This is a genomic window from Parviterribacter multiflagellatus (assembly GCF_056863265.1).
This window is the reverse complement of sequence record NZ_JBXPIZ010000008.1, coordinates 56,559-281,308: the sequence shown is the minus strand read 5'-3', so window position 1 is coordinate 281,308 and position 224,750 is coordinate 56,559. Positions and strand designations below refer to the sequence as shown.

General features: G+C 74.2%; 217 protein-coding genes and 3 tRNA genes (2 of these 220 cut by a window edge). 158 read left to right on the top strand and 62 right to left on the bottom strand.

What is annotated here, in order from left to right:
- The 6 genes from AC1UE5_RS18650 to AC1UE5_RS18625 form a co-directional block, all read left to right on the top strand.
- Positions 1-1,341, top strand: the 3' portion of a protein-coding gene (locus tag AC1UE5_RS18650; RefSeq protein WP_482926281.1) for a DAK2 domain-containing protein. 333 nt of this gene lie to the left of the window's left edge; 1,341 of the gene's 1,674 nt are visible here — the last part of the coding sequence; its start codon lies beyond the left edge, outside the window; it ends in the stop codon at positions 1,339-1,341.
- A 46-nt stretch (positions 1,342-1,387) separates the two neighbouring features.
- Positions 1,388-3,472: an ATP-dependent DNA helicase RecG gene (gene recG / locus AC1UE5_RS18645; protein WP_482926279.1), complete on the top strand. Its 2,085-nt coding sequence runs from the start codon at positions 1,388-1,390 to the stop codon at positions 3,470-3,472.
- Positions 3,469-4,020 carry a 16S rRNA (guanine(966)-N(2))-methyltransferase RsmD gene (rsmD, locus tag AC1UE5_RS18640; protein WP_482926277.1) on the top strand — a complete coding sequence of 184 codons (552 nt, stop codon included), beginning with the start codon at positions 3,469-3,471 and terminating at the stop codon, positions 4,018-4,020. Before recG ends, rsmD begins: the two co-directional genes overlap by 4 nt.
- Positions 4,017-4,526: a pantetheine-phosphate adenylyltransferase gene (gene coaD / locus AC1UE5_RS18635; protein WP_482926275.1), complete on the top strand. Its 510-nt coding sequence runs from the start codon at positions 4,017-4,019 to the stop codon at positions 4,524-4,526. Before rsmD ends, coaD begins: the two co-directional genes overlap by 4 nt.
- A gap of 7 nt (positions 4,527-4,533) precedes the next feature.
- Positions 4,534-4,998, top strand: coding sequence for an ATPase (locus AC1UE5_RS18630; RefSeq protein ID WP_482926273.1), 465 nt, complete (start codon positions 4,534-4,536; stop codon positions 4,996-4,998).
- A 74-nt stretch (positions 4,999-5,072) separates the two neighbouring features.
- Positions 5,073-7,067 carry a TolB family protein gene (locus tag AC1UE5_RS18625; protein ID WP_482926271.1) on the top strand — a complete coding sequence of 665 codons (1,995 nt, stop codon included), beginning with the start codon at positions 5,073-5,075 and terminating at the stop codon, positions 7,065-7,067.
- Positions 7,068-7,074: 7 nt separating this feature from the next.
- Here AC1UE5_RS18625 and AC1UE5_RS18620 read toward each other — a convergent pair whose 3' ends face one another.
- The 3 genes from AC1UE5_RS18620 to AC1UE5_RS18610 are packed head-to-tail and all read right to left on the bottom strand — an operon-like array spanning position 7,075 to position 9,696.
- Complete coding sequence (locus AC1UE5_RS18620; protein ID WP_482926269.1) at positions 7,075-7,581, bottom strand: hypothetical protein; 507 nt, start codon at positions 7,579-7,581, stop codon at positions 7,075-7,077.
- Positions 7,582-7,591: 10 nt separating this feature from the next.
- On the bottom strand, positions 7,592-8,929 hold the full coding sequence (locus AC1UE5_RS18615) for a sensor histidine kinase (RefSeq protein ID WP_482926267.1): 1,338 nt from the start codon (positions 8,927-8,929) through the stop codon (positions 7,592-7,594).
- Between the two features lie 41 nt (positions 8,930-8,970).
- Positions 8,971-9,696 carry a response regulator transcription factor gene (locus tag AC1UE5_RS18610; protein WP_482926265.1) on the bottom strand — a complete coding sequence of 242 codons (726 nt, stop codon included), beginning with the start codon at positions 9,694-9,696 and terminating at the stop codon, positions 8,971-8,973.
- Positions 9,697-9,723: 27 nt separating this feature from the next.
- On the opposite strand from AC1UE5_RS18610, the gene AC1UE5_RS18605 reads away from it, so the two are divergent.
- From AC1UE5_RS18605 to AC1UE5_RS18570, 8 genes are read left to right on the top strand one after another with little or no spacing between them, the layout of a single operon-like run.
- Positions 9,724-10,413, top strand: a complete 690-nt coding sequence (locus tag AC1UE5_RS18605; protein ID WP_482926263.1) for a hypothetical protein — start codon at positions 9,724-9,726, stop codon at positions 10,411-10,413.
- Positions 10,406-10,864 (top strand): hypothetical protein, encoded by a 459-nt coding sequence (locus AC1UE5_RS18600; RefSeq protein WP_482926261.1) that lies wholly within the window; start codon positions 10,406-10,408, stop codon positions 10,862-10,864. Before AC1UE5_RS18605 ends, AC1UE5_RS18600 begins: the two co-directional genes overlap by 8 nt.
- Positions 10,861-11,721: an FAD:protein FMN transferase gene (locus AC1UE5_RS18595; protein ID WP_482926259.1), complete on the top strand. Its 861-nt coding sequence runs from the start codon at positions 10,861-10,863 to the stop codon at positions 11,719-11,721. Before AC1UE5_RS18600 ends, AC1UE5_RS18595 begins: the two co-directional genes overlap by 4 nt.
- Positions 11,718-12,311: a hypothetical protein gene (locus AC1UE5_RS18590; protein WP_482926257.1), complete on the top strand. Its 594-nt coding sequence runs from the start codon at positions 11,718-11,720 to the stop codon at positions 12,309-12,311. The genes AC1UE5_RS18595 and AC1UE5_RS18590 overlap by 4 nt, the downstream gene beginning before the upstream one ends.
- Before the next feature lie 23 nt (positions 12,312-12,334).
- On the top strand, positions 12,335-12,697 hold the full coding sequence (locus tag AC1UE5_RS18585; RefSeq protein ID WP_482926255.1) for a YciI family protein: 363 nt from the start codon (positions 12,335-12,337) through the stop codon (positions 12,695-12,697).
- A complete protein-coding gene (locus AC1UE5_RS18580; RefSeq protein ID WP_482926404.1) occupies positions 12,694-13,896 on the top strand; it encodes an RNA polymerase sigma factor in 1,203 nt (400 codons plus the stop codon). The genes AC1UE5_RS18585 and AC1UE5_RS18580 overlap by 4 nt, the downstream gene beginning before the upstream one ends.
- Before the next feature lie 30 nt (positions 13,897-13,926).
- Positions 13,927-14,991, top strand: coding sequence for a WD40 repeat domain-containing protein (locus AC1UE5_RS18575; RefSeq protein WP_482926253.1), 1,065 nt, complete (start codon positions 13,927-13,929; stop codon positions 14,989-14,991).
- Entirely contained in the window at positions 14,988-16,103 is a 1,116-nt protein-coding gene (locus AC1UE5_RS18570) for a WD40 repeat domain-containing protein (protein WP_482926251.1), read from the top strand. The genes AC1UE5_RS18575 and AC1UE5_RS18570 overlap by 4 nt, the downstream gene beginning before the upstream one ends.
- 12 nt (positions 16,104-16,115) lie before the next feature.
- Here AC1UE5_RS18570 and AC1UE5_RS18565 read toward each other — a convergent pair whose 3' ends face one another.
- On the bottom strand, positions 16,116-16,403 hold the full coding sequence (locus AC1UE5_RS18565) for an acylphosphatase (RefSeq protein WP_482926249.1): 288 nt from the start codon (positions 16,401-16,403) through the stop codon (positions 16,116-16,118).
- A 109-nt stretch (positions 16,404-16,512) separates the two neighbouring features.
- Positions 16,513-17,805 carry a DUF2130 domain-containing protein gene (locus tag AC1UE5_RS18560; protein WP_482926247.1) on the bottom strand — a complete coding sequence of 431 codons (1,293 nt, stop codon included), beginning with the start codon at positions 17,803-17,805 and terminating at the stop codon, positions 16,513-16,515.
- A gap of 57 nt (positions 17,806-17,862) precedes the next feature.
- On the opposite strand from AC1UE5_RS18560, the gene AC1UE5_RS18555 reads away from it, so the two are divergent.
- From AC1UE5_RS18555 to AC1UE5_RS18545, 3 genes are read left to right on the top strand one after another with little or no spacing between them, the layout of a single operon-like run.
- Positions 17,863-18,780, top strand: a complete 918-nt coding sequence (locus tag AC1UE5_RS18555; protein WP_482926245.1) for a hypothetical protein — start codon at positions 17,863-17,865, stop codon at positions 18,778-18,780.
- Between the two features lie 11 nt (positions 18,781-18,791).
- Entirely contained in the window at positions 18,792-20,420 is a 1,629-nt protein-coding gene (locus AC1UE5_RS18550; protein ID WP_482926243.1) for an acyl-CoA synthetase, read from the top strand.
- A gap of 42 nt (positions 20,421-20,462) precedes the next feature.
- The gene (locus AC1UE5_RS18545; RefSeq protein ID WP_482926241.1) at positions 20,463-20,975 is read left to right on the top strand and encodes a YceD family protein; all 513 of its coding nucleotides are present in this window, start codon (positions 20,463-20,465) and stop codon (positions 20,973-20,975) included.
- Here the strand turns inward: AC1UE5_RS18545 and AC1UE5_RS18540 are convergent.
- The gene (locus AC1UE5_RS18540; RefSeq protein WP_482926239.1) at positions 20,972-21,805 is read right to left on the bottom strand and encodes a GNAT family N-acetyltransferase; all 834 of its coding nucleotides are present in this window, start codon (positions 21,803-21,805) and stop codon (positions 20,972-20,974) included. The two genes, AC1UE5_RS18545 and AC1UE5_RS18540, sit on opposite strands and share 4 nt — an antisense overlap.
- Positions 21,806-21,834: 29 nt before the next feature.
- Here AC1UE5_RS18540 and rpmF point away from each other — a divergent pair, with 29 nt between their 5' ends.
- The 10 genes from rpmF (at position 21,835) to AC1UE5_RS18490 (ending at position 32,011) form a co-directional block, all read left to right on the top strand.
- Positions 21,835-22,044 carry a 50S ribosomal protein L32 gene (gene rpmF, locus AC1UE5_RS18535; protein WP_482926237.1) on the top strand — a complete coding sequence of 70 codons (210 nt, stop codon included), beginning with the start codon at positions 21,835-21,837 and terminating at the stop codon, positions 22,042-22,044.
- A 7-nt stretch (positions 22,045-22,051) separates the two neighbouring features.
- Positions 22,052-23,095, top strand: a complete 1,044-nt coding sequence (plsX, locus tag AC1UE5_RS18530; RefSeq protein ID WP_482926235.1) for a phosphate acyltransferase PlsX — start codon at positions 22,052-22,054, stop codon at positions 23,093-23,095.
- Between the two features lie 6 nt (positions 23,096-23,101).
- Entirely contained in the window at positions 23,102-23,353 is a 252-nt protein-coding gene (gene acpP / locus AC1UE5_RS18525; protein WP_482926233.1) for an acyl carrier protein, read from the top strand.
- Complete coding sequence (locus AC1UE5_RS18520) at positions 23,354-24,073, top strand: ribonuclease III family protein (RefSeq protein ID WP_482926231.1); 720 nt, start codon at positions 23,354-23,356, stop codon at positions 24,071-24,073.
- 4 nt (positions 24,074-24,077) lie between these two features.
- Positions 24,078-27,350, top strand: a complete 3,273-nt coding sequence (locus AC1UE5_RS18515; RefSeq protein ID WP_482926229.1) for a chromosome segregation SMC family protein — start codon at positions 24,078-24,080, stop codon at positions 27,348-27,350.
- Positions 27,350-28,702, top strand: a complete 1,353-nt coding sequence (locus tag AC1UE5_RS18510) for a hypothetical protein (RefSeq protein WP_482926227.1) — start codon at positions 27,350-27,352, stop codon at positions 28,700-28,702. Before AC1UE5_RS18515 ends, AC1UE5_RS18510 begins: the two co-directional genes overlap by 1 nt.
- 33 nt (positions 28,703-28,735) lie before the next feature.
- Positions 28,736-29,377, top strand: a complete 642-nt coding sequence (locus AC1UE5_RS18505) for a LysE family translocator (protein ID WP_482926225.1) — start codon at positions 28,736-28,738, stop codon at positions 29,375-29,377.
- 102 nt (positions 29,378-29,479) lie between these two features.
- The gene (locus tag AC1UE5_RS18500) at positions 29,480-30,061 is read left to right on the top strand and encodes a PilW family protein (RefSeq protein WP_482926223.1); all 582 of its coding nucleotides are present in this window, start codon (positions 29,480-29,482) and stop codon (positions 30,059-30,061) included.
- Entirely contained in the window at positions 30,048-30,584 is a 537-nt protein-coding gene (locus AC1UE5_RS18495; protein WP_482926221.1) for a prepilin-type N-terminal cleavage/methylation domain-containing protein, read from the top strand. Before AC1UE5_RS18500 ends, AC1UE5_RS18495 begins: the two co-directional genes overlap by 14 nt.
- Complete coding sequence (locus AC1UE5_RS18490) at positions 30,581-32,011, top strand: DUF7305 domain-containing protein (RefSeq protein WP_482926219.1); 1,431 nt, start codon at positions 30,581-30,583, stop codon at positions 32,009-32,011. Before AC1UE5_RS18495 ends, AC1UE5_RS18490 begins: the two co-directional genes overlap by 4 nt.
- Here AC1UE5_RS18490 and AC1UE5_RS18485 read toward each other — a convergent pair.
- Positions 32,008-32,466 carry a GNAT family N-acetyltransferase gene (locus AC1UE5_RS18485; RefSeq protein WP_482926217.1) on the bottom strand — a complete coding sequence of 153 codons (459 nt, stop codon included), beginning with the start codon at positions 32,464-32,466 and terminating at the stop codon, positions 32,008-32,010. The two genes, AC1UE5_RS18490 and AC1UE5_RS18485, sit on opposite strands and share 4 nt — an antisense overlap.
- 30 nt (positions 32,467-32,496) lie before the next feature.
- On the opposite strand from AC1UE5_RS18485, the gene ftsY reads away from it, so the two are divergent.
- The 13 genes from ftsY (at position 32,497) to rnhB (ending at position 41,284) form a co-directional block, all read left to right on the top strand.
- Positions 32,497-33,510 carry a signal recognition particle-docking protein FtsY gene (gene ftsY / locus AC1UE5_RS18480; protein ID WP_482926215.1) on the top strand — a complete coding sequence of 338 codons (1,014 nt, stop codon included), beginning with the start codon at positions 32,497-32,499 and terminating at the stop codon, positions 33,508-33,510.
- Positions 33,507-34,127 carry a VOC family protein gene (locus AC1UE5_RS18475; protein WP_482926213.1) on the top strand — a complete coding sequence of 207 codons (621 nt, stop codon included), beginning with the start codon at positions 33,507-33,509 and terminating at the stop codon, positions 34,125-34,127. The genes ftsY and AC1UE5_RS18475 overlap by 4 nt, the downstream gene beginning before the upstream one ends.
- 12 nt (positions 34,128-34,139) lie before the next feature.
- Entirely contained in the window at positions 34,140-34,565 is a 426-nt protein-coding gene (locus AC1UE5_RS18470; RefSeq protein ID WP_482926211.1) for an NfeD family protein, read from the top strand.
- Positions 34,566-34,575: 10 nt separating this feature from the next.
- Complete coding sequence (locus tag AC1UE5_RS18465; RefSeq protein ID WP_482926209.1) at positions 34,576-35,511, top strand: SPFH domain-containing protein; 936 nt, start codon at positions 34,576-34,578, stop codon at positions 35,509-35,511.
- On the top strand, positions 35,508-36,098 hold the full coding sequence (locus AC1UE5_RS18460) for an O-methyltransferase (RefSeq protein ID WP_482926207.1): 591 nt from the start codon (positions 35,508-35,510) through the stop codon (positions 36,096-36,098). The genes AC1UE5_RS18465 and AC1UE5_RS18460 overlap by 4 nt, the downstream gene beginning before the upstream one ends.
- A gap of 21 nt (positions 36,099-36,119) precedes the next feature.
- Positions 36,120-37,451 carry a signal recognition particle protein gene (gene ffh / locus AC1UE5_RS18455; RefSeq protein ID WP_482926205.1) on the top strand — a complete coding sequence of 444 codons (1,332 nt, stop codon included), beginning with the start codon at positions 36,120-36,122 and terminating at the stop codon, positions 37,449-37,451.
- Between the two features lie 38 nt (positions 37,452-37,489).
- Positions 37,490-37,744: a 30S ribosomal protein S16 gene (rpsP, locus tag AC1UE5_RS18450; RefSeq protein WP_482926203.1), complete on the top strand. Its 255-nt coding sequence runs from the start codon at positions 37,490-37,492 to the stop codon at positions 37,742-37,744.
- A complete protein-coding gene (locus tag AC1UE5_RS18445) occupies positions 37,741-37,974 on the top strand; it encodes a KH domain-containing protein (RefSeq protein ID WP_482926402.1) in 234 nt (77 codons plus the stop codon). The genes rpsP and AC1UE5_RS18445 overlap by 4 nt, the downstream gene beginning before the upstream one ends.
- Before the next feature lie 30 nt (positions 37,975-38,004).
- Complete coding sequence (gene rimM, locus AC1UE5_RS18440; protein ID WP_482926201.1) at positions 38,005-38,466, top strand: ribosome maturation factor RimM; 462 nt, start codon at positions 38,005-38,007, stop codon at positions 38,464-38,466.
- A 4-nt stretch (positions 38,467-38,470) separates the two neighbouring features.
- A complete protein-coding gene (gene trmD, locus AC1UE5_RS18435; RefSeq protein WP_482926200.1) occupies positions 38,471-39,133 on the top strand; it encodes a tRNA (guanosine(37)-N1)-methyltransferase TrmD in 663 nt (220 codons plus the stop codon).
- Positions 39,134-39,246: 113 nt separating this feature from the next.
- Complete coding sequence (gene rplS / locus AC1UE5_RS18430) at positions 39,247-39,843, top strand: 50S ribosomal protein L19 (RefSeq protein WP_482926198.1); 597 nt, start codon at positions 39,247-39,249, stop codon at positions 39,841-39,843.
- A 4-nt stretch (positions 39,844-39,847) separates the two neighbouring features.
- Positions 39,848-40,462, top strand: a complete 615-nt coding sequence (gene lepB / locus AC1UE5_RS18425) for a signal peptidase I (RefSeq protein WP_482926196.1) — start codon at positions 39,848-39,850, stop codon at positions 40,460-40,462.
- An 87-nt stretch (positions 40,463-40,549) separates the two neighbouring features.
- The gene (gene rnhB / locus AC1UE5_RS18420) at positions 40,550-41,284 is read left to right on the top strand and encodes a ribonuclease HII (protein ID WP_482926194.1); all 735 of its coding nucleotides are present in this window, start codon (positions 40,550-40,552) and stop codon (positions 41,282-41,284) included.
- Between the two features lie 38 nt (positions 41,285-41,322).
- On the opposite strand, the gene dprA is transcribed toward rnhB, so the two are convergent.
- Both dprA and AC1UE5_RS18410 read right to left on the bottom strand, forming a co-directional pair.
- Positions 41,323-42,426 (bottom strand): DNA-processing protein DprA, encoded by a 1,104-nt coding sequence (dprA, locus tag AC1UE5_RS18415; RefSeq protein WP_482926192.1) that lies wholly within the window; start codon positions 42,424-42,426, stop codon positions 41,323-41,325.
- On the bottom strand, positions 42,426-43,946 hold the full coding sequence (locus tag AC1UE5_RS18410; protein ID WP_482926190.1) for a YifB family Mg chelatase-like AAA ATPase: 1,521 nt from the start codon (positions 43,944-43,946) through the stop codon (positions 42,426-42,428). The genes dprA and AC1UE5_RS18410 overlap by 1 nt, the downstream gene beginning before the upstream one ends.
- A gap of 145 nt (positions 43,947-44,091) precedes the next feature.
- Here AC1UE5_RS18410 and AC1UE5_RS18405 point away from each other — a divergent pair, with 145 nt between their 5' ends.
- The 5 genes from AC1UE5_RS18405 (at position 44,092) to ilvD (AC1UE5_RS18385) (ending at position 48,031) form a co-directional block, all read left to right on the top strand.
- On the top strand, positions 44,092-44,457 hold the full coding sequence (locus tag AC1UE5_RS18405) for a YraN family protein (RefSeq protein WP_482926188.1): 366 nt from the start codon (positions 44,092-44,094) through the stop codon (positions 44,455-44,457).
- Positions 44,458-44,500: 43 nt separating this feature from the next.
- Positions 44,501-45,304 (top strand): bifunctional hydroxymethylpyrimidine kinase/phosphomethylpyrimidine kinase, encoded by an 804-nt coding sequence (gene thiD, locus AC1UE5_RS18400; protein WP_482926186.1) that lies wholly within the window; start codon positions 44,501-44,503, stop codon positions 45,302-45,304.
- A 76-nt stretch (positions 45,305-45,380) separates the two neighbouring features.
- Positions 45,381-45,614, top strand: coding sequence for a hypothetical protein (locus AC1UE5_RS18395; protein WP_482926184.1), 234 nt, complete (start codon positions 45,381-45,383; stop codon positions 45,612-45,614).
- Positions 45,615-45,636: 22 nt separating this feature from the next.
- Positions 45,637-46,227, top strand: coding sequence for a hypothetical protein (locus tag AC1UE5_RS18390; protein ID WP_482926182.1), 591 nt, complete (start codon positions 45,637-45,639; stop codon positions 46,225-46,227).
- A 55-nt stretch (positions 46,228-46,282) separates the two neighbouring features.
- The gene (gene ilvD, locus AC1UE5_RS18385; protein WP_482926180.1) at positions 46,283-48,031 is read left to right on the top strand and encodes a dihydroxy-acid dehydratase; all 1,749 of its coding nucleotides are present in this window, start codon (positions 46,283-46,285) and stop codon (positions 48,029-48,031) included.
- 25 nt (positions 48,032-48,056) lie between these two features.
- Here the strand turns inward: ilvD (AC1UE5_RS18385) and AC1UE5_RS18380 are convergent, their stop codons facing one another.
- Positions 48,057-48,974, bottom strand: coding sequence for an alpha/beta fold hydrolase (locus AC1UE5_RS18380; protein ID WP_482926178.1), 918 nt, complete (start codon positions 48,972-48,974; stop codon positions 48,057-48,059).
- Positions 48,975-48,994: 20 nt separating this feature from the next.
- Here AC1UE5_RS18380 and AC1UE5_RS18375 point away from each other — a divergent pair, with 20 nt between their 5' ends.
- The 4 genes from AC1UE5_RS18375 to AC1UE5_RS18360 all read left to right on the top strand — a co-directional run bounded on the left by AC1UE5_RS18375 (position 48,995) and on the right by AC1UE5_RS18360 (position 52,606).
- Positions 48,995-49,546 carry a 5' nucleotidase, NT5C type gene (locus AC1UE5_RS18375; RefSeq protein WP_482926176.1) on the top strand — a complete coding sequence of 184 codons (552 nt, stop codon included), beginning with the start codon at positions 48,995-48,997 and terminating at the stop codon, positions 49,544-49,546.
- Entirely contained in the window at positions 49,543-50,349 is an 807-nt protein-coding gene (locus AC1UE5_RS18370) for a lysophospholipid acyltransferase family protein (RefSeq protein WP_482926174.1), read from the top strand. The genes AC1UE5_RS18375 and AC1UE5_RS18370 overlap by 4 nt, the downstream gene beginning before the upstream one ends.
- Before the next feature lie 13 nt (positions 50,350-50,362).
- Positions 50,363-51,499, top strand: a complete 1,137-nt coding sequence (locus AC1UE5_RS18365; protein WP_482926172.1) for an NAD-dependent epimerase/dehydratase family protein — start codon at positions 50,363-50,365, stop codon at positions 51,497-51,499.
- A gap of 63 nt (positions 51,500-51,562) precedes the next feature.
- Complete coding sequence (locus AC1UE5_RS18360) at positions 51,563-52,606, top strand: L,D-transpeptidase family protein (RefSeq protein WP_482926170.1); 1,044 nt, start codon at positions 51,563-51,565, stop codon at positions 52,604-52,606.
- Here AC1UE5_RS18360 and AC1UE5_RS18355 read toward each other — a convergent pair.
- Positions 52,603-52,938 carry a hypothetical protein gene (locus AC1UE5_RS18355; protein ID WP_482926168.1) on the bottom strand — a complete coding sequence of 112 codons (336 nt, stop codon included), beginning with the start codon at positions 52,936-52,938 and terminating at the stop codon, positions 52,603-52,605. The genes AC1UE5_RS18360 and AC1UE5_RS18355 overlap by 4 nt on opposite strands.
- Between AC1UE5_RS18355 and AC1UE5_RS18350 the strand changes: the two genes are divergently transcribed.
- From AC1UE5_RS18350 to AC1UE5_RS18340, 3 genes are read left to right on the top strand one after another with little or no spacing between them, the layout of a single operon-like run.
- Positions 52,922-53,866 carry a tyrosine recombinase XerC gene (locus tag AC1UE5_RS18350; RefSeq protein ID WP_482926166.1) on the top strand — a complete coding sequence of 315 codons (945 nt, stop codon included), beginning with the start codon at positions 52,922-52,924 and terminating at the stop codon, positions 53,864-53,866. The genes AC1UE5_RS18355 and AC1UE5_RS18350 overlap by 17 nt on opposite strands.
- On the top strand, positions 53,835-54,656 hold the full coding sequence (gene whiG / locus AC1UE5_RS18345) for an RNA polymerase sigma factor WhiG (RefSeq protein WP_482926164.1): 822 nt from the start codon (positions 53,835-53,837) through the stop codon (positions 54,654-54,656). Before AC1UE5_RS18350 ends, whiG begins: the two co-directional genes overlap by 32 nt.
- A 27-nt stretch (positions 54,657-54,683) precedes the next feature.
- The gene (locus tag AC1UE5_RS18340) at positions 54,684-57,443 is read left to right on the top strand and encodes a helix-turn-helix transcriptional regulator (RefSeq protein ID WP_482926162.1); all 2,760 of its coding nucleotides are present in this window, start codon (positions 54,684-54,686) and stop codon (positions 57,441-57,443) included.
- On the opposite strand, the gene AC1UE5_RS18335 is transcribed toward AC1UE5_RS18340, so the two are convergent.
- Positions 57,440-58,414 (bottom strand): Rossmann-fold NAD(P)-binding domain-containing protein, encoded by a 975-nt coding sequence (locus tag AC1UE5_RS18335; RefSeq protein WP_482926160.1) that lies wholly within the window; start codon positions 58,412-58,414, stop codon positions 57,440-57,442. The two genes, AC1UE5_RS18340 and AC1UE5_RS18335, sit on opposite strands and share 4 nt — an antisense overlap.
- 107 nt (positions 58,415-58,521) lie before the next feature.
- Here AC1UE5_RS18335 and fusA point away from each other — a divergent pair, with 107 nt between their 5' ends.
- The 6 genes from fusA to AC1UE5_RS18305 are packed head-to-tail and all read left to right on the top strand — an operon-like array spanning position 58,522 to position 64,738.
- A complete protein-coding gene (gene fusA, locus AC1UE5_RS18330) occupies positions 58,522-60,564 on the top strand; it encodes an elongation factor G (RefSeq protein ID WP_482926158.1) in 2,043 nt (680 codons plus the stop codon).
- Between the two features lie 19 nt (positions 60,565-60,583).
- A complete protein-coding gene (locus AC1UE5_RS18325) occupies positions 60,584-61,378 on the top strand; it encodes a hypothetical protein (protein WP_482926156.1) in 795 nt (264 codons plus the stop codon).
- 15 nt (positions 61,379-61,393) lie between these two features.
- Positions 61,394-61,606 carry a hypothetical protein gene (locus AC1UE5_RS18320; protein ID WP_482926154.1) on the top strand — a complete coding sequence of 71 codons (213 nt, stop codon included), beginning with the start codon at positions 61,394-61,396 and terminating at the stop codon, positions 61,604-61,606.
- A gap of 3 nt (positions 61,607-61,609) precedes the next feature.
- Positions 61,610-62,578 (top strand): ribonuclease HIII, encoded by a 969-nt coding sequence (rnhC, locus tag AC1UE5_RS18315; RefSeq protein ID WP_482926152.1) that lies wholly within the window; start codon positions 61,610-61,612, stop codon positions 62,576-62,578.
- 29 nt (positions 62,579-62,607) lie between these two features.
- The gene (locus AC1UE5_RS18310; protein WP_482926150.1) at positions 62,608-64,377 is read left to right on the top strand and encodes a thiamine pyrophosphate-requiring protein; all 1,770 of its coding nucleotides are present in this window, start codon (positions 62,608-62,610) and stop codon (positions 64,375-64,377) included.
- A gap of 10 nt (positions 64,378-64,387) precedes the next feature.
- Complete coding sequence (locus AC1UE5_RS18305; RefSeq protein ID WP_482926148.1) at positions 64,388-64,738, top strand: hypothetical protein; 351 nt, start codon at positions 64,388-64,390, stop codon at positions 64,736-64,738.
- Here AC1UE5_RS18305 and AC1UE5_RS18300 read toward each other — a convergent pair.
- The gene (locus tag AC1UE5_RS18300; RefSeq protein WP_482926146.1) at positions 64,735-65,703 is read right to left on the bottom strand and encodes an NAD-dependent epimerase/dehydratase family protein; all 969 of its coding nucleotides are present in this window, start codon (positions 65,701-65,703) and stop codon (positions 64,735-64,737) included. The two genes, AC1UE5_RS18305 and AC1UE5_RS18300, sit on opposite strands and share 4 nt — an antisense overlap.
- 33 nt (positions 65,704-65,736) lie before the next feature.
- Between AC1UE5_RS18300 and AC1UE5_RS18295 the strand changes: the two genes are divergently transcribed.
- From AC1UE5_RS18295 to AC1UE5_RS18275, 5 genes are all read left to right on the top strand, one after another.
- A complete protein-coding gene (locus AC1UE5_RS18295) occupies positions 65,737-66,087 on the top strand; it encodes a hypothetical protein (protein WP_482926144.1) in 351 nt (116 codons plus the stop codon).
- A 72-nt stretch (positions 66,088-66,159) separates the two neighbouring features.
- Positions 66,160-66,873 carry a hypothetical protein gene (locus AC1UE5_RS18290; protein WP_482926142.1) on the top strand — a complete coding sequence of 238 codons (714 nt, stop codon included), beginning with the start codon at positions 66,160-66,162 and terminating at the stop codon, positions 66,871-66,873.
- A complete protein-coding gene (locus AC1UE5_RS18285) occupies positions 66,870-68,561 on the top strand; it encodes a copper resistance CopC/CopD family protein (RefSeq protein WP_482926140.1) in 1,692 nt (563 codons plus the stop codon). The genes AC1UE5_RS18290 and AC1UE5_RS18285 overlap by 4 nt, the downstream gene beginning before the upstream one ends.
- On the top strand, positions 68,558-68,818 hold the full coding sequence (locus AC1UE5_RS18280) for a hypothetical protein (RefSeq protein WP_482926138.1): 261 nt from the start codon (positions 68,558-68,560) through the stop codon (positions 68,816-68,818). Before AC1UE5_RS18285 ends, AC1UE5_RS18280 begins: the two co-directional genes overlap by 4 nt.
- 50 nt (positions 68,819-68,868) lie before the next feature.
- Positions 68,869-69,588 carry a YcnI family protein gene (locus AC1UE5_RS18275; RefSeq protein WP_482926136.1) on the top strand — a complete coding sequence of 240 codons (720 nt, stop codon included), beginning with the start codon at positions 68,869-68,871 and terminating at the stop codon, positions 69,586-69,588.
- Here the strand turns inward: AC1UE5_RS18275 and nhaA are convergent.
- Entirely contained in the window at positions 69,569-71,422 is a 1,854-nt protein-coding gene (gene nhaA / locus AC1UE5_RS18270; RefSeq protein WP_482926134.1) for a Na+/H+ antiporter NhaA, read from the bottom strand. The genes AC1UE5_RS18275 and nhaA overlap by 20 nt on opposite strands.
- 106 nt (positions 71,423-71,528) lie before the next feature.
- On the opposite strand from nhaA, the gene AC1UE5_RS18265 reads away from it, so the two are divergent.
- Positions 71,529-72,674 (top strand): carboxylate-amine ligase, encoded by a 1,146-nt coding sequence (locus AC1UE5_RS18265; RefSeq protein WP_482926132.1) that lies wholly within the window; start codon positions 71,529-71,531, stop codon positions 72,672-72,674.
- On the opposite strand, the gene AC1UE5_RS18260 is transcribed toward AC1UE5_RS18265, so the two are convergent.
- Positions 72,675-73,718, bottom strand: coding sequence for a GGDEF domain-containing protein (locus AC1UE5_RS18260; protein ID WP_482926130.1), 1,044 nt, complete (start codon positions 73,716-73,718; stop codon positions 72,675-72,677).
- Positions 73,719-73,772: 54 nt separating this feature from the next.
- A complete protein-coding gene (locus AC1UE5_RS18255) occupies positions 73,773-74,915 on the bottom strand; it encodes a M24 family metallopeptidase (protein WP_482926128.1) in 1,143 nt (380 codons plus the stop codon).
- Positions 74,916-74,971: 56 nt separating this feature from the next.
- Here AC1UE5_RS18255 and AC1UE5_RS18250 point away from each other — a divergent pair, with 56 nt between their 5' ends.
- Positions 74,972-76,411: a cation:dicarboxylate symporter family transporter gene (locus AC1UE5_RS18250; RefSeq protein WP_482926126.1), complete on the top strand. Its 1,440-nt coding sequence runs from the start codon at positions 74,972-74,974 to the stop codon at positions 76,409-76,411.
- A 31-nt stretch (positions 76,412-76,442) separates the two neighbouring features.
- Positions 76,443-77,297 carry an aldo/keto reductase gene (locus AC1UE5_RS18245; protein WP_482926124.1) on the top strand — a complete coding sequence of 285 codons (855 nt, stop codon included), beginning with the start codon at positions 76,443-76,445 and terminating at the stop codon, positions 77,295-77,297.
- Here AC1UE5_RS18245 and AC1UE5_RS18240 read toward each other — a convergent pair.
- Positions 77,269-78,726 carry an MDR family MFS transporter gene (locus tag AC1UE5_RS18240; RefSeq protein ID WP_482926122.1) on the bottom strand — a complete coding sequence of 486 codons (1,458 nt, stop codon included), beginning with the start codon at positions 78,724-78,726 and terminating at the stop codon, positions 77,269-77,271. The genes AC1UE5_RS18245 and AC1UE5_RS18240 overlap by 29 nt on opposite strands.
- A gap of 105 nt (positions 78,727-78,831) precedes the next feature.
- Between AC1UE5_RS18240 and AC1UE5_RS18235 the strand changes: the two genes are divergently transcribed.
- A complete protein-coding gene (locus tag AC1UE5_RS18235; protein ID WP_482926120.1) occupies positions 78,832-79,302 on the top strand; it encodes a Fic family protein in 471 nt (156 codons plus the stop codon).
- Positions 79,299-79,514: a hypothetical protein gene (locus AC1UE5_RS18230; protein WP_482926118.1), complete on the top strand. Its 216-nt coding sequence runs from the start codon at positions 79,299-79,301 to the stop codon at positions 79,512-79,514. Before AC1UE5_RS18235 ends, AC1UE5_RS18230 begins: the two co-directional genes overlap by 4 nt.
- Here the strand turns inward: AC1UE5_RS18230 and AC1UE5_RS18225 are convergent.
- On the bottom strand, positions 79,511-80,884 hold the full coding sequence (locus tag AC1UE5_RS18225; protein ID WP_482926116.1) for an FAD-binding oxidoreductase: 1,374 nt from the start codon (positions 80,882-80,884) through the stop codon (positions 79,511-79,513). The genes AC1UE5_RS18230 and AC1UE5_RS18225 overlap by 4 nt on opposite strands.
- Positions 80,885-80,989: 105 nt before the next feature.
- Here AC1UE5_RS18225 and AC1UE5_RS18220 point away from each other — a divergent pair, with 105 nt between their 5' ends.
- The 5 genes from AC1UE5_RS18220 to AC1UE5_RS18200 all read left to right on the top strand — a co-directional run bounded on the left by AC1UE5_RS18220 (position 80,990) and on the right by AC1UE5_RS18200 (position 85,541).
- Positions 80,990-81,871 carry a vacuolar protein sorting-associated family 26 protein gene (locus AC1UE5_RS18220; RefSeq protein WP_482926114.1) on the top strand — a complete coding sequence of 294 codons (882 nt, stop codon included), beginning with the start codon at positions 80,990-80,992 and terminating at the stop codon, positions 81,869-81,871.
- Between the two features lie 73 nt (positions 81,872-81,944).
- Positions 81,945-84,074 (top strand): phosphoinositide-specific phospholipase C-related protein, encoded by a 2,130-nt coding sequence (locus tag AC1UE5_RS18215; RefSeq protein ID WP_482926112.1) that lies wholly within the window; start codon positions 81,945-81,947, stop codon positions 84,072-84,074.
- A gap of 57 nt (positions 84,075-84,131) precedes the next feature.
- A tRNA-Gly gene (locus AC1UE5_RS18210) sits at positions 84,132-84,205 on the top strand.
- A 101-nt stretch (positions 84,206-84,306) separates the two neighbouring features.
- Entirely contained in the window at positions 84,307-84,894 is a 588-nt protein-coding gene (locus tag AC1UE5_RS18205; RefSeq protein WP_482926110.1) for a TetR/AcrR family transcriptional regulator, read from the top strand.
- Positions 84,891-85,541, top strand: a complete 651-nt coding sequence (locus tag AC1UE5_RS18200) for a class I SAM-dependent methyltransferase (protein ID WP_482926108.1) — start codon at positions 84,891-84,893, stop codon at positions 85,539-85,541. Before AC1UE5_RS18205 ends, AC1UE5_RS18200 begins: the two co-directional genes overlap by 4 nt.
- Here AC1UE5_RS18200 and AC1UE5_RS18195 read toward each other — a convergent pair.
- The 3 genes from AC1UE5_RS18195 to AC1UE5_RS18185 are packed head-to-tail and all read right to left on the bottom strand — an operon-like array spanning position 85,535 to position 87,276.
- Positions 85,535-85,753, bottom strand: coding sequence for a hypothetical protein (locus AC1UE5_RS18195; RefSeq protein ID WP_482926106.1), 219 nt, complete (start codon positions 85,751-85,753; stop codon positions 85,535-85,537). The genes AC1UE5_RS18200 and AC1UE5_RS18195 overlap by 7 nt on opposite strands.
- A complete protein-coding gene (locus tag AC1UE5_RS18190) occupies positions 85,746-86,156 on the bottom strand; it encodes a hypothetical protein (RefSeq protein ID WP_482926104.1) in 411 nt (136 codons plus the stop codon). The genes AC1UE5_RS18195 and AC1UE5_RS18190 overlap by 8 nt, the downstream gene beginning before the upstream one ends.
- Positions 86,157-86,190: 34 nt before the next feature.
- Positions 86,191-87,276, bottom strand: coding sequence for a low temperature requirement protein A (locus AC1UE5_RS18185; protein ID WP_482926102.1), 1,086 nt, complete (start codon positions 87,274-87,276; stop codon positions 86,191-86,193).
- Between the two features lie 91 nt (positions 87,277-87,367).
- On the opposite strand from AC1UE5_RS18185, the gene AC1UE5_RS18180 reads away from it, so the two are divergent.
- The gene (locus AC1UE5_RS18180) at positions 87,368-88,741 is read left to right on the top strand and encodes a peroxidase family protein (protein ID WP_482926100.1); all 1,374 of its coding nucleotides are present in this window, start codon (positions 87,368-87,370) and stop codon (positions 88,739-88,741) included.
- A gap of 88 nt (positions 88,742-88,829) precedes the next feature.
- On the opposite strand, the gene AC1UE5_RS18175 is transcribed toward AC1UE5_RS18180, so the two are convergent.
- The 3 genes from AC1UE5_RS18175 to AC1UE5_RS18165 are packed head-to-tail and all read right to left on the bottom strand — an operon-like array spanning position 88,830 to position 91,306.
- Entirely contained in the window at positions 88,830-89,801 is a 972-nt protein-coding gene (locus tag AC1UE5_RS18175; RefSeq protein WP_482926098.1) for an alpha/beta hydrolase, read from the bottom strand.
- Positions 89,798-90,511, bottom strand: a complete 714-nt coding sequence (locus AC1UE5_RS18170; RefSeq protein WP_482926096.1) for an alpha/beta fold hydrolase — start codon at positions 90,509-90,511, stop codon at positions 89,798-89,800. The genes AC1UE5_RS18175 and AC1UE5_RS18170 overlap by 4 nt, the downstream gene beginning before the upstream one ends.
- An 18-nt stretch (positions 90,512-90,529) precedes the next feature.
- Positions 90,530-91,306 carry an SDR family oxidoreductase gene (locus AC1UE5_RS18165; protein ID WP_482926094.1) on the bottom strand — a complete coding sequence of 259 codons (777 nt, stop codon included), beginning with the start codon at positions 91,304-91,306 and terminating at the stop codon, positions 90,530-90,532.
- 148 nt (positions 91,307-91,454) lie between these two features.
- Here AC1UE5_RS18165 and AC1UE5_RS18160 point away from each other — a divergent pair, with 148 nt between their 5' ends.
- Positions 91,455-94,214, top strand: a complete 2,760-nt coding sequence (locus AC1UE5_RS18160) for a helix-turn-helix transcriptional regulator (protein ID WP_482926092.1) — start codon at positions 91,455-91,457, stop codon at positions 94,212-94,214.
- Here the strand turns inward: AC1UE5_RS18160 and AC1UE5_RS18155 are convergent.
- Positions 94,211-94,939 carry a sigma-70 family RNA polymerase sigma factor gene (locus tag AC1UE5_RS18155; RefSeq protein ID WP_482926090.1) on the bottom strand — a complete coding sequence of 243 codons (729 nt, stop codon included), beginning with the start codon at positions 94,937-94,939 and terminating at the stop codon, positions 94,211-94,213. The two genes, AC1UE5_RS18160 and AC1UE5_RS18155, sit on opposite strands and share 4 nt — an antisense overlap.
- An 86-nt stretch (positions 94,940-95,025) precedes the next feature.
- Positions 95,026-97,785 (bottom strand): helix-turn-helix transcriptional regulator, encoded by a 2,760-nt coding sequence (locus AC1UE5_RS18150; RefSeq protein ID WP_482926088.1) that lies wholly within the window; start codon positions 97,783-97,785, stop codon positions 95,026-95,028.
- A 68-nt stretch (positions 97,786-97,853) separates the two neighbouring features.
- Here AC1UE5_RS18150 and AC1UE5_RS18145 point away from each other — a divergent pair, with 68 nt between their 5' ends.
- Positions 97,854-99,239, top strand: coding sequence for a class II 3-deoxy-7-phosphoheptulonate synthase (locus tag AC1UE5_RS18145; RefSeq protein ID WP_482926086.1), 1,386 nt, complete (start codon positions 97,854-97,856; stop codon positions 99,237-99,239).
- On the opposite strand, the gene AC1UE5_RS18140 is transcribed toward AC1UE5_RS18145, so the two are convergent.
- Positions 99,236-100,138, bottom strand: coding sequence for a LysR family transcriptional regulator (locus AC1UE5_RS18140; protein ID WP_482926084.1), 903 nt, complete (start codon positions 100,136-100,138; stop codon positions 99,236-99,238). The two genes, AC1UE5_RS18145 and AC1UE5_RS18140, sit on opposite strands and share 4 nt — an antisense overlap.
- Before the next feature lie 82 nt (positions 100,139-100,220).
- Between AC1UE5_RS18140 and AC1UE5_RS18135 the strand changes: the two genes are divergently transcribed.
- On the top strand, positions 100,221-101,216 hold the full coding sequence (locus AC1UE5_RS18135; protein WP_482926082.1) for a DMT family transporter: 996 nt from the start codon (positions 100,221-100,223) through the stop codon (positions 101,214-101,216).
- Entirely contained in the window at positions 101,209-103,101 is a 1,893-nt protein-coding gene (ilvD, locus tag AC1UE5_RS18130) for a dihydroxy-acid dehydratase (protein ID WP_482926080.1), read from the top strand. The genes AC1UE5_RS18135 and ilvD (AC1UE5_RS18130) overlap by 8 nt, the downstream gene beginning before the upstream one ends.
- A 78-nt stretch (positions 103,102-103,179) precedes the next feature.
- Here ilvD (AC1UE5_RS18130) and AC1UE5_RS18125 read toward each other — a convergent pair whose 3' ends face one another.
- Entirely contained in the window at positions 103,180-103,596 is a 417-nt protein-coding gene (locus tag AC1UE5_RS18125; protein WP_482926078.1) for an ATP-binding protein, read from the bottom strand.
- Between the two features lie 167 nt (positions 103,597-103,763).
- On the opposite strand from AC1UE5_RS18125, the gene AC1UE5_RS18120 reads away from it, so the two are divergent.
- The 5 genes from AC1UE5_RS18120 (at position 103,764) to AC1UE5_RS18100 (ending at position 107,919) form a co-directional block, all read left to right on the top strand.
- Positions 103,764-104,603, top strand: coding sequence for a peptidoglycan-binding protein (locus AC1UE5_RS18120; RefSeq protein WP_482926076.1), 840 nt, complete (start codon positions 103,764-103,766; stop codon positions 104,601-104,603).
- Positions 104,604-104,661: 58 nt separating this feature from the next.
- On the top strand, positions 104,662-105,423 hold the full coding sequence (locus tag AC1UE5_RS18115) for a ZIP family metal transporter (protein WP_482926074.1): 762 nt from the start codon (positions 104,662-104,664) through the stop codon (positions 105,421-105,423).
- Positions 105,424-105,598: 175 nt separating this feature from the next.
- Entirely contained in the window at positions 105,599-105,796 is a 198-nt protein-coding gene (locus AC1UE5_RS18110; RefSeq protein ID WP_482926072.1) for a hypothetical protein, read from the top strand.
- Positions 105,797-105,905: 109 nt separating this feature from the next.
- A complete protein-coding gene (locus AC1UE5_RS18105; protein ID WP_482926070.1) occupies positions 105,906-106,595 on the top strand; it encodes a DUF8692 domain-containing protein in 690 nt (229 codons plus the stop codon).
- A gap of 10 nt (positions 106,596-106,605) precedes the next feature.
- Positions 106,606-107,919 carry an RtcB family protein gene (locus AC1UE5_RS18100; protein WP_482926068.1) on the top strand — a complete coding sequence of 438 codons (1,314 nt, stop codon included), beginning with the start codon at positions 106,606-106,608 and terminating at the stop codon, positions 107,917-107,919.
- A 40-nt stretch (positions 107,920-107,959) separates the two neighbouring features.
- Here AC1UE5_RS18100 and AC1UE5_RS18095 read toward each other — a convergent pair.
- Positions 107,960-108,032, bottom strand: a tRNA-Val gene (locus tag AC1UE5_RS18095).
- A gap of 76 nt (positions 108,033-108,108) precedes the next feature.
- On the opposite strand from AC1UE5_RS18095, the gene AC1UE5_RS18090 reads away from it, so the two are divergent.
- Positions 108,109-108,179 (top strand) — tRNA-Cys (locus tag AC1UE5_RS18090).
- A gap of 39 nt (positions 108,180-108,218) precedes the next feature.
- Here AC1UE5_RS18090 and AC1UE5_RS18085 read toward each other — a convergent pair.
- On the bottom strand, positions 108,219-109,007 hold the full coding sequence (locus tag AC1UE5_RS18085) for an SDR family oxidoreductase (protein ID WP_482926066.1): 789 nt from the start codon (positions 109,005-109,007) through the stop codon (positions 108,219-108,221).
- A 105-nt stretch (positions 109,008-109,112) separates the two neighbouring features.
- Between AC1UE5_RS18085 and AC1UE5_RS18080 the strand changes: the two genes are divergently transcribed.
- Complete coding sequence (locus AC1UE5_RS18080) at positions 109,113-109,979, top strand: helix-turn-helix domain-containing protein (RefSeq protein WP_482926064.1); 867 nt, start codon at positions 109,113-109,115, stop codon at positions 109,977-109,979.
- Here AC1UE5_RS18080 and AC1UE5_RS18075 read toward each other — a convergent pair.
- A complete protein-coding gene (locus AC1UE5_RS18075; RefSeq protein ID WP_482926062.1) occupies positions 109,976-110,251 on the bottom strand; it encodes a YciI family protein in 276 nt (91 codons plus the stop codon). The two genes, AC1UE5_RS18080 and AC1UE5_RS18075, sit on opposite strands and share 4 nt — an antisense overlap.
- Positions 110,252-110,349: 98 nt before the next feature.
- On the opposite strand from AC1UE5_RS18075, the gene AC1UE5_RS18070 reads away from it, so the two are divergent.
- The 3 genes from AC1UE5_RS18070 to AC1UE5_RS18060 all read left to right on the top strand — a co-directional run bounded on the left by AC1UE5_RS18070 (position 110,350) and on the right by AC1UE5_RS18060 (position 114,618).
- Entirely contained in the window at positions 110,350-112,551 is a 2,202-nt protein-coding gene (locus AC1UE5_RS18070) for a methyl-accepting chemotaxis protein (protein WP_482926060.1), read from the top strand.
- Positions 112,552-112,609: 58 nt separating this feature from the next.
- Entirely contained in the window at positions 112,610-113,041 is a 432-nt protein-coding gene (locus tag AC1UE5_RS18065; RefSeq protein WP_482926058.1) for a nuclear transport factor 2 family protein, read from the top strand.
- 92 nt (positions 113,042-113,133) lie between these two features.
- Positions 113,134-114,618: a DUF5005 domain-containing protein gene (locus AC1UE5_RS18060; protein WP_482926056.1), complete on the top strand. Its 1,485-nt coding sequence runs from the start codon at positions 113,134-113,136 to the stop codon at positions 114,616-114,618.
- Position 114,619: 1 nt separating this feature from the next.
- Here the strand turns inward: AC1UE5_RS18060 and AC1UE5_RS18055 are convergent, their stop codons facing one another.
- Positions 114,620-116,650 carry an ATP-dependent helicase gene (locus tag AC1UE5_RS18055; RefSeq protein WP_482926054.1) on the bottom strand — a complete coding sequence of 677 codons (2,031 nt, stop codon included), beginning with the start codon at positions 116,648-116,650 and terminating at the stop codon, positions 114,620-114,622.
- Between the two features lie 100 nt (positions 116,651-116,750).
- On the opposite strand from AC1UE5_RS18055, the gene AC1UE5_RS18050 reads away from it, so the two are divergent.
- From AC1UE5_RS18050 to AC1UE5_RS18035, 4 genes are read left to right on the top strand one after another with little or no spacing between them, the layout of a single operon-like run.
- Positions 116,751-117,791, top strand: coding sequence for an extracellular solute-binding protein (locus AC1UE5_RS18050; RefSeq protein ID WP_482926052.1), 1,041 nt, complete (start codon positions 116,751-116,753; stop codon positions 117,789-117,791).
- Positions 117,788-118,606, top strand: coding sequence for a sulfate ABC transporter permease subunit CysT (gene cysT / locus AC1UE5_RS18045; RefSeq protein WP_482926050.1), 819 nt, complete (start codon positions 117,788-117,790; stop codon positions 118,604-118,606). The genes AC1UE5_RS18050 and cysT overlap by 4 nt, the downstream gene beginning before the upstream one ends.
- Complete coding sequence (cysW, locus tag AC1UE5_RS18040) at positions 118,599-119,399, top strand: sulfate ABC transporter permease subunit CysW (RefSeq protein ID WP_482926048.1); 801 nt, start codon at positions 118,599-118,601, stop codon at positions 119,397-119,399. Before cysT ends, cysW begins: the two co-directional genes overlap by 8 nt.
- Positions 119,400-120,359 (top strand): sulfate/molybdate ABC transporter ATP-binding protein, encoded by a 960-nt coding sequence (locus AC1UE5_RS18035; protein ID WP_482926046.1) that lies wholly within the window; start codon positions 119,400-119,402, stop codon positions 120,357-120,359.
- Here AC1UE5_RS18035 and AC1UE5_RS18030 read toward each other — a convergent pair.
- From AC1UE5_RS18030 to AC1UE5_RS18005, 6 genes are read right to left on the bottom strand one after another with little or no spacing between them, the layout of a single operon-like run.
- The gene (locus AC1UE5_RS18030) at positions 120,356-121,117 is read right to left on the bottom strand and encodes a hypothetical protein (RefSeq protein WP_482926044.1); all 762 of its coding nucleotides are present in this window, start codon (positions 121,115-121,117) and stop codon (positions 120,356-120,358) included. The two genes, AC1UE5_RS18035 and AC1UE5_RS18030, sit on opposite strands and share 4 nt — an antisense overlap.
- Positions 121,114-121,908 (bottom strand): hypothetical protein, encoded by a 795-nt coding sequence (locus AC1UE5_RS18025; RefSeq protein ID WP_482926042.1) that lies wholly within the window; start codon positions 121,906-121,908, stop codon positions 121,114-121,116. Before AC1UE5_RS18025 ends, AC1UE5_RS18030 begins: the two co-directional genes overlap by 4 nt.
- Positions 121,909-121,956: 48 nt before the next feature.
- Entirely contained in the window at positions 121,957-123,420 is a 1,464-nt protein-coding gene (locus tag AC1UE5_RS18020; RefSeq protein WP_482926040.1) for a glycosyltransferase family 2 protein, read from the bottom strand.
- Complete coding sequence (locus AC1UE5_RS18015; protein ID WP_482926038.1) at positions 123,417-124,460, bottom strand: HEAT repeat domain-containing protein; 1,044 nt, start codon at positions 124,458-124,460, stop codon at positions 123,417-123,419. Before AC1UE5_RS18015 ends, AC1UE5_RS18020 begins: the two co-directional genes overlap by 4 nt.
- Complete coding sequence (locus tag AC1UE5_RS18010) at positions 124,457-126,418, bottom strand: GGDEF domain-containing response regulator (protein WP_482926036.1); 1,962 nt, start codon at positions 126,416-126,418, stop codon at positions 124,457-124,459. Before AC1UE5_RS18010 ends, AC1UE5_RS18015 begins: the two co-directional genes overlap by 4 nt.
- Positions 126,419-126,435: 17 nt before the next feature.
- Positions 126,436-127,104, bottom strand: coding sequence for a pentapeptide repeat-containing protein (locus AC1UE5_RS18005; protein WP_482926034.1), 669 nt, complete (start codon positions 127,102-127,104; stop codon positions 126,436-126,438).
- Between the two features lie 64 nt (positions 127,105-127,168).
- Here AC1UE5_RS18005 and AC1UE5_RS18000 point away from each other — a divergent pair, with 64 nt between their 5' ends.
- Positions 127,169-127,627, top strand: coding sequence for an RrF2 family transcriptional regulator (locus AC1UE5_RS18000; protein ID WP_482926032.1), 459 nt, complete (start codon positions 127,169-127,171; stop codon positions 127,625-127,627).
- Here AC1UE5_RS18000 and AC1UE5_RS17995 read toward each other — a convergent pair.
- Positions 127,624-128,709: an aminotransferase class V-fold PLP-dependent enzyme gene (locus tag AC1UE5_RS17995; RefSeq protein ID WP_482926030.1), complete on the bottom strand. Its 1,086-nt coding sequence runs from the start codon at positions 128,707-128,709 to the stop codon at positions 127,624-127,626. The genes AC1UE5_RS18000 and AC1UE5_RS17995 overlap by 4 nt on opposite strands.
- An 84-nt stretch (positions 128,710-128,793) precedes the next feature.
- Between AC1UE5_RS17995 and thrS the strand changes: the two genes are divergently transcribed.
- Both thrS and infC read left to right on the top strand, forming a co-directional pair.
- On the top strand, positions 128,794-130,710 hold the full coding sequence (thrS, locus tag AC1UE5_RS17990; protein WP_482926028.1) for a threonine--tRNA ligase: 1,917 nt from the start codon (positions 128,794-128,796) through the stop codon (positions 130,708-130,710).
- Between the two features lie 48 nt (positions 130,711-130,758).
- Positions 130,759-131,451 carry a translation initiation factor IF-3 gene (infC, locus tag AC1UE5_RS17985; protein WP_482926026.1) on the top strand — a complete coding sequence of 231 codons (693 nt, stop codon included), beginning with the start codon at positions 130,759-130,761 and terminating at the stop codon, positions 131,449-131,451.
- A 38-nt stretch (positions 131,452-131,489) separates the two neighbouring features.
- On the opposite strand, the gene AC1UE5_RS17980 is transcribed toward infC, so the two are convergent.
- Positions 131,490-132,260 (bottom strand): MerR family transcriptional regulator, encoded by a 771-nt coding sequence (locus AC1UE5_RS17980; protein ID WP_482926024.1) that lies wholly within the window; start codon positions 132,258-132,260, stop codon positions 131,490-131,492.
- An 81-nt stretch (positions 132,261-132,341) separates the two neighbouring features.
- On the opposite strand from AC1UE5_RS17980, the gene AC1UE5_RS17975 reads away from it, so the two are divergent.
- The 18 genes from AC1UE5_RS17975 to AC1UE5_RS17890 all read left to right on the top strand — a co-directional run bounded on the left by AC1UE5_RS17975 (position 132,342) and on the right by AC1UE5_RS17890 (position 150,041).
- Positions 132,342-134,207 carry a hypothetical protein gene (locus AC1UE5_RS17975; RefSeq protein WP_482926023.1) on the top strand — a complete coding sequence of 622 codons (1,866 nt, stop codon included), beginning with the start codon at positions 132,342-132,344 and terminating at the stop codon, positions 134,205-134,207.
- The gene (locus AC1UE5_RS17970; protein WP_482926021.1) at positions 134,204-135,712 is read left to right on the top strand and encodes a flavin-containing monooxygenase; all 1,509 of its coding nucleotides are present in this window, start codon (positions 134,204-134,206) and stop codon (positions 135,710-135,712) included. Before AC1UE5_RS17975 ends, AC1UE5_RS17970 begins: the two co-directional genes overlap by 4 nt.
- Complete coding sequence (locus AC1UE5_RS17965) at positions 135,709-135,882, top strand: hypothetical protein (protein ID WP_482926019.1); 174 nt, start codon at positions 135,709-135,711, stop codon at positions 135,880-135,882. Before AC1UE5_RS17970 ends, AC1UE5_RS17965 begins: the two co-directional genes overlap by 4 nt.
- The gene (locus AC1UE5_RS17960) at positions 135,879-136,085 is read left to right on the top strand and encodes a hypothetical protein (protein ID WP_482926017.1); all 207 of its coding nucleotides are present in this window, start codon (positions 135,879-135,881) and stop codon (positions 136,083-136,085) included. The genes AC1UE5_RS17965 and AC1UE5_RS17960 overlap by 4 nt, the downstream gene beginning before the upstream one ends.
- A complete protein-coding gene (locus AC1UE5_RS17955; RefSeq protein ID WP_482926015.1) occupies positions 136,082-136,696 on the top strand; it encodes a hypothetical protein in 615 nt (204 codons plus the stop codon). Before AC1UE5_RS17960 ends, AC1UE5_RS17955 begins: the two co-directional genes overlap by 4 nt.
- A gap of 370 nt (positions 136,697-137,066) precedes the next feature.
- Positions 137,067-137,600: a hypothetical protein gene (locus tag AC1UE5_RS17950; RefSeq protein WP_482926013.1), complete on the top strand. Its 534-nt coding sequence runs from the start codon at positions 137,067-137,069 to the stop codon at positions 137,598-137,600.
- A 41-nt stretch (positions 137,601-137,641) separates the two neighbouring features.
- A complete protein-coding gene (locus AC1UE5_RS17945) occupies positions 137,642-139,147 on the top strand; it encodes a calcium-binding protein (RefSeq protein WP_482926011.1) in 1,506 nt (501 codons plus the stop codon).
- A 31-nt stretch (positions 139,148-139,178) separates the two neighbouring features.
- Positions 139,179-139,943 (top strand): TrmH family RNA methyltransferase, encoded by a 765-nt coding sequence (locus AC1UE5_RS17940; protein WP_482926009.1) that lies wholly within the window; start codon positions 139,179-139,181, stop codon positions 139,941-139,943.
- Positions 139,944-139,991: 48 nt separating this feature from the next.
- Positions 139,992-140,195: a 50S ribosomal protein L35 gene (rpmI, locus tag AC1UE5_RS17935; protein ID WP_482926007.1), complete on the top strand. Its 204-nt coding sequence runs from the start codon at positions 139,992-139,994 to the stop codon at positions 140,193-140,195.
- Between the two features lie 4 nt (positions 140,196-140,199).
- On the top strand, positions 140,200-140,574 hold the full coding sequence (gene rplT / locus AC1UE5_RS17930) for a 50S ribosomal protein L20 (protein WP_482926005.1): 375 nt from the start codon (positions 140,200-140,202) through the stop codon (positions 140,572-140,574).
- 58 nt (positions 140,575-140,632) lie between these two features.
- Entirely contained in the window at positions 140,633-141,355 is a 723-nt protein-coding gene (locus tag AC1UE5_RS17925; protein ID WP_482926003.1) for a TrmH family RNA methyltransferase, read from the top strand.
- Positions 141,356-141,515: 160 nt separating this feature from the next.
- Positions 141,516-142,574 carry a phenylalanine--tRNA ligase subunit alpha gene (pheS, locus tag AC1UE5_RS17920; RefSeq protein ID WP_482926001.1) on the top strand — a complete coding sequence of 353 codons (1,059 nt, stop codon included), beginning with the start codon at positions 141,516-141,518 and terminating at the stop codon, positions 142,572-142,574.
- Positions 142,571-145,075, top strand: coding sequence for a phenylalanine--tRNA ligase subunit beta (pheT, locus tag AC1UE5_RS17915; RefSeq protein WP_482925999.1), 2,505 nt, complete (start codon positions 142,571-142,573; stop codon positions 145,073-145,075). The genes pheS and pheT overlap by 4 nt, the downstream gene beginning before the upstream one ends.
- Positions 145,068-146,087 (top strand): N-acetyl-gamma-glutamyl-phosphate reductase, encoded by a 1,020-nt coding sequence (gene argC, locus AC1UE5_RS17910; protein WP_482925997.1) that lies wholly within the window; start codon positions 145,068-145,070, stop codon positions 146,085-146,087. Before pheT ends, argC begins: the two co-directional genes overlap by 8 nt.
- Entirely contained in the window at positions 146,084-147,319 is a 1,236-nt protein-coding gene (gene argJ / locus AC1UE5_RS17905; RefSeq protein ID WP_482925994.1) for a bifunctional glutamate N-acetyltransferase/amino-acid acetyltransferase ArgJ, read from the top strand. The genes argC and argJ overlap by 4 nt, the downstream gene beginning before the upstream one ends.
- Positions 147,316-148,164, top strand: a complete 849-nt coding sequence (gene argB, locus AC1UE5_RS17900) for an acetylglutamate kinase (protein ID WP_482925992.1) — start codon at positions 147,316-147,318, stop codon at positions 148,162-148,164. Before argJ ends, argB begins: the two co-directional genes overlap by 4 nt.
- Positions 148,164-149,312, top strand: a complete 1,149-nt coding sequence (locus AC1UE5_RS17895; RefSeq protein WP_482925990.1) for an acetylornithine/succinylornithine family transaminase — start codon at positions 148,164-148,166, stop codon at positions 149,310-149,312. Before argB ends, AC1UE5_RS17895 begins: the two co-directional genes overlap by 1 nt.
- A 54-nt stretch (positions 149,313-149,366) precedes the next feature.
- Positions 149,367-150,041 carry a hypothetical protein gene (locus AC1UE5_RS17890; protein ID WP_482925988.1) on the top strand — a complete coding sequence of 225 codons (675 nt, stop codon included), beginning with the start codon at positions 149,367-149,369 and terminating at the stop codon, positions 150,039-150,041.
- Here AC1UE5_RS17890 and AC1UE5_RS17885 read toward each other — a convergent pair.
- On the bottom strand, positions 150,038-150,679 hold the full coding sequence (locus AC1UE5_RS17885; RefSeq protein ID WP_482925986.1) for a suppressor of fused domain protein: 642 nt from the start codon (positions 150,677-150,679) through the stop codon (positions 150,038-150,040). The two genes, AC1UE5_RS17890 and AC1UE5_RS17885, sit on opposite strands and share 4 nt — an antisense overlap.
- A gap of 21 nt (positions 150,680-150,700) precedes the next feature.
- On the opposite strand from AC1UE5_RS17885, the gene AC1UE5_RS17880 reads away from it, so the two are divergent.
- The 5 genes from AC1UE5_RS17880 (at position 150,701) to AC1UE5_RS17860 (ending at position 160,706) form a co-directional block, all read left to right on the top strand.
- Positions 150,701-152,017, top strand: a complete 1,317-nt coding sequence (locus AC1UE5_RS17880) for an argininosuccinate synthase (RefSeq protein WP_482925984.1) — start codon at positions 150,701-150,703, stop codon at positions 152,015-152,017.
- The gene (locus AC1UE5_RS17875) at positions 151,990-152,544 is read left to right on the top strand and encodes a GNAT family N-acetyltransferase (protein ID WP_482925982.1); all 555 of its coding nucleotides are present in this window, start codon (positions 151,990-151,992) and stop codon (positions 152,542-152,544) included. Before AC1UE5_RS17880 ends, AC1UE5_RS17875 begins: the two co-directional genes overlap by 28 nt.
- Positions 152,545-152,571: 27 nt before the next feature.
- Positions 152,572-155,577 carry a coiled-coil domain-containing protein gene (locus tag AC1UE5_RS17870; protein ID WP_482925980.1) on the top strand — a complete coding sequence of 1,002 codons (3,006 nt, stop codon included), beginning with the start codon at positions 152,572-152,574 and terminating at the stop codon, positions 155,575-155,577.
- 63 nt (positions 155,578-155,640) lie between these two features.
- The gene (gene dnaE / locus AC1UE5_RS17865) at positions 155,641-159,249 is read left to right on the top strand and encodes a DNA polymerase III subunit alpha (protein ID WP_482925978.1); all 3,609 of its coding nucleotides are present in this window, start codon (positions 155,641-155,643) and stop codon (positions 159,247-159,249) included.
- A 92-nt stretch (positions 159,250-159,341) separates the two neighbouring features.
- Complete coding sequence (locus tag AC1UE5_RS17860; protein ID WP_482925976.1) at positions 159,342-160,706, top strand: calcium-binding protein; 1,365 nt, start codon at positions 159,342-159,344, stop codon at positions 160,704-160,706.
- 111 nt (positions 160,707-160,817) lie between these two features.
- Here AC1UE5_RS17860 and AC1UE5_RS17855 read toward each other — a convergent pair whose 3' ends face one another.
- The 7 genes from AC1UE5_RS17855 to AC1UE5_RS17825 form a co-directional block, all read right to left on the bottom strand.
- Positions 160,818-161,882 carry an SIS domain-containing protein gene (locus AC1UE5_RS17855; protein WP_482925974.1) on the bottom strand — a complete coding sequence of 355 codons (1,065 nt, stop codon included), beginning with the start codon at positions 161,880-161,882 and terminating at the stop codon, positions 160,818-160,820.
- Positions 161,883-161,893: 11 nt separating this feature from the next.
- Positions 161,894-162,682: a sugar isomerase domain-containing protein gene (locus tag AC1UE5_RS17850; protein WP_482925972.1), complete on the bottom strand. Its 789-nt coding sequence runs from the start codon at positions 162,680-162,682 to the stop codon at positions 161,894-161,896.
- Between the two features lie 33 nt (positions 162,683-162,715).
- Entirely contained in the window at positions 162,716-163,462 is a 747-nt protein-coding gene (locus tag AC1UE5_RS17845; protein ID WP_482926400.1) for a GntR family transcriptional regulator, read from the bottom strand.
- A 5-nt stretch (positions 163,463-163,467) separates the two neighbouring features.
- Positions 163,468-164,379, bottom strand: coding sequence for an ROK family protein (locus AC1UE5_RS17840; protein ID WP_482925970.1), 912 nt, complete (start codon positions 164,377-164,379; stop codon positions 163,468-163,470).
- Complete coding sequence (locus AC1UE5_RS17835; protein WP_482925968.1) at positions 164,376-165,212, bottom strand: carbohydrate ABC transporter permease; 837 nt, start codon at positions 165,210-165,212, stop codon at positions 164,376-164,378. The genes AC1UE5_RS17840 and AC1UE5_RS17835 overlap by 4 nt, the downstream gene beginning before the upstream one ends.
- On the bottom strand, positions 165,209-166,102 hold the full coding sequence (locus AC1UE5_RS17830) for a carbohydrate ABC transporter permease (RefSeq protein ID WP_482925966.1): 894 nt from the start codon (positions 166,100-166,102) through the stop codon (positions 165,209-165,211). Before AC1UE5_RS17830 ends, AC1UE5_RS17835 begins: the two co-directional genes overlap by 4 nt.
- Before the next feature lie 65 nt (positions 166,103-166,167).
- Positions 166,168-167,511, bottom strand: a complete 1,344-nt coding sequence (locus AC1UE5_RS17825; protein ID WP_482925964.1) for an ABC transporter substrate-binding protein — start codon at positions 167,509-167,511, stop codon at positions 166,168-166,170.
- Between the two features lie 133 nt (positions 167,512-167,644).
- Between AC1UE5_RS17825 and nagA the strand changes: the two genes are divergently transcribed.
- From nagA to msrB, 4 genes are read left to right on the top strand one after another with little or no spacing between them, the layout of a single operon-like run.
- Positions 167,645-168,787: an N-acetylglucosamine-6-phosphate deacetylase gene (nagA, locus tag AC1UE5_RS17820; RefSeq protein WP_482925962.1), complete on the top strand. Its 1,143-nt coding sequence runs from the start codon at positions 167,645-167,647 to the stop codon at positions 168,785-168,787.
- A gap of 16 nt (positions 168,788-168,803) precedes the next feature.
- Positions 168,804-169,937: an ABC transporter ATP-binding protein gene (locus tag AC1UE5_RS17815; protein ID WP_482925960.1), complete on the top strand. Its 1,134-nt coding sequence runs from the start codon at positions 168,804-168,806 to the stop codon at positions 169,935-169,937.
- Between the two features lie 48 nt (positions 169,938-169,985).
- Entirely contained in the window at positions 169,986-171,347 is a 1,362-nt protein-coding gene (locus AC1UE5_RS17810; RefSeq protein ID WP_482925958.1) for a calcium-binding protein, read from the top strand.
- A 35-nt stretch (positions 171,348-171,382) separates the two neighbouring features.
- Entirely contained in the window at positions 171,383-171,772 is a 390-nt protein-coding gene (gene msrB / locus AC1UE5_RS17805; RefSeq protein ID WP_482925956.1) for a peptide-methionine (R)-S-oxide reductase MsrB, read from the top strand.
- Positions 171,773-171,777: 5 nt separating this feature from the next.
- Here msrB and AC1UE5_RS17800 read toward each other — a convergent pair whose 3' ends face one another.
- Positions 171,778-172,638, bottom strand: coding sequence for a deoxyribonuclease IV (locus AC1UE5_RS17800; RefSeq protein ID WP_482925954.1), 861 nt, complete (start codon positions 172,636-172,638; stop codon positions 171,778-171,780).
- Positions 172,639-172,726: 88 nt separating this feature from the next.
- Here AC1UE5_RS17800 and gltX point away from each other — a divergent pair, with 88 nt between their 5' ends.
- The 10 genes from gltX to AC1UE5_RS17750 all read left to right on the top strand — a co-directional run bounded on the left by gltX (position 172,727) and on the right by AC1UE5_RS17750 (position 187,447).
- Positions 172,727-174,055 carry a glutamate--tRNA ligase gene (gene gltX / locus AC1UE5_RS17795; RefSeq protein WP_482925952.1) on the top strand — a complete coding sequence of 443 codons (1,329 nt, stop codon included), beginning with the start codon at positions 172,727-172,729 and terminating at the stop codon, positions 174,053-174,055.
- 116 nt (positions 174,056-174,171) lie between these two features.
- Positions 174,172-175,257, top strand: a complete 1,086-nt coding sequence (locus AC1UE5_RS17790) for an HDOD domain-containing protein (RefSeq protein ID WP_482925950.1) — start codon at positions 174,172-174,174, stop codon at positions 175,255-175,257.
- A 158-nt stretch (positions 175,258-175,415) separates the two neighbouring features.
- Positions 175,416-175,808, top strand: a complete 393-nt coding sequence (locus AC1UE5_RS17785; RefSeq protein WP_482925948.1) for an RrF2 family transcriptional regulator — start codon at positions 175,416-175,418, stop codon at positions 175,806-175,808.
- A 74-nt stretch (positions 175,809-175,882) separates the two neighbouring features.
- Positions 175,883-176,200 carry a hypothetical protein gene (locus tag AC1UE5_RS17780; protein ID WP_482925946.1) on the top strand — a complete coding sequence of 106 codons (318 nt, stop codon included), beginning with the start codon at positions 175,883-175,885 and terminating at the stop codon, positions 176,198-176,200.
- Between the two features lie 10 nt (positions 176,201-176,210).
- Entirely contained in the window at positions 176,211-176,687 is a 477-nt protein-coding gene (locus tag AC1UE5_RS17775) for a tRNA (cytidine(34)-2'-O)-methyltransferase (protein WP_482925944.1), read from the top strand.
- 88 nt (positions 176,688-176,775) lie between these two features.
- Entirely contained in the window at positions 176,776-178,476 is a 1,701-nt protein-coding gene (locus tag AC1UE5_RS17770; protein WP_482925942.1) for a choice-of-anchor Q domain-containing protein, read from the top strand.
- Between the two features lie 76 nt (positions 178,477-178,552).
- On the top strand, positions 178,553-180,304 hold the full coding sequence (locus AC1UE5_RS17765; protein WP_482925940.1) for a choice-of-anchor Q domain-containing protein: 1,752 nt from the start codon (positions 178,553-178,555) through the stop codon (positions 180,302-180,304).
- A 49-nt stretch (positions 180,305-180,353) separates the two neighbouring features.
- Positions 180,354-182,087 (top strand): CHASE2 domain-containing protein, encoded by a 1,734-nt coding sequence (locus AC1UE5_RS17760; protein WP_482925938.1) that lies wholly within the window; start codon positions 180,354-180,356, stop codon positions 182,085-182,087.
- A gap of 210 nt (positions 182,088-182,297) precedes the next feature.
- Entirely contained in the window at positions 182,298-184,721 is a 2,424-nt protein-coding gene (locus AC1UE5_RS17755) for a putative bifunctional diguanylate cyclase/phosphodiesterase (RefSeq protein WP_482925936.1), read from the top strand.
- Between the two features lie 41 nt (positions 184,722-184,762).
- Positions 184,763-187,447, top strand: a complete 2,685-nt coding sequence (locus AC1UE5_RS17750; RefSeq protein WP_482925934.1) for an ATP-dependent helicase — start codon at positions 184,763-184,765, stop codon at positions 187,445-187,447.
- On the opposite strand, the gene AC1UE5_RS17745 is transcribed toward AC1UE5_RS17750, so the two are convergent.
- Complete coding sequence (locus AC1UE5_RS17745) at positions 187,444-187,965, bottom strand: YceI family protein (RefSeq protein WP_482925932.1); 522 nt, start codon at positions 187,963-187,965, stop codon at positions 187,444-187,446. The two genes, AC1UE5_RS17750 and AC1UE5_RS17745, sit on opposite strands and share 4 nt — an antisense overlap.
- 69 nt (positions 187,966-188,034) lie before the next feature.
- Complete coding sequence (locus tag AC1UE5_RS17740; RefSeq protein WP_482925930.1) at positions 188,035-190,845, bottom strand: ATP-binding protein; 2,811 nt, start codon at positions 190,843-190,845, stop codon at positions 188,035-188,037.
- Positions 190,846-191,070: 225 nt separating this feature from the next.
- Here AC1UE5_RS17740 and cysK point away from each other — a divergent pair, with 225 nt between their 5' ends.
- Complete coding sequence (gene cysK / locus AC1UE5_RS17735; RefSeq protein WP_482925928.1) at positions 191,071-192,000, top strand: cysteine synthase A; 930 nt, start codon at positions 191,071-191,073, stop codon at positions 191,998-192,000.
- Here the strand turns inward: cysK and AC1UE5_RS17730 are convergent.
- Positions 191,970-192,533, bottom strand: a complete 564-nt coding sequence (locus AC1UE5_RS17730; RefSeq protein WP_482925926.1) for an RBBP9/YdeN family alpha/beta hydrolase — start codon at positions 192,531-192,533, stop codon at positions 191,970-191,972. The genes cysK and AC1UE5_RS17730 overlap by 31 nt on opposite strands.
- Positions 192,534-192,535: 2 nt before the next feature.
- Here AC1UE5_RS17730 and cysE point away from each other — a divergent pair, with 2 nt between their 5' ends.
- Positions 192,536-193,258 (top strand): serine O-acetyltransferase, encoded by a 723-nt coding sequence (cysE, locus tag AC1UE5_RS17725; protein ID WP_482925924.1) that lies wholly within the window; start codon positions 192,536-192,538, stop codon positions 193,256-193,258.
- Positions 193,259-193,272: 14 nt separating this feature from the next.
- Positions 193,273-193,791 (top strand): GNAT family N-acetyltransferase, encoded by a 519-nt coding sequence (locus AC1UE5_RS17720; protein WP_482925922.1) that lies wholly within the window; start codon positions 193,273-193,275, stop codon positions 193,789-193,791.
- Here AC1UE5_RS17720 and AC1UE5_RS17715 read toward each other — a convergent pair.
- Positions 193,788-195,323: a cellulase family glycosylhydrolase gene (locus AC1UE5_RS17715; RefSeq protein ID WP_482925921.1), complete on the bottom strand. Its 1,536-nt coding sequence runs from the start codon at positions 195,321-195,323 to the stop codon at positions 193,788-193,790. The genes AC1UE5_RS17720 and AC1UE5_RS17715 overlap by 4 nt on opposite strands.
- Positions 195,324-195,454: 131 nt before the next feature.
- Between AC1UE5_RS17715 and AC1UE5_RS17710 the strand changes: the two genes are divergently transcribed.
- Positions 195,455-196,078, top strand: coding sequence for a TetR/AcrR family transcriptional regulator (locus AC1UE5_RS17710; RefSeq protein WP_482925919.1), 624 nt, complete (start codon positions 195,455-195,457; stop codon positions 196,076-196,078).
- Here AC1UE5_RS17710 and AC1UE5_RS17705 read toward each other — a convergent pair.
- Positions 196,075-196,959 (bottom strand): queuosine salvage family protein, encoded by an 885-nt coding sequence (locus AC1UE5_RS17705; RefSeq protein ID WP_482925917.1) that lies wholly within the window; start codon positions 196,957-196,959, stop codon positions 196,075-196,077. The genes AC1UE5_RS17710 and AC1UE5_RS17705 overlap by 4 nt on opposite strands.
- 41 nt (positions 196,960-197,000) lie before the next feature.
- On the opposite strand from AC1UE5_RS17705, the gene AC1UE5_RS17700 reads away from it, so the two are divergent.
- The 10 genes from AC1UE5_RS17700 to AC1UE5_RS17655 all read left to right on the top strand — a co-directional run bounded on the left by AC1UE5_RS17700 (position 197,001) and on the right by AC1UE5_RS17655 (position 207,971).
- Positions 197,001-197,567, top strand: a complete 567-nt coding sequence (locus AC1UE5_RS17700; protein WP_482925915.1) for a GNAT family N-acetyltransferase — start codon at positions 197,001-197,003, stop codon at positions 197,565-197,567.
- Complete coding sequence (locus AC1UE5_RS17695; protein WP_482925913.1) at positions 197,540-198,490, top strand: NAD(+)/NADH kinase; 951 nt, start codon at positions 197,540-197,542, stop codon at positions 198,488-198,490. The genes AC1UE5_RS17700 and AC1UE5_RS17695 overlap by 28 nt, the downstream gene beginning before the upstream one ends.
- Before the next feature lie 31 nt (positions 198,491-198,521).
- Positions 198,522-201,851: a UvrD-helicase domain-containing protein gene (locus AC1UE5_RS17690; RefSeq protein ID WP_482925911.1), complete on the top strand. Its 3,330-nt coding sequence runs from the start codon at positions 198,522-198,524 to the stop codon at positions 201,849-201,851.
- A gap of 39 nt (positions 201,852-201,890) precedes the next feature.
- Positions 201,891-202,757, top strand: a complete 867-nt coding sequence (folD, locus tag AC1UE5_RS17685) for a bifunctional methylenetetrahydrofolate dehydrogenase/methenyltetrahydrofolate cyclohydrolase FolD (protein ID WP_482925909.1) — start codon at positions 201,891-201,893, stop codon at positions 202,755-202,757.
- Entirely contained in the window at positions 202,754-203,296 is a 543-nt protein-coding gene (locus AC1UE5_RS17680; RefSeq protein WP_482925907.1) for a hypothetical protein, read from the top strand. The genes folD and AC1UE5_RS17680 overlap by 4 nt, the downstream gene beginning before the upstream one ends.
- Positions 203,297-203,320: 24 nt before the next feature.
- A complete protein-coding gene (gatC, locus tag AC1UE5_RS17675) occupies positions 203,321-203,605 on the top strand; it encodes an Asp-tRNA(Asn)/Glu-tRNA(Gln) amidotransferase subunit GatC (protein ID WP_482925905.1) in 285 nt (94 codons plus the stop codon).
- Complete coding sequence (gene gatA / locus AC1UE5_RS17670) at positions 203,602-205,026, top strand: Asp-tRNA(Asn)/Glu-tRNA(Gln) amidotransferase subunit GatA (RefSeq protein WP_482925903.1); 1,425 nt, start codon at positions 203,602-203,604, stop codon at positions 205,024-205,026. Before gatC ends, gatA begins: the two co-directional genes overlap by 4 nt.
- A complete protein-coding gene (gene gatB / locus AC1UE5_RS17665; RefSeq protein WP_482925901.1) occupies positions 205,023-206,450 on the top strand; it encodes an Asp-tRNA(Asn)/Glu-tRNA(Gln) amidotransferase subunit GatB in 1,428 nt (475 codons plus the stop codon). Before gatA ends, gatB begins: the two co-directional genes overlap by 4 nt.
- Before the next feature lie 65 nt (positions 206,451-206,515).
- Complete coding sequence (locus AC1UE5_RS17660; protein ID WP_482925899.1) at positions 206,516-207,349, top strand: hypothetical protein; 834 nt, start codon at positions 206,516-206,518, stop codon at positions 207,347-207,349.
- Positions 207,350-207,362: 13 nt separating this feature from the next.
- Positions 207,363-207,971 carry a hypothetical protein gene (locus AC1UE5_RS17655; protein WP_482925897.1) on the top strand — a complete coding sequence of 203 codons (609 nt, stop codon included), beginning with the start codon at positions 207,363-207,365 and terminating at the stop codon, positions 207,969-207,971.
- Here the strand turns inward: AC1UE5_RS17655 and AC1UE5_RS17650 are convergent.
- Entirely contained in the window at positions 207,968-208,453 is a 486-nt protein-coding gene (locus AC1UE5_RS17650; protein WP_482925895.1) for a hypothetical protein, read from the bottom strand. The genes AC1UE5_RS17655 and AC1UE5_RS17650 overlap by 4 nt on opposite strands.
- Before the next feature lie 139 nt (positions 208,454-208,592).
- Between AC1UE5_RS17650 and AC1UE5_RS17645 the strand changes: the two genes are divergently transcribed.
- From AC1UE5_RS17645 to ilvN, 7 genes are all read left to right on the top strand, one after another.
- Positions 208,593-208,817 carry a hypothetical protein gene (locus AC1UE5_RS17645; RefSeq protein WP_482925893.1) on the top strand — a complete coding sequence of 75 codons (225 nt, stop codon included), beginning with the start codon at positions 208,593-208,595 and terminating at the stop codon, positions 208,815-208,817.
- Positions 208,807-209,460, top strand: coding sequence for a hypothetical protein (locus AC1UE5_RS17640; protein ID WP_482925891.1), 654 nt, complete (start codon positions 208,807-208,809; stop codon positions 209,458-209,460). The genes AC1UE5_RS17645 and AC1UE5_RS17640 overlap by 11 nt, the downstream gene beginning before the upstream one ends.
- A 56-nt stretch (positions 209,461-209,516) precedes the next feature.
- Entirely contained in the window at positions 209,517-209,699 is a 183-nt protein-coding gene (locus AC1UE5_RS17635) for a hypothetical protein (protein ID WP_482925889.1), read from the top strand.
- Positions 209,700-209,743: 44 nt separating this feature from the next.
- Positions 209,744-209,905, top strand: a complete 162-nt coding sequence (locus tag AC1UE5_RS17630) for a hypothetical protein (protein ID WP_482925887.1) — start codon at positions 209,744-209,746, stop codon at positions 209,903-209,905.
- A 7-nt stretch (positions 209,906-209,912) separates the two neighbouring features.
- A complete protein-coding gene (locus AC1UE5_RS17625; RefSeq protein WP_482925885.1) occupies positions 209,913-210,203 on the top strand; it encodes a hypothetical protein in 291 nt (96 codons plus the stop codon).
- Positions 210,204-210,279: 76 nt separating this feature from the next.
- On the top strand, positions 210,280-211,950 hold the full coding sequence (gene ilvB, locus AC1UE5_RS17620) for a biosynthetic-type acetolactate synthase large subunit (RefSeq protein WP_482925883.1): 1,671 nt from the start codon (positions 210,280-210,282) through the stop codon (positions 211,948-211,950).
- 5 nt (positions 211,951-211,955) lie between these two features.
- The gene (gene ilvN / locus AC1UE5_RS17615; protein ID WP_482925881.1) at positions 211,956-212,516 is read left to right on the top strand and encodes an acetolactate synthase small subunit; all 561 of its coding nucleotides are present in this window, start codon (positions 211,956-211,958) and stop codon (positions 212,514-212,516) included.
- A 117-nt stretch (positions 212,517-212,633) separates the two neighbouring features.
- Here ilvN and AC1UE5_RS17610 read toward each other — a convergent pair whose 3' ends face one another.
- Positions 212,634-213,515: an NAD(P)H-binding protein gene (locus tag AC1UE5_RS17610; RefSeq protein WP_482925879.1), complete on the bottom strand. Its 882-nt coding sequence runs from the start codon at positions 213,513-213,515 to the stop codon at positions 212,634-212,636.
- A gap of 105 nt (positions 213,516-213,620) precedes the next feature.
- On the opposite strand from AC1UE5_RS17610, the gene AC1UE5_RS17605 reads away from it, so the two are divergent.
- Both AC1UE5_RS17605 and AC1UE5_RS17600 read left to right on the top strand, forming a co-directional pair.
- A complete protein-coding gene (locus tag AC1UE5_RS17605) occupies positions 213,621-214,316 on the top strand; it encodes a TetR/AcrR family transcriptional regulator (protein ID WP_482925877.1) in 696 nt (231 codons plus the stop codon).
- Between the two features lie 49 nt (positions 214,317-214,365).
- On the top strand, positions 214,366-215,790 hold the full coding sequence (locus tag AC1UE5_RS17600; RefSeq protein WP_482925875.1) for an isochorismate synthase: 1,425 nt from the start codon (positions 214,366-214,368) through the stop codon (positions 215,788-215,790).
- Here the strand turns inward: AC1UE5_RS17600 and AC1UE5_RS17595 are convergent.
- Positions 215,787-216,299 (bottom strand): helix-turn-helix transcriptional regulator, encoded by a 513-nt coding sequence (locus AC1UE5_RS17595; RefSeq protein ID WP_482925873.1) that lies wholly within the window; start codon positions 216,297-216,299, stop codon positions 215,787-215,789. The genes AC1UE5_RS17600 and AC1UE5_RS17595 overlap by 4 nt on opposite strands.
- Positions 216,300-216,372: 73 nt before the next feature.
- Between AC1UE5_RS17595 and AC1UE5_RS17590 the strand changes: the two genes are divergently transcribed.
- Positions 216,373-217,833 carry an MFS transporter gene (locus AC1UE5_RS17590; RefSeq protein ID WP_482925871.1) on the top strand — a complete coding sequence of 487 codons (1,461 nt, stop codon included), beginning with the start codon at positions 216,373-216,375 and terminating at the stop codon, positions 217,831-217,833.
- Here the strand turns inward: AC1UE5_RS17590 and AC1UE5_RS17585 are convergent.
- Together AC1UE5_RS17585 and menD are read right to left on the bottom strand one after the other, a co-directional pair.
- On the bottom strand, positions 217,803-218,252 hold the full coding sequence (locus tag AC1UE5_RS17585; RefSeq protein ID WP_482925869.1) for a putative peptidoglycan glycosyltransferase FtsW/RodA: 450 nt from the start codon (positions 218,250-218,252) through the stop codon (positions 217,803-217,805). The genes AC1UE5_RS17590 and AC1UE5_RS17585 overlap by 31 nt on opposite strands.
- Complete coding sequence (gene menD, locus AC1UE5_RS17580) at positions 218,249-220,012, bottom strand: 2-succinyl-5-enolpyruvyl-6-hydroxy-3-cyclohexene-1-carboxylic-acid synthase (protein WP_482925867.1); 1,764 nt, start codon at positions 220,010-220,012, stop codon at positions 218,249-218,251. Before menD ends, AC1UE5_RS17585 begins: the two co-directional genes overlap by 4 nt.
- Between menD and AC1UE5_RS17575 the strand changes: the two genes are divergently transcribed.
- Positions 219,932-220,705, top strand: a complete 774-nt coding sequence (locus AC1UE5_RS17575) for an alpha/beta fold hydrolase (protein ID WP_482925865.1) — start codon at positions 219,932-219,934, stop codon at positions 220,703-220,705. The two genes, menD and AC1UE5_RS17575, sit on opposite strands and share 81 nt — an antisense overlap.
- Positions 220,706-220,746: 41 nt before the next feature.
- On the opposite strand, the gene AC1UE5_RS17570 is transcribed toward AC1UE5_RS17575, so the two are convergent.
- From AC1UE5_RS17570 to menB, 3 genes are read right to left on the bottom strand one after another with little or no spacing between them, the layout of a single operon-like run.
- Complete coding sequence (locus AC1UE5_RS17570) at positions 220,747-221,775, bottom strand: mandelate racemase/muconate lactonizing enzyme family protein (protein WP_482925863.1); 1,029 nt, start codon at positions 221,773-221,775, stop codon at positions 220,747-220,749.
- A 14-nt stretch (positions 221,776-221,789) separates the two neighbouring features.
- Positions 221,790-222,674 carry a 1,4-dihydroxy-2-naphthoate polyprenyltransferase gene (locus AC1UE5_RS17565; protein ID WP_482925861.1) on the bottom strand — a complete coding sequence of 295 codons (885 nt, stop codon included), beginning with the start codon at positions 222,672-222,674 and terminating at the stop codon, positions 221,790-221,792.
- On the bottom strand, positions 222,671-223,498 hold the full coding sequence (gene menB, locus AC1UE5_RS17560; protein WP_482925859.1) for a 1,4-dihydroxy-2-naphthoyl-CoA synthase: 828 nt from the start codon (positions 223,496-223,498) through the stop codon (positions 222,671-222,673). Before menB ends, AC1UE5_RS17565 begins: the two co-directional genes overlap by 4 nt.
- A gap of 17 nt (positions 223,499-223,515) precedes the next feature.
- Between menB and AC1UE5_RS17555 the strand changes: the two genes are divergently transcribed.
- Positions 223,516-224,750, top strand: partial view of a class I adenylate-forming enzyme family protein gene (locus AC1UE5_RS17555; protein WP_482925857.1) — the 5' portion only. The gene runs 10 nt beyond the window's last position; only the first 1,235 of its 1,245 coding nucleotides appear in the window; it begins with the start codon at positions 223,516-223,518; its stop codon lies off the right edge, out of view.

Below are 224,750 nucleotides of genomic sequence, written 5' to 3'. Positions count from 1 at the left end.
CGCCCCGGCGAGCTGGTCGATCCCGCGCTGGTCGGCTCCGCGATGGCGCGCTCGGTCGACCGTGCCTACGCGTCCGTGCGCAACCCGGCCGAGGGGACGATCCTCACCGTCGCCCGCGCGATGGCGCACCAGGTCGCGACCGAGCTGGCCCACGGCTCGACCGCGCGGCTGGAGCCCGGCGCCCCCGACGACGTGCAGGACGCGACGCTCGCGTCCGTGCTGGAGCGCGCGCTCGACGCGGGCCAGGACGCCGTCCGCAAGACGCCCGAGCAGCTCGAGGCGCTGCGCGAGGCCGGCGTCGTCGACTCGGGCGGCTACGCGCTCACGATCATCTTCGCCGGCGTCATCGCCGCGCTGCGGGGCACCGACGCGCCCGAGGTCGAGCGCCACAGCGCGCCCGCGCGGATCACGCAGCCCGAGCACTCGTCCGAGACCTACCGCTACTGCACGAACTTCGCGGTCACCGGCCAGGAGCTGGACCTCAACCACTGGCGCGAGGAGCTGGAGAAGCTCGGCGACTCGCTGCTCGTGGTGGGCGACGAGCACACGCTGAAGGTCCATGTCCACACCGACGACCCGGAGGCCGCGACCGGCCTGTTCGCCGGTGTGGGGGAGGTCTCGCACCTCGACGTCGCCGACATGCACGCGCAGGTCGTCGAGCGGGCCGAGCGCCTGTCGAGCAACGGCGACGGCGACGGCCACGCCGAGATGGTGCGGTGCGGCGTCCTCGTGGTGTCCAACGGCGCGGGCATGCGGACGCTGTTCGAGTCGCTCGGCGCGGCGGTGGTCGACGGCGGCCCGACGCTCAACCCGTCCACGTACGAGCTGCTCGCCGGCATCCACGAGGTGCCCGCGCAGGAGGTCGTCGTGCTGCCGAACTCCTCGAACGTGATCATGGCCGCCGAGCGCGCCGCGGAGCTGTCGGAGAAGACGGTCCACGTCGTCCCGACCAAGTCGCAGCAGGCCGGCCTGACGGCCGCCATCGCGCTCGACCCGGGCCGCCCGGCCGCCGAGGTCGCCGCCGCGATGGAGGAGGCGATCGTCGAGCTGCGCATCGGCTCGGTCGCCCCGGCCGCACGCGACGACGTGCACGGCCGCTTCACGGTCGGCGACGCGGTCGGCTTCGTCGACGACGAGATCGTCGCGTGGGGCGAGCCGCGCACGACGCTCGAGACGGTCCTCGGCTCGCTCGCGCGCGACGCCGAGCTGCTCACCTGCATCTCCGGCGACGGCGCGCCCGTGCCCGACGCCGACATCGAGGCGATGGCCCCGGACGGCGTCGAGCTCGAGGTCCGCCAGGGCGGCCAGCCCGCCTACTGGTGGCTGCTGGCCGCCGAATAGCGCTCGCCGGTCCGGAGCGATCCGAGGTCCGCGGCAGAATGGAGGGGTGCCGCCGACCGAGTTCGCGTCGTCCGCGCCGCTCGACGTCGAGGCGGCGCCCGTCCGCCTGCCGCGCCCCTCGCGCCTGCGGGAGGAGCTGAAGATCAAGCCGCCGACCGCGGCGGAGGCCGCCGCGTCGATCGGGCTGGAGACGGTCGAGGACCTGCTCTTCCACCTGCCGCGGGCCAGCGGCGAGGCGCGCGAGATCGCCGAGCTCGTCCCCGAGGACACCGCGACCGTCCTGGTCGAGGTCCGTAACATCACGTCGCGTCCGGTGCGGCGGCGGGGGATGAAGCCGCTCGTGGAGGCGACGGTGAGCGATGCGACGGGCGTGATGAAGGCGACGTTCTTCAACCAGCCGTGGCTCGAGCGCGCCTACCGGCCCGGCACGCGGCTCATGCTCCAGGGCAAGTACCAGGGCCGCAACCGGTTCCGCGTCAACGCCCACGCGCCGACGCAGGCCGTCACGGCCGCCGGCTCCGACGTCGCCACGTACGCGGCGACGAAGGGCATCACGAGCACGCAGATCGCCGCGCTGATCCACGAGCACCGGGACGCGATCGCCGACGTGCCCGATCCGCTGCCGGCGGCGATCCGCGTGGCCGAGGGGCTGCCGTCGATCCGCGACGCGCTCGCCGCCGCGCACTTCGGCGACGCGGAGCGGGGCCGGCGGCGGCTCGCGTTCGACGAGCTGCTGCTCGACCAGATCGTCCAGCTGCGGCTGCGGGAGGAGCGGCGGGCGCACGTCGCCGCCACGCCGCTCGCCGAGCCCCGCACGCTCACCCAGCAGTGGCTCGACGGCCAGCTCCCGTTCCCGCCCACCGGCGACCAGGCGCGCGCGTTCGACGAGGTCGACACCGACCTCGCGCGCGAGCGGCCGATGCAGCGGCTGCTGATGGGCGAGGTCGGCTCGGGCAAGACGGTCGTGGCGCTGTACGCGATGCTGCGCGCGGTCGAGCACGGGACGCAGGCGGCGCTGATGGCGCCGACCGAGACGCTCGCCGAGCAGCACTTCGCGACGATCCAGAAGCTGATGCCCGGCGGGCTCGTGCCGGCGGCGCTCCTCACGGGCTCGACCACGACCGCGCGGCGGCGGGACGTCCTCAGCAAGCTGGCGAGCGGGGAGCTGTCGCTCGTCGTCGGCACCCACGCGCTGATCGAGCCCGACATCGCGTTCGCGCACCTGTCGCTCGTGGTGGTCGACGAGCAGCACCGGTTCGGGGTCCGCCAGCGGGCCGCGCTGGACGCGAAGGCGCCGGCCGGCCAGGGCCCGCACGTGCTGCACATGACCGCGACGCCGATCCCGCGCACGCTGCGGCTCACGTCGTTCGGAGCGCTCGACGTGACGACGCTCAAGGAGCTCCCGCGCGGGCGCCAGCCGATCGACACCCACGTCGTCTCGACCGAGGCCGCGCGGGTGCGGGCCTACGAGCGCATCCGGGAGGAGCTGCGCGCCGGCCGCCAGGCGTTCGTCGTCTGCCCGCTGGTCGAGGACTCGGAGGCGATCAGCGCCCGCGCCGCGACGGCCGAGTACGAGCGGCTCAAGGCGACCGAGTTCGCGGACTTCGAGGTCGTGCTGATGCACGGCCAGATGAAGCCCAAGGAGAAGCAGGAGGCGATGGAGCGGTTCGCGGCGCGCGAGGCCGACGTGCTCGTCGCGACGACCGTGATCGAGGTCGGCATCGACGTCCCGAACGCGACGGTGATGCTCGTCGAGGACGCCGACCGCTACGGCATCTCCCAGCTCCACCAGCTCCGTGGCCGCGTCGGGCGGGGCGAGCACGCGTCGCTCTGCCTGCTGTTCGGGCCCAAGGAGTCCAAGCGGCTGCAGGCGCTGCACCAGTTCAGCGACGGCTTCAAGCTCGCCGAGATCGACCTGGAGCTGCGCGGCGAGGGGGAGCTGACCGGCACGCGCCAGAGCGGCCTGGCCCGCTTCCGCTTCGCGCTGCTGCCCGACGACGCGGAGATCCTGGGGCATGCCCGCGCCCGTGCGGAGGACCTCCTCGCCACCGATCCGGAGCTCTCCTCGCCCGAGAACGCCCTCATCGGCGCGGCCCTCGCGGAGCGCGAGGGCGAGCCGGTCGCGGCATGAGGATCGTCGCGGGCGAGCACCGGGGCCGGCGGATCGAGGCGCCGCCCGGGTCGTCGACGCGGCCCACCTCCGACCGCGTGCGCGAGGCGCTGTTCTCGATCCTCGCCGGCGGCGCGACCCTCGCCGGCGAGCGCGTCCTCGACCTCTACGCGGGCTCGGGCGCGCTCGGGCTGGAGGCGCTCTCGCGCGGCGCCGCGGCCGCGGACTTCGTCGAGAGCGACCCCGCCGCGGCACGGGCGATCAAGGCCAACATCGCGGCCCTCCGGCTCCCTCCGGAGCGTGCGCGGCTGCACCGCGCGGACGTGCTCCGGACGCTGCAGGACGCACGGAAGCGGGGCGCGACGTACTCTCTCGTGCTCGCGGACCCTCCATACCGGCTGGCGCCGGAGCTGGGGGAGCCGCTGTCCATGGCCTTGAAGCCGGTGCTGGCGCCGGGTGCGCGCGTCGTCACCGAGAGCGATCGGCGCGCACCCCTGTCCCTCTCCCTGCCTCAGATCGACGAGCGCCGCTACGGCGACACCCTGATCCGCATCCACTCCACTCCATGAGCCACGAGAAGCGCAAGTGCCTGGTGCCGGGCTCCTACGACCCGATCACCAACGGCCACGTCGACATCATCGCGCGGGCGTCCGAGCTGTTCGACGAGGTCATCGTGGCCGTCGTCAACCAGTCGGTGCGCAAGTCGCGGACGCTGTTCAGCGCCGAGGAGCGCATCGCGTTCATCGAGCGCGCCACCAACCACCTCGGCAACGTCACGGTGGAGCCGTTCGACGTGCTGGTGGTCGAGTTCGCCCGTCGCGTGGGGGCCCGTTCGATCGTCAAGGGCCTGCGCGCGATCAGCGACTTCGAGTACGAGATGGAGATGAACCAGCTCAACCGCCGCGAGGCTCCTGACGTCGACACCCTCTACTTGATGACGTCGCCCCAGTACTCTTTCCTCAGCTCGAGCGGTGTCAAGGAGCTCGCGACGTTCGGAGGGCACATCGACGACCTCGTCCCAGACGGGATCGCGGAGCGCCTGAAGGAAGAGCTCGGCCGACAGCGAACCAGGTAGCGCACCCATGGACGTCCTCGTTCTCATCGACAAGCTCGACGACCTCGTCCACAACGCGAAGTCGGTCCCCATGACCGACCAGGTGCGTGTGGACAAGGAGGAGATCTACGACATCCTCGACCAGATGCGCGCCACGATCCCTGAGGAGATCAAGCAGGCGCGCTGGATCGTCAAGGAGCGTCAGGAGATGCTCGCCGAAGCCAAGCGCGAGGCTGAGCGGATCGTCAAGGAGGCGCGCGAGCGCCAGACCAGGCTGGTCTCCGAGCAGGAGATCACCAAGCAGGCCGAGCGTGCGGCGGAGGACATCATCGAGGATGCCCGCGCCCGCGAGCGGGAGATCCGGCTCGGCGCGGAGGACTACGCCGACGAGATCCTCAACACGCTCGAGGTCAACCTCACGAAGTTCATCGCGGCCGTCCAGCGCGGGCGCGAGCGCCTGCAGGGCAAGGACGAGCCGGTCGAAGCCGCGTAGCGGCGCGCCTCTGCGCGCCGCCGTTCGCCGCGCGCGGTTGCGCGGCGCCGCCCCGCGCGGATAGCGTCGCGCGGGTGCGCTCGCTCGCAGGGGTCTTCGTGGTCGTGCTGGTGCTCGTCGTCGCCGCTCCGGCCGCGGCGCAGGACTCCGGCGCGCCGCCCGGGGCGCTGCCGCACTGGATCCCGAACGACGACTGGGTCTACGAGCACTGGCTGCCGTACGACGAGACGCGGCTGTACGCGCTGCTCGGGACGGATCGGGGCGGCGTGTGGCGGTTCCTGCGCGACGACGCGGCGCACAAGCTCTCGCAGCTCGCCGCGCGGCGCGGCATGTCGTCGGCCGAGCTCGCGGACCGGCTCGTCGCTCCGCGCCGGTCGTCCGTGTCGCGCGCCCGGTGGGAGCAGCTGCGGGAGCGGGCCTACCGGATCGTCACGCAGGGCCACCTGTCGCAGCACATCCACTTCCACTCGCTGCACCAGCGCTCGATCCAGTACGCGGCGCGGTCGGTGTTCGGCGTGTCGCCGCGGGAGTTCCGTGACCTGCGGGTGGCGGAGATGTCGCCGCTGGAGATCGGGCGGATGCACGGGCGCAGCGCGGTGACGATCCGCCGGCGTGCCGCTCGGGCGCTGCGGCGGACGGCTTCGCGCGCGGTGAGCGGCGGCGCGATGACGCGGGCGCAGGGGCGGCGGCTGCTGCGGCGGCAGCTCGCGCAGCTCCCGCGCTGGCTCGGGCAGCGCCGCAACAACGGGCCGCCGCGGACGAGCGCGGCGGGGACGCCGGTGCTGCCGGTCGCCGACTGGGCCAACCACCCGTCGATCTCGGACGACGGGACGCGGGTGGCGTTCGACCAGTACCGGTCGACGATCCCGGAGGCACGGAAGCTGGGGGAGATCCGGGTGCTCGTCGCGTCGGTGCCCGTCGGCGCGCCGTCGTTGTCCGTGTCGCTGCTCGAGGCCTCCCACGCGGCCGGCGTGATCGCGGGCAAGCCGCGCTCGGGCTACCACGCCGCGATCGCCGCGGACGGCCGCAGCGTCGCGTACGAGCTCGCGGACGGGAACATGAACTACGCCAAGCGCTACGGCGACATGCGCGTTGGCCTGCGCGACCTCGCGGCCGGGGCGTCGCTGACCGTGTCGCGGGCGCGGGGCGTCGACGGCAAGGCGTCGCGCAGCGCGTACAACCCGACGGTGTCGGGCGACGGCCGCCTGATCGCCCACGAGGCGACCGAGGCCGACGGGTCGACCGCGCTGTGGCTGGTCGACCGGGCGAGCGGCGCGCGGACGCTGGTGGGCCGCGGGAGCGCGGGCGCGATCTACGAGCCGCGCCTCTCAGCCGACGGCCGCGTGCTCGCGTTCTCCGCCGCCGACGCGGGGACGGACGGGCGGACGCTGGTGTTCGTCCGCGATGTCGCCTCCGGCCGCACGACGCTGGTGTCCCGCGGCGCGGGCCCCTCCGCGCCCTCGGCCGACGACGACGCCTACCAGCCGTCGGTCAGCGCGGATGGCCGCTACGTCGCGTTCACCTCCGCCGCCACGAACCTCGCAGCCCGCGCCTCCTCGGGCGCCGCCGCCGCGGCCCCGCGCGCTGCCTCCTCGTCGCGGGTGTGGGTGCGGGACCTCGTCGCCGGCACCACCACGCCCGTCCGGCTGCCGGTCGCGGGTGGCGCGGCGTTCGATCCCTCGATCTCCGCCGACGGCCGGTACGTGGCCTTCGCGGTGCGGCCGGGGAGGGACGCGTCGCGCGGGACGGTGTGGCTGGCGGATCGGGTCGCGGGGACGACGACGCTGGTGAGCCGGCGCACCGGTGCCGGCGGCGCGGCTGCGGACGGGCTGTCGGACGAGCCGGCGGTCTCGGCCGACGGCACGCGCGTCGCGTTCACCTCCACCGCCGCGAACCTCGACCCGCGCAAGCCGCGCGGCCTGACCGGCGTCTTCCTGCGCGACCTCCGCGCCGGGACCACGACGCTGCTCTCCACGCACGCGGAGCGCAAGGCGCCGCCGGTCGCGAAGGGGAGCCGCGCCCGCGCCGCCGCTGCCCCTGCCGCGCTCCTCTGCGCGCTCGACGCGTGACGGCGCGCTAGTCGTCGTCTTCGTCGCCGCCGCGGCCCCGCCCGCGACCGCGACCCCGGCCGGAGTCGTCGTCGCCGCCGGAGTCGTCGCTGCCGGAGGAGTCGTCGTCGCCCGAGCCGCTGCCGGACGAGTCGTCGCCGTCGTCGTCCGAGGCGCCGCCGCTGCCCGAGGTGCCGCCGCCGCTCGTCCCGCTGCCGCTGGTGCCGCCGCTCGCGCCGCCGCCGCTGCTCGACCCGCCACCCGCGCTCGCGCCGCTGCCGCGCTCGTCGTCGCCGCGCGACGCGGACCCGCTCCTCCCGCCGTCGCGGGTGGTGGGGGTCGTGCGGGTGCGGGCTGTCGTCCGCGTCGCGGCCGCGCTCGTCGTCCCCGCAGGCGCGAGCTCCTGCCCGGCGGTGAGCGGCTCGGAGTCGAGCCCGATGTCGTCGGGCGTCAGCGACGACGCGGCCATCGTCACCCCGACGGCGACCGCGATGCCGGCCACGGCGACCAGCGCGAGCGTCACGAACCTGCGCATGGCTCGCAGCCTAGGCCCGGGGCGGCAAAGGGTCGGCAAAGTCGGCGGGGAGCCGCACGCGGGCGAGCGTGCCGTGGCCGTCCGCCCGCCGCTCCAGCGTCACGTCGCCGCCCCAGCGCCGGACGAGCTCGCGCGCGATCGGGAGCCCCAGCCCGGTCCCGGCAGGCCCGCGACGCCCCGCGCTGCCGCGGTGGAACCGCTCGAACACCGCCTCCTCCTCGCCCGCGGCGATGCCCGGCCCGTCGTCCGCGACGTCGATGCCGCCGCCGTGCGCGGTCACGGCGACGGTCGTGCCCGGCGGCGTGTAGTGCAGCGCGTTCTCCACCAGCGCGTCGAGGACGCGGTCGACGTCCGCTCGCGCCGCGAACGTCGTGCCCGCGCCGCCGCTGACCACGCACTGGCCGCGCTCCTGCGCCGTCCGCTCCCACCGCGTCCCGGCCCGCGCGGCGGCGTCGCCGAGGTCGACGCGCTCGCCTGGCAGCTCCCGCTCGCCGGCGCGGCTCAGCTCGAGCAGCTCCCCGACCATCTGCGCGAGCCGGTCCAGCTCCTTCTGCGCGGCGGCCAGCTCCTCGAGCGCGGACGGGTCGTCGATGTCGGCCTCGGCCGCCTCGAACCGCAGCCGCAGGCCCGCCAGCGGCGTGCGGAGCTGGTGCGACGCGTCGGCGACGAACTGGCGCTGGGAGTCGAGCAGCCGCCCGAGCCGCTCGGTCATCTCGTTGAACGTGCGGGCCAGCGACTGCTGCTCGGCCGAGCCCTCGACCTTCGCGCGCACCGTCAGGTCGCCCTCGGCCACCTTGCGCGCCGCCGCGTCGAGCCGCCGCACGGGCCGTGCGACCTGCCCCGCGAGGACCCAGCCGACACCGAGCCCGAGCGCCACGACGAGCAGCCCGATCGCCCCGAGCCCGAGCCAGCGCCGCCGGACCGCGCGGTCGACCGCGTCCATCGACTGCGTCACGCGGACCGCGCCGGCGGGCCGCCCGTCGTCGAGGATCGGCACCGCCGTCGCCAGCAGGTTCTCGCCGAGCGTGTCGGACTGGCGCTCGAGCTGCTCGGCGCGGCCGGTCAGCGCGGCGCGGATCTCGGGCCGGGTGCGGTACGCGCGGCCCGCCGGCTCCCCTTCGGAGTCGGCGAGCAGCAGCCCGCCAGCATCGACGATGAGCACGCGGCCACGCACGCTGCCGGCGGTGCGGTCGACGAGCGTCTGCAGGCGCGCGCGGTCGTCGAGCAGCTCGGACGCGGTGGCCGCGATGACGTCGGCCTGCGCCCGGGCCTCGGAGCGCACCTCGGCGTCGACGCGGCTCGACAGCGTCGAGGCGAGCGGGACGCCGAGGGCGACGACCGCCAGCACGAGGACGTAGGCGAGCGCGAGGAGAAGGCGGGTGCGGAGGGCTACGGCGCCTGCTCCTCAGGCGCGGTGAACCGGAAGCCGACGCCGCGGACCGTGTGGATGTACCGCGGGGCCGCGGGGTCGTCGCCGAGCTTGCGGCGCAGCCAGCCCATGTGGACGTCGAGGGTCTTCGTCGAGCCGAACCAGTTCTCGTCCCACACGCGGCTCATCAGGTCCTCCCGCCGCACGACGCGCCCGGCGTGGCGGACGAGCTCGGCGAGCAGGTCGAACTCCTTGCGGCTGAGCTCGAGCTCCGTGCCCGCGAGGTGCGCGCGGCGGGCGCCGAGGTCGAGCTCGAGGTCGTGGACGCGCAGCGGCTCGGCGGCGGCGGGCGGCGGCGCCGGGTCGTCGCGGCGGCCGGTGCGGCGCAGGACCGCGCGGATGCGCGCGACGACCTCCGCGGCCGAGAACGGCTTGACCACGTAGTCGTCGGCGCCGAGCTCGAGCCCCACGATGCGATCGGTCTCCGTCCCACGGGCGGTGACCATGATCACCGGGATGTCGGACTCCGAGCGGATCGTCCGGCACACGTCGCGCCCGTCGCCGTCGGGCAGGGCGAGGTCGAGCAGGACCAGGTCGGGGTGCGAGTCGCGGGCGCGGTCGAGCGCCTCGGCAGCGGTGCCGGCCAGGATGGGGTCGAACCCCTCGCGCCTGAGGATCTTCGCGAAGGGCTCGGCGATCGAGCGTTCGTCCTCGACGAGCAGGATGCGCAGCGGGGCGGTAGGCATGACGTGCGCGCGACTGTACCCGGGCAGATGTCACGGAAGACACCGGCTTTGCCAAGGCTTTGCCTCAGGTTGCCGGAGCGTTTGTCACGGCCTGTCGATGGTGGCGACATGAGCTTCTCGCGCACCCACATCGCCACCGCCGTGACGCTGCTGGCGCTCGGCGCCCTCGCCGCCGTCGCGCTCGCGTCGCGGTCCGATCCCGAGCCCGTCGCGGCCACCTCCGGCGCAGCGTCAGCCGCGACCGCGCCGCCCGCGGAGGTGCGGACCGAGGTCGTCCGCCGCACCCGCACGGTCGACGTTCCCGCGGGAACGTCGAGTACCCCAGCGCCCGCGCCGGCGGCGGCAGCCGTGGCGCCCGCGCCCGCCGCGGCGGGCGACGACGACGGCACGGCGGACCAGGGCCCCGGCGACCGGCCGGCGACGCCCGTCATGGCCACCGCCTCGCGCGGCGACGACGATCGCGGCAGGGACGACGACGACGGAGGTGACGACCGCGGCCGGGGCAGGGGTGGCGATGACGATGGAGATGACGACCGTGGCCGGGGTCGGGGCGGTGACGACGACGGTGGTGACGATCGTGGGCGCGGGGGCGACGACGACGGTGGTTCGTCGGGGAGCGGCGGCGATGACTTCGACGACGACTCCTCGGGCGGCGGCGACGACGACAGCGGGCGCGGCCGGGGTCGCGGGCGCGGGCGCGGTGGCGACGATGACTGACGCCGCCCCGGCACCTCCGCGGCGCAAGGGGCCGCCGAAGCGGCCCGGGCCGCTGGCGGTGTTCGCGACGAGCGCCGGGACGTTCTGCGTCGCGCTCGCGTTCCTCGCCGGGCAGGTGCGGAGCGGGGCGGACCCCGCGATCGGCGCGGAGGAGGCCGCTGCGCCGGAGCCGGTCGCCGCCGCCGTCCCGCCGCGGCAGGTCGTCGTGCGGCGGATCGTGGAGACCCGCGTCGTGAGGCGGCGCGCGGCGGCCGGTGCCACGACGGCGGTCGGCGGTGGTGGTGGCAGCGCGACCGGTGGTGGTGGGGCGGCTCCAGCCCCAGCTCCAGCTCCAGCACCAGCACCCGCGCCCGCCCCGGCAGCCGCGCCCGCTCCTGCACCCGCACCCGCCCCGGCAGCCGCGCCCGCTCCTGCACCCGCGCCCGCCCCCGTCGTCTCCCGCGCCTCGTGACGCTCACCGACCACACCTTCCACGCGCTCGGCACCACCGTCCGCGTCCTCGTCGACGCGCCCGACGGCGCCGCGCGCGCCCACGCGACCGAGGAGCTCGTCCGCGACTACGACGCGCGGCTCAGCCGGTTCCGCCCCGACTCGGAGCTGTCACGGCTCAACGCCGACCCGCGCGCCGAGGTCCCCGCCGGCGCGCTCCTGCGCGACGCCGTCGCGACCGCGCTCGACGCCGCGCACGCGAGCGGCGGCCTCGTCGACCCCACCCTGCTCGACGCCCTCGAGCGCGCCGGCTACGTGCGGTCGTGGCGGGAGGAGGACCGACCGCGCACCGGCGCGCCCACCGCCCGACGGCGCCCGGCCCGGCCCCACCCGCAGGCGCGGTGGCGGCAGATCGAGGTCACCGCGACGACCATCCGCCGCCCGCCTGGGCTGCGGCTCGACCTCGGCGGCACCGGCAAGGGCCACGTCGCCGACCTCGCCGCGACGCGGATCCTCGACGGGGCCCGCCGCTACGTCATCGACGCCGGCGGCGACGTCCGGGTCGGCGGCACGCACGGCACGCAGGTCGTGGAGGTCGAGGGCACCGGCCGGAGCGTCGAGATCACCGAAGGCGCCGTGGCGACGTCGGCGATCACCCGCCGCACCTGGCGGCGGGCCGACGGCACCGCCGCGCACCACCTGCTCGACCCCGCGACCGGCGAGCCCGCGCACACCGGCATCGTGCAGGCGACCGCGACGGGCCGCACCACGGTCGAGGCGGAGACGCGCGCGAAGATGGCGCTGCTCTCAGCGAAGGCGACGGCGACGGGCGGCGGGCTCATCCTCCTCACCGAGGCCGGCGAGGTGCTCGCGGCATGACCGGTCCCGAGCCCCTCGAGTACGGCTGGTGGCTGGCCTCCCGCGCCGCCGGCCTCACCGCGCTCCTCTGCATCACCGTCGCGGTCGGGATCGGTCTCGCGCTCGGCGGCAAGGTCGCACGCCGTCCCGGCTGGCCCCGGGTCCTGCTCGCCACGCACGAGCACGCCGCGCTCGCCGGCCTCGTCGCCACCGCCGCCCACGGCGTGCTCCTGCTCGGGGACGGCTGGCTGAAGCCGAGCCTCGGCGACATCGCGCTCCCGTTCACCTCGACCTACCAGCCGGTCTTCGTCGGGCTCGGCGTCGTCGGCGGCTACCTCGGCGCGCTGCTCGGGCTCACGTTCCACGTCCGCAAGCGCATCGGCCCCAAGCGCTGGCGCCAGGCGCACAAGGCGACGATCCTCGTCTACGTCCTCAGCGTCGCCCACACGCTCGGCGCCGGAACCGACGCGCAGCAGCCGTGGCTCCAGCTCGTCCTCCTCGTCACCGGCGCGCCGATCCTGTTCCTGTTCCTCATGCGCGTCCTGCCGCGCGACGGAGTTGGCGCGAAGACGGTCGTCGATCCCGCGGCACCCCGTTCGACATCGTCCTGACCGTTCGCGACGATGGAGGACACATGAAGTACCTGCTGATGCTGACGCAGAGCCCGGAGTTCGAGGCCGAGTGGGAGGCGAAGGACGACGCCGCGAAGGGCGCGGTCCTCGCGGAGTTCGAGCGGTTCGACGCCGAGGCGAAGGCCCGCGGGGTCGAGATCCTCGGCGGCAACGAGCTCGCCCTCAGCCACACCGCGACGACCGTGCGGCGTGAGGAGGGCTCGGACGACCTGCTCGTCACCGACGGCCCGTACGCGGAGATCGCCGAGTACCTGGGCGGCTACTACGAGATCGAGGCGCGGGACCTCGACCACGTCCTGGAGGTCGTGCGCTTCCTGCCCGCCGGGACGGTCGAGATCCGGCCGATCGTGGAGTACGCCGGCTGAGCGTCGAGGCCGCCTTCCGCGCGCACACGCCGCGGCTCCTCGCGCTGCTGGCCGGGGAGCTGCGGTCGCTCGACCTCGCGGAGGAGGCGCTCCAGGACGCGCACGTCGAGGCGCTCGCGCAGTGGCCGGCGCGCGGGACGCCGGAGAACCCCGCGGGCTGGCTGCTGACCGTGGCCCGCCGGCGGGCGCGCGACCGGCTGCGCCGGGAGGCGACCGCGGCGCGCAAGCTCCCGCTGCTGATCGTGGACGAGCCCGACGAGGAGGCCGAGCCGGTGGATGGCGAGCTGATCCCGGACGAGCGCCTGCGGATGATCCTCACCGCGTGCCACCCGGCGCTCGCGCTGGAGTCGCGGGTCGCGCTGACGCTCCGCTACGCGGCGGGCCTCGCCACCGCCGAGATCGCGCGGCTCTTCCACGTCGCCGAGCCGGCGATGGCCGCGCGCTTGACCCGTGCCAAGCAGAAGATCGCGCGCGCCGGCATCCCGTACCGCGTGCCCGACGCGGCCGCGCTGCCCGGGCGCCTGACCGCCGCCCGCGCGGTCGTCTACCTCGTCTTCACCGAGGGCCACGCGCCGACCCGCGGCGACGCGGTCGTCCGCGCCGAGCTGTGCGACGAGGCCGTCCGCCTCGCGCGCGTGCTGCACGAGCTGCTGCCCGACGACGCGGAGACCACGGCGCTGCTGGCGCTCCTCCTGCTCACCCACGCGCGGACGCCCGCGCGCACCCGGCCGGACGGCAGCGGGCCGGTGCTGCTCGCCGACCAGGACCGCGCGCGCTGGGACGCGGCGCGGCTGGAGGAGGGGCGGGCGCTGCTCGCGCGCGGCGGCGTGGGCGACGGCCCGTACGCGCTCCAGGCCCACATCGCCGCCGAGCACGACGCGCCCGGCGGCCCGGACTGGCACCGCGTCGCGACGCTCTACGCCGCGCTGGAGGAGCGCACGCCCACGCCCGCGGTGCGGATCAACCGCGCGGTCGCGGTAGCGGAGGCCGAGGGCGCGGAGCGCGGCCTCGCGCTGCTCGCGGCGAGCGGCGGCGCGGCGCGGAGGCTGGCCGGCTTCCACGTGGCGGAGGCCGAGCTGCTGGCCCGCGCCGGCCGCCGCACCGAAGCCGAAGCGGCGCTCGAACGTGCTGCGGGGATGACCGCGAACACCGCGGTCCGCGCGCACCTCGAGCGGCGCCGCACCGAACTTCGGCGGTAGATCTCGCGCGAACGGGGCATGCTGCCCGGCATGCGCCTCCGCGTCGCGCTCACCGCCCTGCTCGCCACCGCCGCGACCGCCGCCCCGGCGGAAGCCGCCCGCTCCACCGCCACGCTCGAGCTCGCGCCGCTCGACGGCGGCGCGCGCACGCTCGTGACGCGCACCCCCAACGCCGCCAACGCCTTCGGAGAGCCCGTGTGGTCGGCGGACGGGCGGACGATCGCGCTCGTGGGGGAGAGCCGCACCGCGGCGGCCGACCGCGACGACATCGTCCCGCACCTCCTGCGCTTCCCCGCCGTCAGCGGCGCGCCGGAGACCGCGACGCCGCTCACGACCGGCTACGCCGCCCAGCTCAGCCCCGACGGCGCGACGCTCGCGGAGCTGACCGACACCGGCCTGGCGAGCGGGCGCGGCGGCATGGTCTTCCGCGACGTCGCCACCGGCGCCGTCCGCGCGACGGTCCCGCAGTGGGCGGAGGGCGACGACCTGTACGAGGAGGAGCCGTACGTCTGCTGGTCGCCGGACGGCCGGCGCGCGGCGCTCGCGGTGGCCGAGCGGCGCGCCGACGCCGTCCACGTGATCGACCTGCCCACAGGCCGCACGCTCGTCCGGCGCCCTGCCAGGCGCGGGATCCCGGCCGGGCCGCGCTGCTTCGCCCCCGACAGCCACCGACTGCTGCTCGCCACCGGCCGCCGCCTCGTCGTCGTGGACGCCGAGACCGGCGGCGCGCGCACGCTGCCGTCGTGGGGCCGGTTCCCCGGTGAGGTGGCCTGGAGCCCCGACGGACGCCGCATCGCGATCGGCGAGGGCGGCTCGCTCGCACTCGTCGACGCCGTCACCGGCTGGGGTCCGAGCCACCCGGTCGGCGGGACGGCGGGCCTGACGTGGTCGCCCGACGGGACCGCGCTCGCGATGCTCACCGGCGGCGGCGACGACTCGACTGGCGATGACGGGCCGGTCGCGCTGGTCGTCGTCGCAGCGGACCGGCCCGGGGAGCCCCACGCGCTCGTCCGCCCGCGCCACAGCGACCTCGGGGCGTTCGCGTGGTCGCCCGACGGGACGCGGATCGCGTTCACGACCTGGAGCGCGCGGTGAGCCTGCTCAGCCGCGCCCTCGCCGCCGCGCTCGCCGCGCTCGCCACGGCGGCCGCGTCAGGGCCCGCCGCTCACGCTGACGCACGCATCGAGGTCGTCCCCGCCGACGGCACGCCGCGGACCGTCCTCGTCCAGGCCGGCGGCGAGCACACGCAGCTGACGCAGCTCGGCTGGGCGGCCGACGGCTCCAGCATCACGTACGTGCGCGAGAGCCTGTACGGCGGACCCGCGGCCGCGCTCTTCCGCCGCCCGCTCGGCGGCGGCCCGGCCCAGCGCTTGCGCACGATCGGCGGCGCCGGCCAGGGCCTGGCGAGCCCCGACGCACGGCTGGTCGCCGAGGAGGCGTACGTGACGAGCACGCGGCGCGTGCGGCCGATCGTGATCCGCGAGGTCGCGACCGGCGCCGTCCGCGCCCGCATCCGGCCGCTCGGGCGCCCGCACGACAGCTCGATCGTGATCGGCGACGGCGGCCCGTTCTGCTGGTCGCCGGACGGGCGCCTCCTCACGGTCTCCGAGTCGCTGGACGAGGGCGACGTCGACGTGACGCGCGTGTTCGTGGCTCGCACCGGCCGGCTCGTGCGCACGATCCGTGGCGACGGCCGCCTCGCCCGCGAGGCGTGCTTCGCGCCGGACGGCCGCCTCACGCTCTCATCCGGCCTTGACGTCCCCACAGCGGCGCGGCTCGTGGAGCTGGGCACCGGGCGCGCGACGGCGGTCCCGACCCACGGCCGGCCCGTCCACGGCCCGCTGGCGTGGTCGCCCGACGGCGCGCGGCTGGCCTACGGGAGCGCCGAGGGCGTGGCCGTCGTGGACACCGCGACGGGCCACGGGCCGACGCTGCCGGTCACGCCCACCGGGCTGCGCGACCGGGACGCCGCCTACGGCCTCCGCGCCCTCGCGTGGTCGCCCGACGGCCGCACGCTCGCGTACGCGTACGGCGGCTCGGGCCTGCTGGACGCCGACGAGGGGCCGCGCGCGATCCTCGCCACCATGCCCGCCGACGGCAGCGGCCCGCCGCGGGAGCTCGTCCGCGCGAGCGCCGGCACGGAGATCACCGGGCTCGCGTGGTCGCCCGACGGCACGCGCCTCGCGCTCGCCAGCGCCGGCCGTTAGCCAGGTCGGCGGCTAGCGCACCTCGAAGCCCCGGCACCCGGCGACGCGCTCCTCGTCGACCGCGAGCCGCTCCACCGACGCTCGCTCCGGCCCGTGCCCCGCCCACGCGACGAGCGCCTCGACCGCGCGCGCCGGCCCTTCCAGCCACGCCTCGACCGTGCCGTCATCGGCGTTGCGCACCCACCCGGCGACCCCGAGCCGCTCGGCCTCCTGCCGCATCGAGTCACGGAAGAACACGCCCTGCACGCGGCCGTGGACGACGACGCGCCGGGCGATCGGGTGGGGGAGATCGGTGGCCATGCCGACAGCCTGCCACGGCAGGTCCCCTAGACGAACGCGGGTCGGCTGTCGCGGCCCCGTCGGCGTGCCGCTCGCCGTCTGAGCGAACGGTCGTCGGCGCCCGGCGCCGTCAGGCGTCGGGCCCGTCCGCGGCGCGCAGCAGCGCGTCGATCTCCGCGAGGTGGCCGCGCACGCTGACCGCCATCGTGTCGAGGATCCCTCTCGCGGCCTCGATGCCGGTGGTCGCGTGGGTGAGCTGCTGCTTGACGCGGCGGACGTCCTCCATCGCGCCGACCGCCCGCTCCACCTCGCCGCGGACCGCGTCGAGATCGAGCTCGCCGTCGGCGCCCTTGGTCATCAGCACGCGGGCGCGGGCGAGCGAGTACGCGACCTCGAGCGCCAGGTGCGTGTCGTCCTCGGGATCGAAGACGACGAAGAGCTTGTCGCCGTTGAACTCGCGCAGCTGGTTCGTCCGCGCTGGCAGCTTCTCGTCCGACGGCACCACGAACACGCCGTAGTCGGCGCCGCGCGCGGCCATCGCCTCGTCCAGCTCGGCCAGCGCGCGCTTCTTGGGCAGCTGCGAGTTCTTGGCCTCGAAGACGATGCGCCCGCGGGCCGGGCCCGCGCAGGCGTCGATGGCGACGACGACGTCGCCCTTCTTGCCGCCGACGCCGGGGAGGTCGCCGACCGCGTCGCAGTCGTCGCCCTGGCCGTGCGCGATGGCGTCGATCGCCTCGAACACCGACTCCTCGTAGGTGCGGCCCTTCGCCGTCCCGCGCTCGGCCTCCGCCGCGACGTCCTCCAGCCGCTGCTTCTCGGCCTTCAGCGCCGCGACCTCCAGCCGCATCGCCTCCAGGCGCTCGTTCATCGCGCGCAGGTGCTCGCCCTGCTGGTCGGCGTTCGTCTTCATCGCCGCCAGCGTCGCCCGCTGGATCGCGACGATCGGGTTGTCGGCCGTGTCGGAGGTGAGCGTCTTGCGCATCTCCTCGCGCATCTGGCCCGAGACCTCCACGAGCACCTCGCGGACACGGTGCTGCACCGCGGTCGACGACTCGTCCCCGAAGTGCCGCGCCAGCGCGCGCGACACGTGCCCGTGCTCCGGCCCGAACGCCTCGTCGACCTTGGCGTCGAGCCGCTCCGCGACCTTGCGCGCGCGCTCGACGAAGTCCCGGTCGAGCTCCCGCGCGGCGCGCTCGAACTCCGCGCGCACGAACTCGGCCTGCTGGCCGGTCTCCTCGCGGGCGAGGACGCGGCCGCCGATCTCGATCATCTGCCGGATGAGCCCGTCGACGGGCTCGCCGCGGCGCTCGCGCTCGTGCACCAGGGCCACGACCGTCTCGTCGTCGACCCGCAGGCCGTCGACCAGCAGCTCGCCGTTGAACGTGCGGCACCTGGAGAAGGGAAGGGTGGTTGCAGCCTCCATGACGTCGCAACGCACCGTAGGGTGCGGTCCTGACGGAATGAGGGACACCCTGCACCCATGAGCGTTCTCGCCGCCGCACTGGACGACGGCATCGCCGCGCCCGCCCGCCTGCGCGACCTCCTCGCGCAGGAGCTCCAGCGCGGCGAGGCCGAGCTGGCGAAGAAGCGCTCGGGCTACGACGAGCCGGTCGTCGTCGCCTTCGGCGCGCGCGCGGGAAACGGTGCGCTGACCGCCGCGCTCCCGGTCCCCACGACGTTCCGCGCCGACGCCGCGGTCGTGGAGGAGCGCGCGTGGCGCGTGGTTGCCGGCACGGTCGGCGCGCTGCAGCAGGCCTGCGAGCTGCCGCCGCCCGGCGCCGCCGGCCAGCTCGCGCTCCTGGCCGGCGACCTCGGCGGCCAGCTCACGCTCACGCTCCAGGCGCCCGGCGACCCCGAGCTGGCCCAGCTCGCCTTCGAGGAGGCGCTCGACGGCGTCGACCGGCTGCGCGCCTGCGCGGTCCCGCTCCCCGACGAGCTGCTCGACCCCGCCGACGACAAGCCGCCGATCGGCGCCACGCACCCGCTGCGCGTCGCCGAGGCCGTCGCGCGGCTGGGCGGCGACCCGGCCGCGCCCGACGACGACACCGAGGAGCTCGTGCTCGCGCTGCTCGAGCCGCAGGGCGCCGCGACGCGGCCCCACGACGACCCCGATCCCGCCAAGCGCGTCGCCCGCCGCATCCTCCAGCGGCTCGACGGGATGGGGAAGTGGGGCGGATATCACACGGACTTCGCGCACCTCGCGCGTGGCTTCGCGGGGAACGACCGCCACCTCGCGGACGCCGTCGGGGAGGCGCTGCTGGAGGCCGAGCTGCTCGCCGAGAAGCCGTCCGTCGGCCAGCGCCACGTGTTCCTCAACCCCCGCAAGGCGGGCGAGATCCGCCGATTGATCGAGGACGGCGAGGTGCCTGCGGCGCTGAAGTTGCCCGCCAAGTGGTAAGACCCCGAGTTGTGAACGTCCTGGACCAGGTCAGCCAGAAGCTGTTCGTCGCCAAGACCCTTGCCACGGCCGGCGTCATCCGTCCCACCCGGCCCGACAAGCTCCCGGGCATCGTGCGCGCCCTGCACAGCTGGGGCCCGACGCCCGCCGCGGGGTACACGGCCTCGGCGATCCGCACGCCGGACGCGACGGCCATCGTCGACGAGCTGGGGACGCTCACGTTCCGGGAGGTCCACGAGCGCACGAACCGGCTGGCCAACGCGCTCAAGGAGCGGGGGCTCGGCGCCGGCGACCGCGTCGCGATCCTCTGCCGCAACCACCGCGGCTTCCTCGAGGCGACGACCGCGTGCTCGAAGCTCGGCACCGACGTCCTCTACCTCAACACCGCCTTCGCCGCCCCGCAGATCGCCGACGTGATCGCGCGCGAGAAGCCAGCCGCCATCGTGTACGACGAGGAGTTCCACGAGCTGGTGGAGCCCGGCGCGAAGGGCCTCAAGCGCTACATCGCCTGGTTCGACGGGCCGGACAAGCCCGAGGACGCGGAGGTCCTCGAGGACCTGATCGCGCGCGGGGCCAGCACGCCGCAGAAGGCGCCCGAGAAGTCCGGCCGCGTGATCATCCTGACGTCGGGCACGACCGGCACGCCCAAGGGCGCGAACCGCAAGCAGCCCGACAACGTCGACCCGACCGCGGCGCTGTTCGACCGCATCCCGCTGCGCGCGGGCGAGACGACGATGATCGCCGCGCCGCTGTTCCACACGTGGGGCTACGCGCACATGATGTTCGGGCTGATCCTGGGCTCGACGTTCGTGCTGCGGCGCAAGTTCGACCCCGAGGCCGTGCTGTCCGACGTCGCCCAGCACCACGCGACCGCGCTCGTCGTGGTCCCGGTGATGCTCCAGCGGATGCTCGAGCTGGGGGAGGACGTGATCAAGAAGTACGACACGTCCGCACTGCGGATCATCGCCGCCTCCGGGAGCGCCCTGCCCGGCGAGCTGGCGACGCGCGCGATGGACGCGTTCGGCGACGTCCTCTACAACCTCTACGGCTCGACCGAGGTGGCCTGGGCGTCGATCGCCACGCCGGCCGACCTGCGCGCCGCGCCCGGCACCGCGGGCCGCCCGCCGCGCGGGACCGTGCTGAAGATCTACGACGCCGACGGCAAGGAGCTGCCGCAGGGCGAGACGGGGCGCATCTTCGTCGGCAACGAGCTGCAGTTCGAGGGCTACACCGGCGGCGGCCACAAGGACTTCATCGACGGCCTGATGTCGAGCGGCGACGTCGGCCACATCGACGAGGGCGGCCGCCTCTTCATCGACGGGCGTGACGACGAGATGATCGTGTCCGGCGGGGAGAACGTGTTCCCGCGCGAGGTCGAGGACCTGCTCGCCGACCACGAGGCGGTCGAGGAGGTCGCGATCATCGGGGTCGACGACGAGCAGTTCGGCCAGCGGCTGAAGGCGTTCGTCGTGCTGCGGTCGGGCAAGGAGCTGTCCGAGGACCAGATCAAGCAGCACGTCAAGGCCAACCTCGCGGGCTACAAGGTCCCGCGCGAGGTGGTCTTCCTCGACGAGCTGCCGCGCAACGCGACCGGCAAGGTGCTCAAGAAGGACCTGCGCGAGGAGCCGCAGGAGGCCTGAGCGGGCTGGGAGCCGACCTGCCCGCGAGCTACCCTCGCGGGTATGGCAGCCCGCACTGACAACTTCGACCTCGGGCGCCTCAAGCTCGACGCCGGCCAGGGACGTCGCCTGGACCTCAACGTCGCGTTCGAGCCGCTCCACTTCGGCGGGCAGGACTACGCCGTCGGTGCGTCCGAGGTGCCCGTCGTCCTCGACGTGTCCCGCATGACGGGGCAGGGGTACAGCCTGCGGCTGCGCTTCTCCGCGGCGCTGGAGGGCCCGTGCATGCGCTGCCTCGCGGGCGCCGCGCCGACGTTCGAGGTCGACGCGCGCGAGATCGACCAGCCCGGCGGCGGCGACGAGATGACGTCGCCCTACGTGGAGGACGAGGAGCTCGACCTCAAGGGCTGGGCGCGCGACGCGCTCGTCCTCGCGCTCCCCGCCCAGATCCTCTGCCGCGAGGACTGCGCCGGCCTGTGCCCGCAGTGCGGCAAGGACCTCAACGTCGAGCCGCACGAGCACGACAAGGCGCCCGACCCCCGCTGGGGGAAGCTCGCCGAGCTGAAGTTCGACTAGAGGAGCGCGCCGGAGGGGATCCAGGGGCGCAGCGGGCCGAGCCGCCCGCGCGTGTAGACGGGGCCGTCGGGGGAGAGCAGGAGGCCGGCGGCCAGGCCGGTCTGGATCGCCCAGTCCTGGCCGGCGGTGAGGAAGTCGACGCCGACCGTCGCGCCCGGCGTGGCGGCGGCGAAGCACGACCACAGCAGGTCGACCGCGGCCTCCTCGTCGCGGGCGCACAGCACCGTCGGCGAGCCGTTGCGGTGGATCGTGAAGCCGCGGCCGTCGAGCAGCAGGAGCTCGAGGCCGGCGCGCAGCGCGCGGAGGTCGTCCGGGTCGTACGCGCCGCCGCGGACCGGGGCGGCGAGCGCCGCGGCCGCCTCGTAGTCGTCGCTGGGCGCCGACTCCAGCCCGAGCGGGATCGCCGCCCGGTCGAGCATCCCCGCGAACGCGACGCACGGCCGCAGCGCGAACCCCGCCCGCGCGTAGAGGCGCATCGCCTTCGGGTCGGTGGACGAGCAGATGATCGCGCCGCGCGCCTGCCGCTCGGTCTCCAGGCACGCCGCCAGCAGCGCGCCCCCGGCGCCGCGCGCGTGGACGTCGGGCCGCACCGCGAGCAGCGACAGCCCCCAGATGCCGTCCCGGACGATCGCCAGCCCGACCCCCACGATCCGCCCGTCCTCGTCGATCGCGACGTGCGCGCCGGCCGGGTCGGTGCGCTGCATGTGGCCGACGCGCAGCTCCATCCACGCCTGCCGGTCGGCGGCGCGCTCGGGCGGCACGGGGAGCGCGGCGATGGCCGCGGCGGCGGCGGCGGGGACGTCCTCCGAGAGCAAAGGTCGGGTGATCACCGCCCGGTGTTCTATCCTGTCGCGCCGATATGGCCGTCCCGAAGCAGAAGCAGTCGCACGCGCGCACCAACAAGCGCCGGTCGCAGCACAAGGCTGCCGCACCGACCGTCAACGAGTGCCCCACGTGCCACAGCCCGCGGCGGCCCCACCGGGTCTGCCCGGTCTGCGGCTCGTACGCGGGTCGTGAGGTCGTCTCGGCGCACGCCGGGCACGACCACGATCACGACCACGACCACTAGTTGAGCCGTGAGCGCTCCTGAGCAGCGCTCACCGGTCATCGCGGTCGACGTCAACGGCGCCGACGATCCCGCCGCTGCGGTGGCGGGGGTCCTCAGCGCCGCCGAGAACGGCACCCAGGTGCTGCTCTTCGGCGATCCCGCGGTCGTCGGCGTCGCCGGGCACCCGAACGTCGAGCCGGTCGACGCGCCGGTCTCCATCGCCAAGGACCCGGATCCCGCCCGGGCGGTCCGCGGCAACCCCGACGCGTCCGTCGTGCTGGCGGCCAAGGCCGTCGCCGAGGGCCGCGCCGACGCGCTCGTCTCGGGCGGCTCCACCGGCGCCGCGCTCGCCGCGGGCCTCTTCAACGTCAAGCGCGCGAAGGGCGTCCACCGTCCCGCGCTCGCGATCCCGCTGCCGATCCCCGGCGCGGCCGTGACGCTCCTCGACGTCGGAGCCAACGACGTCTGCCGCCCCGAGCACCTCGTCCAGTTCGCCTCGATGGGCGCCGCGCTCGCGTCGAGCGTCCTCGGTGTGGCCAAGCCGCGCGTCGGGCTGCTCTCCAACGGCACCGAGGCCGGCAAGGGCCGCGAGGAGGTCGTCGAGGCGCACGCCCGGCTGTCCGCCGCGACCTCCGCCGCGTACGACTTCGTCGGCAACGTGGAGGGCTTCGACGTCACCAACGGCGTCGTCGACGTGCTCGTCACCGACGGCTTCACCGGCAACGTGACGCTGAAGGTGATGGAGGGCGTCTCCAAGGGGATGATCGGCTACGTGCGCGATGCGGCGATGTCGAGCACGAGGTCCAAGGTCGGCGGCGCGCTGCTGAAGCCGGCGCTGCGCGGCCTGCGCGACGACCTGGACCCCGAGGCGCAGGGCGGCGCCTACCTGCTGGGCCTGCGCAGGCTCGCCGTCGTGCCCCACGGATCGTTCGGCGCGGCGGGCTGGCAGCGGGCCGTCGAGCGCGCCGCGCTGGGCGTCCGCGAGGACGTCATCGGCCGCACCTACGCCTCCCTCGAAGCTGCCGGAGCCCTCCGACGCGTTCCTGCGTCCGACGGCGTCACTAGCGTGTGAACGGTCATGACCCGAGACGAGGTCCTCACACTCATCCGCAGCCACCTGGCCGACGAGCTCGACCTCGATCCCGCACGGGTCGAGGAGGGCACGCGCTTCAAGGAGGATCTGGAGGCCGACTCGCTCGACCTCTACACCCTCGTGCAGGAGCTGGAGGACACCTACGGGATCCGGATGCCGGACGAGGACGCGGCCAAGATCCTCACCGTCGGGGCTGCGGTGGACTACGTCCTCGCCCACGGCGTGGGGCAGACGTGAGTGGACCGGCTCCGCTCCCTCCTCGACGACCTTCCGGAAGAGCTGCGGCAGCAGGTCTTCACGCACGCATCCTGGACGGAGCGGCGTGCGGACTCCTACTCGCGGCTCGCCTTCCTGGGCGACTCCGTGCTCGGGCTGGCGGTCACCACCTTCCTCTTCCCGCGGCTGGAGGCCGAGCGCTACGGCGCCGGCCGGCTGACGAAGATCCGCGCGCAGGCGGTCTCCGGGCCCTCGTGCCGCGCGGTCGCGGAGCGGCTCGGGGTGCCGAAGCGGCTCCGCGCGCAGGCGCCGGACGGCGTGGGGCAGAGCGCGGCGACGCTGGTCGAGACGGAGCGGGTCCTGGCGTCGGTGATCGAGGCCGTGATCGGCGCGGTCTACCTGCACAACGGCTACGAGCGGACGGCCGAGGCGGTCGTCGAGGCGTTCATGCCGGAGATCGAGCAGGCGCTGGAGCACCCGGTGGACTTCAAGTCGACGCTCCAGGAGCGGCTGGCCCGGCGCGGGCAGACGGTCGCCTACGAGGTGTCGGCCGAGCTGGGGCCGCCGCACGACCGGACGTTCGAGGTCGTCGCGCTCGTGGACGGCGACACGGTCGGGCACGGCTCCGGGCGGTCGAAGAAGCACGCCGAGCAGGCCGCGGCGCGCACGGCGCTCGACCGCATGGAGGTCGACGCGACGGACGCCGTGGCGGAGCTGAGCGAGGCGGACGCGGAGGCCTGAGCCCGTGCACCTGAGGTCGCTGACGCTCAAGGGGTTCAAGTCGTTCCCCGACCGCACGAAGCTCGAGTTCACCCCGGGCATCTCGGTCGTCGTCGGGCCGAACGGCTCGGGCAAGTCCAACGTCACCGACGCGGTGCTGTGGGCGATGGGCGAGCAGTCGCCGCTCGCCGTCCGCGGCCAGTCGATGCAGGACGTCATCTTCGCCGGCGGCCGCGGCGTGCAGGCGCGCCAGTCCGCCGAGGTGGAGCTGGTGATCGACAACGCCGACGGCGCGATCGACCTGCCGATGGGCGAGATCTCGATCATGCGCCGGCTGGATCGGTCCGGCGACGGCGAGTACCGGCTGAACGGCGCCAAGTGCCGCCTGGTCGACGTGCTGGAGGTCCTGTCCGACACCGGCCTGGGCAAGGAGATGCACTCCGTGGTCTCGCAGGGCCGCGTCGAGGCGATCGTCACCTCCAAGCCCAAGGACCGGCGCATGCTGATCGAGGAGGCCGCGGGCCTCGGCAAGCACCGCAAGCGCCGGCGCCGCGCGCAGCTCAAGCTCGAGCGCACGCAGGACAACCTGGATCGCGCGCTGGACGTCGAGCGCGAGGCGCGCTCGCGGCTCCGGCCGCTGAAGCGCCAGGCCGAGGCGGCGGAGCTGCACGAGCGGCTCGAGCGCCAGTCGATCGAGGCGCGGTGGGAGCTGGCGAAGGACGTCGCGCGAGCCAAGCGCGCGGCGCTCGTGGAAGCTGAGCGGGCCGCTGCCGAGGCGCACAAGCTGCAGGCCGACGTCGAGGCGCTGCTGGCCGCGGTGGCCGAGCGGCGCGAGCGGGCCGAGGAGGCGCTGGCGGCGCGGACCGAGCGGCGCGAGGCGCTGGCGGGGCGCGTGCACACGGTGCGCGCGGGGACGCAGCGCATCGACATGCGGCTCGAGCAGGCGACGTCGACGGTCTCGGCGCTGCACGACCGCATCGCCGGGCGCGAGCAGCAGCTCGCGACGCTGCGAGCCGCCGAGGCCGCTGATGCGCCCGATCCCGAGGCCACCGCGCGGGTCGAGGAGCTGCGCGCCGAGCTCGTGCGGCTCGACGAGGAGCGCGAGGCCGAGCTGGAGCGCGAGCTGGCGAAGCTCGAGGCCGACCGCGTCGCGGCGGCCGAGCGGGTCGCTGCGGCGGCCGAGGACGTGAAGGCCAAGGCCGCGGCCCTGGTCGAGGCCGACAAGGCGGCCGAGGAGGCTCGCGCGGCGCGCCGGGACGCCGAGAAGGGCATCGAGGCGGCCCGCCGCGAGGCCGCGAAGGTCGGCGCGGAGCTGGCGGCCGTCAACCAGTTCCTGCGGTCGGCGACGTCGGCCCCCGGCGGCTCACGGGCGCTGAGCGGCGAGCTGGAGGTCGAGCCGGGCTACGAGCTGGCGCTGTCGGCCGCGCTGGACACTCGGCTCTCCGCCGCGCTGGCGGAGGACATGGAGGCGGGCGCCAAGCTGCTGGAGCGCAGCGCGCGCGACGGCGTGCGGGTGATCGTGCTCGGGCCGACCGGCGAGGGCGCCGGCGACGCGCCGTCCAACGTCGTCCCGCTGCGGAAGGCCGACACCGATCCGCCGTTCCACAACGCCCGCCGCCTGCTCGATCTCGTGAAGGGCCCGGACGACGCGGTCGCCGCCGCCGCCCGCCTGCTCCACGACACGTGGGTGGTCGAGACGCTCGACGGCCTCGACGACTTCGGCGGCATCGCGGTGACGGTCGAGGGCCGCGCCTGGAACGGGCACACGCGCGAGCTGCGCCGGGTCGCGACCGGCGGCGCCGAGCGGGTGCTGGCCGAGCGCAACCGGCGCGACAAGCTCGTCGCCGAGTCGGCGGAGGCGGTGGCGAAGGAGCACGCCGCGCGCAAGTCGGTCGAGGCGTTCCACCAGGCCGTGTCCGACGCGGACGCCGCGCGCGAGGCCGCCGACCGCGCCCGCCGCGACGCCGACCGCGCGCGCTCGCAGGCCCAGGAGGAGGAGCGCCAGGCGACGTGGCTCATCGCCGAGCGGCGCAAGCAGCCCGAGCAGGGCGCCGCCGCCGTCCGCCGCGCGCAGATCCAGGGCGAGCTGCAGGCCGAGCGGCGCGTGGCCGAGCGGGCGGAGAAGGAGCGCGCCGACCGCACCCGCCGCATCGCCGTGCTCACCGCGCAGCTGCGGGCCGAGGAGCAGGTGCGGCCGACCGCGCAGCGGCTGGTCGACGTGCTCGCCTCGCTCTCCGCCGCCGCCGGGACGCGCCTGGAGACGCTCGAGGCCGAGCTGGCCGCCGACCGCGCCGAGGGCGAGGGCGTCGCCAACGAGCTGCGGGCGTGCGCGAAGGAGGAGGCCGAGGTCCAGGGCAAGCTGCGGATGGCCGGCGAGGCGGTCACGCAGTGCGAGGTCCGCGCGCAGCAGGCGCGCGACCAGGCCCACGAGGCCGACGTCGAGCTGAGCGCGCTGGCCGAGAAGCTCGGGCTCCCGGCGGAGCCGGCGGCCGAGGCGCTGCCCGAGGACGAGGTCGCCGCGCTGCGCCAGCGGATCGATCGGCTGGCGAAGCGGCGCGAGCAGCTCGGGCCGGTCAACCCGCTCGCCAAGCAGGAGTACGACGAGGCGATGGCCCACGTCGAGGAGCTCGAGACGCAGCGGACGGACCTCGAGACCGCGCTGCGCGAGCTCAAGCAGGTCATCCGCGACACCGACAAGACGATCCGCGAGACGTTCGAGGAGACGTTCAACGCGGCCGCGAAGAACTTCGAGGAGCTGGCCGGCCAGCTCTTCCCCGGCGGCCGCGGGCGCCTCCGGCTGGTGGCCGAGGACAGCGGGCCACGGCCGGTGCTCGGCGGCGAGCAGGCCGTGTCGGAGGAGGACGCCGCCCGCGCCGAGGCGGCGGCGGAGCAGGCGGCCGACGCCGAGGAGCAGGCGCCCGACGACGACCTGATGGGCGTCGAGATCGAGATCACGCCCGCGGGCAAGTCGATGAAGCGCCTGACGCTGCTGTCCGGCGGCGAGAAGTCGATGACCGCGATCGCGTTCCTCTTCTCCGTCTTCCTCGCGAAGCCGTGCCCGTTCTACATCCTCGACGAGGTCGAGGCGGCGCTCGACGACGCGAACATCGGGCGCTTCCTGACGCTGATCGAGAAGTACGCCGACCGCGCGCAGTTCATCGTCGTGACGCACCAGAAGCGCACGATGGAAGCCGCTGACACGCTGTACGGCGTCTCGATGGGCGACGACGGCGTGTCGAAGGTCGTCTCGCGCAAGCTGCCGCGCGAGGGCGGCGCGCGGTCGGTCGAGGCGGCCTGATGGGCAAGCGCTCGCGCCGCAACAAGGAGCAGGCGGCCGCGCCCACGCCGCCCGACGACGCGGCGGGCGAGCCGGGCGAGGCGCCGGTCGTCCCGGCGGTCGACGCCGGCCCGGTCGTCGCGGCCGCCGAGGCCGCGCTGGCGGGCCGAGAACCCGCGCCCGCCGACGCCGCCGGCGGCCCGAAGCGCTCGCCGCTGTCCGACCCCCGCCTGCGCGAGGTCATCGCGTACGCGGAGGAGGCGGACATGCTCTACCACCTCTACCGCTGGATCCTGCTCAAGGGGACGGTCCCGACCGCGCGCGACTGGCTTCCCCGCGAGGAGATGCCGCACCCCGACGCGGTCGCGGAGGTCTTCGGCGGGTGGCAGAAGTTCCTGGACCACGCGCAGATCGGCGAGAGCCAGCTGCTCGCGCGGCACCGGACGCTGGAGGAGCAGGCGAAGGCGTTCGACACGCGGCAGAAGCAGCTCGACCGCGAGGAGCAGCGGGCCGCCGACCAGAAGCGCCAGCTCGACGTCGCGCGCCGCCGCCGCGAGGACGCCGAGCGCGAGCGCGACGAGGCGGCCGCCCGCGCGGGCCGCGCCGAGCGGGCGCTGGCCGACGTCGAGCGCCGCGCCGCCGCGGCAGAGGAGCGCCTGGCCGAGCGCCGCGCGGTCGCGGAGGAGACCGCCGCCGCCTCCGGCGCACCGCGCGAGGAGGTCTCCGAGGAGTGGCTCGCGCTGCACGAGGCGGTGACCGCCGAGCTCGAGTCGGTGCGTCAGCACCGCGACGACCTGCAGCGGCGGGTCGACGAGCTGGAGGCCGCGGCCGCGCGCGACCGGCAGGCGATCGCGGAGCTGTCCTCCGCGCTTGGCGACCGCCCCGACGACGCGGGCGCCGCGGGGGCGGACGCCGCCGCCGAGGAGGACCCGAAGTCCGTGCTGGAGGCCGTGCGGCTCGCCGCCGCCTCGCTCCCGCACCTCACCTTCACCGAGTCCGCGTTCGAGTCGGCCGCCGACTCGCCCTACCGCCGCCCGGCCGAGATCCTCGACGCGCTCCGCAAGCTCGACGACCTCGCCGCGCGCTACGCCGAGGGCCAGATGGGCACGTCGCTCGGCGCCGCGGCGGTCGAGGCCGGCCTGACGTGGAAGGCAGGCGTCTCCGAGCTCGCCCGCACCCGCTGGGCCAAGGACTACGTCATCACCCACGACGGCCACAACCTCGACCTCGGCCCGCACCTCGCGCTCGGCTCGGGCTCCGGCGCCGGCTTCGTCGCCCGCATCTACCTCCACGTCGCCGACGGCAACGGCGACGTGCCCCGCGGGATCTACGTCGGCCACGTCGGCCGCCACCTGCCCGACACGACCACCTGACGCGCGCGCCGCGGGCCGGTAGCGTCCCGCGCCATGCCCGACGCCGGCACGCTCCTCGTCTTCACCCTCGCCGGGCTCGCGCTGATCGTCGTCCCCGGCCCGAACCTGATCTACATCGCGACGCGGTCGGTCGCGCAGGGGCGCCGGCACGGGGTCGCGTCGGCGTTGGGGGTGGAGGTCGGGACGCTGATCCACATCGCCGCGGCGACGGTGGGGCTGAGCGCGCTGATCGCGTCGTCGGCGCTCGCGTTCGACCTCGTCCGCTACGCCGGCGCGGCGTACCTCGTCTACCTCGGCATCCGCACGATCCGCGCCCGCGACGCTGCCCTCCTCGCCGACGGCGCCGCCGCGCGGCCCGCGCCGCTGCGGCGGACGTTCGCCGAGGGCGTGCTGGTGAACGTGCTCAACCCGAAGGTCGCGCTGTTCTTCCTCGCGTTCCTGCCGCAGTTCGTCGACCCGGACGCGAGCGCGGCGCCGCAGATCGTCGTCCTCGGGCTGATCCTCTTCACGATCGGCACGGCCACCGACCTGCTGTGGGCGTTCGGCGCCGCCGCACTGCGCAACCGCCTGCAGCGGAGCCGCGGGTTCGCGGCGCGCCAGCGGTTCGTCACCGGCGGTGTGTACCTCGCGCTCGGCGCGGGGGCGGCGCTCACCGGCGGCCGCAACGACCGCTGAAACGCGCCATGACTGACGCTCAGGGGCGGCCGCGCGCCAGGAGCGTCCGTCCGGTGTCCGCGGTCACTCAACGGCGGCCGCAAAGCGCCGAATCCACGGCCCGTGGCGGGGCTTCCTGCATCTCCTCCCGCGGCCCGGGAGACGCTGCGCGGCGAGCGCGGGTTCATGCTCGTCGAGCTGCTCGTGACGTGCGTGCTGATGCTGATCATCGTCGGCGCGGTCCTCACCGTGCTCGAGCAGACGACCCGCATCTCCGCCGAGGACCGCGAGCGGGCGCTCGTCCTGCGCGAGGCGCAGGCGCAGCTCGACGGGCTGGTCCGCGAGGCGCGCCACGCCTACCGCGTCAACGCCGCGACGGCGTCGCGGCTCGACCTCGACGTCCACATCCAGGGCCGCACCCGGCGCGTCGTGATCGACTGCACCGGCGCGCATCCGACGCTCGCCGGCCTGCGCCGCTGCACGCGCAGCGAGGTCAGCGCGGCAGGGGCGACGACCTCCACCCGGGTCCTCGTCGACCGCGTCGCCAGCCCCGACGTCTTCGCGACGACGACCGACGCAGGCGTCGTCACCTACGTCCGCGTCACCCTCCGCGTGCCCGCCTCGGGGGAGCGCGGGACCGGCCCGCGCCACGAGGTGCGGCTCGAGGATGGCTTCGCGTTGAGGAACGCCGGTGCGCTCACGTAGTCGCTGGTCGTCGCAGGACGGCTTCACGCTCACCGAGGTGCTCGCCGCCTCGCTGCTGCTGCTCGTCGGCATCCTCGGCGTCGCCGGCAGCCTCAACATCTCGCGCGACTCGATCAACCGCTCCGAGGTGCGCGAGGCCTCCGCGCACCGGGCCGAGCGCGAGATCGAGCGCGTCCGCGCGCTCCCCTACACGTCGCTCGGCCTCACCGCCGCGCCCGCGCCGTCCACCACCGCCGGCAGCCCGGACGCGCAGGTGCGCTCCGGCAACCAGTACCAGTGGGACACGCGTGACGCCACGAAGGTGGAGCCGCTCGTCCTCGGCGGCACGGTGCAGACCAGCCAGACCTTCGACGACGGCCGCCTGACCGGGACGATCCACGTCTACATCACCGCGTACGACGACCCCGCGCTGACCACCCCCGTGCCCGCCCGGCGCGTGACGGTGGCCGTCGTCCCCGGCGGCGCCTGGACGCTCCCGCAGCCGGTCGTCGCCTCCACCGTCGTCCCCGCCCCCGCGACATGACGAAGCTCCGCAGCAGCCTCCGCGCCGAGGACGGCATCGCGATGCCGGTCGCGCTCGCGGTGCTCCTCATCTGCATGATCCTCACCGCGACGGTCGCCAACGGCGCCGACCGGCTCACCTCGACCTCCGGGGAGGACGAGTGGAGCAAGCGCGCGTTCTCCGCCGCGGACGCCGGCGTCGGCGTCGCGGTGGCGCGCCTGCGCACGCTCGGCACCACGCTCCCCGACGCGCAGTGCCTGACGAGCGGCGGCGTCCAGCCCGGCACGAGCGGCGCGGCGCCGGGCGAGTGCCCGGCGTACACGGAGTCGCTCGGGCCGGGGGCGAGCTTCAGCTTCACGGTCTCACCCGCGTCCGCCACCCCGAACGGCTGCTACGAGGTCCCGGGCGCCGTCGTCCCCCCGGGCGCGATGCGCCGCTGCGTGACGTCGAGCGGGACGGTGAACGGCGTGACCCGGCGGGTCCAGGCGCAGATCATCGCGCCGCGCGGCACGCGCCACTGGGTCGGCATCCTCGGCCTCGACGGCGTGGTGCTCGACAACTCGCCGCAGCTCGACGGCTGCCCGCCCGCGACCGTCGCCAGCAACGTCATCGTCGACACGAACCGCAACTCGAGCACGAACCTCATCGCGAACGTCTTCGGGACGGCGTGCACGCGGTCGAGCTGGACGCTGTCGGTGCTGCAGGGCGGCTCGATCGCCGTCCACCGGGACACGCGTCCGTACCCGCCGCCGCAGACGACCGTCACGACCGAGTACGTGATCGACCCGCCGCCGGTGGAATGGGAAGCGGTCGAGCGAACCAACCAGAACGACCTGCTCAGCAGCCAGGCCGGCGCCACGACGTACACGGGCAACGCGACGTGGAACGCGAACGCGCGGGTGATGAACCTCGGCAACGACGGCCGCATCGTGATCCGCCGCGGCGGCGACTTCCACCTCTGCTCGCTCAGCCTCGGCAACCAGGGCAGCATCGACTTCTCGACCACCGAGAAGACACGGATCTTCATCGACTCGCCGACCCGCCCGGACTCGTCCTGCCGGCCCGGCAGCGGCAACCTGCTCACGGAGAACTCGGCCCGTTTCAACTGGCCGAGCACGGTCGCCGACACCGACGCGGCGCAGCTCTCGACGCGCGCGAAGAACGTCGAGGTCTACTTCTACGGCAACGGCCAGGAGATCACGTGGGGCAACCAGGTGCGCTTCGCCGGCCTCGTCCACGCGCCGAACAGCAACCTCGTGCTCGGCAACTCCGCCTACGTCTACGGCGCGGTCGCGGGGAGGCACGTCCACGTCACCAACGGCGCTCGGGTGCTCGTCCCCACCGGGCTCGAGCAGGTCGGCGGCACGAGCAGCGCGTGGGCGGCGAAGGGCTGGGGCCAGTGCAGCTCCGCGCGGCCCGTCGCGACCGACCCCGAGTCGGGCTGCTAGAGCGCCTTCTCGCCCCAGAACGAGGCGAACGGGTTGCCGTTGTAGTCGGCGATCTCCTCGTAGCCGGCCGCGCGGTAGAGCCGCTCGGCGTGCGGCTGCTTGGGGCCGGTGTCGAGCCGGACGCGCGCGTAGCCCAGCTCCCGCGCCGCGTCCTCCAGCGCGCGCAGCAGCTCCTTCGCCAGCCCGCGCCCGCGCGCGGCCGGGACGGTGTACATGCGCTTGATCTCGCACACGCCGTCCGCGAGCCGCTTGATGCCGCCGCCGCAGACCGGCTGCCCGTCGTCGAACCCGACCACGAACGCGCCGCCGCGCTCGGCGCCGAACTGCTCCGGCCCACCCGCCGGCGCGCCGGGCACGTCGATCCGCCCGTAGATCGGGACCAGGTCCTCGACCATCGCCTCGATCAGCACGGACGCGGGCGGGACGGTGGCGTCGACGACACGGAACTCGGGCACGGGCCGGTCACGCTATCGTCGCGCGCCGACGTGGCACGCGACTGGCAGGACCTCTTCATCACCGACCGCGCGCTCCCGGGCGCCGCGGCCGACGAGCCGGCGGAGGAGCAGGGCACGCGCCGCCGCGGCTTCTTCCGCCGCCTGCGGGACAACATGTCCAAGACCCGGCAGGCCCTGGCCGCCGAGGTCCAGGCGACGCTGTTCGAGAACCTCGACGACGAGACGTGGGAGCGCCTGGAGGAGGCGCTGATCATGGCCGACGTCGGCGCGAAGACCACCGCCGAGGTGGTCGAGAAGCTCGAGCGCGAGGCCGAGTCCGGCGAGATCGAAGGCGGCGAGGCGCTCACGCAGCGGCTCACCGAGCTGCTCGCGGGCATCGCGCGCACGGGCGAGGAGCGGATCGACCTGCGCCACGAGCCGACCGTGATCCTCATGGTCGGCGTCAACGGCACGGGCAAGACGACGACGCTCGGCAAGCTCGCCTGGCACCTGCGCAAGGAGCTCGGCCTCAACGTCGTGCTCGGCGCCGCCGACACGTTCCGCGCCGCCGCCGTCGAGCAGCTCCAGGGCTGGGCGACGCGCGCCGACGTGCCGATCATCGTGCCGTCGAAGGAGGGGCAGGACCCGGGCTCCGTCGCGTTCGACGCGGTCGCCAAGGGGCGCGAGTCGGGCGCGGACGTCGTGCTCATCGACACCGCGGGCCGGCTCCAGAACCAGGACCACCTGATGGCCGAGCTGACGAAGATCTCCAAGGTCATCGCCAAGCAGATCCCGGACGCGCCGCACGAGACGCTGCTCACCGTCGACTCGACCACCGGCCAGAACGGCCTGCGTCAGGCCAAGCTCTTCTCGGACGCCGTCCCGGTCGACGGCATCGTGCTCACCAAGCTCGACGGCACCGCGAAGGGCGGGATCGCGCTGGCGATCGCCAACGAGCTGCAGATCCCCGTGAAGCTGATCGGCATCGGCGAGGCGCTGGAGGACCTGCGCCCGTTCGACGCCGACGACTTCGCCCGCGCGCTCCTCACCACCGGCGACGCGTGAGCACGCCGGCGCCCGCGCCCGCCCGCCCGACGCTCGACCAGATCGTCCTGGGGGACGCGCCCGAGGCGTGGCGGCGGCTCGGCTTCGACGTGGACGTCGAGGGGCGCATGAGCGTCGGCGGCGTCCGCTTCCAGCTCGGCGCGGACGGCGACGGGATGGTCGGATGGTCGTTCCGCGACCTGGACAACCGCGACCTCGACGGCCTCGGCGCCTGCCCGTCGTCCGACCCTCCGCCGCCGCCCGCGACGCACCCGATCGGCGCGAGCGCGGTCGACCACGTCGTCGTGGTGACGCCCGACTTCGACCGCACGGTCGGCAAGCTGCGCGAGGCCGGGCTCGACTACCGGCGCACGCGCGAGGCGGGGGAGCGGGGCGAGTTCCGCCAGGCGTTCTTCGTCCTCGGCCCGTGCCTGCTCGAGGTGGGCGGCCCCGCTGACGGCGACGTCCGCTTCTGGGGGCTGACGATCGTGGTCGACGACCTCGACGCGGCGTGCGCGCGCCTGGGCGAACGGTGCGGCACGCCGCGCGACGCGGTGCAGCCCGGACGACGGATCGCGACGCTGCGGCGCGAGGCCGGACTCGGGCTTCCGGTCGCGCTCATCACCCCGCGCCACTAATCTGGGCGCCACATGGAAGAGTGGGTTGTCTGGCTCATCGCCGCCGTGCTCCTGGGGATGGGGGAGGTGGTCACCACCAGCTTCTTCCTCGGCCCGTTCGCGATCGGGGCGCTCGTCGCCACGGTCGTGTCCGCGCTCGGCGGAGGCCTGGCCGCCTCGGGGATCGTGTTCCTCGTCGTCTCGGCGCTGACGCTGCTCATGCTGCGGCCGATCGCGCGCCGTCACCTGCGCACGCCCACGCAGCTGCGCACCGGTACCGCGGCGCTCGTCGGCCGGACGGCGACGGTGGTCGAGCAGGTCAGCGAGTCGGGCGGGTGCGTGAAGCTCGAAGGCGAGGTCTGGACGGCGCGGCCGTACGACGAGGACGACGTCATCGAGCCGGGCACCCGCGTGCATGTGATCGAGATCCGGGGCGCGACCGCGCTCGTGAGCCAATGAGGAGGCAGCCGTGGAAGGTCTGATCGTCATCGGGGTCCTGGCGCTCTTCGCGCTCTTCCTCGCCGCCAAGACCATCAAGATCATCCCGCAGGCGCGCGCCGGCGTCGTCGAGCGGCTGGGCCGCTACTCGCGCACGCTGGACCCGGGTCTGTCGATCGTCGTCCCGTTCATCGATCGCGTGAAGCCGCTGATCGACCTCCGCGAGCAGGTCGTCTCGTTCCAGCCCCAGGCGGTCATCACGAAGGACAACGTGACGGTCGGCATCGACACCGTCCTGTACTTCACGATCACCGACCCGCGCGGCGTGACGTACGAGGTCGCCAACCCGCTGCAGGCGATCGAGCAGCTCACGGTGACGACGCTGCGCAACGTCATCGGCGGCCTGACGCTGGAGGAGACGCTCACCTCGCGCGACGCGATCAACACGCAGCTGCGGACCGTCCTCGACGAGGCCACCGGCCGGTGGGGCATCCGCGTCAACCGGGTCGAGCTCAAGTCGATCGACCCGCCCGCGACCATCCAGGAGGCGATGGAGAAGCAGATGCGGGCAGAGCGCGACCGACGCGCCGCGATCCTCAACGCCGAGGGCGTCAAGCAGTCGCAGATCCTCACGGCCGAGGGCGAGAAGCAGTCCGCGGTGCTGCGGGCCGAGGGCGCCAAGCAGGCCGCGATCCTGCGCGCGGAGGGCGAGTCGAAGGCGATCGAGACCGTGTTCGAGGCGATCCACGAGGGCCGGCCGGACCAGGAGCTGCTCAGCTACCAGTACCTGCAGATGCTCCCGCAGATCGCGCAGGGCGACGCGAACAAGGTGTGGGTGATCCCGAGCGAGGTCACGCAGGCGCTGAGCGGGCTGACCCAGCGGCTCGCGCCCGCGCCGCCCGCCCCGCCGGCCCCGCCCGCCCGCGCCGACAACCACCAGCCCACGCCGCCGCCGCCCACGCCGTGAGCCCCGACTTCGAGGCGTACGCCGAGGCTCACACGACGCCGCAGGACCACTACCTGCGCGACCTGGCCGAGGCGACGCGCGCGACGCTGTCGTCGCCGACGATGCTCTCGGGGCCGGTGGTCGGGCGGCTGCTCGAGTTCCTCGTCTGGCTCACGCAGCCGTCGCTCGTGGTGGAGATCGGGACGTACAGCGGCTACAGCGCGCTGTCGATGGCGCGGGCGCTGCCGCCGTCGGGCCGGATCATCACGCTGGAGGCCGACCCAGAGCGCGCCGCGTTCGCCCGGCGCCACGTCGAGCAGCACGGGCGCGTGTCGGTCCGCGAGGGCGACGCGCTGGAGTCGCTCGCCGGGCTGGACGGGCCGTTCGACCTCGTCTTCATCGACGCCAACAAGGACGGCTACGTCGACTACTACGAGGCGGTGCTCCCCAAGCTCGCCGAGCGCGGGCTGATCGTCGCCGACAACACGCTGGGGCACGAGCGCAACCCGGCGATCGGGCGGTTCAACGAGCACGTCCTGGCCGACCCGCGCACGGTCCAGGTGGTGCTGACCGTGCGCGACGGCGTCACGCTGATCCGCCAGGCCTAGGGCCGCCTAGACTTCACAGCCTTGTTCGACTCGCTCTCCGAGAAGCTCCAGCAGACCCTCGCGGACGTCCGCCAGCGCGGGACGCTCACCGAGGACGACGTCAACGCCGCCATGCGCGAGATCCGGCTCGCGCTCCTCGAGGCGGACGTGAACTTCAAGGTCGTCCGCCAGTTCACCAAGACGGTGAAGGAGCGGTGCCTGGGCGCCGACGTGATCGGCCAGCTCAACCCCGGGCAGCAGGTCGTCAAGATCGTCAACGAGGAGCTGACCGCGCTGATGGGCGGCGCGGCCGGCGGGATCACGTTCTCGCCGCGGCCGCCGACGGTCATCCTCATGGCCGGTCTGCAGGGCTCGGGCAAGACGACCGCCACGGCGAAGCTCGCCAAGCACCTGCGCGAGAACAACAAGTCGTCGGTCGCCGTCGCCGCGTGCGACGTCTACCGCCCGGCGGCGGTCGACCAGCTGATCAAGGTCGGCGGCCAGGCGGGCGCCGAGGTGTACGAGCAGGGGACCGACAAGGACCCGGTCGACATCGCGCGGTGGGCGCTGGACAAGGCGAAGATGGACGGCAAGGACGTCCTCATCGTCGACACGTCCGGCCGCCTGCACGTGGACGAGCGCCTCATGGAGGAGCTCAAGAACATCCGCAAGGCCGTCAAGCCGCACGCGATCCTGCTCGTGGTCGACGCGATGACCGGCCAGGACGCGGTCAACGTCGCCGAGCAGTTCTCCGAGGCGGTGGACTTCGACGGCGTCGTGATGTCGAAGCTCGACGGCGATGCCCGCGGTGGCGCGGCGCTGAGCGTCAAGGCCGTCACCGGCAAGCCGATCCTCTACGCGTCGACCGGCGAGAAGCTCGAGAACTTCGAGAAGTTCCACCCCGACCGGATGGCCCAGCGCATCCTCGGCATGGGCGACGTCCTGTCGTTCATCGAGCGCGCCGAGCAGCAGGTCGACGAGGACCGCGCGAAGGAGCTCGAGCGCAAGCTCCGCAAGGACGAGTTCACGTTCGAGGACTTCCTCGACCAGATGAAGATGATGCGGAAGATGGGCCCGCTGCAGTCGCTGCTGGGGATGATCCCCGGCATGGGTGCCCAGATGCGCAACGTCAAGATCGACGAGAAGGAGCTCGATCGCATCGAGGCGATCGTCCTGTCGATGACGCCTGAGGAGCGCCGGCGGCCGCAGATGATCAACGGCTCGCGGCGCGCGCGGATCGCGAAGGGGAGCGGGACGAGCGTGCAGCAGGTGAACGGGCTCATCAAGCAGTTCGCGCAGATGCGGAAGGTCATGAAGCAGCTGGGGCGGGGGCGGATGCCCGATCTCGGCGCGCTCATGGGCCAGCGCCGCTAGGCATCTCCCGCACACCCGCTATCCTCTCGCCCGCACTTATGGCAGTTCGACTTCGACTCACCCGCATCGGCGGCCGCAAGGATCCGGTCTGGCGCATCGTCGCCGCGGATCAGCGCTCCAAGCGTGACGGCCGCGTCATCGAGATCCTCGGGCACTACAACGCGCAGACCGAGCCGTCGACCATCAAGGTCGACGAGGAGAAGGTCCGCGGCTGGCTGGCGCGCGGCGCGCAGCCGACTGATCAGGTCCGCAAGCTTCTGCGGACGCAGGGCATCGACCCGGTCGCACGCTGAAGCCCCTCCTCGTCGATCTGGTCTCGATGCTCGTCTCGAAGCCCGAGGCGGTCGCTGTCGAGCAGTTCGAGGAGGAGGACGGCACGATCGTCCTCGAGCTCTCCGTCGACGAGGACGACTACGGCCGCGTGATCGGCCGGGGCGGTCGCACCGCCAACGCGCTGCGCACCATCGTGAAGGCATCTGCCGTGCGTGAGCACAAGCGGGTGCTGCTCGACATCGTCGATTAGCGTGGTCCCCTCGCGGGACCTCACAGCCTGATGCGCGCCGGCCGGGTCGGGCGTGCGCACGGGCTCGACGGGTCCTTCCACGTCATCGACGCGCTGCCGGGGCTGCTGGTCGTCGGCGCGCCCCTCGAAGGCGACCTCGGCGAGGTCGTCGCCGTCAAGGGCACCGAGGCCGCGCCGATCGTGCGCGTCACCGCCGCCGCCGACCGCACCGCCGCCGAGGCGCTGCGCGGGCGCGAGCTCGTGGTGCGCGGCGCCGAGAAGCCGCCGCTGGAGGCCGACGAGTACGCCGCGGAGGACCTCGAGGGATGCGCGGTCGTCACGTCCGCGGACGCCGCGCTCGGCACCGTCAAGCGCCTGCTCGCGTATCCGTCGTGCGAGCTGCTGGAGCTCGACGACGGCACGCTCGTCCCGCTCGTGCGCGACTGCATCGTCTCGGTCGACGTCGCCGCGAAGAAGATCGTCGTGAACGGGGAGTTCCTCGGTGCAGCTTGACGTCGTGACCCTGTTCCCGGAGTGGTTCGAGTGGTTCCGCACCCAGCGCCACGTCCGCAACGCGCTCGCCGCCGGCCACGACCTGCGCACGCTCAACCCGCGCGACCACACCACGCTGTCGGGCCGCGTCGTCGACGACACGCCGTTCGGCGGGGGAGCGGGGATGGTGCTCCGCGTCGACGTGATGGACCAGGCGCTGCAGGCGTTCTACGGCGTCGACCCGGTCGAGCTCAAGCAGCAGCGGCGCGTCATCGCACTCACGCCCGGCGGCCGTCAGCTCGACGACGCGTGGGTGAACGAGCTTGCCGAAGAGCCGGCGATCACGCTGCTGTGCGGGCGCTACGAGGGCTTCGACGAGCGGATCATCCAGCACTTCTGCTCGGACGTCATGTCGATCGGCCGCTACGTGCTGGCGGGCGGCGAGCTCGCGGCGATGGTCGCCGCGGACGCGGTGCTCCGCAAGCTCCCGGGCTCGCTCGGCCACGAGGAGTCGGCGGTGGAGGAGTCGTTCTCCGCCGCGCTCGGCGGCAACCCGGAGTACCCGCACTACACGCGCCCGGCCGAGTACCGCGGCTGGAAGGTGCCGGACGTCCTGCTCTCAGGCCACCACGCCGAGATCCACTCGTGGCGCCGCGCGCGGTCGGCGGAGCGGGGCTCCGGCGGCTGACGCGCGCTCGCGCGGCTCGCGGGCGCGTCGGTCGGCGCGCGCTGCCGCGTCTGCGTGCGCCCACGAGATTTCACCCGTGGCCCGCGCGGCGTTCGCTACCCTGCTGATCCGTTATGCCCGGTGTCATCGAACAACTCGAGAGCGCACAGCTCCGTCGCGTCCCGCGCTTCCAGGCCGGCGACCGCGTGCGCGTCCACTTCCAGGTCATCGAAGGCAACCGGCGCCGCACGCAGGTCTTCGAGGGTGTCGTCATCAAGCGCCAGGGCCACGGCGCGCGGGAGACCTTCACCGTCCGCAAGCAGTCGTTCGGCGTCGGTGTCGAGCGCACGTTCCCGGTCCACTCGCCCAAGATCGAGAAGATCGAGGTCGCTGCCCGCGGTGACGTCCGTCGCGCGAAGCTGTACTACCTCCGCGACCGCGTCGGCAAGGCCGCGCGCGTCCGCGAGCGCCGCTACGTCGGCCCGGAGGAGACGGTCGAGCCCGGTCTGCTGAACGACCCGGCCGCGCAGCTCGAGGCGGAGGCCGCTGCTGCCACCGAGGCCACCGACGCCGAGGGCGCCGTGGCCGAGGAGACGGTCACCGAGGTCGCCGAGCCGACCGGTGAGGCCACCGCCGCCGACGAGCCGACCGACGCGCCCGAGGGCGCCGAGGGCGCTTCGGCGGGCGAGGCCCCGGCCGACGAGCCGGCCGCCGACGCCGACAAGTCCTAGGGAGTTGAAGACCAAGAAGAAGTCCACGGGGGGCTCCATCGTGGAGCTCTTCGTGATCGTCGCCGTTGCGCTTGGGCTGGCGCTCGGCATCCAGGCCTTCTTGGTCAAGCCCTACCGCATCCCGAGCGAGTCGATGGTGCCGACCCTCGAGGTCGACCAGCGCGTGCTCGTCAACCGGATCGGCAACAACTTCAGCGATCCCGAGGTCGGCGAGGTGATGGTCTTCCACCCGCCGACCGGGGCGCAGACCGACGGCGACCCGCAGTGCGGCATCCCCGTCGCGGACCGGGAGATCTGCCCGAAGCCGACGGACGACAAGGCCGACGTGAACTTCATCAAGCGGGTGGTCGCCGGCCCCGGCGATCGCATCCGCATCCGCGAGGGCCACGTCATCCTCAACGGCAAGCCGCTCGACGAGCCCTACATCCGCGAGTGCGCGGTCCCGTCGAGCTGCGACTACCCCACGGAGATCACCATTCCCAAGGACCACTGGTTCATGATGGGTGACAACCGCGGGGAGTCGGACGACAGCCGCTTCTGGGGCCCGGTGCCGCGCGACTGGTTCATCGGCGGCGCGTTCGCGACGTACTGGCCGCCGAACAAGATCGGCCTGCTCTAGGCACGTCGCCGGCGGTGCTGACGGTCGCGAGCGTTTCGTGCGCTCCTTGCGGGCAGTCGCGGGGCGGCGACCGCAGCGTGCGCCATCATGAGCCGCGACGTGGCAGCGACCGTTCCCCCTCCGTCTGACGCCCCGGCACCCGAGCCACGGCCCAAGCGGCCGGGCCCGGGCAAGGGCAAGTCCCGCTCGACGGGCCGCAAGCTCTTCATCCACGACCGCAAGCTCGGCCACCGCTTCGTGGCCGGCGCCGACGAGGCCGGCCGCGGCTGCCTCGCCGGGCCGCTGGTGGCGGCGGCGGTCCTGTTCGACCTGGAGCGCCTGACCCCGCAGGACGTGCGCGCGCTGGGGAAGCTGAACGACTCCAAGCAGCACACCCCCGAGGGCCGCGAGGAGCTGTACCCGATCGTGCTGCGCATCGCGACGAAGGTGAGCGTCGTGTCGCGCTGCCCCCGCGGGATCGATGCGCGCGGTCTGCACCGCACGAACCTCCAGGCGCTGCGCGACGCGCTCTCCCGTGTCGCACGCCCCGGCGTGATGTGCCTCTCGGACGGGTTCCCGCTCGGCAAGGACTTCGCCTGGCCGTGCAAGCCCGTCGTCGACGGCGACACGAAGAGCGCGGCGATCGCGGCGGCGTCCATCGTCGCGAAGGTCACCCGCGACCGGTACATGCACCGCGCCGACGAGCTGCACCCCGGCTGGGACTTCAAGACGCACGTCGGCTACTCCACGCCCGAGCACCGCGAGGCGATCCGCCGCCTCGGCGTCTCGCCGCTGCACCGGATGAGCTTCCAGTCGGCGGCGTACCAGCAGCTCGAGCTCTAGCGTCCCGACCCGCCCACCCGCTGTGCTCGCGCGGCGCATCACAGCGCCACCGCGTAGCGCCCACCGGGCTCGCGCCGCACGAGCTTCCGCATCTCCAGCTCGGCCAGGGCGACGAGGACCTCGGTGCCCTCCATCCCGGTCGCTCCCGCGATGGCACCGATCGTGTCGTGGCCGCTGCGGACGCAGTCCATCGCCGCGCGCAGCTCCTCCTCCAGTGCGTCGCCGGCGGCGCGGGCGATCTTCGGCGCGGCGCCGGCGCCGTACAGCGCGTCCAGGACGTCGTCCACGCCGCGCACCAGCGTCGCGCCGTCGCGCAGCAGCGCGTTCGTGCCGGCGCTCTGCTGCGTGACGACCGATCCCGGCACCGCCGCGACCTCCCGGCCGAGCCGGAGCGCGAGATCGGCCGTGATGAGCGACCCCGACCGCTCCGTCGCCTCGACGACGACGACCAGGTCAGCCAGCCCGGCGATGATGCGGTTGCGGGCGGGGAACGTCCAGCGCCGCGGGCCGCTCCGCGGCGGCAGCTCGGACAGCACGAGGCCGCGCTCCAGCAGGGACTCGTGCAGCCGCGTCTTGCTCGGCGGGTACGCGACGTCGGCGCCGCCGCCGAGCACCGCGATGCTCGTGCCGCCCCCGTCGATCGCACCGCGCTGCGCGGCCGCGTCGATGCCCAGCGCCATCCCGCTCACCACGGGGACGCCCGCAAGCCCCAGGTCCCGCCCCAGGGCGCGCGCGATCTCGAGGCCCTCGCGTGACGCCCGCCGGGCGCCGACGATCGCCACCGTCCGCTGCTCAGGATCACCGAGCAGCGCGAGGATCTCCGGGCGCCCGCCGGCGAACAGCGCCGCGGGCGCGTCGTCGGCGTCGTGCAGGCGGCCGGGGTATGCGTCGCCGTGGCGGCAGGTCGTCATGAGCGATGCGCCCGCCGCCCGCGAACGCTGCTCGGCGACGTCCACGCGCTCGAGCTCGCCGGAGATCATCTCGCGGTCGCGTGGCGCGACGGCGGCGATCAGCGTCTCGTCTGGGAGCGCGAGCAGCTCGGGCAGCACGGCGTGTGAGCGCCGGGCGATGTCGATGTAGCCGGCGAGCCGCCCGAGCAGCCAGGCGCGCCGCAGGCAGGCGTCGCATGCCCCGTCGCGCATCACGCCACCTCGCTCATCGCGGGGTGGTCGTGGCGCAGGCTCAGCGCAACGGCGACGTCCTGGCCCAGCACCCGCTCGCGACCGGCGAGGTCCGCGATCGTGCGGGCGACGCGCAGCACCCGGTGGTGGCCGCGTGCGCTGAGGTGACCGTTCTCGTACGCGCGGCTGAGCAGCCGCGCGCCCTGCTCGTCGGGCATCGCGTCGCGGCGGATCTCCGCCGCGGTCAGGTGGCCGTTGCACCGGCCGGCACGATGCAGCTGCCGCTCGCGCGCCTCGGTCACGCGGTCGCGCGCCTCGCCCGACGAGGTCGACGGGCCGCCTCCCGCGAGCTCTCCGGCGCTCGGGCGCTGGACGTCCAGAAGCACGTCGATCCGGTCGAGCAGCGGCCCGCTGAGCTTGCGGCGGTGCTTGGCGTGGTCGCCCGCCGTGCAGGTGCACCGGTGCTGCGTGTCGCCCGCGTACCCGCACGGGCACGGGTTGGTCGCGGCGACGAGCATGAACCGCGTGGGGTAGATGGCGGTCCGCTGGCTGCGAACGATCGCCACGCGCCCGTCTTCGAGCGGCTGGCGCAACGCCTCCAGCGACCCGCGCGCGAACTCGGACAGCTCGTCGAGGAAGAGCACGCCCTCGTGCGCGAGGCTCGCCTCGCCCGGGACCGGGACCGACCCTCCTCCGACGAGGCCCGACGGCGAGATCGTGTGATGGGGTGCGCGGAAGGGACGCACCTGGACGAGGCCGCGCCCGACGGCCTTGCCGGCCACGCTGTGGATGCGCGTGACCTCGAGCGCCTCCTCGTGGCGCAGAGGCGGCAGGATCGTGGGGATCCGCCGGGCGAGCATCGTCTTCCCCGTGCCCGGCGGCCCGGACATCAGGAGGTTGTGACCGCCCGCGGCGGCGATGATCAGCCCGTCGATGACGTGCTCCTGCCCGCGCACGTCGGAGAGGTCGATCCCGATCTCGGCCTCGTCGGAGAGGGCTGCCGGCGTGGCGGCGACGGCCGGAGGATGCTCGCCCTGGGCGAGGAGGCGGACGACCGCCGCGAGCGACTCGGCCGCCGCGATCTGCACGCCCTCGACCAGCGCGGCCTCCGGCCCCAGCGACGCAGGCACGACCAGCCCGGGCACGCCCTTGTGCGCGGCGCCTTCGGCGACCGCGAGCGTGCCACCGCACGGGCGCAGCTGCCCGCCGAGCGACAGCTCGCCGAACACCGCCCAGCGGTCGAGCGCCTCGGCCGGGACATGGCCGGCCGCGGTGAGGATGCCCACCGCGATCGCGAGATCGAACCCCGGGCCCGCCTTGCGGAGGTAGGCGGGGGCGAGGTTCGCGGTGATGCGGGCTTGAGGGAACGGGAAGCCGGAGTTGAGCACCGCCGCCCGGACGCGCTCGCGCGCCTCGCGGACGGCCTTGTCGCCGAGGCCGACGACGTTGAACGCGGGCAGGCCCTGACGGATGTCGACCTCGACGGTGACCCGCCGGGACTCGATGCCGTCGATGGCGAACGTGGTGACGCGAGCGAGCATGGCGGCGACGGTAGGCGTGGCCGTGCGCCGGAACATCACGCTTCTGTCACGGAAGTGCGGAGCGATCGCGCAGGAACTGCACTGCGCAGATCTGGCACACGGCGCCGCAGTCCTGTTGCAGGTTCCCGCGCAAGCTGCCCGGGCCATGTCGAACGACCCGCGCCACCTCCTCGGCCAGCAGGGAGAGCAGCTCGCCGCCGACCACCTCGAGCGCCTCGGCTACGAGGTCGTCGCGCGCAACCACCGCACGCGCTACGGGGAGATCGACCTCGTCGCGGCGGACGCCGACACGCTCGTGATCGTCGAGGTCAAGACCCGCCGGGGCGCAGGGTCGCCCTGGGACAACCTCGACACGCGCAAGCGCGCGCAGGTGCGCCGCATGGGGCGGGCGTACCTCAACGACGTCCCCGACCGGCCGCGGCGCCGCTGCGTGCGGTTCGACGCGATCGGCGTCCGGTTCGACCGCTCCGGCGCGTTCGCCGGCCTCGACCACCTCGAGGCCGCGTTCTGATGGACGAACTCGTGCCCGGAGGCCTCGATACCGTGCTCGGCCCATGCCCGACCGACGCGTTCCCGTGGTGCTCTCCATCGCCGGCTCGGACTCCGGCGGCGGTGCCGGCATCCAGGCCGACCTCAAGGCGTTCGCCCGTGCCGGCGTCCACGGCACGACGGCCATCACGGCCATCACCGTGCAGAACACCATCGGCGTCACCGACGTGCATCCGGTGCCGACCGCGGTCATCCAGGCGCAGGTCCGGGCCGTCGCCGAGGACCTCGGGGTCGACGCGGTGAAGATCGGGATGCTCGGCGACGCCGCGACGATCCTCGCGGTGGCTGCGGTCCTCGACGAGCTGCCGGAAGGCACGCCGGTCGTGCTCGATCCCGTGATGGTCGCCGAGTCGGGTGCGCGGCTGCTCGTCGAAGAGGCCCAGGCGGCGCTCGCGACCGAGCTCGTCCCGCGCGCGACCGTGATCACGCCGAACGTGCCGGAGGCGCGTGCGTTGACCGGGGCGCCGGAGCAGCTCGACGCGCACCACCTCGTGCGTGCGCTCCACGACCTCGGCCCGAGGTACGCGGTGCTGACCGGCGGCCACCGCGACGAGGTGACCGACCTCGTGTTCGACGGCGCCGCGGTCACCGAGATCCCGGGCGAGCGGTACCCCGACGGGGCCGCGCACGGATCGGGGTGCACGCACTCCAGCACCCTCGCGGCGCGGCTCGCGCTGGGCGACGAGGTGGTCGCCGCGGCGGCCGCGGCAAAGGCGACCGCGAGCGCCGCCGTCCGCGACGGGCTGCGCCAGCTCGGGCGCGGCGCGGGCCCGGTCGACGTGTTCGGGTTGAGCAGGGGAGAGGCTTGACGTGGCGCTGTCTCGCTCCGGAAGCGCTGAACCGAGTCGGCCGCTTTGCCATAATCGCCGTGTGAAGTTCCTCCGCATGAAGCCGGGACACGGCGAGGTGCTGATCGCCGAGGGTGATCCCGAGGTGAGCGAGGAGGAGCGCGAGCTGGTCGAGGCCTTCCGTGCTCAGCTCGACCTGGGCATGTGGGCCGCCGTGCCGCTCACCGGCCCCGCCGGGCGCCGTCAGGCGCAGATGGTCAAGGCGTTCGACGAGATCCCCCGCGACGCGGAGCGCGTGATCTTCTTCCCGCGCGCCGCCGGCGGCTGCTGAGCCACGAGGGAGGCGGCACCCGATGGCTCTGGCACTCAGCGTCACGACGATCGTCGTCGTCGTGCTGCTGTGGGAGGCGTCCATGCCGCGCATCGGTGAGCTGTGGCAGCGGCACAAGGCGCGCCGCGCGCTGGTGCCGACGTTCGACCACGACCCCGGTCGCGACCTGCGGGCCGAGCAGAAGGCGCGCACGCTCCTGCGGTCGTGCGTCAACGACGAGGAGTGGGCGATGTACCGCGACCTCGGGTTCATCCGGGTCTGGGGCAAGCGTTCGCGCGGCGTCGAGTACGCGTACCTCGTCTACCCGCACAAGCCGATCGTCGCCTACCTCCCGCAGACCGGCGTGCTGCTGAACGAGTACTGCGTCGAGTTCCCGGACGAGGAGCGGCCCTACGGCACGACGCGCCTGCCGGACTCCGACGACGTGCTGGCGAAGTGGATGGCGCTGACCGGCGACGAGCGGCGCCTGATCAACAGCGCCAACATGCACCTGCCCGGTCGCCAGGTGGACCCCAAGCAGGTCCGGCGCGACCTCTGGCGGCTGAGCCGCTGGGAGCGCCAGCGGCTCGGCGGCGACGACGCGCGCCGCAGCGCCGGCAGCCTCCCGGCCTGACGCGCCGGGCGCGGCGACGGCGGTAGGTCGCCGGGGGCGGGGGTAGCCTGCGGCCGTGGCCGAGTTCGACGTCAAGCATCGATCGCGGGCCCTGACCGAAGGGCCCGCCCGCGCCGCCGCGCGCGCGTACCTCCACGGCATCGGCTTCGACGCCGAGGCACTCAGCAAGCCGATCATCGGCGTTGCGCACTGCTGGATCGAGACGATGCCGTGCAATTTCACGCATCGCGCGCTCGCGGCGAAGGTGAAGGAGGGCATCCGTGAGGCGGGCGGGACGCCGATGGAGCTCAACACCGTCGCGATCTCCGACGGCGTCACGATGGGCACGAGCGGGATGAAGACGAGCCTCGTCAGCCGCGACCTGATCGCGGACTCGATCGAGCTCGTCGCGCGCGGGCACCTGTTCGACGCGCTCGTCGTCATCAGCGGCTGCGACAAGACGATCCCCGGCACCGTCATGGCGCTGGCGCGGCTCGACGTCCCCGGCGTGATGCTCTACTCCGGCTCGATCCACAAGGGCACGTTCCAGGGCCAGGACGTGTCGATCATGGAGGTCTTCGAGGCCGTCGGCAAGCACGCGGTGGGGGAGATGAGCGACGCCGACCTCGCCGAGATCGAGCGCACCGCGAGCCCGGGCGCGGGGGCGTGCGGTGGGCAGTTCACCGCGAACACGATGGCGATGGCGTTCGAGGTGCTCGGCATCAGCCCGATGGGCTCCTCGATGGTGCCCGCGGAGGACGGCGCGAAGGCGGAGGTGGCCAAGGAGACCGGCCGGCTCGCGATGGACGTCCTGCGCCGCGGACTGAAGCCGAGCGACGTCATCACCCGCGAGAGCCTCGAGAACGCGATCGCGGCCGTCGCCACGTCCGGCGGGTCGACGAACGCCGTGCTCCACCTGCTGGCCGTCGCGCGGGAGGCCGGCGTCCCGCTCGACATCGACGACTTCGACCGCATCAGCGCCAAGACGCCGACCACCTGCGACCTCAAGCCCGGCGGCCGCTTCCTCGCGCCCGACCTGTACGACGCCGGCGGTGTGCCGCTCGTGGTGAAGCGGCTCCAGGAGGCCGGGCTGCTGCACGAGGACGCCATCACGGTCGAGGGGCGCACGATCGGGGAGCACGCCGCGGAGGCCCGGGAGACGGAGGGCCAGCAGGTCGTGCGCCCGCTCGCCGACCCGATCAAGCAGACCGGTGGCCTCGCGATCCTGCGCGGCAACCTCGCGCCGGAGGGCAGCGTGGTCAAGCTCTCCGGGCACGAGCGCCGCTACCACCAGGGGCCGGCGCGCGTGTTCGACGGCGAGGAGGCGGCGATGGCGGCCACCCTCAACGGCGAGATCCAGCGCGGCGACGTCGTCGTCATCCGCAACGAGGGGCCGGTCGGCGGCCCGGGCATGCGCGAGATGCTCGCGGTGACGGCTGCGATCAACGGCGCCGGGCTGGGGGAGCACGTGGCGCTCCTCACCGACGGGCGGTTCAGCGGCGCGACCCGCGGCTTCATGGCCGGCCACGTCGCGCCCGAGGCGGTCAAGGGCGGCCCGATCGCCGCCGTCCGCACGGGCGACACGATCACCATCGACGTCGACGCCCGCCGCATGGACGTCGAGCTCACCGACGCGGAGATCGCCGCGCGGATCGCGGAGTACCGCATCGCCGAGAACGCCGACACGACCGGCGTGCTGGCGAAGTACGCCGCGCTGGTGCAGAGCGCGTCGGAGGGCGCGGTGACGAACCCGGCGCTCGCGCACGGGGCGGGCAGCGCGACGGCGGAGCCGGAGGCCGGGCCGGTCCTCGCTCCGGAGCCGTAGACGCGCGGGGCGGGGCGGCGCGGCGCTACGACGCCGCGCGCGCTTCGGCGTCCGCCACGCGCTCGGACTCCGCGTCCGGCTGCCGCGCGAGGAACTCGGCGAGGGCCTCGTTGAACTCGTCCGGCCGCTCGAGCATCGCGACGTGCCCCGTGTCCTCCCAGACGATGAGCTCCGAGTTCGGGATCAGCTCGGCGAACTCGTAGGCGTCGCGGACGGGGACGAGGAAGTCGTTCTTCCCCCAGACGATCAGCGTCGGGCACGAGATGTCGCCGAGCCGGTCGCGGATCGGGTACGAGGTGAGCGCGTCCAGCGCCGGGACGAAGCCGGGCTTGCCGGTGCCGCGGATCTGCTCGCGCGCGAGCGCGGGGTGCATCTTCGCGGCGTCCCGCGCCACGACGCTCAACATCGCCCGGCGCGAGCGCGGCCGCCGCACGAGCGCGTCGGAGCGCGCCATCAGGTGCTGGAGCACGACCTGCGAGACGTTCTCGGTCACCTCCAGCACGCGCAGGATGCGGTCGTCGCGCTGGTGCTCGATCGACAGCCCCGCGGCGGACACGAGCACCAGGCGCTCGACCCGCTTGGGGAACGTGATCGCCGCCTCCGCCGCGATGAACCCGCCCATCGAGTTGCCGACCACGGCGGCCCCGCGGATGTCGAGGGCATCGAGGAGCGCCGAGAGCCAGCGTCCGTAGTTGGAGATGGAGATGGGCTCCGAGGGGAGCGGGGACTCTCCGAACCCCGGCAGGTCCACCGCGATCACCCGGTGCGAGCGGGCGAACACGGGCAGCTGCTCCAGCCAGTTCTGCCACGAGCCCGAGAGCCCGTGCACGAACACCAGCGGCGGTCCGTCACCGAGGTCGATCACGTTGGCCGGCCTGCCACAGGCCCACACCCACTTCTGGTGCGCCGACCAGTCCACCGACATCCACTCCGCTCGTACCATCAGACCAGGGTTCCTACCAAATGAAGATCGCCATCGACATCGATTCCACCCTGCACCACTACTGGGACGACCTCGCGGCGGCCGCCCGGCGCAGGTTCGGGGTGGAGCTCCCGTACGAGCACCAGGTCACGTGGGAGATCGCCCAGCTGCGTCCCGAGCAGCTCAAGGTGTGCATCGCCGAGACGCACTCCGAGCCGATCGTGCTGAAGGCCGAGCCCTACCCGGGCGCCGTCGAGGCGGTCCAGCGGTGGCACGAGGCCGGCCACTGGATCCACATCACGAGCCACCGTTCGACCACCGCGCACGACTGCACCGCGAAGTGGCTGAGCAAGCACGACATCCCGTTCGACGACCTGCACTGCTCGTACGACAAGATCGCCCGCGCGCAGGAGCTGGAGATCGACGTGCTCGTCGACGACAGCCCGGTTAACCTCACGCGCGCCATCGAGGTGGGGATCGTCGGCGCGACGATCACCCACCCGTGGAACCGCGACCTCATCGAGGAGGAGGACGTGGTGGCCGCCGACGACTGGCCCGAGCTGGAGCGCAAGCTGCAACCGTTCCTGAGGTGACGACCGAGATCGAGCCGCGCCGCGACCTCCTGCCCGCCCTCGAGCCCGAGCGCCGGATCACCGACTGGGGCCGCTCGGAACGGGTCGAGGGCCTGCTCGACCGGACGATCTACGACTTCCTCTACCACCTGTGGTTCCGCTGCGAGGTGGAGGGGATCGAGCACGTGCCCGCGTCCGGCGGCGCCCTGCTCGTCTCCAACCACGCCGGCGCGCTCCCGCCCGACGCGCCGATGATCGCCAAGGCGATCAAGGAGGAGCACCCGCACCCGCGCCCGCTCCACCTGACGATGGAGCACTTCTTCAAGGGCTATCCCGGGCTCTCCATGCTGCTCCCCAAGCTCGGCGGCGTCCCCGCGCACCCCGCGAACGTCCACCGGCTCCTGCACGACGAAGAGCAGCTCGTGCTCGTCTTCCCCGAGGGCGCGAAGGGCACCGAGAAGCTCTTCAAGGACCGCTACCGCCTCAGGCGCTTCGGCCGCGGCGGGTTCGTCAAGGCGGCGATGAAGGCCAAGGTCCCGATCGTCCCGCTGGCGGTCGTCGGGGCGGAGGAGGCGCAGCCCGTCTTCGCGCACCTGCCGTTGCTCGCCAAGGCGACCGGGCTCATCTACGCGCCGGTCAGCCCGCTCGTCTACCTGCCCGCGAAGTTCCGCATCCGCTTCATGGAGCCGATCCGCACGGATGACATGGGCGACGCTCCGTGGGAGGATCGCGGGCTCGTGCAGACCGTGTCCCAGGAGATCCGCGCGCGCATCCAGGAGGAGCTGTTCGACATGCTCGGCAAGCGCGAGTCGGTCTGGTTCTAGGAGGGAGCGGAGCATGGGGAAGCGGGTCCTGATCACCGGGCTGTCGACGTACTGGGGCGGCCGGCTCGCCCAGGTGCTCGAGCAGGACCCGGACGTCGAGACGATCATCGGGATCGACCGCCGCCCGCCGAAGTTCGCGCTGGAGCGGACCGAGTTCGTCCAGGTCGCCGACGCGCACAGCCTGATCCGGCGCATCGTGCAGGCCGCCGAGATCGACACGGTCGTCGACACGCGGCTCGTCGTCGACTCCACCGTCACGACGCCCCGGCGCGCGCACGAGAACAACGTCATCGGGACGATGAACATCCTCGCGGCGTGCAGCGGCCAGGACTCCTGCGTCCGCCGCCTGATCGTCAAGTCGAGCGCCCACTACTACGGCGCCGAGCAGGACGACCCCGCGTTCTTCACCGAGGACATGCGCCGCCCGCACCCGCCGCGCACCCGGCTGGAGAAGGACATCGTCGAGGCGGAGGAGGCGATCCAGGACTTCGCGAGCAGCGAGGACAAGGTCAAGGTCTCCGTCATCCGGTTCACCAGCGTGCTCGGCGCCGGCGTGAACACCTCGCTCACGAACGTCTTCAGCCTCCCGGTGGTGCCGACGATCCTCGGCTTCGACCCGCGCATCCAGGTGCTGCACGAGGACGACCTGGTCGGTGTGCTGGTGCACGCGGTCCAGCACGACGACCTGGAGGGCATCTACAACGGCGCGGCCGACGGCGTGCTGGCGCTCAGCGAGGCGCTCGACCTCCTGGGCAAGACCGGCGTCCCGCTGCTGCCGCCGTGGGGGACGAGCCTCGCGTCCGGCCAGCTCAAGCGCCTCGGCGTCCACATCCCCGACGAGCTGCTCCAGCTCATCCGCTACGGGCGCGGGCTGGACAACCGCAAGCTCAAGGCCACCGGCTACCGCTTCCGCTACACCTCGCGCGAGACGTTCCAGCGCTTCCGCGAGACGCTGCGGCTGGCACCGATCACGCAGCAGGGCGGCAACGAGAGCACCTACCGCTACGAGCGCGAGGTGGAGGAGTTCCTCCGCTACAGCCCGAGCGTGCGGGGGACCACGGACCGGCTGCGCAACTCCGCGCCGGCAGCGCGCAGGCCGCCCGCTGAGCTTCCGCGCAAGGCCGGCAAGGCGAAGTCGGCGCGCTCGTAGGTCCAACCGCGCTTGCGGGAACGCCGCTTCCCCGTTTAGGGTCCCTTGCCGGGAACTCGGCGGGTGAAGACGAAGCTGTTCATCTCGGTGGCCGCCGTGGTGGCCCTCCTGATCGCGGGCGCGGCCGGCGTCTACGCGTACGACCACAGTCAGGAGGACCGCGTCGCCGAGGGCGTCAAGGTCGGCGGCGTGAGCATCGGCGGGCTGAGCCGGGCCGAGGCGCGGGCGCGGCTGGAGGAGCGGCTGGCCGACCCGCTGAAGGCCGACGTCAAGGTCCGCGCGCGCGGCAGGACGTTCACGCTCACCGCCACGACGGCGAAGGTCCAGGTCGACCTCGACTCGATGGTCGACGAGGCGATCACCCGCAGCCGCGACGGCAACGTGCTGAGCCGGACGGTGCGCGGCCTCACCGGCGGCGACGTGGAGGCGGACCTCGAGCCCGCGGTCACCTACGACGAGGACGCGGTCAACGAGCTCGTCTTGCGCGTGCGCGACAAGGTCGACCAGGAGGCGCGCGACGCGCGCGTCGCGCTGGCGGGAAGCGGCATCGAGGTCGTGCGCAGCCGCGAGGGCCGGCGGCTGCGGGCCGACAAGCTGCGCGGCGACGTGGTCGACGCGCTGCTCGAGCCGGTCGCCGAGGCACGGACGGTGCGGGCGCGGCTGCGGACAACGAAGCCGAAGGTCACGACGGCCAAGCTCGCGCGCAGGTACGACACGGTGCTGGCGGTCGACCGGGCGCGGTTCCGCCTGCGGCTCTACAAGAAGCTCAAGCTCGTCAAGGAGTACGGCATCGCCGTCGGCCAGGTCGGGCTCGAGACGCCGGCCGGCCGGTACACGATCCAGAACAAGGCCGTGAACCCGGCGTGGAACGTCCCGAACTCCGCGTGGGCGGGGGACCTGGCCGGCACCGTCGTCCCCGGCGGCGTGCCCGAGAACCCGCTGAAGGCGCGCTGGATGGGGATCTACAACGGCGCCGGCATCCACGGCACCGACGCGCGCGGGTCGATCGGCACGAACGCGTCGCACGGCTGCATCCGCATGCTCGTCGAGGACGTCATCGAGCTCTACGACCAGGTGCCCGTCGGCGCCCCGGTCTACATCGCCTAGCCGGTGGGGCCTTGCTCCCCGCTCCAGGGCGACGGCGCGGGCGGCGCGCTCTCGCCGCCGGGCGCGACGATGTCCTCGGGCGCCACCTCCTCCCACTCGCCGTCCAGCAGGGAGGCGTAGTGATCGCTGTGTCGAAGGACGAGGGCGCCGATGTACACCCCGCGCTCCTTCTTCCGCAGCACCGCATACCAGAGGGTCGTGGCGTCGTTCGTGCCCTGGATCCTGTGCCAGGGGCGCGGCGGCGCGTCGACGCCGTTCGCGATGCCGGCCTCGACGAGCTGACGATGGGTGGCGACGGTGCCCGCCGAGGTGTCGATGAAGAAGACCGCCATGAGCCTGGAAGCTAGCGAGGAGCAGCCGCTCGGCTGGGGGGACGCGCTGCGCCTGCTCGACGCCGACCTGCGCCGCCGGGGCGCGGCCGAGAAGACGCGCAAGGCGTACGCGTCGGATCTGACGCAGCTCGCGACCTGGGCCCAGCAGCAGCAGATCAAGCCCGCGGAGATGGACGTCCGCGCGCTGCGGCGCTACGTCGCCGGGCTCGGCTCGCGCCGCACCGGTCAGCGGCCTGCCGCGACGACCGTCTCGCGCAAGCTCGCCGCGATCCGTGCGTTCTTCCGGGTGATGAGAGAGCATGGGCTGATCGGCCAGAACCCCGCGGATCTCATCCCGTCGCCCAAGAAGCCGGGCAAGCTCCCCCGGGCCCTCAAGCCCGCGGACGTGGCGGCCCTGCTCGACCGCATCCCGGCGTCGACGCCGCTGGAGCAGCGCGACCGCGCGCTCTTCGAGGTCGCGTACGGCTGCGGGCTGCGGGCGGAGGAGCTCGTGAACCTCGACGTCGGCTCCGTCTCGTTCGAGGAGGAGGAGCTGCGGGTCGAGGGCAAGGGCGCCAAGACGCGTTACGTGCCGATCGGGGAGACCGCGCTCGCCGCCGTTGCTCGCTATTTGGAACGTGCACGGCCCGCCCTGGCGAACGGTGATAACCAAACCTCTCTATTCTTGTCCAAGTCTGGCCGGAGGTTGTCGACTTCCGACGTCCGGCGCCGGCTCCGGACGTGGGAGCGACAGGCTGCGATCCAGGGCGGCATCTCGCCACATGCCTTGCGTCACAGCTTCGCGACTCATCTTCTGGAGGGCGGTGCCGACTTACGGGCTATCCAGGAGCTTCTAGGCCACTCCTCCGTGTCAACGACCCAGATCTACACCCGAGTAGACTCCGCGCGACTCAAGCATGCGTACGCGCGCAGTCACCCGCGGGCTTGAGCGAGGATCTTCCACTTTGGAGACCAACGTCAAGGCAATCGAGCTCCGCGACCTCTGGCGCCGCTACAAGGCGACCGGGGACGACAAGGCGCGTGAGCGGCTGGTCGTGGCGTACTCGCCGCTGGTCAAGTACGTCGCCGGCCGGATGGCCTCGGGGCTGCCGGCGCACGTCGAGGAGTCCGACCTCATCTCGTACGGCCTCGTCGGGCTCATCAGCGCGATCCAGCGCTTCGAGCCCGAGCGCGACATCAAGTTCGAGACGTACGCGATCACCCGCATCAAGGGCGCGATCATCGACGAGCTGCGCTCGCTGGACTGGGTCCCGCGCTCGGTCCGCTCCCGCGCCCGCGAGATCGAGAAGGCCAACTCCAAGCTCGAGCACAAGCTGCAGCGCGCGCCCACCGACGAGGAGATGGCGCTCGAGCTGGAGATGACGGTCGACGAGTTCCAGGAGGCGCTGCTCCAGATCTCCAACTCGACCGTCGCCGCCCTGGACGAGCTGTGGACCGTCTCGGACTCTTCCGGCGACCAGGTCTCGCTGCTCGACACCATCCAGGACCCGGACGCGCCCGACCCAGCGCAGCTCATGGACGCGACGGACATGAAGGACCGCGTCGCGGACGCCATCGCGCGCCTGCCCGAGCGCGAGAAGCTCGTCGTCGCGCTCTACTACTACGAGAACCTGACGCTGCGCGAGATCGGCGAGGTCCTCGGGGTCACGGAGTCGCGCGTGTCGCAGCTCCACACCAAGGCCGTCCTGCGCCTGCGCAGCCGCCTCGCTTCTGAGTAGGCCGTTCGGGGCGGTAGCGTCCCGCCTGTGCTGCACGGGCGCGAGGACGAGATCTCCGATGTCGAGGCGCGTCTGGACGCCGCGCGCCGTGGCGCGTCGTCGAGCCTGCTGGTGCTCGGGGAGCCGGGTATCGGCAAGACGGCGGTGCTCGACTGGGCGGCCGAACGGGCGGTGGCCGCGGGCTTCCGCGTGCTGCGCGCGACCGGCTACGCGTCCGAACGCGACCTGCCCTACGCGGGCCTGCACGCGCTGCTCGGGCCGGTGCTGGAGCTGCGTGAGGCGATCCCGGAGGTGCAGGCGCGGGCGCTCGGGACGGCGCTGGCGCTCGAGGCGCCCGCGTCCTACGACCCGTTCGCGGTCCCGGCCGCGGTCTTCAGCCTGCTCGGCACGGCCGCCGAGGAGGGACCGATCCTCGTCGCGATCGACGACCTGCAGTGGCTCGACGACGGCTCGCTGCGTGCGCTGACGTTCACCGCGCGGCGGCTGGAGTCCGAGGGGATCGTGCTGCTGTGCGCGGCGCGGGCGGGGGAGATCGGCGCGCTCGACCTCTCCGGCATCGAGGAGCTGCGGCTCGGCGTGCTGGACGACCGTGCGGCGCGGGCGCTGCTGGCGGACCTGGACGTGGGCCTGGCCGCCGAGGTCGCCGAGCGGCTGCTGGAGACGTGCGCCGGGCACCCGCTGGCGCTGCGCGAGCTGCCCGCGTCGCTGACGCCCGCCCAGCGCAGCGGGACGGAGCCGATCAGCGCGAGCGTGTGCGCCGGCTCGATGCTCGAGCACTCGGTGATGGCGCGGTACGCGGCGCTGTGCGACGAGGGGCGACAGGCGCTGGCGGTCGTCGCGGCGATGGAGTCCGGGTGGCTCAACGACGCGCTCGCGGCGATGGCGCAGATGGGCCTGGGCGAGGCGGACCTCGACGCGCCGTCGGCGCGCGGGCTGGTGCGGATCTCCGGCGGGACGGTCGCGTTCACCCACCCGCTGCTGCGGGCGTTCGTCTACGACGCGACGCGCGCGTCGCAGCGGCGGGCGGCGCACGCGGCGCTCGCGTCGGTGACCAAGGACGTCACGCAGCGGGCGTGGCACCTGAGCGCGGCGGCGCTCGGGACCGACGAGGAGGCGGCGTCGGCGCTCGTGGCGGCGGCCGGCGTCGCGCGGGGCCGGGGCGCCGCCGCGGCGGCTGCGGCGGCGGCGCGGCGGGCGGCGGAGCTGACGGCGGACGAGCAGCTGCGGCTGGCGCGGACGGTCCAGGCGGTCGAGGACCTGGCCGGCGCCGGGCTGTTCGACCAGGCGCTGGCGCTGGTGGCGGAGGCCGAGCGGCTCGCGGTGCGGCTCCCCGAGGTGCCCGAGCTGCGGGTGCTGCGGGCGCGCATCGAGGTGCGCGGCAACCGGGTGATGGAGGGCCGGGCGGGGCTGGAGGCCGAGGCCGAGCGGCTGGCGCAGACGGGCGAGCGGGTCGCGGCGGCGTCGCTGATGCTCGAGGCGGCGGTCGGCGGCGTGATGCTCGGCGACACGCCGGGGATCGTCGCGGCGACCGACCGCGCGCGGGAGCTGGCGGCCGGCCACGACGACCAGCTGACGCAGCTGGCGGCGATGCTGCGGGCGCTGGCGCTCGTCCCGGTCGGGCGGGTGCGCGAGGTCGCGGCGGACCTGGAGGCCGCAGTGCCGTTCCTGCTCGCCGAGGGCGACCCGCTGCCCGACGCGTCGGAGGTCTTCACGTGGGCCGGCCAGGTCGCGATGTGGATCGAGCGCTACGACGTCGCGGAGGCCGTCATCGACCGCCAGCTCGCGGCGGCGCGGTCGGCCAGCGCGGCGGGGCGGCTCGCGTTCCCCCTGATGGTCAAGGCGCAGCTGGGCTTCCGGCGCGGCCGGTGGACGCAGGCGCGCGCGGACGCGGGCGAGGGCGTGCGGCTGGCCCGCGAGACCGGACAGATCGCGCAGCTCGTGATGACGCTGAGCGCGCTCGCGCGGCTGGAGGCGGCGCGCGGGGAGCTCGACGCGGCGGTCGCGCACGGGCGCGAGGCGGTCGCGGCGCTCGGGCCGGTCGCGGGCGGGCCGATGACGGTCTACGCGCACGAGGCGCTCGGGTTCGCGGCGCTGACGGCCGAGCGGCCCGAGGAGGCGCTCGACCACCTGCTGCGGGCGCGCAAGACGATGCTCGCCCTCGGCGGCTCGGAGCCGGGCGTCTACCTGTACCCGGGCGACCTGATCGAGGCGCTGGTGCGGGCCGAGCGGCCCCACGAAGCGGCCGAGGAGATCGCGCGGCTCGCGGAGTGGAGCGCGGCGACGGGGCGGATCTGGGGCCACGCGGTTGCGGCGCGCGGCGAGGGGATGCTCGCGCCCGACGACGCGTTCCGCGCGCCGTTCGCGCGGGCGCTGGAGTGGCACGCGCGGCTCGAGCAGCCGTTCGAGGAGGCGCGCACGCGGCTGGCGCTGGGCGAGCGGCTGCGGCGCGCGGGCCTGCGCGTCGAGGCGCGGAGCGAGCTGGAGGCGGCGGTCGCGGTGTTCGACCGGCTCGGTGCCACCGCCTGGGCCGACCGCGGCCGCGGCGAGCTGCGCGCGTCGGGGCGGACGCTGCGCCCGCGCGACGAGATGGGGGAGGAGCTCACGCCGGCCGAGCTGCAGGTCGCGCTGCGGGTCGCCGACGGGCTGACCAACCGCGAGGTCGCGGCGGCGCTCTTCCTCTCCCCGAAGACCGTCGAGCACCACCTGTCGGCGGTCTACCGCAAGCTCGGCATCAAGTCGCGCACGCAGCTGGCGCGGTACATGGCCTCGGAGGGCGTGGGCGTCTAGCCCGCTCGGGGCGGGACCGCGGCGACCGCCTGCGCGTGGTCGCGCAGCCAGCGCAGCTGGGCGGTCGTGGCGGCGAGCGGGTCGGGCTCGGTGACGCCGAGTGTCGTGCGCAGGCGCGTGGTGTCGGCGACGACGGGGTGGCGGGCGAGCCAGGGGTGCTCGGCGGCCGGGTCGTCGGCGGCAGCAGGGAGCGGCTCCCACGCGTGGTCGCCGAGGGTCGTGGCGGCGAGCTGCGCGAGGCCGGAGAACGTCCAGTCGTACGGGTCGGCGACGTTGCACGCCCAGACGCCGTCCGGGGCGTGGTCGACGGCCGCGGCGACGGCGCAGCCGACGCGGTCGAGCGCGACGCGGTGGAAGAGCTGCGTGCCGCCGTCGGGAAGCGGAAGCGTGCGCTCGCCGCGCAGGATCCGCTCCACCAGCCACCACTCGCGGATGACCGAGGGGTGGAGCGCGGGGCCGTAGATCGCGCCCGGGCGCAGGAGCGTGACCTTCGGCGCGCCGCCGAGCGCGGCCTCCATCGCGACGTTGTCGTGCGCGGCCGAGAACGGGCCGCCGCCGGCCTCGCGCAGCGGCGAGACGTCCTCGCGCAGCGGCAGCGGGTCGGTTGCCAGCGGCGCGGGAGGGAAGCCGCCGACGCCCGCGTGGGCGCAGTGGCGGTAGACGTCGATCGAGGAGATCGCGACGAGCTGCGCGACCCCGGCGCGAGCGGCGAGGGCGGAGACCGCATGCGCCTTCGCCGCGGTCGCACCACCCGGGAACGTGTCGACGAGGACGTCGGGGCGCCACGTCTCGACCGGCCCGCCGGCCGCGAGGAGCGTCTCGCGGGGGCCGTGCAGGTGCTCGGCGCCGTCGGACTCCGGCGGCTCGTGCGCGCCGGTGTGGGCGACCGCCACCTCGTGGCCGGCCGCGCGAAGATGGGGGAGCGACGCCTGACCGACCGGCCCGGTTCCCCCGATGAACGCCACGCGCATGCGGCGCACGGTAGCGCAACCTGCGGGTTGCGAGAATTCCGGTGTAGCGCTTCGTGCCGATCGTCGCTAATGTCGCGGCCTGCAACCGACCGGGAGGAGGTCAGGTCGTGCACCACCGTGCCGATCGCATCCGCAACGTCGCACTCGTCGGGCACCGTGGAAGCGGGAAGACGTCGCTCCACGAAGCGCTGCTGTTCCAGGCCGGCGCGCTCAACCGACTGGGGTCCGTGCAGGACGGCTCGACGGCTTCCGACTCCAGTCCCGACGAGCAGCAGCGGCAGATGTCGATCTCCGCCTCGCTCACCTCCTTCGAGTGGGACGACCGGAAGATCAACCTCATCGACACCCCCGGCGAGCCGAGCTTCGTGGCCGATGCGCTGGGCGCGCTGCGCGTCTGCGAGTCCGCCGTGTTCGTCGTCAACGCCGTCATGGGCGTCGAGGTCAACACGCAGCGGCTCTGGCAGCGGGCGGAGGAGCTGGACATCGCCCGGCTCGTGTTCGTCAACATGCTCGACCGCGAGCGGGCCGACTTCTTCCGCACGCTCGACTCGCTGAAGGCCGCGTTCGGGCCGCACGTCGTGGCGACCGAGATCCCGATCGGCGCCGAGCACGAGGTGCGGGGCGTGATCGACCTGGTCGACATGAAGGCCTACGAGTACGGGCCGGAGGCGACGCGCGACAACTGCCGGGAGATCCCGATCCCGGACGACCTGCAGGGCCTCGCCGCGGAGTACCGCGAGAAGCTGATGGACGAGGTGTCCGAGGTCTCCGAGGCGCTGATGGAGCGGTACCTGGAGGGCGAGGAGATCTCCCACGACGAGATCGTCACCGCGCTCAAGGACGGGACGAACCACGGCGACATCTTCCCGGTCACCTGCGGCGTCGCGACCCGCAACCTCGGCACGAACCGGCTCCTCGACGCGATCGAGGAGGACCTCCCGTCGCCGGTCAAGCACGGGGCGATGGAGCTGCCCGAGATCACCCTGGAGCCGCGCGACGACGCGCCGCTGTACGCGTACTGCTTCAAGACGAAGGCCGACCCGTTCGCGGGACGGATCAACCTCTTCCGGGTCTACCAGGGCGTGCTGAGCTCCGACAGCAACGTGCTCAACACGCGCGCGCACTGCAAGGAGCGGATCGGCCACCTGGAGGAGGACGTCGGACCGGGCGACATCGGCGCGGTCGCCAAGCTCAAGGAGACGCGCGCGGGCGACTGGCTGGCCGAGCGCGACGAGCCGATCCAGATGCCGCAGATCAAGCTGCCGGCGCCGGTGATGGCGTTCGCGATGGAGGCCAAGGGCGACGAGGAGAAGGTCTTCGCGGCGCTGCGGCGGCTGCAGGAGGAGGACCCGACGATCGACCTGCACCGCGACCCGCAGACCGGCGAGCAGATCGTCGCGGGCCTGTCGCAGATGCACGTCGAGGTGATCGTCGACCGCCTGCGCGAGCGGTTCGGCGCCGAGGTCGAGCTCAAGCCGCCGCGGGTGCCCTACCAGGAGACGATCCGCGTCAGCGCCAAGGCGCACGGGCGGCACAAGAAGCAGTCCGGCGGCCGTGGGCAGTTCGGCGACTGCCACATCACGATCGAGCCCCTGCCGGACGCCGGCGACGGCGGGCTGGAGTTCGTGGACGAGATCAAGGGCGGCGTGATCCCCAACTCGTTCATCCCGGCGGTCGAGAAGGGCGTGCGCGACGCCATGCGGCACGGGCCGGTCGCGGGCTTCCCGCTCAAGGGCGTGCGCGTGCGGCTGCAGGACGGCCAGTACCACTCGGTCGACTCGTCCGAGCAGGCGTTCCGCATGGCCGGCTCGCTGGCGATGAAGGAGGCGATGGCGGCGGCGAAGGCGGCCCTGCTGGAGCCGATCATGCTCGTGACGCTGTCGGTGCCCGAGGCGTCGGTGGGCGACGTGATCGGCGACCTTAACTCGCGCCGCGGGCGGCCGCAGGGGATGGAGCCGGTGGGCCTGATGACCGAGATCAAGGCCGAGGTCCCGATGGCCGAGATGCTCACCTACGCACCGGATCTGCGGGCGTTGACGGGCGGCCAGGGCGACTACACGATGGAGTTCGTGCGGTACGAGGAAGTCCCCACGCACTTGGCGCAGAAGGTGGTTGAGACGATGCGTGCAGAGGAGGGGGCGACCGCCTGACCCCTTCTACGATGAACGGGTGACGCGGAAGTCGATCACCACCTCGCACGCGGCCGTGGCCTGCGACGTCTGCGGCCGGACGCTCCTGCGCGGCGAGCAGGCCGACGTCTTCCTCGTCAGCGGGTCGCGGAAGATGGTCTGCGAGCTGTGCACGGCCCGTGCCACCCACGAAGGCTGGATCCGCGAAGGGATGGATCTCGGGCCCGCGCGGCGCGACGACGGGCGCCGCCGGCGCTCGCTGCTCGGGCGGCTGCGCGGCGGCAGTGGCCGGCGCGACGGCGGCGGGGCGAACGGGCACGACCCGCTCCCCGCCGGCGGCGGCGAGCGGCTGTACGACGAGTGGGAGATGGAGGACGACGGGGCGCCCGCGCCGCAGCACGCGGCGCCGCAGCCGGCGCCCGCTCCTCCGCCGGCACCGCGCTCGGGTGGGCGCGAGCGGCACGCCGAGCCCGCGTACGAGCCGCCCCGCGAGCGGCGCGACGTCCACGCCGTCCCCACCAACGCCGACCTCAAGATGGGCCGCGCGCTGGAGCTGTTCAACGTCTCCGAGCACCCGCGCACGGTCGCGGGCGTCGCGCGCTCGCTCGGGCGTCCGCTGGTCGCGGTGCGGCCGTCGGCGACCGAGGGGAGCGTCGTGGGGATCACCGTCGCGTGGGAGCTGAGCTGGTACCGCTTCGAGGTCGACCTGGCCGACGAGGCGTCCGGTGTCCGCGTGATCGCGAAGGGCTACGAGCTGGACGAGCTCGACGAGCACGACAAGGTGGCGAACGCCAGCGCCGACGAACGTGGCGAGCTCGCGCTCGGAACTGCGTAGAGTTCCGCACAGCCGATGATCTACTGCGTCGTTCCCGAGGAGCTCGCGCCCGAGCTCTACGACAAGCTCGCCGACTACTACGAGGACGACCCCAACGTGGAGGTCATCATCGACCGCCGCAAGTCCGAGCGGCGCAACGAGGCCGACGGCGCGGGCGGCCAGCGGCACACGCGCGACCGGCGGCGCCCGCGCGTCCCGGGCGAGTTCCCGCAGATCGACGCGGAGTAGCGCTTGAAGGTCGGGCCGGAGCGGCGCGAGGCGCTGCGCCTGGCGCTGGAGAAGGCCGGGGCCGAGCGGCGCGAGGCCAAGGGCGCGGGCGAGGTCTGGCGCTACGCGCTCGACGGCGGCGTCGTGACGCTGTGGCGGACCGGGACGGTCGCCGTGGCGGGGAAGGGCGACGGGCTCGTGCGGGCGCGCGAACTGGTCGACCAGTTCGCCGAACTGGTTGGACCAGCCGGCGAGGCCGGTGCGGCGGGCGCGGCGGAGGAGGCGCGCGCGGCGGGGGCCGGACCGGCGGGTGGCTACGGCGAGATGCCGCTCGACCTGCCGCGCGATGCCGCGTGGGCGGGCGTCGACGAGTCCGGCAAGGGCGACTACTTCGGGCCGCTGGTGAGCGCGGCGGTCGTCGTGACGCCAGAGGCCGCGGCGGAGCTGGCGGCGGCCGGCGTGCAGGACTCGAAGAAGCTGACCGACAAGCGCGTGGCGACGTTGTCGCCACTGGTGCGTGAGACCGCGGCGGCGTGCGCGGTGACCATGCTCGCGCCGCCGGAGTACAACGTCGAGTACGCACGGTGGCGGGCGGACGGCAAGCGCCTGAACCAGATGCTCGCGGCCAAGCACGTCGAGTCGATCTGCGGCGTCCTCGGCGCCGACCCGGCGTATGCGATCGTCGACCAGTTCGCCGACGCGCGCGTGGTCGACGACGCGGCGGAGGGGCGGTGCGGCGGGCTGCGCATCGTGCAGTTCCCCCGCGCGGAGGCGGACGTCGCGGTCGCGGCGGCGTCGATCGTCGCGCGCCAGGCGTTCCTCGACTGGATGGCGGAGGCGTCGGAGCGGCTCGCAGTGACGCTCCCGAAAGGCGCGGGGCCGCATGTCGTCGCGGCGGCGCGGGCGCTGGTCGCGGACCGCGGCCCGGACGTGCTGGACGAGGTGGCGAAGGTGCACTTCGCCACGACGGCGCAGGTCCTCGGTCCGGGTTAGGCACGCGCGGGGCGGGGAGGACGGTCGGCATGGGCCAGACCGTCGGCGACTTCCTGCTCGACCGCCTCGCCGCGTGGGGCGTGGACCGGATCTTCGGGTACCCCGGGGACGGCATCAACGGGATCACGAGCGCGCTGCGGCGGGCGGACGAGCGGTTCGACTTCGTCCAGGTGCGGCACGAGGAGACCGCGGGGTTCCTCGCCGGGGCGTACGTCAAGTACGGCGGCGCGCCGCTCGGGGTGTGCCTGGCGACGAGCGGGCCCGGCGCGATCCACGCGCTCAACGGGCTGTACGACGCGAAGATGGACGGGCAGCCCGTGGTCGCGCTCGTCGGGCAGCAGGCGCGGACGGTGCTCGGCGGCTCGTACTACCAGGAGGTCGACCTCGCGTCGCTCTACAAGGACGTCGCCGGCGCGTACTGCGAGACCGCGACGCACCCCGCGCAGATCCGCCACCTCGTCGACCGCGCGGCGCGCATCGCCCTGGCCGACCGCACCGTCACCGCGCTCATCCTCCCGAACGACCTGCAGGAGGCCGACGCGGTCACCGACGCGCCGGCCGAGCACGGGCGGCTGCGGTCGTCGGTGGGCTGGACGGCGCCGCGGGTGGTGCCGGAGCGGGCGGACCTGGAGCGTGCGGCGGACCTCCTCAACGCGGGCGAACGCGTGGCGATGCTGGTGGGGCGGGGCGCGCTCGGCGCGACCGCGGAGGTGACCGCGGTGGCAGACGCGCTCGGCGCGGGGGTGGCGAAGGCGCTCCTGGGGCGGACCGTCGTCGACGACCGCGAGCCGTGGTGCACCGGCGCGATCGGGCTGCTCGGCACGCGCGCGTCGTGGGAGCTGATGCAGGGCTGCGACACGCTGCTGATGGTCGGGACGAACCTGCCGTACGGCGAGTTCCTCCCACCCGAGGGCCAGGCGCGCGCCGTGCAGATCGACGTCGACGGGCGGCGGCTCGGCTTCCGCTACCCGACCGAGGTCAACCTCGTCGGCGACAGCGCCGCGACGCTGCGCGAGCTCCTTCCTTTGCTGGATCGGACGGAGGGCTGGCGCGCGCAGGTCGAGGAGTGGGTGCGCGATTGGCGCGCGACGGTCGAGCGGCGCGCGGGCGAGCCTGCCGACCCGATCAACCCCCAGCGCGTCGTCCGCGAGCTCGACGCCCGGCTCCCGCCCGACGCGATGATCGCGTGCGACACCGGCACGGCGACCGGCTACTACGCGCGCGACCTGACGCTCGGCCCCGGCCACCTCGCGTGGCTCAGCGGCAACCTCCTCACGATGGGGAGCGGCCTCCCGTACGCCATCGCCGCCAAGCTCGCGCACCCGGACCGGCCCGCGATCGCGCTCATCGGCGACGGCGCCATGCAGATGAACGGGCTGGGCGAGCTCGTCACCGTCGCGCAGCGCTGGCGCGCGTGGGCCGACCCGCGGCTGATCGTGCTCGTCCTCAACAACCGCGACCTCAACTTCGTCACGTGGGAGCAGCGCGTGATGGAGGGCTCGCCGAAGTACGCGACCTCCCAGGACCTCCCGGACGTCCCGTACGCCGACTACGCGAAGCTGCTCGGGCTGGACGGCGTGCGGGTCGAGCGGCCGGAGGAGATCGGGCCCGCCTGGGACGCCGCGCTGGGCGCCGGCCGCCCGTTCGTCATCGACGCGATCGTCGACCCCGACGTGCCCCCGCTCCCGCCCCACATCACGCTCGAGCAGGCGCGCAACATGACCGCCGCGCTGCTCGACGGCGACCCCGACCGCCGCGGCGTGATCCGCCAGGCGTTCCGTCAGCTGCTCGGCGGGTAGTCCCGGCGACATGGCCAGAGAACCCGACCCGATCACCCTCTCCGACCTCGTCCGCCGCGCCTGCGAGATCGTCGACCCGAACGACGAGGACGGCGTGCTCGGCGACTTCGAGGTGCGCTTCGAGGACGCCGACGAGCCGGTCACCGGCATCGAGAACCTGGAGGAGCGCATCGAGTTCGGCGCTGACGAGGACCCGGCCGTGGTCGTCGCGCAGGCGGTCGTGCTGTACCTCGCGCACCGGCGCGATCAGGTCGGCGAGGACGACGACGACATCATCAGCCTCGCGGTGCGCGCGGAGTTCGAGGGCAACCCGCCGCAGTCCGTCCTGGACTGGCTCGCCGAGCGGGGCGTCCGCGCCTAGCGCTCCAGGTAGCCCTCGGCGCGCAGCCAGGCGACGGTGCGGTCGAGCCCGTCGCCCACGGCGACCTGCGGCTCCCAGCCGAGGATCTCGCGCGCGCGGCCGATGCCGTACGTCCCGCGCCGCAGCATGTAGTCGGCCGCGCGCGGGTTGAGGTCGTTGTCGCCGCTGCCGAACCGCAGCGCCTGCCGGGCCACCGCCGCGCCCGCCTTGGCGACCGGCGTGGGGAGGAGCAGGAGCCGCATCCCGAGCGCGTCGGCGTAGCGGCCGAAGAAGTCGCGGTTGGCGACGCCGACCCCGCCGCTCAGCGTGAGCACCTCACCGGCCGCGGGCGGCGCGGTGACGGCGCGCGCCATGCCCTCGACGAGGTCGTCGACGTAGACGGGCGAGAAGACGCCGCGGCCGAAGTCCGGGAGGGCGAAGCGCCGCTGCTTGATGAGCTCGGTCGGCTGGATCGCCCACGGCCGCGAGCCGGGCCCGTAGACGTCGCCGGGCCGGACCACGACCGCCTCGATGGCGCCGCGCGCGTGGGCGGCGAGGACGTGCTGCTCGGACGCGATCTTCGTGTCGGGGTACGGGACGCCGGTCGTGCGGACGGGGTACATCTCGTCGACGCCGTCGGGGAAGGCGAAGCCGAACACGGTGACGCTGCTGACGTGGACGAACCGCTGCGCGCCGCCGGCGATCGCGGCCGCGAGCGCGTGGTGGGTGCCGAGCACGTTCGCCCGCCAGACGTCGTCGGGCCGGTCGAGGCGGAGCGAGACGACCGCCGCGGTGTGGACGACGACGTCGGCGCCGTCGGCGTGGCGCTGCCAGCTGCCCGCATCCGCGATGTCGCCCGCGACGACGCCGCGCGCGGGGTCGGCGCGCAGGTCGACGCCGGTGACGTCGTGCCCGTCGGCCTGGAGCCGCGCTGTGAGGGCGCGCCCGATGAACCCCAGCGCGCCGGTGATGAAGACCCTCGCCATGTTCGGCGGCGCACCCTATAGGCTCTTCGGCGCATGTCCGCGCGCCGCGACCTGACGCTGCTCGGCCTCCTCACGGTGGCCTTCGCCGCGCTGGCGTTCGGCGTGGAGGCGGGCGCGATCGGTGCGAACGCGCTGCTCGTGGCCCCGCTCCTCGTCCTCGTCGTGCCGCTGCTGAGCGGCCGGTACCTGGGCGAGCGGTCGATCGAGCGGCTCCGCGCGGCCGTCGGGCGCGGGGTGATGGCCAAGCCGCGCCGCCGCTCCCTCCAGCTGCCCGCCCGCCGCTCGCCTGCCTTCGTGCTGGGCGCCGGCCGGGTGCACGCCGCCGCGCACGTCTCGCGGCCCCCGCCCGCGCGCGCCGCGCTCCTCGCAGCAGCCGCCGCCTAGCCGCGCGCGCCGTCACGCCGGGTCGTCCGGGGAGGTGCGCGCGTTCGTGCACCCCGAACCCTTGGAGAACCCGTGTCCCTGCGCCGCCGACTGGCGCTGGCGACCGTCGCGCTCGCCGCCTGTGCCGGCGCGACGTCCGCCGCACCCGCCCTCGCCCACGAGGGCAACCCCGACTTCGAATCGCTCGTCACCTCCGTCGACGGCATCCCCGGCCTGAAGGCCGAGATCCTGAACGGCGACGACCGCCTGCTCTTCGTCTACGAGGGCGCCCAGCCGCTCGTCGTCGAGGGCTACGACGAGGAGCCGTACGCCCGGATCGACCCCGACGGCACCGTGTCCGTCAACCAGCGCTCCGAGGCGACCTACATCAACGACGACCGGTTCGGCGAGGTGCCCGTGCCGGACACCGTCGACAAGGACGCCGCGCCGGTGTGGAAGGTCGTCGGCAAGGGCGGCCGGTTCGAGTTCCACGACCACCGGATGCACTGGATGTCGAGGACCGACCCGCCGCTGAAGCAGGACCGCGGTGAGCGCCAGAAGGTGTTCGACTGGTCGGTGCCGGTGCGGCTCGGCGACGCGGAGACGGCCAGCGCGTCGGTGCGCGGGACGCTGTGGTGGCGCGGCGAGGGCGGCGGGGCGCCGGTGGCGATGTTCGCTGCGCTCGGGGTCTTCGTCGTCGTCGCGGTGGCGTTCGTCGTGGTCGTGCGGCGGCGGCGCGCGGGCGCCGGTGGCGATGGCGGGGCCGCACCGGCCGCGTCCGCGCCCGCGGGCCGCGAGGCGTGGTGATCCGCCGCGCCCTCCTCGTCGCGCTGGCGCTGCTCGCGGCGCTGCCGGCGGCGGCGCAGGCGCACGCCGTGCTCGAGTCGTCCAACCCCGCCCGCGGCGCGCAGCTCGACGCGGCACCGCGGCAGGTCACGTTCGCCTTCAACGAACGGGTCGAGGCGAGCTTCGGCGCGGTGCGCGTGTACGACGCGGACGGCGAGCGGGTCGACGACAACGAGCTCTCGCGGCCGGACGGCTCGGGGCGCTCGGTCGCCGTGGGCCTGAAGCCGGGGCTCGCGGACGGCACGTACACGGCGACCTACCGCGTCGTCTCCGCCGACTCGCACCCGGTGAGCGGCGGGTTCGTCTTCACGGTCGGCAGTGGGGGAGCGGCGCCCGGCGCGTCGGTCTCGGACCTGCTCAGCGACACCGAGTCGGGCGCGGTGACGACAACCGCGTTCGGCGTCGTGCGCGGGCTCGGCTACGCCGCGAGCGCGATCGGCATCGGCGCCTTCGCGTTCCTGCTGCTCGTGTTCCCCGCCGGCCGGTGGGCGGAGGCGGACGCCGCGTTCGCGCAGCGGCTGCGCGCGGTCGTGCTCGGCGCGGCCGGCGTGGGCGTCGTCACCAGCGCGCTGGCCATCGTCTTCCAGGGCGCGGTCGCGGGCGGCACCGGCTTTGGGGCCGCGCTCGACCCGACCGTGATCGGCGACGTGCTCGACACGCGCTACGGCGAGGTGTCCGCGCTGCGGCTCGTCGGCTGGCTCGCGGTCGCCGCCGCGTTCGCGACGCGCGTGACGGCGCCCGGCGCGAAGGTCGTGGCGGGCGCGGGGCTGCTGGCCGGAGCGGTGTCGTTCGGGCTCGGCGGCCACGCGTCGAACACGGATCCGACGTGGCTCATGCTTCCCGCCGACGCGCTCCACGTGCTCGCGATGGGCGCGTGGGTCGGCGGCCTCGTGACGCTTCTGTTCGTCGTCCCGAAGGCCACGCGCACGCTCGCCGCGCCGGGCGACCGGACGAAGCTCCTCGCCGCCACGCTCACGCGGTTCTCGCCGCTCGCGTTGGCGTCGGTCGCGCTGATCATCGCGTCCGGCACGCTGCAGGCGATCGTCCACCTCGGCGCGCTCGACGACCTCGCCGACACCGCGTTCGGGCGCGCGATCGTCGTCAAGGTCGTGCTGCTCGGCGGGCTCGTCGCGCTCGGCGCCTACAACCAGCGGCGGGTCGCGCCCCGGCTGCGCGCGTTGGCGGCGCACGGCGACCAGGCTCCGGGCGCGGACGGGCTGAGGCTCCGCACCGCGCTCCGGGCCGAGGTCGGGCTTGCCGCCGCGGTGATCGCCACGACCGCCGCGCTCGTGTCCTACAGCCCGGCGTCGGCCGCGCCCGGGATGCTCGCCGAGTCGCTCGACCTCGGCCCCGCTCGGATGGAGCTCACGATCGACCCGCTGAAGGCCGGCAACCAGGAGGTGCACGTCTACCTCTTCGACGGCAAGACGGGCGCGCAGCTGGAGGACCTCGACGAGCTCGACGTGCACGTGTCGCTGCCCGACAAGGACCTCGGGCCGCTGGAGCTGCCGCTCCGCAAGGCCGGTCCCGGGCACTACACGACCAACGCGGCGACGATCTCGCCGGCCGGTGACTGGGAGCTCAAGGCGACGCTCCGGCTCGGCACGTTCGACGTCTACACCGCGAAGGTCGAGGTGCCGGTCGAGTGACCGCGCTCCTGCTCGTCCTGCCGGCGCTCCTGCTGCCGGCGCTCGTGGCGCTCACCGCGCTGCGCGGCGGCGCGTACCCGGGGGAGGAGCTCCTCGACCGGGCCCGCCGCGCCCGCGCGGCGCACCGCCCCGACGCGCGGCCGGCCGCTCCGCACCACCACGCCCGCCTGCCCCGCCCGCCGCGCCGCGTCCGCCCGCGCGGGGGCGCGCTGCTCGCCCGCCGGCTCGCCGGCCGGGCGCCGCCGTCGATGGCCTGACCCCAACCAGCCACGTCAGTCCATCGATTCGCAAAGGAACACATACGGAAATGCAGCGCAACAAGCTCACGACCGCGGCCGTCGCCGTCGCCGCCCTCGCCGTCCCCGCCACCGCGGGCGCCCACGTGACGGTCTCGCCGGCCGAGATCCCGGCCGAGGGCTACTCGTTCGTCGACGTCAACGTCCCGCACGGGTGCGACGAGTCGCCCACGACCTCGATCACCGTCCAGCTCCCGGACGCCGTCGTCGGCGCGACGCCGGAGGTCGCGACGGGCTGGGACATCAAGGTCAAGGAGGGCAAGCTCGCCAAGCCGGTCGAGCAGCACGGCGAGACGATCACCGAGGGGCCGCGCGAGATCACGTGGAGCGGCGGCAGGCTCGACGCCCACCAGCTCCAGCGGTTCGGCCTGTCCATCAACGTCGCCGGCACCGCCGGCGAGCCCGTGCACTTCAAGATCCTCCAGAGGTGCGAGGAGGGCGAGACCGCCTGGGCCGAGATCCCCGTCGAGGGTCAGGAGGAGCCGGAGGCGCCCGCGGCGACCGTGCAGCTGATCGCCGCGGACGACGCCCACGGCGCCGCCGCGTCCGACGACGCCGCCGCGCAGGAGGAGGTCGCGGCGGAGAACGCGTCCGCGCAGGCGTCCGGCGTCACCGCCGACGACCTCGACGGCAAGGCGTCGACCGGCCTGGCCATCGCGGGCATCGTGATGGGCGCGATCGGCCTGATCGCCGCCGGGTTCGCCGTCGCGGTCAGCCGCCGGAAGGCGTAGGGCTCAGCGCGGCGGCGAGCGCCTCCGCGTCCCACGGCCCGTCGTGGCGCACGCCGTCCACGTAGAAGGACGGCGTGCCCCGCGCGCCGCTCTCGCGCGCGCCCTGGACGTTGAGGTCGATGCGGCCGCGGTGCGCCTGCTCCTGCACGTCGTCGGCGAACCGGTCGAGGTCGAGGCCGAGCGCCTGCGCGTGGTCGAGCAGCCGGCTGAGGTCGGGCGCCTCGGGGTCGCGCAGCAGCCGGTCGTGCATCGGCCAGAACGCGCCCTGCTCGCCCGCCGCCTCCGCGGCCTCGGCGGCCAGCAGCGCGCCCGGGTGCTCGTCCTCCAGCGGCAGGTGGCGCCAGACGATCCGCAGCTGGTCGGCCATCTGCTCCTGCAGCTCGTCGAGCACGTCGGCGCTGCGGGCGCAGTACGGGCACTCGTAGTCGCCGTAGACGAGCAGCGTGTGCGGCGCGTCGACCGGGCCGCGGATGTGGTCCAGCCCGGGGCGGACCGGGTGCGCGAGCCGTGGCGGGCCCTCCGCCGGCGGCACCTCGTCGCGCGCCGCGGTGCGGAAGATGACCGACGCGAGCACCGCGGCGATCACCGAGGCGACGAGCACGCCGACCTTCGCCTGGTCCTGCAGCGCCTCGTCGGTGAACGCGAGGTCGGTGATGAACAGCGAGACCGTGAAGCCGATGCCGGCCAGCGCCGCGCCGCCGGCGAGCTGCGGGCGGCCGACGCCGTCGGGCATCGGGCCGACGCCGGCGCGGACGGCGAGGAGCGTCGATCCCGCGACGCCGATCAGCTTGCCGAGCACGAGGCCGGCGATGACGCCGAGCGTCAGCGCCGAGGTGGACGCGTCGCGGAGCATGTCGCCGTCGAGGTGGATGCCCGCGTTGGCAAGCGCGAAGACCGGCACGATCACGTAGCTCGTCCACGGGTGCCAGAGGATCTGCAGCCGCTCGTTGGGGGAGACCGCGTCGGCCACGCCGAGCTTCGTGCGGCGGGCGAGCTGCGGCGTCGGCGTGCCCTGGAAGAGCCGCGTCAGCCGCGCGGCGAGCTCGACGTCGCGGCGCCGTGGGGGGTGCACGTCGACGAGCAGGCCGACGAGCACGCCCGCGATCGTCGGGTGCACGCCCGACTCGTACATCGCCACCCACAGGATCAGGCCGGAGACGAAGTACGCCGGGCCGCGCCACGCGTTGACGCGGTTGACGACGAGGATCAGCGGGAGGACCGCGAACGCGACGGCGAGCGCGACGAGGTCGACGCTCTCGGCGTAGAAGATCGCGATGACGACGATCGCGCCGATGTCGTCGACGATCGCGAGCGTCAGGAGGAAGACGCGCAGCGACGACGGCGCGCGCGGCGCCACGAGCGCGAGCAGCCCGACGACGAACGCGATGTCGGTCGCCATCACGATGCCCCAGCCGCCGGCGCCCTCGCCCCCGGCGTTGATCGCGGTGAACAGCAGCGCCGGGACGACCATCCCGCCGAGCGCCGCGAGCGCCGGGATGAGCGCGCGCTGGCGGTCGGTCAGCTCTCCGAGCGTCAGCTCCCGCCGCACCTCCATCCCGACGAGGAAGAAGAAGAACACCATCAGCCCGTCGTTGACCCAGTGCTTGAGGTCCTCGCTGATGGTGTGGGAGCCCACGGTGACCGCGATCTCGGTGTGCCACAGGTCGTCGTAGACGTCGCCGAGCGGCGAGTTCGCCCAGATCAGCGCGAGGACGGTGGCGGCGAGCAGCAGCGACGCGCCGCCGGCCTCGGTGGTGAGGAAGCGCTGCGCGGCGCGCTGGCCGGGCGTGGCCCAGGCGGTGAAGCCGCGGGTGCGTGAGGTCAAGGGCGTCATGGCAGGGGTCGACGGACGCCGACCAGTCTTCCCGGCACACCTCGGCCCGGGAGGCTAGCGCGCCGCTGACCGTGAGGCGGTGCGCGCGGGCGGGTACGTCGGCCGCGTGACTCTGGGTCAGGAGGAGTGGGCGCGCTGGGCCGGCGACGCGGGGCGGCCGTGGACGGTCGGGGTGGAGGAGGAGATCATGCTCCTCGACCCGGGGAACTGGGCGCTGGCGCAGGTCGTCGAGGAGGTGCTCGAGGCGATGCCGCCTGAGCTGCGGGCGGTCGTGTGCTCGGAGACGCACAGCTCGGCGCTCGAGCTGAACACCGGCGTGCACGCCGTGGTGGCCGACGCGATCGCCGATCTCGGTGAGCTGCGCGAGCGGGTGGCGGAGGTGCTGGCCGCGCGCGGGCTGCGGGCGGCGTGCGCGGGGACGCACCCGTTCGCCGTCTGGCACGACATGCGCGTATCGGAGGCCGAGCGCCACCAGGCCGTCCGCGGCTCGATGCGCGCGCTGGCCCGGCGCGAGCCGACGTTCGCGCTCCACGTCCACGTCGGCGTGCCGTCGCCGGCGTCGGCGGTCGCGGCGCTCAACCAGCTGCGCGCGCACGTCCCGCTGCTGCTGGCGCTCAGTGCGAACTCGCCGTACTGGCAGGGCCGCGACACCGGCCTGGCGTCCGCGCGCACGCCGCTCTTCCAGGCCTTCCCGCGCGTCGGCATCCCGCGCGTCTTCTCGTCGTACGCCGACTGGGTGCGGTCGATCGGCCTGCTGCTCGACGCCGACGCGCTCCCCGACCACTCGTTCCTGTGGTGGGACGTGCGCCTGCAGCCGCGCTACGGCACCGTCGAGGTGCGCGTGATGGACGCGCAGGCGTCGGTCGAGCAGACCGCGGCGCTCGTCGCGCTCGTCCAGTGCCTCGTGCGGCTGGAGGTGACCGAGGGCTACGCGTCGTCCCGGCTGCTCCACGCGCAGGAGGTCCTGGACGAGAACCGCTTCCTCGCCGCGCGCGACGGGGTCAAGGGCGCGCTGATCGACCCCGACCGCGGCACGCGCGTCCCGGTCTGCGACCTCATCGACGAGGTCGTCGCCGCGTGCGCGCCGCACGCGGCCGCGCTGGGCTGCGAGGCCGAGCTGGCGCTCGTGCCGCTCCTCGCGCGCGAGCCCGGCGCCGAGCGCCAGCGCCGCCTGGCCGGCGAGGAGGACGACCAGCGCGCGCTCGTCGAGGCGCTCGCCGACGCGTTCGGCCCGGCGGTCGTGCCGAGCTGATCAGCGGGCGAAGCGCGGCGCCGGGGCGCTCGCGACGACGACGCGGCCCCTGCCCGTCCGCTTCCCCTCCAGCAGCGCGACGTCGGCCGCGCGCAGCAGCCCGCCGGCGTGGTCGGCGTGGCGCGGGTAGGCCGAGACGCCGATCGTCATCCCGACCCGCAGGCCGGGTGTCACGTCCGTCAGCAGGTCGTGCGCCAGCCGCGCGGCGCCGGGCGCGTCGGTCCCGGGAAGGAGCAGGGCGAACTCGTCGCCGCCGATGCGGAAGACGCGGTCCTGCTCGCGGGCGCGCTCCGACAGCCGGTGCGCGACCACCGCGAGCTCCTCGTCACCGGCCTCGTGGCCCTCCTCGTCGTTGAGCCGCTTGAACCCGTCGAGGTCGAGGAAGAGGAGCGCGAGCGGCTCGCCGAACCGCTCGGCGTGCGCGATCGCCGCGCGCGCCTGGTCGTCGAAGGAGCGCCGGTTGGCGATGCCGGTCAGCTGGTCGAGCGAGGCCTGCTCGGATGCGCGGTCGTAGTGGACGCGGATGGTGCGGCACATCGCCGCGGTCGCGCCGCCCGTCAGCACGATCGTCGCCAGCCGCGCGAGGTGCCCGCCCACGTCCTCGACCCCGATGACCGTCATCGCGGACGCGACGACGACGAGCGCCAGGTGCGCCACGAACGCCCGGCCGTCGACGAACAGCGCCGCGAACACCACCGCGAGGATCAGCTGGGCGCTGAACGGGCGCGTGTCGCCGACGAACAGCAGGTTGGTCGCGACCGCGCACAGCGTGTTGTACGCCACCGCCGCGTTGACGCCTGCGTCGTTGCGCCTGGGCGTCCGCAGCGCCCACACCGCGATCGCCGCCTTGCCGCTGGCCAGCACGCACTCGCACGCGACCGCGAGCCAGCGACCCTCGGCGCCGTTGGCCGCGGCGCTCACGGCGCTGGTCGCGATCCCGACGAGCAGGAGCGCGAACAGCGCGCGGCCGCGCTGGACGGGGCCGAACAGCCCGCCGCCCGGGCCGGTCAGCGGGCCCGCCGACAGCAGCCGCGAGGTCTGCATCCATGCAGCTCTCCCCTTTTCGGACCGGGCCCGAACAAGGGGAGCGCCGGCGGCTCAGATGCGCAGCTCGTGGTCGAACGTCGTCAGCAGCTCGTGGCCGTCCTCGGTGACGAGCACGGTCTCCTCGATCCGCACGCCGCCCAGACCCGGCCGGTAGAGGCCGGGCTCGATCGCGATCACGTCGCCCGCCACCAGCGTGTCGAGCCCGCTGCGCCCGAGCGCCGGCGCCTCGTGGACCTGCAGCCCCACGCCGTGGCCGAGCGAGTGGTAGAAGCCGTGGTCGAGCGCGGCGCCCGGCTCCTTCGTCCGCTGCGTCGCGTGGCCGGCCGCCTCGAACACGTCGCAGGCGACCTCCCACAGCTCCTTGCCGGTGACCCCCGGCGCCGTCGCGTCGAGCACCCGCGCGAGCACGTCGCGGCAGAGCCCGTGCCACTGGACGATCTCCTCGTCCGGGTCGCCGCCGGCCACGAACGTCCGCGTGAAGTCGGCGTAGCAGCCGGACTCGCGGTCCTGCGGCCACAGGTCGCAGACGATCGCGGCGCCCGCGCGCACCGGCCCGGAGCCCGCGTCGTGGCCGTCCGCCGCCTGCTCCCCGATCGCCACGATCGACTCGGCGAGCATCGCGCCGTTCGCGCGCGCGGCGTCCTCGGCGGCCGCGCGCAGCCGCTCGGCGGTCAGCAGGCCGTCCTCCAGGCGCAGGAGGCCGTCGCCGTCCGGCTCGGCCGCCGCCAGCAGCGTGGCGATCGCGGTCGCCGCCGCCTCCGCCGCGCGGGCCGCCCGGCGCACGCCCGCCAGCTCGGCCGCGGACTTGACCCGGCGGCGGTCGTCGAACAACCGGCCCTCCACGTCGAGCGCGACCCCGCCCGCGCGCAGCACGTCCGCGACGCCGAGCGGGAACCCGTGCGGCACCGCCGCGCGCGTGAGGCCGATGCGCTGGCACAGCCGCAGCGCCAGGTGCGCGCTCAGCTCGTCCCACGACAGCCCGCGCGCGATCAGCTCGTCGGCGCCCAGCTCGCCCACGTCGACGAACACCACGTCCGGGCGCACGCGTTCGACGTCGGCGCGCTCGAGGATGCTCGCGGCGACGTACGCCCGCCCGCCGTGCTCGGCGTAGACGACGTCGTCGATGATCGCCGCCGGCAGCTCGTGGCGGAGCTGGGGCGAGCGCAGCGTGTCGGCGCACAGCAGCACGTCCATGCGGGCGAAAGCTACCCGGCGTGCGAACGGTTGCGATCGTGGGTAACGCGCGGGACATGACGACGGGGGAGACGGCGAACGGCAAGCGCAGGGCGCTGCGCACGCAGCTGTGGTTCTGGGTCCTGATCGCGATCGCGGCGGGCATCGCCTTCGGCCTCGCGGTGCCGGACACCGCGCTGAAGGCCAAGTGGCTGGCGGACGCGTTCATCCAGCTCATCACGACCATCACCGCGCCGGTCATCTTCGTCACGGTCGTCGTCGGCATCGCAGCGATCGGCGACCTGTCGCGCGCGGGCGGCCTCGCGCTCCGCGCGCTCGGCTACTTCTTCACGCTGACCGTCGTCGCGCTCGGCCTCGGCCTCCTCGCCGGCAACCTCGTCAAGCCCGGCGGCGGCTTCGAGGGCGACCCGTCCGAGGCCTCGCAGGAGCAGGCGAAGGAGTCGATCGACGAGGCCGGCAACACCGAGGAGGGCCTGGTCGGGTTCATCACCGAGGACCTCGCGCCGGAGTCGATCGTCGGCCCGTTCGTCGAGAACGAGATCCTCCGCGTGCTGGTGCTGGCGATCCTCGTCGCCGCCGCGATCAGCGGGCTGCCGAAGGTCACGCGCGAGAAGGTCGTCGGCGTCTTCCAGATCGCCTCGCAGATCATCTTCGGGATCATCCGCATCGTCATGTGGGCCGCCCCGATCGGCGCGTTCGGCGGGATGGCCTACACCGTCGCGCAGTTCGGCGGCGAGTCGCTGGCGAACCTCGGCCTGCTCGCCGTGACGTTCTGGGGCACGTGCGCGCTGTTCGTCGTCGTGGTGCTCGGGACGGTCGCGCGGCTGGCCGGGTTCAGCATCTTCCGCGTCATCCGGCTGATCCGCGACGAGCTGCTCATCATCGTCGGCACCTCGTCGTCGGAGACCGTGCTCCCGCGGCTGCTGGCCAAGCTCGAGGCGGCGGGCGCGTCGCGCCAGACGGTCGGCGTCGTGCTCCCGACCGGCTACAGCTTCAACCTCGACGGCACCTGCATCTACCTCACGCTCGGCGCGCTGTTCATCGTGCAGGCGTCGGGCACGGACATGGCGATCGGCGAGCAGCTCGCGCTCGCCGGCCTGATGATCCTCACGTCCAAGGGCGCGGCGGGCATCACCGGCGCGGGCCTGGTCACGCTGACCGCGTCGCTGCAGGCGTTCGGCGGGACGTTCTTCAGCGCCGAGGCGATCGCGGTCGGCATCGCGCTCGTGGTCGGGATCGACCGCATCATGTCCGAGGGCCGCGCGCTCACCAACGCGATCGGCAACACGGTGGCGACGCTCGTCGTGGCGCGGTGGCAGGGCGAGCTGGACATGGAGCGGCTGCGCAGGGTGCTGCGCGACCCGGGCATGGTCGACGAGCTCGTCGAGCGAGCCCAGCGCGGCGAGGAGATGGACGTCGACCGCGAGGGCCGGTTCGAGCGCGAGCCGGAGCCCGCGGAGCTGATCCTCCCGGGCGGCGGAGCGCCACGGACTTGAACTTCCGCCCGGACCGGGTAGTCGTTGCGGGGTGAACGACTTCAAGACGATCACGATCGGCGGCGACCTGGCCGTCAACCGGCTCGGCTACGGCGCGATGCAGATCACCGGCAAGGGCGTCTGGGGCGACCCGCCGGACCGCGACGCCGCGATCGCGACGCTGCGCCGGGCGGTCGAGCTCGGCGTGGACTTCATCGACACCGCGGACTCGTACGGCCCGTTCGTGTCGGAGGACCTGATCCGCGAGGCGCTGCACCCCTACGGCGACGTCAAGATCGCGACCAAGGGCGGCTTCACCCGCCACGGCCCGGGCATCTGGAAGGTCGTCGGCCGCCCCGAGTACCTGCGCCAGTGCGTGCTGATGTCGCTGCGGCGGCTCGGCGTCGAGCAGATCGACCTGTGGCAGCTGCACCGCATCGACGCGCAGGTGCCGCTGGAGGAGCAGCTCGGCGAGATCAAGGCGATGCAGGACGAGGGGCTCATCAAGCACTTCGGCCTGTCGGAGGTGAGCGTCGACGAGCTGGAGGAGGCGCGCAAGCACATCGACGTCGTGTCGGTGCAGAACCTCTACAACCTCGTCACGCGGCAGAGCGAGGACGTGCTCGAGCACTGCGAGCGCGAGGGGATCGCGTTCATCCCGTGGTTCCCGATCGCCACCGGCAAGCTCGCCGGCGAGGGCAGCCCGTTGAGCGAGGTCGCGCGGGAGCACGACGCGACGCCGGCGCAGCTCGCGCTCGCCTGGCTCCTGCACCGCTCGCCGGTGATGGTCCCGATCCCGGGGACGAAGTCGGTCGGGCACGTCGAGGAGAACATCGCCGCGGGCGAGATCACGCTGACGCCCGACGAGGTCGAGCGGCTCAGCTCTCTGGGAGCGGCGCAGGGGTAGCGGCCGGGGCGCCGCGCGGCGCCCGGGCGAGGATGACCGCGGGGACGAGCGCGACCGCGGTCATCCCGATCGCCCACCAGAACGTGTGGCCGAACGCCTCGGCGATCGGCTCACCGGCTGTCCGGGCGTCGATGAGCTGGCCCTGGAGGATCACCGCGAGCACCGCGGTGCCCAGCGAGCCGCCGACCTGGCGGATGACGTTGAGCGCGGACGTCGCCCGCGGGATGTCCTGCGGACCGAGCACCGCGTACGCCGCGGCCATCGCCGGCATCATCGTGCAGCCGATCCCGATGCCGCGGACGACGAGCACGCCGCCGAGCCAGCCGTAGGCGGAGTCGGGGCCGACGAACGCGTACGGGATCGTCCCGACGGTCGCGATGACGAGGCCGACGAGCGCGACCTTGCCGCCGCCGACGCGGTCGGTCAGGCGGCCCGCGATCGGCATCGCCATCGCCGCGCCGAGCCCCTGCGGCGCCATGAGCAGGCCCGCGTCGAGCGCGGACTCGCCGCGTGCGACCTGGTAGTAGAGCGGCAGCACGATCATCGCGCCGAACAGCGAGCCGCCGACGAGGAAGCCGAGCACGCTGGCGGCGGCGAACGTGCGCTCCTTGAAGAGCTTGACGTCGATCAGCGGCCGCGGCGCGAACCACGCGTGGCGGACGAACGCGGCGACGAGCAGCGCGCCGGCGAGGATCGGGCCGTAGACGAGCGGGTGGTCGAAGCCGCCCTGCGACTCGCTCTCCGACAGGCCGAAGACGATCCCCGCGATGCCGGGAGAGAGGAGCGCGAGCCCGAGCCAGTCCAGTCGGCCGGCGTCGGACCTGCCCTGGTCGGCGGTGAGGACGCGGTGGGCGAGGACGAGGCCGAGCACCGCGATCGGGACGTTGACGTAGAAGATCCACTCCCACGCGAGGTTGTCGACGATCAGGCCGCCGATGACGGGGCCGAGGATCGGGCCGAGCAGCATCGGCACGCCGATCACCGACATCACCCGGCCGATGCGGTGCGGGCCCGCGATCTGGGCCAGCACGATCATCCCGATCGGCATGATCATCCCGCCGCCGAACCCCTGCAGGACGCGGAAGAAGATGAGCGACTCGGCGCTCCACGCCAGCCCGCACAGCGCGCTGCCGACGCCGAACAGCGCGACGCTCGTCATGTAGACCCGCTTCGCCCCGAACCGCTCCGACATCCACCCGGTGAGCGGGATCACCGTCGCGAGCGCGAGCAGGTACCCGGTCGTGACCCACTGGATCGTGTCGAGCGGCGCGTCCAGCTCGCGCGACAGCGTCTGGAGCGCGACGTTGACGATCGTCGTGTCGAGGATCGACATGATCACGCCGACGACCACGACGGCCGCGACGACGTACACCTCGCGGCCGAGGGGCTCGTCCGCGCCGGGGAGGTCCGGGCGGGGCGGAGCGGGCATTCCGGTTGTCGAAGGTACCCGGACGGGGCGAGCCGCACGCCGTGAGGCCTACGGCCTCGCGTGCTCCCGAACAGGTTCGCGCGCCGTCTTGATGAACTACCGCCCATGCAGCGCGTGCGCGCAGAGGCGCTGGCCGCGGGGTTCCGCAAGCCCGGTGAGGCGGTCGTCTACCCGGTCTGGCTGGGGACGCGTGACACGCCGGTGATGGTCAACCGGCGCGGAGTCCGCGCGGAGGTCGTCGAGCGCCGGGTCGCGGAGGCGCTGCGGCGGTTCGAGGAGGACACGGCACGGATCCGGGCGCTGAGCGACGCGAGGAGGCTGGACACGCGCGTGATCGTCGAGGCGGCCGTTCGGCTGAACGTCCGCCTCCTCCGGATCCATCCGTTCATCGACGGCAACGGACGGACGGCGACGGTGCTCTTCGTCTACGCGATGGTGCGGGGAGGTCTGCCGCTGGTGCAGACGGAGCCGACGCCGCTGACGCGTTGGGCACTCGGGATGGCGCTCCGCGTGGACGGACGTCATTCATACAAGTACCTTGTTGATCTCCTGTGCGCGAGGATCCTGCAGCCGTGAAGCTCAAGTACCGCGACTACACCCCGCCCCCGGGCGATGACCTCCACATCGCGACGAAGCACGGTCTCCTGCCGGTCAGCTCGCGCGCGGGTGCGCTCGCCCTCATGGGATCCGTCATCGTCGCGGGGATCGGGGACCTCGACGATGCCATGGCGTACCAAGCGGAGATCGACGCCGCGGTCGTCGAGGCCCTCGAGCGCGAGAAGGACTAGCGGGCGGGCACCCCTTCCGCGTGCCGCGGCGCGATGTTCTGGTTGCCGCGGAAGACGTTGTCGGGGTCGTAGCGGGCCTTGATCTCCGCGAGGCGGTCGTAGGCGGGGCCGAAGGCGGCGCGCACGCGGGCGTCGCCCTCGTCGCCGACGAAGTTGAGGTAGACGCCGCCGGTCGTCCACGGCGCGAAGACCGCGTGGCTGCGCCGGCCCCACGCGAGGTGCTCGGCGTCGCGCGACGCGTCCTCCCACATCGCGAACGGGTGCAGGACGAACGCGGCCTCGCGCTGCGCGAGCGGGGTCTCGTCGCCCGCGCGCGCGACCGCGCCGCCCCACGGCGCGACGAGCATCTGCGACGTCGGGCCGGGCATGTCCTCGCTGTAGCGGCAGAACGCCTCGATCGCGTCGTCCGGCAGGCCGCCGACGTAGTCGCCGGTCCACCAGTGCCGCATGCCGGGCGGGTCGTCGAGCATCGACTGCAGCTGCGTGTAGGGCATCGGGCCGAACAGGTTCACGACCGGCGGCGCGCTCGCGAGCAGCGCCGCGAGCCCCTTCGCGCCCTCGTCGACCGGGCCGTTCCAGCAGCCGACGAGCGCGAACAGCAGCTCGCCCTGCCACTCGCGCGGGATGAACTCCTCCGGCGGCCCATGGACGTAGCCCATCGCGACGCCGGCGGCGTCCGGCGCGGTCGCGTAGAAGTCGCGGAACGCGCGGGCCATCGTGCGCCCGTGCCGCGGGTCCCACACGGCGAGCCCGCCGTAGAGCTCCGGTCCGACCGGGTGGAGGAGCAGCTCCAGCTCCGTGACGACGCCGAAGTTCCCGCCGCCGCCGCGCAGCGCCCAGAGCAGCTCGGGGCTGTGCGCACCGTTGCACGTCACGAGGTCGCCGTCGGCGGTGATCATCCGCGCCGCGATGAGGTTGTCGACCGCCAGGCCGCACGAGCGCTCCAGCCAGCCCGAGCCGCCGCCGAGCGTGAAGCCCGCGACGCCCGTGGTCGAGACCCGCCCGCCGGTGGTGGCCAGGCCGTGCTCCTGCGTCACCGCGTCGACCTCGCTCCACAGCGCGCCGGCCTCGACGCGCGCGGTGCGAAGCTGCGGGTCGACGAGCACGTGGTTCATCGCCCGCAGGTCGAGCACGACGCCGTCGTCGACCATCGAGTACCCGGCGACCGAGTGGCCGCCCGCGCGGACCGCGAGCGGCAGCCCCGTGCGGCGCGCGTGCGCGATGCCGGCCGCCACGTCGGCCTCGCTCGTGCACTGGGCGATGAGCGCGGGCCGCTTGTCGACCATCCCGTTGAAGACCGCCCGGGCCTCGTCGTAGCCCGCATCCCCCGGCCGGACCTGGCGCCCGGCGAAGCCTTCGATGTGCTGCATGTGACCTGTGCCTCCTTGGCTCCGGCCGACCCTACGCCGGTGCCTGGAGGTGGCGTCGGGCGTGGGAGGTTCGAGACGCCGCCTGACGCGCGATCATCCCGCGCGATGAGCGAGACGCAGGCGCAGGACGCGCAGATCGAGGTCGCGGTGCAGGTGGAGCTGGCCGGCGGCGGCACGGTGGCCGCGGCGGGCGAGGTGGAGGCGCGGGTGACGGTGCCCCGGCTCGACGACAAGGTCGTGGGCGGGAAGGTGGAGCTCGTGCAGCTCGCCGCGCAGACGACGACGCGGTCGGAGCTGACCGGCGACGTCGTGCTCGACGTCTTCTGGCCCACGGAGACGACCTCGGGCTCGCTGCTGCGCACCGTGCTCGCGGAGGTCCCCGTGTGGGAGGGCGAGCCCGCGGCGGGCACGACCGTCGTGCGGGTGCCGGTGCCGGCCGACGCGGCGGCGAGCGCCGAGGGCCTCGTGCGGTACGCGATGGTGGCGACGATCGACCGGCGGCGCGGGTTCGATCCCAGCGCGACCGCGCCGCTGACGGTGGCCGGGACGCCGGGCGTGCCCGCACGGGCCGAGCTGCCGCTCGAGACCGACTTCGACGACGACTGCACCATCGCGTTCGACGGTGTCACGCGGACGGTGCGACCCGGGGAGGCGGTGGCGGGGACGCTCGCGCTGACGCCGCTCAAGGACCCGAAGGGCGCGGCGGACGTCGAGGTCGCGCTGGTCCGCCGGCTGCGGTTCCGCGGGCAGATCGAGCCGGTGGACGACGTGGTGGCGCGGGAGGTGCTGGCTTCGGGCGTCGAGCTGCCGCGCGGCGTCGAGACGCGGCTCCCGCTCTCCATCACCGTGCCGGCCGACGCGCCGGCGGCGCTGGAGACCGCGAGCGTCGAGGTCCACTGGGTGCTGCGCGCGACGGTGGACCGCAAGGGCTTCTGGCGCCACGACTGGGAGGCCGAGATCGAGCTGAACGTCGTGTCGGAGAGCTAGCACCGACCGCGCGCCCGTCCGCGACGTCGTGCGGCGCTCGCGGCGGGGCGCCTGAGACGTCAGACTGCGCCGCGTGCCCCGGCGCGCGTTGGCGATCCTGCTCGGCGCGCTCGGCGCGGTCGTCCTGCTGCTCGGGGTCGTCGCGCTCACGGCGGACCGGGCGGTGATCTCGTCGCGCGGGTTCGCGGACGCGACGGCGCGGGCACTCGACGAGCCGAGCGTGCGGGAAGCGGTGGGGGAGCGCGTCACCGACGCGGTCATCGCCGCCGAGCCGGACCTCGTCGCCGCGCGGCCGTTGATCGACGGCGCCGCGACCGCGGTCGTGGGGAGCCGGCCGTTCCGCGCGCTCGTGCGCAGCGCGGCGGAGGACCTGCACCGGTCGGTCTTCGAGCGCGACAGCGGGACGGTCTCGCTCGTCGTCGCCGACGCGCTGGTGCTCGTCGCGGACGCGCTGGAGGCGGTCGACTCCGACCTCGCCGCGAAGCTGCCCGACAGCGTGCGGGTCGGGCTCGTCGACTTCAGCGGCGGGCTCGACGACGCGACCGTCGCTGACCTGCTGCAGGCGGCCGACGACGTGCGGACGCTGCGGCTGGTGGCGCTCCCGCTCGCGGTCCTCCTGCTCGGCGCCGCGGTGCTGCTCGCGCGCGACCGCCGCCAGGCGCTCGTGCGGGTCGCGGTGGCGGTCGGCGCCGTGGGCGTGGCGGCGATCGCGCTGGAGCGCGTGGGGGAGGCGGTCGTGCGCGCGCAGGCGCCCGACGACCTGCGTGACGCGGCGGCCGAGGTGTGGACGGCGTTCGCGGGCGACCTGCGCCTGTGGGGCCTCGCGCTGCTGGCCGCGGGCGTCGTCGTGGGCGGCGCCGCGGCCGCGCTGGTCTCCCCACGACCGGTCGGCCCGCTCCTGCGCCGGCTCGCCGATGCCGTCACGACGGTCCCCGAGCGGCGCGCCGCCCGGGCGCTCCGTGCGCTCGCGTTCGCCGCGGTCGGCGTGTGGGCCGTGCTGTCGCCGCTCAGCGTGCTGCGCACCGCGGTCGTCGCCGGCGGGCTCGTGCTGCTCTACGCGGGAGTCGCCGAGCTCCTGCGGCTCGCGGTCCCCGCCGGGCCCGCCGCCGCGCGGCCCGACGACGAGGCCGGCGGTCGCCGCGCGCCGGAGGCGCTCCTGCGCACCGGCGCGCTCGCCGCGGCGCTCCTCGCGCTGGTGGCCGGCGGCGCGGCGCTCGCCTCCTCGACCTCCGACGGCGACACGCCCCCCGAGCCGGTGACCGCGTGCAACGGCCACGCGGCGCTGTGCGATCGGCCGCTCGCGCGGGTCGCGTTCGCCGGCACGCACAACGCGATGGCCGCCGCGCCGGACGACGGGTGGCTCTTCGCGGCGCAGGACCTCACGATCCCGCGGCAGCTCGACCGCGGCGTACGCGCGCTCCTCATCGACACGCACTACGGCGTCCCCACGTCGCGCGGCGTCTTCACGCTGCTGGACGAGGGGACGAAGAGCCGCGAGAAGATCGAGGAGCCGCTGGGGAGCGAGTTCGTCGCGACGGCCGAGCGGCTGCGGACGCGGATCGGGTTCCGCGGCGACCGCTCCGGCAAGCAGGTCTACCTCTGCCACGCGTACTGCGAGGTCGGCGCGACCCTCGCGGTGGACGCGCTGCGCGACGTGCGCGACTTCCTCGTGCGCCACCCCGGCGAGGTCGCGGTGCTCAGCCTGGAGGACAGCGTCACGCCGCACGACATGGAGGCGGTGATGCGCGACGCGGGGCTGCTGGAGAAGGCGTGGACCGGCCGCGTCAGCGCGACGTCCCCGACGCTGCGGGAGATGGTCGACGCCGGCCGGCGCCTGCTCGTGATGGCGGAGGAGCAGACCGGCGGCCTGCCCTGGCTCCACGCCCAGTTCGCGGAGGTCGCGCAGGAGACGCCGTTCGCGTTCGCGACCCCCGCCGCTCTTGCCGCGCCCGCCTCGTGCGACCTCAACCGCGGCCGCGCCGCAGACCCGATGCTCCTCCTCAACCACTGGGTCGACACGCCACCCGCGCCCCGCCCCTCCAACGCCCGCATCGTCAACGCCGCCGACTTCCTCCTGGGGCGGATCGACCGCTGCGCCACCGCCCGCGACGGCCTGCGCCCGGGCATCGTCGCGGTCGACTTCGCGGGGGTCGGCGACGTCATGCGGGTCGTCGACCGGCTCAACGGCGTGCCCTCCGGCTGATCGTCACGACGCGCACGACCCTCGGCGGCGGCGTGGCTATACTCCCCGTCCGACCTCGCGGATGTAGCTCAGTTGGCTAGAGCGTCTGCTTGCCATGCAGAAGGTCGTGGGTTCGAGTCCCATCATCCGCTCCTCACGAAAGGCCCGCTCCGGCGGGCCTTTCGCGTTCTCGCGTGTCCGCGGTGCAACATGCATGTTGCACGTGTGAGACGGCAGCGTTACGCTGCCGCACGTGTCGCCGGTCGAGCACACGGAACTGCTGGAGGCCGCCGAGCGCACGTTGGCGCGGTACGGGTACGCGGGGGCGACGGTGGAGCGGATCGCCGCTGAGGCGGGGGTTTCGCGAGTGACGCTGCACCGGCGCGGGGTGACGAAGGACGGGCTGCTGGCGGAGCTCGTGGCGCGGGCGACGGAGGGGTACCGGCAGGCGATGTGGCCGGCGCTGACCGGCGAGGGGACCGGGGCGGAGCGGCTCGCAGCCGCGCTCGACGCGCTGTGCCGGGTCGCCGAGGAGCACCTCGCGCTGCTGGTCGCGGTCCGCGCGCAGGCGGACGGGATCTTCCACACCGCCGACGAGGAGGCACTCACGCGCACGACGTTCACCGAGCCGCTGGAGCGCCTGCTGCGCGACGGCCAAGCGGACGGGACCCTGCGGGTGGACGACCCGAGCGAGACCGCGACCGTGCTGTTCAACATGGTCGGCTGGACCTACATCCACCTGCGCACCGGCCACGGCTGGCGCCCCGACCGCGCCCGCGCGGCGACGCTCGATCCGGTGCTCCACGGCATCCTCGCGACCCCCGCGAAGGCGGCCGCGTGAGCGACGGCGACCGCGCCTACCTGCCCGCCACCGGCCGCGTCCCGCTCACCCGCGCGTACGACGCGATCATGGCGCTCACCATGCGCGAGCCCCGCTGGCGCCCCGCGATGGTCGACGCGATCGTCGCTGACGCCGGCGCCGGCGGCACGGTCGTCGAGGTCGGGTCGGGGACCGGCACGCTGGCGATCGCGGTGGCGAAACGGGGTGCGACGGTCATCGCCGTCGATCCCGACGACCAAGCGCGCGCGATCGCCGCCCGCAAGCCCGGCGCGGACGCCGTCGACTGGCGCGCGGGCATGGCCGACGCGCTCCCGCTCCCCGATCAGAGCGCGGGCGTCGTCGTGATGTCCCTGCTCCTCCACCACCTGCCACCACCCGCCAAGCACGCCGCGCTCGCCGAGGCCCACCGCGTCCTCGAACCCGGCGGCACCCTCCACGTCGCCGACTGGGGCCGCCCGCAGGACCCCGCGATGCACCTCGCGTTCACCGCGCTCCAGCTCGTGGACGGCCGCGCCGGCACCAGCGACCACCGCGCCGGCCGCCTGCCCGCCACCATCGCCGCCGCGGGCTTCGCGGACACCACGCGGCGGCAGCGGCTGCGGACGGCGGCCGGGACGCTCGAGCTGCTCCGAGCGCGCCGTCAGTAGGACGCGAGCTTCCGCTGGGCCTCCTCGAGGCCGCGCAGCAGGCTCCGCACCTCCAGCATCACCGGCGCACGGTCCGCGCGCGGGTCGATGCGCAGGTGCAGCGCCTCCTCGTGGATGACCGTCTCGGCGACCATCCGGCCGTCGCTCCAGAACTCGGCGATGCCGTCGACGGCCTCCTCGGGGCTCGCGACGATGACGTGGAGCTCAGGCATGGCGGTGGCCCCCGGCCTTCGCGCCGCGGTGGACGCGGTGCGGGAGCAGCTCGACGAGCGCGTGCGCCGCGTGCCGCACCCGCGCCCGGTACTCGGCCACGTGCGGGTCGTGGTGCCCGCGCAGATGACGGATCAGGAGGATCGGCGCGAGCAGCACCGCACCGACGATCGCCCCGATGGCGACGACCAGGACGAGCGGCAGCGCCACGATCACCACGAGGATGAAGAGCGGCGGGCAGAGCAGCAGCCCGAGCAGCACGGCGGCGGCGATCTCGACGGTGCGGAGCGCGGCCCCGGCGCCGAGCTCCACCGCGACCGCGGCGTGCTCGAGCTCCTCGGTCGGGGTCGGCGGCGCGTAGGCGTGGCGCGCCTCGGAGGGTGGGACCTGCTTGGGAGTGCTCATGCCACCAACCTCCCGCGCCCGCGCCCCGGTGACATCAGGGTGCCTGCCGCGTCGGGTGCCCAGTCTCCCCGGGCAGGTGCCGCGCGGGCGGCTCGGGCGTCGTGATCCGGCGGTGGAACACGTGCACGCCGAGCACGAACAGCGCCGGCCCGCCGACCGCCGTCGCGAGCCCGACGCCGTGCAGCAGCTCCTCCGGATGCGCGATCAGGAGATCCGCGGCGACCGCCGTCGCGATGATCCCGGCGATGATCGGGAGGTGCCCGTACGTGTACGCGTCGCGCGCCAGCCGGCCGGGGTTCTCGCACGTGCTCATCGTCAGCCGCGCCTGCTCGGCCGGCCCGCCGAAGTAGATCGCCCACAGCGCCGCGGTCACCGCGAACGCGCCGGCCAGCGACAGCAGCACCTCGGCGTCCAGCCCGGCCGCGGACGCCGACGCGCCTGTGACGACGATCGTCTCCCCGAGCGCGATGATGATGAACAGCTGGCAGCGCTCGGCGAAGTGCGCGCCCTCGATGTCCCAGCTCTCCGTCATCCCGCGGCCGCGGCCCGGCAGCCAGTACCCGGCCACCGGCGCGAGCAGCTCGATCGCCAGCGCTGGCGCCCACAGCAGCAGCCGCTGGTCGCCGTCGAGCGTCGCGCCCGCCAGCCACAGCGCGCCCGACGCCACGCTCCATACGACCAGCCGCTCGAACACGTCGCGCAGCGCCGCGGTCCGGGGGAGGAGCAGCGCCGCCGCCACGTTGCGGCCGACCTGCGCGACCACGTACGCGGCCGCGAACACAAGGCCGTGCTCGCGCAGCGCCTCCGGCAGCGCGGCGGCCATCACGAGGCTGGCGAGCATCACGCCGGCCAGGACGACCCGCACGCGCGGCGACGCCGGGTCGAACCAGTTCGCCATCCACGTCGTGTAGATCCACGCCCACCACACGATCAGCAGCAGGAACGCGGCCCGCGCGACGCCGGCCAGCGTGAGGTCGTCGAGGACGACGTGCGAGAGCTGGGTGACCGCGAAGACGTAGACGAGGTCGAAGAACAGCTCGAAGGTCGTGACGGGCTGCCCCGTCCCGAGGCCGCGCGGGCGCAGGTGCCGCACCGGGTTGGTGTCGTGTCCGATCTCCACGCCAGCGAAGACCGGGCGGCCGGCCGCGTTCGTGACACGCCGGCGCAGGAAGCTGTCACGAACCGCGGGTGCCGTCCGGTCAGCGCTGGCGATGAGCCAGCACGTGCAGCACCTCCCGCACACCGCCCGCGACCACTGCCTGGCGCCGGAGCGCGTCGACGCGCCGCTGTTCGGCGGTCGCTACCGCCCGCTGTTCGGCGACCTGCCGCCGCTCGACGTCGACGAACGCGCGCTCCACGCGCTCGGCCGTCCCGGCGGCCCGTGCGACCTGGGCGACGACGACCTCCTCCAGGCCGACCCGGACGCCCAGGTGGCGGCGGTCTGGCCGCTCTTCGCGCAGTTCGTCGCGCACGACATCACCGCCGACCGCTCGCCGCTGCGCAGCCGCGCCGAGCCCGGCCAGATCCGCAACCACCGCGCGCCTCGCGCCGACCTCGAGGGCCTGTACGGCGCCGGTCCGGTCGGCTCGCCCTACCTGTACCGCCGGGACGACCCGGCCAAGCTCCTGCTCGCGCCGGACGGCTGCGACGTCCCGCGCAACCAGGAGGGCATCGCGCTGATCGGCGACCCGCGCAACGACGTCCACCTCTTCACGAACCAGATGGTCGTCGCGTTCATCGCCCTGCACAACCGGCTCGTCGACCGGCTGCGCGAGGACGGCACCGCCGAGGAGGAGCTGTTCGAGCAGGCCCGGCGCGCCGCGACCTGGCACTACCAGCACGTGATCCTGCGCGAGCTGCTGCCCGGCCTGATCGGCCGCGAGCTGACGGACGAGCTGCTCGCCGCCGGCCCGCGGCTCTATCGCCTGGGCGACGGCCACGAGCCCTACATCCCGTTCGAGTTCGCCGACGCCGCCTACCGCTACGGCCACGCGCAGATCCGCCCGCGGTACCAGGTCAACGCGCAGCTCGGCCCGGTCCCGCTGCTCCCCGACCTCATGGGGTTCGGCCCCGTCCCGCCCGAGCACGCCGTCGACTGGACGCTGCTGATCGACGTCCCCGGCCACCCGCCGGCGCAGCGCGCCAAGCGCATCGACGGGCGCCTGCCCGCGGCGCTGATCGCACTCCCCACGCAGGTCTCCGGCGCGGCGCCGGGCACCGACTACGCGTCGCTGGCCAACCGCGACCTGCAGCGCGGCCAGGCGGTCGGGCTGCCGTCGGGGGAGGCCGTCGCGCGCCGCCTCGGCGTGCCCGCCCTCACCGCCGAGCAGGCCGGCCTCGCGGCCACGGGCTGGACGGACGAGACGCCGCTGTGGCTGTACGTCCTCAAGGAGGCGGAGGTCCTGCACGACGGCGATCGCCTCGGGCCGGTCGGCGGCCGCATCGTCGGCGAGGTGCTCGTGGGGATCGTCGATGCGGACCCCGGCTCGTACCGCGCGGTCGACCCGCAGTGGGCGCCGACGCTCCCGTCCCGCGGTGCGGCGTTCTCCCTCTCCGACATCCTCGTCCCGCCGAGCGAGGCCTGAGGACGCACGAACGCCGCGCCGCGCCGCGCCGGGGGCGGGGCGCGGCGCGGCGTCGGGGCCCCGGCGGAACGCGGCGGGGACGGCGCGGTCAGGCGCTCCGCAGCGCGCCGCGCAGGACGGCGATCGCCTGGGCGACCGCGGCCCGCGTGGCGTGGGTGCCGGCGAGCGGGGCGAGCATCATGAAGTCGTGCAGCGTCCCGTCGTAGCGGACGGTGGTCACGTCGACCCCCGCCGCCCGCAGCCGGGCCGCGTACGCCTCTCCCTCGTCGCGCAGGACGTCCGCCTCGTCGACGCACAGGTACGCCGGCGGCAGCCCCGCGAGCTGCTCGTCGCTGGCCCGAAGCGGCGACGCGTACGGCTCGGTGCGCCGCTCGACGTCGGGCAGGTACTGGTCCCAGAACCACGCCATCGCCTTCGCGCTGAGGTGGTAGCCCTCGGCGAACTGCTCGTACGAGCCGCTGTCCATCGCCGCGTCGGTGACCGGGTAGTACATCGACTGGTGGACGAACCGCACGTCGCCGCGCTCCTTGGCCATCAGCGCGAGCGCCGCGGTCATGCACCCGCCGACCGAGTCGCCCGCGACCGCCATCCGGTCCGCGTCGAGGTGGTGGAACCGGCCCTCGGCCACGACCCACTGCGCGGCCGCGTAGCCCTGCTCGATCGCGATCGGGTAGCGCGCTTCGGGGGAGCGGTCGTACTCGACGAACACGACCGCGGCGCCCGTCCCGACCGCCAGCTCCCGCACGAGCCGGTCGTGGGTGCCCGAGTTGCCGAGCACCCACCCGCCGCCGTGCATGTAGAGGATCACCGGCAGCGTGATCCCGTCCGCGTGGGGCGGGCGCACGATCCGGACGTCGACGTCGCCGACCGCCGCCGGGACGCGGAGCCACTGGCTCTCCACGTGCGGCTTGCCGACCGGCGCCGACTGCACGTCGTCGAGCACCTTCCGTGCCTGCTTGGGCGTCAGCTCGTAGACGAACGGCGGCGTCGCGGCCGCCTCGGCGAACGCCTGCGCGGCGGGCTCCAGCACGACCGGCTGGTGGGTGAGCGTGTGGGTCATGCCGCCGCCTTCATCGACGCCGCCTCGCGGACGAGGTGGGCGATCGCCTCCGGGTGCGAGACCGCCAGCGCGTGCGACGCGCCCGGGATCTCCACCGTGCGGTGCGCGCCCGCGCGCCGCGCCATGTGGTGCTCCAGCTCGGCCGGGATGTTGCGGTCCTCCTCGCCGAACACGAAGAACGACGGGGCGTGGCGCCACAGCGGGTCGGGCCCGGACGCCTCGCTGAGCGCCTCCTGCGTGACCGGCCGCTGCGCGACGGCCATCAGCGCCGTCGTCTCCGCCGGGACGTCCGCGGCGAACTGCCCGTGGAACTTCTCGGGGTCGATGACGAGGTCGGTCGTGCCGTCGGTGCGCGGGATCGGCAGGAGCGCCGCACCGAGCGTCGAGCCCGGGAACATCTCCGCCAGCGACAGGGCGCTCTCCCCGGGCTCGGGCGCGAACGCCCCGACGTAGACGATCGACACGAGGTCGCCGGCGTCCGCCGCGACGTTCGTGGCGACCATACCGCCGTACGAGTGGCCGACGAGCACGACCGGCCCGTCGATCGCGCGGACCACGTCGCTGACGGCAGCGGCGTCGGACGCGAGTCCGCGCAGCGGGTTGGCCGCCGCGACGACCCGGTGGCCGGCGGCGAGCAGCGAACGCGCGACCCCGTTCCAGCTGGAGGAGTCGGCGAACGCGCCGTGGACGAGGACGATGGTGGGCTGCATGCGGATGGCTCCTCGGGGTTACGCGGCGTTGGCGGGGACGCTGATCCAGTCCTCGAACCGGATCGCGCCGAGACGCGCGTCCGGGCCGGGGACGAGGACGCGCTCGGTGACCTGCATGCCGAAGTAGCCGGCGGCCGGGTCGGCGACGACCTCGCGCTCGTCGCCCTCGGCCTCCAGGCGGCGGCGGACGATCTCGTCGAGCCGGAACGGCTCGGGGCCGCCGATCTCGACGATGCCGTCGATCGGCTCGCCGGCGGCGACGCGGCCGACGCCCGCGGCGACGTCGTCGGCGGCCATCGGCTGCATCAGCACGGGCGCGAGGCGGACCGTACCGTCGACGGTGCCGACGTCGGCGATCGTCTTGAGGAACTCGAAGAACTGCGTCGCGTGGACGATCGAGTAGGGGATCGGGCTCGCGGCGATCAGCCGCTCCTGCGCGAGTTTCGCGCGGAAGTAGCCGCCGCCCTCGGTCTGCGCGAGCTCCTCGGTGCCGACGACCGACAGCGCGACGTGGTGGCCGACGCCGGCGGCCTCCTCGGCGGCGCGGATGTTGCGGCTGGTGGTGGTGAAGAACTCGGTGGCGGCCTCCTCCTCGAACGACGGCGAGTTGGTGACGTCGACGACGACCTGCGCGCCGCTGAGCGCCTCGTCCAGGCCCTCGCCGGTGAGCGCGTTGACGACCGCATCGACGTCGCCGCCCAGGCCGGCCGCGACGACGTCGTGCCCGTGCTCGCTCAGCTTGGCCACGAGCTTCGAGCCGATGAGCCCGGCGCCCCCGATGACCACGATCTTCATGCCTGCTCCTTCTGTCGTGTCTGTCGTCCGCGCGGTGGTGCGGACGACCTCTCTGCGAGCGAAGACCGGGCAGGGCCCCGCGGGCGTGACACGTGCGAAGCGGCGCAAGCTTGTCCCGCCGTGAAGGCGGTTCTAGGCTGGCCCTCACATGGTCGACGGCGCTCCCGGTCCCGGCCTGCGTGGACGGCGCAGGGAGTGCGAGGCACTCGACGCGCTGCTGGCCGGGGTGCGGGCGGGGGAGAGCCGGACGCTCCTCGTCCGCGGCGAGGCGGGCGTCGGCAAGACGAGGCTGCTCGACCACCTCGCGGACCGTGCTGACGCGACCGGCTGCCGGGTCCTGCGTGCCGCCGGCATCGAGTCCGAGATGGAGCTGGCCTACGCCGGCTTGCACCAGCTCTGCCTGCCGGTGCTCGACCGCGTCGAGCGACTACCGGCCCCGCAGCGCGAGGCGCTCAGCACGGCGCTCGGGCTGACCGCGGGCCCCGCGCCGGACCGCTTCCGCGTCGGGCTCGCGGTGCTCAGCCTCCTCTCCGAGGCCGCGGAGGAGCGCCCGCTCGTCTGCATCGTCGACGACGCGCAGTGGCAGGACGACGCGACCGCGCTGACGCTCGCGTTCGTCGCGCGGCGGCTGTTCGCCGAGTCGGTCGGCCTCGTCTTCGCCGCGCGCGAGCCCGCCGACGAGCTGCCGGTGGCCGGCCTTCCGGAGCTGGTCGTCGAGGGGCTGGACGAGGACGACGCCCGCGCGCTGCTGGACTCCGCGATCCGCGGGCGGCTCGACGCGCAGGTGCGCGACCGCATCGTCGCCGAGGCGCGCGGCAACCCGCTGGCGCTGCTCGAGCTGCCGCGCGGCCTGTCGCCGGCGGAGCTGGGCGGCGGGTTCGGGCTGCCCGACGTGATGCCGCTCGCCAGCCGGATGGAGGCGAGCTTCGTGCGCCGCATCGAGGCGTTGCCGGAGGCGACGCGGCGGCTGCTGGCGATGGCGGCGGCCGAGCCGGTCGGGGACCTCGCGCTGCTCATGCGCGCCGGCGACGTGCTCGGCCTCGGCCCCGACGCCGCGCTGCCCGCCCAGGCCGCCGGGCTGATCGCGCAGGGGCCGGGCGTGCGGTTCCTCCACCCGCTGATGCGCTCGGCCGCCTACCGCGCGTCGGGCCCGGACGCGCTGCGTGCCGTGCACCGCGCGCTCGCGGAGGCGACCGACCCCGCCACCGACCCCGACCGGCGCGCGTGGCACCGGGCGCAGGCGACGGTCGGCCCCGACGAGGACGTCGCCGCGGAGCTGGAGCGCTCGGCCGGGCGTGCGCAGGCGCGGGGCGGGCTCGCGGCGGCGGCCGCCTTCCTGGAGCGTGCGACCGAGCTGACCCCGGAGCTGGAGCGGCGCGGCGCGCGGGCGCTGGCGGCGGCCCAGGCCAAGCTCGACGTCGCCGCGCCCGACGCCGCGCTGGAGCTGCTCGCCACCGCCGAGCTGGGCCCGCTCGACGAGCTGCAGCGGGCGCGGCAGGAGCGGATGCGGGCGCAGGTCGTCTTCGCCCGCTACCGCGGCAAGGACTCGCCCCGCCTGCTGCTCGACGCCGCCCGCCGGCTGGAGGGGCTCGACGCCGCGGCCGCGCGCGAGACGTACCTGGAGGCGCTCGTCGCCGGGATGTTCGCCGGGCGCCTCGGCAGCGGTCCGAGCGTGCGCGAGATCGCCGAGGCCGCGCGCCTCGCACCGCCCGCGCCCGCGCCCGCGCGGGTGAGCGACCTGCTGCTCGACGCGCTGACGGCGCGCTTCGCCGGCGGCTACACCGAGGCGGTCCCGCGCCTGCGCAAGGCGCTCGACGCGCTCGCGGCCGGGGAGCCCGGCGACCCCGACAACACCCGCTGGCTGTGGCTGGGCGTCCGCCTGGCGACCGACCTGTGGGACGACCTGCTCTGGCACGTGCTGGCGACGAAGGGGCTGCGCGAGGTGCGCGAGGCCGGGGCGATCGCGCGCCTGCCGCTCGCCGCGACCTACCGCGCCGCGCTCCACGTCCACGCGGGCCGGTTCGGCGCCGCGGCCGAGCTGCTCGACGAGGGCAAGGCGATCACCGCCGCGACCGGGACGGCGCCGGCCTGGTACGGCGCGGTCATCCTCGCCGCGTGGCGCGGGCACGACGGCGAGGCGCGTGCGCTCTTCGAGGGCTCGCGCCCGGGGACGGTCGAGCGAGGCGAGGGCATGGCGGTCGGCGGCCTGGACTGGGTGACCGCGATCTTCCACAACGCCTCCGGCCGGTACGCCGATGCGCTCGCGGCGGCCCAGCGCGCATGCGAGCACGACGACGTCGGCACGTACGCGCAGGCCCAGGGCGAGCTGGTCGAGGCCGCGATGCGCTGCGGCCGGCCCGAGCTGGCCGCAGAGGCGCTGCGCCGGCTGCGCACCCGCACGCGCGCGGCAGGCACCGCGTGGGCGCGAGGCACCGAGGCGGGCGCCCACGCGCTGGTCAGCGAGGGGGAGGAGGCCGAGCGCCTCTACCGGGAGTCGATCGCGCACCTCGAGCAGTCCTGCGGCACGGTCCACGTCGCGCGTGCGCGGCTGCGCTACGGCGAGTGGCTGCGCCGCGAGGGGCGCCGCATCGACGCGCGCGAGCAGCTGCGCGCCGCCTACGAGACCTTCGCGGGGATGGGGGCGGAGGCGTTCGCGGAGCGGACGCGCGGGGAGCTGCAGGCGACCGGGGAGACCGCCCGCCGGCGCGGCGCCGACGACGCCGATGCGCTCACCCCGCAGGAGGCGCAGGTCGCCCGCCTTGCGGCCCAGGGGAAGACGAACCCCGAGATCGGCGCGCAGCTGTTCATCAGCCCGCGCACCGCCGAGTACCACCTGCGCAAGGTCTTCGCCAAGCTCGGCATCGCGTCGCGCAAGGAGCTCGCGCGGGCGCTGCCGGACGCCGGCTAGGCAGCAAGCGGCAGGCGCTCCTCGTACGGGCTCGGCGGGGCGAACGGGTCCAGCGGAGCGAGCGGCGTCAGCGGTTGCACCGGGCTCAGCGGATCGAGCTCCAGCGGCTCGTCGCTGACGCCCTCGGCGGGAACGTCGACCGGGCTCAACGGGTCGAGCTCGAGCGGCTCGGGCTCCACCTCGTCCCGGTCACCACCGGCGCCGAGCTGCGCCTCCAGCCGGCGGCGCGCGCGGCGGAAGATCTGGCGGGCGTTGACCTCGGTGAGGTCGAGCACCTGCGCGATCTGGCGGAACGGGTACTCGAGCGCCTCGCGCAGCAGGAAGACCGCGCGCTCGACCGGGCCGAGGTGCTCCTGCACCGTCCGCAGCGCCCGGCGCACCGCGTCGGCGCGCTCGGCGCGCGCCACCGGGTCGGTCGCGTCGCCGGCGTCCAGGGTGTGCGCGACCTCGGGCGCGATCGCCGTCTCGTGCCGGCGGTAGGCGGTCTGCCCGGCGTTGATCGCCAGCCGGGTCGTCGTCGTGGCGAGGAAGGCCGGGGCGTCGCGGACCTGGCTGCGGTCGGCCCGCTGCCAGCGGATCCACGCGTCCTGGACGACGTCGTCGGCGTCGGTCGCGCTGCCCAGGACGCGGTACGCGATCCCGAACAGCCGGGGCCGCACGGTCTGGAACGAGGCGGTGTCCGCGTCGGACACCGGCGGTGGGCTGGGGAGCTCGAGCGTCTGCATGCCGCGAGCGTCCGCCTTCTGGCCCCGGCTGACCTCCGGGCATGTCCCGCGTCCGGTCCCTAGTCCCTGGCCCGGGTGCCCGGCGGCTACGCCGAGACGGCCGGGCCGGCGGCGGCGTGCAGCGCCTCCGGCAGCTCCGCCCGCGACCGGATGCCGAGCTTGGCGAACACCTTGCGCAGGTGGTACTCGACCGTGCGCGGGCTGAGGAAGAGCTGCGCCCCGATCTCGGGGTTGCTGTGGCCGCTCGCGGCGAGCTGCGCGATCTTCGCCTCCTGCGCCGTGAGCGCCTCCAGCGCGTCCGCGGTGCGCTCACGCGGCGTCGCGCCGGCGGCCACCAGCCGCCGCGCGGCGCGGGCGGCGAACAGCGCGGCGCCCAGCTCGTCGAACGTCTCGTGCGCGGCGCGCAGCTCCGTGCGCGCGGGGCGGCGCCGGCCCGCGGCGAGGAGCCACTCGCCGTAGAGCAGCCGCGAGCGCGCGTGCTGGACGACCACGCGCGTGCGCGCGAACCGCTCCACCGACTCGCGGTGCAGCTCCTCGGCCGCCGCGCCCGTGGCGAGCAGCGCGCGGGAGCGGGCCTCGAGGGCTAGCGCCCAGTCCGTGCCGCTCGCGCTCGTCCGCTCCACCAGCCGCGCGAGCGCCGCCTCCGCCGCCTCCTGCCGGCCGTCGCCCGCCGCGGCCTCGACCAGCTCCGCCGCGCTCCAGCCGAAGAACCCGAGGTCGTCGTGGGCGCACGCGCGCTCGGCGGCCGCCAGCGCCCGGTCGTGCTGCCCGAGCCCGTTGTGCAGCACCGCGGTCGCGTACTCGGCCAGCGCGATGGCGCGCCCCTCGCCGCGGCTCGTCGCCTCGTCGATGCCCGCCTCGATCATCCGGGTCGCCTGCCGCTCGTCGCCGCGCCAGGCGGCCAGCACGAGCGTCGGGGCGCGCAGCGGCGGGTTCCCCGTCACGTCGTCGACGGCGTCGATCTCGGCCAGCGACGCGGCCGCGCCGGCGAAGTCGCCGCTCATCACCTGCAGGCCGGTCCGGTACATCAGCGCCATGGGGAGGACCGTGAGCGCCCCGGCTGCCCGCGCCGTCGCCACGCCGCGCTCGGCGCACGCGTGCCACTGCGCGTCGTCCCACAACTCCGCCGCCAGGCCGGAGGCGAGCCAGAGCCAGCGCGGGTCGTCGTCGGCCTCGGCGAGCGCGGCGAGCGCGTGGCGCAGGTCGATCGCCGCCGCCGGGGCCCCGCGCGTGAACCGCGCCGTCAGCGCCTCGAGCAGCAGGTCGACCACCGTCGGCGGCCCCTCGACCGCCGGCGCCGAGCGGGTGGCCTCAGCGACGCGCCGCACGTCGACGCTGCTCAGGCGGCCCGCGAAGATCGCCGCGCTGAGCGCCTCCAGGTAGGTCGAGCGGGCGAGCTGCGGGTCGAGCGGCGCCAGGCGCTCGGCGGCTTCCAGCAGGAGCGGCGGGTCCTCGCTGCCGCGCCGGCGGGCGAACGCGATCTCCGCCCGCATCACCGAGAGCCGCACGCGCTCGACCTCCCCGAGCGGGCTGGCCTGCGCGACCGCGAGCAGCGCCGACGCCGCCTGGGCGTCGGCCGCCTCCAGCTTCGCCCGCGCGGCGACCAGCGCCCGCGCGCCGCGCCGCGCGGGGTCGGGGCTGAGCGCCGACGCGCGTTCGAGGAACGCCGCGGCCGCCGCGACGCCGCCGCGGGCCCGCGCGCGCCCGGCCGACCGCTCCAGCTCCGCCGCGACCGCCTCGTCGGGCTCGCGCGCCGCCTGGGCCGCGTGCCACGCCCGGCGGTCCGGGTCGAGCTCCGGGTCCGTCACGTCCGCCAGGGCGCGGTGCACGGCTTGGCGCTCCTCCAGCGGCGCGGAGCGGTACACCGCCGAGCGCACGAGCGGGTGGAAGAACCGGACGCGCGCGCCCAGCTCGACGAGCCCCTCGGCCTGCGCGACCTGCGCCGCCTCCATCCCGATGCCGAGCCGCTCCGCCGCGCGCCACAGCAGCGTGACGTCGCCGAGCGGCTCGGCCGCCGCGGCGAGGAGCAGCAGGCGCGTGTCCGCAGGCAGGCCGTGCAGCCGCCGCGCGAAGCTCCGCTCGACGCGGCTGGCGGGCGAGCCGACCTCAGGGAGCCCGAAGCCGCCCGCGACCCCCGCGTGCTCCAGCCCGCGCGAGAGCTCCAGCAGCGCGAGCGGGTTGCCGCGGCTCTCGGCGATCAGCTGCTCACGCACGCGCTCGTCCAGCGGCCCGTGCAGCGCCGACGTGAGCAGCCGGCGCGCGGCCGCGTCGCCGATCCCGCCGACGGCCAGCGTGGGGAGGTTGGCCAGCACGTCGCCGGGCTCCCCGTCGCGGACCGCGAGCACGAGCGCGACCGGCTCGGCGAGCATCCGCCGCGCGACGAACGCCAGCGCCTGCGCCGACGCGCCGTCGAGCCACTGCGCGTCGTCGACCAGGCACACGAGGGGCTGGTCGTCCGCCAGCTCGGACAGCAGGCTCAGCGTGGCGAGCGCGACCAGGAACCGGTCGGGCGCGTCCCCGGCGCTCAGCCCGAACGCGACGCCCAGCGCGTCCCGCTGCGGCGCGGGGATGCGGTCCAGGTCGGACAGCATCCGGCGGCACAGCTGATGCAGGCCCGCGTAGTCCAGCTCCATCTCCGACTCGACCCCGCTCGCGCGCTCGATCCGGCAGCCGGAAGCCCGCGCGGCGACGTGGTCGAGGAGGGCGGTCTTGCCGATCCCCGCTTCGCCGCGCAGCACCAGCACCGCGCTGCCGCCGCCGCGCACGTCGTGGAGCAGGCGGTCGAGCGCCGCGCATTCGTCGCCCCGGCCGTGGAGCTTCGGCGGGGGCGCGGTGTCGGGTTCCACGGTCAGGCGACCATAGAACCACGTCCGCCAAGCAGCAACCCGCCCGTTCCCACTACCTTCGGGGGGCGATGAACTGGACCGTCGACGTGCCCGTGGGCGCGCTTCCCGAGCTTCCCCCGCTGCCCCCGGCGCTCGCCGCCGCGCTCCGCGACGCGCTCGCCCGCCCCGCCGCCCAGCAGCCGCCGTGGCCGGATCCCGAGTACGTCGAGCGCGTGCGCGCGCTGCTCGAGGCGGTCCCGCCCGTGACGGTCCCGGCCGAGGTCGACACGCTGCAGGAGCGGCTCGGCGCGGTCGCGCGCGGAGAGGCGTTCCTGCTCCAGGGCGGCGACTGCGCGGAGACCTTCGTCGACAACACCGAGGAGCACCTGCGCGGGACGATCCGCACGCTCCTGCAGATGGCCGTCGTGCTGACGTACGGGACGTCGATGCCGGTCGTCAAGCTCGGGCGCATCGCGGGTCAGTACGCCAAGCCGCGCTCCAAGGACTTCGACGCCGCGGGCCTGCCGTCGTACCGCGGCGACATGGTGAACGCGATCGAGGCGACCGAAGAGGCGCGCCGCCCCGACCCGGGCCGTCTCGTGCGCGCGTACGCGAACGCCGCCGCGGCGATGAACCTCGCGCGCGCGATCACCGGCGCCGGCCTGGCCGACCTGCACCACCTGCACGAGTGGAACATGGACTTCGTCCGCCAGTCCAACGCGGGGGAGCGGTACGAGCGGGTCGCGGGCGAGATCGACCGCTCGCTGCGCTTCATGTCCGCCTGCGGGGTCGACGACTCGTCGCTGCGGACGGTCGAGCTGTACGCGTCGCACGAGATGCTCGTGCTCGACTACGAGCGCGCGCTGCTGCGGCTGGAGGACGAGCGGCTCTACCTCCTGTCGGCGCACCAGCTGTGGATCGGCGATCGCACGCGGCAGCTCGACGGCGCGCACGTGGCGCTCGCGGCGCTCCTGGCGAACCCGATCGGCGTGAAGATCGGTCCCTCGACCACCCCGGACGACGCGGTCGCGCTCGTCGAGCGGCTCGACCCGTCGCGCATCGACGGGCGCGTGACGCTCGTGTCGCGGATGGGGAACGAGAAGGTGCGCGAGGCGCTCCCGCCCATCGTCGAGGCGGTCACGCGCGCGGGGCACAAGGTCGTCTGGCAGTGCGACCCGATGCACGGCAACACCGAGGAGTCGGCCAGCGGCTACAAGACGCGCCACTTCGACCGCGTGATGGACGAGGTCGAGGGCTTCTTCTCCGTGCACCAGGAGCTGGGGACGCACCCGGGCGGCATCCACGTCGAGCACACCGGCGAGGACGTCACCGAGTGCCTCGGCGGCGCGCAGGAGATCTCGTCGGACCAGCTCGGCTCGCGCTACGAGACGGCCTGCGACCCGCGGCTGAACACGCAGCAGTCGCTGGAGCTGGCGTTCCTCGTGGTGGAGATGCTCCGCCGCACGCGCCCCTAGCTGCTCCGGACCGCCTCCAGCACGGCGCGCGTCGAGGGCCGGCGCGCGTCGGTCGCGCGGGTCGCCGCGAAGATCCTGCGGGTGACCGTGCCCTCCGCGATGCGGCGGACCGCGATGCCCTCGCGCGGCGACGCGGCGAGGACGAACTCGGGGAGCAGCGTCACCGCCTGCCCGGCCGCGACGAGCGCCATCGCGACGGTGGCGTCGTTGACGCGGTGGCGCAGGTCGGGGGTGAACCCGCCGAGGCCCTGGCAGGTCGACTCGATCACGGCCTCCCAGCCCATCGCGGGGTGCCCGCCGACCCACACCGCGTCGCGGAGGTCGCGCAGCGCGACCGTGCCCGCGCCCCCGTCCGCCAGCGGGTGGTCCTCAGGTAGGAGCACGTAGACGGGGTCGTCGAGCAGCTCCTCGCGGACGACGCCGGCGGGCAGGGGCCAGGTCTGGTGGTGCCACTCGTCGCCCAGCACCACGTCCACGTCCCCGCGCGCGAGGCGGGGGAGCGCGTGCTCGGGCTCGGCCTCCACCAGCTCGACGCGCAGCCGCGGCGCGGTGGCCTGCAGGGCGCGCGTGGCGGGGAGCGCGAGCCGGATCAGCGCGGACTGGAAGCCGGCGATGCGCACGCGGCCCGCGACGGTGCCGGCCGCTTGCGCGAGGTCGGCCTCGGCCTCCGCGGCGCGTTCGAGCATCGCGCTCGCGTGGTCGACGAGGACGAGCGCGGCGTCGGTGAGGCGGACCCCGCGGCCCGCCCGCTGGAGCAGCGGCACGCCGGCCTCGCGTTCGAGGATCGAGAGCTGCTGGGAGACGGCCGACGGCGTGAGGTGGAGCGCGTCCGCGACGGCCGCGATCGTGCCGCGGGCGTGCAGCTCCCGCAGGAGGCGAAGTCGGCGCAGCTCGAGCATTTCCTGTAGCGAAGCTTACGCTCTTTCTTCACGAATCATCGTTGTTCCTACAGAGAAGCGGCCGCATCATGCGCGTGCGCCCATGACTCGCTCCTCCTCCGGAACCGCTCTGGTCCTCGCCGCCGGCACCGCCTCCGGCACGATGGGCGTGCTCGGCAAGCTCGCCTACGACGAGGGCGCGACGGTCGGCACGCTCCTCGTCGTCCGCTTCGCCGTCGCCGCCGTCCTGTTCTGGGCGCTCCTGGCGTTCCTCCGCGCCCGCCGCATGCGCGACGCAGCGCCCGCGCCGGCGTCCGCCGTCGTCGAGGCGCCCTCCGCCGCACCGGCGCCGCGCCGCGGCGCCCTCTCCCGCCACGACCTCGCGCTCGCCGTCGGCCTCGGCGCGGTCGGCTACGCGCTCCAAGCCGGGGCGTACTTCGCGGCCCTGTCGCGTATCGAGGCCGGCCTGCTCTCGCTGCTCGTCTACACGTTCCCCGCGATGGTCGCCGTCGCCGCCATCGCGCTCGGGCGCGAGCGCGCGAACCCCCGCCACGCCGCCGCGCTCGTGCTCGCGCTCGGCGGCGTCGGCCTGGTGTTGGTCGGCGCAGGGACCGGCGCGCTGGATCCGCTCGGCGTTGCGCTCGGGCTGGCGTCCGCGCTCACGTACAGCGCGTACATCCTGGTCAGCGACGGCGTCGCCGGCCGCGTTGATCCGCGCGTGCTCGCCGCCATCGTCTGCACGGGTGCGGCGGTCACGCTCACCGTCGGCGCGGCCGTGCTCGGCGAGCTGCGCCCCGGCGACCTGACGGCGGCGGGCTGGCTGTGGCTGGTGGCACTCGCGGTCTTCCCGACGTTCATCGCGATCGGCCTCTTCTTCGCCGGGCTGCGTCGCGTCGGCCCGACGAGCGCCGCGATCCTGTCGACGGTCGAGCCGGTCGCCACGGTCGTGCTCGCGTTCGCCGTCTTCGGGGACGTGCTCGGGCCCTGGCAGCTGCTCGGCGGCGCGCTCGTGGTGGCCAGCGTGCCGGTCCTCCACGTGCGCTGGGAGCGGCGCCTTCGTGTTCCAGAAGAGGACCGATACGCTCGGGCACATGCCTGATCTGAGGTCCCGCACCGTCACCCACGGCCGCAACATGGCCGGCGCCCGCGCCCTCCTTCGCGCGGCCGGCGTAGCCCGCGAGGACTTCGGCAAGCCCATCATCGCCGTCGCCAACTCCTACACGCAGTTCGTGCCCGGCCATACCCACCTCAAGCCGGTCGGGGAGATCGTCGCGGACGCCGTGAAGGCGGCCGGCGGCATCCCGCGCGAGTTCAACACGATCGCCGTCGACGACGGCATCGCGATGGGCCACGGCGGGATGCTCTACTCGCTGCCGTCGCGCGACCTGATCGCCGACAGCGTCGAGTACATGGTGCAGGCGCACTGCGCGGACGCGCTGATCTGCATCTCCAACTGCGACAAGATCACGCCCGGGATGCTCAACGCCGCGCTGCGGCTCAACATCCCGACGGTCTTCGTGTCCGGCGGCCCGATGGAGGGCGGTCAGGCGACGCTCGTCGACGGCACGGTCCGCAAGGGCCTCAACCTCGTCACGGCGATCGCCGAGGCCGTGGCCGACGACGTGTCCGACGAGGACATCGCGATCATCGAGGAGCACGCGTGCCCGACCTGCGGCTCGTGCTCGGGCATGTTCACCGCGAACTCGATGAACTGCCTCACGGAGGCGCTCGGCCTGGCGCTGCCCGGCAACGGCTCGACGCTCGCGACGCACACCGCGCGTAAGGAGCTGTACGAGGCGGCCGGCCGCACGGTCGTCGACATCGCGAAGCGCTACTACGAGGAGGACGACGAGAGCGTGCTCCCGCGCTCGGTCGCTTCGCGCGCGGCGTTCGAGAACGCGATGACGCTCGACATCGCGATGGGCGGCTCCACCAACACCGTCCTGCACATCCTCGCCGCCGCGCAGGAGGCGGAGATGGACTTCACGATGAAGGACATCGACGACCTGTCGCGCCGCGTGCCGTGCCTCTGCAAGGTCGCGCCGAACGGGACGTACCTGATGGAGGACGTCCACCGCGCGGGCGGCATCCCGGCCATCCTCGGCGAGCTGCGCCGCGGCGGGCTGCTGCGCGAGGACGTCACGACCGTCCACTCCGGCAGCGTGGCGGAGTGGCTCGACGCGTGGGACGTCCGCAGCGGCCGCGCGACGGACGAGGCCATCGAGCTGTTCCACGCCGCGCCCGGCTGCCGGCGTTCGGCGAGCGCGTTCTCGCAGTCCGAGCGGTGGGAGTCGCTGGACCTCGACGCCGCCGAGGGCTGCATCCGCGACATCGCCCACGCCTACTCCGCCGACGGCGGCCTGGCGATCCTCTACGGCAACCTCGCGGTGCGCGGCAGCGTCGTGAAGACGGCGGGCGTCGACGAGTCGATCCTGACGTTCAGCGGCCCGGCCGTCGTGGTCGAGTCGCAGGACGAGGCGGTCGACGTCATCCTCGGCGGGGGCGTGAAGGAGGGCGACGTCGTCGTCATCCGCTACGAGGGCCCGCGCGGCGGCCCTGGCATGCAGGAGATGCTCTACCCGACCTCCTACCTCAAGGGTCGCGGCCTGGGGAAGGCGTGCGCGCTGATCACCGACGGGCGGTTCTCCGGCGGCACGTCGGGGCTCTCGATCGGCCACGTGTCGCCCGAGGCGGCCTCCGGCGGCGCGATCGCGCTGGTGGAGAACGGCGACACGATCTCGATCGACATCCCCAACCGGCGCCTGACGCTCGACGTCCCCGAGGAGGTGCTGGCCGAGCGCCGCGCCGACCTCGAGGCCCGCGGCGGCTACGTCCCCGCGGCCCGCGACCGCATCGTCTCCCCGGCCCTCCGCGCCTACGCGGCGATGGCGACCTCCGCCGACACCGGCGCGGTCCGCGACGTCAACGCGGTCGAGCGCGCGGTCGCCGCCGCGGCCGAGTCGCGCGACGCCTCCCTGACCTGACCGGCCCGGGCGCCCGCCTTGCGGGCGCCCACCACAACGCGGCGCGCCTGCGCCCGCGCTGAGCGCGCCGCGCCTGGCCTAGCTGCGCTTGAGGCTGAAGACCATGCAGAGCTCGGTTCCCACGCCGCCCGGGCCGTCACGGATCTCGAGCTTGTCCGAGAGGTTCGCGATCAGCGGCAGGCCGAGGCCGAGGCCGGGGGAGTCGGGGCGCGGCGTCATGCCCTGACCCTGGTCGACGACCGAGATGTGCATCTGGCCGCCGCGGACCTCGGCGTGGAGGATGAGCGGGCCGACGTCGCCGGGCGGGTACGCGTGGACGACGACGTTCGCGCACGCCTCGCCGACGGCGAGCGCGAGGTCGGTCCGGACCTCCTCGTCGGCGCCGCACTTCTCGGACAGGTCCACGACCGCGTGCCGCAGCGGCGCGACGTTCTCCGCGAGGGCGGGCACGGTGCGGCCGAACGCGGTCGCGGAGCGCCCCTCTTCAGGCCCCATGGCGGGCAGCCTGCCAGGTTTGGGGGCTGAGCAAACCTCTCACCGGTCGCTCACCCCGAAGGAGCGGTGTTCCCCGACTGCGAACGACGTATGCAGGGATGGGAGCTTCACCCTCGATCCCGTCGCGCGCAAGCGCCTTCGCGCCGCGATGCACCGGTTTGGCGCTGGTGGTCCTGGCGGCAAGCCTGGTCGCACCGGCGCCGGGGCGCGCCCTCGCGGGCGAGCCGTCCGTCGCGGCGCTCCAGGTCGCGTTGCATGCCGAGGGAACGTACACGGGGAACGTCGATGGGTTGCGCGGGCCCGCGACCGACGCCGCCGTGCGGGAGTTCCAGCGCCGCGCCGGGCTCGCCGCCGACGGCGTCGCGGGCCCGGCCACGCGGCGCGAGCTGGGGCCGCGCGGCGGTCCCGTGACAGGTTCGCGTGCGCTCGTGCGCGGCGCGCGCGGGTGGGACGTCGCCGCGCTCCAGTTCCTCCTCGCGCGCGCAGGGTTCCCGTGCGGCCCGATCGACGGCGGGCTGGGGGAGCGGACGGTCGCCGCGGTCGTGCGCTTCCAGGCGCGCACCGGCCTCGTCGCCGACGGCGTCGCGGGGCCGACAACGCTGCAGGCGCTGCGCAGCCGCCCGTCGCCGGCCAGCCCGATCGCGCTCGCCCGCCCGGTCGCCGCGCCGGTCGGCGACCGCTACGGCATGCGCGGCGCCCGCCTGCACGCGGGCCTCGACTTCCCCGCGCCGGCCGGGGCGGCGGTGAAGGCGGCGGCGCCCGGCACGGTCGACGTCGTCGGGCACGACGCGGGGTGGGGGAGGTACGTCGTCGTCCAGCACGGGGCCGGCGTGCGCACCCTCTACGCACATCTGTCGCAGATCGACGTCCGTCGCGGGACCCAGGTCGCCACCGGCACGCGCGTCGGCCTGGTGGGAGCGACCGGCGCCGCGACTGGTCCCCACCTGCACTTCGAGGTCCTCAGCCGGGGCGCGAACGTCGACCCGCTGCCCGCGCTGCGCTGGTAGGACCACCCGACCGCACTGGTTGGACCAGTTGGGACGGGTGGTAGAACCGTCCGCTCCCGTGGACCTCACGCTCTCCGAGACCGCCGGCGCCATCCTCCCCGGCCTGGCCACCGGCGTGGGCGGCCTCGCGCTGCTCGCGTTCCGGGGCACGCCGTCGACGCGCACGCTCGACGCGCTCACGGGCCTGACCGCCGGGATCATGCTCGCCGCGTCGTTCTTCAGCCTCCTCGTCCCGGCGCTCGACGAGGGCACCGTCGGCGGCGTCGTCACCGGGTTCCTCCTCGGCACCGCGTTCCTCGCCGCGCTCGACATCGTCGTCCCGCACGTGCACGCGCGGTTCGTCGAGGCCGGGCACGAGGACGACGAGCGCCACTCGGCTCGCTCCCGTGCCGTCCTGCTGCTGAGCGCGCTGACGATCCACAACGTGCCCGAGGGCATGGCGGTCGGCCTCGCGTTCGCCGCCGGCGGCCCCGAGCTCGGCGTCCCGACCGCGGTCGCGATCGGTGCCCAGAACGTCCCCGAGGGGTTCGCCGCCGCCGCGCCGCTGCTGCAGGCCGGCGCCTCGAAGCGGAAGGCGATCGGGTTCGCGTTCGCCACCGGCGCCGTGGAGCCGCCCGCCGCCCTGCTCGCCGCCGCGGCGGCCGGGATCGCGGGCGCGTTCCTCGTCGGCGGCCTGGCCTTCGCGGCCGGCGCCATGATCTACGTCGTCGTCGACGAGCTCATCCCCGAGGCGCACGGCAACGGCAACGAACGCCTCGCGACGCTCGCGTTCATCGTCGGGTTCGTCGTGATGATGATCCTGGACAACGTCCTCGGTTAGCTGATACCGTCCAGCGCGTCGTGATCGTGTAGATCCCTTCGCACCCGTTTCTGACCTGAGGCCGCCCGCAGTTCCTTTCCGGCGGCCCGGTGGTACGCGAGATCATCACGACCCCTCAGCCGGGCCGCCTGGGCGTCCTCGTACGCGCTTCGTCGCACGAACCCAGGAGGACCACATGTCAGCCAACCAGCACGACCAGCAGCCGCAGGACCAGCAGGACCAGCAGCCGCGGGACCCGCGCGCCGAGCAGCAGCGCAAGCTCGCCGAGCTCATGGAGCGCAAGGCCCGCGGCGCCCAGATGCGCCGGTTCGAGCGTGGCCCCGCCGGGGGCCAGGCCTCCGCGCACATCGGGCACCGCCACCGTGCGCGCTAGCACCACGCGCGCCGGTCATCCACGCGCCACGGCGGGGACCCGCGGGTCCCCGCCGGGCTGACCGCGCAACTTTCCCCACGGCGTGAACCGGATGTGAAAGCGTTGCGCGGTGCCACGAGCCCCGCGCGCGCTCACCTTCACGCTCCTCGGCGCGCTGCTCGTGCAGGCCGCGCTGGTTGCGGCGTACCTCCTGACCGACCCCGCCTGGGTCGTGGACCTCAGCGGCGAGGGCAACCTCACGGCCTGGTGGTCGTCCACGGTCCTGCTCGTCGCCGGCCTCACCGCGGGGACGCTGTACCTGTGCGAGCGACGGCTCGGCCGGCGCCCGCTGTGGGCGCTCGCGGCGCTCGCGGCCGGGTTCGTCGGCCTCTCGCTGGAGGAGGTCGCGGGGCTGCACGAGCGCATCGGGACGCGGCTCGGCGTCAGCGGCGACGACCGCGAGGTCTCGGACTGGACCCTGATCTACCTGCCGGTCCTGCTGCTCGGCACGTTCGTCGTGCTCCGCGTCGTCGCGTGGCTCGGGCGGCCGTTGGGGACGATGGTCGCGGCGGGCCTCGGCGTGCTCGCGCTCGGCGTCGTCGGCGAGATGACGCTCATCGGCGACGCGGGCGAGGGGCTCGCGGAGACGCTCGTCGAGGAGTGCTCGGAGGTGCTCGGCACGCTCCTGCTCGGCGGCGCGCTCGCAGTCCGGCTCAGCGAGGCGCTCGGGCAGCTGCTCGCTCCCCCGCCGGTCATCGACGAGGACGACGCCGCGTACGGGCTCGAACCACCCGGCGCACCCCCGCTTTCACCGCTCTAGCGTCGAGGGCATGAGCCCTGACATGGAGACGACGATCCCGGTCGCCGTCCGCGGCGACGTCGACCCGCGCGCGGTCGACCAGCTGCGCCGCTGCGCCGCCGCCGGCAGCGCCACGCGCGCCGCGCTGCAGGCCGACGGCCACGTGGGCTACTCGCAGCCGATCGGCGGCGCGATCGCGTACGCCGAGCACGTCTCGCCGTCCGGCGTCGGCTACGACATCGGCTGCGGGAACAAGGCGGTCCGCACCGACGTGCGCTACGAGGACGTCGCGACGAGCGTCGACGGGCTGATGGACCAGGTCGCCGCGCGCATCTCGTTCGGCGTCGGCCGCAAGAACGACGAGCCGGTCGACCACCCGGTCCTCGACAAGATCAAGACCGCCGACTTCGCGCCCCAGCGCGAGCTGCACGACATGGCGGCCAAGCAGCTGGGGACGGTCGGCAGCGGCAACCATTACGTGAACCTGTTCGCGGGCGACGACGGCTTCGTGTGGGTCGGCGTGCACTTCGGCTCGCGCGGGTTCGGCCACCGGACCGCGTCCGGGTTCCTCGCGCTCGCGCAGGGTCTGCGGTTCGACGAGCACGCGAAGGAGGGCGAGATGGACGCGCCGCCGACGCTGCTCGCCACCGACTCCGACCTCGGGCAGGCGTACATCAGCGCGATGCAGCTCGCGGGCGACTACGCGTACGCGGGCCGCGACGTCGTGGTCGAGCGCGTGCTGGAGATCCTCGGCGCCCGCGCGACCTACGAGGTGCACAACCACCACAACTACGCGTGGCGGGAGGAGCACGACGGCCGCGACGTGTGGGTGATCCGCAAGGGCTGCACGCCCGCGTTCCCGGGCCAGGAGGGCTTCGTCGGCGCGACGATGGGCGAGGACTCGGTGATCCTGCGCGGGACCGAGGACCCGGCCGGCGCCGAGCTGCTGTTCTCCACCGTCCACGGCGCGGGCCGCGTCATGTCGCGCACGAAGGCCGCGGGCAAGTCGCGCCGGCGCTGGGCGTGCTCCAACCGCGACTGCGACTGGGTGCAGCCGCCCCGGACGTCGAAGCCGGCCACGTGCCCGAACTGCGGCAACACGCGGTTCGGCAAGCGGCTGGTGGTGGAGCGGCCGGGCCTGGTCGACTGGCCGGCGGTGACCGAGCGCCTCGCGGCCTCCGGCATCGTCCTGCGCGGCGGCGGCGCCGACGAGGCGCCCGAGGCCTATAAGCGCCTCGACACCGTCCTCGCCGCGCAGGGCCCGACGATCGAGGTGCTCCACCGCCTGCGCCCGATCGGGGTCGCGATGGCGGGGATGGAGACGTTCGACCCGTACAAGGACTAGCCCAGAACGAGAGAAGCCCCGCGCTGGCGGGGCTTCTTCATGGGCGATACTGGGCTCGAACCAGTGACCTCCTGCTTGTCGAGCAGGCGCTCTCCCAGCTGAGCTAATCGCCCCTGGGAGGCGTCAGAGTAGCAGCGCGCGTGGCGGACACCAGCCGAGTTGTCCCACCTCCTACAGTGTGTGACCCCTGGCGTCGTGGCGGAGTGGCTACGCAGCGGCCTGCAAAGCCGTGTACACCGGTTCGATTCCGGTCGACGCCTCTGGTCGAGAGCCCCGCCGCCGCGGGGCTCTCGCCGTTCTCAGCCCTGGATCGTGGGCTGCGCGAGGAGCTGCGGGACGTTGACCTCCTTGGGGCGCGAGACGAGGTAGGCGAGCAGGTCCGCGAGGTGCTCGGTGGCGAGCGGCGGGGTCGACTGCTCCCACTGGCGCAGCGCCTCGATGTGGGCGGGGTCGGTCGCGTGGCCGCGCAGCTCGCTCTCGACGAGGCCGGGCTCGACGTTGGTCACGCGCACGCCCGCGGGCGCGAGCTCGAGGCGCAGGCCGGCCGCGAGCATCGTCACCGCCGCCTTCGTCGCGCAGTAGACCGCGTAGCCGTCGAAGCGCTGGTGGGCGGCGATCGACGAGACCGTGACGAGGTCGGCCGGGGCGCCGTCGGCGCCGGCCTCGAGCAGCGACGGGAGGAACGCGCGCGCCGTGCGCAGGACGCCGGTCACGTTGACGTCGACCATCTGCTCCTGCTCGGCGAACGGCTGGCTCGCGAACGTGCCGGGGAGCATCACGCCCGCGTTGGCGACGACGAGGTCGACCCGGCCGAAGCGGGCGGCGACCTGCGCGGCGGCGGCGTCGAGCGACGCGGCGTCCGCGACGTCCGCGGCGACCGCCAGCGCGCGCTCCTCGCCGCCGAGCGACGCGGCCAGCGCGGCGAGGCGGTCCGCGCGGCGGGCCAGCAGGGCGACCTGCGCGCCGCCCGCGGCCAGCGCGGTCGCGACGGCGGCGCCGATCCCGCTCGACGCGCCGGTGACGACGGCGACGCGGCCGTTCAGCGGGTGGGCGGTGGCGGTGGTGATGGGCGAGGTGGAAGTGCTCATGGCCCAACACGGTGCGAGCTCGAGCCGGCTCCAGCCAGATCCCTGCGGTTCCTGGGTCTCGCAGGACCACCATCCGCGCCGGCCGGTTTGCCAAGCTGCAGGGCGATGGCGGGCCAGCAGACGACCAACCTCGGCGAGTTCCTCGCGGCCCGCCGCGCCCGCGTGCGGCCCGAGGACGTCGGGCTCCCCGACTACGGCCGCCGCCGCGTGCCCGGCCTGCGCCGGGAGGAGCTGGCCCAGCTCGCCGGCGTCAGCGTCGACTACTACGTCCGGCTCGAGCAGGGCCGCGCCACCCACCCGTCCGCGGAGGTCCTCGACGCGATCGCCCGGGCGCTGCGCCTCGGCGAGCTCGAGCACCGCCACCTGCACGACCTCGCGAGCGCCCCGCGCGCCCGCCGCTCCCGCCCGGCGAAGGCCGAGCGCGCGCGGCCGGCGGTGCGGTGGCTGGTCGAGAGCCTGGCGACGACCCCCGCGTACGTCGTCACGCGGCGGCTCGACGTGCTGGCGTGGAACGCGGTCGGCCGCACGCTGCTCGGCGGCCTCGCGCACTTCGCGCCGGAGGAGCGCAACCTCGCGCGCCACACGTTCCTCAGCCCCGAGGCGCGCGACGTGTACGTCGACTGGGAGACCGTCGGCCACGACACCGCCGGCGCGCTGCGCTGGGCGGCCGGCCAGTGGCCCGACGACGAGCGACTCGCGGCGCTCGTGGGGGAGCTGTCGGTCAAGAGCGCCGAGTTCGCGCGGTGGTGGGCGACGGCCGACGTGTATGAGAAGGCGTTCGGCGTCAAGCGCTACGACCACCCGATCGTCGGCCGGCTGGAGCTGTCGTTCGAGACGCTCCACCTGCCCGGCGACGACGGCCAGATGCTGCTGACCTACACGGCGGAGCCGGGCTCGCCGAGCGAGACCGCGCTCCGCCTTCTCGCGCAGCTCGCCGCCGACGGCGAGCACGCGGCGCAGGCGGCGGGTTAGACCACCGTCCAGGGCTCGACGCGCCGCCCCGTCACCAGGTGCGCGGCGACGTACGGGTCGGCGTCCGCGAACGCGTCGATCTCCGCCGGGTCCTCGACGCGGAACACGAACACGCCGCCGTGCGGCGGGTCGCCGACCGCGCCGGCCATCACGAGCCGGCCGGTCGCCTTCCACTTGTCGATGTGCGCGAGGTGGTCGGGGCGGTGCGGGCCGCGCTTGGCGGCGATGTCCTCGACGTAGTCGTAGAAGAGCAGATGCAGGCGCTCGGGCATGAGGGCGCCGACGCTATCTGGGTTGCCGGACAACGCTGTTGCGCTTCGATGGACGCGCGTCACTCAAGCCGCCGGGTGCGCAGCCGAGCCAGGGGCCGATGCCTCCACTCTCCATTCGCGTCAAGCTGACCGCCACGATCGTCGCGATCGCCGTCGTCGCGGTCGCCGCCCTGACGCTGCTGGCGACCTCGCGCGCGACGTCCGAGGCGGAGTCGAGCGCCGAGCAGCGCCTCCGCGAGACCGCCGTCAGCCAGGCGCGCCAGACCGCCGGCGAGGTCGGGGCGGACTGGTCGATCGCCCGGACGCTCGCCGCCCAGCTCGGCGCGGCGACCGCCGGCGAGGACGACCGGATCGTCCGCGACATGCGCGCCATCGCCGCGCGCAACACGCAGGTCATCGGCGTCTACGCCGGCTGGGACGCCGGGGAGTTCCCCGGCCCGTTCGACGCCGTCAGCGGCAACGTCGACGACCGCGTGGGCGCCTGGTGGATCCGCGACGGCGAGAAGCTCACGCTCAGCGCGCTGATGACCGATCCGATCAGCGACGAGGACCCGAACGACGACTGGTTCACCGCCGTCCGGCGCAACAACGCCGACACGGTCGTCGAGCCGTACGTCGACGAGATCACGAACGTCCTGATGACGAGCTACCTGTCGCCGATCCAGCGCGACGGCGAGTTCGTCGGCATGACCGGGGTCGACGTCGGCCTCGACGACCTGAGCGCCGCGGTGGCGAAGGTCAAGCTCTACGACAGCGGCGAGGGCCTGCTCGTCACCGGCGCCGGCACCGTGATCGGCACCGGCCGCAGCGGGCAGGTCGGCAAGGCGACGCTCGCCACGCTGGCCAGGAAGACGCCCGCGCTGAAGCAGGTCGCGGACGCCGTCGCCGACGGCCGCGCCGGGCAGCTGCGCGCGACGAACCCGTTCACGGGCGAGGAGTCGTTCGTGAGCTGGGCGCCGGTCGAGGGGCCGGGCTGGGCCTTCGTCGCGTTCGCGCCGGTGGACGAGGTCCTCGCGAGCGCGCACGCGACGCGCCGCGACCTCCTCCTGCTCGGCCTGCTCGCCATCGTCGTCATCGCCGCCGCGACCGTCGCCGTCGCGTCGCGCATCACCCGCCCGATCGTCGCTGTCGCCGACGCTGCGGACCGCATCGCGGACGGCGATCTGCGCGTCGAGCTCGATACGCGCGCGACCGACGAGAGCGGCCGGATGGCGCGCGCGTTCGCGCGGATGACTGCGAGCCTGCGCGAGACGGCTGCCGCGGCCGAGGAGATCGCGGACGGCAACCTCGACGTCGAGGTGCGCCCGCGCTCCGAGCACGACGCGCTCGGCGCCGCGATCGCCCGGATGACCGAGCAGCTGCGCGCGCTGATCGCGGAGCTGGGCAGGGCCGCGGGGACGCTGCACGGCTCCTCGCGCGACATGGCCGCCACGTCGAGCGAGTCCGGCCGTGCGGTGGAGCAGATCGCCGGCGCGATCGGCGACATCGCGTCCGGCGCCGAGCGTCAAGCGCAGAGCGTCGAGCAGCTCCGCGCGATGGCCGAGGAGCTGGCGGACATCATCGCCCGCAACACCGAGGGCGCCGCGCGCACGCGCGACGCGGCCGAGGAGGCCGCGGGCCTGGCGCGCGACGGCGCGGAGGTCGTCGAGCGCGCCACCGGGGCGATGCGCCAGCTGCAGGACGCGTCGGAGGAGACCGGCGCGGCCATCCGCGCGCTGGGCGAGAAGTCGCTGGAGATCACCGGGATGGTCGAGACGATCACCGAGATCGCCGACCAGACCAACCTGCTCGCGCTCAACGCCGCCATCGAGGCCGCGCGGGCGGGCGAGCAGGGCCGCGGGTTCGCGGTCGTCGCCGACGAGGTCCGCAAGCTCGCCGACGACTCGCGGGACGCCGCCGCGTCGATCGCCACGCTCGCCGGCGACATCCAGGCCGACACCAGCCGCGTCGTCGGCGTCGTCGAGGCGTCGACCGAGCGCACCGCGGACGGCTCCGCCGTGGTCGCCCAGGCCGGTGCGGCGTTCGCCCAGATCGGCGACGCGACCGCCGACGTCACCGGCCGTGCGCTCGAGATGGGGGAGACCGCGCGCGCCGTCGCGGGGCTCGCGGAGCGGATGCAGCAGGAGATCGACCAGGTCGCGCTCGTCGTGGAGTCCGCGTCCGCGACCACCGAGGAGGTCGCCGCGTCGGCGCAGGAGTCGTCGGCGTCCTCGCAGGAGATCGTGGCGTCCGCGCAGCACCTGGCCGAGCACGCCGACACGCTGTCGGCGCTTGTCGGGCGCTTCCGCGTGACGCGCTGAGCCCGGATCGCTCCTTCGGACGATGGCGAGGCTCGTCGGCCGGCCGTACGGTCGGCCGATGAGCCACACGCAGACGGTCACCGAGATCTACGCGGCGTTCGGCCGCGGCGACGTGCCGGCGATCCTCGACCGGCTGGCCGAGGACGTCGCGTGGGAGCGCCACCCGCACGGCAACGCGGCGCAGCAGGCCGGCGTGCCGTGGCTGGCAGAGCGGACCGGGCGCGAGAGCGTCGCGGGCTTCTTCGCGGTGCTCGCCGAGCAGCTGGACATCCGCAGCTTCGCGGTGACGGAGCTGCTCGCGGGTGAACGCAGCGTGTGCGCGGTGGTGGAGATCGAGGCGCGCGTCCGGGTGACCGGTACCGTCTACCGCGACAGCGAGCTGCACCTGTGGGAGCTCGGCCCGGACGGCAAGGTCGTGCGCTTCCGCCACTTCACCGACACGGCGAAGCACATCGCCGCCGCCGGCGTGCAGGCGCCCGCGGTGGTGTGAGCGCGCCGCGCGCGGCCCGCCGGCCCTCCCTCCGGCGGGCCTCGCGCGGCGCCACCGCAACTTCCTGTGGGCGGCGGCGTTGACTGGAGGCGATGCCGGCAAGGACGACGGTGAGGAATTGGTGGAGGGCGCTCTTCGCGGCGGCGGTCGCGACGCTCCTCCTCGCCGGTGCGGCGCCGGGGACGGCGCGGGCGATCCCGCCCGGGGGGACGTTCGTCGCCAAGGTCAAGCCGGGCACGACCGTCCTGCTGCGGCGTGCGGGTGCGCGGGACGTGCGCCCGGCGGTCGTGCGGCGGGCTGCGGCGCGCGGGCGCAGCCGGGCGCGGCGGACGACGTTCCGCGTCCCGGAGGCCGCTCGCGCCGGGCGGTGGCGGGTCCTCGCCTGCGCGGGCCGGCCGCGGCGGTGCCGGACGCTGCGGACCGTGCGCGTGGACGAGCCGCGGGCTCCCGCGCGGCCGGACCCGATGCCGGCTCCCGCGCCCGTGCCGCGCCCCGCGCGCACCGTTCCGACCCCGCCGCCGGTGCCGCCCGCACCGCCGGCGCCCGTCCCCGAGCCGCCGCCGTCGACCGCGCCGCTGGCGATCCGCGAGTGCGGCCTCCCGGGCGCCGCCGCCGACGACCCCGCCGAGCGCTTCACCCAGCTCTTCGCCGCCTCTCGCACGGGGTGGAGCGGCGGCGACGCTGCGCTCTCCGTGCCGCTCGCGGGCGGCCGCTCGCTGTGGCTGTTCGGGGACTCGTTCGTGGGCGGCGTGCGCGACGGCGGGACGCGCGACCCGGCCGCGCGGCTCGTCCGCAACACGGTCGTGCTGCAGGACGGCGGCTGCCTGGAGACGTTCGCGACGGGGACGGCCGAGCGGCCCGGGCCCTGGCTCGCGCACCCGGACGGCGACGACGTGCGGTGGTGGTGGCCGGCGGGCGGTGTGGCCGCGGCGGACGGCGGCGGCGCGCAGCTCTTCGTGATCCGCATGCGGCGCGCGGGCACGGGCGGCGGCATGTGGGACTTCGCGATCGACGGCAGCGCGCTCGTCGACGTGCGCGCGCCCGGGTTCGTGCCCGGCGCGCCGGTCGAGCTGCCCACGCGGCCCGGCGTCTACCTCGGCGTCGCGACCGTCACGACGCCGGACGCGACCTACGTGTACGGCATCGACGACCTCGCGCACCGGCCCGTCGTCGCCCGCACCGCGCCGGGCGCGCTCGCGGGCCCGTACGCGTGGTGGGACGGGAGCGGCTGGTCGCCCGACCCGCACGCCGCGACGCACCTGACGTCGGCGGCGACCGGTGCGCAGGTGAGCGTCGTCGCGACCGAGACCGGCTACACGATGCTCGAGCAACCGCCGTTCTCCTCCCTGCTGATCGCGTGGGACGCCCCAGCGCCCCAGGGCCCGTGGACCCGCCGCGGCAAGGTCGCCACGCTCCCGGTCCCGGCGAACGGCTTCGCGTACAACGCCGCCGCGCACCCGCAGTTCGGCACGGCCGGCGGCCTGCTCGTCGGGACCAGCCACAACGCCACGGTCTTCGCCGACGTGTTCGCGGACGCGCTCCTCTACCGCCCCCGGTTCGTCCGGGCGACGCCGTAGGTCAGGCGAACAGCTCGTCGACCGACACCTCGATCTTGCGGGTCGCGGCGATCTCGCCGCCGAAGCCCGGCACCGCATCCACGCCCGTGCGCCGCACGGCGAAGTGCGACTGCACCTCCTTGGTCAGGTAGCGGGAGGGGCGGCCGTACCCGTGCGCGTCGTCGCGGCCGTGCGGGCGGTGGTGGAAGCGGGCGGGGACGTAGACCGAGAGCGAGCGGCGCGCACGGGTGAGGCCGACGTAGAGGAGCCGGCGCTCCTCCCGCACCTCCTCGCGCGAGCCCGCCGACATGCACGCGGGGAAGTTGCCGTCGTAGACCGCGAGCAGGTGCACCGCCTGCCACTCCAGGCCCTTCGCGGAGTGCACGGTCGACAGCACGAGCCAGTCGTCGTCGAGCAGCGGCGGCCCGGCCAGGTCCTGCGTCGACGACGGCGGGTCGAGCAGCAGCTCGGACACGAACGTCGTCAGGTCCGCCGCCTCGCCGGCCGCGCCGACGAGCGCCTCGAGGTCCTCCAGCCGCACCGGCGCGTCCGGGTAGTGCGCGCGGATCAGCGGGACGAGCGCCTCGTGCAGCATGCCCGCGCGATCGGCCGCCGAGAGGTCCCGGTCGCCGCGCGCGGCGGCGAGGGCGGTCAGGACCGCGGTGGCGTGCTCGTGCGCGGAGGAGGGGAGCGCGGCGAGGGCCGTGTCCCAGCCCGCGCGTGACCCCGGCGGGTCGGCGGTGAGCAGCGCCGTGACCGCCCGCCGCGCCCGCGCCGGCCCGACGCCCTCCACGAGCTGCAGCACGCGGAACCACGACATCTCGTCCGACGGGTTCTCCGCCAGCCGCAGCAGCGCGAGGAAGTCCTTCACGTGCGCCGCCTCCAGGTAGCGCAGCCCGCCGTACTTGACGAACGGCACGCGCCGCCGCGCGAGCTCGAGCTCCAGCAGGTCGGAGTCGTGCGACGTGCGCATCAGCACCGCCTGCTCGCGCAGCAGCATGCCCTGCTCGCGCGCCTCGAGCACCGCGTCGCAGACCAGCGACGCCTCCTGCGACGCGTCGCGGCAGAAGACGAGCGCGGGCGACGAGCCGCCCGACCGCTGCGCCCGCAGCACCTTGCGGAAGCCGCCGTCGTCCTGCGCCGCCACCGCGTTCGCGACGTCGAGGATCGGCTGCGTCGAGCGGTAGTTGCGCTCCAGCGTCACCACGTGCGCGTCCGGGAAGTGCTGCGGGAAGTCGAGGATGTGCTGCGCGCTCGCGGAGCGGAACCCGTAGATCGCCTGGAAGTCGTCGCCGACCGCCGTCACGTCCCGCGAGGCGCCCGACCGCAGCCCGCGCACGATGTCGACCTGCAGCCCGTTGACGTCCTGGTACTCGTCGACGAGCACGTGGTCGAAGCTGTCCGCGATCCGCGCGCCGACCACCTCGTCGCGCACCAGCGCCCGCCAGAACAGCAGCAGGTCGTCGAGGTCGAGCACGCCGAGCGCCCGCTTGCGCGCGGTGTACGCGCGGAACAGCCCGCTCAGCGCGTCGGCGTGCTCCTCCACCCAGGGGAACGCGTCGGCCAGCACCTCGCGCAGCGGCGCCTGCGCGTTGACCGTCCGCGAGTAGATGTCCGCCAGCGTGTGCTTGCGCGGGAACCGCTTCGCGCCCGGAGATCCGCTGCCCGCGGCGTAGCCCTGCTCCTCTCGGATCAGGTCCAGCAGGTCCGCCGCGTCGCCCGCATCGAGCAGGGTGAACCCGGGCGAGAGCCCCAGCGACGACGCGTGCGCCCGCACCAGCCGGTGCGCCACCGCGTGGAACGTCCCGCCGACGATCCGCCGCGCGCCCGGCGCCCGTCCCGCCGCGCGCTGGAGCATCTCTCGCGCCGCCCGCCGGGTGAACGTCAGCAGCAGCACCCGCTCGGGCGCGGCCCCCGCATCGAGCAGCCACTCCACGCGCGCGCAGAGCGTCGTCGTCTTGCCGGTCCCCGCGCCGGCGAGCACCAGCAGCGGCCCGCCCGGATGGGTGGCAGCGGCCAGCTGCTCGGGGTTCAGCTCTGAGCCATCGAACATCTGTTCCCGGACGCTACGGACCGCCTCGGACGGCCCGCAACGCCCCGCCCGCGGACAAAAGTCTTCAAATCCGATCCGGAATGTGTATCTTCCCCGCATCATGATCTCGACTGAGAAACTCAAGAACGGCCGCAGCCTCCGGTGGGGCGGGATCGCGGCGGTGCTGGCGTCGTCCCTGGCGCTCGCGGCGTGCGGTGGCGCGGACGACTCCTCCGGCGGCGAGGCCACGGCTTCATCCGGCGAGGGCGGCGGCGGAGGGTCCCTCAGTCTCGTGGCGTACTCGACGCCCGAGGTCGTGTACGACGAGATCATCCCCGACTTCAACAAGACGCCGGAGGGCAAGGGCGTCGAGTTCAAGACCTCGTTCGGCGCGTCCGGCGAGCAGTCCCGCGCCGTCGAGTCCGGCCTGAAGGCGGACGTCGTCTCGTTCTCCGTCGAGCCCGACATCGAGCGCCTCGTCAAGGCCGGCCTGGTCGACGCGAGCTGGAACCAGGCCCCGCACGACGGCCTCGTGACGACCTCCGTCGTCTCCTTCGTCGTCCGCAAGGGCAACCCGAAGAACATCAAGACGTGGGACGACCTCCTCAAGCCCGGGATCAAGGTCGTCACCCCGAACCCGTTCACCTCCGGCGCGGCGAAGTGGAACCTCCTCGGCGCCTACGCGCACGGCGGCATCGAGTACGTCGAGAAGCTCATCCACGACCACGTCGAGGTCCAGCCGAAGTCCGGCCGCGAGGCGCTGCAGGCCTTCACCGGCGGCGAGGGCGACGTGCTCCTCTCCTACGAGTACGAGGCGACCACCGCCCAGAAGAAGGGCGAGGAGGTCGAGTACGTGATCCCGCCGGACACGCTCAAGATCGACATCACGATCGGCAAGACCAAGGACGCCCCCGAGGTCGCCCAGAAGTTCCTCGACTACGTCCTCTCCGCGCCCGCCCAGCAGCGCTTCGCGGACTGGGGCTACCGCCCGGTCGACGAGGCGACGCTCGAGAAGAACAAGGCGAAGTTCCCGGAGCCCGAGACGCTGAAGACGATCGACGACCTCGGCGGCTGGTCGAAGGTCAACGACGAGCTCTTCGACCCTGAGAAGGGCTCGATCGCGAAGATCGAGGAAGAGGCCGGAGTGTCGACGGCCAAGTGAGCACCGTCGCCGCACCCACGCGCGCAGGCGCGACGGGCCGGCGGGCCTGGAGGCCGGGGGCGTCCGCCCTCGGCCTCGGCGTCGCCTCCCTCTGGCTCAGCCTGATCGTCCTCCTGCCGCTCGCGGCGGTGGTCGATCGCTCGCTGCAGGAGGGCCTGGGCGACTTCTGGGACTCGGTCACGAGCCGCCAGGCCGTCTCGGCCCTCCAGTTCACGCTGCTGGTCTCGCTCGGGGTCGCGGCGGTCAACGCGGTCATGGGGACGTTGATCGCCTGGGTCCTCGTCCGCGACGACTTCCGCGGCAAGTCGTTCGTCAACGCGCTGATCGACCTGCCGTTCGCGCTGCCGACGATCGTCGCCGGCCTGACGCTGCTCGCCCTCTACGGCGACGCGATCGCCTACACGAAGACCGCGGTGGTGCTGGCGCTGCTGTTCGTGACGCTGCCGTTCGTCGTCCGCGCGGTCCAGCCGGTGCTGCAGGAGCTCGACACGGAGATGGAGCAGGCCGCGCAGTCGCTCGGCGCGTCCGACTTCACGGTCTTCCGCCGCATCGTCCTGCCCAACCTGGTCCCGGCGATCGTCTCGGGCGTCGCGCTCGCGTTCGCGCGGGCGGTCGGCGAGTTCGGCTCGGTCGTCCTGATCTCCGGCAACAAGCCGTTCGACACGCAGGTGTCGGCGGTCTACGCGTACAAGCAGATCGAGTCCGACAACATCGGCGGTGCTGCGGCGGTCTCGGTGGTGCTGCTGCTCGTCTCGCTGCTGGTGCTGATCGGGCTGCGCCTGATCGAGCGGTGGGGGACCCGGCACGATGGCTAGGCGCCTCTCGCTCCGCTTCGTCGCGCTCGGCTACCTCGGCGCGATCCTCGCCGTGCCGGTCGCGCTCGTCGTCTACAAGACGTTCGAGCCGGGCCTGGGCTCGGTGTGGGGCTCGATCACCACGCCGGCCGCCCAGCACGCGTTCTACCTCACGGTCCTCGTGACCGCGATCGCCGTCCCGCTCAACACGGTCTTCGGCGTCATCACCGCGCTCGTCCTGACGCGCTCGAACATCCGCGGCAAGGCGCTGCTGGAGGCGCTGATCGACCTGCCGTTCGCGGTCTCGCCGGTCGTCGTCGGCCTCGCGCTCCTGCTCGTCTACGGGCGCATCGGGTGGTTCGGGGACGAGCTGACCGAGCTGGGCATCCAGGTGATCTTCAGCCTCCCGGGCATCGTCCTGGCGACGATCTTCGTCTCGCTCCCGTTCGTCGTCCGCGAGGTCGCGCCGGTGCTGCGCGAGATCGGGACCGACCAGGAGCAGGCCGCCCAGACGCTCGGCGCGAACGGGTGGCAGACGTTCCGCCGCATCACGCTCCCGGCGATCCGCTGGGGCCTGATCTACGGCATCGTCCTGTCGACCGCCCGCGCGCTCGGCGAGTTCGGCGCCGTCTCGATCGTCTCCGGCAAGGTGTCGGGGGAGACCGAGACGCTCACGCTGCTCGTCGAGAAGCGCTTCCAGAACTTCGACCTGGCCGGGGCGTACGCCGCCTCGACCCTGCTGGCGCTGCTCGCGCTGGCGGTGCTGCTCGCCATGACCCTGCTGGAACGCAGGCGGCAGAAGGAGGGAACCTAGATGGCCATCGAGGTCAAGGGCGTCTCGAAGCGCTTCGGCGACTTCCAGGCGCTGGAGGACGTCTCGCTGACGGTCCGCGACGGCTCGCTGACCGCGCTGCTCGGCCCGTCGGGCGGCGGCAAGTCGACGCTCCTGCGCGTGATCGCGGGCCTGGAGACGCCGGACGCCGGCACCGTGCACATCGGCGGCGAGGACGTCACCGGGCGGCCCGTGCAGTCGCGCGGCGTCGGGTTCGTGTTCCAGCACTACGCGGCGTTCAAGCACATGACGGTGCGCGACAACGTGGCGTTCGGGCTGCAGATCCGCAAGACGCCCAAGCAGGAGATCCGCGATCGGGTCGACGAGCTGCTCAAGCTCGTCCACCTCGACGGCTTCCAGGGCCGCTACCCCAACCAGCTCTCGGGCGGCCAGCGCCAGCGCATGGCCCTCGCCCGCGCGCTGGCGGTGCAGCCCGAGGTGCTCCTGCTCGACGAGCCGTTCGGCGCGCTCGACGCCAACGTCCGCAAGGAGCTGCGCGAGTGGCTCCGCCGCCTGCACGACGAGGTCCACGTCACGACGATCTTCGTGACCCACGACCAGGAGGAGGCGATGGAGGTCTCCGAGCAGATCGCCGTCCTCAACCACGGCAGGATCGAGCAGGCCGGCACGCCGGACGAGCTGTACGACGAGCCCTCGAACGCGTTCGTCATGGGCTTCGTCGGGCCGGTCTCGCAGCTCGGCGGCCGGCTCGTGCGCCCGCACGACCTCACCGTCCTGGAGGAGGCCGAGCCGGGTGCGCTGGAGGCGATCGTCGAGCGCATCATCCGCGTCGGCTTCGAGGTGCGGCTCGAGCTCGCGCTCGGCGAGGGGGAGCCGGTCACCGCGCTGCTCACCAAGGACGAGGCCGACGCGCTCGAGCTGGTCGAGGGCCAGATCGTGTGGCTGCGGCCCGACCGCGTGCGCGAGTTCAGCGCCGCCTAAGGGCGGCGCCGGCTGCCCCGCCCGCGGCGGCCGCCCACCGGCGGCTGCTGCGGGACGAGCCGGACGGTCGCCGTCACCTCGGAGGTGCAGGTGACGGCGACCCACGCGTTCGAGCAGCTCTCGCGGCCGCTCGTGCGGACGGTCACCGCCCGCCGCGACCGGAGGAGCTCGTCCACCCGCAGGCTCCCACGGGTCTCGAGGGGGTTGGCCTCGTACGCGATCGCGGTCCACGGCCGCGCGGAGCACCCCGGGACGTCCTCGATGATCGGCGCGATGAGCGTGGCGGCCGGGCGGCGAGGATCGGGTGGGGCGAAGTCGGCCTGCGCCGCGAGCGTCCCGGTGCCGACGCACGCCCCGACGTCCGCGGGCCGCCACGTCGGATCGGTGAACCGCGTCTGCGGGCACGGCCGCGTCGCGACGTTCCCTGTGGCGGTGCGGGTCGCGGTGATCGGGACGAGCATCTTCGTCCCTCCGCGCGTGAGCACGTACGTCATCGAGTCGCGCCCGGTCATCAGCAGCCGCACGCGGACGGCGGCGGAGGTGCGGAACGTGATGGTCTCGGCGCCCTGCCCGCGGACCTCGATGCCGTCGCGGCACATGGCGGGCTCGGCGGGTGCGGCGCCGAAGGTGCGGGTCTTCGTGCCCTCGATCGTGAGCAGGAAGTCGCGGGTGTGCACGTTGCCGGCGTGCGCGGCGGGCGCGGCGGCCCCGACAGCGGCTGCGACCGTCACCGCGGTGAGCCACCGCCCGCGGCTCACCGCTTGACCTCGCAGTGCCTGGTGCGGACGCCGGGCCGCACGTTCACGATGTCCCTGCCCGGCCCGCAGTCGATGACGGCGCGGCTGGAGAAGTTGTTCACGTGGTCGTTCCCAGGACCCGCGTCGACGCTGGCGGGTACGCCGAAGGCGACGGTGATGAAGTCGTCGCCCGCGCCGCCGTCGATCCGGTCGTGGCCGCCCGACGTGCTGATCTGGTCCCGTCCTGGGCCGCCCTCGATCACGTCGTCGTCCTGCGTGTCCGGCTTGCGGTCGTCCTGGTCGTTGATCGCGTCGTTGCCCGGCCCGCCCTCGATGCGGTCGTCGCCCGCGTCGCCGTCGATCTCGTCGTGCCCCTCGCCGGCGACGATCACGGTGGGGATCGTCTCCTCGCTCCCGCCGAGGAAGTCGCTGCCGCCTGCCAGCTCGAAGCGGATCAGCGTGATCGGCATCGGGCGGCAGAGGACGTACGGGCCGATCCGGTCGCGGCAGACCGGGAGGCCGGCGGCGCACGGCGTGCCCTCCTCCACCGCGTGCTCCTGGCAGTAGTCGCCGACGAGCCGCGCGTGGGCGATCTTGAACCAGTCCTCGTCGAGGTCGTAGCCCGGCCCGTCGCGCCCAGCGGTGCCGCGGATCGTCCACACGCCGGCCGCGTACGACGCGGTGACGGCGTTCGCCCCGATGCCGCCGCCGCGCACGCCGCTGCCGGCCACGCCCTCGACCGTGAGGAGCAGCAGCACGAGGGCGAGGGCGAGGGCGAGCGACAGCGAAGGCGGCGGGAGATGGCGGACCATGCGGCCGGACGCTCGCGCACGCCGCGGCGGGCCGCATCGGCGAAACGCCTAAGCCCCGCGGTCGCCCTGCCTCGGGGGCGACGCCGGCCCGGGCGATGCGGACGCCGGGCGGAAGCCCGCGCGCGTCATCGCGCCCCACTCGGTCCGCCCGCGCGCGAAGCGCCACAGCCCGCGGACCCGCCACACCGACGTCAGCTGGCGGTAGCCGAACCCGTCGATCAGTGCCGCCCCGAGCAGCCAGAGCCGATCGCGCGTGCCGCCGTACGCGCGGTACGTCCACTCCTCCAGCGCGATCGCCGTCGCCGTCACCAGCAGGCCGAGGCCGTACGCGACGAGGAGGAACAGGAGCGCGAAGTGGACGTCGACCGCGCCCATCCACAGGCCGGCGACGAGCGCGACCAGGCCGAGCAGCTCGATCACGGGCGCGATCAGCTCGATCGCGAGGAAGTACGGCATGACGACCATCCCGAGCGTCCCGTAGCGCGGGTTGAGCTGCACGCGGCGGTGGCGCGAGAGCACGTCGGCCAGCCCGCGGTGCCATCGGTCGCGCTGGCGGCCGAGCACGCGCAGGTCGCTGGGCACCTCGGTCCACGCGACGGGGTCGGCGATGAAGAGCACGCGCTCGCGCGCCTTGCGCTCGCGCGCGACGCGCCGCATCCGCGCCACCAGCTCCATGTCCTCGCCGACCGTGCCGTGCAGGTAGCCGCCGGCCGCGATCACCGCCTCGCGGCGGAACAGCCCGAACGCGCCGGAGATGATGAGGTTGCCGCCGAGCCGGTTCCACCCGAGCCGCCCGGCCCCGAACGCGCGCAGGTACTCGGCGGCCTGCAGCGCGGGGATCAGGCGCCGCGGTGCACGCGGGCGCACGACCCGGCCGTCCCGGACCTCCGAGCCGTTCACGGCCCGGATCGTCCCGCCGGCCGCGACCACGTCGTCGCCGGCCAGGAACGGGCGGACCATCCGCTGCAGCGCGTCGGGCTCGACGATCGTGTCGGCGTCGATCGCGCAGATCAGCTCCCCGGTCGCGACGTCGAGGCCCGCGTTGAGCGCGTCGGCCTTGCCGCCGTTCTCCTTGTCGACGACGACGAGCGACGGCGTGCGGCGCGAGCGGAAGATGCCGCGGATCGGCGCGGACGCGAGCCGCCGCCGGACCGGCGCGGCGTGGATCGGGCGCAGGTCGAAGTCGTCACAGAGCCGCTGCAGCGTTCCGTCGGGCGACCCGTCGTTGACGACGACGACCTCGAGGTTCGGATAGCGCAGCGTCAGCAGCGACCGCACGCTCTCGCTCACCGTCGCCTCCTCGTTGTACGCGGGCGCGAGGATCGAGATCGTCGGCGCGACGGGGGAGGAGAGCACGCGCCACAGCGGCTCGTGCCACTCCTCCGCGCGGGTGCGCCGCAGCTCCAGCGCGGCCGAGATCAGCAGCGCGAACAGCCAGCCGTTGACGAGCAGGAAGTAGCCGAGGACGAACCAGGCCGACCCGGTCAGGATCGCCTCGACGACCTCCGTCACGGGCCCTCCGCGCCGGGGAGGTCGAGCGTCTGGCGCGCCATGTCGCGCGCGAACCGGTCCTCGTCGCGGGTGGCGCGCTCGAGCAGCATCGCCCCCGCGGGACCCATGCGGCGCAGCGCACGGGCGGACTCGTGGCGCACGTCCCACGCGGGATCGCGCAGCGCGGCGGCCAGGCGCGGGCCGGCGGGCCAGTACTGGAGGCGGCCGAGCGAGCCGGCGGCGGCGCGGCGCACCTCCACGTCGTCGTCGTCGAGCAGCTCCACCAGGGCCGAGCTGTGCTCCTCACCGCCGACCGCCGCGAGCGCGCTGGCGGCCGAGGCGCGGACGGCCGGCTGGGCGTCCTCCACCCGGTCCGCCGCGGCGGCGCCGAGGCGCAGGTCGCCGACGTGCTCGGCCACGAGCAGCGCGAGCCGCACGACCTCGGGATCGCGCGACTTGATCGCCTCGTGCACGGGGCCGATCGCGGCCGGCCCGAGCCGGATGAGCGCGTCGACGACCGCCGCGCGTGAGAGCAGGTTCGGCTCGCCGAGCCGCGCGGCCAGCGCCCGCGCCTCCTCCTCGCCGCCGTGCGCGCCCGCCCACTCGGCGGCCTGCGTGCGGACGACCGGGGCGCGGTCGTCGAGCAGCGGCAGGACGTGCTCGCCGCCGGCGCCGAGGATGGTCAGCAGCCGCGCGCCCTGGAGGCGGCGGCGCCAGCGCCGGCTGCGCGTGCGGCGGACCGCCCACGTGATGAGCCCGGCCCGCTCGGCGACGGCGGTGATCGGCGCGCGGTCGGCGGCTTCCAGCGCGGTCGCGATCTCCACCACGGCGACGATCCGCTCGCGCACCGGCAGCGCCTTGAACGCCTTGACGTCCTCGTCGTCCGCGCGGCGGCGCTCGACCGCCCGGGCCAGCGCGGCCCGCGCCCGGCGGCGGTGGCGGCGCAGGAGCACGTCGTCTGCCGCGACCGCGACGCCGTGCCCGCCGGTGGCCAGGAGCGCGACGAGCAGCAGCCCGCCGAGCACCATCGCCGCGGTCGTGAGCAGCTCGTAGCCGATCATCGGCCGAGGATGCGCCGCACGCGCTGGAGCAGCACCGCGACGCTGAACGGCTTCTGGACGTAGTCGTCGGCGCCGAGCTCCAGCGCCGCGAGCACCTCGCGCTCGGACGCCCGCGCGGTGAGCATCAGCACGCGGGTGGAGGAGAGCACGCCGTCGGCCGCCAGCTGGCGCAGGACGGTGAGGCCGTCGCGGCCGGGGAGGTCCCAGTCGAGCACGATGAGGTCGGTGCGGAGCTGCGGGCGGTGGCCGCCGAGCAGGGTGGCCGCGTCGTTGCCGTCGGAGATCGTCCGGATGCGGTACCCGCGTGTCTCGAGCGCATGCGTGAGCAGGCGCGCCAGCACCTCGTCGTCCTCGACGACCACGACCTCGGCGCGGTCGGTCGGCTGCCCCGGCGTCCAGGGGTGGAGCACGCGGTCGCCGCCCGCCTCGACCGCCGCGCGCCGGGTCGCGGTCGCCGCGGCGACCAGCTCCGCGACCGTCGTGCCGTGCGTCGGGAACTCCGCCAGGCCGGCCGACGCGGTCGCGGCGCCGCCGTCGAGCTCCTGCCGCCGCACCGCCTCGACGACGTCGCCGACGCGGCTGCGGACGTCGTGGGCGCCGGTGCCGAGCATGCCGAGCACGAGCGCGCCGCCCGCCCAGCGGCCCGCGACGTCGGCGGGCCCGGCGGCGCGGCGGATGGCCTCGGCGAGCGCCACGAGCGCGCGGTCGCCCGCGGCGTGGCCGAAGTTGTCGTTGCGCGAGGCGAGGTCGTCGATGCCGAGCACCGCGACCCACAGCGGCTGGCGCAGGCGTTCGGCGGACGCGGCGAGCCGCTCGAGCTGCGCCGTCGCGGGCTCGCGTCGTACCAGGCCGGTGAGCGGGTCGACCTCGCGCAGCCGGCGCAGCAGCCGGACGCGCTCGAGCCGGTTGCGGACGCGCACCGCCAGCTCGGGGACGACGACGGGCTTGGGGACGTAGTCGTCGGCGCCGGCCGCGAACAGAGAGACGATCGTCTGGTGCTCGGCGCGCGCGGTGAGGAAGAGGATCGGGAGCGTGCTCCAGCGCGGGTCGGCGCGCAGCTCCCGGCAGACCGCGATGCCGTCCGCGTCGGGCAGGTCGACGTCGAGGATCAGCAGGTCCGGCTCGTGCGCGGTGAGCAGCGCGGGCAGCTCGGCGGCCTCCGCGCCGGTGACGAGCGTGTGCGCGTCCATCCGCAGCGCGGCGTCGAGCGCGTCGAGCGCCGCCGGGTCGGCCTCCAGCGCGAGGACCGTCCCGGCCGCCTCGCGCCGCGAGCGCTCCAGCGTCAGCAGCTCGTCGAGGATGGCGGCGGGCGGGAGGGTCGCCGGCATGAGGCGCAGCGCGCCGCGGTGCACGGCGTCGACGTGGTCGATCGACATGAGGTCGCCGTCGGGTGGGTCGAGGAGCACGGCGATGGCGGGGGCCGGCTCCAGGGCCGAGATGCGGTCGAGCGTGGCGAGGTCGGCGGGCGTGCGCAGGCGGACGAGCGCGAGCGCCGCGGGCTCGTCAGGCGCGGCGATTCGCCAGCCGCGCTCGGTGATGCCGGCGTCGAGCCGGCCGACCAGCTCCTCGTCGACGTCGACGATCGCGAGCGGGGAGGCGGTCGTCTCGGGCTCGGCGCGCGGGGCGGTGGGGTCGTGCGCCTCGATCGCGCGCCGCAGCAGCAGCACCTCGCCGGCGAGCGCGGGCGCGGCAGCGAGCAGCGGCGGCTCGACGAACGCGGCCTCCAGCGTGCGCGCCGTCGCGCTCGCACCCGCGACGCCGAACGTCCCGAGCACCCCGACGAGCCGGTGCGCCTCCTGCCGCGCGCCCGCGCGCAGCTCCTCGTCGAGCGCGCCGGCCATCACCGCCGCGATCGCGTCCTCCACGACGCCGACCCGCGCGAGCGCCCGCTCGCGCGCGTCCTCCCACAGGTCCGCCAGCATCGGACGGACGTCGGGCCTGCCTCCCGCGCCGCTCATGCGGCTCGGAGGGTAGGTCAGTCGTCGCCCGCGAGGATCCTGATGCCCATCGCGCTCGCGAACGCCCCGGCGTTGTCGACGACGTCCGGCCAGCGCATGGCGGCGCCGCGCAGGTCCGCGACGTTGCGCACACGCGCCAGGTCGCAGCCCACGATGATGGCGCGCGAGAGCTGGACCCGCGCGAAGGACGCGCCGGCCAGGTCGCACCGCTCGAACCGCACGTCGCGCAGCTGGGCGCCGTCGAACGCGACCTCGCGCAGGTCGCAGTCGACGAACGCGACGCGCTCGACGCGGGCGTCGGCGAGCGTCGCGAGGTCGAGCCGGCAGCCTGCGAAGCGGACATCCTGCAGGGAGGTCTCGGGCAGCGACGCGCCGGTCAGCCGGACGTCCTGGGCCTCGACCCGGTGCAGCGCCGTGCCGCGCAGGTCGGCGTTGGCCAGGTCGGCGGTGTGGAGCACGCAGTCGCGCACGTGGGCGTCGCGGAGCTTGGCGCCGGGCAGCGCGGCGGTGACGCGGCTCTCGGCGAGCGTGATCACGCGCGCGTCGATCCCGGGCGCCTGGCCGGAGAGCTGCACGAGCTCGATCCGGGCCTCGTCCTCGAACGGCCCGTCGCCCGCGTCGAGCGGCTCCAGGCGGTCGGGAACGTCGGGCGGGTCGGGGGCGCGGATGGTCAGCGGCTGGGGCATCCCGTCCATCGTGCCGGGCGGCGCGGATGACGTGCCGTCGGCCGCGCCTGGCATGATGCCCGCCGTGCGCGTGTCTGCGAAGGTCGACTACGCCGTCCGAGCGGCGGTCGAGCTCGCGACCGCCGACGCGGGGGTGCTCATCAAGGCCGAGGCGATCTCGCGCGCGCAGGCCATCCCGCGCAAGTTCCTCGACAACATCCTCCAGGGCCTACGCCAGGGCGGGCTGATCGACAGCCGCCGCGGCCCGGAGGGCGGCCACCGGCTCGCCAAGCCGGCCGAGGAGATCACGCTCGCGGACGTCATCCGCGCGATCGACGGGCCGCTGGCCAACGTCGGCGGCATCTCGCCCGACGCGCTCGAGCTGACCGGCTCCGCGCAGCCGCTGCGCGAGGTCTGGGTCGCGGTGCGCGCGAGCCTCCGCGAGGTCCTCGAGGTCGTCACGCTCGCGGACGTCGCGCACAACGAGCTGCCCCCGCACGTCGCGGAGCTGACGAAGCTCCCCGGCGCGTGGGAGCGCCGCTAGAGCGCGGCGAGCAGCCGCTCGAGGTCCGACTCGTCGTTCCACGCGCCGACGGAGGCGCGCAGGTACGGCGTGTCCGGGAGGTTGCGGACCGCGACGCCCGCCTGCGCGAGGCGCTCGGCGGTGGCGGGGGGATCGGCGTCCTCCCACGAGACGAGCGTGGTCGCGCCCCGCGGCGCGACGGTGCGGCCGGCGTCGCGCAGCAGCTCGGCGAGCTGCGTGGCCAGCCCTGCGGCGCGCGCGTGCACGCGCTCCCACCCGAACGCCGCCAGGACGTCATGTGCCGCGAGCGCCGCGGCCGACAGCTCACCCGCCAGCGACGGCGTGTCGTGCCGGCGCGCGCCCGCGTGCAGGCGCCACCCGTCCGGGTCGCCGTACGGGCCGTCGAAGGCCGAGTACGTCGGGCCGATCGGCTGCAACCGCTCCCGCCACGTGGGCGCGACCCACAGCATCCCGGTCCCGACCGGGCCGCAGAGCCACTTCTGGCCGCTGCCTGAGTAGAACGTCACGCCGAGCGCGTCGACGTCGACCGGCACCGCGCCGACGCCCTGCGCGCCGTCCAGCAGCACCGGCACGCCCGCCGCCGCGACCTCGCGCAGCGCGGCCGGCGCCACGTCGCCGCGCACCCACCCGACGTGCGAGCACGCCACGAGCCGCGTCCGCGGCCCGACCGCCTCGGCGACCTGCGCCAGCGGCACGCGCGTGATCGTCACGCCGAGCCGCGCCCGCGCGCCGAGCAGCGGCCCCTCGAGGCCCGGGTGCTCCTCGTCGCTCGTGACGATCTCGTCGCCGCGCTGCAGCCCGAGCCCCGCGACGACGCGGAAGACGCCCTCGCTCGTCGAGGTCGTCAGCGCGACGTCGCCGGCCTCCGCGCCCAGGACGCCCGCGTACGCCGCGCGCTGGCGGTCGTGGAGCGCGAGCGTCCGCTCGTAGTACGGGATGCGCCGGCCCTCGCGCTCGCCGAGCTCGTACAGCTCCTCCTGCGCCCGGCGCGCGTCGGCGGGAAGCGGCCCGCACGTCCCGGCGTTCAGGTACGTGACGCGCTCGAGGACCGGGAAGCGGGAGCGGAGGTCGGCGGGCTCCAAGGCGCGGCGCAGGCTACCTCGCAGGGTTCGAACATGCGTGCGCGCGGTCACACCCTTGGTGCTCCGCATACGATGCTGTGCGCGATGAAGGTCACCCTCCCCGACGGCAAGGAGCTCGAGCTCCAGGACGGCGCGACCGGCCTCGACGCGGCGAACGCGATCGGCCCCGGTCTCGCACGCGCGGCGCTCGCCGTGCAGCAGAACGGCAGCGTCAAGGACCTGTCCGCGCCGCTGACGGAGGGGCCGATCTCCATCATCACGCCGTCCAGCGACGGCGCCCTGGACATCATCCGGCACGACACCGCGCACGTCCTGGCGGCCGCGGTGATGGACCTGTACCCGGGCGTCAAGATCTCCATCGGCCCGGCGATCGACAACGGCTTCTACTACGACTTCGAGTTCCCCGAGGGCGTCACCGTCTCCGACGCGGACTTCGAGCGCATCGAGGCCGAGATGCGCAAGCACGTCAAGGCCGACGAGCCGTTCGTGCGCGAGGACGTGTCCGTCGAGGAGGCGCGCCAGCGGTTCGTCGACGAGGGCCAGAAGTACAAGGTCGAGCTGATCGACGACCTCGTCAAGAACGAAGGCGTCGACACCGTCAGCCTCTACACCAACGGCCCGTTCACCGACCTCTGCCGCGGCCCGCACGCCCCGAGCACCAAGCGCATCAAGGCGTTCAAGCTCCAGTCGATCGCCGGCGCGTACTGGCGCGGCGATGCGAACCGCGAGCAGCTCACCCGCATCTACGGCACCGCGTTCTTCACCAAGGAGGACCTGGAGCAGCACCTCGAGCGGCTGGAGGAGGCGCGCAAGCGCGACCACCGCAAGCTCGGCCGCGAGCTCGGGCTCTTCCAGTTCTCCGAGGTCGCCCAGGGCGCCGCGTTCTGGATGCCGCCCGGCACCGAGGTCTTCAACGGTCTGGTCCAGCTCAGCCGCGACATGTGCGACGCGCACGGCTACACCGAGGTCAAGACCCCGCAGCTCTACGACGCCGAGCTGTGGAAGACCTCCGGCCACTGGTTCAAGTACCGCGACGACATGTTCGTCACCGAGTCCGAGGGCCGCGACCTCGCGCTCAAGCCGATGAACTGCCCGGGCCACTCCCAGCTGTTCAAGATGCAGCAGTGGTCCTACAAGGACCTGCCGGTGCGCTACTCCGAGCCGGGCCTGCTGCACCGCAACGAGATGTCCGGCGCGCTGCACGGCCTGCTGCGCGTCCGCCACTTCGTGCAGGACGACGCGCACATCTTCTGCACCCCCGACCAGGTCCTCGACGAGATCAAGGGCTGCCTGGACATGGCGTTCGAGACCTACAAGCACTTCGGCATCGAGGTCGACCTGGAGCTGTCAACCCGGCCGGAGAACCGCATCGGCTCGGACGAGCAGTGGGACGAGGCCGAGGAGCTGCTCGCCACCGCGCTGCGCGAGAAGGAGCTCTCGTACAAGATCAACGAGGGCGACGGCGCGTTCTACGGCCCGAAGATCGACCTGCACATGACCGACTCGCTCGGCCGCTCATGGCAGCTGGGCACCGTCCAGGTCGACTTCCAGATGCCGGAGCGGTTCGACCTCACCTACACCGGCGCCGACAACGCCGAGCACCGCGTCGTGATGCTCCATCGCGCGCTGTTCGGCTCGTACGAGCGGTTCATCGGCATCCTGCTCGAGGACACCGCCGGCGAGCTGCCGCTGTGGCTCGTCCCGACCCAGGCCGTCGTGCTCCCGATCGCCGACCGCCACAACGAGGCGGCCGCGAAGGTCGTGGCCGAGCTGCGCGCCGCGGGTGTGCGCGCGGACATCGACGAGCGCACCGAGTCGGTCGGCAAGAAGATCCGCGAGGCCGAGCTGCAGAAGGTCCCGTACATGCTCGTCGTGGGCGACCGCGAGGCCGAGCAGGGGACCGTCGCGGTCCGCGAGCACAAGAAGGGCGACACCGGAACCGAACCGGTGTCCGACTTCGCGCAACGCCTGCTGCGCGAAAGCGCCGCACAACGGGCCTGAGCGTTGCTATTCTCACCAGCGCTTGACGACTAACCTCAGCTACAGCTAGTGCCGGTACCGAGAAGGTTCGACCGGCGCCCCCCGGAGCGCGACACCACTCGCATCAACGAGCGGATCCGCGTGCCGGAAGTCCGTCTCATCGATGAGAACGGAGCGCAGCTCGGCGTCATGGAGACGTCGAAGGCCCTGCGGTACGCGCAGGACAAGGACCTCGATCTCGTCGAGGTTGCCCCCGGTGCGCGTCCCCCTGTGACGCGTGTGCTCGACTACTCGAAGTACAAGTACGAGCAGGCGCAGAAGCAGAAGCAGGCGCGCAAGCACCAGACCTCGATCGTCGTGCGGGAGATCAAGTTCCGCCCGAAGATCGCGGACCAGGACTACGAGACGAAGAAGCGCCACGTCGAGCGCTTCCTCCTCCACAAGGACAAGGTCAAGGTCACGATCATGTTCCGCGGGCGCGAGGTCACGCACCCCGAGCGCGGCGAGATGATCCTGAACCGCCTGGCCGAGGACCTGCAGGAGATCGCTCAGGTCGACCAGCGCCCGACGCAGGACGGCCGCAACATGACGATGATGCTCGGCCCCTCGAAGGCCGTGCTCAGCGGCGAGATCGAGCCGCCTGCCGAGGAGGAGACGCCCGAGGAGACCCCGGTCGCCCAGGGCAAGCGTGGCGGGCCGCAGGTCCACCACACCGACAAGTCCGCCCAGCCGCTCGGCTCCCCCGAGCAGCTCGCGGACTAGCACCCGGTTTCACGCGCGGCGTCGCCGGCGGCTGAGCCTCAGCCCCGGCGGCGCTTCGTGAGCCGCTGCAGCTCCTCCGCCGTCGCGCGCTCCACCGCGCGCGTCATCGTCAGCTCGTAGGTCCGCAGCAGGACCTCGCTGGACAGCGGGCGGAGCGTCTCGATCGCGCCGGACACCTCCGACCACCCCTTCAGCGGGAAGCCGTCGGCGGTGAACGGCCGCCACACGTCGTCGAGGAACAGGCGGATGAACTCCTCCGCGACGTCCTCGCACGAGCGCTGGATCTTCGCGATCACCGCGAGCGCGTGGTGGAGCGGGACGCCGAGCTTGACGACCTCCTCGGCCGCATCGAGCAGCGAGGGGGAGGGGGCGAGGAAGCCGTCGCCCTCCGGCGCCAGCAGCCGCAGCCGCATCGCGGTCTCCAGCAGCCGGTCCCACTCGTCCGCGCCGAAGCGCTGCGTCAGCTCCTCGCGCGTGAAGACGCGCGGCTGCTCGGACTCGAACGGCGTCGACGCCGTCTGCACGACGCGCAGCAGCAGACCGGACGGCCCGCGCGCGAGGTTGAGCAGCCGCTTGATGCCGCCGAGGTTGAAGCCCTCGTCCTGCAGCTGGCGGATCAGCTGGACGCGGTCGACGTGCTCGCGGCCGTAGTAGCCGGTGCGGTTGCGGATCTTCGGCGGCTGGAGCAGCCCGCGCGCGCGATGGGAGCGCAGGTTGCGGACGCTCGTGCCCGTCTCGGCCGCCAGCTCCTCGATCGTGAACGGGTACTCGTCGGCCGAACCCTCTTCCAGCTCGTCGATCTCGTCCACGACCGCTGAGGGTACCGACGCACTGTGACGTGCCTCCATCTGGCGTGACACCAAATGGCGTCACGTTGTACGGTGTCACCCATGAGCGCACTTGGGTCGGTCGTTCTCGGGTCGGTGGAAGCGGCGCCCGCCGGCGGCGCCGAGACGAGCCAGATCGTCATCGGGACCGCGGTGATCGGGACGCTGACGGCGGTCTTCGTCGTCCTCGGCCTGCTGCACCGCTCCGGCCGCAGCGCGGTGCTCGACCGCGCCGCCGCGCCGCTGGTGAAGCGGACCGGCCTGCCCGCGTGGGCTGTGCTCCCGCCGGTCGTGTCGCTGATCGGCTTCCTCGCCGCGGGCCCGGGCTTCGTCTGGGACGTCGCGCTGCACATCGACCAGGGTCGCGACGCCGGGCCGTTCGCCAACCCGTCCCACTACGGGCTCATCGTCGGGACGTTCTCCTTCTTCACCGCCGGCTGGCTGGCGATCTGCATGCCGCGCGGGCGCGAGGCCGGGCCGGCCGCGATCAAGCTCGCGCGCGGCTGGTACGCACCCGCGGCGGGCGTCGCGATGCTCGCGGCGGGCTCGTTCTCGCTGCTCGGCTTCCCGCTCGACGACGTCTGGCACAACCTCTTCGGCCAGGACGTGACGCTGTGGGGCCCGACTCACCTGATGATGATCACGGGCGGCCTGCTGCACTTCGTCGCCGCCGCGCTGCTCGTGCGCGAGGGCCGGCTGGCCGTCCGCGGGGAGCAGGGCGAGCGCGGCACCCGCGCGATCCGCCGCCCCGGCCTTGTGCACACCGGCTCGGTGCTGCTGTGCGGCCTGACGATCGCCTTCCAGCAGGAGTTCGGATACGGCGTCCCGCAGTTCTCGCTGATGTTCCAGCCGATGCTGATCGCGCTGTCGGCGGCGCTCGTGCTCGTGCCGGTGCGCATCATCGGCGGGCGCGGGATGGCGCTGGTCACGGCGTTCTGGGCGATCGTGATCCAGGGCGTGCTGACGCTGATCGTCGTCGGGCTGGGGGAGAGCACGCTCCACTTCCCGCTCTACGCGGCCGAAGCGGTGCTCGTCGAGCTCGCGGCGCTGGCGTTCGCGGCCAAGCGGCCGTACGTCTTCGGCGCGGTGTCCGGCGTGCTGCTCGGCACGGTCGGCGTGCTCGCCGAGTACGGCTGGTCCCACGTGTGGATGCCGCTCGCGTGGCCCGCGCACGTGCTGCCAGAGGCGCTCGCGCTCTCGACCGCCGTCGCGGTGATCGGCGGCCTGGTCGGCGCGTTCGTCGCGCTGACGGCGCGGGCCGGCGCGCGGCGGTTCGACGCGCCGCCGACCCGCGCGTGGGTCGGCGCGACCGCGGCGATGATCGTCGCGCTGGCGGTGCTGGCGACCGAGCTGCCGACGACCGCCCCGGACGCGCGCGCGACGGTGCAGCTGACGGACGCGCCGGGTGAGGGCGACGGCCGCTCGGCCCACGCGACGGTGCGGTTCTCCCCGGCCGACGCGGTGGAGGAGGCCGACTGGCTCTATGCGATGGCGTGGCAGGGCGGCGAGCACCGGCGCGTCGTGCAGCCGCTCGAGCGGGTGAGCGAGGGCGTCTACCGCACCACCGAGCCGCTGCCGGTCGACGGGTCGTGGAAGACGCTCATCCGCTACCACCGCGGCCCGGAGATGGCCTCGCTGCCGGTCTACCTGCCCGAGGACGCGGCGATCCCCGCGCCGCTGGTGCCGGCGCCGCCGCAGTTCACGCGCACGCTCGTGAAGGACTCCAAGCTGCTGCAGCGCGAGCGCAAGAGCGCGACCGACGGGCCGCTCTGGCGCGCGGCGTCGGCGGCGGTCGCGGGGTCGGTCGTGACGCTGCTGGCCTTCATCTTCTGGACGCTCTCGCGGCTGGCCGCGGCGTCGACCGCCGGCCCACCGCCACGGCGCGTCCACGAGGCCGGCGCGCGCGTCCCCGAGGCGGTGACGGCGTGAGCGGGCAGGCGCAGGACGTCCGCGTCGCGATCGTCGGCGCCGGGTTCGCCGGCGTCGGGATGGCGATCCGCCTCCGCCAGGCCGGCGAGCACGACTTCGTGGTGCTCGAGCGCCGCGCCGACGTCGGCGGCACGTGGCACGCGAACACGTACCCCGGCTGCGCGTGCGACATCCCGGCGCACCTGTACTCGTTCTCGTTCGCGCCCAACCCGGACTGGTCGCGCTGGTACGCGCGCCAGCCGGAGATCGAGGCCTACCTGCGGCGCGTCGTCGACGAGCACGGCGTGCGGCCGCACATCCGGTTCGGGGTGGACGTCACGGACGCGGCGTGGAGCGACACCGAGCAGCGCTGGACGGTGACCTGCTCCGACGGGTCGGTCGTGCGGGCGCAGGTGCTCGTCGCCGCGGCCGGGCCGCTGAGCACGCCACAGGTCCCGTCGCTGCCCGGGCTCGACGACTTCCCCGGGGTGCGGTTCCACACCGCCGAGTGGGACCACGAGGCCGACCTGCGCGGCAAGCGCGTCGCGGTGATCGGCACGGGCGCGTCGGCGATCCAGGCCATCCCGCACCTGCAGGGGATCGCGGGGGAGCTGAGCGTCTTCCAGCGCACGCCGCCGTGGGTGCTCCCGCAGGCCGACCGGCGCACGACACGGGCCGAGCGCGCGCTCTTCCGGCGCGTGCCGGCGGCGCAGAAGGTCGTGCGCGGGGTGACGTACGGCGTGCAGGAGGTGTTCGGCACCGGCCTGAACCACCCCCGGCTGCTCGAGCCGATCCAGAAGGTGGCCGAGCGATGGCTGGCGTCGCAGGTGCGCGACCCCGAGCTGCGCCGCGTGCTCACGCCGTCGTACCGCGTCGGGTGCAAGCGGACGCTGGTGTCGAACTCGTACTACCGGGCGCTGACGCAGCCGAACGTGCGCGTCGTGCCGGAGGGCGTCGTGGGGGTCGAGGGATCGTCGCTCGTCGGCGCCGGTGGGACACGGGTGGAGGTCGACGCGATCGTCCTCGGCACCGGGTTCCACGTCACCGACCCGCCCGTCGCGCGCGTGGTGAGCGGCCGCGACGGGCGGCGCCTCTCCGACGTGTGGGCGGCCGAGGGCATGCAGGCGCACCGCGGGACGACGGTCAGCGGGTTCCCCAACCTGTTCTTCCTCGTCGGCCCCAACACCGGGCTGGGCCACAACTCGATCGTCTACATGATCGAGTCGCAGCTGGAGTACGTGATGCAGGCGCTCGACGTGCTGCGGCGCTCGGGCTCCGGCGCGCTCGACGTGCGGCGCGAGGCGCAGGACGCGTTCAACGCGGAGGTGCAGCGCGCGCTGGAGGGGACGGTGTGGAACGCGGGCGGCTGCGCGAGCTGGTACCTGGACGCGTACGGGAAGAACCGCACGCTGTGGCCGGGGCCGACCTGGCGCTTCCGGCGTGAGCTGGCGACGTTCGACGCGGGGAGCTACGTGCTCGATCCCGCCGTTTCGCGCGCGCCCGATCCGGAGACGGTGGCCGCGTGAGCGTCGACGTCCTGCTGCCGCTGGCTCACGCCGGCCACTGGCTGTTCGCCCTCCCGCCGCTGACGGTGTTCGGGGGCCTCGTCGCGATGGTGCTGATCGAGCGGCGGCGGGACGATGGGGAGGAGGCGTCGCCCCAGCGGGGCGACACTCCGTCGGAGGTGGAGCTGTGAGCGAGCTCGACACGCTCCTCCGCGGGGCCGCGCCGCCCGCCGCCGTGCGCGACCTCGCTCCCGCCGACGCGGACGCGCTCGCCGCGCTGGTCCGCGCCGAGCACGCGCGGCGCGACGCCGAGGGGTTGGAGACGCTGGACGCGGCGCTCGGCGCGCTCCCGTGGCCGGTGCGCAAGGCCGTCGGCAAGGCATTCGGCCGGTGAGGGCGACACATCTGGGCCGGCTCGCCGCGCTGCTCGCGGTGGAGCCGTCGGCGCTGCCCGCCGGCGTCCATGCGCTCGGCGAGGACGCGCTGCTCGAGCTGACCGACCACGTCTCCGACGCGCTGCACCGGCGGGACCGCAAGCGGCTGGAGCCGATCGTCAACCTCGTCGACCGCCTCCCGGCGCAGCTCGTCGCGAAGGTCGCACAGGAGCGGATGTCCACGCGGTTCGTCGCGCGCCTGGCGGGCCACCTGCCGCCGGACGCGGGCTCGGCGGTGATCGCGCGGCTCGACCCGGCGTATCTCGCCGAGGTCGCCGAGTGGGCGGAGCTGCCGCGCTGCGCGGCCCTGCTCGGCGCGATCCCGCCGCCGCTGGTCGCTCGCGCGGCGGCCGAGCTCGCGGTCCGCGGGCGCTACAGCTCGATGGCCCGCATCGCCGAGCACCTCCCCGACGCGTCGCTCTCGGTCGCCTTCGAGTCCCTGTCGGACGACGCGATCGTCGCGACCGTCGACCGCGGCCGCCCGGAGGCCGGCCCACGCGCCCTGTCGCTCCTGCCGCCCGACCGCGCCGCGACGCTCGCCGGCCGCCTCACCGCCGCGCGCGCCGCCTGACGCACCCCGGGGGCACGCTTCGCCGCGCGCCGCCACGCCTCGCCGCGCGCCGCGGGTGTCGGTCGTGGCGGCTGAGGGGGCGTGCGTCGGCGGCGGGACCCCGACAACCCTCCCACCGTCCGGCCCGACACCAGCGCTGGGAGAGAAACCCGTGCTCTACGCAGGTAACCCTCCCACCGGCCGCTGAGCCGCGACGTTGGGAGGGTCAGCGGGGCGGCGCGAAGGACCACCGCCGTCGCCTGCCCGCCGTCCAACCCGCCCCCGCCGCGTCTCGCCCGCGCGCGTCTCGCCGCGGCGCGCGCGAACTTCGGGGTTCGGGTTGGGGGCCGGTCCCGATGTCGAGGTGCGGTGGGACGGAGAGGGTCGGGGCATGTTCAAGCACGCCCTCGCCGCCACCGCCGTCGCCGCGCTCCTCGTCCCCGTCGCCGCGCCCGCCGTTCCCGCCGCGCCGCTCGCCGCCGCCTCGCACGCCAAGGGGAAGAAGAAGCCGCGCCAGGTCAAGCTCCGCCTCGCCGCCGCCGCGGACCCGCTCGCGCCCGCCGGGTTCACCCCGAAGGTCATCCTGCAGGTCACGAACCCGATCAAGGGGGCCAAGTACCGGCTGATGGCCGAGCAGGTCCGGGGCCAGCCGAAGTACGCGCAGGGCAACGACCACACGCCGCAGTGCACGCCGGTCGTCGGCAGCACGACGCCGGTCCGCGCGCTCAGCAGCGGGCCGCTGGCGCTCGGGCGGTTCCCGTTCGACATCGCCGAGGCGAACGACGGCTACGAGGTGATCGGCGGCCAGCCGTGCACCGGGGTCTACGAGGGGACGCTGGAGGAGATCGGCGGCCGCACGCGCAGCGTCGACTTCGTCCTGACGATCCCCCAGATGGAGATCGACGTCACCCGCCAGCTGGGGTGAGCGCAACGAACGGGCACGTGTGGTGTTCTGCGGGGCGACCCATGGAACGCCGCCGTGCCACGTCTGCCGCGCTCGCGGCCCTCGCCGCGCTCGCCGCCGCCGCACCCGCGGCCGACGCCTCCACCGCCGGGGTGCAGGCCACGACGCTCACCGTCACCGGCTCGTCCGGGGAGCGCAACCGCCTCGCGGTCTCGCGCACCGGCAGCGAGCTGCGCATCACCGACGGCGGCGCGACGATCCGCGCGGGCGCCGGTTGCACGCTCTCCGGCCGCACCGTCCGCTGCGCCGCGGCGGGCGTGAGCGAGATCGTGCTCGACGCCGGCGACCGCGACGACCGCATCAGCATCGCGCGCCCGGTCGGCCTGCGCACGCGGCTGCGTGGCGGGAGCGGCAACGACGTGCTGTCCGGCGGCGGCGGGCCCGACGAGCTCGACGGCGGCGCCGGCCGCGACGTCGTCACCTACGAGGCGCGCACCGAGCCGCTCGCGATCACGATCGCCGACGGCGCCAACGACGGCGCGGCGGGGGAGGGCGACGACGTCCTCGCCGTCGAGCAGCTCGTCGGCGGCGCCGGCGCGGACGTGCTCACCGGCAGCGGCGCGGGGGAGCGGATCGAGGGCCGCGCGGGCAACGACCGCATCGACGGCCGCGGCGGCGGCGACGTGCTCGCCGGCGGGCTCGACGACGACACGCTGCTCGGCGGCGACGGCGACGACGTCTTCGCCGCCGCGTCGAGCCGCGACGGCGCCGACACGATGAGCGGCGGCAGCGGCGGTGACCGGGCCGACTACTCCGCGCGCGGCGTCCACGGCGTGGTCGCCGACCCCGACGGCCTCCCCGACGACGGCGAGCGCCCCGGTGGGCAGCTGAGCGCGGTCGGCCCGGTGCCGTCGATCGCGGCGCTCGCAGCACCGGAGAGCGACAACCTGATGCCCGACGTCGAGCACGTCCGCGGCACGAACGGCGACGACGTCCTGGCGGCAGGGCAGAACGCCGGGCGGCTCGACGGCCTGCGCGGCACCGACGTGCTGCGCGGCGGGCCTGGGCGCGACCGGCTCGACGGCGGCCAGGGCTTCGACCGGCTCCTCGCGCGCGACCGCACGCTCGACACCGTCATCTGCGGGAGCGAGGGGGATCGCGCGTTCGTCGACGGCAGCGACCGCCCAGGCGCCGACTGCGAGTCCAAGCTGACGAGCTTCGCGGTGACGCTCGCGCCGGTCCGCCGCACGGCGCAGGACGGCACGCTTCCCGTGCGCGTGAGCTGCCCGCCGCAGGCCGCCGTGCGCTGCGTCGGCGCCGTCCGCGTCGTCACGTTCCGCCGCCTCCGGACGCCCGGCGGCCGGCTGCGCTTCGCGACGCTTGGCGCCGCCCGCTTCAACGTCCCGGCGGGCACGGCGCTCGACGTCCCGGTGCGGCTCACCGAGTCCGGCCGGGCGACGCTCGGGCGGCTCGGCGGCGCGACGCGCGTGCGGCTCGCCGCGCGCGGGCGCGACGAGGCCGGCCAGGCCCGGCCGGCGGCGACGCGGTTCGTCCTGCGCAACGGCTGAGACGCAGCCAGGGTCGTACTGTCGGGCGGCGATGCCCGCTCCCTCCCCGCGCGACACGTTCATCACGATCTACGGCCGCAAGCCGGTGCTGGAGGCGCTGGCCGACCCGGGCGTGACGATCGACAAGGTGCTGCTGGCGACCACCGCGCGCGAGGCGTCGGCGCAGGCGATCCTCGACGCCGCGGCCGAGCGGGGGGTGCGGCTGGAGCGGCTCCCGCCCGAGCGCATCACGCGCATCTCGCGCAACGGCCGCCACGACCAGGGCGTCGTCGCGGACGTCGTGGCGCCCGCGATGCGCACGCTCCCCGACTACCTCGCGGACCTCGACGCCGGCGCGCGCGCGAGCGTGTTCGTGCTCGACGGCGTCACCAACCCGGCCAACGTCGGCATGACGCTGCGCACCGCGACAGCGGCGGGGCTGAGCGGCGTGGTGCTCCCGCGGCAGGGCGTGCCGGAGGTCGGGCCGCTCGTCATCAAGGCGTCCGCGGGCGTCGCGTACCGCGCGTCGATCCTCCGCGCGCCGACCGTCGTGGACGCGCTGACGCTGCTCGGCGAGGCCGGCTTCATGATCTTCGGGCTCGCGGGGGAGCAGGGCGAGCCGTACTTCGACGTCGAGGTCCCCGAGCGCGCGGCGTTCGTCCTCGGCGGCGAGACCTACGGCGTCTCGCCCGAGGCCGCGCAGTGGGTCCACCAGTGGCTGCACATCCCGATGGCGGGCGGCGTGGAGTCGCTCAACGTGGCGACGGCGTCCGCGGCGCTGGCGTTCGAGCTGGTTCGTCGCGCGCACGCAGGGTGAAACCCGCGCCGGATCCCGATGACGACCCCGCTACACTGGCCCATCCGTATGCCGAAGGTCAAGACGCACAGCGGAGCCAAGAAGCGGTTCAAGCTCACGGCGAAGGGCAAGGTCAAGGCGCGTCACGCGATGACCAGCCACATCCTGGGCAAGAAGTCGGCGAAGCGCAAGCGTCGACTCGGCCACGATTCCGTTCTGGTTCCCCACGACGCCGAGCGCGTCAAGAAGCTGCTGAACAAGGGCGTGAAGTAGTCCGATGACTCGTGTCAAGCGATCCGTCCACGCCAAGAAGAAGCGCCGCGAGACGCTCGAGCGCGCCAAGGGCTTCCGTGGCGACGCCAACTCGCACTACAAGAAGGCGAAGGAGGCCGTCCTCAAGGCCGACTCCTACGCGTACCGCGACCGCCGCAACCGCAAGCGCGACTTCCGCCGCCTGTGGATCACGCGCATCAACGCGGCCGCGCGCCTCAACGGCATGAGCTACTCGCAGTTCATCCACGGGGTCCAGGCCGCCGGCATCGAGCTGGACCGCAAGGTCCTCGCCGACATCGCCGTGCGCGACCCGGAGACGTTCGCCGGCATCGCCGAGGCCGCCAAGGCCGCGAACGAGCAGGCCAAGGCCGCCGCGTAGGGCGCCGCCTGCATCGAAGCTTGAGGAAGGGCGTCCCGCGGGGCGCCCTTCGTCGTTCATGATCACCTCGCCGCAGAACGAGAAGCTCAAGACGGTCCGCAGGCTCGCGCGGGCGCCGGAGAAGGCGCGCGACGTGGCCGGCGAAGGCCGCGCGCCGCGGTTCGCGGCGGAAGGCGAGGACCTCGTCGCCGCCGCGCGCGCCGCGGGGTGGGAGGCCGAGGACGTGCTCGTCGCCGCCGGCAGCGGGCTGGACGGCATCGAGGTCGAGCCGGAGCTCCTCGCGAAGGCCTCCGGGCTGGGAAGCGGGACGCGGGTCGTCGGCATCTACGCGCAGTGCTGGGCCGAGCAGCCCGCCGGCCCGCTGTGCGTCGCGCTCTTCGGGGTCGCCGACCCGGGCAACGTCGGCACGATCCTCCGCGGCGCGCTCGCGTTCGGCGCCGCGAGCGTCGCGCTCGGCCCCGGTTGCGCCGACCCGTTCGGCCCGAAGGCCGTCCGCGCCAGCATGGGCGCGATCTTCCACGTGCCGGTGTGCCGGGTGGAGGGTGTGGAGGACCTGCCGCGCCCGACCATCGCCCTGGCCGCGCGGGAGGGGGAGGCGCTGCGGGACGTGGGCGACGCGGCCGCCGGCACGATCCTCGTCGGCGCCGAGCGCGACGGGCTGCCCACCGCGGTGAAGGGCGCGGCCGACGTGGTGGCGCACATCCCGATCGCCGGCGCCAGCGAGAGCCTGAACGCCGCGATGGCGGCCACCGTCGCGCTGTACGAGATCTCCCGGAGATAGCGGCAACCCCCGCCGTGCGCTACAACTCCATGGAGAACCGTGCCGACCCGTCCCTTCCGATTCCGCCGATTCACGCCGACCCCCGGGGGGACGTTGGCCTGACGCGGCCATCTCCGACTCTCCTCGCGGGGCGCCATGACTGGGCGCCTCTTTTTTTGCCTTGAGCGACCACATCACCACCATCGACACGCTCCGCTCGGCCGCCGAGCAGGCGCTGGCGGCCGCCACCTCCTCGGAGGAGGTCGAGCGGGTCCGCGTCCAGTACCTGGGGCGCAAGGCCGAGCTGCCGAACCTGCTCCGCGGCGTCGCGCAGCTCGCCCCCGAGGTGCGCGGCACCGTCGGCCGCGCCGCCAACGAGGCCCGCAAGGCGCTCGAGGCGCTCGCCGACGACCGCGCGGCGACCCTCCAGGCGCAGGAGCTCGACACCAAGCTCGCCACCGACAGGGTCGACGTGACGCTGCCGGGCACCCCGCCGCAGCCCGTCGGCCGCCTCCACCTCCTGACCGCCACCCGGCGCGAGATCGAGGACGTGTTCCTCGGCCTCGGGTTCGACGTGATGGAGGGCCCGGAGGTCGACCTCGTCCACTACAACTTCGACGCGCTCAACCACGCGCCGACGCACCCGGCGCGGGCGTGGACCGACACGTTCTACGTCGACGACCAGCGCGTCCTGCGGACGCACACGTCGCCGATGCAGATCCGCGCGATGGAGCAGCATCCGCCGCCGCTCTACATCGTCGTCCCCGGCCGCGTCTACCGGCGCGACAGCGACGCGACGCACACGCCGCAGTTCCACCAGATCGAGGGCCTCGCGGTCGACGAGGACGTCACGCTGGCCGACCTCAAGGGGACGCTGCTGGCGTTCAGCCGCGCGATCTTCGGCGACGAGCGCGAGATCCGCCTGCGCCCGCACTTCTTCCCGTTCACCGAGCCCTCCGTCGAGGTCGACGTCTCCTGCTTCAACTGCAAGGACGGCTTCCTCAAGGACGGCTCCCGGTGCCCGGTCTGCCGCGGCGAGAGCTGGCTGGAGATCCTCGGCGCCGGCGAGGTCGACCCCAACGTCTTCGGGTACGTGCGCGAGCACGGGTACGACCCGGAGAAGGTGCAGGGCTTCGCGTTCGGCATGGGCATCGAGCGGATCGCGATGCTCAAGCACGGCGTGCCGGACCTGCGCCTCCTGTACGACAACGACGTGCGCTTCCTGGAGCAGTTCGGATGAAGGTCGGACTCGACTGGCTGTACGAGTACGCGGACGCGGGCCTGCCCGCGCGCGAGCTCGCGGACAAGCTGACCATGACCGGCACGATGGTGGAGGGCATCCACCGTCACGGCACCACGACGCCCGAGGGGTTCGTCGTCGGCAAGGTGCTGACGCGCGAGCAGCACCCGGACGCCGATCGGCTGAGCGTCTGCACGGTCGACGTCGGGGAGGCCGAGCCGGCCAACATCGTCTGCGGCGCGCCGAACGTCGACGCGGGCCAGACGGTCGCGGTCGTCCGGCCGGGCGCCCTGATGCCCGACGGCACGAAGATCAAGAAGGCCAAGCTCCGCGGCGTCCCGTCCGACGGGATGATCCTGTCCGAGCGCGAGCTCGGGCTGAGCGACGAGCACAAGGGCATCCTCGTGCTGGCCGAGGGCGACAGCCCCGACGGGCTCGTCCCGGGCACCCCGCTCACCGAGGTGCTGCCGATCGTCACCGACGTCCTCGAGTTCGAGATCACCCCGAACCGCCCGGACTGCCTCGGCGTCTACGGCATCGCGCGTGAGATCCACGCCACGACCGGCGCGGAGCTGCAGCCCGCGCCGTGGTCGGACGACCCCGGCTCCACCGGCCCGGTCGAGGGCGTGACGGTCGAGGTCGAGGTGCCGGAGCTGTGCCCGCGCTTCACCGCGCGCGTCTTCGAGGACGTCACGATCGGCGAGTCGCCGGCGTGGATGAAGGCCAAGCTCGCTGCCGCGGGCATCCGCTCGATCTCCAACGTCGTCGACATCACGAACTACGTGATGCTCCTGACCGGCCAGCCGCTGCACGCGTTCGACCTCGACCAGGTCGCCGGGCAGAAGCTCGTCGTGCGTGCCGCGCGCGAGGGCGAGACCATCGACACGCTCGACGGCCAGACGCGCACGCTGCTCGCGGGCGAGCTGGTCATCGACGACGCCGACGGCCCGACGTCGCTGGCGGGCGTCATGGGCGGCGCGCGATCGGAGGTCTCGGAGACCACGACGCGCGTCCTGATGGAGGTCGCGTCCTGGCACGCGCCGACGATCCAGCGCACGTCGAACCGGCTCGCGCTGCGCTCCGAGGCGTCCGGCCGCTTCGAGAAGGGCCTGTCGACCGGGCAGCCGATCGAGGCGCAGGCCGTCGCCACGCAGCTGATGATCGAGCTGTGCGGCGCGCGGGTCGTGCCCGGCACCGTCGACGTGCGCGCGCCCGGCGCGGGCGGTGCGGGGGAGGAGCTGACGCTCCGCCCCGAGCGCGTGGAGCAGCTGCTCGGCAAGCCGGTCCCGCGCGACGAGCAGGCCCGCATCCTCGCGTCGCTCGGGTTCGGCGTGACCGACACCGGCGACACGCTCGTCGTGGACGTCCCGCACTTCCGCGCGATGGACGTCACGCGCGAGGCCGACCTCGTCGAGGAGGTCGCGCGCATCGACGGGCTCGACAACCTGCCCGCGACGCTCCCGTCCCGGCGGGGCGCGAGCGGCCGGCTGACCGTGCAGCAGCGCGGCCGGCGCCGGGCCGAGGACGTGCTCGTCGGCCGCGGCCTGCACGAGATCGTCGGCTGGTCGTTCACCGAGCCCGGCGTGGCCGATCGGCTGCGCCTCGCCGCCGACGACCCGCGCCGGCGCTTCGTCAAGCTCGCCAACCCGATGTCCGAGGACCAGTCGCACCTGCGCACGACGCTGCTCGGGTCGCTGCTCGACACGGCCAAGCACAACCTCGCGCGCGGCGCCGGCGACCTGCGGCTGTTCGAGAGCGGGACGATCTACCTCGCGCAGAACCCGGCCGACGACGCCGCGGGCCTGAGCGCGGACGGCGATCCGCTCACCAACGGCGCGGGGACGCACCACGACGGCCTGCCGCTCGAGCGCCACGCGCTCGGCGCGCTCCTGGTCGGGGCGACGCTGCCGGCGTCGTGGGGCGACACGAAGCCGAAGCCGTGGGACTTCTTCGCGGCGAAGGGCCTGGTCGGCGCGGTGCTCGACACGCTCCGGGTCACGTGGGACGTGCGGGCCGACGACGCGCCGCACCCGTTCCTGCACCCCGGCCGCAGCGCGCGCGTGTACGCGGGCGAGACGGAGCTGGGCTGGCTGGGCGAGCTGCACCCGCTCGTCGCGGCCGAGTGGGACGTCGAGGGCGCCGTCGCTGCGTTCGAGCTCGACCTGGGGCTCGTCGTGGACGCCGCCCCGGAGATCGCGCAGTTCTCCTCCATCCCGACGCACCCGTCGATCCACCAGGACCTCGCGGTGGTCGTCTCGGACGACGTGCCCTCGGCCGAGATCCTGGCGGTCGCGCGGGACAAGGGCGGCAAGCTGCTGCGCTCCGTCGAGGTCTTCGACGTCTACCGCGGCGAGCAGGTCGGCGCGGGCAACGTGTCGCTCGCGCTGCACCTCGAGTTCCGCGCGCCCGACCGCACGCTGACCGACGATGACATCCGCAAGCCCCTGACGAACATCACCGGCGGGCTCCAGGCGGCGTTCGGGGCCGAGCAGCGTGGCTGAGCACCCCGCGAAGCCGACCGTCATCGTGGCGGGCGCGTCCGGGTTCGCCGGCGCGCTCACGGCGCGGCTGCTCTGGCGGCACCCGGGCTTCGAGCTCGTCGGCGTCACCTCGCGCAGCGACGTCGGGCTGCGGCTCGACGAGCTGTACCCGCACCACCGGGTACCGCTCGTGATGGACGCGTTCGACCTGGAGACCCACGGCGACGTGGACGCGGCGGTCGTCGCGTACCCGCACGGCGCGGCGGCCGAGACGGTCGCGGCGCTGCACGAGCGCGGCGTGAAGGTCGTGGACCTGTCCGCCGACTTCCGCCTGCGCGACCCCGAGGTCTACGCGGAGTGGTACGGCGAGCACGGCGCGCCGGGCCTGTTCGGGCACAGCGTCTACGGGCTCCCAGAGATCTATCGCGAGAAGATCGCCGATGCTCATATCGTCGCCAACCCGGGCTGCTACCCGACCGCGGCGATCCTGGGGCTGGCGCCGCTCGCGCGGGCCGGGCTCATCGCCGACCTCGTCATCGACGCCAAGTCGGGCGTGTCCGGGGCGGGACGCGCGGCGACGCAGAAGACGCACTTCGTCACCGCCGACGAGAACATGAACCCGTACGGGATCGGCAAGCACCGGCACGCGCCGGAGATCGACCAGGAGCTCGGGCTGCTGGCGGGCGGCGATCCGATCACCTGCCTGTTCACGCCGCACCTGATCCCGCTCGACCAGGGCGAGCTGATCTCGGCGTACGTGACGCCGACCCGGCCCGTGGCGCAGGCCGAGCTGGACGAGCTGCTGCATGCCGCCTACGACGACGAGCCGTTCGTCGAGCTGGCCAAGGTCGGCCCGGGCGTGCGGGACGTGCGGGAGACGAACCTCTGCCGCATCCACGCGCACAGCGACGCGCGGACGGGGAAGCTCCTCGTCTTCAGCGTCATCGACAACCTGTGGAAGGGCACGGCCTCGCAGGCCGTGCAGAACCTGAACCTCATGTTCGGGAAGGACGAGACGGAGAGCCTGCTGTGACCGACGCCTTCACCTCGCGGTGGGTGGAGGCCCCACCGCACGTCCGCGAGGACGACGACCTCGGCCAGCTGCCGCAGGGCTTCCGCGCCGCGGGCGTCGCCGCCGGCATCAAGGAGTCCGACCCGCCGACGCTCGACCTCGGCCTGATCGTCGCCGACCCGCACGAGACGACGTCCGCCGCGAAGTTCACCCGCTCCGGCGTGCTGGCCGCGCCGGTGCAGGTGACCAAGGAGCGCACGACGCTCGGCGCGATCCGCGCGGTCGCGGCCAACTCCGGCAACGCGAACGCGGCGACCGGCCGCCCCGGGCTCGACGAGGCGGCGCGCATGCAGGGCGCGGCGTCGATGTGCTCCGGCGCGCCCACCGAGCAGGTCGCGGTCTGCTCGACCGGCGTCATCGGCGTCCAGCTCGACGGCCAGAAGGTGACGAAGGGCCTGCTCGCCGCCCGCGCGGAGCTGCGCGAGGACGGCGCGCTCGACTTCGCGGACGCGATCAAGACGACGGACGCGATCGACAAGCAGGCCGCCCTGTGGGTCGACCTGCCGTCCGGGACCGTCCGCCTCACCGCGCAGGCCAAGGGCGCGGGGATGATCCAGCCGAACTTCGCGACGATGCTCTGCTTCGTGCAGACCGACGCGGCGCTGTCGGCGGAGACGTGCGACCTGCTGCTCGGCGTCTGCGTCAAGCGCTCGTTCGACCGCATCTCCGTCGACGGGCAGCTGTCGACCAACGACACGGCGATCCTGCAGGCGAGCGGCGCGTCGGGCGTCGTGGTCGAGCCCGAGAGCGAGGACGAGCTGCGGTTCGGCGAGGCGCTCGACTACCTCCTGCGGCGGCTGGCGATCCTCATGGTGCGCGACGGCGAGGGCGCGCGGCGCGTCGCGCGGGTCGTGGTCCGCGGCGGCGTCCCCGAGGGCGTCGAGCGCGTCGCGCGCGAGATCGCGAACTCGCCGCTCGTCAAGACCGCGATCTACGGCGGCGACCCCAACTGGGGCCGCATCGCGCAGGCGGTCGGCGCGGCGCTGCCGGGCATGCACCCGCTCGTCTACGACATCCGGGTCGAGGGCGCGCTGGTGTGCAGCGGCGGGTTCGCGACCGGCACCGTCGCCGAGTTCACCGGCAACGAGATCGAGGTCGAGATCGCGCTGCCGGGCGACGGGGCGGAGACCGAGGTCTTCTTCTCCGACCTCGGGCACGAGTACATCACCATCAACGCGGACTACACGACATGAGAGATGTCCAGACCCTCCTCGAGGCGCTCCCCTACATCCGGGAGTTCCACGGGCGAACGGTGGTCATCAAGTACGGCGGCGCGGCGATGAACGACCCGCAGCTGCGCGAGGAGTTCGCGCGCGACGTCGTGCTCCTCAAGTACGTCGGCCTCGATCCGGTGATCGTCCACGGCGGCGGGCCGGAGATCACGAGCTACATGAAGCAGCTCGACATGCCGGTCGAGTTCGTCGGCGGCCTGCGCGTGTCCGACGCCAAGACCGTCGAGGTCGCGAAGATGGTGCTCGTCGGCAAGGTCAACAAGGACATCGTCGGCCGCATCAACCGCCAGGGCCAGCCGGCGGTCGGGCTCTCGGGCGACGACGGGATGCTGTTCCGCGCGTCGCGGATGGAGGCGCCCGGCGGCGAGGACATCGGGTTCGTCGGGAAGATCGAGCGCGTCGACGTGGACGTCATCCGCCACATCTCGCGCGACTACATCCCGGTGATCGCGTCGGTCGCGGCGGACCGGCAGGGCAACTCGTACAACGTCAACGCCGACGAGGCCGCGGGCGCGGTGGCGCGCGCGCTCGGCGCGTACAAGCTGATCTTCCTCACCGACGTGATCGGGTGGCTGGAGGACAAGGACGACCCGTCGTCGCTGGTGTCGGAGGCGGGCGCGAACCAGGTGGAGGCCGCGTTGGAGGACGTCGTGGGCGGGATGCGCCCGAAGCTGCAGGCGTGCGTGGACGCGATCCACGGCGGGGTGTCGTACGCGCACATCATCGACGGGCGCGTGCCGCACTCGCTCCTGCTCGAGCTGTTCACCAACGCCGGCGTCGGCACGAAGATCCGGCCGGCGTCGTGATGGCCGAGCCCGGGTCGCACCTCCTCTCCACGTACGCGCGGTTCCCCGTCACGTTCGAGCGCGGCTCGGGCGCGCGGCTGTGGGACGCCGACGGCAACGAGTACCTCGACTTCCTCACCGGCATCAGCGTCTCGTCGGTCGGGCACTGCCATCCGCAGGTCGTCGCGGCGATCCAGGAGCAGGCCGCGACGCTGATGCACGTCAGCAACCTGTACTTCAACGCGCCGATGGCGTCGCTGGCCGATCGGCTCGCGGAGTCGTCGCTGGGCGGCGGCGTGTTCTTCACGAACAGCGGCGCGGAGGCGGTCGAGGCGGCGCTGAAGCTCGCGCGCAAGGCCAAGCGCGGCGGCGACATCGTGGTGATCCAGGGCGGCTTCCACGGGCGCACGTACGGGGCGCTCAGCGCGACGCCGCAGGAGGCCAAGCAGGCGCCGTTCGCGCCGCTCGTGCCCGGGTTCGTCGTCGTGCCGCCGTCGGCCGAGGCGATCGCGGCGGCCGTCGGGCCCTCGACCGCCGCGGTGCTGTGCGAGGTCATCCGCGGCGAGTCCGGCGTCCATCCGCTGCCCGATGACGCGCTGCGGGCCGCGCGGGCGGCGTGCGACGAGCACGGCGCGGCGCTCATCTTCGACGAGATCCAGACCGGGCTTGCACGCACCGGCCGGATGTGGGCGTACGAGTGGTCGGGCGTCGTGCCGGACGCGATGACGACCGCGAAGGCGCTCGGCGGCGGCCTGCCGATCGGCGCGCTGATCACCGGCGAGCGCCTGCGCGACGTCCTCCAGCCCGGCGACCACGGCTCGACCTTCGCGGGCGGCGCGGTCGTCGCGGCGGCGGCGCACGCGGTCCTCGACATCCTCGCGGACGAGGCGCTCCACGCGCGCGTGAACGAGCTCGGCGAGCGCCTGCGCGAGGCGCTCCGCGAGGTGCCGAAGGTGACCGAGATCCGCGGTCTCGGCCTGATGGTCGGGTTCGACCTCGAGCCCGGCGCCGACGCGGTCGCCGCCGCCCGCGCGGCCCTCCTCGACGAGCGCCTCGTCATCAACGCGACCGGCCCGTCGACCCTCCGCATGCTCCCGCCGCTCCTCATCGACGAGTCCCACGTCGACGACGCGCTCACCCGCCTCACCCGCGTCCTGAGCGCCGTCTAGCATCGGGGCCACGCCGGAACGGGACCGGCGTGAACCACAACCGGAGGTCAGGGGATGAAGCGAGCCCTCGTGGCAGCGGCGATCGTGTGCGTGGCGGCGGGTGCGGCCGCGCCCGCGCAGGCGGAGGTGCGGAACGGGTCCGCGGGGGCCGGGTACAAGAAGCCCGCCGACCCGGACGTGCGGATCGTCAAGGCGACCGTCAGCTACGACACGGCCGGCAGGCTGCAGGGGGCGGTGACCGCCGCGGGGCAGCTCGAGGGCAAGCAGGTCAACGTCGTCTTCTACGCGGGCACGTACGACAAGGAGCGGGTCTGCAAGGACACGCCGCAGCAGCCGTTCGGCGCCGTCGGCGGCATCACCGGCACGTTCCAGTACCCGCCGGTCTTCGACCCGTCCTCGTTCATCCCCGCGAACATCCGGCTCGCCCAGCTCGGCGACCAGGTGCTGGGGGAGAGCGGCGTGCTCGGCGCGGCGTCCGGCGCCACCGCGTCGGTCACGGGCGACGTGCCGCTGTTCGCCAACCGGCCGTGGGACTGCGGGTGGGTGACGCTGCGCGACTCCAACATCGCGACGAGCGGCGACCAGACGCGCGACTTCCCGCTCGGCACGAAGGCGATCGCGCGCAACCGGCAGCTCCAGCAGCGCTCGATCAAGCGGTGCAAGACGCGCAAGACCGCGAGCGCCCGCACCGCCTGCCGCGCCAAGGCGCGCGAGCGCTACCCCGCCTAGACGACGGCGCTCGGCCGCGCGGGCGAGACGACCACGTCCACGTCCGCGTCGCCGAACGCGCCGTACAGCGCGGTCACCCCGTCGTCGCGGCCGAGCTTCATCTCGGCCGCGTGCAGCGGCAGCACGGAGAGGAAGCGCACCTCGCCGGCCAGCTCGGGCGAGCGCAGCGACTCGAACGCCGGCGGCATGTTGATCGCCGGCGCCACCAGCGCGCCGTTCATGCGTGTACCGGGGCCGAACGGCGCGTCGGTCTCCGCCCCCACGATGTGCCGCTCCCACAACCAGCCGCCGCCGGTGTGGGGGAACCGTGCGAGCTTCTTCAGCAGCCCGAGCGGCCAGAACGTCCGCGGATCCCGCAGCGCCTCGGTGTCGAGCGGCCACCGCGACGGCAGGCCGAGGAACAGCTCAGCGCGCTGGCACGTCGCGAACTCCTCCGGCGGGTGCATCCGGAAGGCCGCCATGCCGCACGTCACGACGACGCGGAACGGGCGCCGCTCGGTCGGCGCGACCACGAACAGGTCGATCGGGACGTGCGTCGTCTCGTGCTCGGCCACGATGCCCTCGACGGGGCCCAGGTGGCGGCGGAGGTGGTTCCCCACCGCTTCACGCAGGCGGGCGTCAACGGCATTCGCGCTCATGGTTCTAATGTTCGACGCCGCATGGCCGATTCCGACGCTCCGCGCATCTCCGCACACACCATCCCCGCTCCCGAGGCCAGCGAACGCATGGCCGCCCAGGCGACCGCCTCGTACGAGGCGCGCCCGGAGGAGGTCAACCGCGTCCTGCTCCTGTACTCGGGCGGGCTCGACACGAGCGTCATGCTCAAGTGGATCCAGGACGAGTACGACGCCGAGGTCGTCACGCTCACCGTCAACCTGGGCCAGCCGGGCGAGGACTACGAGGTCGTCGAGGGCAAGGCGCGCCAGCTCGGCGCGGTCGACACGTACGTCGTCGACGCGCGCGAGGAGTTCGCCAGCGACTTCATCGTGCCGGCCATCAAGGCCAACGCGATCTACGGCCTGCACTACCCGCTCTTCACCGCGCTCGGCCGCCCGCTGATCGCCAAGCTCGCCGTCGACTACGCGCGCAAGGCCGGCTGCGACACGATCGCGCACGGCTGCACCGGCAAGGGCAACGACCAGGTCCGCATCGAGGCGACGGTCGCGACGCTCGCGCCCGAGCTGAAGCTCATCGCGCCGGTCCGCTCGTGGTCGATGGGCCGCGACGAGGAGATCAAGTACGCGCGCGACAACGGCATCCCCGTCAAGGGCGGCGTCGAGGAGGCGCCGTACTCGATCGACGACAACCTCTGGGGCCGCTCGTCCGAGGGCAAGTGGATCGAGGACCTCTCGCACGCGCCCGAGGACGACGTCTTCCAGCTCGTCACGCGCCCCGAGGAGGCGCCGGACACGCCGGAGATCATCGAGATCGAGTTCGAGGCCGGCGTCCCGGTCGGGCTCAACGGCCAGCGCCTGCCGCTCGTCGAGCTGCTGGAGAGCGTCGCCGAGCTGGGCATGAAGCACGGCGTCGGCATCGTCGACCACATCGAGGACCGCATCGTCGGCCTCAAGGTGCGCGACATCTACGAGATCCCGGCCGCCGAGATCCTGCTCACCGCGCACGCGGAGCTCGAGAAGCTCGTCGGCACGATCCACCAGAACCAGTTCAAGCCGCAGCTGGACCGCCAGTGGGCGTACCTCGTCTACGCGGGCCTGTGGTGGGAGCCGCTGCGCGAGAACCTCGACGCGTACATGAACAGCGTCAACGAGTTCGTCACCGGCACGATCGGCCTCAAGCTCTACAAGGGCTCGGTCCGCGCCGTCACGCGCCAGTCGCCGCACGCGGTCTACGACGCGCAGCTGGCGACGTTCGCCGAGTCGGGCGGCCTGTTCTCGCAGCAGGCGTCGCCGGGCTTCATCGAGCTGTGGTCGCTGCAGTCCCGCATGGCGTGGCGGGTCCGCAACCAGCAGCGGTAGCCGTTCCGGAGGTCCTGACGGAACGCCTGCGGCTGCGGGCGTTCCGTCCCTCCGACCTCGACGCGTTCGCCGCGATGATGGCCGACCCCGAGGTCGCGTCGACCGTCGGCGGCGTGCAGTCGCGGGAGGACGCATGGCGGACGCTCGCGATGTTCGCCGGTGGGTGGTCGCTGTCCGGCTTCGGCCTGTGGGCCGTGGAGCGGCGGTCCGACGGCGCGTTCCTCGGCCGCGCCGGGCTGTGGGAGCCCGAGGGCTGGCCGGTGCTCGAGGTCGGCTGGGCCCTGGTGCGCTCGGCCTGGGGCCAGGGCTACGCGACGGAGGCGGGCCGGGCGGCGCTGGAGTGGGGGTTCACGACGCTGGGCGTGGCGCGGATCGGCTCGCTGATCGTGCCGTCGAACGTGCGGTCGATCGCGGTCGCCGAGCGGCTCGGGATGGCGCTGGAGGGCGAGACCGTCGTGCGGGGCACGCCGTGCCGCCTGTACGCGCGCGGACCCTTCGCGGAGTTTGGGGAAAATCCTCCCGCCTGATCGCCGGCAGGTGGACATACTGGGCGCGTGAACCCCGACAGCCGCCCTGAGCACCTCACGCCCGAGCGCGTGGAATGGGTGCCGTCGTCCCCCGAGCAGATCGAGGTCCGGGTGTCCGGCGCCTGGAACGGCCCGAGCGTGCCGCCGCGCACCGTGCTCGTCGTCGGGGCGCTGCGCATCGTCGGGGCCAACGAGCCGTCGACCCCGCCGGCGTGGGCGGCCGTCTTCCACGTGCCCGCCGAGGCGCGGGCCGCGGTCGAGGCCGGCGAGGCCGCGCTGGACGTCGACGGGACGCTGATCGCGCTCCCCGCGGGCGGGCCGGGGCGGATCGGTGGGGAGGAGCCGGAGGCCGAGGGTGGGACGCTCGTCGATCCCGCCGTGCTGGCCGAGCGCCGCGCGCGCCGGGCCGAGCTGGCGGAGAGGAGCGCGACCGACCGCGCCGCGACCGCCGAGCAGGCCGCGGAGACGCTGCGCGTGCAGCTCTCGCACCTGGAGGAGCGCCTGTCGCGCGCCGCGGGCGAGCGGGACGCGCTGGCCGCGCGGGTCGTCGACGCCGAGCGCCGGCTGCGGCTGGCCGAGCAGCGCGAGGAGGCCGAGCGGCGGCGCCGCTCCGAGCTGGAGGGCGAGGCCGCGGAGGCGCGCCGGCTGGCCGAGGACGAGCTGTCCGAGCTGCGCGAGCGGCTCGCGTCGGCGGTCGAGGTGACCGAGGCGCTGGAGCGCGAGCTGCACGTCGCCCGGCTGCGCCAGGAGGCTGCCGAGGCGGCAGCGACCCGGGTCGACGCGCGCCTGCGCGAGGCGCTGGGCCGCGTCGCGGAGCTGGAGGCGGGCACGCCGTCGAGCGCCGGTGAGGACGCCGCGCGCCAGCAGGTGCGCGCGCTGGAGGCGCGGCTGGCCGAGACGGAGGAGCGCCTGCGGCGCGAGGCCGCCGTGCTGTCGGACCGCCTGTCGCGCGTGGAGGCCGAGCGCGCCGCGCTGGAGCGACAGCTCGCCGAGCGGCCGGCGCCGGTCGCGGACACCGGGGCGGTCGACGAGCTGCGGTCGCAGCTCGCGGAGGCCGAATCCGCGCAGGAGGCGTTGCGCGCCCGGATGGACGACACCGCCGCGGTGAGCGAGGCGCTGGTACGCCGCGCGACCGAGGCGGAGGCCGAGGTCAAGCGGCTGCGCGGCGGGGCGGAGATCGCCGAGGCGGCGCGGGCGCGGCTCGAGGCGCGCGTGGAGGAGGCCGAGGCCGCGGCGGCCGAGGCGCGGGCGCAGCTCGACGTGACGGTGGCCGAGGCCGCGGAGCTGCGGCGTCGGCTGGCCGCGGCCCCGCCGGTCGTGGAGCCGGGCGCGCCGACCGAGCGCGAGCAGGCGCTGGTGCGGCAGGTCGCGACGCTGCAGGCCGATCTCTCCGCGCGTGCCGCGACGCAGTCGAAGGTGCAGCAGGCGATCGAGGTCGTGCGCACGGAGCTGGGGGAGATCCGCGCGCGCGTGGACGCTGGCCGCGCGGGGACGACGGCGCTGCGCGCGCAGCTCGCGGCTGCCGAGGCGCGCGGGGACGAGCTGGAGGCGTCGCTGTCCGAGGCGCGCGCGACGCTCGCGGACGCGCGGGTGGCGATCACCGACGCGCGCGAGGAGGCCGCCGGGCTGCGGGCGGCGCTCGAGGCCGAGCGGGCGACGCGGGCGGCGCTGGACGCGCGCGTGCGGGAGCTGACGGAGGAGGTCGAGGCGCTGAAGGCGGCGGCCGCCCCGGAGGTCGGCCCGGCTGAGGTCGAGGAGGCGCCGGTGTCACCTCCGCCGTCGTCGCCGGAGCCCGAGGCCGTGGCGCCGGCCGAGCCCGCACCCGCGCCCGCCGCGGCCCGGCCCGAGCCGCTCCCGCCCACCGGCGACCCCGCCATGGACCTGCTCCTCGCGGGCCTGCGCGACCAGATCGCGTCCGCGCGCGAGCAGCTCGCGTGGGACACCGTGCTGCCGCCGCGCGAGGAGGAGCTCGCGGCCGACGCCGAGCCCGGGGCGCCCGAGCTGACCGCGGGCGACCCGCACCGCGCCGACGACGACACGCACCGCCGCCTCCAGGAGATCGAGCGCGACCTGCGCGCCTCGCTCCCGACCCCCGAGCGCACGGTTCCCGCGCGCGAGGTGATCACGAGCCTGCAGGAGGCCGCAGAGCGCCTGCGGGCCGCGGCGGAGGCGGAGCTGACGCGGATCGAGGAGCCCGAGGCCCCGGCGGCCCCGTCGCCCGAGCCGGTCGCCGCGACGCCGGAGCCCGAGCCCGCGCCGGTCGGCGAGCCCGAGCCGGTCGCTGCCGCCCCGGAGCCGGAGCCGGAGCCGACGCCCGCGCCGCCGACGACATCGCTGCCGGCCCGCTCGCCCGCGATCAAGCATGAGACGCCGTGGCTCCGCACGGCGATCGAGCGTCTCGCGACCACCGACGCCAAGGCCGCCGCCGACGTCTTCACCGCCGCGCTGCCCGCGCAGGAGCGCCACGGCCTCGACATCGCGTACACGGTCTCCGCGCCGGAGCTGGGGACGGTCCGCGTCGGCGGCGGCCCCGTGGCGCCGCCCTCGCAGATCACCGGCGAGCTGACCACGCTGGCGCCGCTGGCCGCCGGCGGCGCGCCGTCGTGGCGCCCGGCCCGCGCGCTCACGATCGAAGGCGACCGCCGCGCGGTCAAGAAGCTCCTCAAGGCGCAGCGGGCGCCGGTCACGCTCGCGCAGCTCGCCGCCACCGACCCGCCGCCGCGCGCGCTCCTCCTCGCGCTCGCCGCCGCGGTCGACCCCACGTGGACGGCCGGCCACCGCTTCGGCGTGACGTACGAGATCGCCGGCGCGGGGGACGAGGTCACCTCGCTGACGGTCGTCGCGGACGACGGCAGGCCGCTGCTCGTGGCCGGCCCGGACGCGCCGTCTCACGCGAAGATCGCGCTCTCTGCGAAGACTTTGCATCAGCTTCTCGCAGGCTCTGCGGAGGGCGTCGAGGTCTCCGGCGACGCGCGTGCGGCGAAAGCCCTGCACGCATGGTTCGATCGGGCCCGCGGGGCCTCCGCGGGCTGACCTCGTGACCCCGCGTCACGACCCCGAAGCCGTCCGGACCCCCGCCTAACCTGCCTGCTCCTGATGTCCGCCGGTTGCTGCCACCTCCACGTCCATTCCGAGTACTCGCTGCTCGATGGCGCCGCCAAGATCGACGCCCTCGCCGCGCGCGCTGCCGAGTTCGGCCAGCCCGCCATCGCCCTGACGGACCACGGCGTGATGAACGGCGCCGTCGAGCTCCAGAAGGCTGCCAAGAAGCACGGCATCAAGCCGATCATCGGCTGCGAGATCTACCTCACGGACGACCACGAGAAGGCGCGGACGGAGAAGGTCGAGCGCAACCACCTCACGCTCGTCGCCGAGACGGACGAGGGCTACCGCAACCTGGTCAAGCTCTCCAGCCTCGGCTTCCTCGAGGGGCTCAACCGCGGCAAGCCGACGGTCGACCTCGGGCAGATCGCGCAGCACTCGAAGGGCATCATCGCGATGTCCGGCTGCCTCGCCTCGCGCCTGTGCACGCGGCTCGTGCGCGACGACTACGACGCGGCCCGCGCGCACGCGGACGACCTGCTCAACGTCTTCGGCCACGACAACGTCTTCTTCGAGGTCCAGAAGAACGGCATCGCCGACCAGGACAAGGCCAACGCGGGCATCGTGAAGATCGCGCGCGAGGTCGGCCGGCCGCTGGTCGCCGCGGGCGACATCCACTACCTGCGCCGCGAGGACTATCACCACCACACGGCGCTGCTGTGCGTGCAGACGAAGTCCACGCTCGCGGCGCCGAAGATGACCTTCGACACCAACGAGTTCTACCTGCGCTCCAACGAGGAGATGGCGGAGAAGTTCGCGGAGTGGCCGGAGGCGCTGGAGTCCACGCTGGTCATCGCCGAGCGGTGCAACACGGAGATCGAGCTCGGCCGCCAGCTCATCCCGAAGTACCCGACGCCGAACGGCGAGCCCGAGCGCGAGTACCTGCGCCAGCTCGTCCTCGACGGTCTGCACCGCCGCTACGGCAACCCGGCCCCGGCCGAGGCCGTCGAGCGGATGGAGTACGAGCTCGGCGTCATCGAGAAGATGGGCTTCTCGGCCTACTTCCTCATCGTCTGGGACTTCGTCAAGTACTCGAAGGAGAACGGCATTGCCGTCGGCCCGGGTCGTGGCTCGGCCGCCGGCTCGCTCGTCGCGTACTGCCTCAACATCACCGACGTCGACCCGCTCCGGTACGACCTGCTCTTCGAGCGGTTCCTCAACCCCGAGCGCGTGTCGATGCCGGACATCGACATCGACTTCTCCGTCCGCGGCCGCGAGCGCGTCATGCGCTACGTCAAGGACAAGTACGGCGAGGGCGCGGTCGCGCAGATCATCACCTTCGGCAAGATGTTCCCGCGCGCGGCGACGCGCGACGCGGCGCGCGTGCTCGGCCACGACTACGGCGCGGGGGACCGGCTGGCGAAGCTGATCCCGGATCCGATCATGGGTCGCCCGCCGTCGTTCGACGACTGCCTGCAGGAGGGCGAGGACCTCCGCAAGGCCTACGACGAGGATCCTGTCGCCAAGCAGATCGTCGACGTGGCGAAGGGCCTCGAGGGCATCGTCCGCAACTCGTCGATCCACGCCGCCGCGGTCGTCATCTCCGACCGGCAGCTCACCGACCTGGTGCCGCTGCAGCTCGCCGAGGCCGGGACGGACGAGAACGGCAACAAGACGTTCCGCACGGTGACGCAGTTCTCGATGAAGCCCGTCGAGGAGCTCGGCCTCCTCAAGATGGACTTCCTGGGCCTGCGCAACCTCGACGTCATCGAGGACGCGCTGGACATCATCGCCCGCTCGACCGGCGAGCGTCCCGACATGGCGACGCTGCCGCTCGACGACAAGAAGACGTACGAGATGCTCGCCCGGGGCGACTCGGTCGGCGTGTTCCAGTTCGAGTCCGAGGGCATGCAGGAGGCCCTGCGGAAGGTCAAGCCGACCGAGCTCGACGACCTCATCGCCCTCAACGCGCTCTACCGCCCGGGCGCCATGGACCAGATCCCGACGTACGCGCGCGGCAAGCGCGACCCGGAGTCGGTCCAGATCCCGGATCCGCGGCTGGAGCCGATCATCGGTCCGACGTACGGGGTCATCCTGTACCAGGAGCAGGCGATGCTCATCTCCAAGGACCTCGCGGGGTTCACCGGCGCGCAGGCGGACGACCTCCGCAAGGCGATCGGCAAGAAGAACCGCGAGGCGATGGCGAAGCTCAAGCCGCTGTTCTTCGAGGGCTGCCGCAAGTCGGGCACCAACGAGGCGCTGATCGAGCAGATCTGGGCGACCAACGAGAAGTCCGCCGACTACTCGTTCAACAAGTCCCACGCCGCCTGCTACGCGCTCGTGGCCTACCGCACGGCCTGGCTGAAGGCGAACTACCCGGCCGAGTACATGGCCGCGCTGATCTCGTCGGTCATGGACACGAAGGACAAGGTCCCGTTCTTCGTCGCCCAGACCGAGTCGATGGGCATCGAGATCCTGCCGCCCGACGTCAACCTGTCCGACCACGACTTCGTCGTCGTCGAGGGCAACATCCGGTTCGGGCTCGACGCCGTCAAGGGCGTCGGCTACGCCGCGGTGGAGGCCATCAAGCGCGCCCGCGAGGAGGGCGGCCCGTTCGAGTCGATCTGGGACTTCTGCGCCCGCGTCGACACGCGCGCGGTCAACCGGCGGTCCATCGAGGCGCTCATCAAGTGCGGCGCCTTCGGGTCGACCGGCGCCTCGCGCAAGGGCATGCTCGCGGTGCTCGAGCAGGCGCAGGCCGCCGGGCAGAAGCAGCAGCAGGACGCCGAGATCGGCCAGGGCTCGATCTTCGACATGTTCGACGCCGGCGGCGGGGGAGAGGCCGCGAACGCGTTCGCTGCGCCCGCGCACCCGCCCATCCCGTCGGAGGAGTTCGAGAAGCCCGAGCTGCTCGCGATGGAGAAGGAGTCGATCGGCGTCTTCATCTCCGCGCACCCGCTCAAGGACGTGCGCGAGGCGCTGCGCGTCACGGTCGACGCGCCGCTCGCCGAGCTCTCCTCGTGGAAGGACGGCGACTGGGTCACCGCCGGCGGCATCATCACCGCCGCGAAGAAGATCCGGACGAAGAAGGGCGACTACATGATGTTCGCCACCCTCGACGACCTCGAGGGCACGTGCGAGATCCTGGTCTTCGGCAACGCGCTGGAGCAGTACGCGGGCGCGCTGGACGTGGACGAGGTCATCACCGTCCGCGGCCGCGTCGACCACAAGGACGCGAACAAGACCTGCATCGTCGTCCAGTCGGTGACGAAGTTCGAGCCGACCGAGGAGGAGGTCGAGGCGGCGAAGGAGCAGGTCGCGAAGATGCGCGTCGGCCCCGAGCCGTGCTGGATCCGCGTCCGGCCCGCGCTCCTGCCGCCGTCGTTCAACGCCGACCTGCGCGAGCTGCTGGAGAACTTCCCCGGCGACTCGCCCGTCGTGGTCGACTTCCACGGCGACGGCCGGCGCACGACGCTCCGCCTCCCGGCGTCGGTCAAGGTCGCGTACAACGCCTCGCTCCGCGCCGAGCTCCTCCACCTCATGGGCCCGGCCGCCATCACGACGAACGGCAACGGCAACGGCGACCACGCCGCCGCCGATCCGGACGGCGCGGCGATCACCGCCACCGCCAGCGCCCCCGAGCCCACCCCCGCCGCGGCCTAGCCGCGGCGGCGGCCGTCGTCCGCCGCCTCCCCAGTTAAGTGGAACAGGGGTGGACCGGTGTCGTATGGACGGGTTGACGTCGGTTCAGTGAAGTGGCGCGCTTGCTGAAGCTCGTCGCCCCGCTCTCGCTGCTGCTGACGTCGGCCGTGCTGCCGGCGGTCGCCCACGCCTCCGCGACCGTCGGCGTGCAGGGCACGACGCTCACCGTCACCAGCACCGCCGTCGAGGAGAACACGATCGGCGTGGCGCGCAGCGGCGGCGACGTGGTCGTCGCCGAGCTCAACCCGCTCATCGACCAGCTGACGCTCGCCGGCGGCGCCGGGCCGTGCACGCTGTCGGGGCCGAGCGAGGTGCGCTGCCCGGGCGGCGCGGTGACCGCGCTCGAGGTGCGGCTGGGCCCGGGGGACGACGCGCTCGACGCGCTCGGCTTCGACCTCCCGCTCCGCGTGCACGGCGAGGACGGCCGGGACGCGGTCACGGCGGGCTACGGCACCGACCGCCTCGACGGCGGCCCGGGTGACGACGACCTCTCCGGCGAGCACGGCGGCGACACGCTCGACGGCGGCCCGGGCCGCGACTACCTCGACGGCGGCGGCGACCGCGACAAGCTGCTCAGCGACGACGGCGAGGCCGACAAGATGCTCGTCTGCGGGGCCGGCGACGACGACCTCGACGACGACCCGCTCGACCCCTTCGCCCTCGGCTGCGAGGCGATCGCGCCGCGGCCGTTCACGGTCACGATCGATGGCGGCCCGTTCACCGACCAGGGTCTGCTCGTCGCGCGCCACGACGGGATCTCGATCGGCAACGAGCCGCCGACGTCGACGCTCACGTGGATCCGCTGCGGCGCCGGCGGGTGCGTCGAGGAGCCGGCGCAGGGCGACATCGTCAGCCGCCTGCTGACCTCCGCCGATGCCGGCAGCACGTTCGCCGCGGTCGTGACGGTCACCAACCGCGCCGGCAGCGCGACCGCCCGTTCAGCGACGACGCCGACGATCGCCGCGTCGCCGCCCATCCTCATCCCGGGTCCGCCGACCCGGCGTCCGGAGCCGGCCCTGGCCTCGGACGCGCAGGTCAAGCGTGCGCTGAGCGCGGGCCTTCGCAGGCTCGCCGGCCGCGACATCCGGCGGGCCGCGCGGCGCGGCGTCCTGACGATCCCGCTCACGCTGCCGTTCAGCGGCACCGCCCGGGCGACGCTCACCGTCCCGGCCGCGACCGCGCGCCGCCACGGCCTGAAGGTACGCGGCGGCAAGGCGGTCGTGCTCGGCACCGGCGCCGCGAGCGGCATCCGCGGCCAGCAGGTCGAGCTCCGCGTCCGCCTCACCGCCCGCGGCCGCACGCTGCTGCGCCGCGCCAAGCGCCTGCGCATCGACGCCGGGCTGCAGCTCACGCCTTCCGACGGCTCCGCTACGCGCGCGTTCCGGGGTCGCGACGCCTTCACGCTCCGCCGCCGGTAGCCGCGGACGCGCGCGGGGCGGAGGGTCGTCCGCCCCGCGCACGCCCGCGGCACCGGAAGCGGCCCCGCCGCGCCGCCAGGAGGAGCGGGCGGCACGGCGGGGCGCAGGTCCTCAGGTCGTCGCGGTGACCTTGTTGAGGCCTGCAGGCTGATCGGGGTCGGCGCCGCGCGCGCGGGCGACGGCGAGGGAGAGCTGCTGGAGCCGGATCGCGTGCACGAGCGGCCGCAGGTGCTCGGGCAGGTTGCCCGGGACGGGCACGACGCCGGCCTGCCCGGCGAGCGGCTCGCCGATCACCCACGGCGCGCCCGGGCCCGCGGCCAGCCGCTCCACGAGCGACGCCGCGTCGTCCGACACCGGCCCCGGCGCGTGGTGGACGAGGACCGGATGGCCGGTCTCGGCGAGCGCGATCGGCCCGTGCCGCACGTCGACCGTCGACCACGCGAGGTGCGCAGTCGCGGTCGTCTCGATGAGCTTGAGCGCCGCCTCCCGCGCGATGGGGAGGAGGACCCCGCGCCCGACGTGGATCGCGATCTCGGCGGGCGCCAGCCACGTCGCCGCCTCCTCGACCGCCTCCGGCGTCGCGACGGCCGCGGCGATCGCGTCGACCACCGCGGTGGCCGGCACGGCGAAGCGGCCGGGCCACCCCTCGCCGCTCTCCAGCTCCGCCGCCAGCAGCGCGAAGGCCAGCAGCGTCGCGGTGAACGTCTTCGTCGCCGGCACCGCGCGCTCGACCCCCGCCTCCAGCGGCACGCACAGCGCGGCGGCGTCGGCCAGCGGCGACGACGGATCGTTCGTGACCGCCACCGTCACCGCGCCGCCGGCCCGCTGAGCCTCGAGCGCCGACACGATCTCCGGCGTGCGGCCCGACTGCGACACCGCGATCGCCAGCACGCCCTCCAGCGACGGCGCCGCGCCGTAGCGCGTCACGAGCGACGGCGCCGTCGACCACGCGGGGACGCCGAGCGCCTGCTCCAGCAGGTAGCGCCCGTACGCGGCGGCGTGGTCGGACGAGCCGCGGGCGGTCAGCGCCACGCCGCGCAGGCCGGCGGGCGCCGCCGCGGCGACCAGCGCCCGCAGCGGCCTCGCCCAGCCGGCAACGCCGTCGAGCTGCGCCGCGACCACGCGCGGCGCCTCGGCGATCTCGGACGCCATCGTGGCGCCCAGCGGCCCGGCCACGGCCGGCGGCCCTAGCCCTGCATCGCGGCCTGGAACGACGGCAGCTGCCGCTGCTGCGCCTCCAGCATCCGCTCGCGGTACACGCCGTAGACCTGGTCGGTGTCGGTGAGCGTGACGCCCGGCACCGTCGGCGAGGCGAACGTCGGCAGCTCGACGCCGCGTGCCGCCAGCTCAGTGGCGGTGCGCGCGATCAACTCGTGCGTGAGCGCCATCGCGAGCACCGTGGACGAGCCCGCGACCGGGCGCGACCACCCGTCGACCGGCACGATCGCGTCCTCGACCGGCGCGCCGGTGTCGATCACGATGTCGGCGACGTCGGGCAGGCGGTTGCCGGACGAGTGCGACGCCTTCTGGTCGAGCATCTTCGCGCACGTGACCGCGACGACCGTCACGCCCCGCTCCTTGCAGTACATCGCCGTCTCGATGCCCGCGGCGTTGCGGCCCGAGTGCGAGTAGACGATGATCGCGTCGCCCTCGTTGATGGGCTGATGGGCGAGGAACTTGTCGACGTAGCCCTCGGTGCGCTCGAGCCACAGCAGCTCGCGCACGCCGCCCGCGCCGAGCACGTTGTGCCACATCACGCGCGGGTCGGTGAGCGGGTTGAGGCCGATGAAGCTCCCGTAGCGCGGGAACGCCTCCTGCGTCGGCAGCACCGAGTGCCCGGAGCCGTAGAGGTGGACGAGCCCGCCGTCGGCGAGCGTCGACGCGAACACCGCCGCCGCCTCCTCCAGCGCCTCGGCGTTGGTCTGCTCGGCCTGCTGCAGGAGCGCGATGAGGCGGGGGAGGTAGAGGTCAGCCATGTGGGGTGGGTCCTTTCGTGTGAACAAGAAGCGTCAGAAGCTGCGCAGGACGGAGCGGATCTCGTAGCGATCGCCGCGCATGGTGGAACGGGTGAACTCGAACGGGCCCTCGGCGTCCACGGTCGTCCGCTCGACGACGAAGACGGGGGAGCCGGGCGCGATCTCGAGCAGCTCCGCGTCGGCCTCCGTGGCGGAGTCGACGCGGTAGACCTCCGCGGCCTCGCGCGGCGTGATGCCGTGCCGGTCGCGCAGGACGTCGTACAGGGAGGTGTCCTCGTCGGTCAGCGCCAGGTCGCGCGCGCGGTCCATCCGGATGTGCGCGGTCTGCACGCCGACGGGGGAGCCGTCGCCCGTCCGCAGCCGCCGCAGCCGGTGGACCTCGACGCCCTCGACGATGTCGAGCGCGGCGGCCACCTCGGGCGAGGCGGGCACGACGGTCGCGTCGAGCAGCCGGGTGCCGGGGACGAAGCCCAGTCGCTGGATCTCGTGGGTGAACGAGATGAGCCCGGTCGCGCCCGCGACCATCCGCGCGTCGCGCACGAACGTGCCGCGGCCCTGGTCGCGCCGCAGCAGGCCCTCGGTCTCCAGCCGCTGGACGGCGTGGCGGACGGTGATGCGCGAGACGCCGAACGTGTCGCACAGGACGTCCTCGGGCGGGATCTGCGAGCCCGGCCGCCAGGCGCCGGACGAGATCCGGTCCCGCAGGGCCTCCGCGAGCTGGTGCCACAGCGGCTCCGGCCGCGAGCGGTCCAGCGGCCGCAGGTCGCTCGTGTCCGTCATCTCGGTCACCCCCTGACCTCCCACCAGACGGCGCCGCTTCGTGCGGCGACCAGTGCTCCGACGATCCCCGCGCGCGGGCCGAACGCCCCCGCGCGCACCGGCACGCCGCGCAGGTGCGCCGGCACCCGCGCGTCGATGCCCTCCGACACCAGCGGCCCGAGCACGTCCACGGCCGCGGCGACGCCGCCGGCGAGCAGGACGACCTCGGGGTCGAGCAGCGCGATCGCGCCCGACACCGTCGTGGCCAGTGCGGTCGCAACGCCGGCGAGCGCGTCCCGCGCCGCCACGTCACCACGTCGGGCCGCGTCGATCAACCCGCGTCCGTCACGGATCTGCGGAAGCTTCGTCGCGAGATCGTCGAGCGCGGCGCCGGACGCCTGCCGCTCGAGCCACCCGAGCCGCGGGTGCGCGACGTCGTCCACGTCGGCCGACGCCCACCCGAACGACACCGCGCCGCCGTGGGCGCCCCGCGCGATCCGCCCCTCGCACAGCACGGCGGACCCGATGCCGGTCCCGACCGCGAGCAGGAGCGCGTCGCGCGTGCCGCGCGCCGCGCCGTGGGTGACCTCGGCCAGCAGCGCGAGGTGCGCGTCGTTGGCCACGACGACCCGGGCGCCCGGCACCGCGGGCGCCAGCGCGGACGCGAGGTCCACGCCGTCGAGGAACGGCAGGTTCGGCACCCAGCGGCAGCGGGTGCCGTCGACGAGCCCGGGGATGGTGATGCCGACGCCGGCGATGGGAGAACCCTCTACTTGCGAGGCGTGCAGCGCAACCCTCTCGACCAGCTCGGCGACCGACGCCGGGGCCGCCTCGTCCGCGACGACCACCGGCGCGGTGACCGCGTCCGCGAACTCCGCCGACGCCCACGCCGCCCGCAGCGACGTGCCGCCGAGGTCGATGCCCAGCAGCGCGCTCATCCCGACAGCCCCGTGCGCGCCATCGTGTTCACGAAGAAGCGCTGGAGGAAGACGAACAGGATCAGCGGCGGCAGCACCGCCAGCGTCGCGCCGGCCATCACCAGCGGCGTGTTCTCCGCCGACCCGGTGTAGGTCAGCAGCCGCGCCAGCGACAGCACGATCGGCGCGCTCTCCTCGTTCCCCTGCAGGACCGTCAGCGGCCACAGGTACGAGTTCCAGTGGTAGACGAACGCGAACAGCGCGAGCGCCGCCATCGCCGGCACCACGGTCGGCGCGACGATGCGGAACACGATCCTCAGCTCCGACGCGCCGTCCAGCCGTGCGGCCTCGATCAGCTCGTCCGGCACCCCGGCGATGAACTGCCGCATGAGGAAGATGCCGAACGCGTTGGCGAGGTTCGGGACGATCACGCCCGTCAGCGACGCGTCCAGCGAGAGCTCGCCGACGATCCGGTACAGCGGGATGAGCGTCACGATCGGCGGCAGGAACATCGTCGCCACCAGCAGCGCGAACAACGCGTTCTTGCCGCGGAACCGGTACTTGGCGAAGACGTAGCCGGCGAGCAGCGACGTGACGAGGATCCCGGCCGTCGTGATCCCCGCGATGAGCGCCGAGTTCATGAACGAGCGGCCGACGTCGATGACGTCCGCCACGCCGGTGTACGCGTCCAGCGACGGCGAGCCCGGCACCCAGACGGGCGGGGTCTGCAGCGTCTCGTCGGCGGTCTTCAGCGACGTCAGCACCATCCACAGGACGGGGAACGCCGCGACGACGCACGACACCAGGACGAACGAGTAGGCGAGGCCGCGGCGGCCCAGGCGGACGAAGGTCACTGGTCGTCCCCCCGGCGGGCGAGCGCGAACACGAAGGTCACGACGACCATCAGCGCGAGCAGCAGCGTGACGGCCATCGCCGATGCGAGACCGCCCTGCGAGCGCTCGATCCCGACCTCGCGGATGTGGTACGTGAGCACGTTGGTGGAGCCGACGGGGCCGCCCTGGGTGATGGCGGCGACCGGCTCGAAGACCTGGATCGCGTTGATGAGCGCGATGACGACGCAGAAGAGCAGCGTCCGGCGCAGCAGCGGGATCGTGATCCGGAAGAGGAGCCGCACGTGGCGCGCGCCGTCCAGCGCGGCGGCCTCGTAGACGGACGCGGGGATCTGCGTCAGGCCCGCGACGACGAGCACGGTGAAGTAGCCGAGCTGCTGCCACACGTTGAGCAGCACGAGCGACACCAGCGCGCTGCTCGTGTCCGACAGCCACGGCTGGGGGTCGATCCCGAACCACCCGAGCGCCTGGTTGAGCGGTCCCTCGGTGGGCGAGTACAGCTTCGACCACACGATCGCGACGGCGATCATCGGCACCGTGTAGGTCGAGAAGAGGATCGTGCGCAGCGCCGTCGTCCCGCGCAGCGTCGCGCGCTGGATGAGGATGCCGAACAGCACGGAGAGCGGCAGGATCAGGACGATCGACAGGCCCGCGTACACGAAGGTGTTGCGCAGCGCCTGGCGGAAGTCGCGGCCGACCGAGCCGGCCTCGAAGAGCCGCTGGAAGTTGTCGAGCCCGACCCACTCGGCCTCGCCGAACGGGGTCGCGGTCGACCACTTGTGCAGCGACAGCCAGACGGTGAGGGCGATCGGCAGCAGGACGAAGACCACGATCAGCCCGACGCTGGGCGCCAAGAAGAGCGTGGTCCACCAGCGCTGTCGCGAGATGGCCATGGGTGGGGAGCCGGCGGCGAGAGCGAGCGGGGCCGACGTGAGCCCCGCTCGCTGGGTCGCTCAGATCAGCCGGCGCTCTCCAGGATCGAGTCGCCGTCCTCCTGGGCGCGCTGCTGCGCGTCCGCGGCGCTCATCTGGCCCGCCTGCAGGGCCTCGAGCGTCTTCTGGAGGCCGTCGGTGAACTCGGCGCCGCCGACCACGATCGGGAACGGCTTCGCCTGCGGGAGCATGTCGACGTAGGCCTTGAGGAACGGCCGGTCGAGGTCCTTCGCGTACGCCTCGATGTCCGACGTGCGCGACGGCAGGATGCCCATCGACTGGAGGAGGTCGGCCATCGCCGAGGCGCCGTCCTTGCCGGAGTCCGGCGAGTTGAGGTACTGGAGGAACTTCCAGGCCTCGGCCTGCTCGCGCTCGCTCGCCTTGCCGTTGACGATCGACAGCCACGAGTAGGAGATCGGGGCGGGCTCGGTGCCGCTCGGGCCGACCGGGATGGGCGCGGTGGCGACGTCGTCGAACTTGCCCTTCATGCCGGCCTTCAGCGCCGACTCCCACCAGTTGGCCATGATGATCATCGCCGTCTTGCCCGACACGAAGTTGTCGAGGTACGGGCCGGTGGTGTTCGCGTCGGCCTGGCTCATCTGGGCGCTCGTGACCTTGTCCTTCACGAGCCGCTCGACGAGCTCGAACGTCTCCTTCGCCTGCGGCGTGTCGAGCGTCGTCTTGCCGTCGGTGATGAGCGCACCGCCGTTGGAGCCCAGCAGCGACGCCCACGGGTGGACGACGCCGGAGTTCCACGACGAGATCATCCCGAAGCCCTGCTGGGTGATCCGGTCGCCGTCGCGCTTGGTCAGCTTCTGCGCGGCGGCCACGAGCTCGTCCCACGTCTTGGGCGGCTCGGCGACCCCGGCCTCCTCGAAGAGACGCTTGTTGTAGTTGAGCGCGTAGAGGTCGACCTCGTTCGGGATGCCGTACGGCTTGCCGTCGACGCTCGCCGCGCCGACGAGGTTCTCCGGCCACGCGGACTGCAGCTCGGTGCCGACCTCGGCCGGCGCCTCGGCGACCACGCCGTCACGCACGAGCTCGGGCAGCCACAGGTCGTAGATCGACGCCATCGTCGCGCCGTTGTCGCTGCCGGCCGACGACTGGAGCGTCGTGCGCAGGTCCGCGAACGGGACGGCCTTGACCTTGACCGTGACGTTCGGGTTCTGCGTCTTGTAGTCGGCGGCGACGGCCTCGAGCTGCTTGACCGTCTCCGGCGCCCAGTGGGTGAGGAACGTCAGCTCGACCGGGCCCGAGCCGCTGGCCGCGGCGCCCTCGCCGCCGTCGTCGTTGTCGTCGCCCCCACAGGCGCTGAGCGCCAGGGCGCTGATGGCCGCGCCAACGGCCAGCCATCGCGTCGTCTTGAACATCGGGTGCTTCCCCCTCCTTCGGTGTGCCCTGCCGCTTGGTCCCTCGCTGCGGTCCGGGCCCGCTCGATAGGGAATACCAATATGACGTTATAATGAATTGCATGCGGTCGACGTTCTGTCAACCGGAGCGGGCGTGACCAGCCTCTGGAGCGCGAGGACCCTCCTGCGTGCCGGCTTCGTGCCGGCCGCCGTCGTTCTGGGCCCGGACGGGACGATCGCCGCCGTGCACGAGCGCGCAGAGCCGGCGCCCGGAGACACCGTGCTGGACGAAGGCGTCCTGTCCGCCGGAATGGTCGACCTCCAGCTCAACGGCTGCGCGGGCGTCGACCTGGCGTCGGCCGACGCCGACGGGTGGGGGCGGGCCGCCGCGCACCAGGCCGCGCACGGCGTCACCGCGTTCTGCCCGACGTTCATCACCGCGCCGCTGGAGCGGCTGCTCGCGCTCGCCGGCGAGGCAACGCACGCGGCCTCGCTGCTCGCCGGGTGCCCGGTCGCCCAGCCGCTCGGCGCGCACCTCGAAGGTCCGTTCCTGGCGCCGGGCCGCGCCGGCGCGCACCCGCCGGACGCGATGCGCGAGCCCACGCCGGGGGCCATCGACGCCGTGCTGGAGGCGCGGGACGACGTCGCGCTCGTGACGCTCGCGCCCGAGCTGCCCGGCGCCCGCGACGCGATCGCGCGGCTCGCCCACGCCGGCATCCGCGTCTCGCTCGGGCACACCGACGCGACCGCCGCGCGCATCGCCGACGCCGCGGCGGCCGGGGCGACGCTCGTCACCCACCTCTTCAACGCGCAGCGCCCGCTGCACCACCGCGAGCCGGGCGTGCCGGGCCGGGCGCTGGTCGACCCGCGCCTCGTCTGCGGGCTGATCGCCGACCTGCACCACGTCGCGCCGGACGTGATCCGCGTGGCGTTCGCGGCCGCGGGGCCGGGTCGCATCGCGCTGGTCTCCGACGCGGTCGCCGCCGCCGGGATGGCGCCGGGCCCGTTCCACCACGGGCCGCTGACCGCGTACGCGCACGCCGACGGGCCTCCGCGGCTGGCCGACGGGACGCTCGCGGGCTCGGCGCTCCACCTCGACGAGGCGGTGCGCAACGTGATCGGGCTCGGCATCCCCGCCGACACCGCGCTGCGTGCGGCGACGTCCGTGCCCGCGGCTGCGCTCGGCGATGCCACGCGGGGCGAGATCGTGTCCGGCCGGCGCGCCGACCTCGTGTGGTGGGACGACGACTTCGAGGTCCGCGCGACGTGGGTCGCGGGCCTGCAGGCAGCAGCATGAACAGGAGGAGGAGCTGATGGCCGACATCGCCTTCGAGGGCGTGACCAAGCGCTATCCGGACGGCACGGTCGCCGTGCGGGACCTGGACCTCACGGTCGCCGACGGCGAGCTCGTGATCCTCGTCGGGCCGTCCGGCTGCGGGAAGTCGACCGCGCTGCGGATGGTCGCCGGGCTGGAGGAGGTGAGCGAGGGCGAGATCCTCCTCGACGGCGAGCGCGTCACGAAGAAGGCGCCGAGCGACCGCGACATCGCGATGGTCTTCCAGAACTACGCGCTGTACCCGCACATGACCGTCGCGGACAACATGGGCTTCGCGCTGCGCCTGCGGGGCGTCTCGAAGAAGGACACCCTCGCGCGCGTGCGCGAGACGGCGGCCGCGCTGGAGCTCGAGGAGCTGCTGGACCGCAAGCCCGCGCGGCTCTCGGGCGGCCAGCGTCAGCGCGTGGCGATGGGGCGCGCGATCGTGCGCTCCCCGAAGGCGTTCCTCATGGACGAGCCGCTGTCGAACCTCGACGCGAAGTTGCGCGTGCAGCTGCGGGCCGAGATCGCGCGGCTCAAGCAGCGGCTCGGCGCCACGATGCTCTACGTCACCCACGACCAGACCGAGGCCATGACGCTCGGCGACCGCGTCGTGGCGATGAAGGGCGGGGTGCTGCAGCAGGTCGGCGCGCCGAAGGAGCTGTACCACCGGCCGGCCAACGTCTTCGTCGCGGGCTTCATCGGCTCGCCGGCGATGAACCTCCTGCGCGGGCGGATCTCCGGGTCGCGGGTCGAGCTGCCGTTCGCGACGGTCGACCTGGGGGAGGCGCGGCGCTCGCGCCTGCCCGTCAGCGAGGGCGACGAGGTCGTGGTCGGCCTGCGCCCGCACGCGTTCGCGGACGCCGCGCTGCTCGACGAGGCCCAACTGGCGCGCGGGGTGGCGTTCGACGCGACGGTCGAGGTGCTCGAGGCGCTCGGCAGCGAGACGTTCGCCGAGGTCGCGGCCGAGGGTGCGGACGCGCTGACGGTGCGGCTCGACGCGGAGTCGCTGCTCGCCGTCGCCGACCGCGCGCGTGTGTGGCTGGACCCCCGCGGGGTCCACCTCTTCGCCACCGACGACGAGGGCCGCAACCTGGAGCTGGAGCCGACGGGCGCGCTGCTCGCCGCGTAGTCGGAAGGCTGGCGTTCCGCCGCGCGGTCCGTCAAGCTGCGCGGCCTCATGCACGGACGCGTCTCCTTCCTCCTCGCCCTGCTCGCGGCCGCGGCGTTCCCCGCGGCGGCGCCCGCGACGATCACGGTCGGCGTCTCCGGTGACGCCGTGGTGCTCACCGACCCCGACGGCGACGACAACGGCTTCCTCGTCGAGGCGTTCGAGGACGCGGTCGACGGCCCGCTCGTCACGGTCCACGACACTCGCGCCGTCGACGCGATGGCGACGCCGATCGCGCCGTGCACGCTCCGCCGCCCGCGCGTGGTCCAGTGCCCCGCGACGGGCGTCGAGACCCTGCGCGTCTTCATGGGGGCGGGCGACGACGACCTCTCCGTCCACGGATGGCTCCGGTTCGAGGTGCACGGCGAGGAGGGCGACGACGAGCTGGAGGGCTCCCCGCGGGACGACGTGCTCGACGGCGGCGCGGGGAGCGACCGAGTCGTAGGCCGCCTCGGCGCGGATGTCCTGCGCGGTGGCGAGGGGAACGACCTCGTCGACGCGCGCGTCGGCGAGGAGAAGGAGCCCGTGCTCGACCCGGTGGTCGATTGCGGCGCCGGCGACGACAGCGTCCGTCTGCACGGGCTCGTGGAGACGGCCGCGGGCTGCGAGGTCGCCGCGCCCGAGATGACCGCCGCTCCGCGCATCACGGGGGACCCGTGGACCTACGGCACGGTGCGCGTCGAGACGGCGCTGCTCGGCGGGCCGTTCGACGTCAGCGTCGAGTGGCAGCACTGCGAGCAGACGTGCGACACGGTGGGAACCCGCTCCGAGCTGTTCCTGGACCCGTGGTTCGCGGGGCGCAAGATCCGCGCGCGCGTGCAGGCGTCCAACCGTGCCGGGGAGTCGCTGGGATGGTCGGCCTTCTCCGCGCCGATCGGCGTCGGCACGGCGCCGGTGGTGCCGTCGCTTCCGCACCGCCTCCCGGCCCCGGTCCGGCGCCCCGCGCCCGAGGCGCGCGAGGCGCCCGCCGCGCTCCTCGCGCGGGCGCGCTCGGACCTGACGGCGCAGGTCGGACCGCTCGCCACGGGGCTGGCCAAGCGCGACCCGCGGCGCGTGGGCGCCGCGCTGGCCCACACCGTCGTCCCGCCGTCGCGCGGGCAGCTGGGCGTCCGTTGGACGGTCTCGGCGGCCGTCGCGCGGAGGCACGGCCTGCGGGTCGCCGGGAGCGCGCCGATCACCGTCGCGCGCGCCGCCGCGCGGAGGGTCGGCGGCGGGTTCCGCGCGCGCATGATCGTGACGCCGACCAAGGAGGGCCGGCGGCTGCTCGCCCGGGCGAGTCGTGTGCCGCTAACGCTCCGGCTGCGGTTCGTGCCCGCGGCGGTCAAGCAGGCGGTCGAGGTGAGCGCCCCGTTCACCCTCCGCCGCCGTTAGCTGCGATTCACCTGCGCCGCCCTACCGTGGGATCTATGGAGAAGGTTGTGAAGTCCGAGCAGGAGTGGCGGGAGCAGCTCTCGCCCGAGCAGTACCACGTGCTGCGCGAGGCGGGGACCGAACGGCCGTTCACCGGGGCGCTGCTGGCCAACAAGGCCGACGGCACCTACGCGTGTGCGGCGTGCGGCAACGAGCTCTTCGACAGCGAGACCAAGTACGACTCGCACTGCGGCTGGCCCAGCTTCTACGACGCCAAGCCCGGGTCGGTCGAGCTGCTCGAGGACCGCAGCCACGGCATGATCCGCGTCGAGGTCCGCTGCGCGAAGTGCGAGTCGCACCTCGGCCACGTCTTCGACGACGGCCCAGCGCCGACGGGCGTCCGCTACTGCATGAACTCGCTGGCGCTGGGGTTCGAGGGCAGCTAGTCCGGCTAGGCGCGCGCGGCGAGGCCGCGCTCGCGCAGCTCCCGCACGTGCTGGATCTCCTGCGGCGTCGGCCCCTGCTTGTCGGGACCGGGCGTCTCCAGGACGCACGGCAGGTCCTGGAACCGCGGCTCGGAGAGGAAGACCGCGCAACCGTCGTCGCCCAGCTCGCCCTGGCCGATGTCCGCGTGGCGGTCGCGGTTGGAGCCGAGGGGGAACTGCGAGTCGTTGAGGTGCAGCGAGCCGAGCCGCTCGACGCCGACCTTCTCGACGCACTCGTCGAGCGTCTGGGTGAGGCCCTCGGCGGTGCGGATGTCGTAGCCGGAGGCGAGCAGGTGGCAGCTGTCGAGGCAGAGCCCGAGCCGCTCGTCGCCGCCCGCGGCGTCGATCAGCGCCGCCAGCTCGGCGAAGGAGCGCCCCAGCGTGCCGCCCGCGCCGGCGGTGTTCTCGAGGTGGAGCGGGCAGCGCTCGGACTCCTCGAGTGCCTCGCGGATCACCTCGCCGGCGCGCTTGATCGCCTCGCCGACGTCGCCCGTCTTCGCGCTGCCGGGATGGAGCACGACGCCGACCGCGCCGAGCTCGTCGCCTGCGCGCAGGGACGTCTTCAGCGAGAGCAGCGTCTTCGCGCGGATCTCCGGATCCTCCGACGCGCAGTTGAGGAGGTACACCGCGTGGATGAGGAGCGCGTCGACGTCCGACGCGTCCTTCGCGGCGTGGAACGCCTCGATCTCGGCGTCGGGGTACTCGCGCGGCTTCCACATCCGCGGGCTCTGGTTGAAGATCTGGATGGCGTGGCAGCCGCGCTCGACACCGCGCTCGACCGCCTTGGCCACCCCGCCGGCGGGCGAGACGTGGGCTCCGATCAACATGCGCCGCAGACATTAGTCGCAGTCTCTGCGCACTTCCGTGACGAAGCGTTCGGGTGTCGCGGCACGGGCGGTGTCATCCTGGCGTGCGATGCGCGTTCGCTTCGCTCCTTCCCCGACCGGCGCCCTCCACATCGGCGGCGCCCGCACCGCTCTCTTCAACTGGCTCCAGGCCCGCCACGACGGCGGGACGCTCCTGCTGCGCATCGAGGACACCGACCGCGAGCGGTCGACGCCCGAGAACGTCGAGCAGATCCTCGACGCGCTGAAGTGGCTCGAGCTCGACTGGGACGAAGGCCCCGTCTCGCAGGTCGCCAGCTCCGAGCGCCATCAGGCGGCGCTGCAGCAGCTCATCGATGCCGGGCACGTCTACCGCTCGACCGCGACGGGCGACGACGTGAAGGCGTACAAGGCCGAGCACGGGGCGGACAAGGGCTTCCGCGGGGAGGACGAGGGCGAGGGCGCGTTCCGCCTGCGCGTGCCCGACGAGGGGGAGACGGTCGTCCACGACCTCATCCGCGGCGACACGACGTTCCGGCACGTGCATCTCGACGACCCCGTGATCGCCCGCGCGGACGGCTCGGTGCTCTACAACTTCGCGGTCGCGATCGACGACCTCGACGCGGGCGTCACGCACGTCATCCGCGGCGAGGACCACCTCTCCAACACCCCCAAGCAGCTGCTCGTCTTCGAGGCGCTGGGGGCGGAGCCGCCGGTCTACGCGCACATCCCGCTCATCCACGGGCCGGACGGCAAGAAGCTGTCCAAGCGCCACGGCGCTGCGTCGGTGCAGGAGCTGCGCGACGCGGGCTACCTGCCGGAGGCGGTGCGCAACTACCTGTCGCTGCTCGGGTGGGGCACGGACGACGACACGACGATCATGGCGACCGACGAGCTCGTCAAGCGGTTCGACGTCGCACGCGTGCAGAAGAACCCGGCGCGGTTCGACGAGCAGAAGCTCCGCTGGCTCAACGGCATCTACATCCGCGAGCTGCCGGTGGAGGAGCTGACGGCGCGGGTCGAGGCGTTCTACGGGCGCGACGGGCTCGGGCCGGCGGTCGAGATCTCCCAGGAGAAGCTTCAGACGCTCGCGGACTTCTGGCCGCTGGCGGGCTTCATCTACGACGGCGTCGACGGGTACGACGAGAAGGCCGTCAAGAAGTGGCTCGACGAGGCGGGGGTGGCGAACCTCGCCGCGGCGCGCGAGGCGCTCGCGGCGGTGGACCGGTTCTCGGTGGAATCGCTGGAGAGCGCGCTTCAGGCGGTCATCGACGCGCGGGGGGAGAAGCCGGGGAAGGTCTTCCAGCCGATCCGCGTGGCGCTCTCGGGCACCTCCGTGTCGCCCGGCATCTTCGAGACGCTGGCCGTGCTCGGACGCGACGAGTCGCTGCGGCGGATCGACGCCGCCCTGGCCCGATGAGGTAGAACACCGTTCACGGGGGCTTGACGCGGGCGGCTCGCTCCTGTCAACTCAACCATGCGTCCATAGCTGCCGATAACGGGGCCAGATCCACCCGTCCCGGAGCTCAGCAAGGAATGTCCACGCCCGAAACCGCTACACGCACGACGCCGCCCTCAGCGCAGGCTGGCGCACAGCGCCGCCATAACGAGGGCCACGGCCGTCGTCTGACTGCGGCGTTCGAGGCCCTCGAGGCGTTCCCTGCCCTCGCGGAGTCCCGCAACCGTCTTCTCCGCGTCGTCTCGCAGGAGCGCGTCTCCGCCGGCGAGGTCGTCGCGGCCGTCGAGTCCGACTGCGCCCTCGTCATCTCGGTCCTTCGTCTGGCCAACCAGGTCGAGGGCCGTTCGCGCGGCCGCGTCGAGTCGGTGGTCAAGTCCGTCGAGCTGCTGTCGCCGGAGGCCGTCCAGGCGCTGGCGTCGCGGGCTCGCACCTACGACTTCTTCGAGCGCTCGTCCGTCTGGGACGCCGCGCCCGAGCGCTTCCGCCTGCACGGCATCGCGACGCAGCGTGCCGCCGATCGTCTCGCCACCGAGACGGGCTACGAGAACCGCGACCGCCTCATGGTCACGGCGCTCCTGCACGACATCGGCAAGCTCGTCCTGATGCACGCGTACCCGGGCTACCCCGGCCAGGTGCACTCCGGCGCCCGCACCCCTGAGGAGCGCATCCACAAGGAGCGCCGCGAGCTCGGTGTCGACCACGCGCTGGTCGGCGGCGTCCTCGCCCGCCGGTGGGGCCTGCCGAAGTCGGTCGCGTCGGTCATCGAGCGCCACCACGCCGAGGACGTCTCCGGCGAGGCCGCGTACGTCCGCCTGGCGGACATGCTCGCGCACTACTCGCAGGGCCAGGCCGTCTCGCCGACGGAGCTGCTCAAGACCGCCCGCGTCATCGGCATGGGCCCCGCGGACCTGCGCAGCGTCATGTACGACCTGCCGTACCCGCAGACCGGCCGCCAGCGCTCGATCGACCCGTGCCCGCTCTCCTCGCGCGAGCTCGAGGTCCTCAAGCGCCTCGCCGAGGGCAAGGTCTACAAGCAGATCGCGCACGAGCTCTCGCTCTCGACGAGCACCGTCCGCACCCACCTGCACAACATCTACGGAAAGCTCGGCGCTGTCGACCGCGCGCAGGCCGTCCTCCTCGCCACCGAGCGCGGCTGGCTCTAGGCCACACCGCACCACCACGCTTGACCGAAGCGCCGGCATCCGCCGGCGCTTCGTCGTTCCGGGCCGGCGCGGGTGGGAAGTTCCGCCGCGAGCGGCCCGCACCTTGCGCGTGATTGTCGGGCGGGTTTGTGGGGTTTAGCCGGTAGACTGCCGGGGCCGTGATCTCGATCACCACGAAGTCCCCGTACGCCGTGAAGGCGCTCGCCGAGCTCGGCCGCACAGGCGGCACGGAGCCGGTGCCGATCGGCGAGCTGGCCCGTCGCCGTGACATCCCCGTCCAGTTCCTCGAGCAGCTGTTCGCGGTGCTGCGCCGCGGCGGCATCCTCAAGAGCCAGCGCGGCGTCAAGGGCGGCTACTCGTTCGCCAAGGAGCCGTCGACGATCACGGTCCTCGAGATCGTCGAGCTGCTCGACGGCCCGCTCGGCCGCGACGCCGAGGGCGTCTTCGCCGAGGCCGCCACCGCGGCCCGCGCGGTCCTCGAGCAGACCTCCATCGCCGACGTCGTCGAGCGCGAGCGCCGCGACGCCGGCGCGGCGATGTACTACATCTGACCCGCCCGCCGGCCCTCACCGACGCCGAGCGTACGACGCTGCGCGCGCTCGTCACCCCGCGGCGCAGCGCCCGGATGCTCGCCATCACGAGCCGCGCCGACGTCACCGCGCTGCTCCACCACTTCCACGACTTCGAGCGCCGCTACACGGTCCCGATCGCGCCCCGCGACCAGACGGCCGGTTGGATCGCCGCCGAGCTGCGCCGGCGCCGCGCGGGGGAGACGGTCACGGCGCTCTCCGACGACGAGGAGCTCGACGGCGGCACGTGGGAGCTCGACGCGGCGCTCGCCGCGACCGTCGGCTGGCGGCCCGGCACGCTCCTCATCGCCCGCCCCGGCCACCTCGCGTACTACGAGGGCGAGGACGAGCGCCTGATCCTCCACCGGGGCTAGGCTCGCCGCCGTGCTGCGCATCGTCTTCTTCCAGCCCCAGATCCCCGGGAACACGGGGAACGCGATCCGGCTGTCGGCCGTGAGCGGGTGCGAGCTGCATCTGATCAGGCCGTTGGGGTTCGACCTGAGCGACGCGAACCTGCGGCGGGCGGGGCTCGACTACCACGACCTCGCGCACCTGACCGTGCACGAGACGCTGGAGGACGCGTGGGCGGTGCTGGGGGAGGCGAACGTGTACGCGTTCACCGCGCACGCGCAGCGCACCTACACCGACGTCGCGTACACGGCGGACGACGTGCTCGTGTTCGGGCCGGAGGCGACGGGGCTCCCGGACGACGTGCTGTACGACACACATGTGACCGACCGGCTGAAGCTCCCGATGCTCCCCGGTCGCCGCTCGCTGAACCTCAGCAACACCGCTGCCATCGCGGTCTACGAGGCGTGGCGGCAGCTCGGGTTCGCCCAGGCCAACCTCTCGACCGGCTGATCGGCCCACCCCCCTTGTGGGGACGCGCGCCCAGTACATCCGTTGAAGAGCGTGGTGAAACAGCCCTGCCCCACCGATGCTGTGGATCGTGTCCCAGCGGGCCTCCATCTTCCTCTCCAGCCTCGCCCTCGCCGTGCTCGCCCTCCCCGCGTCGGCCAGCGCCGCGCAGCGGTGGGCAGCCCCCGACGGCGACGGCCTTGGCCCGTGCCTCGAGATCGACCCCTGCTCGCTCGCCGATGCGGCGAGCGGCGCTGTCGCGCTCGACGAGGTCGTCGTCACCACCGGCTCGAGCGACTACGTCGTCGCGACCACGATCCAGGTCCCGGCCTACGTCACGCTCCGCGCCGCTGACGCCGACGACCGCCCGCGGCTCGTCGCCGACCCGGCCCTGAGCGGCTCCGTCGTCCGCGCCAGCGGCACCGACGCGACGGTCGCCGGGCTCGAGCTCGACGCCCGCCCGGCCCCCTCGGCGCTGGGCGTCGATCTGGCGACGGGCGCTGCCGGCGCCCAGCTCGTCGTGCGCTCCGCGTCGACCGCCGCGCGCATCGGCGGCAGCGCGATCACGCTCCGTGACACGGTCGCGATCAGCGAGTCCGCGGTCACGTCGGCCGCTGCTGTCTCGCTCCGCGACGGCACGCCGTCCGCGCCGGTCCGGCTGGTCAACGTCACCGCGATCGCGGCCGCGGGCTCCGCGCGCGCCATCCGCTGCGGCGCGGGCACGACGACCATCACGAACTCGATCCTCCGCGGCGCAGGCCTCGACGTCGCCGACGTCTCCAGCACCAGCTGCACCGTCACGTCGAGCGCCTATCGCGCCGCGAGCTCCAGCCCGTCGATCGTCGACGGCGGCGGCAACACGGCCGCCGACCCGGTCTACGCCGCGACGGGCGACTACGTCCCCGCGAAGGGCTCGCCGACCGTCGACGCCGGCGTCACCGACGGCACCGAGGCGGCCCGCCGCGACGTCAACGGCCAGACCCGCGTCCTGGACGGCAAGATCGACCTCGGCGCCTACGAGCTGTACGTCGCGCCGGCCACGCCGGACACGGGCACCCCGACCGTGGACCCCGCGCCCGCGACTCCCACGCCCGCGCCGACGGCGACGACGACCGCGGCCCCGCTCAGCACGCTCGCGCAGGAGGAGCAGATCGTGCTCCCGCCCGCGACCGCGCCCGACCTCGGCAAGAGCGTCACGCTCCAGGCCGCCGCCGGCGCCGTCCGCGTCAAGCTCCCCGGCACCGACCGCTACGTCGACCTGGCCAGCGCCTCGACGCTCCCCGTCGGGACGATCGTCGACACGAACGACGGCTCGGTCACGCTCACCAGCGAGCTGGCCGACGGCACGACGCAGTCGGGCACGTTCGGCGGCGGCAAGTTCAGCGTCGCGCAGTCCGCCGACGGCCAGGGGATGACCGACATCGTCCTGCGCGGCGGCTGGTTCCAGTCCTGCATCCCGGCCGACGAGCGCGCCGCCCGCGCCGCGCAGCGCGCCGCCGCCAAGAAGGGGAAGGTGACCGCGCGCGCCGCGGCCGCCGCCGGGCGCAAGCGCAAGCCGGTCCGCAGCCTGTGGTCGAAGGACAAGCGCGGCAAGTTCCGCACCCACGGCGCGACGTCGATCACGACGGTCCGCGGCACCTCCTGGGTCACCGAGGACACGTGCGAGGGCACGGTCACGCGGGTGACCGAGGGCGCGGTCGACGTCAAGGGCAAGCGCAGCGGCAAGGTCACGCGGGTGAAGGCGGGGCAGTCCGTGCTCGTCAAGCGCCTGCCGCGTCCGAAGCTCAAGTAGGCGCGGCGCCGCCGCGCGAGCCGGACATCCGTCCGCGAAGCTCGCGCGGCCTGGACATGAGACCGATGCTGCTTGTGTGCTGCGCCGTCACACCACGCTCCTGGGCGTCGCGCTCGCCGCGCTGATCGCTCCCGCGACGGCGAGCGCCGCGGACGAGATCGTCGTCACGCCCGATCCCGGGCTGCTCGGACTCGGGCTCTGCCTGCCGCTCGATCCGTGCACGCTGGCGGAGGCCGTGAGCGAGGCGGACGCGGGCGACACGATCGTCCTGCAGAGCGGCAGGCACCAGCTCACCGCGCCGCTCGACCTGCCCGCGGGCGTGAGCATCGTGGGGGAGCCCGGCAAGCCGCACGCCGAGCTGGGCGCGACGCTCGACCTGCTCGGCCCGACGCTCACTGCGCGCAACGCGACCGTCCGCCACCTGGAGATCGCGGCGACGGGGCTCGGCCAGCCGGCCCTGCGTCTGCGCGACCGCGGCACGATCGAGGACGTCCTCGTCGTCTCGGCCACCGGCCCGGCGACCGCGGTCGAGGCCGGCCAGGGCGACGTGGTGGTCCGCGACAGCGTGCTCATCAGCCGCTCGGGCGACAGCGGCACGGCGGCGCTGCGGATCGATGGCACGCAGCCGGTCGCGGTCCGCAACCTCACCGTCTGGTCGGCCTTCGGCGCCGGCGGCATCCGCTGCGACGACGCCGGCGGCCAGACGACGATCCTCAACACGCTCGTGCGCGGGTCGGCCTACGACGTCCGCGGCGACCCGGCCGGCTGCTCGGTCGGCCACTCGGGCGTGCGGGCGGGCAAGCTCGATGGTGTGACCGTGCGCGGCGGCAACGTCGCGGACGACCCGCAGGTGCTCGACGCCGCGGCGCAGGACCTGCGGCCGGGCTCGGGCTCGCCGATGATCGACCGCGGCACCGCCGACGCGAAGCTGGGGAGCACGGATCCTGACGGCCGCGCGCGGACGCTCGGCACGGCGCCGGACATCGGCGCGTACGAGTCGACCGAGAGCCGCCCGGTGCCCGATCCGGACCCGGACCCCGGCACCGACCCCGGCCCCGGGACCGACCCGAGCGGCGACGGCGGCCCGGTCGGCGGCGGCAACGGGAACGGCGGCGGCGACGGCGCGCCAGGCAAGAGCGGCGCGGACCACGGCCAGGGCGCCGACCAGCGCGCGACACCCGCCACACCCGCCACGCCGGCCACGCCCGGGACGCCCGCCATCCCCGCGACGCCCGCGACCCCCGCCGCGCCCGCGCTCGGCAAGTCGGTCGTGCTCGACGCCGAGCAGGGCAAGGTGAAGGTCAAGCTCCCCGGTAGCGACACGTACGTCTCGCTCGCCGACGCCAAGAGCCTCCCGGTCGGCACCGTCGTCGACGCGCGCGCGGGCACGGTGACGCTCACCAGCCAGCTGCCGGGCGGCCGCACGCAGACCGGCACGTTCAGCGGCGGCGCCTTCCAGGTCCGCCAGCCGCGCGACCTGCGCGGGGTGACCGACATCGTCCTGACCGGCGGGAGCTTCGCGGGCTGCGCGAAGGCGAGCACGCGGGTGACTGCCCGGGCGGCGATCGCTGGCACGGCCAAGAAGAAGCGCTCGGGCAAGAGCGTCCGCAAGCTGTGGGCCGAGGACGAAGGCGGCCGCTTCCGCACGCACGGCTCCGCCTCGGTCACGACGGTGCGCGGCACGCGCTGGCTCACCGAGGATCGCTGCGACGGCACGTACACGAAGGTCACGGCCGGCGCGGTCGACGTGCGGGCCAAGCGCACCGGCGAGGTCACGCGCGTCAAGAAGGGCGAGTCGCTGCTCGTCCACGCAAACGGGACTCGGTGATCCGTCCATGGCGCTCCACTCCCGGCGCGCCACGACCGATCCACATGTTGTGCCGCACCGCCTCCGGACCCTCCTGATCGCCGGCGTGCTCGCCGCGTCGGTCGTCGGCGGCGCGCACGCGACCGGGGTGCTGGCCTCGCTGGAGGACCAGTCGACCGACATGCGCTTCAGCCTGCGCCCCGACCGGCCCTCCGACGAGGTGGTCGTGGTCGCGGTCGACGACAAGACGTTCGACGACAAGGCGTGGCGCTGGCCGTTCCCGCGCACGCGGTTCGCCGAGGTCAACGACATCCTCCACGACGCGGGCGCGCGCGAGATCGTCCACGACGTCCAGTACACGGAGCCGAGCGAGGACGAGGCCGAGGACTGGGCGCTCTACGAGGCGCTCGAGCGCGGCGGCGGGGGCGTGCTCGCCACCAGCGAGACGGACGGCGAGGGCGGCCACATCGTCCTCGGCGGCCCCGACAACCTCGCCGAGATCGACGCCGTCGCGGGCGCGTCGAACATGCCCGACGACGACGCGGGCGTGGTGCGCCGCTACTGGCGCGAGGCCGGCGGCCTGCCGACCATCGCCGTCCAGGTCGCCAAGCGGCTCGGCCGGCCCGTCGATCGCGACGCGTTCTCCGCCGACGGCGCGGCGTGGATCGACTACCGCGGCGGTCCGGGCACGATCCCCACCTACTCCTTCTCCGACGTCATCGACGGCAAGGTCCCGGCCTCGAAGTTCGAGGGCCGCGTCGTCGTCGTGGGCGCGTCCGCCGCGACGCTGCAGGACATCCACCCGACGTCGATCGACCGCAAGCAGCTCATGCCCGGCCCGGAGATCCAGGCCAACGCGATCTGGACGGCGCTCAACGGCTTCCCGCTGCGCAGCGCGCCTGGCTGGGTGCACCTGCTGGCGATCGCCAGCCTGGCGCTGCTCGTGCCGCTCGCCGCGCTGCGCTTCGGCCCGCTCGTCACGTGCGTGATCGGGCTCGTCGCCGCGATCGGCTACGCGATCCTCACCTACGTCGCGTTCACCAAGGGCACCGTGCTGCCGTTCGCCGGCCCGCTGCTCGCGCTCGCCGTGTCGACCGTGACGACCACGGTCGCCGGCCACGTGCTGGAGCGCGCGCTGCGCCGCCGCGTGAGCCGCTACAACGCGCAGCTCGAGGCCGCCGTCCGCGAGCGCACCTCCGAGCTCGACGCGCTGCAGCGCGAGATCCTCGAGCGCCTCGGCCAGGCCGTCGACTCGCGCGACGAGGAGACCGGCGACCACATCAACCGCATCACGTCGCTGGCCCACGGCCTCGCGTGCGCGATCGGGATGGATGCCGACCGGGCCGAGATGGTCCGCCGCGCGTCCGCGATGCACGACGTCGGCAAGGTCGCGATCCCCGACTCGATCCTCCAGCACCCCGGGCCGCTCAGCCCCGAGCAGCGCCGGATCATGGAGACCCACACCACGACAGGCGCGCGGCTGCTGGCCGGCTCGCGCTCCCCGCTCGTCCAGATGGGGGAGCTCATCGCGCTCACCCACCACGAGAAGTGGAACGGCAAGGGCTACCCGCACGGCCTGAGCGGCGAGGACATCCCGCTCGAGGGCCGCATCGTCGCGGTCTGCGACGTCTACGACGCGCTCGTCAGCCGCCGCCCCTACAAGGAGCCGTGGACGCCCGAGGACGCGCTGGCCGAGATCGAGCGTTGCGCGGGCAGCCACTTCGACCCGCGGCTCGCGGCGGCGTTCGTGAAGATGATGCGCGCCGACCTCGCGCTCGCAGCGCCGGTCCTCACGGCCGCATAACTGCCGTCAAGCGGCCGGCGTGACCTGCGCCGGGCAGGACGCGCAGCGGCGGGCGCGGCCGTCGGGACCCGCCACCTGGACGACCGCGTTCCCGGATGCCGTCCGCGAAAGCTGCCATGCGTCAAGTCGCACGCGCCTGCGGCCGATGGTGTGTGCATGGCCTCACGCTCAGGAACGACGCGGCCGCTGTGGCGTGCCCCTGTCGCCCTGGTGCCGCTGCTGCTCTGCCTCCTCGCCGGCCTCTGCCTGTGGCAGATCAGCAGCACGCAGACCGAGCAGACGTCCCTGCGCGCGCAGATCGTTGATCTCGAGCGGCGGGGCGACCAGGCCAAGACGCGCGCGTGGCGCACGAACTTGCGTTCACGACTGAACGTCGTCCGCGCGGACGAGCGCGACGCCAGCGGCCGGCTCGACACGCTCACCTGGCTGCTCGGCGGGCTCGTCCTGCCGATCGCCGGCATCGTCATCTTCACGACGTTCCGCCGGCGCGAGGAGGAGGGCGGCCGCGCGCGCCGCGACGACCGGCGGCTGCAGGCGCTCGTCCAGCATTCCACCGACCTCATCTTCGTCCTGGACCGGCGCGGGACGATCATCATGCAGACCGGCCACGAGGTGCTCGGCCACCGGGCCGGGGAGCTGCTCGGCCGTCCGTTCAAGCGGCTCGTCCACGAGGACGACCGGCCGATCCTCACCAAGCTGCTCGCGCGCGACGTGGACTCGCCGATCGAGTGGCGGCTGAAGAGCCTCGACGGGCACTACGTCCACGTCGAGACCGCGGTCGCGGACATGCGCGACGACCCGGACGTCGGCGGCATCATCCTCACCAGCCGCGACGTCACGGAGCGCAAGGCGTCCGAGGCCCAGCTGCGCCACCGCGCGTTCCACGACCCGCTGACGCAGCTCCCGAACCGCTCGCTCTTCTACGACCGGATCGAGCACGCCCTCCACCGCGCGGCGCGCGAGGGGCACCTGGTCGCGGTCTGCATCCTCGACCTGGACGACTTCAAGCAGGTCAACGACACGCTCGGCCACGCCGCCGGCGACGAGCTGCTCATCACCGTCGCGCAGCGCCTGCGCGGCTGCCTGCGCAACGGCGACACCGCCGCGCGCCTGGGCGGCGACGAGTTCGGGATCCTGCTCGAGGGCGTGGGGGAGCGCTCGGAGCCGATCCAGGTCGCCGAGCGGATGCTCTCGGCGATGCGCCACCCGTTCGACGTCGCGGGGGAGGAGCTCGACGTGCGCCCGTCGATCGGCGTCGCGATCGCCGACGTGGGCGACGAGCTGGTCGAGGACCTGCTCCGTCACGCGGACGTCGCGATGTACGCGGCCAAGCACAACGGCAAGGGCCGCTACGAGGTGTTCGACACGACGCTGGCCGAGGCGCTCGGCGACGCGCCCACGCAGGCCGGCGCCGACGAGGAGTCCGCCGAGCGGATGACGTGGTTCCGCCGCGCGGAGGACCAGCGCGCCGAGGTCCTGTCGCTGCTGGAGAAGCCCGACGGCGTCCACGCGATGTTCCAGCCGCTGCTCGACCTGCGCACCGCGCGCATCGCCGGCTTCGAGTCGCTGGCCCGCTTCGCCTCGCCCACCCACCGGCCCCCGAACGTCTGGTTCTCGCAGGCCCACCGCGCCGGGCTCGGCGCGCGCCTGGAGGCCGCCGCGATCAAGAAGGCGCTCGACACGCCGGGCCGTCCGTCCGCCGCGTTCCTCACGCTCAACTGCTCGCCCTCGACGCTGAACTCCGAGGAGGTCCGCGCGGTCCTCCCCGACGACCTGTCGCAGATCGTCGTCGAGATCACCGAGAACGAGCTCGTCACCGCCGGGCCGGCGCTCGACGACACGCTGCAGGAGCTGCGCGAGCGCGGAGCCCGCATCGCCGTGGACGACGCCGGCGCCGGGTACGCCGGGTTCACCCAGCTGCTGCGCGTGCGGCCGCACATCATCAAGCTCGACCGCGACCTGTGCGACGGCGTCTCCCAGGACGACTACCGCGCGGCGCTGATCGCGTCGTTCGTCGGCTTCGGCCGCTCGATCGGCGCGGAGATCTGCGCGGAGGGGATCGAGACGCTGCAGGACCTGCGCGTGCTCGCCGACCTCGACGTCACCTACGGCCAGGGGTTCGTCCTGTCGCCGCCCGGCCGCCCGTGGCCGGAGGTCGACGAGGCCGCCACCGCGTCCTGCTACGCGGCGTGGCAGTCGGCGCTGCACGGACGCAGCGAGAGCGGCGTCGCGTCGTCGACCGAGGCGACGCTGGAGCGCGTGGCCGCGGCGATCGCCGGCGTGCGCTCCCAGGACGACGTGCCCGCGGCGCTCGACGAGGCCACACGGGACCTGGCCGCCGAGCGCGCCGCGCTGCGCCGCGTCATGCCCGACGGCTCGCTGGCGACGCTGGCCGGGATGCCGCTCACCGCGGGCGCCCGCCTGGACGCCACCCGGCCCGAGTTCGCGGAGGCCGCCGGCCGGCTGCTCGTGCTGCCGATCGAGCAGGGCGGGCAGACCGTCGGCGTGCTCGAGGTGCTCGCGCCCGAGGGCCGCCCGTGGCACCGCAACGAGATCCACCGCGCGCGCGTGCTCGCGCAGCTGTTCGCGCCGGTCATGAGCACGGTCGGCGCCGTGCGGCTCACCGCGGCCTGAGCCCCGGCTCCGCCGCCGCGCGCGGCATCATGCCCCGCCGGATGACGCGGCAGGGCGCAGGACGGCTGACGTGGAGCGCCACGGTCGACCGTGCCGCGCTCGCGACGTCCGGTGCCCTGGTGGTCGAGCACGCCCGGCTGATCGAGGACGTGCGCGCGTGGACGGCGCTGGCGGGCGGCGGGCGGACGTCGCTCGGGCGGCCGGCGGACGCGTGGCTCGCGCAGGTCGCGGCGGCGCACACCGTGGCGGTGCTGGGCGTGCGGCTCGCCGACGTCGAGGCGCTCGCGGCGCTCCACGGCTACGTGCTGGAGCCGGCGTGGCGCGCGGGCGCGCGCGTGGTGGTGGAGTGCGAGGAGAAGCTCAGCCGCGTGCCGGCGGAGCGGCTGGTGGAGCCGGAGCTCGGCCATGCGTTCACGCTCGAACGCGCGCTGGCGGTGCTCGAACGGCTGCACGAGGGCGACCCGGTCCGCGAGCCGCCGGCCACGCCGCCGCCCGCGCGGACGGTCCCGCTCGACGCCGAGCAGCGCGCCGCGGTCGGCGCCCACGAGGGCGTCGTCCAGGTCATCGCGCCCGCGGGCAGCGGCAAGACGACGGTGCTCGTCGAGCGCGTGCGGGAGCTCCTGCGGCGCGGCGTCCCGGCGGCGCGCATCCTCTGCCTCTCGTTCAACAGCGCCGCCGCGCGCGAGCTGCACGACCGGCTGCGCGCGACCGGCCTGGACGCCGTCGAGGCGCGCACGTTCCACAGCGTCGGCATGGCGATCGCGAAGGACCACGGCAGCTGGCACGGCGAGCTGCGCGTGCCGTCGCTCGGCCAGTGGCGGCGGCTGTGCGCGCAGGTCGCCCGCGACGACCGGTGGATCGAGCCCGCCGTCGCGGCGGAGGCCATCGCGCAGGTCAAGCTCGGGCTGCTGCGCACCGCGTCCGAGCTGGCGGCCGCGCCCCGGCTGGTCCCTGACGGCCCGACGATCGCCCGCATCTACGCCGCCTACGAGCGCCACCAGCGCGGGCGGCAGGCGCACGACCACGACGACCAGCTCTTCCTCGCCGTCCGCGCGCTGCGCGAGGACGCGGCGCTGCGCAACCGCTGGCAGCAGCGCTACGACCACGTGCTGGTCGACGAGACGCAGGACGTCGAGCCCGCGCAGGAGCTGCTGGTGCGCATCCTCGCCGCGCCGCAGGACGGGCTGTTCTGCGTCGGCGACGAGGACCAGACGCTGTACGGCTGGCGGCGCGCGAGCGTGCACCGGATGATCGAGCTCGACCTGCGCTACCCGGGCCTGCAGCGCGTCTCGCTCGCCCACAACTACCGCTGTCCGCCGGCGATCGTGACGGCGTCGCGGGCGCTGATCGAGCACAACGCGGTGCGGTTCCCGAAGGAGATCCTGCCGGCACCGGGCGCGGCAGGGGCCCAGGACGGAGCCGCGATCACGCTGCGCGAGGAGGAGCGCCAGGCCGACGGCGCGGCCTCGATCGCGCGGCTGCTGGCGGCGCGGCGGCGTGGGGAGGTCGTCGTCCTCGCCCGCACGACGAACCTGCTGCGCACCGTCGCGCTGGCGTGCGCCGACCTCGGCGTCCCGATCGCCGCGCCGGCCGCGGTGTTCGAGGTGCGCGGCGCGCGGCGGGCGCTCGAGGCCTACCTGCGGCTGTGCGGTGACCCGGCGCAGGCGCGCGCGGAGGACGTCGTGGCGGTCTGCCGGGAGCCGAACCGCGGCCTGCCGTACGAGAGCGAGGAGACCGTCGCCGCGCGGCTGCGGGCGGGCGCCACGTTCACCGCCGCGCTGGCGGACCTGCCGGCCAACGAGCGCCAGCGCCGCCGGCTCGACGAGGCCGGCAAGGTGCTCGACGCGCTCGCGCGCACGGACGACGCCGCGCGGTTCGTCCGCCGCCTGCGCACGGCCGGCGGGCTCGACGACCACTTCGCCGAGGCGGAGGCGCTGTTCGGCGGCACCGAGCAGGTCGCGCTGGAGACGCTCGAGCAGGCCGAGGAGGAGGCGGCCGGGCTGAGCGTCGCCGAGTACGCCGACCTGCTGGCGCGGCGCACCGACCGGCTCGGCGCGATCCGCGACGACACGCACGGCATCGAGCTGTCGACGATCCACGGCGCCAAGGGCCGCCAGTGGCCGCACGTCGAGCTGTTCGCCTGCGAGGAGCGCCAGCTCCCGCACCACCACGCGATCGAGGCGCCGCCCGACGTGCAGCGCGCGGGCGAGGGGATCGAGGCCGAGCGACGGCTCGCGTACGTCGCGTTCACCCGCGCGCAGGAGCGGCTGGTCGTCACGCTCACCCGCACGGCCGCGAGCCGGTTCCTCACCGAGGCGGGCCTCACGCCGACCAAGCCGTACCGCCCGCCGGCCCCGCCGCCGTCGCGGCGCGACCCGCACCCCGCGCCGTCCCCGGTCGCGGCCACCGGCCCGCAGGAGCCCGAGGGCCTGGTGCTCGCGCGCCGCGTCGGGCTCGGCTACGCGCTGCGCAGCGAGGCGGACGCCGCGGCCGCGCTGGAGCTGGCGGCGACCGCGGTCGAGCGCGGTCTCGTCGGCCGCACGACGACGTCGGAGCACATGACGGTCGCCCGCCTGCTCGACGCCATCGAGGCGCTCGACGAGCCGACCCGCGCACGCATCCTCACCGACGCGCGGGTGCGCAACGACGAGCACCTCGTCGGCCGCCTCGACGTCGGGCGCCGCAAGACGCTCGCGCGGGCGCTGCGGAGCGCGGCCGGCGTCTAGCCGTCCGCGCGGACGAGCTCGACGTCGAGCTGGATGCGGACGCGGTCGGACACGAGCAGCCGGCCCGCTTCGCGCAGCGCGTCCCACTCCAGGGCGAAGTCGGCCTGGCTGATCGAGCCGCTCGCGCGCAGGCGCACGCGGCCGGGTGCGGTCGGCCGGGCGCTCTCGAGGTCGAGCTCGATCGGCCGCGCGACGCCGCGGATGGTCAGCTCGCCCTCCAGCTCGTCGCGGTCGTCGTCGCGCGCGGCGAACGTGAAGACGGGGTGCTCGGCGGCGAGGAACAGCTCCTCGCGCAGGCGCTGGTCGCGGATGTCGTTGCCGGACTCGACCGACGCGGCGTCGACCTCGCCGGTGACGCGCAGCGTGCCGTCGTCGCCGGCCACGACCGTCGCGGAGAACCGCTCGAAGCGGCCCTTGACGGTGGCGATGCCGAGGTGGCGCACGCTGAAGCCGACCGTCGAGGCGGCCGGGTCGACGGTCCAGGTGCCGGTGGGGAGGAGCGGGATGGTGGTGATCATGCTGGCCTGAGGATCGGACGCCCCAGCCCCGCGTCCATCCGCGCTCAGCCGTCCGCCCGGCGCGGCGGACTACGGATGCACGGCGGGGCCGCTCGGCCGCCCGCCGCTCATCGACTCCAGCAGCTGCTCGCGCGAGCGCGCGCCGAGCTTGCGGGAGGCCGAGCGCAGGTGCCAGTCGACGGCGCGCGTGGTGAGGAACAGCGCGCCCGAGATCTCGTCCGCGGTCAGCCCGTCGGTGGCGAGGTCGACGACGCGGCGCTCGATCGGGCTCAGCGTCGCGCCGTCGCCGGGCTCGGTGCGGCGGTGGCGCTCGCCGCTCTCGGCGAGGACCGCGTCGACCCACGCCTCCAGCATCGCCGCTCCCGCGCGCTGGGCGAGCCCGAGCGCCTCGCGCAGCGGGCCGCGGCTCTCGACCTGCCGCTGCGCCGCGCGCAGGCGCGTGCCGAGGGCGGCGAGCGCATGCGCCCGCTCCAGCGCCGCGTGCGTGCCCTCCAGCTCGGCGGCAGCATCGTGGAGCAGCGCGAGACCGGTGTCGCCGCGGTCGACGATCCCCGCCACGCGCAGCGCCGCCCCGATCGCGGGCGCCGCGCCGGCCTGGCGGGCGAGGTCGAGCTGGCGCTCGGCGAGCAGGCACGCGGCGAGCGGGTCGTCGGGCGCGAGCGCGAGCGCGGCCGGCGTCCGCCACGGCAGCACGGCGGGCGGGTCGAGCCCCAGCTCCCACAGGCGCTCGGCGGCGCGGACCGCGCAGGCGTGCGCGGCGGTCCGGTCACCGGCGTGGAGCCGGACGTACGCGCGGGCGTGCAGGAGCGCGGCGGCGACGGCGGGCGGCAGCTCCTCGGGCCGGTGGTCGTCGAGCGCCTCGGCCGCGCCCTGCGCGTCGCCGTGCTCGAGCAGCGCCAGCGCGAGCGTGGCCGCGGCCTCCAGTGGCGGATCGTCGCAGGCGTCCAGCGCGGCGCGCGCGTCGGCGTCCGCATCGGCCAGCGAGCCGCGCCGCAGCGCCACGTCGGCGCGCAGCGCGCACGCCCGCGCGTAGCCGGTGGGGGAGCCGCTCTCCCGCGCGCGCTCGACCGCCAGCGCGAGGGCCAGCTCGGCGCTCTGCAGGTCGCCGGCGAGCATCAGCGCGCGGATCGCGGCGAGCAGGTGCGGGCCGCCCGGGCGGTCCTCGGCCAGCAGCGCGCCGCGGCCCAGCGCGGCCTCGGCGGTCGCGCGCACCTGGCCCGCCGGCCGGCCCGCCAGGGCCAGCTCCAGCGCGCGCTGCGCCGCCAGCGCGCGGCCGGCGGGCGTCGCGGGATCGGCCGCGCCGGCCTTCCCCAGCACCGCGAGGGCCTGGCTGCGCAGGGCGGGGTCGTCGCGTGCCTCGGCCAGCAGCGTCGCCTCCAGCCACCGCGTCGCCTCCGGGTCGGCGCCGACGTCGCGGGCGGCGAGGAGGCCGTCGACGAACGCGCCGACCAGCGCGGCCCGGTCGTCGAGCGCGCCGGACGGCAGGTCGCGCGCGAGGTCGGCCAGCGCCCGCGCCTTCTCGCCCGCGGAGTCGACGGGCGCCAGCGCCGCGCGGATGCGGGCGGGCGCGGTGGGCGCGCCGGCAGCGGCCTCGGCGCGCGCCAGCTCCAGCAGGACCTCGGCGTGCTGGTCCTCGGGCGCCGGCTCGGACAGGGCGCGGTCCAGGTAGCGCGCGGCCGACGCGGGCGCGCCGTGGGCCATCGCGCGCGCGGCGGCGCGGCGGAGCGTCTCGGCGACCCACCGGCGCCCGGCGCGTTCGGCGTGGAGGAGGTGGCCGGCGACGCGCTCTGGCGGCGCGGCCTCGCCGAGCAGCAGCTGCGCGGCGAGCAGGTGGTGGCGGGCGCGGACGGTGGGCTCGACCGAGGCCTCGAGCGCGGCGCGCACGATCGGCTGGCGCAGCCGCATCACGTCGTCGGGTTCGACGATGCCCGAGGCGCACAGCGCGTCGAACGCGAGCGTGGCCTGCAGCGGGTCGAGGCCGGCAAGCTTGGCCGCGAGCCGCAGCTCCGCGTCCTCGCCCAGGACCGCCGCCGTGCGGGCCAGCGCGTCAGCGCCGGGCGGCAGCACCGCGAGCCGGTCGAGCACCGTGCGGGCGACGTGCTCGAGCGGGATCTCGCGCAGCCCCGCGAGCGTCCGGCCGGTCGGCTCCAGCCCCTGCGTGCGGACCTCCGCCAGCAGCCCGTGGACGAGCAGCGGGACGCCCGCCGTCGCGTCGGCCGCCGCGGCGCAGAAGCCGACGTCCGCGTCGGGGAACTCGGCGAGCGCCAGCCGCGCGACCGCGTCAGGGGACAGCGGGCGCAGCCGTAGCCGCACCGGCTCCTCCGCGCGCGCGAGCGTGTCGAGCGGCGCGCCGCGGCCCGCGACGACGAGCGCGACGGGCAGGTCGACGATCCGCGCGGCGACGTAGCGGAGCACCTGGAGCGAGCGCTCGTCGACCCACTGCGCGTCGTCGACCGCGAGCACGAGCGGCGCGCGCGTGGCCAGCCGGGCGACGAGCCAGTACACGCCGTGGACCAGCGCGAACGGATCCCGGCTCCCGGTCGCGCCGCCGCTCGCGCCACCCAACGCCGGGAAGAGCGGCGCGGCGAGCCGCGCGGGCCCGTCGAGCATCCCGCGGCGCTCGTCCGGCGGCAGCGCGGCGAGCGCCGTGCCCAGCAGCTGGACGATCACGCCGAACGGCTGGTCCCGCTCCAGCTCCGAGGCGTGCGCGACGAGCGCGAGCGCGCCGGCGTCGCGGGCCAGCTCGTCGGCGACGGCGATCAGCTCGGACTTGCCGCTCCCGCTGCCGCCCTCGATCAGCACGAGGCCGCCCTCGCCGTCGCAGGCGTTGGCCAGCGTGGTGGCAAGCGCCTCCAGCTCCTTCTCCCGCTCGAGGAGCATGGGTGCCGTGGCACCGAACACGAGTCGGTCGGTTACCCGTGCGCAGCCCGCGCGATGCACCGGCGCGCGGACCGTGTCCGCACAGCGAGAGGGCCCCTGTTCGGGGCCCTCTGCCTCTGCTCACGTTGATCGGAAGCAGGATGCGCTCGCTTGAGGGTTGCCCGCGCCCCCGCGGCCGCAAACTGCGGGGAACGTGACGGCTGCGGCTAGGGTGTTGGCCCGCGAATGGCCTCGATCCCGATCAACATTGCCGACCACGTGGGGCGGACCCCGATGGTCCAGCTCACCCGCCTCACCCCGGACGGCTCGGGCGCCGAGCTCTACGGCAAGCTCGAGTCGTACAACCCGGGCGGCTCCGTCAAGGACCGGATCGGCGTCGCGATGCTCGAGGCGGCCGAGAAGGAGGGCCTCATCGAGCCCGGCCGCACCACGATCGTCGAGGCGACGTCGGGCAACACCGGCATCGCGCTCGCGTTCGTCTGCGCGGCCAAGGGCTACGACCTCGTGCTCACGCTCCCCGAGGGGATGAGCCGCGAGCGCGAGCGGCTGCTCAAGCTCTACGGCGCCACCGTCCAGATCACCGAGTCGCTCGGCGGGATGAACGAGGCCGTCGACGCGGCGCGGGCGATGGCCAAGGACCCCGACGTGTTCCTGCCCGACCAGTTCTCCAACCCGGCCAACCCGGAGATCCACCGCCGCACCACCGGCCCGGAGATCTGGGACGCGCTCGACGGGCGCGTGGACGTGTTCGTCGCGGGCGTCGGGACGGGCGGCACGATCACCGGCACCGGCGAGTTCCTCAAGTCCAAGAACCCGGACGTGAAGATCGTCGCGGTGGAGCCGGCGTCGTCCGCGGTGCTGTCCGGCCGCGCCGCCGGCCCGCACAAGATCCAGGGCATCGGCGCCGGGTTCGTGCCGCCGGTGCTCAACCGCGACGTGCTCGACGAGGTCATCCCGGTCGGCGACGAGGAGGCGATCGAGACCGCCCGCGCGTGCGCCCGGCGCGAGGGCGTCCTGGTCGGGCTGTCGTGCGGCGCGGCGCTGTGGGCGGCGATCGAGATCGCCAAGCGGCCCGAGTCGGCGGGGAAGCGGATCGTGACGGTGCTGCCGGACAGCGGCGAGCGCTACGTCTCGACGCCGTTCTTCGCGCCCTGAGCCCACGCCAGCGCGGCCGGCCAGGCGCCGTAGCCGGCGTCCGTGTTGAGGTGCCCGCCACCCGGGACGCAGTCGCTCGGGCAGCCGAGCGGCTTGACGAACGCCTTCTTCGCGCCGCCGGGGCAGTACGGGTCGTCGGGCGCTGAGACGATGCGGCAGCGCTCCGCCAGCGCGGGCTCGAGCGGCACCGGGTAGAAGCCCGCGATCTCGGGCGGGGCCGGCTTCGGCATCGCGGGCGCGACGAGCAGCGCGCGCTCCGGCGGCGGGCCGCCGCGGGCGCGGTGGTGGAGCCACAGGACGCACGCGAGCGAGTGCGCGAGGACGATCTCGCCGCCGGCGTCGCCGCCCCGCGCCTCCTCCAGCGCGTCCAGCCACGCCTCCAGGCGCGGATGGTCCGGATCCGGGAGCGTCGGGAACGCGACGTCGTGCCCGGCGCGTGTCAGCTGCTCCGCCAGCCAGGGCTGCCAGTGGCCGGGCCCCGAGCCCTGCCATCCGTGGAGGATCAGGTACCGCATCTCGGCGTACCATGCCATGCATGTTCGGCCTCGGCACGCTGGCGCGTGTGGCGAAGGAGCTCCACGGCGACGTCCAGGCCGTGCGCGAGCGCGACCCCGCCGCCCGCTCGGTCACCAGCCTCGAGATCCTCGCGACGTGGCCCGGCGTGCACGCGCTGCTGTCGCACCGCGTCGCGCACGCGCTGGACGAGGTCGGCGTGCCGCTCGTCCCGCGCACGATGTCGATGGTCGCGCGCGCGGTCACCGGCATCGAGATCCACCCCGCCGCGAAGATCGGCCCGGGCTTCTTCGTCGACCACGGCAGCGGCGTGGTGATCGGCGAGACCGCGGAGATCGGCCGCGACGTGACGCTCTACCAGGGCGTGACGCTCGGGGGCACCGGCTTCGCGACCGGCAAGCGCCACCCGACGATCGAGGACAACGTCACCGTCGGCAGCGGCGCCAAGCTGCTCGGCCCGATCACGATCGGCCACGGCGCGAAGGTCGGCGCCAACACGGTCGTCATCCACGACGTCCCGCCGAACTCGACGGTCGTCGGCAACCCCGGCCACCCGGTCCGCATCGAGGGCCGCAAGCCCGAGGGCCCGGACGCCGACTGGATCCACCTCCCGGACCCGATCGCGGACGCGATCAAGGACCTCTCCCGCCGCATCTCGCGCCTCGAGGAGCAGGTCGCGGGGCAGGAGGACGCGGACGTCCGCCCGCTCCGGCCGGTCCGCGGCCCCAACCCCGCGGGCGGCTGATCCTCACCGACGGCGTGATCGTGCTGCGGCCGCCGGTCGCCGCCGACGAGGAGGCGATCTTCGCCGCGTGCCAGGACCGCGAGCTGCTCGAGTTCACCGACGCGGTCCCGGATCCGTACACCCGCGAGGACGCGCGGGCGTACGTGGCGTTCGCGCAGGAGGAGCGCGCCGCGGGTCGTGGCTACCACTTCGCCGTCGCCCCCGAGAACGACCCGGGCCGGCTCCTCGGCACGGTCGCCGTCGCCGACGTGGTCGAGGACCTCGGGAGCGCCTCGTGCGGCTACTGGATCGCCCGCGAGCACCGGGGGCTCGGCCTGGCCACGCGCGCGCTGCGGCTCGCGATCGCGTTCGCGGAGGACGAGCTCGGCCTGCTCCAGCTCCGCCTGTGGGCCGACGCGCGCAACGTCGCGTCCCACCGGGTCGCCGAGAAGGCCGGGTTCGTCCTCGCCTCGCAGGAGCCGCGCATGGTGCGCGGCGCGCTGCGCGACACCGTCCGGTACACGCTCCCGCCCAAGCGCCGCCGCCGGTCCTAGGCGCAGCGGCGGGCCCGCGCGGGCGTGCCGCCGGGCGCGAGCCGCACCCGCACCTCGCGCGCGCCGCGGCAGAGCGCGAGCCGCAGCACCGGCGCGCCGGCCGCCGAGACGACGCGTGCGCCGCTCACCCGCACGCCGTACCCGTTGCGGTAATGCAGCCGCGGCACGCGCACCTCGGTGATGGAGCCGGGAGCGAACGCGCGGCCGCCGCCCGCCCGCCGCGGGGTGTAGGCCAGGCGGTAGGTGCGTGTGCGCGCGGTCCAGCTCGCCGCGCGAGGCGTCCCGGCGGTGAACGCGGGGTACGGCTGGGCGAGCGCTGCGAGCTTCTCGCGCTTGACGTTCGCCCCCGCCGGCGCCTTGCGGAGGTCGTGCAGCACGCCCTCGACCGGCTTCTCGCCCGACGGGTCGGTGTTCCAGTACGACCAGTACGCCCAGCTGACGAAGCGCTTGTTCGCCGCCACCAGGTAGTCGCTCCACCCGGGAACGTCGTCGCCGGCGCCGAACTCGGTGAGGAAGAGCGCATCCCCGTTGCGGCGGCGCACGGCCTCCGCGTGGTCGAACGTCATCCTCGCCAGCTCCACGCACGACTTCCCGCGCGCGGCGGGGATGACCGCGTCGAACCCGGCTGCCTTCGCGCAGTACGCGTTGAAGGCGAACCCGGCGTTCGCATCGACACGGCCCACGCCGCTCCGCGCGCCGAAGTCGAACGCGAGGGTCGGCGCGTGCCAGACCATCGTGCGCCGGTCGACCGCGCGGATCGCCGCCGTGACGCGCCGGTGGAACGCGGTGAGCGCCCCCGCCTCGAACTGCAGCAGCCCGCCGCAGACGTTCGGCGTCGTCGCCTGCATCGCCGCCATGCACTCGCGCAGCGCGGTCCCCATCCACGGCTCGTTGAGGAGGTTGTAGCCCACGATGCCCGGCTCCCCGGCGAACCGCTCGGCGACGTGCGCCCACGCGGCGGCGTAGTGGTCCTGCACGCCCCGGCCGGTGGCCGGCACCGGCGTGTTGGCCCAGAACGCGTCGAAGGCGTAGCTGACGGCGGGCTGCAGGAGGTAGTTGGCGGGGAACCCGGCGCGCGGCTCGGCCGGCTCGGTCACCCCGCGTCCCAGGACCGCCCAGTCCGGCGCGCCCTCGCCTTGGAAACGCTCGTTGTACAGGTCCTGGTGGAAGTCGAGCATCACCGCGATGCCGTGGCGGCGCAGTGTCCGGGCCGTCCGTTCGATCCGGTCCAGGTACGCGTCGTCGTACGCGCCGGGGCGGGGCTCGACCGCCTTCCAGATCAGCCCGAGCCGCACCACGTTGAAGCCGCTGGCCGTCAGGAACCGCGCGTCGTCCTCGCCGAACCCGATCGCGTCGGGCGCGTACCCCGACGCCCCGATCTTGTTGACCATGTTCACGCCGCGCAGCACGGCGACCCGCCCGGAGGCGTCGGTCGTCCAGCCACCCCGGTTCGTGTAGCGCTCCGAGCCGGCATCGGCCGCCGCGGCCGGCGCGGCAGCCGTCAGACATGCGGCCGCGACAGCGGCCGCCACGCACTTGCGCATGGTTCTCCTCCGTGGGGTGGTGCGGACCCGGCGACGGGCGTCGCCGCCGCGGCACGCTAGCACCAACTGAGAACCACAGTTCTCGTTTTGTGGTGGTTGAGCCGGTACGGTGCCGCGGCATGGCACGGACGACGGCGCAGGGCGCACGGGCGTGGGGAGGACGGAGCGCCGAGGAGCGCGCCGCCGCCCGGCGGGCCGCCTTCCTGGAGGCGGGGCTCGAGCTCTACGGGACACGCCCTTCGGACGACGTCGCCGTCGCCGAGATCGTCGCGGCCGCCGGCCAGACGCGGCGGGCGTTCTACGAGCTGTTCGAGGACCGCGAGGACCTGCTCCGGCAGGTCGACGAGCGGGTCGGCCAGGGCGCGCTCGCGACCGCCGTGGCGGCCGCGGACGGCGAGTCGTCGTGGCCGGCGGCGCAGCGGGTCGTGCGGGCGACGCTCTCCTACTACCAGGAGGATCCGCGCCGGATCGGCGTCGCCTTCGTCGCGGTGGTCGGCGTGAGCCGCGTGATGGAGGAGCACCGCCGCCGCCAGATCGACACGCTCGCCGGGGGCATCGCGGCCCTGCTCGGCGATCGCGCCGGCCCTGACGCGACCACGCGCCGGCTGGCCGGACACGCCGTCGCCGGCGCGATGGGGGCGCTCCTCACCGACTGGACCACGCGGCCGGGCACGGACATGGCCGCGATCGAGCGCGAGCTCCTCGCGCTGCTGCGCGCCCGCTTCTACCCCGACGCGGGCTAGTAGAAGACCGTGCGGGCGCGGTGGCGCGGGCGCGCCTTGTACTCCGGCGCCTGCCCGCGCGTCCACAGCCACATGTCGAGGACACGCTCGGGGACGCCGGTGCGCGCCGAGAGCTCCGCGCACGCCCACACCGCCGCGGCACGGATCTCGCGCTCCTGCCGGGCGTCGAGCACTAGCTCCTCCGCGTCGATCCGGGCGGCGAGCAGCGGGTCGTAGACGAGCACGCCGTCGCAGCGCAGGACGTGGGGGACGAGGTTGTCGGCGAAGATCGTCAGCGCGTCGAGGTCGGCGAACGTCGCGACGCCCGCCAGCGAGAGGTCGGAGGCGAGGATCTGCGCGCGCTTGTAGAAGCCGCGGTCGTTCCACATCGCCATCTCGCGGCCGACCGTCGCCGCAAGCGCGCGGGCGCTCCCGCCGGCCGCCCGCACGACGTCGAGCGCGCTCCGCTCGCCGAGCCACGTGCCGAGCTGCCGCAGCGCCTGCGCGAACAGCGCCATCAGCTCGTGGTCGCGCCGCTGCCCCATGACGGCAGCGACCTCGTCCGCCGTCAACGCGCGCAGCTCCTCCGGCGACCACGGCCCGTCGCCGCGGAACCGGTCCGTCAGCGACGACGCGACCGTGAAGTAGCCGCTCATCCCGCGCCGCTTGCGCAGCGTCGGGAACCAGCCGCTGCCGAAGTTGATCGCCGTCAGGGTCAGGCAGAACGTCGCGACGTCCGCCTCGGACCCGTCGAGGTAGTGCCGGTCGGGATCCAGCGACGGCTCCTCGGGCTGCTCGACCCGCGCGTCGTACGCCTCCAGCCGCTCCTCGTCCACCCGTACCCAGCGGGCGTCGCGGACCACCGACGCGGCGTGCGCGCGGACCGACTCGGGAAGCGTCACAGGCGAGGACACGACCGCACAAGGGTAGGGTGGCCCACGCATTGGTCCGCCTCGCGACGTTCGACGACGCCCCCGCGCTCGCGCCGGCGCTGGCCCGCGCCTTCCACGACGATCCCGTGGCGCGCTACTCGCTGCCGAGCGACCGCCGGCGCCCCGGCCAGCTCACGCGCTTCTACACCGAGCGCCTGCGCACGCTCACCGGCGACGAGCTCGTCTACACGACCGAGGACCGCACCGGCGCCGCGCTCTGGGCCGCCCCGGACCGCTGGCGCACGCCGCTGTCCGAGCTGCTGCGGACGCGCGTCTTCAGCCGCAACACGCCGCTCTTCCTCCTCGGCGGGATGCGGGTCGAGAACCGGCACCCGCGGGACCCGCACTACTACCTTGCGATCCTCGGCGTCGAGCCGTCGGCGCAGGGCCAGGGACTGGGCTCTGAGCTCATGCGACCGATGCTCGACCGTTGCGACAGAGAGCACGTGCCTGCCTACCTGGAGAGCTCCAAGCCGGAGAACGTGCCGTTCTACGAACGGCACGGCTTCCGCGTGACCGACGAGGTGAAGCTGCTGTGGGGTCCGAAGCTGTGGCTGATGTGGAGGCCGCCGCGATGAGCGCGCCGAAGATCGTCCCCACGCCGCTCGAGTGCGGCCCGGGCGCCTTCCAGCGCGTCGGCGTGGTCGTCCACCCGACGCGCGCGATCGACGACGCGCTCGCCGCGCTGCGCGGATGGGTGGAGGAGAAGGAGCTCGAGCTCGTCCAGATCGAGGCGGGCACGAACCGCAACCGCCCGGTGGCCGAGTTCGGCGACGTCGACGGCTGCGACCTCATCGTCGCGGTCGGCGGCGACGGCACCGTGCTCGCGTCGCTGCGGGCGGCGCTGCGGACGGGCACGCCCGTGCTCGGCGTCGCGTGCGGCTCCCTCGGCGCGCTGACCGACGTCGCGGCCGACCACCTGCCCGACGCGCTCGACCGGTTCCTCGCCGGCACGTGGACCGCCCGGCGGCTGCCCGCGCTGGTCGTCCGCTGCGAGGAGGACGGCGTTGAGCGGATGGCGCTCAACGACTTCGTGGTGGTGCGGCGCAGCGGCGGCCAGGTCGCGGTCGACGTCGCGGTGGACGGCGAGACGTACGTGCGGATGGCCGGTGACGGCGTCGTCTGCGCCACGCCGCTCGGCTCCACCGCGTACTCGATGGCCGGCGGCGGGCCGATCCTCGTCGGTCCCACGCCCGTCTACGTCGTCACGCCGCTGGCGATGCACGGCGGCTCCGCGCCCCCGATCGTGGTGCACGACACGGCCAAGGTGGAGCTGGTCGTCCACCCGACGTTCAGCGGCTTCGACGTCGAGGTCGACGGCCGACCGGCGGAGGCCGGCGGCGTCCGCTACAGCGTGTCGCTGCGCGAGGACGTGGCGACGCTGGTGGCCTCCCACGAGCCCGACCACGGCCTCGGCGGCCTGCGCCGGCGGCGGATCGTGATGGACTCGCCGCGGGTCATGGCGCGCGACGACCGCGAGGCGCACAAGCGTTCGGGTTGACGCCGGTCGCGCGCCTATCCTCGGTTCCCGGATGGCCGCCACCGACGAGCACCTCGAGCACCTCCTGGAAGGGCTGAACCCGGCGCAGCGCGACGCCGTGACGCACGGCGACGGACCGCTGCTGATCCTGGCCGGCGCAGGCTCGGGCAAGACGAGCGTCCTGACGCGGCGGATCGCCTACCTCAACCACACCGACCAGGCGCGCGCGTCGGAGATCCTCGCGATCACCTTCACCAACAAGGCCGCGCAGGAGATGCGCGAGCGCGTCGAGGGCTTCCTCGGCCGCCGCACCCGCGCGATGTGGGTGATGACCTTCCACGCCGCGTGCGCCCGGATGCTGCGCGCGGAGGCCGACAAGCTCGGCTACACCCGCACCTTCACGATCTACGACCAGGCCGACGCCCGCCGCCTGGTCAAGCGCTGCCTGGACGAGATCGGCGCGGACCCCAAGCGGTTCACCCCCGCCGCCGTCCACAACCAGATCTCGGACGCGAAGAACAAGCTCCGCGCCGCGGACGACTACCAGAAGCTGATGGGCTCGTACTTCGAGCAGACCGTCGGCGAGGCCTACGCGCTGTACGAGCGCGAGCTGGTCCGCATGAACGCGATGGACTTCGACGACCTGCTCTTCCGCGCGGTCAACGTCCTCGAGCTCTTCCCCGAGGTCCGCGACCGCTACGGCTCGGCCTTCCGCCACATCCTCGTCGACGAGTACCAGGACACCAACCACGCGCAGTACCAGTGGCTCCAGCTCCTGACGACCCGGCACCGCAACCTCGCGGTGGTCGGCGACGACGCGCAGTGCCTGGTCTCCGGCACGCCGGTGACGATGGGGGACGGGACGACGAAGGCCATCGAGGACGTCGCGCCCGGTGACGTCGTGCTCTCGTCGTACGGCAGCGGCGACTTCCGCCCGGCGCGCGTCATGCGCACCCACACGGCGAACGTCACCGAGCTGATCGAGATCACCACGGCGTCCGGCCGCACGATCGTCTCGACGCCCGACCACACGCACTTCGCCGGCTACCTCTACGGCCAGACGCCGCAGCAGCACGTCACCTACCTGATGTGGCGCCGCGGCATGGGCTACCGCGTCGGGACGTCGCGGACGTACACCGACCGGCGCGGCAAGGCCGCGCTCGGGCCTGCGATCCGCGCGAACATGGAGCGCGCAGACGCGGTCTGGATCGTCGGCACCCACGACAACGAGGTCGACGCGCGGATGGAGGAGGCGCGGCTGGCCGCGCGGTACGGCCTGCCGACGATGCCGTTCGTGGCACGCGGGAAGGCGGACGGCCGGTCGCTGGTGCGTGACCAGGCGCGGATCGACGCGCTGTTCGCCTCGCTCGACACGGAGATCAACGGCGAACGCCTGCTGCGCGACCAGGGCCTGTCCACGGGGCAGCCGCACTTCCGTCCCGCGACGCACACCTGCGGGAGCGATGGGGTTCGCCGGCGGAACCTCACGATCACGCTCTGCGGGGACCGGCGCGGCGCGCGCCCGATGCACCGCATCTCGATGTTCGGCTACGACGAGGACGGGCGGCGCGAGCTGGAATCGCTCGGGCTGAGCGTGCGGCCCGCCCGACGCGGCTCCGACGGCTGGCGGTTCGAGACCGCGCACGCCGACTACCGCGGCGCGCTGGCGACGGTCGGTCTGATCGCGAACCGCATGGACGTCGCGCTGCGGCCGATGGCGCGGATCGCCACGAACGCCGAGCGCAGTCGCGGCGGCAGCTCCCTGCCGTTCATGGCGGCCTCGGCGGTGCGGCCGGGCATGGTCATGGTCGGCGAGGACGGTGAGTACGACGTCGTCAGGTCCGTCGAACGCCGCTACGGCCACGCGACCGTGCACGACCTCGACATCGAGCACACGCACAACTTCGTCGCGAGCGGCCTCGTCACCCACAACTCGATCTACAGCTTCCGTGGCGCGGACATCTCGAACATCCTGAACTTCGAGAAGGACTATCCCGACGCGGCGGTCGTGAAGCTCGAGCAGAACTACCGCTCGACGCAGACGATCCTCGACGCGGCGAACGCGGTCATCTCGTACAACCGCGAGCAGAAGCCCAAGCACCTGTGGACCGACAACGGCGGCGGGGACAAGATCAAGGTCCGCGAGCTCGACGACGAGCACGCCGAGGCGCGGTTCGTGCTCGGGCAGATCGAGCGGCACGTCGAGGACGGCGGCTCGCTCAGCGAGATCGCGATCTTCTACCGGACGAACGCGATGTCGCGGGTGCTGGAGGACCAGCTCGTGCGGCGCGAGATCGGCTACCAGGTCGTCGGCGGCACGAAGTTCTACGACCGGGCCGAGATCAAGGACGCGCTCGCGTACCTGCTGTGGCTCAGCAACCCGCAGGACGTCATCTCGTTCAGCCGCATCGCCAACTCGCCCAAGCGCGGCATCGGCGCCACGTCGCTGCAGCGCGTCCTGTCGTACGCCGACGTCGAGGGCATCTCGGTGTGGGAGGCGGCCGAGCAGCCGTCGAACGTGCCCGGCCTGGGCACCGCGGCGGTGAAGGCGTTCACCCGCTTCATGGACGTGATGGTCGGCCTGCGCGAGCGCGCGGCGGACGAGGTCCCGGTCGGCGACCTGCTCGAGGCGGTGCTCGACGACACCGGCTACCTCGACGCGCTGCGCGCCGAGCGGACGATCGAGGCCGAGGGCCGCATCGAGAACCTCCGCGCGCTGGTCGAGGCCGCGCGCGAGTTCGACGCGGCCGCCGAGCCGGGGGAGGACACGCTCGACCAGTTCCTCCAGCAGGTCGCGCTGGTGGCGGACACCGACACCCGCAAGGACGACGAGGGCATCGTCACGCTGATGACGCTCCACAACGCGAAGGGCCTCGAGTATCCCGTCGTGTTCCTCGTCGGCATGGAGGAGGGCGTCTTCCCGCACAACCGCGCGCTCGACGAGGGCGGGCTGGAGGAGGAGCGGCGGCTGATGTACGTCGGCCTCACGCGGGCCAAGCGCGAGCTGACGCTCACCTACGCGCGTCGGCGCAACGTCTTCGGCTCGCAGACCTACGGCATGAAGTCGCGCTTCCTGGAGGAGATCCCCGCGGACCTCACCGACCAGGAGGAGCCGCGCGTCCGGCCGGGCTCGTTCGGCGGCAGCTCCTGGGCCGCCGCAGCCGCCGGCAGCGCGGCCCGGGCGGAGGAGCGGAGATCTCCCCGCGCGGGCGGGGCCGCCGGCGGCAGCTCGTACAACGTCGGCGACGACGTCGTCCACGCGGCCTTCGGCGACGGCGTCATCGTCGGCGCCGAGCCCGGCGGCATCGTGGTCGTGCGGTTCGCGTCGGACGGCAGCGAGCGCAAGCTCATGGCCGACTACGCGCCGATCTCCAAGCGCTGATCGGCGCCGTCGCGCGCGCTGGATAGGTTCTCCGCCGACATGGCGGCACAGGTGATCGATGGCAAGGCGGTCGCGGCGCGCGTCCGCGAGCAGGTGCGACAGGACGTCGAGGCGTACGTCGCGGACGGTGGGCGGCGCCCCGGGCTGGCGACCGTGCTCGTGGGCGACGACGCCGCGTCGGCGATCTACGTCGGCGGCAAGCAGAAGGCGTGCCGCGAGGTCGGCATCAACGGGTTCGACCACCGGCTCGACGCGGACACCTCACGGGAGGAGCTCGTCGAGCTCATCGAGCGCCTCAACGCCGACCCCGAGGTCAGCGGCATCATCGTCCAGCTCCCGCTCCCGCCGCACCTCGACGGCACCGAGATGAGCGGCCTCGTGCGCGCGGACAAGGACGTCGATGGCCTCACCGCCACCAGCGCCGGCCTCCTGGCGCTCGGCCGCGAGGGGCTGCAGCCGTGCACGCCCGCTGGCTGCATGGTGCTGCTGGCCGAGGCCGGCGTCGACCTCACCGGCAAGGAGGCGGTCGTCATCGGGCGCTCCAACCTCTTCGGCAAGCCGATGGCGCAGCTGCTCATCCAGGCCAACGCCACCGTCACCGTCTGCCACTCGCGCACGAAGGACCTCCCCGAGGTCACGCGTCGCGCCGACGTCCTCATCGCCGCCGTCGGCCGCGATCGGATGGTCAAGGGCGACTGGATCAAGCCGGGCGCGGTCGTGCTGGACGTCGGCATGAACCGGTCCGACGACGGCCTCAACGGCGACGTCGACACCGCGCAGGCGATGGAGGTCGCGTCCGCGATCACGCCCGTCCCCGGCGGCGTCGGCCCGATGACGATCGCGATGCTCCTGGCGAACACGCTGAAGGCCGCGAAGCTGCAGGCGGCGGGTACGCTCCAGGCGTGAAGCTCTCGCGGCTGCGCGCAGGGGAGTGGCTGGCCCTCGTCGGCGGGGTCGCGCTCGCCGTGCTCCTGGTCTGCGACTGGTTCTACCTGAGCACCCCGGACGCCCGCTTGGGCGCGCACGAGACCGGCATCCGCGGGCTGGGCTGGTTCGCCGCCTTCCTGTGCGTCGCGACGATCGGCTCCGCGCTCGCCCTGGCCTTCACCACCGTCACGTACGACGCGCCCGCCTGGTCGGTCGTGCTCGGCGTCTTCGCCACGGTGTTCGGCGTGCTGGCGGTGCTCGCGATCGTCGTGCGGCTGATCGCGCAGCCCGGGCTCGGCGTCGACGCCGGCAACGCGGACGTGGACCTCGAGCCCGCGGCGTGGCTGGGGCTGCTCGCCGCGCTCGCGGTCGCCGTGGGCGGCGGCCGGTCGATGGGCGACGAGCGGACCGACACCGCGGACGCTCGTCAGCAGACCGAGGACGTCCTGCGCGTCCGCGGCGCCGCGCGTCCTGCGCCCCCTCGCGAGGCGGCCGCGACCGGCCCGCGCGAGGCCTGACCAACTCCTACCCTTCCCTCACTGATGATCGATCGCGAGCAGGTTCTGCACGTCGCCCGCCTGGCCCGGCTGGAGCTGACCGACGACGAGGTGCAGAGCATGAGCCACGAGCTCTCCGGCATCCTCGGCCACATCGAGAAGATCGGCGAGCTCGACCTCGACGGCGTGCCCCCGACGTCCCACGTCGTGGAGGTCTCCAACGCCCTCCGTCCTGACGAGCCGCGACCGTCGTTCCCGCGCGACGTGATGCTGGCCGCCGCGCCGCAGGTCGCCGACGACGGCTTCGCCGTGCCGAGCCCGCAGGCATGAGCGCCGATCTCATCGCCCTCACCGCCGCCCAGGCGGTCGAGAAGATCCGCGCGGGGGAGACCACCGCCGCCGACGTCTACGAGGCGTACCGCGCGCGTGCGGCCGCGGACGAGCTGAACGCGTTCGTCCACGTCCCCGACGCGACGCCCGCCGACCTGCCCGGCACCGACACGCCGCTCGCCGGCCTGCCCGTCGGCGTCAAGGACCTCTTCTGCACCGAGGGCCTGCCGAGCCAGTCCGGCTCGAAGATCCTCGAGGACTACCGCCCGCCGTACACGGCGACGGTCGTGCGCAAGCTGCAGGAGGCCGGCGCGTCGATCCTCGGCAAGACCAACCAGGACGAGTTCGCGATGGGCTCGTCGAACGAGAACTCGGCGTTCGGCCCGGTCCGGAACCCGTGGGACCGCACCCGCGTCCCGGGCGGCTCCTCCGGCGGCAGCGCCGCGGCGGTCGCGGCGGGGCTCGTCCCGTGGGCGCTCGGCACCGACACCGGCGGCTCGATCCGCCAGCCCGCGGCGCTCACCGGCATCGTCGGCCTCAAGCCCACGTACGGCTCGTGCTCGCGCTACGGGATGATCGCGTTCGCGAGCTCGCTCGACCAGGCCGGGCCGCTCGCCCGCGACGTCACCGACACCGCGCTGCTCTTCAAGCACATGGTCGGCCGCGACCACTGCGACTCGACCTCGCTCGACTACCCGGAGGAGGTCCGGCTCCCGTCCGCGACCGACTTGCAGGGCATCCGCCTGGGCGTCCCGGAGGAGCTGAGCGGCGAGGGCATCGAGCCCGGCGTGCTCGACTCCTTCAACCGCGTGCTCGACCTCGCCCGCGAGCTCGGCGCGACGGTGGAGAGCATGAAGCTCCCGCACGCCCCGCACGCGCTGAGCGCCTACTACGTGCTCGCGCCGGCGGAGGCGTCGTCGAACCTCGCCCGCTTCGACGGCGTGCGCTACGGCCTGCGCGCCGAGGGCACGACCGACCTGCTGTCGATGTACACGAAGACCCGCCACGACGGCTTCGGCCCCGAGGTCAAGCGGCGGATCATGCTCGGCACGTACGCGCTGAGCGCCGGGTACTACGACGCGTACTACGGGCGCGCGCAGCAGGTGCGGACGAAGATCGCGGAGGACTTCAGCACGGCCTTCGAGCAGTTCGACTTCATCGTCACCCCGACCGCGCCGACGGTCGCGTTCGGCCTCGGCGACAAGACCGACGACCCCTGGGCGATGTACCTCAACGACTTCTGCACCGTGCCGATCTCGCTCGCCGGCATCCCGGCGATCTCGATCCCGTCCGGCCTGTCCGAGGGGCTGCCGGTCGGCTTCCAGATGGCGGGCCCGGCGTTCAGCGAGAACCGCATCCTCGACGCGGCGTTCGCGCTGGAGAAGGCCATCGGCTTCGACGGATCGAAGGCGCGCGCATGAGCAAGGTCGAGTGGGAGCCCGTCATCGGGCTGGAGATCCACGTCCAGCTCGCGACGAAGACGAAGATGTTCTGCTCGTGCCAGCTCGGCTTCGGCGAGCCGCCGAACACGCGCACCTGCCCGGTGTGCCTCGGCCTCCCGGGCGCGCTGCCGGTCGTCAACGCGCGGGCGATCGACTACGGGCTGCTGATCGGCCTCGCGATGGGCTCCAAGCTCGCCGACCGGTCGATCTTCCACCGGAAGAACTACTTCTATCCGGACAACCCGAAGGCGTACCAGATCAGCCAGTACGACGAGCCCCTCTGCAGCGGCGGGCAGCTCGGCGACGTGCGGATCCACCGCGTGCACCTGGAGGAGGACGCGGCGAAGCTCGTCCACGGCGGCGGCACGGGGCGCATCCACGGCTCCGCGACCAGCGTCGTCGACTTCAACCGCGGCGGCACGCCGCTGGTGGAGATCGTCACCGAGCCGGACGTCCGCGACGGCACGCACGCGCGCGAGTGGCTGACGATGCTCCGCGAGACGGTCCGCCAGCTCGGCATCTCCGACGTCGACATGTCGCAGGGCTCGCTGCGCTGCGACGCCAACGTCTCGATCCGGCCCAAGGGCGAGTCGAAGTTCGGCACGAAGACCGAGCTGAAGAACATGAACTCGTTCGCCTTCCTCGAGCAGGGCGTCAAGGCCGAGATCGCGCGCCAGATCGCGATCAAGGAGGCCGGCGACGAGGTCGTGCAGGAGACGCTCCACTTCGACCCGCGCACGGGGGCGATCACGTCGCTGCGCTCCAAGGAGGAGGCGCACGACTACCGCTACTTCCCGGAGCCGGACCTCGTCCCGATCGCGATCACGCAGGAGATGCTCGACCGCGCGAAGGCCGCGCTGCCCGAGCTGCCGATGGCGCGCGCCGACCGCTACGAGCGCGAGCTGTCGCTGTCGACCGACAACGCCCGCGACCTCGCGTTCCGCCCCGAGGTGGCCGCGTACTTCGAGGCCGCGGCGTCGAACGGCGCGCCGGCGCAGACGGTCGCGAACTGGCTGCTCAACGAGCTCGGCCCGCGTCTGGGCGACGTCGAGCCGCAGGACTCCAAGGTCTCCCCGGAGGCGTTCGGCTCGTTCGTCGGGCTCGTCGCGGGCAAGAAGATCACCCCGACGGCGGCCAAGCAGGTGCTCGACAAGCTCGTCGCCGAGGGCGGCTCGCCGGAGGCGATCGTCGAGGCCGAGGGCCTCGGCGCGATGGAGGCCGGCGACGAGCTGTCCGGCATCGTCGACGCGGCGCTGGCCGCGAACGCCGACGCGGCGGAGAAGATCCGCGGCGGCAACATGAAGGCGATCGGCCCGATCATCGGCCACGTCATGCGCGAGACCAAGGGCCGCGCGGACGGCGGCGAGGTCACGCGCCTCGTGCGCGAGAAGCTCGGCCTCTGACCACGGGTTGACGCAGCGCGGCGTGTGACCGAGGTCACGCGCCGCGTGTGCCAGCCTGGATGGACGTGGCAACCGCTTCGCGAGAGAACCCCAGGCCCGAGCCGCGCTCGGGCGGCGGGCTGTCCCTGCAGACGCTCGCCATCGCCAGCGCCGGCTCCGTCGCCGCCGCCGTCTTCACCCACATGATCTGGACCGGCGGCGCGATCGTCGGCGCCGCCATCACGCCGATCATCGTCGCGCTCGTGAGCGAGGCGCTGAAGAAGCCGGCGCAGGTCATCACCGCGGTCACGCCGGTCACCAAGCCGCGCCGCAGCTACGGCGGCGACGAGCAGACCGACGTCCCGCGCACCGGCGCCGGTGCGCCGATGGCGCCGCCGCCCGAGGTCGCCGAGGAGCCTTACGCGCCGACCGCGCGCCGCCGCCGCGAGGAGGACCGGTTCGGCATCTGGGAGGCGGACCAGCGCTCGTTCTGGGACCGCATCAAGGGCCGCCCGCTCAAGATCGCGATGGCCACCGGCGCGCTCGCGTTCGCCATCGGCGCCCTCGCGCTCACCGCGACCGAGCTCGTCTTCGGCGGCTCGGTCGGCGGTGGGGGAGACCGCACCACGATCATCCCCGGCAAGCAGCGCTCCTCCGACACGGACAAGAAGACGACGACCGAGACGACCGAGACGACGCAGACCACGGAGACCGCTCCCGCCGAGACGACGGAGACGACGCCGGAGGAGGAGCAGACCGAGACCGTCCCGACGACGCCGCAGACGACGCCGCAGACCGTCCCGACCACCCCGGTGACGCCGGCGCCGCAGAGCGAGACGGTCCCGACCACGCCGCAGGAGACCCCGCCGCCGGGCACCGCGACGACGCCCGGCGGGACCGCGGCGCCGCCTGCCGGATAGCTTCTCCCGGACGATGCACGCCACCGCCGCCATGACCGACGCCGCCCGCGACCCCGAGCCCGACCAGCGCCCGAGCGGCGTCCGCGCGTGGCTGGAGGTCTACGGCCTGCGCGCGCTCATCGGCGCGTTCGGCGTGCTCGCCGCCGTGGGCGTGATCCTCACCGACGACCAGGATCCGATCGTCTTCGCGATCCCGGTCCTGGTCGCGACCACGGTCATCGTCGGCGCGCTGACGTTCGCCGGCTCGGACGCGCGCCGCTACCAGCAGGTCGCGCGTGAGACCGGGCTGACGTACGACGGCGTGCGGCCGGTCCCGGGCGTCACCGCGATCCTCCGCGACGACCACGCGCCCGCGCACATGGTCAGCGGCGACCTCGACGTGTACGGCCCGGACGTGCGGATCGCGTTCCTGAAGACGCGCCTGGTCGCGCTCGTGGACCTGAGCGAGGAGCCCGCCGGTGCGCGCACGTCGCTGGACGACGCGAGCCGCGCGTGGCTGGCCGACCACCCGCTGCGCCCCGAGGCGGAGCTCGAGGACGAGACGCTCGTCGTCGGCGTCGCCCGCACCGCGCCGCCGCGCCAGCTCCTGGAGCTGACGCGCGCGCTCGTCGCCCGGCTCTAGCCCTCCGCGAGCGCCTTCGCCTGGCGCTTGGCGACCTTGTCGCACGCCTTGACGGCGAGCGCGAGGTGCTCCTCCGCGAGCGGCTCGGCCCGCTTGGCGAGCGCCCGCGCCGCGTCGTCGCCCGTCGCCTTGGCGAGCCGCCGCACGACCTTCCACTGCACGAGCGCGAACGCCGCCTCGGCGGCCAGGGCCTGCAGCGCGTCGAGCCCGTCGGCGTCGTCGAGCCGGCCGCCCTGCGCCTCGCTCTCGACGTCCCGCAGCCGCCGCGACCGCGCGGTCAGCCGCGCCCGGCTCGCCGGCGACCCCGCGACGACCAGCGCGTTCACGTCCTCCTGCACCACGGCGAGGTCGGCGTCGACGGCCTGCAGCTTCTTGGCGAGCTTGCCGGACGCCACGTGTGCGGCGGCGTCGGCGGCCGCGGCGCGCACGGCCTGGGTGAGCCCCAGCGCGTCCGCGAGCTCGAGTCGGGTGGTCTCGGTCATGCCCAAGCCGCTACCCCGCGCCGCCCGCACCAACCCGCCGCCACTGGTCCAACCAGTCTGCGCAGCTGGTCCAACCAGTGCGGAGGTGGCGCACGGCGGGTGTGGCGCGGCGCGCGCGACAGGCGTAACGTGGCGAGGCATGAGCCGACTCATCCGCATGGACCAGACCGGCCACACCGAGCTGGCGACGTGGGACGCGGCCGACCCCGCGTCGGTCGAGGCGGCGGTCGAGGCGTTCCGGCGCGAGCTCGACCGCGGCTACTTCGGCATGGTCACCACCGGCCCCGGCCACGCCGAGCAGGTGAAGGAGCTGCCGGTCGACGCCGACACGGTGATCCTGCGCCTGCCGATCAGTGGCGGCTGAGCCCACCACCGCCGCGCTTCCCGAGCGCGCCGGCGTCCCGTGGCGCCGCACGGTCGACGAGCGCGCGCTCGCCGCGTACCGGCGCGCGTGGACGGCGACGACGCTCGCGCACGTCGTCCCGTTCTGCGTCACCGCGGTCGTGCTCGTGCTGATCGAGCCGTGGCTCGCGCCGATGTCGCTCCTCGCGCTCGCGCAGGCGTGGATCATCCCCGAGCTGTACGCCAACCGCGGGGCGAAGGTGATGCGTCCGCGGCCCCGTGCGGACGGCGCCGCCCACACCACCGCGCTGGGCCTGCTCGGCGACCTCCTCGGCCACGAGCAGCGCGACCTCTACACGCGCACCGGCGCGGTCGTCGAGCCGGGCCGGCTCGGCACCTGGGTCGTGGGGGAGCAGGGCGCGCTCCTGGTCGACCGCCGCACCGTCTACGCGTTCTGCGTCCGCGTCGCCGACCCCGACCTGCCCGGCCCCGACCGCGTCGCGCACCTCGTCCTCGCGCTGCGCACCGACGAGCAGGGCTTCGCGACGGTCGCCAACCGCGCGTTCGCGGGCGCCGCCTGGCGCATCCGCCGGCGCCTCCCGTGGCCGACCCGCGCCGCGCTCGACCACGCCCGCGCTGGACATCCGGGAGAACCGCGCGGCTGACAGTTCCGACCGGCGGGCCGTGGTGGCAACGGTCAGGAGGACCGACCATGCTGTTCATGACCGCAACGACCGCCGCAGCCGCCGCCAACCGCGTCCTCCTCGTGCCGGAGGCACGCTCCTCCGCCGCCGGGCCGCACGCCCAGAAGATCCGCCGCTACCGCCTCGCGCGCCTGCGGCTCCTCGAGCGCCGCGACCAGCAGGCCCTTCGTCACCCGCAGCTCACGCGCGCCTACGACTGACACGCTCGCGCGGGCACCTTCCCCGCGCGAGTAAGCTGGGCGACATGGCCTCGGACGTCGCCCAGAAGCTCATCGCCATCGTGGTCCTCGCGGTGGCGGGCTGGTTCCTCCTGAAGGTCGTCATCGGCCTCGTGGCCGGCCTGGCGACGATCATCGCGGTGGTCCTCGCGATCTTCGCCGTCTTCTGGGCCCTCAACCGGCTCTGACGCGCGGATGGCCTACCTGGTCATCGCCTTCTTCTTCGGCCTCGCCGGCGGCGCGGTGGGGAAGATCAAGGGGTCGAGCTTCTTCCTCTGGTTCCTCATCTCGGCGATCCTGCCGTTCGTCGGCCTGCTGGCCGCCATCTTCTACCGCGTGGAGCTCGACGAGCCGCGCCGGCAGTGCCCGGGATGCGGGAAGATCGTGAAGCTCCACGAGGCCCTCTGCACGCGGTGCGGGACCGAGCTCGAGTGGACCGACGAGGTCACCGTGATCCCGCCGGAATCCGCAGCCGCCGCGCGGTAAGCTGGACTGCTCCGGCCGCCTTCCGGCGGCCGATTTCCGTTCCATCCCGTCCCACCCGCACGGAGGTCCAGCAGCAATGCGAGCCGTCGACGCCATCATGGAGTGCCTCAAGGCCGAGGGCGTCGACACCGTATTCGGGTACCCGGGCGGCGCCAACATGCCCACGTACGACGCGTTCTACGACGCGGGCATCCGCCACATCCTGGTCCGGCACGAGCAGGGCGGCGGCCACGCCGCCGAGGGCTACGCGAAGGCGACCGGCAAGGTCGCCGTGGCCCTGGGCACGTCCGGACCCGGCGCGACCAACCTGGTGACCGCGATCGTCGACGCGATGATGGACTCGGTCCCCGTCGTGTTCATCACCGGCCAGGTGAAGACCGAGCTGCTCGGCACCGACGGCTTCCAGGAGGCGGACACGATGGGCATCACGATGCCCGCCGTGAAGCACTCGTGGATGATCACCGACCCGCGCGAGATCCCGCGCGTGCTGCACGAGGCGTTCCACGTCGCGCGCACGGGCCGCCCCGGCCCGGTCGTGGTCGACATCCCGACCGACCTGTCGCGGATGGACATCCCGTACGAGCCGGTCACCGACGTCCACCTGCCCGGCTACCAGCCGACGGTCGAGGGCAACGCCAAGCAGATCCGCCAGGCCGCGAAGGCGCTGGCGTCCGCGCGGCGGCCGGTCCTCTACGTGGGCGGCGGCGCGCTGGACGCGCACGAGGAGCTGCGCGCGCTCGCGTCGCACGGCCGCTTCCCGGTGACTTGCACGCTCAACGGCCTGGGGACCTACCCGGCGCCGGACGAGCAGTGGCTCGGGATGCTCGGCATGCACGGGACGCGCACCGCGAACTACGCGATGGACGAGGCGGACCTGATCTTCGCGATCGGCGCCCGCTTCGACGACCGCGTCACCGGCAAGCTCTCCGAGTTCGCCCCGCGCGCGAAGTTCATCCACATCGACATCGATCCGGCCGAGATCTCCAAGAACGTGCCGGCGCACATCCCGATCGTGGGCGACGCCAAGCGCATCCTGGCCAAGCTCAACGCCGAGTACCGGGCGCTGGAGGCCGACTCCTCGCGCCTGGAGGACTGGTGGAGCCGGATCAACTCGTGGCGGGAGAAGCACCCGCTGCGCTACGACGACCCGGACGGCGACGAGATCAAGCCGCAGGCCGCGATCGAGGCGATCTACGCCGCGACCAACGGCGACGCGATCGTGACCTCCGACGTCGGCCAGCACCAGATGTGGACGGCGCAGTACTACCACTTCAACCGGGCCCGCCAGTGGATCAACTCCGGCGGCCTGGGGACGATGGGCTTCGGCCTGCCGGCGGCGCTCGGCGCGGCCGTCGGGTGCCCGGACAAGACGGTCGTCTGCATCACCGGCGACGGCTCGATCCAGATGAACGCCCAGGAGTTCGCGACCTGCGCGGACAACGGGATCCCGGTGAAGACGTTCATCCTGAACAACGGCTACCTGGGCATGGTCCGCCAGTGGCAGGAGCTGTTCTGGGACCGGCGCTACTCCGAGGTGACGCTGGGCGGCAACCCCGACTTCGTCAAGCTCGCCGACGCCTACGGGTGCACGGGCTTCCGGGTGTCGGAGCGGTCGAAGCTCGACGAGACCATCAAGGCCGCGCTGGAGACGGACGGCCCCGTGATCGTCGACATCCGCGTCACGGCGGAGGAGAACGTGTACCCGATGGTCGCGCCGGGCGCCGCGGCCCGCGACATGGTGGGCTGATCGAGATGGGCGAGCCGGGCACCAAGGAGCTGCTGAGCCTCGAGGACCTCGAGGCGGCCGCGTCGCTGCGCACGGGGCGCAAGCACACGCTGTCGATCCTCGTCGAGAACAAGCCCGGCGTGCTCACGCGCATCGCCGGGCTGTTCGCCCGCCGCGGGTTCAACATCGACACGCTCACCGTCGGCCCGACCGACGAGGACCAGCTGTCGCGCATCACGCTGACGCTCGACGGCGCGATGCACCCGATCGACCAGGTCACCAAGCAGCTCCACAAGCTGGTCAACGTCCTGAAGATCCGCGACCTGGAGCCGAGCGAGACCGTCTCGCGCGAGCTGGCGCTGTTCAAGGTCGCGATCAACGACGGGCACCAGCGCGCCGAGGTCATGCAGATCACCGAGATCTTCCGCGGGAAGGTCGTCGACGTGACGAAGCGCTCGATGATCGTCGAGGTCACCGGGACGACCGACAAGATCGAGGCGTTCGAGAACATGGTCCGCCCGTTCGGCCTGATCGAGATGATGCGCACGGGCGAGATCGCCATCGCCCGCGGCCGCGGCGAAACCTGATCTGGCGGGGTCTCGCCGCGCCTGGAACGACCGAGCGAAGGGGCACCGGCCTGGCGGCCTAACGCCCTTCGCCCGGCCGTCCCAGCCGCGACGATGGCCCTCGCCAGATGGCGTTGATCAGCTCGTCGGGATCGCGGCGAGGTGCGCGGCGAGCGTGTCGCGCACGGGGGTGGGCGGGCGGCCGAGGAGGCGTCCGAGCGTGGGGTCGACGACGTCGAACTCGCCGGCGCGGCTGGCGGCGAACATGCCGACCAGCAGCGTGGCGCGGTCGTGCGGCACCCCGCGCCCGACCAGCTCCGCGTGGTACTCGTCGTCGCTGACGGTCACGCGCTCGATCTCCCGGCCGCTCAGCTCGGACGCGATCGCCGCGAGGGCGGCGAAATCGAGCGCCTCCGGGCCGGTGAGCGGGGCCGTCGCGCCCGCGAGGGCCGGGTCCCCGTCCTCTGCGGCCAGCGCGATCGCCGCGGCCTCCGCGAGGTCGGCGTGCGCGGTCCAGGAGACCGGCCCGTCGGCGGGCGCCACCAGCCGGCCCGTCTCGAACGCCTGCTCCATGAACATCACCGCGCTCGCCGCGTAGAACCCGTTGCGCAGCGCGGTCCACGCGCGGCCGGAGGCCGCGAGCTCCGCCTCGGTGGCGGCGTGGTCGGGCATGGGCGCGAACGCCGAGGACGGGCGTGCGGCCTGGTGGCTCGTGTAGAGGACGCGCTCGGCGCCCACGGCGTCTGCGGCGGCGATGGCGTTGCGATGGAGGGTCATCGCCGCGGTGCCGGTCGTCGCGGCCGAGACGACGAGCACCCGGCGCGCGCCGGCGAACGCCTCGGCGAGGCTCGCGGGATCGGAGAAGTCGCCCCGGCGGACCCGCACGCCGCGGACGCGCAGGTGGTCGGCCTTGCGCGGGTCGCGAACGCTCACGCCGATCTGGTCGGCGGGGACCCGGGCCAGGAGATGGTCGACGATCTGCGCGCCGAGCGCGCCGGTGGCGCCGGTGACGATGAGCATGGCTGCGGACCTCCAAGGCGGTAGCGACGGTGCCGCGATCACGTTAGCAGTGGAACGAATCGCTGCTACCGGCGCTCGCGTTCCAGCGCTATCCTCTGCTGCGGCATGCCGGTCGCCGACGCCACCGACCCGCGCGGGCGGATCCTCTCCGCCGCTGCGCGCCTGCTCGCCGAGGGCGGGTTGGACGCCCTCACGACGCGCGCGGTCGCCGGCGCAGCCGGCGTGCAGGCTCCTGCGATCTACCGCCTCTTCGGCGACAAGGCGGGGCTCCTCGACGCCGTCGCCGAGCACGTCTTCGCCGAGTACGTGCGCGAGAAGGCGACCCGCGTGCGCAGCGACGACCCGGTCGCGGACCTGCGCGCGGGGTGGGAGCAGCACGTCGCCTTCGCGCTCGCCAACCCCGCCGTCACCACGCTGATGTACGGCACCGCGCCGGGGCGGGACGCGTCGGCCGCCGTCGTGGCCGGGGAGGCTGTGCTGCGCGAGCACGTGCGCCGGATCGCCGTCGCAGGGCGCCTGCGCATGAGCGAGGAGCGAGCGGTCGCGCTGCTCGCGGCGACGGGACGCGGCCTCGTGCTGAGCCTCCTCGCGGTCCCCGCCGAGCGCCGGGATCTCGGGCTCTCGGCCGTCGCCTGCGACGCGGTCGTCGCTGCCATCGCGAGCGATCAGCCGTCGACCGCGACGCCCGGCCCCGTCGCCGCCGCGGTCGCGCTGCGGGCCTCGCTGCCGGACGTGACCGTGCTCAGCGCGGCCGAGCGGCGGCTGCTCGCCGAGTGGCTCGACCGGCTCGCCGGGGCGTGACGCGCCGGGCGGCGCGCGGTCAGGGACGGGCCGACCTATCCTGGCCGGGATGATCTCCGTCGCGTCGAGCACGCTCGCCCCGCGTCTGCGCTCTCGGGTGGAGGAGGGCGTCGCGCGGGCACGCTCCCGGGGGCGTGCGGTGCTGGTGGGCGTGACGGTCGACGTCGCGCCGCAGACCGATCCCGCGGCCGTCGTCGTGGCGTCGCGCCAGGGCGACGAGCCCTGGTTCCTGCTCGAGCAGCCCGACCGGGACGGCGCCGCGCTGGCGACGCTCGGGTGCGTGACCGCGATCGAGCCCTCCGACGCCGGCCCGGAGCGCTTCCGCGCCGCCGCGCGCGCCTGGCGCAAGCTCGCGCGCGAGGCTGTGGCGGACCCGATCGCGGGGCCGCGGGGGAGCGGGCTGGTCGCGGTCGGCGGGTTCTCGTTCGCGGAGGCGGGCGGGGCGTCGCCGCCGTGGGCCGGGTACGCGCCGGCGTCGCTGCAGGTGCCCGAGGTCGCGCTGGCGCGGCGGGGGAGCGAGGTGCAGCTGACGCTGGCCGCGCTCGTGCAGCCCGACGACGACGCCGGTGCGGTCACCGCGCGGCTGGTCGACCGTGCCGCGTCGCTGCGCGCCGACAAGCCGCTCCCGCTGCTCGACCCCGATCCGGTCGGCCGCTTCCGCGTCGTGTCGACGATGCCGCCCGAGCACTACGAGGCCGCGGTCGCCCGCGCGGTGGAGCACATCCGCGACGGCGCGTTCGAGAAGATCGTGCTCGCCCGCGAGGTCGAGGTCCACGCGCCTGCCGCGCACGACGCCGCCGCCGTGTTCGGCGTCCTGCGCGAGGCGTTCCCGGCCTGCAACGTCTTCGTCGTCGGCCGCGGCGACGCCGCGTTCATCGCCGCGTCGCCCGAGCTGCTCGTGCGTCGCGACGGCCAGCGCGCCGCGTCGCTCGCGCTCGCCGGCTCGGCCCGCCGCTCCGCCGACCCCGCGGTCGACGACCACCTCGGCGAGCAGCTCATGCAGTCGTCCAAGGACCGCGAGGAGCACGAGATCGTCCGCCGCCGCATCGAGCGGACGCTGAAGCCCCATGCGGTGTGGGTGACGTCGAACGACGAGCCGGTCGTCGTGAAGGTGCTCAACATCCAGCACCTCGCCACGCCCGTCCGCGCGCAGCTCACCAAGCCGGTGCCGGCGGTCGAGCTCGTCGGCCTGCTCCACCCGACCCCCGCCGTCGGCGGCGAGCCGCTGCGCGACGCCGCGCCGATGATCCCCGCGCTGGAGGGCATGGACCGCGGCTGGTACGCGGGCCCGGTCGGGTGGACGGACGCGAACGAGGACGGTGAGTTCTGCGTCGCGCTGCGCAGCGCGCTCCTGCGGGGCAACGTCGCCCGCTGCTACGCGGGTGTCGGCGTCGTCGCCGACAGCGACCCGGCCGCGGAGCTGGCAGAGACCGAGATCAAGCTCGCCGCGCTGCTGCCCGTCCTCGCGGGCTAGGCGCCGTCGAGCTCGTCGAGCTGCTCGCGCAACCACGCCTCGGTCACGGCGTTGATGCGCCGGCCGAGGTCGACCGTGGGGTGGAAGGGGGAGCCCTCCGGTGCGGCGCGGATCGCCGCGTCCACCTCCGCGAGCATCGCCTGGTGCTCCGCGAGGTACGCGAGCTCCGTCTCCAGCACGGCGCGACGATCGTCCGGCGGCAGGAGCCGCAGCATGAACCACCGCAGGACGGTCGGGTTGCGCTGGTGGCGCGGCGGGTCCGGCTCCATGAGCCACCGTCGCAGCTCGCCGCGGCCGGCATCGGTCAGCGCGAACGTGCGGCTGCCCCGCGCGCCCTCGCCCACGACCTCCACGAACCCCTCGTCCGAGAGCCGGCCGAGCTCGGGGTAGATCTGGCTGTGCGAGGCATGCCACGCGTTGGCGAGCGAGCTGTCGAACTTCTGCGCGAGCTCGTAGCCGGTGGCGGGCTGCGACGCGAGCAGGCCGAGAACCGCATGGCGGAGCGACATCGCGGGTCATCCTACCGGTCGATGTCGACATGTAGGACTTGACATGTTGGATACGACGTGTCAGGTTCGACATATGGACACGACGACCCTGACCCCGACCCGGCAGCGCCTGCTGATCGCCGCCGTGATGTCCGGCCTGCTCCTCGCGATGCTCGACCAGAGCATCGTCGGCACCGCGCTCCCCGAGATCATCCGCTCGCTCGGCGGGGAGGACCTCTACGTCTGGGTCGTCACCGCGTACCTCGTTCCGGCGACCGTCTCGCTGCCGGTGTACGCGCGGCTGTCCGACCGCTACGGCCGCCGCCTGCTCCTGCTCATCGGCATGGTGCTCTTCCTCACCGGCTCGGCGCTCAGCGCCTCGGCCGGCTCGATGGAGGAGCTGATCGCCTGGCGCGCGCTGCAGGGCCTCGGCGCGGGCGCGCTCGAGGGCCTCTCGTTCATCCTCGTCGCCGACCTGTTCGGCGGCCGGCGCAACGCGGCGCTCCAGGGCGCGCTCGCCGGCCTGATGGGCGTGAGCTTCATCGCCGGCCCGCTGGTCGGCGGCTTCCTCACCGACCAGGTCGGCTGGCAGTGGGTCTTCCTCGTCAACCTGCCGATCGGGATCGCCGCGCTCGCCGTCGTCGCGACGGTGCTGCCGAAGCAGATCGGCCGCAACGAGGACCGGCGGACGCCGCTCGACCTCACCGGCATCGCGCTTCTCACCGCGGCGGTCGGCCTGCTGCTCGTCGGCCTCAGCGAGCGCACCCACGCCGACGCGACGACGGGCGAGCTGCCCGCGTGGACCGCGCCCGAGACCGGCGGCTTCGTGCTCTCCGGCCTGCTGCTCCTCGTCGCGTTCGTGGCCAACGAGCGCCGGGCCGCCGCCCCGATCGTCCCGCTCGCGCTCTTCCGCGACCGGCGCACCGCCGCGATCCTCCTCGCCGCCGGCACCGGCGCGTTCGGCCTCTTCGCCGGCGTGCTGCTCCTGCCGCGCTACTACCAGGCCGTCCGCGACGTCAGCGCGACGCACTCGGGCCTGCTCATCTACCCGCTGCTGCTCGGCCTGCTGGTGTCGGTGAACGTCGCCGGCATGGTCGTCATGCGCCGCCTGGACTTCCGCGGCCCGCTGCTCGTCGCGCTCGCGATCGCGTCGCTCGGCGCCGTCGGCTTCGCCACCTTCGACGCCGACACGCCCGACTGGCTCGCGCTCGTCTTCATGGCGCTGACGGGCGCCGGCATCGGCCCGCTCCTCAGCGGGCTGCAGATCGCGATGCAGCAGTCGGTCCCGCCGCAGGCCATCGGCGGCGCGCTCGGCACGCTGATCCTGCTCCGCCAGATCGGCGGCGCGGTCGCGCTCGCGGCGGCCGAGACGGTCTACAGCTCCTCCACCCACGCCGGCAACGGCGCGGCCGCGGCCACCGGCACCGGCGTCTTCGTCGTCACGCTCGCCGGTGCGGTCCTCGCGGCGGGCGCGCTCGCGTTCCTCCTCCCGCGCGGCGCGGGGAAGCTCGCGCCGCCGCCCGGCTACGCGGCCGCGGCGGGGACGGCGGCGTAGCCGTCGCGCGTCACGACCAGCTCGCCGGCGTGGGCCCGCTCCCAGGCGCGGATGCGCAGGAAGTCCGCGCCCTGGCCGAGCGCCATGCCGAAGAGCAGCCCGGAGACCGACGGCGACAGCAGGCCGCACGCCGCCAGCAGCGTGAAGAGGACCAAGGTGCCGACGCCGAGCGGCCGGTTGCGGAGGTCGACCTCCCCGGCCGGTCGCGCGGCGCGGTCGGCCTCCCGCAGCATCGACGTGACGCGCGGGCGCGAGACGAGCGCCCACCAGCCGGCGCCGGCGACGACGGTGGTGATGGCGATGCCGAGCGCCGTGCCGGCGTCGTCGACGATCAGCCCGAGCCCGAGCGCGAGGAACCCCGCGACGAGCGGGATGATCGCGCTGCGCAGGTACCAGGGGCGCATGCGGAAGGCGGTCATGTGGCGTAGGTCTCCCAGACCTGGCGGTGGAGGGCGCGGTTCTGCTCGCGGTCCGTGCGGACCTCGATGATCGTCGTGCGGTCGGCGCGCAGCGCGTCGCGCAAGGCGCCCCGGAACGCGTCAAGCGTGCCGGCGACGACGTGGCCGCAGCCGTACAGCGCGGCGGCGTGCGCGAGGTCGCGCCCGTGCGGCGTCGCGACGTGCTCGACGTACGCGTCGCGCTCGGCCTCCGACGATGCGATGGGCAGGAACTCGAAGATGCCGCCGCCGTCGTTCTGCAGCAGCACGATCGTCAGCGGCAGCCCGTAGCGCGACGCGGCGAGCAGCCCGCCGACGTCGTGGAGGAACGCCACGTCGCCGATCAGCAGCGCGGCGCGGTGCCCTGACGCGGCCACGCCGAGCGCGGTGGAGATCGTCCCGTCGATGCCGTTCGCGCCCCGGTTCGACAGCACGCGCGGCGGCTCGCGGCGGACGGGGAAGAAGGTCTCGACGTCGCGGATCGGCATCGACGCCGCCACGACGAGCGTCACGTCGGACGGCAGCGTCGCGCCCAGCTCCCGCGCCACCCGCGGCTCGCTCAGCTCGTCGCGCAGCGTGCCCTCGATCGCCAGCTCGGCCGCCGCGTCGGCGCGGCGCCACGCGCCCAGCCAGTCGGGCGCGGCGGGCTCCAGGCGGTCGCTCGGCAAGAACGGCGGCTCGGGCGGCCCGTCGCCCAACGCGCCCTGCGCCAACGCGGCCAACGCCGTCGCCGGGTCGCCCGGGACGACCGCCGACAGCACGCCGTCCGGGTCGTGCCAGACGCCCGCGGGGTCGAAGGCGACCTGCGGGACCTCGGCCGGCAGCGCCGCGAGCCACGCGCGCAGCGGCTTGGAGGTCGGCAGGTCGCCGACGCGCACGACGACGTCCGGCGCCAGCTCGTCCCCGGCGGTGCGCAGGATGCCGTCGTAGTGCGCGATCGCGGACGTGCCGCGCCGCGCGCCCGATAGCGGGTCGGCCAGCACCGGCCAGCCGATCGCCTCGGCGAACCGCTCGACCGCCAGCCCGACCGGCGACGCGCCCTCGTACCGGCCCGCGACGACGACGCCGCGCCGGCGCCCGCGCAGGACGCCCGACAGCTCCAGCGCCGTCCCGCCCGGCGAGCCGGGATGGATGCCGCGCACGATCCACGGCGCGCCGTCCGGGCGCCCGGGCGGCGGCTCGGGCGTGTCGGCCGGCGGCACGAGCGGGTCGCGCAGCGGGAAGTTCAGGTGCACGACGCCCGGGTGGCCCTCCAGCGCGGTCCACACCGCGCGGCAGGCCAGCGATCGGATCCACCGCACGCGCTCGGGCGTCGCCTCGTGGTTGCCGACCTCGACGAACCACTTCGCGGCGCTCCCGAACAGGCCGATCTGGTCGATGACCTGCCCGGCGCCGACGTCGCGCAGCTCGGGCGGGCGGTCGGCGGTGAGGACGAGCAGCGGCACGCCGGCCTCGGCCGCCTCGTGCACGGCGGGCGCGTAGTTGGCCGACGCGGTGCCCGACGTGCAGGCCAGGACGGGCACGCGGTTGGTCGCCTTCGCCAGTCCCAGCGCGAAGAAGGCGCCGGAGCGCTCGTCCACGTGGGAGAACGAGCGGATGCGGGAGTCGCGCACCAGCGGCAGGACCAGCGGCGTCGAGCGGGAACCGGGGGACGTGCACGCATGCGTCACCCCGCACCGCGCGAGCTCGTCGACGAACGCCCGCAGGAGGACGTGCTGATCGTGCGCCTGCTGCTGCTCCATGGCTTCACGGCCACCGGCCGTGGTTGGGACCCGCTCCGGCGTCATGTCGACCGGGCAATCTACGACGACGTGGCCGCTCCTGACCTGCGCGGCCACGGCGACGCGTCCGGCGTGCGGCCCGCGACGATCGAGGGCTGCGTCGACGACCTGCGCCAGTCCGCCCCCTACGCGCTGGCCGGCTACTCGATGGGCGGGCGGGTCGCGCTCCACCTCGCGCTCGCGCAGCCGGAGCTCGTCGAGCGGCTGATCCTCATCTCCACCACCGCGGGGATCGAGGACCCGGCGCTGGCGGCCGAGCGCCGCGCGCACGACGAGGAGCTGGCCGAGGGCCTGGAGCGCGCGGGCATCGAGCCGTTCGTCAAGTGGTGGGGCGGGCAGTCGCTCTTCGCGGGCCAGACGCCGGAGGTGAGCGCCGCCGTGCGCCGCGACCGCCAGCGCAACACGGCCGCCGGCCTGGCCGCGTCGCTGCGCGGGATGGGGACCGGCGCGATGGAGCAGGTCTGGCCGCGCCTGCACGAGCTGACGATGCCCGTGACAGTGATCGTGGGGGAGCGCGACGCGAAGTTCCGCGCGATCGGCGAGCGCCTGCAGCGCGACCTCCCCGACGCGCGCCTCACGGTCATCGCCGGCGCGGGCCACGCGGTCCACCTCGAACAGCCCGAGGCGGTCGCCGCCGCGATCAACGCGGCATGACTTCGACTCGCATTGCGAGTCGAAACCGTGCCGGGTTGCGGTTAGGGGAGGCCGAGCCCGGGCGCGTCGGGCACGCTGATCGCGCCGCGCTCGACGGGGAGCACGCGCTCCATGCCCTCGAACATCCCCAGCGTCGCCAGGCCGCACGGCACCAGCGACCGCCCGCCGCTCGCGAGCGCCGCCGCCGCGTGGACGGCCGCCGCGATCCCGATCGGGCCGTCGAAGGTCGAGGTCAGGTAGGGCTCGGCGCCGGTCGCCCGCACGAGCTCGGCCGAAGCCAGCAGTCCCGACACGCCCCCGCAGCGCGACAGCTTCAGCGCCACCGCGTCGGCCGCCGCCGACGCCAGCGCCCCCGGCTCCGCCGCCGTCTCGTCCATCGCCACCCGCACCGCGACCGCCCGCCGCACCTGCGCCAGCTCGTGAACCCCGTGCACCGGCTCCTCCACGAGCTCGATGCCAGCGGGGGCCAGCGCCGCGATCGATGCGATGGCCTCCTCGACGTCCCACGCGCCGTTGGCGTCGACGCGCAGCGCGACGTCCGGCCCGGTCGCCGCGCGCACCGCCGCCAGCCGGCCCGCGTCGTCGCCCACGCCGACCTTCACCTTCACGCACGCGAACCCGGCCCGCACGGCCTCCAGCGCCGCGCCCGCGGCGCCCGCGCGGTCGACGGCTCCGATCGTCGCGTTGACCGGCACCGCCGCGGCGGGCAGGTCGGTCAGCAGCTCGCACAGGGGCCGGCCCTCGCGGCGCGCGGCCCGGTCCCACAGCGCGACGTCGACCGCCGCCAGCGTCTGGGGGAGGTCGGCGATCTCCCGGCACAGCTCCAGTACGCGCGGGCCGCCGAGCGCGTCGGCCTGCTCCAGCACGGGCCGGTAGGCCTCCAGCGCCTGGCGCGCGATCTCGAACGGGACGCCGTCGTAGGGCTCGAGCGGCGCGGACTCCCCGCGCCCGGTCACCCCGTCGCCGCCGGTCAGCGACAGCTCCAGCACCGGCCGCTCCCGCAGCTCCCCCCACGCGGTCCGCAGCGGCGTGCGCAGGCGGAACGTGCGGGGCTCGACGGTGACGACCATGCTGGAGCGGGCGGCTATGCGAGCAGGATGCCCGCCGACAGGAGGGCGCAGAACACGAGCTCGGTCATCCCCGCCTGCGCGAGCGCCTCGTTGAGCGTCGGGCCGTCGGTGTGCTGGCGGACCGTCCGCACGAGCTTGACCGCGAGCGGCAGCGAGAGCAGCGCCACGAGCACGAACGGCGACCACGCGATCGCCATCCCGATCACCACGAGGTACGAGCCGTAGACCATCGCGCCGAACATCCCGCGCGTGCGCTCCCGGCCGAGCCGCACCGCCAGCGTCCGCTTGCCCGCGCGCCGGTCGGTCTCCATGTCGCGCACGTTGTTGACCACGAGCACCGCGCTCGCCAGCAGGCCGACGGGGACCGCGAAGACGAACGCCTCCCACGGCAGCTCCTCCGCCTGCACGTAGTACGAGCCCGCGACGGCGACGATGCCGAAGAACGTGAACACGAAGACCTCGCCGAGGCCCTCGTAGCCGTACGGCCGCGGGCCGCCGGTGTAGAGCACGCCCGCGAGGATCGACGCCGCGCCGACCGCGAGCAGCCACGGGCCCGCGACGTACACGAGGTACGAGCCGACGAGCACCGCCAGCGCGAACGTCACGTACACCGCGATCAGCACCTGCTTGGGCGGGACGAGACCCCCGGCGGTGACGCGCACCGGCCCGAGGCGGTCCTCGGTGTCGGCGCCGCGCCGGGCGTCGGAGTAGTCGTTGGAGAGGTTCGTCCCGACCTGGATGAGGATCGCCCCGAGCAGCGTCGCGATCAGCGTGAGGACCTCGAAGTGGTCGTCGTGGATCGCGAGCGCGGTGCCGACGAGCACCGGCGCGACGGCCGCGGGCAGCGTCCGCGGCCGCGCGGCCATGAGCCAGATCCGGAGCGGGCTGGTGCGCGTCACGGGCGCTTGGGGAACTGCGAGAAGTCGGGCTGGCGCTTCTCCTTGTACGCCTCGCGGCCCTCGCGCGCCTCCTCGGAGGCGTAGAAGAGGAGGTTCGTGTCGTGCGCGAGCTGCTGGATGCCGGCCATCCCATCCTCGTCCGCGTTGAACGACGCCTTGACCAGACGGAGGGCGAAGGGGGAGAGCGCGAGCATCTCGCGGCACCACTTCACGGTCTCCTCCTCGAGCTGGTCGAGCGGGACGACCGTGTTGACGAGCCCCATGTCGAGCGCCTCCTGGGCGTCGTACTGGCGGCACATCAGCCAGAACTCGATCGCCTTCTTGCGCCCGATCTGGCGGGCGAGGAGCGAGGCGCCGAACCCGCCGTCCCACGAGCCGACGCGCGGGCCGGTCTGGCCGAAGCGCGCGTTGTCGGCGGCGATCGTCAGGTCGCAGCAGACGTGCAGGACGTGCCCGCCGCCGACCGCGTAGCCCGCGACCATCGCGACGACCGGCTTGGGGAGCCGGCGGATCTGCACCTGCAGGTCGGTGACGTGGAACCGGCCCTGGCCGCTGCCGGGCTCGGTCTCGTAGCCGCGGTCGCCGCGGACGCGCTGGTCGCCGCCGGAGCAGAACGCGAGCGGGCCCTCGCCGGTGAGGATGATCACGCCGACGGACGTGTCCTCGCGGGCGCGCTCGAACGCGTTCGAGAGCTCCACGACGGTCTGGGGCCGGAACGCGTTGCGCACCTCGGGCCGGTTGATCGTGATCTTCGCGATGCCGTCGCCGGAGGTCTCGTACCGGATGTCCGTGTACTCGCCGGCGGGCTGCCAGTCGACTGCCATAGCCTGGAACCCTACGAATGCTCGTAGAGGCCTGGCTCCCACGTGCCGCCGCGGCGCGTCCCGATCACCCCGCGGTCAACGCGATCACGTACGCGGAGCTGCTGGCTCGCGCCCGCCGCGTGGCCGCCGGTCTGGCCGCCGCGGGCGTCCGCCGCGGCGACCGCGTCGGGCTCGCGCTCCCGCCGTCCGAGGACTTCGCGATCGCGCTGCACGGCTGCCTGCTCCATGGCGCGGTCGTCGTGCCGCTCGATCTCCGCCAGCCGTCCGTGACCGACGTCGCCCACCTGCTCACCGCGCTGCCCGACGGCACGCCCGATCCCGCCGCGCCGCCCGAGCGGCACGACCTCACCGCCCCCGCGATCGTCGTGCACACCTCCGGCACGACGAGCGCCCCGAAGCCTGTCGTGCTCACGTACGGGAACTGGCTGTGGAGCGCGCTGGGGAGCGCCGTGGCGCTCGGCCACCCGCCGCACGAGCGCTGGCTCTCCGCGATGCCGCTCACCCACGTCGGCGGGCTGTCGATCCTGCTGCGCAGCGCGATCGCGGCGACGACCGTCGTCCTCCATCCCGGCTGGGACACCGGGCGCGCCCTCGCTGCGCTGCGCGACGACGACATCACCATCGCCTCGCTCGTCCCGACGACCCTCGCGCGCCTGCTCGACGCGGGCCTCACCTCGCCGCCGGTCCTCCGCACGGTGCTCCTGGGCGGCGCGCCGATCTCGGACGCGCTTCTCGCCCGCGCGCGCGACGCCGGCGTCCCGGTCGCCCCGACGTACGGGCTGACCGAGGCGTGCTCGCAGGTCGCCACCGCCGGCGTCCCGCTCTTCTGCACCCGCGTGGAGATCGCGGACGACGGGGAGATCGTCGTGCGCTCGCCCACCCTCGCACCGCAGGTCGGGGGCGAGCTGCGCACCGGCGACCTCGGCGCGTTCGACGAGCGCGGCCGCCTGCGGATCACGGGACGGAAGGCGGACACGATCGTGACCGGGGGAGAGAACGTCGCGCCCGCCGAGGTCGAGGCCGTGCTGGAGGCGCACCCGGCCGTGAAGGAGGCCGCGGTCCACGGCCGGCCCGACGACGAGTGGGGCGAGGCCGTCGTCGCGATCGTCGTGCCCAGCCCAGGCGCCACGCCAGACCCGGCAGACCTGCGCGCCCACGCGGCCGCCCGCCTCGCGCCCTACAAGGTCCCCAAGGCCGTCACGCTCCGCACCGACCCGCTCCCGCGCACGCCGTCCGGCAAGCTCCTCCGCCG

Coding starts and splice junctions, on each gene's coding strand:
- AC1UE5_RS17790 (WP_482925950.1), top strand. CDS start 174,172: ATGTCCACGCCCGAAACCGCTACACGCACGACGCCGCCCTCAGCGCAG.
- AC1UE5_RS18375 (WP_482926176.1), top strand. CDS start 48,995: ATGAAGATCGCCATCGACATCGATTCCACCCTGCACCACTACTGGGAC.
- AC1UE5_RS18335 (WP_482926160.1), bottom strand. CDS start 58,414: ATGCGCGTGGCGTTCATCGGGGGAACCGGGCCGGTCGGTCAGGCGTCG.
- AC1UE5_RS18135 (WP_482926082.1), top strand. CDS start 100,221: ATGACTCGCTCCTCCTCCGGAACCGCTCTGGTCCTCGCCGCCGGCACC.
- AC1UE5_RS18605 (WP_482926263.1), top strand. CDS start 9,724: ATGTCACGGAAGACACCGGCTTTGCCAAGGCTTTGCCTCAGGTTGCCG.
- rplT (WP_482926005.1), top strand. CDS start 140,200: ATGACTCGTGTCAAGCGATCCGTCCACGCCAAGAAGAAGCGCCGCGAG.
- AC1UE5_RS18395 (WP_482926184.1), top strand. CDS start 45,381: ATGAAGCCGGGACACGGCGAGGTGCTGATCGCCGAGGGTGATCCCGAG.
- AC1UE5_RS18300 (WP_482926146.1), bottom strand. CDS start 65,703: ATGGCGAGGGTCTTCATCACCGGCGCGCTGGGGTTCATCGGGCGCGCC.
- AC1UE5_RS17625 (WP_482925885.1), top strand. CDS start 209,913: ATGGCCTACCTGGTCATCGCCTTCTTCTTCGGCCTCGCCGGCGGCGCG.
- AC1UE5_RS18140 (WP_482926084.1), bottom strand. CDS start 100,138: ATGCTCGAGCTGCGCCGACTTCGCCTCCTGCGGGAGCTGCACGCCCGC.
- AC1UE5_RS17840 (WP_482925970.1), bottom strand. CDS start 164,379: ATGAGCGCGCTGCTGGGCATCGACCTCGGCGGCACGTCGCTGCGGGCG.
- AC1UE5_RS18620 (WP_482926269.1), bottom strand. CDS start 7,581: ATGCGCAGGTTCGTGACGCTCGCGCTGGTCGCCGTGGCCGGCATCGCG.
- rplS (WP_482926198.1), top strand. CDS start 39,247: ATGCCCGGTGTCATCGAACAACTCGAGAGCGCACAGCTCCGTCGCGTC.
- AC1UE5_RS18410 (WP_482926190.1), bottom strand. CDS start 43,946: ATGCTCGCTCGCGTCACCACGTTCGCCATCGACGGCATCGAGTCCCGG.
- rimM (WP_482926201.1), top strand. CDS start 38,005: ATGCGCGCCGGCCGGGTCGGGCGTGCGCACGGGCTCGACGGGTCCTTC.
- AC1UE5_RS18320 (WP_482926154.1), top strand. CDS start 61,394: ATGATCTACTGCGTCGTTCCCGAGGAGCTCGCGCCCGAGCTCTACGAC.
- AC1UE5_RS18165 (WP_482926094.1), bottom strand. CDS start 91,306: ATGAAGATCGTGGTCATCGGGGGCGCCGGGCTCATCGGCTCGAAGCTC.
- AC1UE5_RS18600 (WP_482926261.1), top strand. CDS start 10,406: ATGACTGACGCCGCCCCGGCACCTCCGCGGCGCAAGGGGCCGCCGAAG.
- menB (WP_482925859.1), bottom strand. CDS start 223,498: ATGGCAGTCGACTGGCAGCCCGCCGGCGAGTACACGGACATCCGGTAC.
- AC1UE5_RS18225 (WP_482926116.1), bottom strand. CDS start 80,884: ATGCAGCACATCGAAGGCTTCGCCGGGCGCCAGGTCCGGCCGGGGGAT.
- AC1UE5_RS18065 (WP_482926058.1), top strand. CDS start 112,610: ATGAGCCACACGCAGACGGTCACCGAGATCTACGCGGCGTTCGGCCGC.
- AC1UE5_RS18240 (WP_482926122.1), bottom strand. CDS start 78,726: ATGCCCGCTCCGCCCCGCCCGGACCTCCCCGGCGCGGACGAGCCCCTC.
- ilvN (WP_482925881.1), top strand. CDS start 211,956: ATGGGCGAGCCGGGCACCAAGGAGCTGCTGAGCCTCGAGGACCTCGAG.
- thrS (WP_482926028.1), top strand. CDS start 128,794: ATGAAGGTCACCCTCCCCGACGGCAAGGAGCTCGAGCTCCAGGACGGC.
- AC1UE5_RS17895 (WP_482925990.1), top strand. CDS start 148,164: ATGGCCGAGCCCGGGTCGCACCTCCTCTCCACGTACGCGCGGTTCCCC.
- folD (WP_482925909.1), top strand. CDS start 201,891: ATGGCGGCACAGGTGATCGATGGCAAGGCGGTCGCGGCGCGCGTCCGC.
- AC1UE5_RS18190 (WP_482926104.1), bottom strand. CDS start 86,156: ATGAGCACTCCCAAGCAGGTCCCACCCTCCGAGGCGCGCCACGCCTAC.
- AC1UE5_RS18630 (WP_482926273.1), top strand. CDS start 4,534: ATGGACGTCCTCGTTCTCATCGACAAGCTCGACGACCTCGTCCACAAC.
- AC1UE5_RS18170 (WP_482926096.1), bottom strand. CDS start 90,511: ATGCAGCCCACCATCGTCCTCGTCCACGGCGCGTTCGCCGACTCCTCC.
- AC1UE5_RS17950 (WP_482926013.1), top strand. CDS start 137,067: ATGTTCAAGCACGCCCTCGCCGCCACCGCCGTCGCCGCGCTCCTCGTC.
- AC1UE5_RS18175 (WP_482926098.1), bottom strand. CDS start 89,801: ATGACCCACACGCTCACCCACCAGCCGGTCGTGCTGGAGCCCGCCGCG.
- AC1UE5_RS17880 (WP_482925984.1), top strand. CDS start 150,701: ATGGCCGATTCCGACGCTCCGCGCATCTCCGCACACACCATCCCCGCT.
- ilvD (WP_482926080.1), top strand. CDS start 101,209: ATGCCTGATCTGAGGTCCCGCACCGTCACCCACGGCCGCAACATGGCC.
- rnhB (WP_482926194.1), top strand. CDS start 40,550: ATGAGCCGCGACGTGGCAGCGACCGTTCCCCCTCCGTCTGACGCCCCG.
- pheT (WP_482925999.1), top strand. CDS start 142,571: ATGAAGGTCGGACTCGACTGGCTGTACGAGTACGCGGACGCGGGCCTG.
- AC1UE5_RS18510 (WP_482926227.1), top strand. CDS start 27,350: ATGGGCAAGCGCTCGCGCCGCAACAAGGAGCAGGCGGCCGCGCCCACG.
- AC1UE5_RS18405 (WP_482926188.1), top strand. CDS start 44,092: ATGTCGAACGACCCGCGCCACCTCCTCGGCCAGCAGGGAGAGCAGCTC.
- AC1UE5_RS18260 (WP_482926130.1), bottom strand. CDS start 73,718: ATGCAGACCTCGCGGCTGCTGTCGGCGGGCCCGCTGACCGGCCCGGGC.
- rpsP (WP_482926203.1), top strand. CDS start 37,490: ATGGCAGTTCGACTTCGACTCACCCGCATCGGCGGCCGCAAGGATCCG.
- AC1UE5_RS17600 (WP_482925875.1), top strand. CDS start 214,366: ATGATCTCCGTCGCGTCGAGCACGCTCGCCCCGCGTCTGCGCTCTCGG.
- AC1UE5_RS18355 (WP_482926168.1), bottom strand. CDS start 52,938: ATGGCGGTCTTCTTCATCGACACCTCGGCGGGCACCGTCGCCACCCAT.
- AC1UE5_RS17645 (WP_482925893.1), top strand. CDS start 208,593: ATGAGCCGACTCATCCGCATGGACCAGACCGGCCACACCGAGCTGGCG.
- AC1UE5_RS17975 (WP_482926023.1), top strand. CDS start 132,342: ATGAGCGCACTTGGGTCGGTCGTTCTCGGGTCGGTGGAAGCGGCGCCC.
- rsmD (WP_482926277.1), top strand. CDS start 3,469: ATGAGGATCGTCGCGGGCGAGCACCGGGGCCGGCGGATCGAGGCGCCG.
- AC1UE5_RS18070 (WP_482926060.1), top strand. CDS start 110,350: ATGCCTCCACTCTCCATTCGCGTCAAGCTGACCGCCACGATCGTCGCG.
- nhaA (WP_482926134.1), bottom strand. CDS start 71,422: ATGACGCCCTTGACCTCACGCACCCGCGGCTTCACCGCCTGGGCCACG.
- AC1UE5_RS17595 (WP_482925873.1), bottom strand. CDS start 216,299: ATGTCGCTCCGCCATGCGGTTCTCGGCCTGCTCGCGTCGCAGCCCGCC.
- cysK (WP_482925928.1), top strand. CDS start 191,071: ATGGCCTCGATCCCGATCAACATTGCCGACCACGTGGGGCGGACCCCG.
- AC1UE5_RS18490 (WP_482926219.1), top strand. CDS start 30,581: ATGACGAAGCTCCGCAGCAGCCTCCGCGCCGAGGACGGCATCGCGATG.
- AC1UE5_RS18235 (WP_482926120.1), top strand. CDS start 78,832: ATGCAGCGCGTGCGCGCAGAGGCGCTGGCCGCGGGGTTCCGCAAGCCC.
- coaD (WP_482926275.1), top strand. CDS start 4,017: ATGAGCCACGAGAAGCGCAAGTGCCTGGTGCCGGGCTCCTACGACCCG.
- AC1UE5_RS18295 (WP_482926144.1), top strand. CDS start 65,737: ATGTCCGCGCGCCGCGACCTGACGCTGCTCGGCCTCCTCACGGTGGCC.
- AC1UE5_RS18100 (WP_482926068.1), top strand. CDS start 106,606: ATGAGCCCTGACATGGAGACGACGATCCCGGTCGCCGTCCGCGGCGAC.
- cysE (WP_482925924.1), top strand. CDS start 192,536: ATGTTCGGCCTCGGCACGCTGGCGCGTGTGGCGAAGGAGCTCCACGGC.
- rpmI (WP_482926007.1), top strand. CDS start 139,992: ATGCCGAAGGTCAAGACGCACAGCGGAGCCAAGAAGCGGTTCAAGCTC.
- AC1UE5_RS17590 (WP_482925871.1), top strand. CDS start 216,373: ATGGACACGACGACCCTGACCCCGACCCGGCAGCGCCTGCTGATCGCC.
- AC1UE5_RS17890 (WP_482925988.1), top strand. CDS start 149,367: ATGAAGCGAGCCCTCGTGGCAGCGGCGATCGTGTGCGTGGCGGCGGGT.
- gatA (WP_482925903.1), top strand. CDS start 203,602: ATGAGCGCCGATCTCATCGCCCTCACCGCCGCCCAGGCGGTCGAGAAG.
- AC1UE5_RS18505 (WP_482926225.1), top strand. CDS start 28,736: ATGCCCGACGCCGGCACGCTCCTCGTCTTCACCCTCGCCGGGCTCGCG.
- cysW (WP_482926048.1), top strand. CDS start 118,599: ATGGCTAGGCGCCTCTCGCTCCGCTTCGTCGCGCTCGGCTACCTCGGC.
- AC1UE5_RS18585 (WP_482926255.1), top strand. CDS start 12,335: ATGAAGTACCTGCTGATGCTGACGCAGAGCCCGGAGTTCGAGGCCGAG.
- AC1UE5_RS18075 (WP_482926062.1), bottom strand. CDS start 110,251: ATGCCCGAGCGCCTGCATCTGCTCTTCTACGACTACGTCGAGGACATC.
- AC1UE5_RS17710 (WP_482925919.1), top strand. CDS start 195,455: ATGGCACGGACGACGGCGCAGGGCGCACGGGCGTGGGGAGGACGGAGC.
- AC1UE5_RS17945 (WP_482926011.1), top strand. CDS start 137,642: ATGGAACGCCGCCGTGCCACGTCTGCCGCGCTCGCGGCCCTCGCCGCG.
- acpP (WP_482926233.1), top strand. CDS start 23,102: ATGACCCGAGACGAGGTCCTCACACTCATCCGCAGCCACCTGGCCGAC.
- AC1UE5_RS17940 (WP_482926009.1), top strand. CDS start 139,179: ATGCCCGCTCCCTCCCCGCGCGACACGTTCATCACGATCTACGGCCGC.
- AC1UE5_RS17585 (WP_482925869.1), bottom strand. CDS start 218,252: ATGACCGCCTTCCGCATGCGCCCCTGGTACCTGCGCAGCGCGATCATC.
- menD (WP_482925867.1), bottom strand. CDS start 220,012: ATGGAGCAGCAGCAGGCGCACGATCAGCACGTCCTCCTGCGGGCGTTC.
- AC1UE5_RS17800 (WP_482925954.1), bottom strand. CDS start 172,638: ATGTTGATCGGAGCCCACGTCTCGCCCGCCGGCGGGGTGGCCAAGGCG.
- AC1UE5_RS17780 (WP_482925946.1), top strand. CDS start 175,883: ATGCTCGCCATCACGAGCCGCGCCGACGTCACCGCGCTGCTCCACCAC.
- dnaE (WP_482925978.1), top strand. CDS start 155,641: ATGTCCGCCGGTTGCTGCCACCTCCACGTCCATTCCGAGTACTCGCTG.
- AC1UE5_RS17690 (WP_482925911.1), top strand. CDS start 198,522: ATGGCCGCCACCGACGAGCACCTCGAGCACCTCCTGGAAGGGCTGAAC.
- AC1UE5_RS18055 (WP_482926054.1), bottom strand. CDS start 116,650: ATGTTCGATGGCTCAGAGCTGAACCCCGAGCAGCTGGCCGCTGCCACC.
- AC1UE5_RS18180 (WP_482926100.1), top strand. CDS start 87,368: ATGAGCCAGCACGTGCAGCACCTCCCGCACACCGCCCGCGACCACTGC.
- AC1UE5_RS18005 (WP_482926034.1), bottom strand. CDS start 127,104: ATGCCCCAGCCGCTGACCATCCGCGCCCCCGACCCGCCCGACGTTCCC.
- AC1UE5_RS18080 (WP_482926064.1), top strand. CDS start 109,113: ATGGCGGGCCAGCAGACGACCAACCTCGGCGAGTTCCTCGCGGCCCGC.
- AC1UE5_RS18380 (WP_482926178.1), bottom strand. CDS start 48,974: ATGGTACGAGCGGAGTGGATGTCGGTGGACTGGTCGGCGCACCAGAAG.
- AC1UE5_RS18390 (WP_482926182.1), top strand. CDS start 45,637: ATGGCTCTGGCACTCAGCGTCACGACGATCGTCGTCGTCGTGCTGCTG.
- AC1UE5_RS17630 (WP_482925887.1), top strand. CDS start 209,744: ATGGCCTCGGACGTCGCCCAGAAGCTCATCGCCATCGTGGTCCTCGCG.
- AC1UE5_RS17845 (WP_482926400.1), bottom strand. CDS start 163,462: ATGACGGACACGAGCGACCTGCGGCCGCTGGACCGCTCGCGGCCGGAG.
- AC1UE5_RS18110 (WP_482926072.1), top strand. CDS start 105,599: ATGTCAGCCAACCAGCACGACCAGCAGCCGCAGGACCAGCAGGACCAG.
- AC1UE5_RS18470 (WP_482926211.1), top strand. CDS start 34,140: ATGGAAGAGTGGGTTGTCTGGCTCATCGCCGCCGTGCTCCTGGGGATG.
- gatC (WP_482925905.1), top strand. CDS start 203,321: ATGATCGATCGCGAGCAGGTTCTGCACGTCGCCCGCCTGGCCCGGCTG.
- thiD (WP_482926186.1), top strand. CDS start 44,501: ATGCCCGACCGACGCGTTCCCGTGGTGCTCTCCATCGCCGGCTCGGAC.
- AC1UE5_RS17610 (WP_482925879.1), bottom strand. CDS start 213,515: ATGCTCATCGTCACCGGCGCCACCGGCGCGCTCGGCGCGCAGATCGTC.
- AC1UE5_RS17925 (WP_482926003.1), top strand. CDS start 140,633: ATGATCACCTCGCCGCAGAACGAGAAGCTCAAGACGGTCCGCAGGCTC.
- AC1UE5_RS18565 (WP_482926249.1), bottom strand. CDS start 16,403: ATGGCCACCGATCTCCCCCACCCGATCGCCCGGCGCGTCGTCGTCCAC.
- AC1UE5_RS18305 (WP_482926148.1), top strand. CDS start 64,388: ATGGCCAGAGAACCCGACCCGATCACCCTCTCCGACCTCGTCCGCCGC.
- AC1UE5_RS18275 (WP_482926136.1), top strand. CDS start 68,869: ATGCAGCGCAACAAGCTCACGACCGCGGCCGTCGCCGTCGCCGCCCTC.
- AC1UE5_RS18085 (WP_482926066.1), bottom strand. CDS start 109,007: ATGAGCACTTCCACCTCGCCCATCACCACCGCCACCGCCCACCCGCTG.
- AC1UE5_RS17740 (WP_482925930.1), bottom strand. CDS start 190,845: ATGCTCCTCGAGCGGGAGAAGGAGCTGGAGGCGCTTGCCACCACGCTG.
- AC1UE5_RS18010 (WP_482926036.1), bottom strand. CDS start 126,418: ATGAGCGGCGCGGGAGGCAGGCCCGACGTCCGTCCGATGCTGGCGGAC.
- AC1UE5_RS17655 (WP_482925897.1), top strand. CDS start 207,363: ATGCACGCCACCGCCGCCATGACCGACGCCGCCCGCGACCCCGAGCCC.
- AC1UE5_RS17635 (WP_482925889.1), top strand. CDS start 209,517: ATGACCGCAACGACCGCCGCAGCCGCCGCCAACCGCGTCCTCCTCGTG.
- AC1UE5_RS18610 (WP_482926265.1), bottom strand. CDS start 9,696: ATGCCTACCGCCCCGCTGCGCATCCTGCTCGTCGAGGACGAACGCTCG.
- gltX (WP_482925952.1), top strand. CDS start 172,727: ATGCGCGTTCGCTTCGCTCCTTCCCCGACCGGCGCCCTCCACATCGGC.
- AC1UE5_RS18545 (WP_482926241.1), top strand. CDS start 20,463: ATGGCAGCCCGCACTGACAACTTCGACCTCGGGCGCCTCAAGCTCGAC.
- AC1UE5_RS18160 (WP_482926092.1), top strand. CDS start 91,455: ATGGTCGACGGCGCTCCCGGTCCCGGCCTGCGTGGACGGCGCAGGGAG.
- AC1UE5_RS18195 (WP_482926106.1), bottom strand. CDS start 85,753: ATGCCTGAGCTCCACGTCATCGTCGCGAGCCCCGAGGAGGCCGTCGAC.
- AC1UE5_RS18050 (WP_482926052.1), top strand. CDS start 116,751: ATGATCTCGACTGAGAAACTCAAGAACGGCCGCAGCCTCCGGTGGGGC.
- AC1UE5_RS18060 (WP_482926056.1), top strand. CDS start 113,134: ATGCCGGCAAGGACGACGGTGAGGAATTGGTGGAGGGCGCTCTTCGCG.
- AC1UE5_RS17830 (WP_482925966.1), bottom strand. CDS start 166,102: ATGGCCATCTCGCGACAGCGCTGGTGGACCACGCTCTTCTTGGCGCCC.
- AC1UE5_RS18310 (WP_482926150.1), top strand. CDS start 62,608: ATGGGCCAGACCGTCGGCGACTTCCTGCTCGACCGCCTCGCCGCGTGG.
- AC1UE5_RS17750 (WP_482925934.1), top strand. CDS start 184,763: ATGACGCGGCAGGGCGCAGGACGGCTGACGTGGAGCGCCACGGTCGAC.
- AC1UE5_RS17575 (WP_482925865.1), top strand. CDS start 219,932: ATGCGTCACCCCGCACCGCGCGAGCTCGTCGACGAACGCCCGCAGGAG.
- argB (WP_482925992.1), top strand. CDS start 147,316: ATGAGAGATGTCCAGACCCTCCTCGAGGCGCTCCCCTACATCCGGGAG.
- AC1UE5_RS17605 (WP_482925877.1), top strand. CDS start 213,621: ATGCCGGTCGCCGACGCCACCGACCCGCGCGGGCGGATCCTCTCCGCC.
- AC1UE5_RS18145 (WP_482926086.1), top strand. CDS start 97,854: ATGAACTGGACCGTCGACGTGCCCGTGGGCGCGCTTCCCGAGCTTCCC.
- AC1UE5_RS18590 (WP_482926257.1), top strand. CDS start 11,718: ATGACCGGTCCCGAGCCCCTCGAGTACGGCTGGTGGCTGGCCTCCCGC.
- dprA (WP_482926192.1), bottom strand. CDS start 42,426: ATGCGCGACGGGGCATGCGACGCCTGCCTGCGGCGCGCCTGGCTGCTC.
- AC1UE5_RS18025 (WP_482926042.1), bottom strand. CDS start 121,908: ATGGTCCGCCATCTCCCGCCGCCTTCGCTGTCGCTCGCCCTCGCCCTC.
- AC1UE5_RS18125 (WP_482926078.1), bottom strand. CDS start 103,596: ATGGGGCCTGAAGAGGGGCGCTCCGCGACCGCGTTCGGCCGCACCGTG.
- AC1UE5_RS17730 (WP_482925926.1), bottom strand. CDS start 192,533: ATGGCATGGTACGCCGAGATGCGGTACCTGATCCTCCACGGATGGCAG.
- AC1UE5_RS17885 (WP_482925986.1), bottom strand. CDS start 150,679: ATGAGCGCGAATGCCGTTGACGCCCGCCTGCGTGAAGCGGTGGGGAAC.
- gatB (WP_482925901.1), top strand. CDS start 205,023: ATGAGCAAGGTCGAGTGGGAGCCCGTCATCGGGCTGGAGATCCACGTC.
- msrB (WP_482925956.1), top strand. CDS start 171,383: ATGGAGAAGGTTGTGAAGTCCGAGCAGGAGTGGCGGGAGCAGCTCTCG.
- AC1UE5_RS18575 (WP_482926253.1), top strand. CDS start 13,927: ATGCGCCTCCGCGTCGCGCTCACCGCCCTGCTCGCCACCGCCGCGACC.
- AC1UE5_RS18035 (WP_482926046.1), top strand. CDS start 119,400: ATGGCCATCGAGGTCAAGGGCGTCTCGAAGCGCTTCGGCGACTTCCAG.
- AC1UE5_RS18365 (WP_482926172.1), top strand. CDS start 50,363: ATGGGGAAGCGGGTCCTGATCACCGGGCTGTCGACGTACTGGGGCGGC.
- AC1UE5_RS18350 (WP_482926166.1), top strand. CDS start 52,922: ATGAAGAAGACCGCCATGAGCCTGGAAGCTAGCGAGGAGCAGCCGCTC.
- AC1UE5_RS17810 (WP_482925958.1), top strand. CDS start 169,986: ATGCACGGACGCGTCTCCTTCCTCCTCGCCCTGCTCGCGGCCGCGGCG.
- whiG (WP_482926164.1), top strand. CDS start 53,835: ATGCGTACGCGCGCAGTCACCCGCGGGCTTGAGCGAGGATCTTCCACT.
- AC1UE5_RS18555 (WP_482926245.1), top strand. CDS start 17,863: ATGAGCGTTCTCGCCGCCGCACTGGACGACGGCATCGCCGCGCCCGCC.
- AC1UE5_RS18015 (WP_482926038.1), bottom strand. CDS start 124,460: ATGATCGGCTACGAGCTGCTCACGACCGCGGCGATGGTGCTCGGCGGG.
- AC1UE5_RS17815 (WP_482925960.1), top strand. CDS start 168,804: ATGGCCGACATCGCCTTCGAGGGCGTGACCAAGCGCTATCCGGACGGC.
- AC1UE5_RS17570 (WP_482925863.1), bottom strand. CDS start 221,775: ATGGTCGTCACCGTCGAGCCCCGCACGTTCCGCCTGCGCACGCCGCTG.
- AC1UE5_RS17825 (WP_482925964.1), bottom strand. CDS start 167,511: ATGTTCAAGACGACGCGATGGCTGGCCGTTGGCGCGGCCATCAGCGCC.
- AC1UE5_RS18155 (WP_482926090.1), bottom strand. CDS start 94,939: ATGCAGACGCTCGAGCTCCCCAGCCCACCGCCGGTGTCCGACGCGGAC.
- ilvB (WP_482925883.1), top strand. CDS start 210,280: ATGCGAGCCGTCGACGCCATCATGGAGTGCCTCAAGGCCGAGGGCGTC.
- AC1UE5_RS18560 (WP_482926247.1), bottom strand. CDS start 17,805: ATGGAGGCTGCAACCACCCTTCCCTTCTCCAGGTGCCGCACGTTCAAC.
- AC1UE5_RS17650 (WP_482925895.1), bottom strand. CDS start 208,453: ATGACCGAGACCACCCGACTCGAGCTCGCGGACGCGCTGGGGCTCACC.
- rpmF (WP_482926237.1), top strand. CDS start 21,835: ATGGCCGTCCCGAAGCAGAAGCAGTCGCACGCGCGCACCAACAAGCGC.
- AC1UE5_RS18250 (WP_482926126.1), top strand. CDS start 74,972: ATGACGACGGGGGAGACGGCGAACGGCAAGCGCAGGGCGCTGCGCACG.
- AC1UE5_RS17850 (WP_482925972.1), bottom strand. CDS start 162,682: ATGGCTGACCTCTACCTCCCCCGCCTCATCGCGCTCCTGCAGCAGGCC.
- AC1UE5_RS18255 (WP_482926128.1), bottom strand. CDS start 74,915: ATGGACGTGCTGCTGTGCGCCGACACGCTGCGCTCGCCCCAGCTCCGC.
- AC1UE5_RS18220 (WP_482926114.1), top strand. CDS start 80,990: ATGAGCGAGACGCAGGCGCAGGACGCGCAGATCGAGGTCGCGGTGCAG.
- AC1UE5_RS17745 (WP_482925932.1), bottom strand. CDS start 187,965: ATGATCACCACCATCCCGCTCCTCCCCACCGGCACCTGGACCGTCGAC.